The 222,996-nt window shown below is 61.7% G+C and carries 218 protein-coding genes and 3 tRNA genes (1 of these 221 running past the window's edge); 107 read left to right on the forward strand and 114 right to left on the reverse strand.

Annotated elements, in window-relative coordinates:
- Positions 1-22: 22 nt before the first annotated feature.
- Both ACFSM5_RS02635 and ACFSM5_RS02640 read right to left on the reverse strand, forming a co-directional pair.
- A tRNA-Ala gene (locus ACFSM5_RS02635) sits at positions 23-98 on the reverse strand.
- A gap of 184 nt (positions 99-282) precedes the next feature.
- A complete protein-coding gene (locus tag ACFSM5_RS02640) occupies positions 283-633 on the reverse strand; it encodes a TIGR02300 family protein (protein WP_379874684.1) in 351 nt (116 codons plus the stop codon).
- A 177-nt stretch (positions 634-810) separates the two neighbouring features.
- On the opposite strand from ACFSM5_RS02640, the gene aroA reads away from it, so the two are divergent.
- From aroA to ACFSM5_RS02665, 5 genes are all read left to right on the forward strand, one after another.
- Positions 811-2,181 carry a 3-phosphoshikimate 1-carboxyvinyltransferase gene (gene aroA / locus ACFSM5_RS02645; protein ID WP_379874685.1) on the forward strand — a complete coding sequence of 457 codons (1,371 nt, stop codon included), beginning with the start codon at positions 811-813 and terminating at the stop codon, positions 2,179-2,181.
- Complete coding sequence (gene cmk / locus ACFSM5_RS02650) at positions 2,181-2,798, forward strand: (d)CMP kinase (protein ID WP_379874686.1); 618 nt, start codon at positions 2,181-2,183, stop codon at positions 2,796-2,798. The genes aroA and cmk overlap by 1 nt, the downstream gene beginning before the upstream one ends.
- 132 nt (positions 2,799-2,930) lie before the next feature.
- On the forward strand, positions 2,931-4,619 hold the full coding sequence (gene rpsA / locus ACFSM5_RS02655) for a 30S ribosomal protein S1 (RefSeq protein ID WP_379874687.1): 1,689 nt from the start codon (positions 2,931-2,933) through the stop codon (positions 4,617-4,619).
- A gap of 322 nt (positions 4,620-4,941) precedes the next feature.
- A complete protein-coding gene (locus ACFSM5_RS02660) occupies positions 4,942-5,583 on the forward strand; it encodes a LysE family translocator (RefSeq protein WP_379874688.1) in 642 nt (213 codons plus the stop codon).
- Positions 5,584-5,741: 158 nt separating this feature from the next.
- Complete coding sequence (locus tag ACFSM5_RS02665) at positions 5,742-7,274, forward strand: PAS domain-containing sensor histidine kinase (protein ID WP_379874689.1); 1,533 nt, start codon at positions 5,742-5,744, stop codon at positions 7,272-7,274.
- Between the two features lie 10 nt (positions 7,275-7,284).
- Here ACFSM5_RS02665 and ACFSM5_RS02670 read toward each other — a convergent pair whose 3' ends face one another.
- Complete coding sequence (locus tag ACFSM5_RS02670; protein ID WP_379874690.1) at positions 7,285-7,830, reverse strand: cysteine hydrolase family protein; 546 nt, start codon at positions 7,828-7,830, stop codon at positions 7,285-7,287.
- A gap of 82 nt (positions 7,831-7,912) precedes the next feature.
- Here ACFSM5_RS02670 and ACFSM5_RS02675 point away from each other — a divergent pair, with 82 nt between their 5' ends.
- Positions 7,913-8,374, forward strand: coding sequence for an Lrp/AsnC family transcriptional regulator (locus tag ACFSM5_RS02675; RefSeq protein ID WP_379874691.1), 462 nt, complete (start codon positions 7,913-7,915; stop codon positions 8,372-8,374).
- Here the strand turns inward: ACFSM5_RS02675 and ACFSM5_RS02680 are convergent.
- Complete coding sequence (locus tag ACFSM5_RS02680; RefSeq protein WP_379874692.1) at positions 8,371-9,381, reverse strand: alpha/beta hydrolase; 1,011 nt, start codon at positions 9,379-9,381, stop codon at positions 8,371-8,373. The two genes, ACFSM5_RS02675 and ACFSM5_RS02680, sit on opposite strands and share 4 nt — an antisense overlap.
- A gap of 13 nt (positions 9,382-9,394) precedes the next feature.
- Entirely contained in the window at positions 9,395-10,339 is a 945-nt protein-coding gene (locus tag ACFSM5_RS02685) for an ABC transporter ATP-binding protein (protein ID WP_379874693.1), read from the reverse strand.
- Between the two features lie 326 nt (positions 10,340-10,665).
- Here ACFSM5_RS02685 and ACFSM5_RS02690 point away from each other — a divergent pair, with 326 nt between their 5' ends.
- The 13 genes from ACFSM5_RS02690 to ACFSM5_RS02750 all read left to right on the forward strand — a co-directional run bounded on the left by ACFSM5_RS02690 (position 10,666) and on the right by ACFSM5_RS02750 (position 22,261).
- Entirely contained in the window at positions 10,666-10,851 is a 186-nt protein-coding gene (locus tag ACFSM5_RS02690; protein ID WP_379874694.1) for a zinc-finger domain-containing protein, read from the forward strand.
- 5 nt (positions 10,852-10,856) lie between these two features.
- A complete protein-coding gene (polA, locus tag ACFSM5_RS02695; RefSeq protein ID WP_379874695.1) occupies positions 10,857-13,652 on the forward strand; it encodes a DNA polymerase I in 2,796 nt (931 codons plus the stop codon).
- Between the two features lie 27 nt (positions 13,653-13,679).
- On the forward strand, positions 13,680-14,165 hold the full coding sequence (locus ACFSM5_RS02700) for a peptidylprolyl isomerase (protein ID WP_379874696.1): 486 nt from the start codon (positions 13,680-13,682) through the stop codon (positions 14,163-14,165).
- Positions 14,166-14,171: 6 nt separating this feature from the next.
- On the forward strand, positions 14,172-14,720 hold the full coding sequence (locus ACFSM5_RS02705; RefSeq protein ID WP_379874697.1) for a peptidylprolyl isomerase: 549 nt from the start codon (positions 14,172-14,174) through the stop codon (positions 14,718-14,720).
- A gap of 361 nt (positions 14,721-15,081) precedes the next feature.
- A complete protein-coding gene (locus tag ACFSM5_RS02710) occupies positions 15,082-16,080 on the forward strand; it encodes a KpsF/GutQ family sugar-phosphate isomerase (protein ID WP_379874698.1) in 999 nt (332 codons plus the stop codon).
- A gap of 12 nt (positions 16,081-16,092) precedes the next feature.
- On the forward strand, positions 16,093-16,803 hold the full coding sequence (lptC, locus tag ACFSM5_RS02715) for an LPS export ABC transporter periplasmic protein LptC (RefSeq protein ID WP_379874699.1): 711 nt from the start codon (positions 16,093-16,095) through the stop codon (positions 16,801-16,803).
- A complete protein-coding gene (locus tag ACFSM5_RS02720; RefSeq protein ID WP_379874700.1) occupies positions 16,803-17,648 on the forward strand; it encodes an LptA/OstA family protein in 846 nt (281 codons plus the stop codon). Before lptC ends, ACFSM5_RS02720 begins: the two co-directional genes overlap by 1 nt.
- The gene (lptB, locus tag ACFSM5_RS02725) at positions 17,645-18,427 is read left to right on the forward strand and encodes an LPS export ABC transporter ATP-binding protein (protein WP_379874701.1); all 783 of its coding nucleotides are present in this window, start codon (positions 17,645-17,647) and stop codon (positions 18,425-18,427) included. Before ACFSM5_RS02720 ends, lptB begins: the two co-directional genes overlap by 4 nt.
- 35 nt (positions 18,428-18,462) lie before the next feature.
- A complete protein-coding gene (gene rpoN, locus ACFSM5_RS02730) occupies positions 18,463-19,968 on the forward strand; it encodes an RNA polymerase factor sigma-54 (RefSeq protein ID WP_379874702.1) in 1,506 nt (501 codons plus the stop codon).
- A 165-nt stretch (positions 19,969-20,133) separates the two neighbouring features.
- Positions 20,134-20,736, forward strand: coding sequence for a ribosome hibernation-promoting factor, HPF/YfiA family (hpf, locus tag ACFSM5_RS02735; RefSeq protein WP_379874703.1), 603 nt, complete (start codon positions 20,134-20,136; stop codon positions 20,734-20,736).
- Between the two features lie 11 nt (positions 20,737-20,747).
- Positions 20,748-21,227 carry a PTS IIA-like nitrogen regulatory protein PtsN gene (ptsN, locus tag ACFSM5_RS02740; protein WP_379875257.1) on the forward strand — a complete coding sequence of 160 codons (480 nt, stop codon included), beginning with the start codon at positions 20,748-20,750 and terminating at the stop codon, positions 21,225-21,227.
- Between the two features lie 68 nt (positions 21,228-21,295).
- A complete protein-coding gene (locus tag ACFSM5_RS02745; protein WP_379874704.1) occupies positions 21,296-22,147 on the forward strand; it encodes a 4-(cytidine 5'-diphospho)-2-C-methyl-D-erythritol kinase in 852 nt (283 codons plus the stop codon).
- A gap of 39 nt (positions 22,148-22,186) precedes the next feature.
- Positions 22,187-22,261: transfer RNA gene (locus ACFSM5_RS02750), tRNA-Gln, on the forward strand.
- 31 nt (positions 22,262-22,292) lie between these two features.
- Here the strand turns inward: ACFSM5_RS02750 and ACFSM5_RS02755 are convergent.
- The 3 genes from ACFSM5_RS02755 to ACFSM5_RS02765 all read right to left on the reverse strand — a co-directional run bounded on the left by ACFSM5_RS02755 (position 22,293) and on the right by ACFSM5_RS02765 (position 23,856).
- Positions 22,293-22,586: a hypothetical protein gene (locus ACFSM5_RS02755; RefSeq protein ID WP_379874705.1), complete on the reverse strand. Its 294-nt coding sequence runs from the start codon at positions 22,584-22,586 to the stop codon at positions 22,293-22,295.
- The gene (locus tag ACFSM5_RS02760; RefSeq protein WP_379874706.1) at positions 22,586-22,810 is read right to left on the reverse strand and encodes a hypothetical protein; all 225 of its coding nucleotides are present in this window, start codon (positions 22,808-22,810) and stop codon (positions 22,586-22,588) included. The genes ACFSM5_RS02755 and ACFSM5_RS02760 overlap by 1 nt, the downstream gene beginning before the upstream one ends.
- Positions 22,811-22,935: 125 nt before the next feature.
- Positions 22,936-23,856 (reverse strand): DMT family transporter, encoded by a 921-nt coding sequence (locus ACFSM5_RS02765; protein WP_379874707.1) that lies wholly within the window; start codon positions 23,854-23,856, stop codon positions 22,936-22,938.
- A 112-nt stretch (positions 23,857-23,968) separates the two neighbouring features.
- Between ACFSM5_RS02765 and gcvA (ACFSM5_RS02770) the strand changes: the two genes are divergently transcribed.
- Positions 23,969-24,886 (forward strand): transcriptional regulator GcvA, encoded by a 918-nt coding sequence (gcvA, locus tag ACFSM5_RS02770; protein ID WP_379874708.1) that lies wholly within the window; start codon positions 23,969-23,971, stop codon positions 24,884-24,886.
- 3 nt (positions 24,887-24,889) lie between these two features.
- Here the strand turns inward: gcvA (ACFSM5_RS02770) and ACFSM5_RS02775 are convergent, their stop codons facing one another.
- Positions 24,890-25,177, reverse strand: a complete 288-nt coding sequence (locus tag ACFSM5_RS02775; RefSeq protein ID WP_379874709.1) for a hypothetical protein — start codon at positions 25,175-25,177, stop codon at positions 24,890-24,892.
- A 72-nt stretch (positions 25,178-25,249) separates the two neighbouring features.
- Entirely contained in the window at positions 25,250-25,855 is a 606-nt protein-coding gene (locus tag ACFSM5_RS02780) for an anthrone oxygenase family protein (protein WP_379874710.1), read from the reverse strand.
- Between the two features lie 198 nt (positions 25,856-26,053).
- On the opposite strand from ACFSM5_RS02780, the gene ACFSM5_RS02785 reads away from it, so the two are divergent.
- Positions 26,054-26,473 carry an MliC family protein gene (locus tag ACFSM5_RS02785; RefSeq protein WP_379874711.1) on the forward strand — a complete coding sequence of 140 codons (420 nt, stop codon included), beginning with the start codon at positions 26,054-26,056 and terminating at the stop codon, positions 26,471-26,473.
- A 36-nt stretch (positions 26,474-26,509) separates the two neighbouring features.
- Here ACFSM5_RS02785 and trmB read toward each other — a convergent pair whose 3' ends face one another.
- From trmB to lnt, 4 genes are all read right to left on the reverse strand, one after another.
- Positions 26,510-27,154, reverse strand: coding sequence for a tRNA (guanosine(46)-N7)-methyltransferase TrmB (trmB, locus tag ACFSM5_RS02790; protein WP_379874712.1), 645 nt, complete (start codon positions 27,152-27,154; stop codon positions 26,510-26,512).
- A 91-nt stretch (positions 27,155-27,245) separates the two neighbouring features.
- Positions 27,246-28,418, reverse strand: coding sequence for a methionine adenosyltransferase (gene metK / locus ACFSM5_RS02795; protein WP_379875258.1), 1,173 nt, complete (start codon positions 28,416-28,418; stop codon positions 27,246-27,248).
- Positions 28,419-28,553: 135 nt separating this feature from the next.
- Positions 28,554-29,015: a helix-turn-helix domain-containing protein gene (locus ACFSM5_RS02800; protein WP_379874713.1), complete on the reverse strand. Its 462-nt coding sequence runs from the start codon at positions 29,013-29,015 to the stop codon at positions 28,554-28,556.
- Between the two features lie 90 nt (positions 29,016-29,105).
- Positions 29,106-30,617, reverse strand: coding sequence for an apolipoprotein N-acyltransferase (lnt, locus tag ACFSM5_RS02805; RefSeq protein WP_379874714.1), 1,512 nt, complete (start codon positions 30,615-30,617; stop codon positions 29,106-29,108).
- A 105-nt stretch (positions 30,618-30,722) separates the two neighbouring features.
- On the opposite strand from lnt, the gene ACFSM5_RS02810 reads away from it, so the two are divergent.
- Positions 30,723-31,214 carry a PAS domain-containing protein gene (locus tag ACFSM5_RS02810; protein ID WP_379874715.1) on the forward strand — a complete coding sequence of 164 codons (492 nt, stop codon included), beginning with the start codon at positions 30,723-30,725 and terminating at the stop codon, positions 31,212-31,214.
- Positions 31,215-31,325: 111 nt separating this feature from the next.
- Here the strand turns inward: ACFSM5_RS02810 and ACFSM5_RS02815 are convergent, their stop codons facing one another.
- From ACFSM5_RS02815 to ACFSM5_RS02835, 5 genes are all read right to left on the reverse strand, one after another.
- Positions 31,326-32,456 (reverse strand): type III PLP-dependent enzyme, encoded by a 1,131-nt coding sequence (locus ACFSM5_RS02815; protein WP_379874716.1) that lies wholly within the window; start codon positions 32,454-32,456, stop codon positions 31,326-31,328.
- A 429-nt stretch (positions 32,457-32,885) separates the two neighbouring features.
- On the reverse strand, positions 32,886-33,974 hold the full coding sequence (locus ACFSM5_RS02820) for a S1C family serine protease (RefSeq protein ID WP_379874717.1): 1,089 nt from the start codon (positions 33,972-33,974) through the stop codon (positions 32,886-32,888).
- A gap of 57 nt (positions 33,975-34,031) precedes the next feature.
- Positions 34,032-35,039 carry a DUF6635 family protein gene (locus ACFSM5_RS02825; protein ID WP_379874718.1) on the reverse strand — a complete coding sequence of 336 codons (1,008 nt, stop codon included), beginning with the start codon at positions 35,037-35,039 and terminating at the stop codon, positions 34,032-34,034.
- Between the two features lie 255 nt (positions 35,040-35,294).
- The gene (locus ACFSM5_RS02830) at positions 35,295-37,097 is read right to left on the reverse strand and encodes a methyl-accepting chemotaxis protein (RefSeq protein ID WP_379874719.1); all 1,803 of its coding nucleotides are present in this window, start codon (positions 37,095-37,097) and stop codon (positions 35,295-35,297) included.
- 147 nt (positions 37,098-37,244) lie between these two features.
- On the reverse strand, positions 37,245-38,924 hold the full coding sequence (locus ACFSM5_RS02835) for a methyl-accepting chemotaxis protein (protein ID WP_379874720.1): 1,680 nt from the start codon (positions 38,922-38,924) through the stop codon (positions 37,245-37,247).
- Between the two features lie 244 nt (positions 38,925-39,168).
- On the opposite strand from ACFSM5_RS02835, the gene ACFSM5_RS02840 reads away from it, so the two are divergent.
- The 10 genes from ACFSM5_RS02840 to ACFSM5_RS02885 all read left to right on the forward strand — a co-directional run bounded on the left by ACFSM5_RS02840 (position 39,169) and on the right by ACFSM5_RS02885 (position 51,986).
- Positions 39,169-39,366, forward strand: coding sequence for a heavy-metal-associated domain-containing protein (locus tag ACFSM5_RS02840; protein ID WP_379874721.1), 198 nt, complete (start codon positions 39,169-39,171; stop codon positions 39,364-39,366).
- Positions 39,367-39,368: 2 nt separating this feature from the next.
- Positions 39,369-41,540: a heavy metal translocating P-type ATPase gene (locus ACFSM5_RS02845; RefSeq protein ID WP_379874722.1), complete on the forward strand. Its 2,172-nt coding sequence runs from the start codon at positions 39,369-39,371 to the stop codon at positions 41,538-41,540.
- Positions 41,541-41,552: 12 nt separating this feature from the next.
- On the forward strand, positions 41,553-42,302 hold the full coding sequence (gene map / locus ACFSM5_RS02850) for a type I methionyl aminopeptidase (RefSeq protein WP_379874723.1): 750 nt from the start codon (positions 41,553-41,555) through the stop codon (positions 42,300-42,302).
- 66 nt (positions 42,303-42,368) lie between these two features.
- The gene (gene rpsT / locus ACFSM5_RS02855) at positions 42,369-42,635 is read left to right on the forward strand and encodes a 30S ribosomal protein S20 (RefSeq protein ID WP_379874724.1); all 267 of its coding nucleotides are present in this window, start codon (positions 42,369-42,371) and stop codon (positions 42,633-42,635) included.
- Positions 42,636-43,153: 518 nt separating this feature from the next.
- Positions 43,154-44,638: a chromosomal replication initiator protein DnaA gene (gene dnaA, locus ACFSM5_RS02860; RefSeq protein ID WP_379874725.1), complete on the forward strand. Its 1,485-nt coding sequence runs from the start codon at positions 43,154-43,156 to the stop codon at positions 44,636-44,638.
- A gap of 71 nt (positions 44,639-44,709) precedes the next feature.
- Entirely contained in the window at positions 44,710-45,831 is a 1,122-nt protein-coding gene (gene dnaN, locus ACFSM5_RS02865; RefSeq protein ID WP_379874726.1) for a DNA polymerase III subunit beta, read from the forward strand.
- Positions 45,832-45,843: 12 nt separating this feature from the next.
- Positions 45,844-46,968 carry a DNA replication/repair protein RecF gene (gene recF / locus ACFSM5_RS02870; protein WP_379874727.1) on the forward strand — a complete coding sequence of 375 codons (1,125 nt, stop codon included), beginning with the start codon at positions 45,844-45,846 and terminating at the stop codon, positions 46,966-46,968.
- A 69-nt stretch (positions 46,969-47,037) separates the two neighbouring features.
- The gene (gene gyrB, locus ACFSM5_RS02875; protein WP_379874728.1) at positions 47,038-49,491 is read left to right on the forward strand and encodes a DNA topoisomerase (ATP-hydrolyzing) subunit B; all 2,454 of its coding nucleotides are present in this window, start codon (positions 47,038-47,040) and stop codon (positions 49,489-49,491) included.
- A 94-nt stretch (positions 49,492-49,585) separates the two neighbouring features.
- Positions 49,586-50,260, forward strand: a complete 675-nt coding sequence (locus tag ACFSM5_RS02880) for an OB-fold-containig protein (RefSeq protein ID WP_379874729.1) — start codon at positions 49,586-49,588, stop codon at positions 50,258-50,260.
- A gap of 16 nt (positions 50,261-50,276) precedes the next feature.
- The gene (locus ACFSM5_RS02885) at positions 50,277-51,986 is read left to right on the forward strand and encodes a flotillin family protein (RefSeq protein WP_379874730.1); all 1,710 of its coding nucleotides are present in this window, start codon (positions 50,277-50,279) and stop codon (positions 51,984-51,986) included.
- A 57-nt stretch (positions 51,987-52,043) separates the two neighbouring features.
- Here ACFSM5_RS02885 and ACFSM5_RS02890 read toward each other — a convergent pair whose 3' ends face one another.
- Entirely contained in the window at positions 52,044-53,738 is a 1,695-nt protein-coding gene (locus ACFSM5_RS02890; RefSeq protein ID WP_379874731.1) for a methyl-accepting chemotaxis protein, read from the reverse strand.
- A gap of 15 nt (positions 53,739-53,753) precedes the next feature.
- Entirely contained in the window at positions 53,754-54,212 is a 459-nt protein-coding gene (locus tag ACFSM5_RS02895) for a cache domain-containing protein (protein WP_379874732.1), read from the reverse strand.
- A gap of 341 nt (positions 54,213-54,553) precedes the next feature.
- On the opposite strand from ACFSM5_RS02895, the gene ACFSM5_RS02900 reads away from it, so the two are divergent.
- Positions 54,554-54,751 carry a hypothetical protein gene (locus ACFSM5_RS02900; protein WP_379874733.1) on the forward strand — a complete coding sequence of 66 codons (198 nt, stop codon included), beginning with the start codon at positions 54,554-54,556 and terminating at the stop codon, positions 54,749-54,751.
- A gap of 159 nt (positions 54,752-54,910) precedes the next feature.
- Here ACFSM5_RS02900 and ACFSM5_RS02905 read toward each other — a convergent pair whose 3' ends face one another.
- The 6 genes from ACFSM5_RS02905 to ACFSM5_RS02930 form a co-directional block, all read right to left on the reverse strand.
- On the reverse strand, positions 54,911-55,114 hold the full coding sequence (locus ACFSM5_RS02905) for a DUF1127 domain-containing protein (protein ID WP_379874734.1): 204 nt from the start codon (positions 55,112-55,114) through the stop codon (positions 54,911-54,913).
- A 396-nt stretch (positions 55,115-55,510) separates the two neighbouring features.
- On the reverse strand, positions 55,511-56,617 hold the full coding sequence (gene ald, locus ACFSM5_RS02910) for an alanine dehydrogenase (RefSeq protein WP_379874735.1): 1,107 nt from the start codon (positions 56,615-56,617) through the stop codon (positions 55,511-55,513).
- Positions 56,618-56,682: 65 nt separating this feature from the next.
- Positions 56,683-57,189, reverse strand: coding sequence for an Lrp/AsnC family transcriptional regulator (locus ACFSM5_RS02915; protein WP_379874736.1), 507 nt, complete (start codon positions 57,187-57,189; stop codon positions 56,683-56,685).
- 97 nt (positions 57,190-57,286) lie between these two features.
- The gene (locus ACFSM5_RS02920; protein ID WP_379874737.1) at positions 57,287-58,063 is read right to left on the reverse strand and encodes a substrate-binding periplasmic protein; all 777 of its coding nucleotides are present in this window, start codon (positions 58,061-58,063) and stop codon (positions 57,287-57,289) included.
- A 47-nt stretch (positions 58,064-58,110) separates the two neighbouring features.
- Entirely contained in the window at positions 58,111-58,848 is a 738-nt protein-coding gene (locus ACFSM5_RS02925; RefSeq protein WP_379874738.1) for a substrate-binding periplasmic protein, read from the reverse strand.
- Between the two features lie 113 nt (positions 58,849-58,961).
- The gene (locus ACFSM5_RS02930; RefSeq protein WP_379874739.1) at positions 58,962-59,429 is read right to left on the reverse strand and encodes a HugZ family pyridoxamine 5'-phosphate oxidase; all 468 of its coding nucleotides are present in this window, start codon (positions 59,427-59,429) and stop codon (positions 58,962-58,964) included.
- Between the two features lie 69 nt (positions 59,430-59,498).
- Between ACFSM5_RS02930 and ACFSM5_RS02935 the strand changes: the two genes are divergently transcribed.
- Complete coding sequence (locus ACFSM5_RS02935) at positions 59,499-60,185, forward strand: response regulator transcription factor (RefSeq protein WP_379874740.1); 687 nt, start codon at positions 59,499-59,501, stop codon at positions 60,183-60,185.
- 43 nt (positions 60,186-60,228) lie between these two features.
- Entirely contained in the window at positions 60,229-61,863 is a 1,635-nt protein-coding gene (locus tag ACFSM5_RS02940) for a stimulus-sensing domain-containing protein (protein ID WP_379874741.1), read from the forward strand.
- Between the two features lie 242 nt (positions 61,864-62,105).
- Here ACFSM5_RS02940 and rnhA read toward each other — a convergent pair whose 3' ends face one another.
- Genes rnhA through ispH form a run of 3 tightly spaced genes read right to left on the reverse strand, consistent with a single transcriptional unit; the run spans position 62,106 to position 64,485 of the window.
- A complete protein-coding gene (rnhA, locus tag ACFSM5_RS02945; protein ID WP_379874742.1) occupies positions 62,106-62,573 on the reverse strand; it encodes a ribonuclease HI in 468 nt (155 codons plus the stop codon).
- The gene (locus ACFSM5_RS02950) at positions 62,570-63,529 is read right to left on the reverse strand and encodes a homoserine kinase (protein WP_379874743.1); all 960 of its coding nucleotides are present in this window, start codon (positions 63,527-63,529) and stop codon (positions 62,570-62,572) included. Before ACFSM5_RS02950 ends, rnhA begins: the two co-directional genes overlap by 4 nt.
- Positions 63,529-64,485 carry a 4-hydroxy-3-methylbut-2-enyl diphosphate reductase gene (ispH, locus tag ACFSM5_RS02955; protein ID WP_379874744.1) on the reverse strand — a complete coding sequence of 319 codons (957 nt, stop codon included), beginning with the start codon at positions 64,483-64,485 and terminating at the stop codon, positions 63,529-63,531. Before ispH ends, ACFSM5_RS02950 begins: the two co-directional genes overlap by 1 nt.
- Here ispH and ACFSM5_RS02960 point away from each other — a divergent pair.
- From ACFSM5_RS02960 to arsC, 3 genes are read left to right on the forward strand one after another with little or no spacing between them, the layout of a single operon-like run.
- A complete protein-coding gene (locus ACFSM5_RS02960) occupies positions 64,484-65,224 on the forward strand; it encodes a hypothetical protein (protein ID WP_379874745.1) in 741 nt (246 codons plus the stop codon). The genes ispH and ACFSM5_RS02960 overlap by 2 nt on opposite strands.
- A 7-nt stretch (positions 65,225-65,231) precedes the next feature.
- The gene (locus tag ACFSM5_RS02965; RefSeq protein ID WP_379874746.1) at positions 65,232-65,546 is read left to right on the forward strand and encodes a (2Fe-2S) ferredoxin domain-containing protein; all 315 of its coding nucleotides are present in this window, start codon (positions 65,232-65,234) and stop codon (positions 65,544-65,546) included.
- A 10-nt stretch (positions 65,547-65,556) separates the two neighbouring features.
- Positions 65,557-65,895, forward strand: a complete 339-nt coding sequence (gene arsC / locus ACFSM5_RS02970) for an arsenate reductase (glutaredoxin) (protein ID WP_379874747.1) — start codon at positions 65,557-65,559, stop codon at positions 65,893-65,895.
- 141 nt (positions 65,896-66,036) lie between these two features.
- On the opposite strand, the gene ACFSM5_RS02975 is transcribed toward arsC, so the two are convergent.
- Entirely contained in the window at positions 66,037-66,495 is a 459-nt protein-coding gene (locus ACFSM5_RS02975; RefSeq protein ID WP_379874748.1) for a GNAT family N-acetyltransferase, read from the reverse strand.
- Positions 66,488-68,425, reverse strand: coding sequence for an acetate--CoA ligase (acs, locus tag ACFSM5_RS02980; protein ID WP_379874749.1), 1,938 nt, complete (start codon positions 68,423-68,425; stop codon positions 66,488-66,490). Before acs ends, ACFSM5_RS02975 begins: the two co-directional genes overlap by 8 nt.
- A 277-nt stretch (positions 68,426-68,702) precedes the next feature.
- Here acs and ACFSM5_RS02985 point away from each other — a divergent pair, with 277 nt between their 5' ends.
- On the forward strand, positions 68,703-70,898 hold the full coding sequence (locus ACFSM5_RS02985; protein ID WP_379874750.1) for a mechanosensitive ion channel domain-containing protein: 2,196 nt from the start codon (positions 68,703-68,705) through the stop codon (positions 70,896-70,898).
- A 329-nt stretch (positions 70,899-71,227) separates the two neighbouring features.
- Here the strand turns inward: ACFSM5_RS02985 and ACFSM5_RS02990 are convergent, their stop codons facing one another.
- A complete protein-coding gene (locus ACFSM5_RS02990) occupies positions 71,228-72,565 on the reverse strand; it encodes a methyl-accepting chemotaxis protein (protein ID WP_379874751.1) in 1,338 nt (445 codons plus the stop codon).
- Positions 72,566-72,833: 268 nt separating this feature from the next.
- On the opposite strand from ACFSM5_RS02990, the gene ACFSM5_RS02995 reads away from it, so the two are divergent.
- From ACFSM5_RS02995 to ACFSM5_RS03015, 5 genes are all read left to right on the forward strand, one after another.
- Positions 72,834-73,172 carry a DMT family protein gene (locus ACFSM5_RS02995; RefSeq protein WP_379874752.1) on the forward strand — a complete coding sequence of 113 codons (339 nt, stop codon included), beginning with the start codon at positions 72,834-72,836 and terminating at the stop codon, positions 73,170-73,172.
- 45 nt (positions 73,173-73,217) lie between these two features.
- The gene (locus ACFSM5_RS03000) at positions 73,218-74,246 is read left to right on the forward strand and encodes a patatin-like phospholipase family protein (protein WP_379874753.1); all 1,029 of its coding nucleotides are present in this window, start codon (positions 73,218-73,220) and stop codon (positions 74,244-74,246) included.
- A gap of 11 nt (positions 74,247-74,257) precedes the next feature.
- Entirely contained in the window at positions 74,258-74,959 is a 702-nt protein-coding gene (locus ACFSM5_RS03005; RefSeq protein WP_379874754.1) for an HAD family hydrolase, read from the forward strand.
- Between the two features lie 141 nt (positions 74,960-75,100).
- Entirely contained in the window at positions 75,101-76,264 is a 1,164-nt protein-coding gene (locus tag ACFSM5_RS03010) for a hypothetical protein (protein ID WP_379874755.1), read from the forward strand.
- Positions 76,265-76,276: 12 nt separating this feature from the next.
- A complete protein-coding gene (locus ACFSM5_RS03015) occupies positions 76,277-77,026 on the forward strand; it encodes a HesA/MoeB/ThiF family protein (protein ID WP_379874756.1) in 750 nt (249 codons plus the stop codon).
- On the opposite strand, the gene ACFSM5_RS03020 is transcribed toward ACFSM5_RS03015, so the two are convergent.
- Positions 77,023-77,496, reverse strand: a complete 474-nt coding sequence (locus tag ACFSM5_RS03020) for a DUF2244 domain-containing protein (RefSeq protein ID WP_379874757.1) — start codon at positions 77,494-77,496, stop codon at positions 77,023-77,025. The genes ACFSM5_RS03015 and ACFSM5_RS03020 overlap by 4 nt on opposite strands.
- A gap of 122 nt (positions 77,497-77,618) precedes the next feature.
- Here ACFSM5_RS03020 and nth point away from each other — a divergent pair, with 122 nt between their 5' ends.
- Positions 77,619-78,263: an endonuclease III gene (gene nth, locus ACFSM5_RS03025; RefSeq protein WP_379874758.1), complete on the forward strand. Its 645-nt coding sequence runs from the start codon at positions 77,619-77,621 to the stop codon at positions 78,261-78,263.
- A 62-nt stretch (positions 78,264-78,325) separates the two neighbouring features.
- Positions 78,326-79,363, forward strand: a complete 1,038-nt coding sequence (cobT, locus tag ACFSM5_RS03030; RefSeq protein ID WP_379874759.1) for a nicotinate-nucleotide--dimethylbenzimidazole phosphoribosyltransferase — start codon at positions 78,326-78,328, stop codon at positions 79,361-79,363.
- Positions 79,364-79,405: 42 nt separating this feature from the next.
- Here cobT and ACFSM5_RS03035 read toward each other — a convergent pair whose 3' ends face one another.
- The 3 genes from ACFSM5_RS03035 to ACFSM5_RS03045 all read right to left on the reverse strand — a co-directional run bounded on the left by ACFSM5_RS03035 (position 79,406) and on the right by ACFSM5_RS03045 (position 85,158).
- Positions 79,406-80,434 carry a DUF2332 domain-containing protein gene (locus ACFSM5_RS03035; RefSeq protein ID WP_379874760.1) on the reverse strand — a complete coding sequence of 343 codons (1,029 nt, stop codon included), beginning with the start codon at positions 80,432-80,434 and terminating at the stop codon, positions 79,406-79,408.
- Positions 80,435-80,527: 93 nt separating this feature from the next.
- Positions 80,528-82,363: a hypothetical protein gene (locus ACFSM5_RS03040; protein ID WP_379874761.1), complete on the reverse strand. Its 1,836-nt coding sequence runs from the start codon at positions 82,361-82,363 to the stop codon at positions 80,528-80,530.
- Positions 82,360-85,158 carry a [protein-PII] uridylyltransferase gene (locus ACFSM5_RS03045; RefSeq protein ID WP_379874762.1) on the reverse strand — a complete coding sequence of 933 codons (2,799 nt, stop codon included), beginning with the start codon at positions 85,156-85,158 and terminating at the stop codon, positions 82,360-82,362. The genes ACFSM5_RS03040 and ACFSM5_RS03045 overlap by 4 nt, the downstream gene beginning before the upstream one ends.
- Before the next feature lie 129 nt (positions 85,159-85,287).
- Between ACFSM5_RS03045 and ACFSM5_RS03050 the strand changes: the two genes are divergently transcribed.
- Positions 85,288-85,767 (forward strand): hypothetical protein, encoded by a 480-nt coding sequence (locus ACFSM5_RS03050; RefSeq protein WP_379874763.1) that lies wholly within the window; start codon positions 85,288-85,290, stop codon positions 85,765-85,767.
- Between the two features lie 190 nt (positions 85,768-85,957).
- Here the strand turns inward: ACFSM5_RS03050 and ACFSM5_RS03055 are convergent, their stop codons facing one another.
- Positions 85,958-86,581, reverse strand: coding sequence for an LbetaH domain-containing protein (locus ACFSM5_RS03055; RefSeq protein ID WP_379874764.1), 624 nt, complete (start codon positions 86,579-86,581; stop codon positions 85,958-85,960).
- Positions 86,582-86,699: 118 nt separating this feature from the next.
- Here ACFSM5_RS03055 and ACFSM5_RS03060 point away from each other — a divergent pair, with 118 nt between their 5' ends.
- Entirely contained in the window at positions 86,700-87,527 is an 828-nt protein-coding gene (locus ACFSM5_RS03060) for a tol-pal system YbgF family protein (protein WP_379874765.1), read from the forward strand.
- A gap of 59 nt (positions 87,528-87,586) precedes the next feature.
- Here ACFSM5_RS03060 and ACFSM5_RS03065 read toward each other — a convergent pair whose 3' ends face one another.
- Positions 87,587-87,874, reverse strand: a complete 288-nt coding sequence (locus tag ACFSM5_RS03065; protein WP_379874766.1) for a DUF2218 domain-containing protein — start codon at positions 87,872-87,874, stop codon at positions 87,587-87,589.
- Between the two features lie 2 nt (positions 87,875-87,876).
- Positions 87,877-88,467 carry a PadR family transcriptional regulator gene (locus ACFSM5_RS03070; protein ID WP_379874767.1) on the reverse strand — a complete coding sequence of 197 codons (591 nt, stop codon included), beginning with the start codon at positions 88,465-88,467 and terminating at the stop codon, positions 87,877-87,879.
- A 126-nt stretch (positions 88,468-88,593) separates the two neighbouring features.
- On the opposite strand from ACFSM5_RS03070, the gene ACFSM5_RS03075 reads away from it, so the two are divergent.
- Entirely contained in the window at positions 88,594-89,286 is a 693-nt protein-coding gene (locus tag ACFSM5_RS03075) for a DUF1003 domain-containing protein (RefSeq protein ID WP_379874768.1), read from the forward strand.
- Here the strand turns inward: ACFSM5_RS03075 and ACFSM5_RS03080 are convergent.
- Positions 89,258-89,716: an MmcB family DNA repair protein gene (locus ACFSM5_RS03080; protein ID WP_379874769.1), complete on the reverse strand. Its 459-nt coding sequence runs from the start codon at positions 89,714-89,716 to the stop codon at positions 89,258-89,260. The two genes, ACFSM5_RS03075 and ACFSM5_RS03080, sit on opposite strands and share 29 nt — an antisense overlap.
- Before the next feature lie 98 nt (positions 89,717-89,814).
- Here ACFSM5_RS03080 and ACFSM5_RS03085 point away from each other — a divergent pair, with 98 nt between their 5' ends.
- Positions 89,815-90,087, forward strand: a complete 273-nt coding sequence (locus ACFSM5_RS03085; RefSeq protein ID WP_379874770.1) for a hypothetical protein — start codon at positions 89,815-89,817, stop codon at positions 90,085-90,087.
- A gap of 167 nt (positions 90,088-90,254) precedes the next feature.
- On the opposite strand, the gene ACFSM5_RS03090 is transcribed toward ACFSM5_RS03085, so the two are convergent.
- Together ACFSM5_RS03090 and phaR are read right to left on the reverse strand one after the other, a co-directional pair.
- The gene (locus tag ACFSM5_RS03090; protein ID WP_379874771.1) at positions 90,255-90,644 is read right to left on the reverse strand and encodes a hypothetical protein; all 390 of its coding nucleotides are present in this window, start codon (positions 90,642-90,644) and stop codon (positions 90,255-90,257) included.
- Positions 90,645-90,668: 24 nt separating this feature from the next.
- Positions 90,669-91,268 carry a polyhydroxyalkanoate synthesis repressor PhaR gene (gene phaR, locus ACFSM5_RS03095; protein WP_379874772.1) on the reverse strand — a complete coding sequence of 200 codons (600 nt, stop codon included), beginning with the start codon at positions 91,266-91,268 and terminating at the stop codon, positions 90,669-90,671.
- Positions 91,269-91,423: 155 nt separating this feature from the next.
- Between phaR and ACFSM5_RS03100 the strand changes: the two genes are divergently transcribed.
- From ACFSM5_RS03100 to ACFSM5_RS03110, 3 genes are read left to right on the forward strand one after another with little or no spacing between them, the layout of a single operon-like run.
- On the forward strand, positions 91,424-91,867 hold the full coding sequence (locus tag ACFSM5_RS03100) for a hypothetical protein (protein ID WP_379874773.1): 444 nt from the start codon (positions 91,424-91,426) through the stop codon (positions 91,865-91,867).
- Complete coding sequence (locus tag ACFSM5_RS03105; RefSeq protein ID WP_379874774.1) at positions 91,785-92,906, forward strand: alpha/beta fold hydrolase; 1,122 nt, start codon at positions 91,785-91,787, stop codon at positions 92,904-92,906. The genes ACFSM5_RS03100 and ACFSM5_RS03105 overlap by 83 nt, the downstream gene beginning before the upstream one ends.
- Before the next feature lie 46 nt (positions 92,907-92,952).
- Entirely contained in the window at positions 92,953-94,128 is a 1,176-nt protein-coding gene (locus tag ACFSM5_RS03110; protein WP_379874775.1) for an acetyl-CoA C-acetyltransferase, read from the forward strand.
- 302 nt (positions 94,129-94,430) lie between these two features.
- On the opposite strand, the gene ACFSM5_RS03115 is transcribed toward ACFSM5_RS03110, so the two are convergent.
- Genes ACFSM5_RS03115 through ACFSM5_RS03145 form a run of 7 tightly spaced genes read right to left on the reverse strand, consistent with a single transcriptional unit; the run spans position 94,431 to position 101,601 of the window.
- Positions 94,431-95,450 carry an SIS domain-containing protein gene (locus ACFSM5_RS03115; RefSeq protein ID WP_379874776.1) on the reverse strand — a complete coding sequence of 340 codons (1,020 nt, stop codon included), beginning with the start codon at positions 95,448-95,450 and terminating at the stop codon, positions 94,431-94,433.
- 19 nt (positions 95,451-95,469) lie between these two features.
- On the reverse strand, positions 95,470-96,270 hold the full coding sequence (locus tag ACFSM5_RS03120) for a GntR family transcriptional regulator (protein WP_379874777.1): 801 nt from the start codon (positions 96,268-96,270) through the stop codon (positions 95,470-95,472).
- Entirely contained in the window at positions 96,267-97,139 is an 873-nt protein-coding gene (locus ACFSM5_RS03125; protein ID WP_379874778.1) for a glucosamine kinase nucleotide-binding domain-containing protein, read from the reverse strand. The genes ACFSM5_RS03120 and ACFSM5_RS03125 overlap by 4 nt, the downstream gene beginning before the upstream one ends.
- Entirely contained in the window at positions 97,136-98,584 is a 1,449-nt protein-coding gene (locus ACFSM5_RS03130) for an N-acyl-D-amino-acid deacylase family protein (RefSeq protein ID WP_379874779.1), read from the reverse strand. The genes ACFSM5_RS03125 and ACFSM5_RS03130 overlap by 4 nt, the downstream gene beginning before the upstream one ends.
- Positions 98,585-98,587: 3 nt before the next feature.
- Positions 98,588-99,658: an ABC transporter ATP-binding protein gene (locus tag ACFSM5_RS03135; RefSeq protein WP_379874780.1), complete on the reverse strand. Its 1,071-nt coding sequence runs from the start codon at positions 99,656-99,658 to the stop codon at positions 98,588-98,590.
- Between the two features lie 18 nt (positions 99,659-99,676).
- The gene (locus tag ACFSM5_RS03140; RefSeq protein ID WP_379874781.1) at positions 99,677-100,435 is read right to left on the reverse strand and encodes an SDR family oxidoreductase; all 759 of its coding nucleotides are present in this window, start codon (positions 100,433-100,435) and stop codon (positions 99,677-99,679) included.
- A complete protein-coding gene (locus ACFSM5_RS03145) occupies positions 100,432-101,601 on the reverse strand; it encodes a hypothetical protein (protein WP_379874782.1) in 1,170 nt (389 codons plus the stop codon). Before ACFSM5_RS03145 ends, ACFSM5_RS03140 begins: the two co-directional genes overlap by 4 nt.
- A 272-nt stretch (positions 101,602-101,873) precedes the next feature.
- Here ACFSM5_RS03145 and ACFSM5_RS03150 point away from each other — a divergent pair, with 272 nt between their 5' ends.
- From ACFSM5_RS03150 to kduD, 5 genes are all read left to right on the forward strand, one after another.
- Complete coding sequence (locus tag ACFSM5_RS03150; protein WP_379874783.1) at positions 101,874-103,115, forward strand: ABC transporter substrate-binding protein; 1,242 nt, start codon at positions 101,874-101,876, stop codon at positions 103,113-103,115.
- An 80-nt stretch (positions 103,116-103,195) separates the two neighbouring features.
- On the forward strand, positions 103,196-104,077 hold the full coding sequence (locus ACFSM5_RS03155) for a carbohydrate ABC transporter permease (RefSeq protein ID WP_379874784.1): 882 nt from the start codon (positions 103,196-103,198) through the stop codon (positions 104,075-104,077).
- The gene (locus ACFSM5_RS03160) at positions 104,074-104,919 is read left to right on the forward strand and encodes a carbohydrate ABC transporter permease (RefSeq protein WP_379874785.1); all 846 of its coding nucleotides are present in this window, start codon (positions 104,074-104,076) and stop codon (positions 104,917-104,919) included. The genes ACFSM5_RS03155 and ACFSM5_RS03160 overlap by 4 nt, the downstream gene beginning before the upstream one ends.
- Positions 104,920-105,309, forward strand: coding sequence for a RidA family protein (locus ACFSM5_RS03165; RefSeq protein WP_379874786.1), 390 nt, complete (start codon positions 104,920-104,922; stop codon positions 105,307-105,309).
- Between the two features lie 260 nt (positions 105,310-105,569).
- Positions 105,570-106,325, forward strand: a complete 756-nt coding sequence (gene kduD, locus ACFSM5_RS03170; protein WP_379874787.1) for a 2-dehydro-3-deoxy-D-gluconate 5-dehydrogenase KduD — start codon at positions 105,570-105,572, stop codon at positions 106,323-106,325.
- A gap of 219 nt (positions 106,326-106,544) precedes the next feature.
- Here kduD and ACFSM5_RS03175 read toward each other — a convergent pair whose 3' ends face one another.
- From ACFSM5_RS03175 to bglB, 7 genes are all read right to left on the reverse strand, one after another.
- Positions 106,545-107,627 (reverse strand): ABC transporter ATP-binding protein, encoded by a 1,083-nt coding sequence (locus ACFSM5_RS03175; protein WP_379874788.1) that lies wholly within the window; start codon positions 107,625-107,627, stop codon positions 106,545-106,547.
- Positions 107,628-108,680, reverse strand: coding sequence for a carbohydrate ABC transporter permease (locus ACFSM5_RS03180; RefSeq protein WP_379874789.1), 1,053 nt, complete (start codon positions 108,678-108,680; stop codon positions 107,628-107,630). It abuts the gene before it with no gap.
- Positions 108,677-109,711: a carbohydrate ABC transporter permease gene (locus ACFSM5_RS03185; protein ID WP_379874790.1), complete on the reverse strand. Its 1,035-nt coding sequence runs from the start codon at positions 109,709-109,711 to the stop codon at positions 108,677-108,679. The genes ACFSM5_RS03180 and ACFSM5_RS03185 overlap by 4 nt, the downstream gene beginning before the upstream one ends.
- A gap of 75 nt (positions 109,712-109,786) precedes the next feature.
- Positions 109,787-111,058: an ABC transporter substrate-binding protein gene (locus ACFSM5_RS03190; protein WP_379874791.1), complete on the reverse strand. Its 1,272-nt coding sequence runs from the start codon at positions 111,056-111,058 to the stop codon at positions 109,787-109,789.
- Positions 111,059-111,134: 76 nt separating this feature from the next.
- A complete protein-coding gene (locus ACFSM5_RS03195) occupies positions 111,135-113,642 on the reverse strand; it encodes a hypothetical protein (RefSeq protein WP_379874792.1) in 2,508 nt (835 codons plus the stop codon).
- A 13-nt stretch (positions 113,643-113,655) separates the two neighbouring features.
- Positions 113,656-114,492, reverse strand: a complete 837-nt coding sequence (kduI, locus tag ACFSM5_RS03200) for a 5-dehydro-4-deoxy-D-glucuronate isomerase (protein ID WP_379874793.1) — start codon at positions 114,490-114,492, stop codon at positions 113,656-113,658.
- Between the two features lie 4 nt (positions 114,493-114,496).
- Entirely contained in the window at positions 114,497-115,579 is a 1,083-nt protein-coding gene (gene bglB, locus ACFSM5_RS03205; protein WP_379874794.1) for a beta-galactosidase BglB, read from the reverse strand.
- Positions 115,580-115,690: 111 nt separating this feature from the next.
- On the opposite strand from bglB, the gene ACFSM5_RS03210 reads away from it, so the two are divergent.
- Positions 115,691-116,719 (forward strand): LacI family DNA-binding transcriptional regulator, encoded by a 1,029-nt coding sequence (locus ACFSM5_RS03210; protein WP_379874795.1) that lies wholly within the window; start codon positions 115,691-115,693, stop codon positions 116,717-116,719.
- Between the two features lie 237 nt (positions 116,720-116,956).
- Positions 116,957-118,498, forward strand: coding sequence for a choice-of-anchor I family protein (locus tag ACFSM5_RS03215; RefSeq protein ID WP_379874796.1), 1,542 nt, complete (start codon positions 116,957-116,959; stop codon positions 118,496-118,498).
- 118 nt (positions 118,499-118,616) lie between these two features.
- Here the strand turns inward: ACFSM5_RS03215 and ACFSM5_RS03220 are convergent, their stop codons facing one another.
- The 6 genes from ACFSM5_RS03220 to ACFSM5_RS03245 are packed head-to-tail and all read right to left on the reverse strand — an operon-like array spanning position 118,617 to position 122,664.
- A complete protein-coding gene (locus ACFSM5_RS03220) occupies positions 118,617-119,408 on the reverse strand; it encodes a nucleotidyltransferase domain-containing protein (protein WP_379874797.1) in 792 nt (263 codons plus the stop codon).
- The gene (locus ACFSM5_RS03225; RefSeq protein ID WP_379874798.1) at positions 119,395-120,306 is read right to left on the reverse strand and encodes a pseudouridine-5'-phosphate glycosidase; all 912 of its coding nucleotides are present in this window, start codon (positions 120,304-120,306) and stop codon (positions 119,395-119,397) included. The genes ACFSM5_RS03220 and ACFSM5_RS03225 overlap by 14 nt, the downstream gene beginning before the upstream one ends.
- A 1-nt stretch (position 120,307) precedes the next feature.
- Positions 120,308-121,174 (reverse strand): carbohydrate kinase family protein, encoded by an 867-nt coding sequence (locus ACFSM5_RS03230; RefSeq protein WP_379874799.1) that lies wholly within the window; start codon positions 121,172-121,174, stop codon positions 120,308-120,310.
- Positions 121,175-121,177: 3 nt separating this feature from the next.
- Entirely contained in the window at positions 121,178-122,047 is an 870-nt protein-coding gene (gene folD / locus ACFSM5_RS03235; protein WP_379874800.1) for a bifunctional methylenetetrahydrofolate dehydrogenase/methenyltetrahydrofolate cyclohydrolase FolD, read from the reverse strand.
- Positions 122,044-122,358 (reverse strand): DUF167 family protein, encoded by a 315-nt coding sequence (locus ACFSM5_RS03240; RefSeq protein ID WP_379874801.1) that lies wholly within the window; start codon positions 122,356-122,358, stop codon positions 122,044-122,046. The genes folD and ACFSM5_RS03240 overlap by 4 nt, the downstream gene beginning before the upstream one ends.
- Positions 122,359-122,367: 9 nt before the next feature.
- Positions 122,368-122,664: a YggT family protein gene (locus tag ACFSM5_RS03245; RefSeq protein ID WP_379874802.1), complete on the reverse strand. Its 297-nt coding sequence runs from the start codon at positions 122,662-122,664 to the stop codon at positions 122,368-122,370.
- Between the two features lie 150 nt (positions 122,665-122,814).
- Here ACFSM5_RS03245 and ACFSM5_RS03250 point away from each other — a divergent pair.
- The 5 genes from ACFSM5_RS03250 (at position 122,815) to ACFSM5_RS03270 (ending at position 125,670) form a co-directional block, all read left to right on the forward strand.
- A tRNA-Ala gene (locus tag ACFSM5_RS03250) sits at positions 122,815-122,890 on the forward strand.
- 328 nt (positions 122,891-123,218) lie between these two features.
- On the forward strand, positions 123,219-123,872 hold the full coding sequence (locus ACFSM5_RS03255) for a sigma-70 family RNA polymerase sigma factor (protein ID WP_379874803.1): 654 nt from the start codon (positions 123,219-123,221) through the stop codon (positions 123,870-123,872).
- On the forward strand, positions 123,872-124,519 hold the full coding sequence (locus ACFSM5_RS03260) for a ChrR family anti-sigma-E factor (RefSeq protein WP_379874804.1): 648 nt from the start codon (positions 123,872-123,874) through the stop codon (positions 124,517-124,519). Before ACFSM5_RS03255 ends, ACFSM5_RS03260 begins: the two co-directional genes overlap by 1 nt.
- Before the next feature lie 6 nt (positions 124,520-124,525).
- Positions 124,526-125,260 (forward strand): SDR family NAD(P)-dependent oxidoreductase, encoded by a 735-nt coding sequence (locus ACFSM5_RS03265; RefSeq protein WP_379874805.1) that lies wholly within the window; start codon positions 124,526-124,528, stop codon positions 125,258-125,260.
- On the forward strand, positions 125,254-125,670 hold the full coding sequence (locus tag ACFSM5_RS03270; RefSeq protein WP_379874806.1) for a nuclear transport factor 2 family protein: 417 nt from the start codon (positions 125,254-125,256) through the stop codon (positions 125,668-125,670). Before ACFSM5_RS03265 ends, ACFSM5_RS03270 begins: the two co-directional genes overlap by 7 nt.
- Here ACFSM5_RS03270 and ACFSM5_RS03275 read toward each other — a convergent pair.
- The 13 genes from ACFSM5_RS03275 to ACFSM5_RS03335 all read right to left on the reverse strand — a co-directional run bounded on the left by ACFSM5_RS03275 (position 125,630) and on the right by ACFSM5_RS03335 (position 141,000).
- Positions 125,630-126,127 carry a DUF3833 domain-containing protein gene (locus ACFSM5_RS03275; protein ID WP_379874807.1) on the reverse strand — a complete coding sequence of 166 codons (498 nt, stop codon included), beginning with the start codon at positions 126,125-126,127 and terminating at the stop codon, positions 125,630-125,632. The genes ACFSM5_RS03270 and ACFSM5_RS03275 overlap by 41 nt on opposite strands.
- On the reverse strand, positions 126,124-127,350 hold the full coding sequence (locus ACFSM5_RS03280) for a class I SAM-dependent methyltransferase (RefSeq protein ID WP_379874808.1): 1,227 nt from the start codon (positions 127,348-127,350) through the stop codon (positions 126,124-126,126). Before ACFSM5_RS03280 ends, ACFSM5_RS03275 begins: the two co-directional genes overlap by 4 nt.
- A complete protein-coding gene (locus ACFSM5_RS03285; RefSeq protein WP_379874809.1) occupies positions 127,347-128,117 on the reverse strand; it encodes a DUF1365 domain-containing protein in 771 nt (256 codons plus the stop codon). The genes ACFSM5_RS03280 and ACFSM5_RS03285 overlap by 4 nt, the downstream gene beginning before the upstream one ends.
- A 1-nt stretch (position 128,118) precedes the next feature.
- Positions 128,119-129,426 (reverse strand): NAD(P)/FAD-dependent oxidoreductase, encoded by a 1,308-nt coding sequence (locus tag ACFSM5_RS03290; RefSeq protein ID WP_379874810.1) that lies wholly within the window; start codon positions 129,424-129,426, stop codon positions 128,119-128,121.
- A 300-nt stretch (positions 129,427-129,726) separates the two neighbouring features.
- Entirely contained in the window at positions 129,727-132,159 is a 2,433-nt protein-coding gene (locus ACFSM5_RS03295; RefSeq protein ID WP_379874811.1) for a response regulator, read from the reverse strand.
- The gene (locus ACFSM5_RS03300) at positions 132,156-133,919 is read right to left on the reverse strand and encodes an ATP-binding response regulator (RefSeq protein WP_379874812.1); all 1,764 of its coding nucleotides are present in this window, start codon (positions 133,917-133,919) and stop codon (positions 132,156-132,158) included. The genes ACFSM5_RS03295 and ACFSM5_RS03300 overlap by 4 nt, the downstream gene beginning before the upstream one ends.
- On the reverse strand, positions 133,916-134,920 hold the full coding sequence (locus ACFSM5_RS03305; RefSeq protein WP_379874813.1) for an ATP-binding protein: 1,005 nt from the start codon (positions 134,918-134,920) through the stop codon (positions 133,916-133,918). Before ACFSM5_RS03305 ends, ACFSM5_RS03300 begins: the two co-directional genes overlap by 4 nt.
- Positions 134,921-134,930: 10 nt before the next feature.
- Entirely contained in the window at positions 134,931-135,332 is a 402-nt protein-coding gene (locus ACFSM5_RS03310; protein WP_379874814.1) for an anti-sigma regulatory factor, read from the reverse strand.
- Positions 135,316-135,705, reverse strand: a complete 390-nt coding sequence (locus tag ACFSM5_RS03315) for an STAS domain-containing protein (protein WP_379874815.1) — start codon at positions 135,703-135,705, stop codon at positions 135,316-135,318. Before ACFSM5_RS03315 ends, ACFSM5_RS03310 begins: the two co-directional genes overlap by 17 nt.
- A gap of 15 nt (positions 135,706-135,720) precedes the next feature.
- The gene (locus ACFSM5_RS03320) at positions 135,721-136,590 is read right to left on the reverse strand and encodes an STAS domain-containing protein (RefSeq protein ID WP_379874816.1); all 870 of its coding nucleotides are present in this window, start codon (positions 136,588-136,590) and stop codon (positions 135,721-135,723) included.
- Positions 136,591-136,761: 171 nt separating this feature from the next.
- Positions 136,762-138,651: a bifunctional sugar phosphate isomerase/epimerase/4-hydroxyphenylpyruvate dioxygenase family protein gene (locus ACFSM5_RS03325; RefSeq protein WP_379874817.1), complete on the reverse strand. Its 1,890-nt coding sequence runs from the start codon at positions 138,649-138,651 to the stop codon at positions 136,762-136,764.
- The gene (locus ACFSM5_RS03330; protein WP_379874818.1) at positions 138,648-139,493 is read right to left on the reverse strand and encodes a shikimate dehydrogenase family protein; all 846 of its coding nucleotides are present in this window, start codon (positions 139,491-139,493) and stop codon (positions 138,648-138,650) included. The genes ACFSM5_RS03325 and ACFSM5_RS03330 overlap by 4 nt, the downstream gene beginning before the upstream one ends.
- 106 nt (positions 139,494-139,599) lie before the next feature.
- A complete protein-coding gene (locus ACFSM5_RS03335; protein ID WP_379874819.1) occupies positions 139,600-141,000 on the reverse strand; it encodes a GntR family transcriptional regulator in 1,401 nt (466 codons plus the stop codon).
- 141 nt (positions 141,001-141,141) lie between these two features.
- On the opposite strand from ACFSM5_RS03335, the gene ACFSM5_RS03340 reads away from it, so the two are divergent.
- The 5 genes from ACFSM5_RS03340 (at position 141,142) to msrB (ending at position 144,929) form a co-directional block, all read left to right on the forward strand.
- Positions 141,142-142,128, forward strand: a complete 987-nt coding sequence (locus tag ACFSM5_RS03340; RefSeq protein WP_379874820.1) for a sialic acid TRAP transporter substrate-binding protein SiaP — start codon at positions 141,142-141,144, stop codon at positions 142,126-142,128.
- 60 nt (positions 142,129-142,188) lie between these two features.
- Positions 142,189-142,707, forward strand: coding sequence for a TRAP transporter small permease (locus tag ACFSM5_RS03345; RefSeq protein ID WP_379874821.1), 519 nt, complete (start codon positions 142,189-142,191; stop codon positions 142,705-142,707).
- Positions 142,704-144,005 carry a TRAP transporter large permease gene (locus tag ACFSM5_RS03350; protein WP_379874822.1) on the forward strand — a complete coding sequence of 434 codons (1,302 nt, stop codon included), beginning with the start codon at positions 142,704-142,706 and terminating at the stop codon, positions 144,003-144,005. Before ACFSM5_RS03345 ends, ACFSM5_RS03350 begins: the two co-directional genes overlap by 4 nt.
- Positions 144,006-144,009: 4 nt before the next feature.
- Positions 144,010-144,438: a type II 3-dehydroquinate dehydratase gene (locus ACFSM5_RS03355; protein WP_379874823.1), complete on the forward strand. Its 429-nt coding sequence runs from the start codon at positions 144,010-144,012 to the stop codon at positions 144,436-144,438.
- Between the two features lie 86 nt (positions 144,439-144,524).
- On the forward strand, positions 144,525-144,929 hold the full coding sequence (gene msrB / locus ACFSM5_RS03360; protein WP_379874824.1) for a peptide-methionine (R)-S-oxide reductase MsrB: 405 nt from the start codon (positions 144,525-144,527) through the stop codon (positions 144,927-144,929).
- On the opposite strand, the gene ACFSM5_RS03365 is transcribed toward msrB, so the two are convergent.
- On the reverse strand, positions 144,916-146,136 hold the full coding sequence (locus ACFSM5_RS03365) for an MFS transporter (protein WP_379874825.1): 1,221 nt from the start codon (positions 146,134-146,136) through the stop codon (positions 144,916-144,918). The two genes, msrB and ACFSM5_RS03365, sit on opposite strands and share 14 nt — an antisense overlap.
- Positions 146,137-146,523: 387 nt before the next feature.
- Here ACFSM5_RS03365 and ACFSM5_RS03370 point away from each other — a divergent pair, with 387 nt between their 5' ends.
- Both ACFSM5_RS03370 and ACFSM5_RS03375 read left to right on the forward strand, forming a co-directional pair.
- Complete coding sequence (locus ACFSM5_RS03370; protein ID WP_379874826.1) at positions 146,524-148,755, forward strand: FecR domain-containing protein; 2,232 nt, start codon at positions 146,524-146,526, stop codon at positions 148,753-148,755.
- Positions 148,756-148,834: 79 nt separating this feature from the next.
- Positions 148,835-149,827: a threonine ammonia-lyase gene (locus ACFSM5_RS03375; protein ID WP_379874827.1), complete on the forward strand. Its 993-nt coding sequence runs from the start codon at positions 148,835-148,837 to the stop codon at positions 149,825-149,827.
- A gap of 86 nt (positions 149,828-149,913) precedes the next feature.
- Here ACFSM5_RS03375 and ACFSM5_RS03380 read toward each other — a convergent pair whose 3' ends face one another.
- From ACFSM5_RS03380 to ACFSM5_RS03390, 3 genes are all read right to left on the reverse strand, one after another.
- Positions 149,914-150,327, reverse strand: a complete 414-nt coding sequence (locus ACFSM5_RS03380; RefSeq protein WP_379874828.1) for a Crp/Fnr family transcriptional regulator — start codon at positions 150,325-150,327, stop codon at positions 149,914-149,916.
- A gap of 380 nt (positions 150,328-150,707) precedes the next feature.
- Positions 150,708-151,136: a Crp/Fnr family transcriptional regulator gene (locus ACFSM5_RS03385; protein ID WP_379874829.1), complete on the reverse strand. Its 429-nt coding sequence runs from the start codon at positions 151,134-151,136 to the stop codon at positions 150,708-150,710.
- Between the two features lie 2 nt (positions 151,137-151,138).
- A complete protein-coding gene (locus ACFSM5_RS03390) occupies positions 151,139-152,452 on the reverse strand; it encodes a pentapeptide repeat-containing protein (protein ID WP_379874830.1) in 1,314 nt (437 codons plus the stop codon).
- A 113-nt stretch (positions 152,453-152,565) separates the two neighbouring features.
- Here ACFSM5_RS03390 and ACFSM5_RS03395 point away from each other — a divergent pair, with 113 nt between their 5' ends.
- The 5 genes from ACFSM5_RS03395 (at position 152,566) to ACFSM5_RS03415 (ending at position 155,566) form a co-directional block, all read left to right on the forward strand.
- Positions 152,566-152,970, forward strand: a complete 405-nt coding sequence (locus tag ACFSM5_RS03395) for a hypothetical protein (RefSeq protein WP_379874831.1) — start codon at positions 152,566-152,568, stop codon at positions 152,968-152,970.
- 8 nt (positions 152,971-152,978) lie between these two features.
- Positions 152,979-153,455 carry a GNAT family N-acetyltransferase gene (locus tag ACFSM5_RS03400; protein WP_379874832.1) on the forward strand — a complete coding sequence of 159 codons (477 nt, stop codon included), beginning with the start codon at positions 152,979-152,981 and terminating at the stop codon, positions 153,453-153,455.
- Positions 153,407-154,105 carry a ribonuclease HII gene (locus tag ACFSM5_RS03405; RefSeq protein ID WP_379874833.1) on the forward strand — a complete coding sequence of 233 codons (699 nt, stop codon included), beginning with the start codon at positions 153,407-153,409 and terminating at the stop codon, positions 154,103-154,105. The genes ACFSM5_RS03400 and ACFSM5_RS03405 overlap by 49 nt, the downstream gene beginning before the upstream one ends.
- Before the next feature lie 121 nt (positions 154,106-154,226).
- On the forward strand, positions 154,227-155,324 hold the full coding sequence (locus tag ACFSM5_RS03410; RefSeq protein WP_379874834.1) for a site-specific DNA-methyltransferase: 1,098 nt from the start codon (positions 154,227-154,229) through the stop codon (positions 155,322-155,324).
- Positions 155,321-155,566, forward strand: a complete 246-nt coding sequence (locus ACFSM5_RS03415) for a hypothetical protein (RefSeq protein WP_379874835.1) — start codon at positions 155,321-155,323, stop codon at positions 155,564-155,566. Before ACFSM5_RS03410 ends, ACFSM5_RS03415 begins: the two co-directional genes overlap by 4 nt.
- Before the next feature lie 256 nt (positions 155,567-155,822).
- Here the strand turns inward: ACFSM5_RS03415 and meaB are convergent, their stop codons facing one another.
- The 3 genes from meaB to ACFSM5_RS03430 form a co-directional block, all read right to left on the reverse strand.
- Positions 155,823-156,794 (reverse strand): methylmalonyl Co-A mutase-associated GTPase MeaB, encoded by a 972-nt coding sequence (gene meaB / locus ACFSM5_RS03420; RefSeq protein ID WP_379874836.1) that lies wholly within the window; start codon positions 156,792-156,794, stop codon positions 155,823-155,825.
- A 68-nt stretch (positions 156,795-156,862) separates the two neighbouring features.
- Positions 156,863-157,315, reverse strand: a complete 453-nt coding sequence (locus tag ACFSM5_RS03425; RefSeq protein WP_379874837.1) for a Dps family protein — start codon at positions 157,313-157,315, stop codon at positions 156,863-156,865.
- A gap of 36 nt (positions 157,316-157,351) precedes the next feature.
- A complete protein-coding gene (locus ACFSM5_RS03430) occupies positions 157,352-159,250 on the reverse strand; it encodes an ABCB family ABC transporter ATP-binding protein/permease (protein ID WP_379874838.1) in 1,899 nt (632 codons plus the stop codon).
- Between the two features lie 314 nt (positions 159,251-159,564).
- On the opposite strand from ACFSM5_RS03430, the gene ACFSM5_RS03435 reads away from it, so the two are divergent.
- From ACFSM5_RS03435 to ACFSM5_RS03450, 4 genes are all read left to right on the forward strand, one after another.
- The gene (locus ACFSM5_RS03435) at positions 159,565-159,924 is read left to right on the forward strand and encodes a helix-turn-helix domain-containing protein (RefSeq protein WP_379874839.1); all 360 of its coding nucleotides are present in this window, start codon (positions 159,565-159,567) and stop codon (positions 159,922-159,924) included.
- 29 nt (positions 159,925-159,953) lie between these two features.
- A complete protein-coding gene (locus ACFSM5_RS03440) occupies positions 159,954-160,658 on the forward strand; it encodes a ComF family protein (RefSeq protein WP_379874840.1) in 705 nt (234 codons plus the stop codon).
- Between the two features lie 171 nt (positions 160,659-160,829).
- Positions 160,830-161,087, forward strand: a complete 258-nt coding sequence (gene grxC, locus ACFSM5_RS03445; protein ID WP_379874841.1) for a glutaredoxin 3 — start codon at positions 160,830-160,832, stop codon at positions 161,085-161,087.
- 3 nt (positions 161,088-161,090) lie between these two features.
- Positions 161,091-161,906 (forward strand): carbon-nitrogen hydrolase family protein, encoded by an 816-nt coding sequence (locus ACFSM5_RS03450; RefSeq protein ID WP_379874842.1) that lies wholly within the window; start codon positions 161,091-161,093, stop codon positions 161,904-161,906.
- A gap of 148 nt (positions 161,907-162,054) precedes the next feature.
- Here ACFSM5_RS03450 and ACFSM5_RS03455 read toward each other — a convergent pair whose 3' ends face one another.
- The 3 genes from ACFSM5_RS03455 to secA form a co-directional block, all read right to left on the reverse strand.
- The gene (locus tag ACFSM5_RS03455) at positions 162,055-162,639 is read right to left on the reverse strand and encodes a TetR/AcrR family transcriptional regulator (protein ID WP_379874843.1); all 585 of its coding nucleotides are present in this window, start codon (positions 162,637-162,639) and stop codon (positions 162,055-162,057) included.
- Positions 162,639-163,628, reverse strand: coding sequence for an aldo/keto reductase (locus ACFSM5_RS03460; RefSeq protein ID WP_379874844.1), 990 nt, complete (start codon positions 163,626-163,628; stop codon positions 162,639-162,641). Before ACFSM5_RS03460 ends, ACFSM5_RS03455 begins: the two co-directional genes overlap by 1 nt.
- A 319-nt stretch (positions 163,629-163,947) precedes the next feature.
- The gene (secA, locus tag ACFSM5_RS03465; RefSeq protein ID WP_379874845.1) at positions 163,948-166,644 is read right to left on the reverse strand and encodes a preprotein translocase subunit SecA; all 2,697 of its coding nucleotides are present in this window, start codon (positions 166,642-166,644) and stop codon (positions 163,948-163,950) included.
- Positions 166,645-166,878: 234 nt separating this feature from the next.
- Here secA and ACFSM5_RS03470 point away from each other — a divergent pair, with 234 nt between their 5' ends.
- Positions 166,879-168,252 carry an L-serine ammonia-lyase gene (locus tag ACFSM5_RS03470; protein WP_379874846.1) on the forward strand — a complete coding sequence of 458 codons (1,374 nt, stop codon included), beginning with the start codon at positions 166,879-166,881 and terminating at the stop codon, positions 168,250-168,252.
- 44 nt (positions 168,253-168,296) lie between these two features.
- Positions 168,297-169,757: an AMP nucleosidase gene (locus ACFSM5_RS03475; protein WP_379874847.1), complete on the forward strand. Its 1,461-nt coding sequence runs from the start codon at positions 168,297-168,299 to the stop codon at positions 169,755-169,757.
- 138 nt (positions 169,758-169,895) lie between these two features.
- Here the strand turns inward: ACFSM5_RS03475 and ACFSM5_RS03480 are convergent, their stop codons facing one another.
- Entirely contained in the window at positions 169,896-170,750 is an 855-nt protein-coding gene (locus ACFSM5_RS03480) for a LysR substrate-binding domain-containing protein (protein WP_379874848.1), read from the reverse strand.
- A gap of 94 nt (positions 170,751-170,844) precedes the next feature.
- Between ACFSM5_RS03480 and ACFSM5_RS03485 the strand changes: the two genes are divergently transcribed.
- The 4 genes from ACFSM5_RS03485 to ACFSM5_RS03500 all read left to right on the forward strand — a co-directional run bounded on the left by ACFSM5_RS03485 (position 170,845) and on the right by ACFSM5_RS03500 (position 173,293).
- Positions 170,845-171,732 carry a DMT family transporter gene (locus ACFSM5_RS03485; RefSeq protein ID WP_379874849.1) on the forward strand — a complete coding sequence of 296 codons (888 nt, stop codon included), beginning with the start codon at positions 170,845-170,847 and terminating at the stop codon, positions 171,730-171,732.
- A complete protein-coding gene (locus tag ACFSM5_RS03490; RefSeq protein WP_379874850.1) occupies positions 171,732-172,046 on the forward strand; it encodes a transporter substrate-binding domain-containing protein in 315 nt (104 codons plus the stop codon). Before ACFSM5_RS03485 ends, ACFSM5_RS03490 begins: the two co-directional genes overlap by 1 nt.
- 5 nt (positions 172,047-172,051) lie before the next feature.
- Positions 172,052-172,288: a hypothetical protein gene (locus ACFSM5_RS03495; RefSeq protein ID WP_379874851.1), complete on the forward strand. Its 237-nt coding sequence runs from the start codon at positions 172,052-172,054 to the stop codon at positions 172,286-172,288.
- A gap of 96 nt (positions 172,289-172,384) precedes the next feature.
- Positions 172,385-173,293, forward strand: coding sequence for a DMT family transporter (locus tag ACFSM5_RS03500; RefSeq protein ID WP_379874852.1), 909 nt, complete (start codon positions 172,385-172,387; stop codon positions 173,291-173,293).
- Here the strand turns inward: ACFSM5_RS03500 and ACFSM5_RS03505 are convergent.
- From ACFSM5_RS03505 to ACFSM5_RS03515, 3 genes are all read right to left on the reverse strand, one after another.
- Positions 173,259-174,284 (reverse strand): alpha/beta hydrolase, encoded by a 1,026-nt coding sequence (locus ACFSM5_RS03505; RefSeq protein ID WP_379874853.1) that lies wholly within the window; start codon positions 174,282-174,284, stop codon positions 173,259-173,261. The two genes, ACFSM5_RS03500 and ACFSM5_RS03505, sit on opposite strands and share 35 nt — an antisense overlap.
- A gap of 77 nt (positions 174,285-174,361) precedes the next feature.
- A complete protein-coding gene (locus tag ACFSM5_RS03510) occupies positions 174,362-175,084 on the reverse strand; it encodes a Bax inhibitor-1/YccA family protein (protein WP_379874854.1) in 723 nt (240 codons plus the stop codon).
- Between the two features lie 296 nt (positions 175,085-175,380).
- Entirely contained in the window at positions 175,381-175,833 is a 453-nt protein-coding gene (locus ACFSM5_RS03515; RefSeq protein ID WP_379874855.1) for a hypothetical protein, read from the reverse strand.
- Between the two features lie 133 nt (positions 175,834-175,966).
- Here ACFSM5_RS03515 and ACFSM5_RS03520 point away from each other — a divergent pair, with 133 nt between their 5' ends.
- Complete coding sequence (locus ACFSM5_RS03520) at positions 175,967-176,239, forward strand: VanZ family protein (protein ID WP_379874856.1); 273 nt, start codon at positions 175,967-175,969, stop codon at positions 176,237-176,239.
- 145 nt (positions 176,240-176,384) lie between these two features.
- Here ACFSM5_RS03520 and ubiH read toward each other — a convergent pair whose 3' ends face one another.
- Entirely contained in the window at positions 176,385-177,599 is a 1,215-nt protein-coding gene (gene ubiH / locus ACFSM5_RS03525; protein ID WP_379874857.1) for a 2-octaprenyl-6-methoxyphenyl hydroxylase, read from the reverse strand.
- Positions 177,600-177,877: 278 nt separating this feature from the next.
- On the opposite strand from ubiH, the gene ACFSM5_RS03530 reads away from it, so the two are divergent.
- The 8 genes from ACFSM5_RS03530 to ACFSM5_RS03565 all read left to right on the forward strand — a co-directional run bounded on the left by ACFSM5_RS03530 (position 177,878) and on the right by ACFSM5_RS03565 (position 185,763).
- Entirely contained in the window at positions 177,878-178,216 is a 339-nt protein-coding gene (locus tag ACFSM5_RS03530; protein ID WP_379874858.1) for a P-II family nitrogen regulator, read from the forward strand.
- 41 nt (positions 178,217-178,257) lie between these two features.
- Positions 178,258-179,568 carry an ammonium transporter gene (locus ACFSM5_RS03535; protein WP_465261224.1) on the forward strand — a complete coding sequence of 437 codons (1,311 nt, stop codon included), beginning with the start codon at positions 178,258-178,260 and terminating at the stop codon, positions 179,566-179,568.
- A 143-nt stretch (positions 179,569-179,711) separates the two neighbouring features.
- A complete protein-coding gene (locus ACFSM5_RS03540) occupies positions 179,712-180,935 on the forward strand; it encodes an aminotransferase class I/II-fold pyridoxal phosphate-dependent enzyme (protein ID WP_379874859.1) in 1,224 nt (407 codons plus the stop codon).
- Positions 180,932-181,234: a hypothetical protein gene (locus tag ACFSM5_RS03545; RefSeq protein ID WP_379874860.1), complete on the forward strand. Its 303-nt coding sequence runs from the start codon at positions 180,932-180,934 to the stop codon at positions 181,232-181,234. Before ACFSM5_RS03540 ends, ACFSM5_RS03545 begins: the two co-directional genes overlap by 4 nt.
- Before the next feature lie 514 nt (positions 181,235-181,748).
- Complete coding sequence (locus ACFSM5_RS03550) at positions 181,749-182,108, forward strand: hypothetical protein (protein WP_379874861.1); 360 nt, start codon at positions 181,749-181,751, stop codon at positions 182,106-182,108.
- 9 nt (positions 182,109-182,117) lie between these two features.
- Entirely contained in the window at positions 182,118-182,426 is a 309-nt protein-coding gene (locus tag ACFSM5_RS03555; protein ID WP_379874862.1) for a hypothetical protein, read from the forward strand.
- Positions 182,427-182,439: 13 nt separating this feature from the next.
- Complete coding sequence (locus ACFSM5_RS03560; RefSeq protein WP_379874863.1) at positions 182,440-184,845, forward strand: FtsK/SpoIIIE family DNA translocase; 2,406 nt, start codon at positions 182,440-182,442, stop codon at positions 184,843-184,845.
- Between the two features lie 285 nt (positions 184,846-185,130).
- Positions 185,131-185,763 carry a LolA family protein gene (locus ACFSM5_RS03565; RefSeq protein ID WP_379874864.1) on the forward strand — a complete coding sequence of 211 codons (633 nt, stop codon included), beginning with the start codon at positions 185,131-185,133 and terminating at the stop codon, positions 185,761-185,763.
- Between the two features lie 9 nt (positions 185,764-185,772).
- On the opposite strand, the gene ACFSM5_RS03570 is transcribed toward ACFSM5_RS03565, so the two are convergent.
- A complete protein-coding gene (locus ACFSM5_RS03570) occupies positions 185,773-187,461 on the reverse strand; it encodes an ATP-binding cassette domain-containing protein (protein WP_379874865.1) in 1,689 nt (562 codons plus the stop codon).
- A gap of 103 nt (positions 187,462-187,564) precedes the next feature.
- Here ACFSM5_RS03570 and ACFSM5_RS03575 point away from each other — a divergent pair, with 103 nt between their 5' ends.
- A complete protein-coding gene (locus tag ACFSM5_RS03575; protein ID WP_379874866.1) occupies positions 187,565-188,761 on the forward strand; it encodes a phosphopentomutase in 1,197 nt (398 codons plus the stop codon).
- Positions 188,762-188,765: 4 nt separating this feature from the next.
- Entirely contained in the window at positions 188,766-189,587 is an 822-nt protein-coding gene (locus ACFSM5_RS03580; protein WP_379874867.1) for an MOSC domain-containing protein, read from the forward strand.
- Here ACFSM5_RS03580 and ACFSM5_RS03585 read toward each other — a convergent pair.
- From ACFSM5_RS03585 to gcvA (ACFSM5_RS03600), 4 genes are all read right to left on the reverse strand, one after another.
- Complete coding sequence (locus ACFSM5_RS03585; RefSeq protein WP_379874868.1) at positions 189,584-190,468, reverse strand: RNA polymerase factor sigma-32; 885 nt, start codon at positions 190,466-190,468, stop codon at positions 189,584-189,586. The two genes, ACFSM5_RS03580 and ACFSM5_RS03585, sit on opposite strands and share 4 nt — an antisense overlap.
- 90 nt (positions 190,469-190,558) lie before the next feature.
- The gene (locus tag ACFSM5_RS03590; protein WP_379874869.1) at positions 190,559-191,359 is read right to left on the reverse strand and encodes a hypothetical protein; all 801 of its coding nucleotides are present in this window, start codon (positions 191,357-191,359) and stop codon (positions 190,559-190,561) included.
- A 142-nt stretch (positions 191,360-191,501) separates the two neighbouring features.
- Positions 191,502-192,002 (reverse strand): CarD family transcriptional regulator, encoded by a 501-nt coding sequence (locus ACFSM5_RS03595; RefSeq protein WP_379874870.1) that lies wholly within the window; start codon positions 192,000-192,002, stop codon positions 191,502-191,504.
- A gap of 322 nt (positions 192,003-192,324) precedes the next feature.
- Positions 192,325-193,200 carry a transcriptional regulator GcvA gene (gene gcvA / locus ACFSM5_RS03600; RefSeq protein WP_379874871.1) on the reverse strand — a complete coding sequence of 292 codons (876 nt, stop codon included), beginning with the start codon at positions 193,198-193,200 and terminating at the stop codon, positions 192,325-192,327.
- Positions 193,201-193,312: 112 nt separating this feature from the next.
- Here gcvA (ACFSM5_RS03600) and ACFSM5_RS03605 point away from each other — a divergent pair, with 112 nt between their 5' ends.
- The 3 genes from ACFSM5_RS03605 to ACFSM5_RS03615 all read left to right on the forward strand — a co-directional run bounded on the left by ACFSM5_RS03605 (position 193,313) and on the right by ACFSM5_RS03615 (position 194,811).
- A complete protein-coding gene (locus ACFSM5_RS03605) occupies positions 193,313-193,516 on the forward strand; it encodes a DUF1127 domain-containing protein (RefSeq protein ID WP_379874872.1) in 204 nt (67 codons plus the stop codon).
- 155 nt (positions 193,517-193,671) lie between these two features.
- Positions 193,672-193,902, forward strand: a complete 231-nt coding sequence (locus ACFSM5_RS03610; RefSeq protein ID WP_379874873.1) for a DUF1127 domain-containing protein — start codon at positions 193,672-193,674, stop codon at positions 193,900-193,902.
- A gap of 159 nt (positions 193,903-194,061) precedes the next feature.
- Positions 194,062-194,811, forward strand: a complete 750-nt coding sequence (locus ACFSM5_RS03615; RefSeq protein WP_379874874.1) for a tyrosine-protein phosphatase — start codon at positions 194,062-194,064, stop codon at positions 194,809-194,811.
- A gap of 186 nt (positions 194,812-194,997) precedes the next feature.
- Here the strand turns inward: ACFSM5_RS03615 and hydA are convergent, their stop codons facing one another.
- The 13 genes from hydA to ACFSM5_RS03680 form a co-directional block, all read right to left on the reverse strand.
- On the reverse strand, positions 194,998-196,443 hold the full coding sequence (gene hydA, locus ACFSM5_RS03620) for a dihydropyrimidinase (protein WP_379874875.1): 1,446 nt from the start codon (positions 196,441-196,443) through the stop codon (positions 194,998-195,000).
- 59 nt (positions 196,444-196,502) lie between these two features.
- Complete coding sequence (locus ACFSM5_RS03625) at positions 196,503-197,504, reverse strand: ABC transporter substrate-binding protein (protein WP_379874876.1); 1,002 nt, start codon at positions 197,502-197,504, stop codon at positions 196,503-196,505.
- A 68-nt stretch (positions 197,505-197,572) separates the two neighbouring features.
- Positions 197,573-198,694, reverse strand: coding sequence for an ABC transporter permease (locus tag ACFSM5_RS03630; RefSeq protein WP_379874877.1), 1,122 nt, complete (start codon positions 198,692-198,694; stop codon positions 197,573-197,575).
- Positions 198,691-199,602, reverse strand: coding sequence for an ABC transporter permease (locus ACFSM5_RS03635; protein WP_379874878.1), 912 nt, complete (start codon positions 199,600-199,602; stop codon positions 198,691-198,693). Before ACFSM5_RS03635 ends, ACFSM5_RS03630 begins: the two co-directional genes overlap by 4 nt.
- Positions 199,595-200,404: an ABC transporter ATP-binding protein gene (locus ACFSM5_RS03640; RefSeq protein ID WP_379875261.1), complete on the reverse strand. Its 810-nt coding sequence runs from the start codon at positions 200,402-200,404 to the stop codon at positions 199,595-199,597. The genes ACFSM5_RS03635 and ACFSM5_RS03640 overlap by 8 nt, the downstream gene beginning before the upstream one ends.
- 81 nt (positions 200,405-200,485) lie before the next feature.
- Positions 200,486-201,766, reverse strand: a complete 1,281-nt coding sequence (preA, locus tag ACFSM5_RS03645) for an NAD-dependent dihydropyrimidine dehydrogenase subunit PreA (RefSeq protein ID WP_379874879.1) — start codon at positions 201,764-201,766, stop codon at positions 200,486-200,488.
- Between the two features lie 17 nt (positions 201,767-201,783).
- Positions 201,784-203,127 (reverse strand): NAD(P)-dependent oxidoreductase, encoded by a 1,344-nt coding sequence (locus tag ACFSM5_RS03650; protein ID WP_379874880.1) that lies wholly within the window; start codon positions 203,125-203,127, stop codon positions 201,784-201,786.
- A gap of 136 nt (positions 203,128-203,263) precedes the next feature.
- Complete coding sequence (locus ACFSM5_RS03655; protein ID WP_379875262.1) at positions 203,264-204,451, reverse strand: Zn-dependent hydrolase; 1,188 nt, start codon at positions 204,449-204,451, stop codon at positions 203,264-203,266.
- A 370-nt stretch (positions 204,452-204,821) separates the two neighbouring features.
- Entirely contained in the window at positions 204,822-205,496 is a 675-nt protein-coding gene (locus ACFSM5_RS03660) for a TetR/AcrR family transcriptional regulator (protein WP_379874881.1), read from the reverse strand.
- A gap of 184 nt (positions 205,497-205,680) precedes the next feature.
- On the reverse strand, positions 205,681-207,363 hold the full coding sequence (locus tag ACFSM5_RS03665) for a methyl-accepting chemotaxis protein (RefSeq protein WP_379874882.1): 1,683 nt from the start codon (positions 207,361-207,363) through the stop codon (positions 205,681-205,683).
- Between the two features lie 58 nt (positions 207,364-207,421).
- Positions 207,422-208,141 carry an NUDIX domain-containing protein gene (locus tag ACFSM5_RS03670; RefSeq protein ID WP_379874883.1) on the reverse strand — a complete coding sequence of 240 codons (720 nt, stop codon included), beginning with the start codon at positions 208,139-208,141 and terminating at the stop codon, positions 207,422-207,424.
- On the reverse strand, positions 208,134-209,132 hold the full coding sequence (locus ACFSM5_RS03675) for a hypothetical protein (protein ID WP_379874884.1): 999 nt from the start codon (positions 209,130-209,132) through the stop codon (positions 208,134-208,136). Before ACFSM5_RS03675 ends, ACFSM5_RS03670 begins: the two co-directional genes overlap by 8 nt.
- A gap of 118 nt (positions 209,133-209,250) precedes the next feature.
- Positions 209,251-210,225: an extracellular solute-binding protein gene (locus ACFSM5_RS03680; protein WP_379874885.1), complete on the reverse strand. Its 975-nt coding sequence runs from the start codon at positions 210,223-210,225 to the stop codon at positions 209,251-209,253.
- Between the two features lie 133 nt (positions 210,226-210,358).
- Here ACFSM5_RS03680 and ACFSM5_RS03685 point away from each other — a divergent pair, with 133 nt between their 5' ends.
- Together ACFSM5_RS03685 and ACFSM5_RS03690 are read left to right on the forward strand one after the other, a co-directional pair.
- Positions 210,359-211,429, forward strand: coding sequence for an ABC transporter ATP-binding protein (locus ACFSM5_RS03685; RefSeq protein WP_379875263.1), 1,071 nt, complete (start codon positions 210,359-210,361; stop codon positions 211,427-211,429).
- Entirely contained in the window at positions 211,429-213,081 is a 1,653-nt protein-coding gene (locus tag ACFSM5_RS03690; protein ID WP_379874886.1) for an ABC transporter permease, read from the forward strand. The genes ACFSM5_RS03685 and ACFSM5_RS03690 overlap by 1 nt, the downstream gene beginning before the upstream one ends.
- 55 nt (positions 213,082-213,136) lie before the next feature.
- Here the strand turns inward: ACFSM5_RS03690 and ACFSM5_RS03695 are convergent, their stop codons facing one another.
- The 3 genes from ACFSM5_RS03695 to ACFSM5_RS03705 all read right to left on the reverse strand — a co-directional run bounded on the left by ACFSM5_RS03695 (position 213,137) and on the right by ACFSM5_RS03705 (position 216,221).
- Complete coding sequence (locus ACFSM5_RS03695) at positions 213,137-213,940, reverse strand: ATP-binding cassette domain-containing protein (protein ID WP_379874887.1); 804 nt, start codon at positions 213,938-213,940, stop codon at positions 213,137-213,139.
- Positions 213,937-215,067 carry an ABC transporter permease gene (locus ACFSM5_RS03700; RefSeq protein WP_379874888.1) on the reverse strand — a complete coding sequence of 377 codons (1,131 nt, stop codon included), beginning with the start codon at positions 215,065-215,067 and terminating at the stop codon, positions 213,937-213,939. Before ACFSM5_RS03700 ends, ACFSM5_RS03695 begins: the two co-directional genes overlap by 4 nt.
- A gap of 206 nt (positions 215,068-215,273) precedes the next feature.
- The gene (locus tag ACFSM5_RS03705) at positions 215,274-216,221 is read right to left on the reverse strand and encodes a sugar ABC transporter substrate-binding protein (protein WP_379874889.1); all 948 of its coding nucleotides are present in this window, start codon (positions 216,219-216,221) and stop codon (positions 215,274-215,276) included.
- 233 nt (positions 216,222-216,454) lie between these two features.
- Here ACFSM5_RS03705 and ACFSM5_RS03710 point away from each other — a divergent pair, with 233 nt between their 5' ends.
- Together ACFSM5_RS03710 and ACFSM5_RS03715 are read left to right on the forward strand one after the other, a co-directional pair.
- On the forward strand, positions 216,455-217,306 hold the full coding sequence (locus ACFSM5_RS03710; protein ID WP_379874890.1) for a MurR/RpiR family transcriptional regulator: 852 nt from the start codon (positions 216,455-216,457) through the stop codon (positions 217,304-217,306).
- 93 nt (positions 217,307-217,399) lie between these two features.
- Positions 217,400-217,663, forward strand: a complete 264-nt coding sequence (locus ACFSM5_RS03715) for a hypothetical protein (RefSeq protein ID WP_379874891.1) — start codon at positions 217,400-217,402, stop codon at positions 217,661-217,663.
- 179 nt (positions 217,664-217,842) lie between these two features.
- Here the strand turns inward: ACFSM5_RS03715 and iolG (ACFSM5_RS03720) are convergent, their stop codons facing one another.
- The gene (gene iolG, locus ACFSM5_RS03720) at positions 217,843-218,835 is read right to left on the reverse strand and encodes an inositol 2-dehydrogenase (protein WP_379874892.1); all 993 of its coding nucleotides are present in this window, start codon (positions 218,833-218,835) and stop codon (positions 217,843-217,845) included.
- A gap of 201 nt (positions 218,836-219,036) precedes the next feature.
- A complete protein-coding gene (iolG, locus tag ACFSM5_RS03725) occupies positions 219,037-220,023 on the reverse strand; it encodes an inositol 2-dehydrogenase (protein WP_379874893.1) in 987 nt (328 codons plus the stop codon).
- Between the two features lie 155 nt (positions 220,024-220,178).
- Here iolG (ACFSM5_RS03725) and ACFSM5_RS03730 point away from each other — a divergent pair, with 155 nt between their 5' ends.
- Positions 220,179-222,092, forward strand: a complete 1,914-nt coding sequence (locus ACFSM5_RS03730; protein WP_379874894.1) for a bifunctional 5-dehydro-2-deoxygluconokinase/5-dehydro-2-deoxyphosphogluconate aldolase — start codon at positions 220,179-220,181, stop codon at positions 222,090-222,092.
- A gap of 21 nt (positions 222,093-222,113) precedes the next feature.
- On the forward strand, positions 222,114-222,996 hold the beginning of the coding sequence (iolD, locus tag ACFSM5_RS03735) for a 3D-(3,5/4)-trihydroxycyclohexane-1,2-dione acylhydrolase (decyclizing) (protein ID WP_379874895.1). 962 nt of this gene lie beyond the right edge of the window; the window shows 883 of its 1,845 coding nt (coding positions 1-883); its start codon is at positions 222,114-222,116; its stop codon lies off the right edge, out of view.

The raw sequence follows: 222,996 nt of genomic DNA on the forward strand, positions 1-222,996 counted from the left end.
ATACCGCCGGGCCTTTTGAATTTGGTGGAGCTTAGCGGGATCGAACCGCTGACCTCTACAATGCCATCGTAGCGCTCTCCCAGCTGAGCTAAAGCCCCGTAGTGTTCCGCAGCCGGCTGGGTTTGCTTGCTGCGTGGCGGCGTGTTTAAGACGTTGAGGCGACCTTTGCAAGCATAAAAATCACGATGCCGCGAGAAGTTCCGCCCCACCAAGGAAAACGGCCGGCCCGCATAGGCGGAACCGGCCGTTCTGACCCAAGCCTTTCCCCGTGAGGGGAGGGCGTTAGCGGTCTTCGCCTTCGTTATCGAGGTTCTCGATAACTTCAGCCATATCCTCGTCGTCCTCGCCCAGCTCGGACGTGTCTTCCATCAGCTCGTCGTCTTCGGCTGCCACCTCGTCGGTGTCCTCGACTTCGACTTCCAGCTCGACTTCAGCTTCGCTCAGGACGGCGGCAGCCTTGGTGGCGGCCTTTTCCTCGGCGACCGGGGCGCGCGAACGGCGCGACTTCAGGATCGCTTCGGGATCATATTCCGTCGCGCACTTCGGGCAGACGATCGGATCGCGCTTCAAATCGTAGAAGGCAGCGCCGCAACTATGGCAGACCCTCTTGGCGCCCCATTCAGGCTTGGCCATGATACACCTGTCTTAACGGTTAGTTTTCAAAAAAAGATTAGCCGCGCCTCTTGCCAGCAAGGGGCATCGCTTGTCAAAGCAAAAACGGCCTGCCCCTGTTGTGAGGGGGCTAAAGGCATGCTAAGCGAACCGGCTTGCCTTTACCAACCTCCTATTTGGAATAGGTCCCTTCCGCCAATGACCGCTGCCGCCCACACCCCCACCGCGCGCCCGATGACCGCCAGCCGTTCGCCGGCTCTTTCCGGAACCTTGAAGGTGCCGGGCGACAAGTCGATCTCGCATCGCGCCCTGATGTTCGGCGGTCTTGCCATTGGCGAAACCCGCATCACCGGCCTGCTGGAGGGCGAGGATGTGTTGTCGACCGCCGGCGCCATGCGGGCCATGGGGGCGGAGATCACCCGCCATGCCGATGGCACCTGGACGGCAGTCGGTGTTGGCGTCGGCGGCCTGAAGGAGCCTGATGCGCCCCTCGACCTCGGGAATGCAGGGACGGCGACGCGCCTGCTGATGGGGCTGGTTGCCGCCCACCCTTTCACCGCCTTCATGACCGGCGACGGATCTTTGCGGAAGCGTCCGATGGCGCGCGTGACGGTGCCGTTGGAAAAGATGGGGGCGCAGTTCGTCACCCGCTCGGGCGGTCGCCTGCCGCTGGCGGTGCAGGGCAGCGATACGCTGACCCCGATCGAATACGTGCTGCCGGTGGCCTCGGCACAGGTGAAGTCGGCGATCCTGCTGGCAGGGCTCAATACGCCGGGCGAGACGAGCGTGATCGAACCCGAGCCGACCCGCGATCACACCGAACGCATGCTGCGCCATTTCGGCGCCGAAGTGCGGGTGGAGGAAACGGCCCAGGGCCGCAAGGCGACCATCGTTGGTCAGCCGGTGCTGAAAGCTGCCGATGTGGTGGTACCGGGCGATCCCTCCTCGGCGGCCTTCCCGCTGGTGGCGGCCAGCCTTGTGCCGGGCAGCGATATCACCATTCAAGGCGTCGGCCTCAACCCGCTGCGTGCCGGTATCATCGATACGCTGATCGAGATGGGGGCCAATATCTCCTTCGAGAACCGCCGCACCGAAGGAGGGGAGCCGGTTGCAGATCTGCGCGTCCGTGCCGCGCCGCTCAAGGGCGTCGTGGTCCCGGCCGAGCGCGCGCCGAGCATGATCGACGAATATCTGGTGCTGGCTGTCGCTGCTGCCTGTGCCGAGGGCGTGACGGAGATGCGCGGCTTGGCCGAACTGCGGGTCAAGGAAAGCGACCGCCTCGCCGCTATTGCTGACGGGCTTGCCGCCTGCGGGGCGAAGGTCGAGGTGGAGGGCGACACCTGCCGCGTGTTTGGCACCGGCAAGCCACCCAAGGGCGGTGTCACCATCGCCGCTAAACTCGATCACCGCATCGCCATGGCCTACCTCGTGCTGGGGTTGGTTAGTGACGAGCCTGTGCGCATCGACGATGCCGCGACCATCGATACCAGCTTCCCCGGCTTCGATAAGCTGATGAACGGCCTGGGCGCCAAGATCGTCCGGGAAACCGCGAACGGCGGACCTGTGTAATGCGCGTGATCGCGGTCGATGGTCCGGCGGCTTCGGGCAAGGGGACGCTCGCCCGGCGGCTGGCCCAGCACTTTGGCCTCGCCCATCTGGACACAGGGCTGCTCTATCGGGCTGTCGGCTGGCAGGTGCGGGACGATATCGGCAATAGCGCGGCGGCGGTCCAGGCCGCCCGTGCCTTCGATATCGACTGGCTGCGAATCCCGGAATTGCGCGGGGAAGCGGCCGGACAGGCGGCCTCCAAGATCTCTGCGATCCCGCAGGTGCGTGAGGCGCTGCTGGAGTTCCAGCGCTCCTTCTGCCGCCAGCCGTTGGGCGCGGTGCTGGACGGGCGCGATATCGGCACGGTGATCTGCCCCGAGGCCCCGGCCAAGCTATTCGTCACCGCCTCGGTCGAGGTGCGGGCGGGCCGTCGTCACCGGGAGTTGCAGGCGCGCGAGATTCCGTCTATATACGCGGAGGTTCTGCAGGACCTGATAGAACGCGATGCCCGCGACAGCCAAAGAACGGCCGCGCCCATGAAGGCGGCGGACGATGCTTTGCTTCTGGATACCTCCGGCTTGGATGCCGATCAGGCATTCGACGCGGCATTGAGCTACATCAGTCCCAGAATCAGTTAGATCGAGTGGCGAGCGGGGAACCGACTCGCCTTTTTGTGCAACCCAACCCCTGACGGTTGGTGGGTATCCGACCCGCTTTCCGTCCGTCCGGAATCCCCCGGACACAGGACCCCCACTCGGACCGGAGTTTATATGTCCAACGAAAGTTTTGCCGCCCTTCTCGAAGAATCGCTCGGCACGGGCGATAGCCTCGAAGGCACCGTCGTCAAAGGCACCGTCATCGCCATCGAGAACGATTTCGTTCTCATCGATGTGGGCCTGAAGTCGGAAGGGCGTGTCGCTCTGAAGGAATTCTCGGTTCCCGGCCAGCCGGTCGAACTGAAGTCCGGCGACACCGTCGAGGTTTACCTCGAGCGCATGGAAGACAAGAACGGCGAAGCTCAGCTCAGCCGTGAAAAGGCTCGCCGCGAGGAAGCCTGGAACGTCCTGGAACGCGCGTTCAACGAACAGCAGCGCGTCACCGGCGTGATCTTCGGTCGCGTCAAGGGCGGCTTCACGGTCGACCTGTCGGGCGCCGTTGCCTTCCTGCCGGGCAGCCAGGTGGACATCCGCCCGGTCCGCGACATCACCCCGCTCATGGGCTCCCCGCAGCCCTTCCAGATCCTCAAGATGGATCGCCGCCGTGGCAACATCGTTGTCTCGCGCCGCGCCGTTCTGGAAGAAAGCCGCGCCGAAGCCCGTTCGGAACTCGTTGCCTCCCTCAAGGAAGGCCAGGTTCTGCAGGGTGTGGTCAAGAACATCACCGATTACGGTGCGTTCGTTGATCTGGGCGGCGTCGACGGTCTGCTGCACGTCACCGATATCGCGTGGCGCCGCATCAACCATCCGTCCGAAGCCCTCCACATCGGTCAGACGGTTACCGTTCAGGTCATCCGCTTCAACTCGGAAACCCAGCGCATCAGCCTCGGCATGAAGCAGCTGGAAGCCGATCCCTGGGAAGGCGTTGGCGCCAAGTACCCGGTCGGTGCCAAGTTCAATGGCCGCGTGACCAACATCACCGACTACGGCGCGTTCGTCGAGCTGGAGCCGGGTATCGAAGGTCTGGTCCACGTCTCGGAAATGAGCTGGACCAAGAAGAACGTCCATCCGGGCAAGATCGTTTCGACCTCGCAGGAAGTCGAAGTGATGATCCTGGACGTCGATCCGCAGAAGCGCCGCATCAGCCTTGGTCTGAAGCAGTGCCTGGCGAATCCGTGGGAAAGCTTCGTCGAGAAGTTCCCGGCCAACACCGAGATCGAAGGCGAAGTCAAGAACATCACCGAATTCGGTCTGTTCGTTGGTCTTCCCGGCGACATCGACGGCATGGTTCACCTCTCGGACCTCGATTGGGAACGTTCGGGCGAAGAAGCCATCCAGGACTTCAAGAAGGGCGACACCGTTAAGGTCCGCGTTCTTGACGTCGACGTGGAAAAGGAACGCATCAGCCTCGGCATTAAGCAGCTGACCGCTGACCCGTTCGAAGCCGGTTCGGCTACCGTCCGTAAGGGCGAAGTCGTCAACTGCACCATCACCGCCGTGCAGGAAGCTGGTCTGGAAGTCTCCTTCGGCGACAACATGACCGGTTTCATCCGCAAGGTTGAAATTGCTCGCGACCGTAACGATCAGAAGACTGATAGCTACAAAGTCGGCGACAAGCTCGAAGCCAAGGTTACCCAGGTCGATCGCAACACGCGTCGCATCAGCCTGTCGATCAAGGCAAAAGAGTTCGAAGAAGAAAAGCAGGCTATGGCCGACTACGGTACCTCGGACTCGGGTGCCAGCCTCGGCGACATCCTGGGCGCCGCGATCCGCAAGGCCCGCGCCAAGGAAGGCAGCAACTAAATCCAGTTGCTCCTACTGCTGGACTAAGAAGACCTCCGCCGGAAACGGCGGGGGTTTTTGTTTTTGGTGTTTACTCATCTGTCGTCATCCCGTGGCTCGACCACGGGATCTCCTCCGTGAGCCTGTCCAATTCCAGCCGAGACAGCGTGGAAGCGCGCCCGGAGGAGACCCCGGGATCAAGTCCCGGGGTGACGAAGATTGGTTGAGTTGCCGGTTATAGTCGTTGTCTCCCGACATTCTTGTCCCCTAGACAATCCCCTGATTGATCCGGTCCCCGCACCTCGGCGAAATGCCCGGGCAATTGAGGCGCAGGAGTAGAGTGATGATCGTCAGTGTCGGGGCTTTGGGTGGATTTGCGCTGGTGGCGCTGGGCATGGTCTGCACGCCGGGGCCGAACATGATCTATCTGCTGTCCCGCTCGATCACCCAAGGGCGGCTGGCGGGGGTGATCTCCCTGGGGGGCGTGGTCGTCGGGTTCCTCTGCTACATGCTGTGCGCGGCCTTCGGTCTCACAGCCCTGCTGCTGGCGGTTCCGATGGCCTATGAGGTCATCCAGTGGGCGGGCGCGGCTTACCTGCTTTATATGGCCTGGAATTCGGTGAAGCCGGGCGCGCGGTCGGTGCTGGAACCCCGGCACGATCTGGCTATCGATGGCCCGCGTAAACTGTTCGCCATGGGTCTATTCACCAATCTGCTCAATCCGAAGGTGGCGGTGATCTATCTGTCGCTGCTGCCGCAGTTCATCGAACCGGCCAACGGGAATATCCTGGCGCAGAGCATCATTCTAGGGCTGACGCAGATCTTGATTAGCTTCACGGTCAATCTGTTGATTGTTTTGGCCGCGGGGAGCGTATCGGTCTGGTTTACGGGCCGTCCTCGCTGGCAAAAAGTGCAGCGGTGGGTGATGGCAAGTGTATTGGCAAGCCTTGCCATCCGTCTTGCGATGGAAAGGCGCGCAGTGTAATACCGCGCCCTAAGCTCGACTATTGATAATTGTTATTAGACGTGTTTGTTCATCTTTTGCAGTTATTACATTAAACGATAGTCACGCCCCGAAGAATACGAGTAAGGTGACTCGCAAATGACCATTAGGGGTTCGCTTTATTGGTAGGGTATCGCGTTATGCCTGCTGACGCAGAGTCCGATCAGGAGATGCTAAACCGTCGCTTCAGGCTGGTGGCGGAAGCGACGCGCGATGGTCTTTGGGACTGGGAGCCGCAGAGCGGGCGCCTCTGGTGTTCGGCGAGTTTGAATGAGCAACTGGGGTATGGTTCCGATGAGATCGTGCCTTCCATGGAGGCCTGGGGCAATCTCGCCGATCCCGAGGATTTTGCCGCTTTCCGCGCCAAGGTCGAGCGGGAGATGGCCGATGGCGGAACCCGCTTTGAAAGTCATGTGCGCTTCTGGAACAAGGATGGCCGCCTCGTCTCCATGCTCGTCCGCGCCATTATTGAGCGTGACGCGCAGGGGCGCGTTCTGCGTATCGTCGGCTCCAATACCGATATTTCCGCCCTGCGGGAAACCGAAGAGAAGCTGCAGCGTTCGGCTGAACTGATCCAGCTTGCTATCGTCGATGCGAATGATGGCCTCTGGGACCTCGATATGGAAACCCAGCGCTGCGATCTGTCGCCCCGGCTTCTGCAGATGCTGGGCTATAAGGAGGGCGACTGGCCCAATACGCTGAACAGCATCTATCGGCTGATGCACCCCGACGACCTGCAGACCTCGGCGGATAATCTGAAGCCGGTGCTGGACGGCAAGTCGGACGAATTCACCAATTATCCGCGGTTCCTGCACAAGGATGGCACCATCCGTCACGTGCAGTGCAAGGGCAAGGTGGTGCGCGACGGGGCAGGCAAGGTGACCCGTATCGTCGGCTGGCACACCGACCTGACGGACCGTATCGAATATGAGCGTCAGCTCGAACGGCTGGCCGAGGAAAATCGTGTGGCCCGTATGGCGGCCGAGGCGGCGAACCGGGCCAAGTCGGCGTTCCTGGCCAATATGAGCCACGAATTGCGCACCCCGCTCAATGCCATCATCGGTTTTTCGGAGATGTTGGAAGGCGGCTTCGGGCGCACGGAAAAAACCAGCGAATATGCCGGTCTGATCCATAAGGCGGGGGGCCACCTGCTGGATCTGATCAGCGACGTGCTGGATTATTCCAAGATCGAGGCGGGCGCCCTGGTGATCGAGCCGCGTCTGATCGACCTGCGTCATGAAGTGCGCGAGGCGGTGCGGCTGCAGTCGCTGACCGCGATGGGCGGCGGTCTGGTGCTGGTGGTCGATAGCGATACCACCCCGGTGCCGCTGAATGCGGACCAGCGGGCGGTGCGGCAGATGCTGACCAATCTGCTGGCCAATGCCATCAAATTCACCGATGCAGGCGGTACCGTGCGGGCCGAGGTGACGGTGGAGGAACGCGGCGTCGTGCTGGCTGTGTCCGATACCGGTGTGGGCATCGCACCCGAACTGCTGCCGCTGATCGGGCGGCCATTCACCCAGCTTAGCGACCATTATTCCAAGCGCTATCAGGGGTCGGGCCTGGGACTGTCGATCGTGAAGTCCCTGGCCGCGCTCCATGGTGCCGATGTCGAGTTCGACAGCGCCCCGAATAAAGGCACCACGGTTCGGATCGTCTTTGCGGGCGGTTAGGCCAGGGCAGTCAGGTCCGGGCGATAACTTCCGCCGTGGTCATCACGGTGGCAAACTCATGGCGCAGGGTGGCCAGATGGGCCCGGTGGATTTCTTCCGCCGGGATCGTCTCGCCAGTTTCATCCTTCAGGTCGAAGCAGAAGCAGGCGTCCCCCACCAGCGTGACCTTATAGCCAAGGTTCGCCGCCATGCGCGTGGTGGTGGAGACGCACATATCGGTCGAGATACCGAAAAGTACGATCTTCTCAATACCCAGGCGCCGTAGCCGCAGGTCAAGATCGGTGCCGATAAAGGCCGAATTGACTGATTTTCCTATGACCGGCTCATATCTTTGTGGCGCGAAACCAGGGCGAAAACCATTGCCTGGGTGGTCTGGTCGGAGGGTGGAGTCGGGTTCCACCGAATCATGCCGGACATGAAGAATGGGCCAGCCTTTGCCGCGCCAGAAGGCAAGTAACTTCTGGCCATTTGCCTCCATGTCGGGATTGTTCCGGCGTGGCCAGCCGGGATAATCGAACCCCTGTTGCACATCGATGGGGATGAGAGCGATAGCCATGGCGCGATCCTCGGACCTATGGGAAAGATGGTCCGAGGCTAAGGTGCCGGTAAAGCCGGTCGCAACTCTGCAAAAGGAAGGGATGACCGGCAGAATGACGGGAACGGGCAAGGAACCCGACGCGGTGGACCGGCAGCTTCTGGGTCTGCTGCGGGAAAATGCCCGCCTGCCGCTGGTCGCTCTGGCAGCCGAGATCGGCCTTTCGCGCAGTGCGACACAGGAGCGCCTGAAGCGGTTGGAGCGTGATGGCGTGATCGAACGCTATACGGTGCGACTGGGCGCCGGAACAGGCTCGGTTAATCAGGCATGGTTGTCAGTGCGTTTTGCCGACAAAGAAACGACCTGTGAAAAGCTGCTGCCTCACCTACGCCGCTTTCCCGAGGTGCGCATGGCTCATTCGGTGGCCGGACCGGTCGATCTGATGCTGCTGCTCGAAGCGGCAAGCCCGGCGGCCATTGCCGATGTGCGCGAGGCCGTGAACCGCCTACCGGGAATTGCGAACGTCGAAACCACAATGGTCCTGCGCTCCCATCTCGACCGCTAGGGTTTGGCCCGAGCACACCCCGGCCAGGTATCGGGTCGGTCAGTTGCCTCGGCGCCGGACGGCAGGGCAGCGGAGCGATCCCGCATCCAGGTGGCGATATCTGCCCAGACCTTTTCGGCACCGAGGTCGCGCAGCAGCATATGATATCCATCCCGATAAACCGCGACGCGCCAGGGCGCGCTGGTGTGGCGTTCCTTGAATTGCCTCAAGGCACGGCAGGTTGGGGTGGGTGGGATGATCTCGTCCTTGGTGCCATAGAGGAATAGGGTCGGCTTGGTGCCGTTCCCCGCCTCGTCCAGGGCCTCATCCATCAGATCGACGAGACCATAAATGGTGCCGATTCGCGTGCGCTTGATCACCAGGGGGTCACGGCCCAGAGCGCGCAGCATGGCGATATTATCGGACGGGGTGATGTTCAGCCCCTCGCCTGTGGCTTCGAACCAGGGGAAAAGACGCCCACCGATCCAGAGACTGTTGCGTGGAAAGAAGCCCATCGTGCTGCGACCCCAGACAGCGGGGGCGGACAGGATCAGGCCGGAAACGCCGGGTAACTTGCCGTCGATATCGGCCAGCATGGTGACGGCGCCGCCCATGCTTTCACCCAGGACGTAGATGGGCTTGCCGGGGTGGCGGCTGGCGATCAACCTGACCAGCACCGACAGATCGTCGGTCATGCCCTGTCGGCCATACCAGCGCCCTTTGCGGGGGCTGTCGCCAAAACCACGCTGGTCATAGGCATAGGTCGCAATGCCCTGCTTGGCGAAATAGCGGGCGGCGTCCCGGATGAAGTTTCCATAGTCGTTCATGCCATGAACGGCGACCAGGATCATCTGGGGGTCGGTGCCTTCAGGCAGCGTGGGACGGACGATAAGGCGAGCGCCGTCGGCACTCATCATCGCATCGTCCAGCAACTCCGGCTCCTGAATGGCCGGGCCAATTGCCAGCGGAACCGGCGCGGAACAGGCCGTCAGAAGCGTTGCCAGCAGCCCGAAGGCCGCCAACCGCATCGGACGACGCCCCCTAGGCAGCACGGGCAGCGCGGGTCAATTGCAGGAAAATATCTTCCAAGTCAGCCTCGACGGTCGAAAGATCGGCAACCGTCAAACCCTCGCTGGCGATGGCGGCGAGAATACGGCCGACGATGCTGTCGCTGCGGCGATAGCGGAACAGCAGCTTGCCGGGGCCAAGATATTCGCCCCCCAGTTCGGCCAGCTTCGGCGGCACGCTTTCGATGGCCGTCGTCAGTTCGACGCGCAGTTCCTTACCGTCGAGGCGCGACAGCAGTGCATCTTTGCTGTCATGGGCGACGAGGCGGCCATCGGTGATGATGGCGATCCGGTCGCACAGCTCTTCAGCTTCTTCCAGATAATGGGTCGTCAGCAGGACCGTGGTGCCAAGAGCATTCAACTCGCGCACATAGTCCCAGAGCTGCTTGCGAAGATCGATATCGACACCGGCGGTCGGCTCGTCCAGCACCAGGATCGGCGGGCGATGGATCATGGCCTTGGCAACCATCAGGCGCCGCCGCATGCCGCCCGACAGGGTGCGGGCATAGCTGTCGGCCTTATCGGCAAGGCCTAGGGCCTTCAGAAGCTCCAGCGGCTTGCGGTCGGCCTTGGGCATGCCGTAGAGGCCCGCCTGCAGATCCAGCAGCGCGTGCGGGGTGAAGAAAGGATCGATGTTCAGTTCCTGCGGCACCACGCCGATGGAGGCGCGGGCCCGGCGCGGATCTTCGTCGATGTCGGTGCCCCAAACGCTGACACTGCCCGTCGACTTCAGCACCAGCCCGGCCATGATGTTGATCAGGGTCGACTTACCGGCGCCATTGGGGCCGAGCAGCGCGAAGAGGCTGCCCGCCGGAATATCCAGGTCGATGCCATGCAGCGCCGTCTTGGCCGGAGCCTTGCCGCGCGGGGCGTAGGTCTTGGTGACATTGCGGATCGAGATGGCGGGCTGATTGGTCATGATTTCTTTTTAGGCAGTCGTAAAATCGGGTCGCTTGTCTTTGCACGGGATGGTGCGGGGCGCAAGAGGATGGGCAGCAAACACACCCCCCTCATCCCCGTAAACTCTCGTCATCCCGGACTTGATCCGGGATCCGCCCGCAGGTTGTTGCAGGTGTCGGTGCCGGAGATTGGCCATATTGGCGGCCGGATCCCGGCTCAAGGCCGGGATGACAAACCTTTAGTCGGTCTGGCCTGAAGGGATGGGGCCACGTCACCACCATTGATCCCGGCGCGCCAATCGCTATCATCGCCCCCAACAAGCCAAACCTGTTCAGGACAGCCAGCATGACCGAGCCGACCGAGATCATTACCGTCGAAACCACGACCATTCCCTGCGACGGCGGCCCGAACCCGGCGCTGGGCCATCCACGCGTGTTCCTGAATATCGAAACCGATCACCGGGTCGATTGCCCCTATTGCGGCCGCCGTTATGTCCTGAAGGAAGGCGCCAAGGCGCACTCGGGTCACTGATCGCTGTGGCTGACGGCACGCTCTATCTGGTCGACGGATCCGGTTATATCTTCCGCGCGTTTCACGCGCTGCCGCCGATGGCAAGCCTCGACGGTACCCCGGTCAATGCCGTTTTCGGCTTCACGAATATGATCACCAAGCTGCTTGCGGATGCAGGCAGCGACCGTCTGGCCGTCATCTTCGATGCCGCGCGGGTCAATTTCCGCAACGACATCTATCCCGACTACAAGGCGCACCGTCCGCCTGCGCCCGAAGAGCTGGTGCCGCAGTTCGCCCTGATCCGCGAGGCGACACGGGCCCTGAACGTGCCTTGCATCGAGATGGAAGGCTATGAGGCGGACGATCTGATCGCCGCCTATGCCGCTGCCGAGATCGCCGAGGGTGGCAAGGTCGTCATCATCTCCTCCGACAAGGATCTGATGCAGCTGGTGCGCCCCGGCGTCACCATGCTCGATCCCATGAAGAACCGGCATATCGCCGAACCCGAAGTGTTCGAGAAATTCGGCGTCACCCCGGACAAGGTGGTGGACGTCCAGGCGCTATGCGGCGATAGCGTCGACAATGTGCCGGGCGTGCCGGGCATCGGTCCGAAGACGGCGGCAGAACTGATCAACCTCTATGGATCGGTCGAGAACCTGCTGGAGCATTTGGGCGAGATCAAGCAGCCCAAGCGCCGCGAAACGCTGGAGAACAATCGGGAACTGGCCCTGATCAGCAAGCAGCTGGTCAGCCTCAAGGCTGATATGCCCTTGCCTGCGCCGCTGACGGATTTCGAGAAGCGTATGCCGGATACGGCGGTGCTGCGCCCGTTCCTGGAGCGGATGAACTTCCGTTCGCTGGTCGGCAAGGTCGACCGGGGCGAGCTTGGCAAGACGGTCGGCGGGCGCCCAGGGTCTGCCATCTCGGCCGCTGGCGCGCCCGACCTTTTCCCGGCAGCCGTGGAAGCGCCGAAGGTAGCTGCCCCGGCTATTGCACAGACCTACGAGTTGGTCACCGATCTGGCCACCCTCGACAAATGGATCGCGGCGGCGATGCAGGCCGGTGTGGTCGCGGTCGATACCGAAACCACGGGTCTCGATGCCTCGGCTGCCGATCTGATCGGCGTGTCGATGTCGGTAGCGCCGGGGTTGGCCTGCTATATCCCGCTGGGCCATCGCTCCCAGGGCGGGTTGCTGGCCGAAGCGCCGCCCAAACAGATCGCGATGCAGGAGGCTGTCGACCGGCTGCGCCCGCTGCTCGCCGACGAGGGCGTGCTGAAGGTCGGCCATAATCTGAAATACGATATGGTGATCTTGGCGCGCCATGATCTGACCGTCGCGCCCTATGACGATACGCTGCTGATGTCCTATGTGCTGGACGGCGCGCGTAACGGCCATGGCATGGACGAGCTGTCGGATCTGCATCTCGGCCATAAGACGATCACCTACGAGGAAGTCTGCGGCAAGGGCAAGACCCAGATCTCCTTTGCCGAGGTTCCGCTGGATCGTGCGCTGGCCTATGCGGCTGAGGATGCGGATGTAACACTGCGTCTCCATTCTCTCTTCAAGCGCCGCTTGATCGAGGAAAAGCAGGTTCAGCTCTACGAGCGCACCGAGCGTCCCATCGTGTCCGTCGTGGCCCTGATGGAAGATACCGGCATCCGGGTTGAACCCGATGTGCTGCGCCGCCTGTCGCACGACTTCGGCACCCGCGCGGTCGAGATGGAGAAGAAGGTCCACGAGCTTGCGGGCCGCGCCTTCAATCTCGGCTCCCCCAAGCAACTGGGTGAGCTGCTGTTCGGCGAACTGGGGATCAAACACGGCGGCAAGACCGGCAAGACGGATAATTATTCGACCGCCTCGGACGTGCTGGAGCCGCTGGCGGCGGAATATCCCATCGTGCGGGCCGTGCTCGACTGGCGCCAGATCACCAAGCTGAAAAGCACCTATACCGACGCGCTGCTGACCCAGATCAACAGCCGCACGGGCCGGGTGCATACCAGCTTTGGATTAGCCGGGACGTCGACGGGGCGTTTCTCGTCCTCCGATCCGAACCTGCAGAATATACCGACCCGGACCGAGGAAGGGCGCAAGATCCGCTCGGCTTTCGTCGCGCCGGAAGGTTCCAAGATCGTATCGGTCGATTACAGCCAGATCGAACTGCGCCTGCTGGCCGAGATCGCGGATATCGCGGCCTTGAAGCAGGCGTTTGCCGATGGGATCGACATTCATGCCCTGACGGCCAGCCAGGTCTTCGGCGTGCCACTGGATCAGATGGACAAGGACACGCGCCGTAAGGCCAAGGCTATCAACTTCGGCATCATCTACGGCATGAGCGCCTTCGGCCTGGCCGCGAATATCAACGTCTCGCAGTCCGAAGCCTCAAGCTTCATCAAGGCCTATTTCGAGCGTTATCCGGGCATCAAGGCCTTCATGGATGCCCGCAAGGAAGAGGCGCGGACCTTCGGTTATGTCGAAACCCTGTTCGGGCGTCGTTGCTTCGTGCCGGGGATTGCCGACAAGAACCCGGCCCGCCGTAATTTTGCCGAACGTCAGGCGATCAATGCGCCGATCCAGGGTACGGCAGCCGATATCATGAAGCGGGCGCTGGGCCGTATGCCGCAGGCGCTTGCCGAAGCCAAACTGAATGCCAAATTGATGGTCACCGTGCACGACGAACTGCTGTTCGAAGTGCCGGAGGCTGAAATCGAAACCACCATTGCCGTTGCTCGCCGCGTCATGGAAGGCGCGCATGACGGCAAGGTCTCGGTCCCGCTGGTGGCCGAAGCCGGTATCGGTAACTCCTGGGCCGAAGCCCACTAACGTCTAGAAAAAGAAAGAGGAATAGCCATGGCCGAGATCAAGGATCGCGAAAACGCGCTGCTGCTGGAACTGAAAGACGGCACCGTCACGATCGAGCTGTTCCCCGAAGATGCGCCGGGCCATGTTGCCCGCATCAAGGAACTGGCGCGCCAGGGCTTTTACGACGGCATCGTCTTCCATCGCGTGATCGAAGGCTTCATGGCCCAGACCGGCGATCCGACCGGTACCGGCACCAGCGGTTCGGGCCAGAAGCTGAAAGCCGAATTCAACAAGCGCTCGCACAAGCGCGGCACCTGTTCGATGGCGCGTGCCGCCAATCCGGACAGCGCCGACAGCCAGTGGTTCATCTGCTTCGACGACACCCCGCACCTCAATGGTCAGTACACGGCCTGGGGTCAGGTGATCGACGGTATGGATGCCGTGGACAAGATCAAAAAGGGTCGCCCCGGTTCGGGCCAGGTCAGCGAGCCCGATAGCATCGTCTCGCTCAAAGTCGCGGCGGACGTGGAGTAGCTGTTGATGGATCGTCGTTCCTTCATCGCAACCGGAGCTGCTGCCATCGTAGCTGCTCCGGCTCTGGCCCAAACGCCCGCTGCCGATCCCGAAAACACCCTGGTTCTGACCCTGCGCACGGGGCAGGTCGTCATCCGTATGCGCCCGGACCTCGCGCCGCGCCATGTGGCCCGTATTAAGGAACTGGTGCGCCAGAAGTTCTATGACGGCATCGTCTTCCATCGCGTAATCGATGGCTTCATGGCCCAGACCGGCGATCCGACCGGCACCGGCATGGGCGGTTCGGGGACCAAGCTTGCTGCCGAATTCACGGCGGCTCCGCATCGTCGCGGCGCTGTGTCGATGGCCCGTTCGCAAAGCCCGAACAGCGGTGATTCGCAGTGGTTCATCTGCCTGGCCGACAGCAACTTCCTCGACCGCCAATATACGGTCTGGGGCGAGGTCGTCAGCGGCATGGAACATGTCGACCAGATCAAGAAGGGTAACAAGAGCGACGGCGGCAAGGTCGATGGTCCGGATAAGATCGTCAGCCTGCGCGTTCAGGCCGACCGATAGGAAGGCTCGTCCAGCGGCGTTCTGCGTCGTTGCCTGGGATGCTCGGATCCTCACGTACAGTCGTACGCTCCGGTCCTGCGCCCCGCGCGCGTTGCGCGCTTATCTTAAACGATAGGCGGCAACGTCGCCGGGGGGCGCTTAGCAGCCCATCCGCTGGCCTTCACCCTAAACCCAGCATACGCAGTTCCGCCGTCTGCTGGATCTGAGTTAGGGCGCTGGACCTTACAAAAATGTAAGCGGATAGCGGGTGTGCGCCCTTGGCGCACCCCTATTCATTGACGGCACGGAGTGCCGCGACGCATACTCTCGACAAAATCGGCATGGATTTTGCCATGCGCCCCTGTTCGAGACTGTGATCCCTATGACGACCCTCGATCTCCGCCGTCCTCCCAACGACACGGCGCGTGAAGCCCGTGATCGTACTGCCGCCAACCGGGTGCTCAATCTGGCGGCGGATGGGTTGAAGGCGATTGCCGACAATCTGGACGATGCTTTCATTGCCACTCTCGATCTGTTCGAGGCGGTTGAAGGCCGTGTCGTCATCACCGGCATGGGCAAGAGCGGGCTGATCGGGCGCAAGATCGCGGCGACCCTGGCTTCCACCGGCACGCCTTCCTTCTTTGTGCATCCGGCCGAAGCCAGCCATGGCGATCTGGGGATGATCACCGAGAAAGATGCCGTGCTGGCCTTGTCCAATTCCGGTGAAACCGCCGAACTGGCCGACATCCTGGCCTATACCCGGCGCTTCCGCATCCCGCTGGTCGGCATCACCCGGGATGCCGCTTCCAGCCTGGGTGAGGCGTCGGACATCGTACTGGTGCTACCGCGCGTGGCCGAAGCCTGCCCCAATGGTCTGGCTCCGACGACCTCGACCACGATGATGCTGGCCTATGCCGATGCCATCGCGGTCGCCTTGCTGGAACGCCGCAACTTCACGGCCAAGGACTTCAAGGTCTTCCATCCGGGCGGCGCGCTGGGCAAGCGGGTGCAGAAGGTCGAGGATCTGATGCATACCGGCGAGCGTCTGCCGCTCTGCCCGGCCGATGTGACGGTGCAGGAAGCCCTCTTCGTCATGACCAAGTCGCGGATGGGCTGCGTCGGGATCGTCGATGCCGCCGGGAAACTCTCCGGCATTATCACCGATGGCGACGTGCGTCGTAATTTCGGGGTCGATATCCTGGGCAAGCCCGCCAATATACTGATGACGCCGAGCCCGGTCTCGATCCGCCCGAACGCCTTGGCGGCCGAGGCGGTGGGTCTCATGAACGAAAAAGCCATCACCGTCCTGTTCGCGGTCGAGGATGGCAAGCCCGTGGGTATCCTGCATATCCATGATCTGCTGCACGCGGGCGTGCACTGATAAAGGATGGTCATGGCCGCTGCCGACCCTAATCGCAACGCCGGCAATACCGCCTCCAAGGAGCGCGGGCGGGGGCTTTTGACCCGCGCGCTGCCGCAGCGTGTCGATCAGCGACGGGTGGTCGCCCATTCGCGTTGGGTCCAGTCCTTACGCATCCTGCTGCCTCTGACCGCCCTGTGCCTGACCGTTGCGGTTCTGCTGTGGCCCACGGTTGGTCCGAACAAGAGTCAGGTGCGCCTGAATGCAGGTCAGTTGGCGGGCGCACCGGCGGCAAAGCCCCAGGATGATGTGCTGCGGATGACGCAGCCGCGTTTCGTGTCGACCGATCAGGATAACCGGCCGTTCACGGTCACTGCCGACGAAGCGCGGCAGGCACGGGCCGACGATAGCGAGGTCACGCTGATGGCGCCGAAGGCGGACATGAGCGACAAGGCCGGGGCCTGGATGCAGATTGGCGCCGATACGGGGTACTTCAACCGCAAGTCGGAAAGCCTGCGGTTGGAGGGCAATGTGACGCTGTTCCATGATACCGGGATGGAGATGCAGACGGAGCGGGTCGGCGCTGATCTGAAGGAACGTATCATCACCTCCGACTCGCCGGTCGAAGGTCAGGGGCCGCAGGGATCGCTGTCGGCGCAGAATGGGTTTCGGATCTTGAACAGTGGGCAGCGGATCGAATTGCTCGGCCCGTCCAAGGTTGTGTTGCGTGGGGGTGCGTCTTGATGCGTTACGCGGTGATCGCCGCTCTGGTTCTGGCCTGTCAGCCTGTTGTTGCTCAGCAGCGTCTGGGCAATGGTCCGCTGGCCATTGAAGCTGCCAGCGGCATCGAATGGCGCCGGGACGAACGGGTCTACATCGCATCGGGCAAGGCGAAGGCCACCCAGGGCAATGTCTCGGTTGCCGCCGACAAGCTGATTGCGCGCTACCGTGACGGATCTGGCGGGAACGGCGGGCCGGATATCTACCGCGTCGAAGCCGAAGGCAATGTCCAGATCACTTCGGGTACGGAAACCGCTGTTGCCACCAAGGCCGTCTATGACATCGACCGTGGCCTGATGGCCCTGACCGGAAGCGGGCTGCGGCTGACGACCCCGACCCAGACGGTCACTGCGCGCGATAGCCTGGAATATTGGCAGGACCGCAAGGTCGCGGTGGCGCGCGGGCAAGCCGTGGCCACGGAAGGTCAGCAGCGGGTGCAGGCCGATACGCTCACGGCGCATATCGTTGAAGGAACGGGCGGCCAGGAGTCCAAGATCGCCAAGGTCGAAGGCTTCGGCAACGTGCGTGTTTCGACCCCCGATGCATCGGCCACCGGCGCCAAGGGCGTCTATAACCTCGAAACCAGCATTGCGACACTCGTGGGTGGGGTTAAGGTCACCCAGGGCCGGAACCAGTTGAACGGCGAGTATGCTGAAGTGAATATGAAAAGCGGTATCAGCCGCATCCTGTCGGGTGGTGCTGGCGCCCAGGCCGGTGCGCCGGTCCGGGCGCTGCTGGTTCCACAGTCCGATCAGGCCCCCGCCAATACCGCCCGCCCCAATCCGACCGCACCAGGAAAGCGACCATGAGCCAGGACCCCAACCTGACCGCAGACACTGGCCCGCGTCTGGCCGTCGATAATCCCCATGTGGGCCTGCAAGCCCTCAATCTGGGCAAGCGTTACAAGCAGCGGCCGGTGGTGCGGGATATCTCCCTATCCGTGCGTCGGGGCGAAGCGGTGGGGCTGCTCGGGCCGAACGGCGCAGGCAAGACGACCTGCTTCTATATGATCACCGGGCTTATCTCTGCGGACAGCGGCCGCATCATGCTCGACGGTCAGGACATCACGCGCCTGCCGATGTACCGCCGCGCGCGCCTCGGCATCGGCTATCTCCCGCAGGAAGCCTCGATCTTCCGGGGCATGACGGTCGAAGAGAATCTGCGGGCCGTGCTGGAAGTGGTCGAGTCGGATCGCGATCACCGCGAAGCCATGCTGGATGCGCTGCTGGCTGAATTCTCCATCGATCATCTGCGCCGCACCCCGGCGATTGCCCTGTCCGGTGGTGAGCGGCGCCGGACCGAGATTGCGCGCGCCCTGGCGGCCCAGCCGCAGTTCATTCTGCTCGACGAACCGCTGGCGGGTATCGATCCCATCGCGGTCGGCGATATCCGCGACCTCGTGAAGCATCTCAAGAAGCGCGGCATCGGTGTCCTGATTACCGATCATAATGTCCGCGAGACGCTGGATATTGTGGATCGCGCCGTCATCCTGCATGACGGTGTCGTGCTGATGGATGGTGCGCCGGAGGAGATCGTCGCCCATCAGGATGTGCGCCGCGTCTATCTCGGCGACCGGTTCAGCCTCTAGGCATGGGGGCGGGGTTCTAGTTTATGGCGCGTGGTATGGCGCTCGCTCCCCGGCTCGATCTCCGCCAGGCCCAAAGCCTGGTGATGACGCCGCAATTGCAGCAGGCGATCAAGCTGCTGCAATTGTCGAACCTCGAACTCACCGCCTATGTGGAAAGCGAGCTTGAGCGCAATCCGTTGCTGGAGCGGGACGAAGGCAGCGAGGCTGCGGCGCCGGTCGAAGCGGAAGGGCGCGATACCGCCGAATTTGCTGCCTCCGACGATCTGCCCGCCAGTGGCGAGGCTCCGCTCGACTATGACGGCTATCGCGCCGAGACCACGGCACCAACCGCAGATGACGGCACCGACCTGGGCCTCGTCGAAGCCGGCATGTCGTCCTGGGAGGGCGGCGGTTCCGGCGGCGGGCGCGGCGATTTTGAAGATGACGACCGCAGCCTGGACGAACGCTTTGGCGAGGTGCAGTCCCTGCGCGACCATCTGGTTGCCCAGGCGCAGATCGATATCTCGGATCCCGGCGACCGCCTGATCGCCTGGACCTTGATCGATCTGTTGGATGAATCCGGCTACCTCATCGCCAACCTCGACGATGTGGCGGCGCAGCTGGGAACCAATGTGGCACGGGTGGAGCGGGTGCTTGCCATGCTCCAGCGCCTGGACCCTCCCGGTGTCGCCGCGCGGTCCCTGAAGGAATGTCTCGGGCTTCAACTGGCGGACCGCAACCGGCTGGATCCCGCGATGCAGGCGCTGCTCGATAATCTGCCGATGCTGGCGGCGCGGGATATCCCCGGTCTGCTGAAAGTCTGCGGGATCGACAGCGAAGATCTCAGCGACATGATCCGCGAGATCCGGGCTTTGGATCCAAAGCCGGGATTGGCCTTTGCCGGCGGTACGGCGGAGCCAGTGACGCCGGATATTCTGATGCGCCCCTTGCCCGACGGCAGCTATTTCATCGAGCTGAACCCCGACACGCTGCCACGGGTGCTGATCAACAGCCGCTATTATGCCCGGGTGCGCAAGAGCGCCCTGGACCGGGATGCCAAGGATTATCTGTCCGAACAGCTGCAGTCCGCCAACTGGCTGGTCAAAGCCCTGCACCAGCGCGCAACCACGGTGATCAAGGTGGCGAGCGAGATCGTGCGGCAGCAGGAGCTGTTTTTCGACAAGGGCGTGCAGCACCTGCGCCCGCTGATCCTGCGCGATATCGCCGAGGCGATCGGCATGCATGAAAGCACCGTCAGCCGGGTCACGACGAACAAGTTCATGACCACGCCGCGCGGTCTGTTCGAACTCAAATATTTCTTTACCTCTGCCATCCAGTCGTCCGAAGGCGGCGCCGCCCATTCGGCTGAGGCGGTGCGCTATATGATCAAGCGCCTGATCGATGCTGAATCCCCGACCGAGATTCTGTCGGACGATAAGATCGTGGAGATTCTTCTGAAAGATGGCATCGACATCGCACGGCGGACGGTTGCTAAGTACCGGGAATCCATGAAGATTTCTTCTTCAGTTCAACGGCGCCGGGAAAAGTCTTTCAAGATTTAGGAAAACCTGCGACCCTACTCTTTACGTCTCGACAGACGAGGGAGGGGACGCAAAACCGCCCAAAAGCCAACCCACGATGAACTGGTGAGTGTCGCCGCTTGTCGGGGTTAACAAACCCTCTGTTGACCAGCGGTGCTAGATCCACCTTCACCCGAAGGGGCAAGCATGCAAGTTACCGTTAAAGGCAAACAGGTTGATGTGGGCGAAGCTCTTCGCACCCATGTGACCGAGAATCTCACCAACGCCGTCTCGAAATATTTCGGACGCCCCATCGAAGCGACTCTGACGTTGTCACGCGATGCCCATCTGTTCCGGGCCGACATCATTGTCCATGTTTCGCGTCAATTGATCGTTCAAAGCCAGGCGACGGCCAACGATCCTTATCCGGCCTGCGATGCCGCGATTGAACATGCCGCCAAGCGAATCCGCCGCTACAAGCGTCGCATCAAGGATGATCATCACCGTCAGGAAGCAGATTTCGTTTCTGCGCCCTATACTATTCTGGCTCCGCGTGAGGAACCGGCAGAGGCTGAAGCGGAACCGCATGGCGCCGCTGTGATTGCTGAAATGCAGACCGAAATTTCTACTTTGGCAGTGTCTGATGCCGTGATGCGACTTGACCTCGGGGACTTGCCCGTGCTCATGTTCCGCCATGCAACCCATGGCGGACTTAATGTCGTATATCGCCGTGCAGACGGAAATATCGGCTGGATCGATCCGCACGGGAATGAGACCGCAGCGTTGAAGCCGGCGGCGGCCGCCCAGTAAGAGCAGGAATGATGGAGATTACAGATCTGATCGCCCTAGATGCGGTGGTCCCAGCTTTACGTGTTTCTTCCAAGAAACAAGCCTTGCAGGAGCTGGCGAAACGCGCATCGGAGCTGATTGGCCCGGATGTGGTAAGCGACCGAGAAATCTTCGAGGTTCTGCTGGAAAGAGAGCGCCTGGGCACCACGGGTGTCGGTTCGGGCATCGCTATCCCCCACGGCAAGCTGGACAAGCTGTCCGGCCTACATGGGCTCTTTGCCAAACTCGATCGTGGCGTCGACTTCGAAGCTATCGACGAGCAGCCGGTCGATCTGATCTTCCTGCTTCTCGCGCCGGAAACGGCGGGTGCGGATCACCTGAAGGCCCTGGCCCGCGTCTCGCGGCTGCTGCGGGATAAGGCGACCTGCGAGAAGCTGCGTGGGGCTGCCTCGGACGAGGCGCTCTATGCCATCCTGACGTCGGCCGGTGCCTCCAGCAGCCACGCTGCCTAAGGCTCCTGCCGCGACCATTAAACCCCGCGTGATGACGGTCACGCGGGGTTTTTCTTGAGCCTCCTCCGATGTCCCTCCTCACCGCCACTGCCCGCGCCAAGATCAACCTGACCCTCCGCGTCGTCGGGCGGCGTGCTGATGGCTATCACCTGCTCGATAGTCTGGTGGCTTTCACCGACCTCGGGGATGGGCTGACGGTGGAGACGGCGGACAGCCTGTCGCTGGTCTTGACCGGGCCTTTCGCATCGGAACTGACAGCCGAATCAGACAATCTGGTTCTGCGCGCGGCCCGGGCCTTGGCACCGGATCGCGGCGCCCGGATCACGCTGGATAAGCGCCTGCCGATCGCCAGCGGCATCGGGGGCGGGTCGGCCGATGCGGCTGCAGCACTGCTGCTGCTGGACGAGCTGTGGGGCCTGTCCACGCCGCCGGATCGCCTGCATCAGATCGCCCTGTCACTGGGCGCCGATGTGCCGGTCTGCCTTGCCGGGCGTCCTGCGCGCATGGGCGGTATAGGCGATGAATTGCTGCCCGCGCCTGAACTGCCGGCGGCGGCGCTGGTGCTGGTCAATCCCCGCATCGCCTGCCCGACGCCCAAGGTATTTGGCGCGCGCACCGGTAGCTTCTCGCTGCCAATGCTGGGGGTGCCGGATCGGATATCCGATGTATCGCAGCTGGCCAGTCTGATCGAGCGTGGCGGTAATGACCTCTCCCGCGCTGCCATGAGCCTGGTGCCGGAGATCGCTTCGGCCTTGAGCGCGATGCGTCATCAGGCGGGCTGCTATACGGCATCGCTGTCGGGGTCGGGAGCGACGAGTTTTGCGCTGTTTGCCGATCTTGGGGGGGCGAATAATGCGGCAGCGGCGATTAAGGGCGAGCGGCCCAACTGGTGGGTTGCGGCGACACGCCTTAGCACTTGAACGAAGCGGCGAGGAACGCTAGTTTGCGGCCCACGCGATTGGGGCGTAGCCAAGCGGTAAGGCAGCGGATTTTGATTCCGCCATTCGGAGGTTCGATCCCTCCCGCCCCAGCCAGCGCTTTTTGAGCGCCTGAAAATCCCTTAAATCAATATGATAATGACAGGTTTCGGAGCGCCGATACGGTTTTAGTGGCGCGGGCCGACGCGGTGGCATTTTTGCCAAGCCCCATATGAACGCTCTCGACTTGGATCAGATAGTCGGCCGCAGCTTTTTGATCGGCGCCCTGCCGGAGCATCGTCAAGACCTGGAGCAGATACTCGTCGTATTCATCGGCTGCCCAACCGCCTTCTGCATTACGTAGGCCTATCGGATCCCAATGTGTCCATACAATGTCCCGTACCTCGGTCAAGCTTCTCTCGGTGGATGTCATGCTGGCCATCAGAGCTTCAGGGTGCTGACGAAGGTCAGGACGGCGCCGACGCCGATCAACGCCAGACCGGCCCACATCTTCTTCGTGCGTATTGTATTGAGCCGAGCTTGCAGCTCTGGCGTCACATAGTCAGGGGTTGGGCGGAAGAAGAGGCGAACGCGATCAAATGCGAGATAGACTCCTACCGCGATAACGACCTTGGCTGCGACGCCAACCCAAGCATGGAAATCCATAGCACCCGTCTCCCTCAGCTCGGGAGAATATGATGGGTGAAAATGTCCATCCAGGTTGCTACGGGCTGGAGGGTTGGCCGCTGAGATTATGGCTGTGTAGAGCGGAAGGGCGATCTTGAAGGCGATCAGGCCCCTGAGTTGCGCCGCGCTGCCATGGTCAGGGCTAGGCCGACCAGTACCAGCATCACGCCGAGGATGAAGAACAGCCCGAGGCTGTCGCCGAACATCAGGGACGAGGCGATCACGCCGACGACGGGTTGGAGATATTGGACGCTTGCCGCCGTTCGTGCCGGGACCGTCCGCAGCAGCTTCAGCCAGAGAAACAGACCCGCTGCGGTAACAATGACGCCGAGATAAGCGGCAGAAGCGACGGCTTCGACGGTGATCTCAAACTGACTATGGCTAATCTCCCAGGCCGTCCAGGGCATGAGGGCAAGGAAGCCGAACAGCGTGCTCCAGGCTGCCACGGTGGCGGTGCCATAGAGTTCGGTCAGTTCGACGCTCCAGACATAATAGAAGGCCACAGCCAGGGCGGAGATCAGCAGTAGCACGGCACCGCTGAGGCTTGTCTGCAGCGCCGAAGCACCGCTCCCATTACCCGAGGCGACGATGGCGATCCCGGCAAAGGCGGTGACGAGGCCCAAAAGCTGCCGGGGCGAGATCGACTGCTTAAGCCGGAGTGCGGCGAATAACACCACAAACATCGGAATGGCCGCGGAAATGATGGTGCCGATCGACGCCGATGTGCCGACGACGCCTAGGGTCTGGGTTACCTGACCAACACCGATCCCAAGAATCCCAAGTCCTGCAACGCGGGGCAGCGCGCGCAGCGGCATCCGTTGCCGTCCGATGATCAGGAACAGCAGGATCGGCAAGGCTATGGCGAAGCGCAGGGCGGTCAGCGTCAGGGGCGGCATGGTGACAAGCCCCAGCTTCGTCACCGGAATCGAAAGCCCCCACATGACCGCCAGCAGCAGCATGGCTGCGAGGCTTTTCATGGTTAGGGCGGTGTCGGCGGGCCCGGCGGCTGTGGTCTGGCTGGACATGGGGAATCCAAGGCTGGGGTCTTTGGTCCCCCAATCCTTCCACCATTCCGGTTTGCTCACAAACCAGGAATTCGCACATGATGCGTGAGCAGGATTCACGTATGGTGACCGTATGTTTGATCGTCTGCCGCCGTTACAAACCTTAAGGGCCTTTGAGTCGGCGGGGAGGTTGCTCAGCATGACCCTTGCTGCTGAAGAGCTTCATCTCACGCATGGTGCGGTCAGCCGACAGGTGAAGAGCCTGGAGGAAGATCTGGGGGTCGCTCTGTTCAGACGCCTGACACGGCGGATCGAATTGACCGAAGAAGGGGCGGAGTTTCTGGTGGTGGTCACCCGCCAACTGGCGGAACTGACCAAGGAGGCGGAACGGCTGCGCGCCCGAAAACATGGCAGCCGATTGACCGTCAGTACCGGCGTTTCCTTTGCCGTGAAATGGCTGACTCCGCGCCTGCATCGGCTGATGGCGCGATTCCCCGAATTCGACATCCATCTTGATGTGACGGACCTCGATGTCGATCTGACCGGTGGCCGCGTGGATGTGGCGATCCGCTATGGCATGGGACGTTATCCCAATGCCGTTTGCGAACGCATCATGGAGGAAGCCATGACGCCGGTCTGCAGCCCGGAATATCGGTCACGCCTGCAGGGTCTGGGAACGGTGGCGGACCTCGCCAGGGGGACTTTGCTGCATGAAGTGCCCATGACGGAAAACTGGCAGGAGTGGTTTGCCGCGGCCGGTTATGATGGGTGGCGGGGCGGCAGGCTGCTTTCCTTCAGCCACGGCAGCATGGCGATCGAAGCGGCGATTCGGGGTGAAGGCGTGGCCTTGGGGCGAAGCGCGCTGACGATGGATGATATCAGCGCAGGCCGACTCGTCGCTCTCTTCCCAGAGATCAGGCTGAAAGCCGAGCGGGGCTATGATCTGGTCTATGCGGCCGGGGCGCAGGCCAGTCCCAAGATTTCCGCGATACGCGATTGGCTCGCCGATGAAATCAGCGCGTTCCTGGCGGGCGCCAAGAGCGGCGGTTGAGCCTTAGTGCAGAACCCGGGTCAGGGCGATCAGGGAATCGACGGCCTGCCAGCGGCGGCCAAGGGCTTCGCTGGAGGGCGGCAGTTCCATCTGATCGGCTTCCACCCACTGCAGGAAGGCGAAAAGCTGCTCGGCATCGGCGCCACGTTTGGTCAGCATGCGATGCGCGGTGCTGACGTATTCGTCATATTCATCCTGCGCTTCGGGATTGTCGCGCACGCCGACGGGGTCCCATTCATCCATCAGGATTTTGCGGATCAGGTCAGGATTTAGGACGTCGACTTCGCTCATCTTGCAGGCTCTCAAAGCTGGATGACTCGATCCTGCCGGCAAAATCCGGCCCCTCCAACTGTCAGAAATCCATCAGCGTGCAAGCATTGCCCCGATGAAGGCGCCCATTGCCGCCAGGGACGCCAGGGTGCGCACATGGTTCCAGATCGTCCAGCGGCGCAGGTATTGCTGCCAGAAGGCTGCTGCCTCGGGTGAAGTCGGGTTCTGAGGGGCAAGGGCGTTATTAAGCGGCACGTTGCCCGCAGCAGTCACCATGAAACAGCCAATCCCATAGAGTACCCCGCCCGCGACCAACCAAGGGCTGGCGTTCTGCCAGGTCCAGAAAGCGGCTCCGACCAGGAAAAGACTGAGGAGCGCGGTTCCCACAAAAATCCCAAGAAACAAGGGGTTCAGGACAACGATATTGATCGACTGCATCGCAGCGATGCCCTGATAGGCCGGAAGGCGCGATAGCGCTTTCATTATGAAAGTCGAGAAGCCAAAAAAGACGCCCGCGATCAGCCCCGATCCGAGGGCCGCTAAAAAAACCGCTGGGTGCATCAATTGATCGATCATGTCTTCATTCTGCTGACTATTGGACGGCGATAGGCAGTTTGGTTGTAGATCAAGTGGTCCTGAGGCTTCACGGCTGGTGTGTTGTATCGGGTTTTTGGTTGTGATTCTGACTTTGATCGGCAATCACAAGTGTATTTACTTCCTTGGCGCAGCGTCTTGCCCGTTTTTTCTTTTGTCTGATGATGATCGAGGCTTATGAAACCCATCCAATATAAACTGGCGCGAGGCGGGATCTAGCTCGAAACCCTCTCAGGTATGTATCTGTATTAATAAACGCTTTGGGTCGACTGCATTGGAAAGCGATGGTTCTTGGCGAGGCGAATGCGTAAGGTTAAAACCATCGACGATGCGCTCGCCCTGGAGAGAACTCTCATGCGACCCCTTACCTCTGCCGCGTTACTGGCGACTGCCGTTCTGACCCTATCCGGCTGCGATACCATGAAGCGCTGGACCAACCCCGACCCCAGCACGGTTTCGGAAACGGCCCTGCCCAAGAAGCCGGCCCCGGTGGGCGCGATCTATAAATGCGATAACGGCGACGATCTGCCGGTACTGTTCTCGGATGACCGCAAGGACGCGATGGTGACGCTCAACAGCGGCGATGCCATCAGCATGTACAACCAGCCGGTTGCCTCGGGCTTTGCCTATAGCGACAGCAAGGGCTATGCGATCCGCGGAAAAGGCCGCGAGCTTCTCTGGTATGTCGGGAACCGCGCGCCGGTTCGCTGCGTCCTGCCTTAACAGGCAGGCGCGCTAGCGCCCATCCGACGAAGTTAGTTAAACTCGCTCGAAACGCAGGAAGGCTGGCTTGAGGCCCTTGGCCCGGGCCTTGGCTTCATAGCGTGTTTCAGGGGCGTCGGCTGGGCGATCACGCCAGTCCGAAGGACCTTCGGCGGTCCAGCGAAAGGCCGGGTGCGGGCAGGTCTCATCGAGCATCCAGGCGATATAATCCATATCGTCCGAGGCCATGCGAAACTCGCCCCCCGGTTTCAGGATGCGGGCAAGGATGTCGAGATTTTCCTGGCTGACAAAACGGCGCTTGTTATGGCGCTTCTTGGGCCAGGGATCCGGGAACAGCAGAAAGGCTTTGGAGATGCTGGCGTCTGGCAGTCGGTCCATGACCTTGCGGGCGTCGTCGTTCCAGATGCGCAGATTATCGACCAGCCCCTCGCGATCCAGATCCTGAAGCAGGGAGACGACACCGTTGAAGAACGGTTCGCAGCCAATCAGGCCCACATCGGGGTTGGCGCGGGCTTGCGCTGCCAGATGTTCGCCGCCGCCAAAGCCGATTTCGAACCAGATTTCGCGGGGCTTTTGCGCACCGAAAAACGCCATCGGATCGACGGTGCCGTCGCCTTCGGGCAGTTCCAGCTTGCGGGAGGGATAGAGCTCAGCTAGCAGGGCCTGCTGGCTGAGTCTCAATTTGCGGCCGTGGCGGCGTCCGAATACCCGACGCGGGCTACCAAAAGATTGATCGCCCGTAGGCATAGTCGAAAACCGTCTTAACCAGGTGTTACGCCTTGAACGCCGACTTAAGCGCCGGGACCAGATCGGTCTTTTCCCACGAGAAGCCGCCGTCGGCTTCCGGGGTGCGACCGAAGTGGCCATAGGCCGAGGTGCGGGCATAGATCGGGCGGTTCAGCTGAAGATGCTCGCGGATACCGCGCGGGCTGAGGTTCATCAGCTCCTGCAGGACCTTGGACAGCTTCTGCTCGTCAACCTTCGACGTGCCTTCCGTCTTCACATAGACCGACAGCGGGTGGCTGACGCCGATGGCGTAGGACAGCTGGATGACGCAACGGTCGGCAAGACCGGCGGCAACCACATTCTTTGCCAGATAACGGGCGGCATAGGCGGCCGAACGGTCGACCTTGGTCGGATCCTTGCCGGAGAAGGCGCCGCCGCCATGGGGGGCTGCACCGCCGTAGGTATCGACGATGATCTTACGGCCGGTCAGACCAGCATCGCCGTCCGGACCGCCGATGACGAATCGGCCGGTCGGATTGACGTAGAGCTGATCTTCCGGGCACATCCAGCCTTCCGGCAGAACCTTTTCGACCCAGGGGCGCACCATGGCGCGCACTTCTTCCTGGGAAACGCCTTCGGCATGCTGGGTCGAGACCACGACCGAGGTCGCGCCGACCGGCTTGCCGTTGACGTAACGCAGGGTCACTTGGCTCTTGGCATCGGGGCCGAGGTGCTTGAGGACGCCCGAATGACGGTCGTCGGTCAGGCCCTTCAGGATCTGATGCGAGAAATAGATCGGCGCAGGCATCAGGACCGGGGTCTCGTTGCAGGCAAAGCCGAACATGATGCCCTGGTCGCCAGCGCCTTCGTCCTTGTTACCGGCGGCATCGACGCCGACGGCGATATCGGCCGACTGCTGATGAACCAGCACTTCAACCTTGGCGCTGTTCCAGTGGAAACCCTTCTGCTCGTAACCGATCTCGCGGATCGCGTTGCGGGCAGCCTGTTCCATGATCTCTGCGGTAACGCTGCTCGGGCCGCGGACTTCGCCGGCCAGGGTAACGTGATTGGTCGTCGCCAGGGTTTCGACCGCAACACGCGCATAGGGGTCGGCAGCCAGGAAGATATCGACGATGCTGTCGGAAATCCGGTCGCAGACCTTGTCAGGATGACCTTCCGAAACCGATTCAGACGTAAACAGATACTCGTTATTGACCAAAGTAGCCCCCAAAGCGACCGGCCTGAACACTAACGGCGCCCGCACGATAATCGGACACCAACGGAGAGTGTTGTGTCCTATGTCGCGCGGGCGCCGTCAAGAAAAACTACTATTTCCCGTGTTATACGCGGGGAATTACTCGTCGATAGCGACAATGCCCAGCGACTTGGTCAGCTCAAGAATACGCTTGCGGACCTTCTCGTCGCGGATCTTGTCGAAAGCGCGGGCCAGTTCCAGAATTTCGCGCTTGGACAGGTCCTTGCTGTCGAAATCGGCGGGGGCTTCATTGAGGCCCAGGGCCTTGCCACCCGATACTTCCGGCTTCATGTCGTCGAAGAAGAAGGAAACCGGCACGTCCAGAACCTTGGACAGCTCGTACAGACGGCTGGCGCCGATGCGGTTGGCGCCGCGCTCGTACTTCTGAACCTGCTGGAAGGTCAGGCCAATCGCTTCGCCAAGCTTTTCCTGGCTCATGCCAAGGAGGGTGCGGCGCAGACGGACGCGGCTGCCGACATGAATATCAACCGGATTGGGCTTGCCATCGGGGGAACCGCGACCACCACGACGACGCACTTTCGCAACTGCAACTGTATTCATGAACCCTGCCCCCTGTATGACGAAATCAATCTATGTATGCTACTTAGGACATACATATGTATGCGTCAACCGGACGATGTACCAGGAGGGTTATTTTTCCTCTCGCTGGTGCCTCCGGTATAGCCGACAAGCGACTATCGCCATAGCCGCAAAAAGAGCCAGGGCCAGCGGCAGATCCCGATACCGTCCATAGAAAGTCGGCGATTCAAGGGCTTTAGGGAGGTCAAGATCGAGTATTCCGCGCTCGCTGAGGCCAATCTTTGCGAGAGTTCGCCCGAGTGGGTCGACCATTCCCGAGATGCCGGTATTGGCGACGCGCACCATCGGCATGCCTTCTTCGATCGCCCGCAGAGCGGTGATATGGAAGTGCTGGAAGGGGCCGGTGGAATAGCCGTACCAGCCATCATTGGTAAGGTTAAGCAACCAGGACGGGCGGTCGGCCTCGTCGATCACCGCGCCGGGGAAGATCACCTCGTAGCAGATCAGGGGGGCGAAGGCAGGCAATCCCGGCACGCGCAAGGTACGGGGGCCGGTTCCGGCGGTGAAGTCCAGTCCATCCGCCGCGACGGCGGGCAGAGGCAACCATCTGCGACCGGGGACATATTCCCCGAACGGCACCAGATGGAACTTGTCGAAGGCGCCCAGCAGGCTGCCGTCCTGATCCAGTACAACCATGCCATTGGTGACGGTCGGAGGCCGGTCGCGCGTGAGGTAGCGGATAGTCCCGGTAATGAGGCTGCCGCCGGGTGGGACTGCGGCAGTCGCGGCACGGCGGGCGTCCTCCACGATCTCCACGGGGTAACCCGTCGCCGTCTCACCCCAGATGACTGCGGCCAGCGGTTTACTGGAGGGGCGGCGGGACAGGGCGACATGATCGCGGAAATTGGCCGCCTGCAGCGCAGGATCCCACTTCTGATGCTGAGGGATGTTCGGCTGGATGATGCGGATCATGGTGTCGGTCGAGGCAACCACCGTCTGCTCCAGACGCCAGCTGCCCCAGGCGAGCGGCAGGGCCAGCAGCAGGACCCAGGCTGCCATGGCGCGTCGATCCAGGGCGGCGGGAAGCACACCCAGCAGGATCGCGAGGAAACTTAAGAGATAGGCGCCACCGACCGAGGCGAGCTGCTGCAAGGCCAGGATATGCGGGAAAGCGTATCCGGCAAGGTTCCAGGGGAAGCCTGTCAGCAGATGCCCGCGCGCCAGTTCCGCGAGCATGAGGGCGACGGCGAACCCGAGCGCGCTGCGCCCTTCGATGCGGGACCAGAGGGTCAGGATGATCGCGGGGAATAGCGCTAGTCCGGCGGGAATCGCCACAACAGCAAGCGGCAACAGCCACAGGAAATCGGCGGGTGGGATCAGCAGGGCATTGGCGATCCAATAAAGCCCGCTTGTGAATTGTCCCAGGAAGAACCACCAGGCGGTGGCAAAGACGGTCCGAAGCCCGTGCTTGGCGCCAGCCTGCGGGGCTACCATCCAGTAAAGCGCGCCATAGAGCAGCAGCAGCGGGGTAATTCCGAACGGCGGGAACATCCCCGCGCTGAACAGTCCCAGAAGCGCTGCCAGCCCATGCCGTCGCCAACCTGTCAGGACTGATAATTTCAAGCGGGTCTCGAATAACGCCGCGACGATTTTACTGTGTCGACTTGTCATAAGTCCGAACTATGGTAAGGAAGTTAAGGTTGCAAGGCGAAAGGGCGGACACGACTGATGGAAGATCCGCGTGGCATGGATCCGGCAGAACTGACAGCCGATCAGAACGGCCGTCTCTATTCCTTGTATCAGCATTGGCTTGGCGCCCGGAACCCCGAAGGGCTGGTACCCAAGTCGGCGTTCGACGCTTTTGCCATCATGCCTTGGCTTGGGCTTGTCAGCATCTATCAGCGCTTAGCCGAAGATTATGTCATTCGTCTGGACGGGACAGAGATCGTCCGCATGACCGGCGAGGATTGGACCGGCAAGACCGTGGCTGCCTTGGATGCGCGCTATGGTCTGAAGCTGGGTGAAAGTCTTGCCATCGCTGTCGAAGAGCAGCGGGCGGTCTATCATCCTGTCCGCCATCTCGCCGCTCGCCCCCATTTCACGGCCGCCCGTCTGCTGCTGCCGGTCTCGGCGGATGGTGCAACGATCACCCATGTGGTCATGTCGCTCATCCCCAATGAAAAAGAGCCGGCGTCTGTGGTGACACCGGCTCTCTATTAGTTGGTCCCTCGCCGGGCGGGCACATCCATGCCCCAATTGCGCTCCTGGGGCCGCGGCCTCTGTGGCCGCTGGGGGAGACTGGCCTCAAGCAGCGAAGCGGTAGGCCAACACTTAGATGCAGATCGTGCGCAGCGGCGGGAAGCCGTTGAAGTTGACCGAGCTGTAGCTGGTCGTATAGGCGCCCGTCGAATGGATCTCGATCTTGTCGCCGACGGCGAGGTTGATCGGCATTTGATAGTCGGTCTTTTCGTACAGAATATCGGCGCTATCGCAGGTCGGGCCAGCGAGGATGACCGGGCCGGTGGCACCGCCATCGTGCGGGGTGACCAGCTTGTACTTGATCGCCTCGTCCATGGTTTCGGCCAGACCGCCGAACTTGCCCACGTCCAGATAGATCCAGCGCTTGTCTTCCTCGTAGTCCTTTTCCGAGATCAGGACGACTTCGGCCTGCAGCACGCCCGCGTCACCGACCATCGAGCGACCCGGCTCGATGATGATTTCCGGGATGTTGTTGCCGAAGTGCTTCTGCATCGCGGACATGACGGCTTCGGCATAATCCTCGACCGGGCGGACGGCAGCGCGGTAGCGGGCCGGGAAGCCGCCACCGATGTTGACCATGCGCAGGTCGATATTGGCCTTCTGCAGGGCCGAGAACATCGCAGCGGCACGGCCGACGGCAACGTCCCACTGGTCGAGGTCGGTCTGCTGCGAGCCGACATGGAACGAGATGCCATAGGCATCGAGGCCCAGTTCGCGTGCCTTGACCAGCAGGTCGGTCGCCATTTCAGGCGCGCAGCCGAACTTGCGTGACAGCGGCCATTCGGCACCGCTGCATTCCATCAGGATGCGGCAGTAAACCTTGGCGCCCGGAGCGGCTTTGGCCAGCTTCTGCAACTCGGCTTCACTGTCGAAGGCAAAGAGGCGCACGCCCTTGGCATAGGCATAGGCGATGTCGCGTTCTTTTTTGATCGTATTGCCGAAGGAGATCTTCTCAGGCTGCGCGCCAAGGCCCAGGCACAGGTCGATCTCGCCGCGCGAGGCGGTGTCGAAGCTGGAGCCTTGCTCGTTCAGCACATTGACGATTTCCGGGGCCGGATTGGCTTTGACGGCATAGAAGATCTGCGCCAGCGGCAGCAGACGCTTCATCGTCTTATAATTATCGGTGATGACATCCAGATCGATAACGACGCACGGAGTCTCGGGCTGCTGTTCGGCGAGGTAGCGAGCGATTTTAGCGGACATATGTGACGACTCCCTGCACCAGAAGCCGACGACCCTTCATGGTCGCCATACTGCTGGCGGCGAAAACGATTGAGATGTGCAGGAGGGACCCCATCCGGGGTCGGTGCGAACAAGCGTGGGTCCAGGGCGTATACTGGACCCGCGTCGTCTAGGGCAACGTGACCTCGGCCCAAGCCGGGACGGCGGTACTATTCCCGTAATACTTGAAACCTGAAATCATCGCAGCCTCATACCCTCTCGGTACTAGCGGTTAGCCAGAAGAACCAAAAGGACGCGGTACGTCGTTACATAACCACGAGGGCCATAGGCACGTGCGCCTTTGCGTCAACGAGATGCGATATGAGGCAATTTTAATCCCAGCGCAAGTTAAAAAATCGCAGGGGAAATATGACAGCGACGCCTTAAAAAAACCCGTTCTAAAACAATGATTTAGTCAGAGGCTATGTCGGCGATCCGAACCTCGACCGTCCGCACTCTTCCGTCACGCTGAACCGACATGGTCACGCGCTGCCCGACCCCGGCCGCCTCGAGGGCCAAGGCGAGGTCCGCAATAGTCGTAATCGGGCGGTTCTGTACATGCGTAATAATATCCCCCAGACGCCCCGTTGCCCGGTCGAGCGGCTTCAACCCAACCTCGGTTGCGGGGCTGCCGGGCAGGGTTCCGGCAACCACCAGCCCAGCCACGCCGTAGCGGGCGGCGAGCTCTTCGGGGGCAGCGGCGATGCCGATGCCGGGGCGTGGCACGCGACCGTCGCGGATCAGCAGCGGCACAATCCGGTTCACCACATCCACCGGTACGGCGAAGCCCACACCAGCCGATCCGCCGCTCGACGACAGAATGGCGGTGGTGACCCCGATCAGGCGGCCGGAGCTATCGAGCAGCGGTCCGCCGGAATTGCCGGGATTGATCGCAGCATCGGTCTGAATGACACCAGCAATCTCGCGGCCCGAAGCGGTGGGCAGGCGGCGGTCGAGAGCAGAGACGATGCCGCGCGTCAGGGTGCGCGACAGGCCGAAAGGATTGCCGATGGCAAAGACGGTCTGGCCGACCCGCAGATCCGTCGACTGGCCGACAGGAACGGGGAACAGGCGCTGGCGCAGATCCACCAGTTTGACGACGGCGAGATCATGGTCGGGGGAGACGCCGACGATCTTGGCCTCGATGGCTTCGCCGCTGTCCAGGCGGACGCGCACGCGGCTGGCGCCTTCGACCACATGGAAGTTGGTGACGATATGACCGGCGGCATCCCAGACGAACCCCGAACCGGCGCCGCCGGGGCGGTTCCCGGCGAGGCGCGAGGGTGCATCCTCTGTAAAGAGATAGGCGACGGAGGGGGCGGCGCGTTCGAACAGCGCTACGGTCGCCTGTTCCGATCCGCTCAAATCCTCACGCGGGGCGATGGCGCGGGGGCTCGACGCCACCGACCCGAAATCGCGCCAGACCTGATGGCCGACATAGAGGCTGGCCAAAATCAACAGCCAGAGAAGCACCAGACGGGAGAAGCGATCTTTGGTCATAGGTTCCGAAGTCATCCGGCCGGGGCCAGTGCCCGACCGGATGACCTTGAAACAAGATCAGCCGCCCAGACGGGTGAGGGCGCGCATCAGGTCGAGCATATCGGCCAAGCGCGCAAGATAATGGTCGGTCAAGGGCAGGCTGGCACGGTCACCGCCTGCAATCTCCTGTTCCAGCGACGTCAGCATGGATGTCAGACGCCGCCGATGCAAGCCGGTGCCTGCCATGATCGGATCAATCACCATGCCGGAGAAGGCAGCAAGCGCGCTGGCAACCGCTGCCAGACCGCCAGTCATGCCCAGGGTCAGGGCCGGTCCGGCCGCGGCCGGAAAGATCCCGTACCAGGCACCGCCAATCCCGGCCCCCAGCGGAAAGCCCGCAATCGCCATCTTCTGGGCCAGCGCCCCGGCCAGGGCTGGCCCTAGGCTGACGACGCCCGGCGTGAACTGACGGACCGTTGCAGCGCCCGCCGCCAGGGTAAAGATGGATGTCGCGATATCGGCGGTGGCACCGCGCGCACCCACATAGGCGCCGATCAGTTCGGTCGCCCGTGTGCGGAAGGCCGGATCGCTGGCGGCGGCATCCAGGGCGGCGAACTGGCTTCTGAGGAAAGTTTCGATCCGAGGGTCGCTGAGGATCGTATCGGCGAGGGCATCGTGGGTCGACTGACGCTCCCCCTGTTTATAGGGCAGCTCCAGCAGATCGGTGACCAGCAGCCATTCGACCTCGCGCCCGACATCGGTTGCCAGCGTCAGGTCGATCTTGTCGAGGCGCTCGGCAAGGCCTTCCCGCTTCATGCGGCGCAGGGCCAGCGCCCCAGCGCGGATCGCGAGGTTCGGCCCGGCGAGCGCCAGATTGACCGGCGCCTTGGCTATGTCCCAGCCCAGGGCGTGCCTGTGGAGGCGCCGTGCGCCCCGCCAGGAAAAATGCCGGTCGATGAACTCCGGCACACGCTGGCGGCGATCCTCGAAGTAGCGCTTAACCCCATCGTCGACAACACGCGCCAGGGTCTGGCGATCCAGGGCAACCGGCAGATTGGACTCAAGCGGCGGCAGTTCTGTAGTCATGGCTAATGATGTGGGGGCGTCTGCCGGTGGCGTCAATATTGGGGTGATTTGGTAGTGAGATGTAGTTTGGTCGCTTCAAGGGCCAGCCCGACGACGCCCGCAAAGCCTTTGTCGACGCCGGATGTTGGCCAAGAGGGTCGAGACTGCATTCGCCTGGGAAGCGGCCCCATCGGTTGTCGACGAGGCCCTGGCCGCCCCAGCCAGCCTTAAAGAAGAAGTTGGCCTCGCACCGCTCCCTTGGGGGCGGGTTTCTTTCTATGCAGCCCTGATCTTGCCCAGGAAGGTTGCGACTTCCTGGCGAAGCGCGGCGCCTTGGCGTGTCAGGTCGGTCACGGCCCCCAGCACCTCGGTCGAGGCTGCACCGGCATTGTCTGCCGACCGGCGGACGACCTCGATGCTCTGGGTAACGCCTAGGGTGCCGTCCGACGCCTGTTGAACATTTCGGGCGATCTCCGCCGTGGCATTCCCCTGCTGTTCGACGGCAGAGGCGACTGAGGTGGTGATCTCGTTCATCCGGCTGATGGTGTCGCCGATGACTTTGATGGAGCGGACGACAGTGGTGGTTTCACCCTGGACGGCCTGAACCTGGGAGGCGATCTCCTCGGTTGCCTTGGCTGTCTGGGTTGCGAGGTTTTTCACTTCGGAGGCTACGACGGCGAAACCCTTACCGGCATCGCCAGCGCGAGCCGCTTCGATGGTGGCATTGAGGGCCAGGAGATTGGTCTGGGTCGCGATCTCGTTGATGAGGCGCACCACATCCCCGATCCGCGTCGCCGCTTCGGCCAACTGGCGGACCTGATCGGCAGTACGATCGGCCTCCGCCGTGGCCTGGCTGGCGATACCGCTCGACTCCTGCACCTGACGGCTAATCTCATGGATCGAAGAGGACAGCTCCTCGGTGGCGCTGGCAACCGATTGGGTGGAGCTGAGAGTGGAAGCGCTCGAGTCGTCCAGCCTTTCGCTCTGGCGGCGGGTGGTGGTGGCGGCCTCTTCCATGGTGCGGGCTGTCTGTTCGAGCTTGCCGGTCGAGAGACCCAGCGCCTGGAAGGTTTCCTCGATCCGGACCGAGAAGCCGTCGATGGCCAACTCGATGGCCTCGACCTTTTCGCTGCGCTCTGTATTTTCCTGTTGCAGTCGATCCCGCAGAATCCTGGCATTGGCCAATCCGTCGCGGAACCGCAGAATGCTCGTCCCCATGGTGCCGATTTCATCCCGGTCATGGGCGATGTCGCTGGGAAGATCGAAGTCTTCATGGGCGAGTTGATCGATGGCCGCGTGCATCTTGAAGAGCGGCCGGAAGACCCGACGGGCCAGATCAAAGAGCAAACCGACAAGACTTAAGGTCAGCAGTGCGACCGATCCGACCAGGATCACTTTCGACCGCTGCTCCTGGTCCAGAACATCCGCTAGCCTGCGGTCCAGGCGCGATTCCATCTCGACGTAGAAGGCATCGATCGGGCGCATGATCTCGGCCTTGTAGCGATGATACTCCGGCGAATTCATCAGGCGGATGGCCAGCATCTGGTCGGGCTCCTTTTTTAAGGTGAAGCCGCCCTTGCCATCATCGAACTGGCCCTTGACCGCATTCATGGCAATCACCTCGGTCTTCACCAATCCGTCGGAGTTCTTCTTGGCCTCCTCCAGCTTGGCGAACTCCTTATCCGTAAAGCCCGCTTCCCGCATCAGGGTCAGAAGCGCCTTGGCCTCGTCATCGGGGCGGGGTTTTTCCGGATGGGCGGCCAGGAAATCCCAATAGATGCGATGATACTGCTGAGGGCGGGGTTTCTTGCCGTCGCGGATATCCAGAATGTCGAAATATTGCTTCTCATACTTGCCATCCAGGGTCGCGACATAGGTGCGGGCCAGACGGGTCAGATCGTCGGAACTTTGCCGGAGTTCATCGGCCAGCTTGTAGCTTTCATATCGGTTGTTATGGGCTTGGGAGATGTCATCGACAGCGCTCAGATGCTGGAATGTCGCCCACCCCAGCGCGATCAGATTGATCGCGATGATGCCGGAGACAATTTTAAGTTTGTTCTTTAGATTTATTGTAATCATAGCATCCTCCGCCGAAAGGATTATCTCCCCGGCAAAAAAGCTACAGTATATTTGTTGGTATTCTACCTGTGAGACAATATAGGTTATTGCTGTTATTATTTGTTACTGCGGGCGGTCGAGTAAAGAGGAGCCGCCCGCAACAACAGATCAGGCAACGCGGATCTTGGTCAGGAAATCGGTGATGTCCTGGCGCAGGCGCGAGCCCTGGCTGGCGAGGGCGGTGGCTGCGTTCAGCACCTCTCCCGATGCAAGACCGGTGTCGTTCGCCGCATGACGCACCTCGCCGATACTGTCGGAAACCTGCTGGGTCCCGACGGCGGCATGCTGGACGTTGCGGGCGATCTCGCCAGTTGCCGCACCCTGTTCCTCAACCGCCGCCGCGACAGCAGTGGTGATGGCGTTCATCTTGCCGATGGTGCCGCCGATGGCCTCAATCGCGGTGACGACCTCTGCCGTTTCACCCTGGACAGCCTGAACCTGGGAGGCGATTTCCTCGGTTGCCTTGGCGGTCTGGGTGGCGAGGTTCTTGACTTCGGACGCGACGACGGCAAAGCCCTTACCGGCATCGCCTGCGCGGGCTGCTTCAATGGTGGCATTCAGGGCCAGTAGATTGGTCTGGGTTGCGATCTCGTTGATGAGGCGCACCACATCCCCGATCCGCGTCGCCGCTTCGGCCAGCTGGCGGACCTGTTTGACGGTCCGTCCCGCTTCTTCGGTTGCCCGCTCGGCGATCCCGGCAGACTCCTGCACCTGACGGCTGATCTCATGGATCGAGGAGGAGAGTTCCTCGGTCGCTGCCGCTACCGTCTGCACCGAGGCGGAAGCCTCGCCGGACGCATGTTCTACCGTGGTGGCCTGATCCTTGGTCAGGTCGGCGGTCCGGTTCATCGAATGGGCGGTGCCTTGCAGTTCGGTGGCCGACCCGTTCAGGGTTTCAAGCGCCTTGGCCACGGTGGCATCGAACGCCGCAATATGGCCTTCGATAGTCCGCTGGCGCTTCTCCTTGCGATTCTGTTCGGCCTGCTGTTCGGTTTCGAGGCGAGCTGCTTCGAGCAAGCCGTCGCGGAATACCAGCACCGCACGCCCCATGTCGCCGACTTCATCCTTCTGACCGACGTTCGGTACCTCGAAATCGGTCTTGCCGCTGGCAATGATCGTCATGGCATCGGTCAGGTGGCGGACCGGGCCGACGATATAGACCTTGCCGACCCAGATGCCGAGGCCGACGCCCAACAGGATGCCGACACCGCAGATGGTCAGCATGAACTGCAGACGCGTGCTGAAGAAAGCTTCAAGCGCGACTTCGTTCTCCTGGACCTTCTCATTATTATAGGCGACAGCTTTTTGCAGCTCGACATTGAAGGCCTGGCGGTTGGCGCGGTTGGCGTCGTTGTTGCCGACGGTATTGGCCTTCTCGAAATCCGCTGCACGTCCCAGTGCGGCCAGTTCGGTGCGCAGGGTGATGAAGCCGCGCGCGGCTTCCTCCATCTTGGCAAAGCCTGGTTTTTCTTCGGTCGGAACCAGGGGAGCCCAGGCGGCGAATTGAACCTGCAGCGCTTTCAGCTGGTCTTCGATGCCCTTGGCATAACGGGCGCCTTCGTCGGGTGTCTTCGACATGTAGACGCCGCGGCTATCCATCACGACGGCGTTGACGAGGCCGTTGATGCGCTCGGCGATCAGGGCCTGGGAGGAGCGCTTGGCGGATTCATCCACCATGCGCCCGTATTCGCGCATGGAAGACACGCCGGTCCAAGCAAGAAATGCCATGATGACAGACATGGAGGCAATGACGATCAGGAATTTCGTCATCAATCGCAGATTGACCATATCTTTTCCTCCCCTGGTCGGCGGGTCAGCTCCCATGACCTTTTGGGCGCTGATTATTGTTTCTTTAAGGGTTATTAACTCAGTTCGTACAGAACGCTTATTATAGGGGTAAATTACTTTAAATTATCTTGATATGGACCGGGGAAAGCACACAGGGCGTGCGGAAAATATCGATAAAACGCCCCTTGACCTTCCCACGATGGAAGGCTCCAGCTTAAGGGGGAACGAAATCATGGAGGCTGTTATGCTGGAGTTTACCGTTCCCAAGATGACCTGCGGCGCCTGCGAGAAGCGGGTGCGGAAAGCACTTGAGGCAGTCGAGGGTGTTGAAGGCGTGAGTGTCGATCTGTCCCGGCACAAGGTCGGTATCTCCGGCCCTGTAGCGTCGGCCGGGGCCGCTGCTGCCCTGGCCCAGGCGGGCTATCCGCCGCTGGAGGCCTGATCATGGCCTCTACCTCCGCTCTGGACCTGCTGATCGACGGCATGAGCTGCGCCTCCTGCGTCAGCCATGTGGAAGAAGCTTTAAGCGGCGTCCCTGGTGTCGCCAAGGCCGAGGTCAATCTGGCGACAAACCGTGCCCGCGTCGCGCTGGCGGCGGCTATCCCGACAGAGGCGTTGATCCAAGCGGTGGAAGCGGCGGGGTATGAGGCTCGGTTAGTAACGGCGAGTGAAGATCCGGCGGCCTCCGGCGGCCGCGAACTCCTGCCCGCCGTCCTCGCCTCGCTTGCGGCCCTGCCGCTGGTCGGGGGGATGGCGGGGGATCTGCTGGGGCGTGATTGGATGCTGCCGGGCTGGTGGCAATTTGCGCTGGCGGTGCCGGTGCAGTTCTGGCTGGGCGCACGATTCTACCGCGCGGGCTGGAAGGCGCTGCGCCATGGGCGTGGCACCATGGATCTGCTGGTCGCGCTTGGCACCAGTGCGGCCTTCGGCTTGTCTGTCTGGTTACTGCTGACGGCCCATCCGGGCCATATGCCCCATCTCTATTTCGAGGCCTCGGTGGTGGTCATCGCCCTGGTGCTGGTCGGCAAGGCGCTGGAGGCTCGCGCCAAGGGTCAGACCGCTGCCGCCTTGCGGGCCTTACTGGCCCTGCGCCCAGAGGCAGCGCGGATCCTGCGCGACGGGGCGGAGGTGGAGATTCCCATCGAGGCGGTACAGGTCGGCATGCAGGTGCTGCTGCGCCCCGGCGACCGCATCCCGGTCGATGGGATCATCCAGGAGGGGGCCGGTGCCTTCGATGAGAGTCTGCTGACGGGCGAAAGCCTGCCGGTCGACAAGGCCGTGGGCGATGGGGTGACGGCGGGGGCCATCAATCTCTCCGGCCGCCTGACGGTCACGGCCCAGGCCGTGGGGGCTGAGACGACGCTTGCCCGCATCGTGCGGCTGGTGGAGGGGGCTCAGGCCTCCAAGGCGCCGGTTCAGAAGCTGGTGGATAAGGTGTCGGCCATCTTCGTGCCGGTGGTCGTGGTGCTGGCCGCATTGACGCTGATCGGCTGGCTGCTGACAGGATCGGGGATCGAGCAGGCTTTGATTGCCGCTGTCTCGGTGCTGGTGATTGCCTGCCCCTGTGCGCTGGGTTTGGCGACCCCGACCGCGATCATGGTGGGGACGGGGGCTGCGGCGCGAGCGGGCATTCTGATCCGGGATGCCGAAACCCTGGAGCGCGCCCATGCCGTGACCCTGGTGGCCTTTGACAAGACCGGCACTTTGACTGAGGGCAAGCCGCGACTATTGCAGATCGTGGCGGCGTCCGGTGGCGAAGAGGCGGAGGTGCTGCAGCTGGCGGGCAGTCTCCAGCTCGGCAGCGAACATCCCTTGGCTCATGCGACCGTGTCCGAAGTGCTGGCTAAGGGCAGCGCCCCGACCCCGCCGAGTGATTTCCGAGCCATTGCCGGGCAGGGCGTGCAGGGGAGGGTCGGCGGGCGGCATCTGCTGCTGGGCAATCGACGTTTCCTGCAAAGCGCTGGGGTGACCGATAGTGGTCTGATCCTCACGGCCGACCGGCTGGAGAGCGAGGGCCATACGGTCTCCTTCCTGGGGGATGCAGATAGTTTAGTGGTGCTCGGGCTGCTGGCCTATGCCGATACACCCAAGCCCAGCGCCCTGCGCGCCGTCGAAAGCCTGCGCGCCTTGGGGATCGCCTCGGTGATGGTGACGGGTGACCGGATGGGGGCGGCGCGGGCGGTGGCGGGCAAGTTGGGTATCGATACGGTGCGGGCTGAAGTTCTGCCGGACGAGAAGGCGGCGGTCATCGCCGACCTCAAGAGCGGCGGCGCGGTGGTCGCCATGGTCGGGGACGGGATCAATGATGCGCCGGCCCTGGCCTCGGCCGATGTTGGGTTGGCGATGGGGACGGGGACCGATGTCGCCATCGAGGCGGCGGGCATCACCCTCATGCGCGGCGATCCGGCCCTAGTGGCGGGGGCGGTCGATATCGCCCGGCGCACCTATGGCAAGATCCGCCAGGGGCTGTTCTGGGCGTTCGCCTATAATATCCTGGGCATTCCGCTGGCGGCGCTGGGCTATCTGTCGCCCATGCTGGCCGGGGCGGCCATGGCGCTGTCGTCGGTGAGCGTGATCGCGAATGCTCTTTTGCTGCGCCGCTGGCGGCTCCCGTGATAAAACGCCCCCATGACGATCGATAACGACACCCAATTCGAGAAGCTGAAGGCCATCGGCAGCATTGTTGCGAAGGTCCTTCAGCGGATGATGGATGCCGCCAAAGCGGGCATGACCACGGCTGAGCTGGACGCCCTGGGCGCCAAATGGCTGGCCGAGGCTGGCGCTCGCTCGGCGCCGATGCTGACCTATAATTTCCCCGGCGCCACCTGCATCTCGGTCGCCCCGGCCTGCGCCCACGGCATTCCTGGCGAGCAGGTATTGCAGGACGGCGATCTGGTGAACATCGATGTGTCGGCGGAAAAGGACGGCGTGTTCGCCGATACCGGTGGCAGCTTTGTCATCGGTTCGGCCGAAACGCCGCAGCAGGCGGCCCTGCTGGCGGCGACCCGCAAGGCCCTTTCGGCCAGCCTGACCGTAGTGAAGCCCGGTGCCCGCTTCAACGAGATCGGCCGCAAGATCGAAACCGTCGCAGCCAAGGCTGGCCTTACGATTATCGAGAATCTCTGCAGCCATGGCGTCGGCGATGGGTTGCATGAGGAGCCCAAGGAAATCCTGCCCTATTATGATGCGCGGGATCGCCGCATCATGGGTCGCGGGCAGGTTTTCACCATCGAACCCTTCCTCTCCACCGGCGGTTCTATCGCCGAGGAACAGAAGGACGGTTGGACCCTGACTACCCCTGGTGTTTTGACGGCTCAGTTCGAACATACCCTGGTGGTTGGCAAAAATGGTCCGATCATCGTGACGAAGGCCGCTTGACTCTCGGCGCCCCGGCGCGTACAAGCCCACTCCTGTTTTTCACTGATAACGACGAGTTGCCTAGCAATGGCTCACCATCTTTCTGCGAAGAAGCGCATCCGCCAGACCGAGCGCCGCACGGCTGTGAACAAGGCGCGCGTCAGCCGGATCCGTACCTTCCTGAAGAAGGTCGAAACGGCGATCGCCGCTGGCAAGAAGACCGAAGCGGCTGAAGCTTTCACGGCTGCGATGCCGGAAATGCAGCGCGGCGTGAGCAAGGGCGTTCTGCACAAGAACACCGTGTCGCGCAAGCTGTCGCGCCTGTCGGCTGCGATCAAGAAGCTGGCTGCCTAAAGCCCTTCTTGGACGAAGCGTCAAGCTTTAGGCAGGCTGCCGAAGTTTTGTTCGCCTCGCGAACGTTGCGATAAATAAAAGATAAATATTCGTTTTCGACTCGCATCTCGAAAGGGGTGCGAGTCGATGCGTTTTTGTGCAGTCGTTCGTTTGTTGCGGGATAGGGCCGAGTCGGAACTAGAGTCGAATCTTGGTTAGTTCAACAGCCATTTGATTCTCCACATTGAATCGATGTCATACGGTGCCATTAACCTATTGTTCCCTATTCGGGCGACTTGCCATCGGCTTTCTTCTGGCGCTATCGTTTCCTGGTTAGACGGCTAAGCCGCCTAGCAAAATTTCCGAATATTAGGTCGTGTTGCGGTATCCAAGTGCTCCGTTCCGATGGGGCGCCCGTATTTTCAAGTTCTTAAGGGGTAAAGGCGTCATGATTGGGTCACTCTGGAGATTATGTCCCTGTTGAAGGGTGACCGAATACTGATAACCCAAGCCTTTTTCTTCCTTTTGACTGATCGCCAATGCTCGCCCAATCCACCTTTCCCTCTGCAGCTGTTGAACAGACCCTTAGCGACGAATTCGGCGCTGCCTGGGGCCGTGTCCAGTCGCGTCTGGTGGGCGAGGTTGGCGAGGCCGCTTATAAAAGCTGGCTCGCGCCGCTCAGCATCGAAGGCCTGTTCGACGGTGTCGTCCGCCTGGGGCTGCCGACCCGCTTCATGCGCGACTGGGTGAATACCCATTATCTCGAGCGTCTGCGCCGCCTGTGGGCTGCGGAGGATGCAGGGGTTCTGAACGTCGATCTGGTGGTGGTGCGCCGTGGAGCGGTCGCCATGCCCGTCTCTGCTACGTCAGCGGCGCCGACGCTTGCCCCTGGTCCGATGGCCCCGATCCCCGCTTCGCCCGTCGCCAAGGCCCCCCGGGCCGTCCGTCCGGCAGCTCCAGCGATTGTTCAGGCCGAAGAGGTCACCACGCTCGACAGCTTGTCCGCGCCGCTCGATCCGCGCCTGACCTTCGACAACTTCGTCGTCGGTAAGCCGAACGAGCTGGCTTTTGCCGCCGCCCGCCGCGTGGCCGAAAGCGACGCGGTGGCCTTCAATCCGCTGTATCTCTATGGCGGCGTCGGCCTCGGTAAGACCCATCTGATGCATGCCATCGCCTGGCATATCCGTCAGCGCGACCCATCGCGCCGCGTGATCTATATGTCGGCTGAAAAATTCATGTATCAGTTCATTAAGGCGCTTCGGTACAAGGATACCGTTGCCTTCAAGGAACAGTTCCGTTCGGTCGATGTGCTGATGATCGACGATGTGCAGTTCTTCTGCGGATCCAAGGAACTGACCCAGGAAGAATTCTTCCATACCTTCAATGCGCTGGTGGACAATAACCGTCAGGTCATCGTGTCGGCCGATAAGTCGCCCGCCGATCTCTCGGATATCCCGGAACGTCTGAAGTCGCGTCTGGGCTGGGGCCTCGTTGCCGATATCCACCCCACCACCTACGAGCTGCGCCTGGGCATTCTGCAGGCCAAGGCCGATGCCGTCAGTGTGCCGGTGCCGCCGAAGGTGCTGGAGTTCCTGGCCCATAAGATCACCTCGAACGTGCGTGAGCTTGAGGGCGCGCTGAATCGTCTGGTAGCGCACGCAACCCTGGTGCACCGCGCGATCAGCCTGGAGATGGCGCAGGAGGTTCTGCACGACCTGCTGCGCGCCCATGATCGCCGCGTGACCATCGAAGAGATCCAGAAACGGGTGGCCGAGCATTACACCATCCGCCTCGTGGACATGAGCTCTGCCCGTCGCTCGCGCCAGATCGCCCGCCCCCGTCAGGTGGCGATGTATCTTGCCAAGCAGCTGACCTCGCGCTCGCTGCCCGAGATCGGCCGCAAGTTCGGTGGTCGCGACCACACCACCGTCATGCATGCGGTAAAGAAGATCGAAGAACTCCAGGCGACAGATTCTGCGCTTGCCGAGGATATCGAGCTTCTTCGCCGGATGCTCGAGAGCTAATTTTCCTTCTATTTCCGGCGTGTGTGTTATAGTCCCGCGCCGATTGACGCAGGGAAGTAGAACAAGTCGCCATGAAACTGACCATCGAACGCGCCGCCCTCCTGAAGAGCCTCGCGCATGTCCAGAGTGTCGTTGAGCGTCGGAATACCATTCCCATCCTGTCCAACGTCCGGATCGTCGCGCGCGATGGCGCGGTCGGTTTCACGGCCACCGACATGGATCTCGACATTGTCGAACATCTGCCCTGCGCGGTAGCAACCCCCGGCGAGACCACCGCCCCGGCCCACACGCTTTATGATATCGTCCGCAAGCTGCCCGACGGCGCCCAGATCGAACTGGATGCGACCGGCGGCAACGAGCGTCTGACGGTGCGTGCAGGCCGCTCCACCTTCACGCTGCCGGCCCTGCCGGTTGCGGATTTCCCCTCGCTCTCCTCCGACGATCTGCCGTTCAGCTTCTCGCTGACCGCGACCGAACTGAAGAGCCTGATCGACCGCACAAAGTTCGCGATTTCGACCGAGGAAACCCGCTATTACCTGAATGGTATTTTCGTCCATGCCACCGACCAGAAGGGCGGCGGCAAGGTTCTGCGTGCCGTCGCGACCGACGGTCATCGTCTGGCCCGGGTCGAGCTGACCCTGCCGGAAGGCGCTGACGGCATGCCCGGCATCATTCTGCCGCGCAAGACGGTGGGCGAGCTGCGCAAGCTGCTGGATGAATCCGAGGGCGAAGTGGAAGTCGCGCTGTCGGAAACCCGCATCCGCTTCACGTTCGGCGCGGTGTCGCTCAGCTCCAAGCTGATCGACGGCACGTTCCCGGATTATGAGCGCGTGATCCCGGTCGGCAACGACAAGATCCTGGAGATCGACTGCAAGGCCTTTGCCCAGGCGGTCGACCGTGTCGCCATTATCTCGACCGAGAAGAGCCGGGCGATCAAGATCGCGCTCGACGGTGGTGCTCTGACCCTGTCCGCCAGCTCGCCCGATGCCGGTTCGGCGATCGAAGAGCTGGAAGTCAGCTACGACGGCACCCCGTTCGAGATCGGCTTTAACTCGCGTTATCTCCTCGACATCACCGGCCAAATCCAGGGCGACACCGCCCAGTTCCAGATGGCCGACAGCGCTTCGCCGACCATCGTGCGCGACCGCGCCGATCAGCACGCGATCTATGTGCTGATGCCGATGCGTGTCTGATTTTAGAAAGCCTTGCTTCCTGCAATCAGCCGTCTGGCGCTGACTGACTTTCGCGGTTATGGCCGTCTGGATCTGACACCCGATCCAGACGGCTTTATCGTTTTGACCGGCCATAATGGCGCGGGCAAAACCAACCTGCTTGAGGCGCTTTCGTTCCTGTCGCCGGGGCGGGGTTTCCGCCGCGCGGCGTTAAGCGAGATCGAACGGCTCGGCGGTCCCGGCACCGGCTGGGGAGTTGCCGCGACTCTGGACACGGATCAGGGGCCCATTGAAATCGGCACCGGCAAGCCGCCCGGCGGTAGCGAACGCCGGATCTTGAAGCTGAATGGAAGCCCGGCGAAAAGTCAGACCGAACTCTCCGATCTGCTGGTGGTCAGCTGGCTGACCCCGGCCATGGACCGCCTATTCCAGGAGGGCAGCAGCGGACGTCGCCGATTCCTGGATCGCATGGTTCAAGGGTTCGACAGCAACCATGCGCCCCGCCTGTCGGCCTATGAACATGCCATGCGCGAACGCCTGCGGCTGCTGAAGGAACGCCGGGCCGATCCCTCCTGGCTGACGGCTTTGGAAGAGGCGATGGCGCGTGAGGGCGTCGCGGTGGCGGTGGCGCGGACGCAGCTTCTTTCCAGGCTGCAAACTGCCGTCGAAGGCGGCATCGGTCCGTTTCCTGCCGCCGATATCGCTTTGGATGGCGAGATCGAAACAGCATTGGCAAGCCAGGATGCGGCCACGGTTGAGGTCGAGTTTCGCGCGGCCTTGTCCCAACGTCGCCGTATCGACGCTGACGCCGGGGCGACCACTCACGGCCCCCATCGCGGCGATCTGCTGGTGCGTCACCGGGCCAAGAATATGCCCGCCCCCCATTGTTCGACCGGCGAACAGAAGGCTCTGCTGCTGGCGTTGCTGCTCGCCAATGCCCGGCTGGTGAAGGCGGCGCGCGGTCTGCCGCCGCTGCTGCTGCTGGACGAAGTGGCGGCGCATCTGGATGAGGAGCGGCGCGCCGCTCTGTTCGACGAGCTGACGGCCCTGGGCGGGCAGGCCTGGCTGACCGGTACGGACCGCGCGCTCTTCAATGCATTGGAGGCGCGGGGCCGATATTACACGGTAGAGGATGGCGCGGTGCGTTTATCCTGCTAGTATATCGCGCGCGCGCTCACACGCATGGGCAGTCGCGCCTGTTGAAGGTTCCCAAGGAGCGTATCCCCTATGACCACCCCTGATCTGTCGCAGCAGCCGGAAGATCCCGTCGAGGGAAACGGCGCCGAGTATAATGCCGACTCCATCCGGGTTCTGCGTGGTCTCGACGCGGTGCGCAAACGCCCCGGCATGTATATCGGCGACATCGGCAACGGCGCCGGTCTGCATCACATGGTCTATGAAGTCGTCGATAACGCGATCGACGAAGCGCTGGCCGGTCACTGCGATCTGGTCGAAGTGCTGCTGAATTCCGATGGTTCCTGCACCGTGCGTGACAATGGTCGCGGCATTCCGGTCGATATCCATCACGAAGAAGGCGTCTCGGCGGCCGAGGTCATCATGACCCAGCTGCACGCGGGCGGTAAGTTCGACCAGAATTCCTACAAGGTTTCCGGCGGTCTGCATGGCGTCGGCGTCTCGGTCGTGAACGCCCTCTCAAAGGTGCTGAAGCTGCGCATCTGGCGCGGCGAGCATGAACATGAGATGGAATTCAACCACGGTGAGGCGGTCGCGCCGCTGAAGATCACCGGCCCGTCGAACGGCAAAAAAGGCACCGAAGTGACCTTCCTGCCCTCGGTTGGCGAGGAGGGGACCTTCAAGAACGTCACCGAATTCGACTTCGCGACCCTGGAACATCGCCTGCGCGAACTCGCCTTCCTGAATTCGGGCGTGAAGCTGCGCATGACCGACAACCGCCACCCGGAACCGGTGGTGTCGGACCTCTATTACGAAGGCGGCGTGTCGGCCTTTGTCGAATATCTCGACAAGTCCAAGAGCTCGCTGCACGGCGAAGTCATTGCCATGAAGGGCGAACGCGACGGCATCACCGTCGAAGTCGCTATGGAATGGACCGACGCCTATCACGAGACGATGCTCTGCTTCACCAACAACATCCCCCAGCGCGAAGGCGGCACCCATCTGGCCGGTTTCCGCGCGGCGCTGACCCGCATCATGGGCAATTATCTCAATGAAAGCGGGATCGCGAAGAAGGAAAAGGTCCAGATCACGGGTGACGATGCCCGCGAAGGTCTGACCTGCGTGCTGTCGGTGAAGGTGCCGGACCCGGCCTTCTCCAGCCAGACCAAGGACAAGCTCGTCTCCTCCGAAGTGCGCCCGGTGGTGGAAAACATCATCGCCGAGCGGCTGCAGCAGTGGCTCGAAGAGCATCCGGCGGAAGCCAAGAAGGTCGTGAGCAAGGTGATCGAGGCGGCAACCGCTCGTGAAGCCGCCCGCCGCGCCCGCGAACTGACCCGTCGCAAGGGCGCGCTCGATATGGCGTCGCTGCCGGGTAAGCTGGCCGATTGCCAGGAGCGCGATGCCTCGCGCGCCGAACTCTTCCTGGTCGAGGGTGACTCGGCAGGTGGCTCGGCAAAGCAGGGCCGCGACCGCAAGTATCAGGCGATCCTGCCGCTGCGCGGTAAGATCCTGAACGTGGAGCGCGCCCGTTTCGACAAGATGCTGCTGTCGGCCGAAATCGGCACGCTCATCGCGGCACTTGGCACCGGTATTGGCAGCGAAGACTTCAATATCGACAAGCTGCGCTACCACAAGATCATCATCATGACCGACGCGGACGTCGACGGCAGCCATATCCGCACGCTGCTGCTGACCTTCTTCTATCGGCAGATGCCCGAACTGATCGAGCGCGGCTATCTTTATATCGCGCAGCCGCCGCTCTATCGTGCCAAGCGCGGTCAGTCGGCGGTGTACCTCAAGGACGAACGGGCGCTCGACGATTACCTGATCAACGACGGCATCAAGGATGCCCTACTGATTTCGGGCAATGGCGAGACCTTGAGCGGCGGCGATCTGCTGGCCTATACCGACAAGGCGCGCGCGGCGAAGTCCATCCTCGGCACGCTCTCGCGCCGTGTCGGCAGCCTTGCTGCTGTTGAACAGGCCGCGATGCTGGGCCTGCTGACGCCCGATGCGCTGGAAAAGTCCGACTCTGCTGATAAACTGGCCAAGCGCATGGACTCGCTGGCCCGCCCGGCGGAACGTGGCTGGAAAGGTACTCTGACCGGCGATGCCATGCGTATTTCGCGCGTCGTGCGCGGGGTCGAGGAAGTGCATACCATCGACAGCGGTGTGCTACGGTCCGCCGAGGCCCGCAAGCTGAACGAGTTGGGCCCGGCGCTCAACATGCCGTTCGAAAGCGGTGCTGTTTTGAAGATCAAGGAGAAGGAAAACCCGCTGACGGGCCCCTTCGCCCTGCTCGAAGCGATCACCGACAATGGCCGTCGCGGCGTCTATGTCCAGCGCTATAAAGGCCTGGGCGAGATGAACCCGGATCAGCTGTGGGAAACGACCCTGGACGTGAACGCCCGCACGCTGCTGCAGGTGAAGGTCACCCATACCGAGTCGGCCGAAGAGGTCTTCTCGACCCTGATGGGCGATCTGGTGGAGCCGCGCCGCGACTTCATCCAGGCCAATGCCCTGAAGGTGTCGAACCTCGATATCTAAGGGCGCGACATATCTGGTTGTGCAGAACCGGCCGAGGAATTTCCTCGGCCGGTTTTCTTTTGTCGTGAGATGCCCTTAGAGGTTGCGTGGCAGGGTGCCGATCCATACCCTTTTACGTATGCTTACGATCCTGACCGCGCCTGCTTTGGCACCCTTCACCGTCGCTTTTTTCCTGATGATTGGCCTGCTGGTCATCGAGGTTGTCAGCATGCTCGCCGGCAAGTCGGCTTCGGCTATCCTGGATGGGCTGTTCGAGGGAGAGATGGACGGCAGCCTGTTCGACTGGATCAATCCGGCGGGGGTGCCGCTGCTTATCTATCTGGTACTGCTGGCCGGGACTTTCTCCATGGCTGGTTATGGTGTCCAGGCCGTAGCTCAGCAGTTTTCCGGGATGTTTTCGCCGCTGGTGGCCAGCCTGATCACACTGCCGGTCGCCTTTCCGCTGTCCCGTTGGGCAAGCCGGATCGTCGGGCGGATCGTCCCGCAGTTCGAAAGCTATGCCCTAGAACAGGACAGTCTGATGGGCCAGACGGCAGAGATCACGGTCGGCCCGGTCCGTGCAGACCATGTTGCCCGTGTTAAACTACGGGATCGCCAGGGAAATTGGCATTTCCCGAAAGTTGAGCCGATGAACCCGGCCGATGTTATTCCCGAGGGGGCGACGGTCGTGATCGTCGAAACCTCTGGCTCTATTCTCAAAGTCGTCCGCGCCGATTTCTCGCCGCCAGTTCTGGCTGGGGCATCGGAGGACGGCCGCGTCTCTTCCTGACCCTGGAGGCAAGCCCTTGGAACTGCTGATTACCTACGCCGTGATGGCCGCCATCGTTCTGACCGCGATCCTGGTCATGGGATTGGTGCTCGCCCGTCTCTATTGCCGTGCCGACAAGGACCGTTCCTATGTCCGTACCGGCCTGGGGGGACAAAAGGTGGTGGTGGATGGCGGGTCGCTGGTACTTCCGGTGTTTCACAGCCTGAAGTGGGTCAATCTCCAGACCCTGCGCCTGGATGTGCGTCGCGATGCTGCCGACGCGATGATCACCCGCGACCGTATGCGGGTCGATATCGGGGTCGAGTTCTATGTGCGCGTGAAGCCGGACGGCTCCTCCATTGCGCTCGCTGCCCAGACCCTGGGTGACCGCACCAATAATGCCGATCAGCTGCGCGTTCTGGTGGAAGCCAAATTCGTCGATGCCCTGCGCAGCGTGGCGGCGACCATGGCGCTGGCCGAACTGCAGGAGCAGCGCGCGCTGTTTGTACAGTCGGTGCAGACGGCGGTGGCGCGCGATCTGGAGCTGAACGGTCTGGAACTGGAAAGCGTCTCGCTGACCCGCCTCGATCAGACGGACACCAAATATTTCAACCCGAACAATGCCTTCGACGCCGAGGGCTTGGCGACGCTGACCCGCATTACCGAAGCCAAGCGGCAGGAGCGCAATCAGGTGGTGCGGAATACCGAGGTTGCCATCGCCCAGCAGGATCTCGAAGCCAAGCAGCGCACCCTGGAAATCGAACGCCAGAAGCAGGAAGCCGAACTTTCCCAGCAGCGGGATATCGTCAATAAGACAGCGGAAACCCGTGCGGCTGCCGCCCTGAAGGAAGCTGAAGCCCGGCGCTCGGAAGAAGAGGCGCGCATCTCCTCCCAGCAGGCGATTGCAGAGGCTGAAGCTCTGGCCCGCAAGGTCAAGGAAATGGCCGCGCTCGATACCGACCTTGCTATTCAGCAGCGCCGGATCGAGAACGAGCGGGCGGCGGCGACCCAGGATATCGCCCGCAAACGCGATATCGAAATTGCGGATCAGGAGCGCGCGACCTCGGTTGCCAATACCAGCCGTGCCGAATCCGAAGCCCGAGCCGAGGCGGAAAAAGCACGCGCCCTCGCGATTGCCGCATCCGAAGGCGTGACGACGGCCAAGGAAGTTGCGATTGCTGAACGTGACCGCGAGATCGCGATCATCGCCGCCCGCAAGGCCGCCGAGCAGGACGCGACCCGCGTCCGTGTCGCGGCAGAAGCGGAACGGATGGCAGCCTCCGACCGGGCCGATGCGATCCGCCAGGAAGCGCAGGCAGAAGCCGATGCCGCCAAGCTGAAGGCGGCAGCGTCCGAGGTGACTTTTGCCGTCGAGGCGGAAGGCCAGCGCAAGCTGAACGAAGCCCGCAATCTGCTGTCACCGCAGATGATCGATATGGATCTGACTAAGGAACGCCTGCGGATCGTGCCGTTGGCTCTGGCAGAGGCGGTCAAGCCGCTGGAGAAGATCGGCGATATCCGCATCATCGATATGGGCGGCGGCCTGCCGGGTGGCAGCAAGGGCGATGGTGCAGCCACCGCGCCTGCCGATGGTCTGTTGAACTCGCTGCTGGCCTATCGTGCCAACGCCCCCATCGTCGACAAGCTGCTGTCCGAGGCAGGCTTCACGGGCGGTGCCAACCCGGTGGAGGCCTTGCTGCAGGCGACCGGGGAAGCTCCGAAGCCGACGCAGATCGTCGTGAAATAAAGACAAAAAAGGCCGCTCAGAAATGAGCGGCCTTCGAGTTTGGGAGGGAGGGAACCCTCAAAGCTTCAGCATGGTGCCGGTGAAGCTTTTGATGTTGGCCTGAAGCTCGTCGAACTGGGTGGAGATGGTTTCCACCTGGATCCTGGAGGATTGCACGGCCTGTTCGATGTTGCCGGTGCTCTCCCCCACGGCCTGGACGCGCTGGGACACGTTCTTGAGGTTGGTCGCGACCCGCACGATATTGTCGGCGATTTCACGGGTGGTGGCCTGCTGCTCGACGATAGTCCCGGCGATGCCGGTCACCACCTGATTGACCGTATGAACCACGGTGCCGACATCGTCGATGGTTGCGACGGCATTACGGGTCGAGTTCTGGATATCGGCGACAAGGCGGGCGATATCATCGGTTGCCTTCGCGGTCTGACCGGCCAGCCCCTTCACTTCGCCCGCCACGACAGCAAAGCCCTTGCCCGCATCGCCGGCGCGGGCTGCTTCGATGGTGGCATTCAGGGCCAGCAGATTGGTCTGGGCGGCGATGCCGTTGATGATCTCCACCATCTGGTCGATCTGGGTAGCGGAAGCCGACAGGGTTCGCAGCACGTCCACCGCTTCCGAGACCTTGGCGACCGCGCTGTCGGTGGTGCGGGCGGCATGTTCGGTGGAGCGGGAGATCTCCTCGAGCGAAGAGGACATTTCCTCGCTGGCCCCGGCGATGACGCTGGTGCTGCTGGACACATCGGCACTGTCGCTGGCGACAATGCTGGTGTCGTTCGCGGCAACCGAGACATGGCGCACCACCGCATTGGCCTGATCCAGCAGCAGGTGTGTGGAGACCGATACGGTATCCAGAATGCCGACGATGGAGCTGTCGAAAGCCGCGATTTCGGTCTGAAGCCGCAGGGCGCGTTCTTCCTTGGCGCGGGCCTGATCAGCCTCCTGGGCCTGGCGGCGACCGTTCTCGATCAGCGCCTCGCGGAAGACCAACAGGGCCTGGGACATGGCGCCCAGATCGTCTTTCACCACGACCGGTGGAATATCGATGTCATGCTGACCCTGGGCCATGGCGCGCATGGCGCCGGTCATGCGGGACAGCGGCCGCGAGACCGAAGAGCCGACGAAAACCGTCACGATCAGGGCGGCGACCAGCGAGATGCCGGCCACCGTCGCCACCGTCCACTGGGCCTTGATGCGGTCGGCCATGGCATCGGCCTGACGCATCTTGATCCGGGCGGCGATGTCCGCATGCAGAGCGTCGATCTCCGCCTTCATGTTCTGATAGGCGGTATTGACCGATAGCGACATCGATCCGGCCTGGGCGGCATTCCGCGGCACCATGATGGCCACGTTCCCGGCATTCCGGGCATAGACGGTCATGAGTGTGCGGATCTTCTCGATCCGCTCGCCATGATCGCTACCCGCCAGTCCAGCCAGCTGCTCCAGCGTTTCTTGCAAGGGGGCAAGTGTGGAGCGGGCGTGGGTCAGGACGCTGTTCAAGCGGTCGTCGGGTTGATTGATCGACTTCCAGACAATCGCCTGAAACAGGCTCGATTGGCCCTGGGCCGCCAGATTGCTCAGGCGATCGGCGAGCGAGGCGATGGGCATCAGCACGTCGAAGGCCTCGGCCTGGCGGCTGCGGTTGGCATCCTCGCGCAGGACGAAGATGCCAACGATGATCGCCAGCATCACCAACATGAAAGCCGGGGCCAGAAAGATCCGCTGCCGGATCGGCAGTTGAAGGCGGATGAGCGACATGGCGCGGTGGCTTTCTTACGAGGCAAGCTCGGTGCAGGTGATGACGTGCTTGTTCTTGAGAAGCGGTGAGGCAAAGCCCGACAGCTTGATGACGCTGCCGCTGGCGGGATCCGCCCATTCGATTACGCTCGGCACCTTGCCGCCGGTCCCGGCCTGGGCCAGCTTCAGATATTCCTTGAACATATAGACGCCATTGGCCGACTGAAGGTCGCTCAGGTCCATGCCCTGGTAATTGTGATCCGGCGAAATCCCGACGGCGACGCCCGTGGTGTCGTAAAGAACGATGAATTGATTATATTTTTCCCAGCGGCCACCGGGTTCATTCAGCAGATCGGCAACGATTTTCTCGCCGTTTGGCTTGTTGTATTCGGTGGTGAGCTCTGAAATCAGAACTGTACATTTCTCGGCCATGGCAACGCTGGGAAGAAATGCCATAACCCCGAAAGCAATGGCTAACGTCTTGATTTTGTTCATCGATGTAATCCTCGCAAAACACAAGTCATAACAAGAGGTTATGGTGAATATTTCTGTGAGGATGTTTGTTTTGTGATTTACGAAAGGTTAATATTAACCATTCTAGTCTGAATAAAATTATTATTATTTTTGTTATATAAATATAATGAAAATTACTCATCGGACATTACTGAGGATATTCTTGGTATTCGGCCAATCGAACCGCTTTGGTTGAAATTGATCAAATTTTCGGAACCGTCCGCGCATGCCGCTTGTTTTGTTCGTACAGGTTCGGTGACGGACCTCGTGACCCGGTGTGGAATGATCCGCGTCGGGACCAGAAAAGCATTCAGGAGGATGGTATGGCTCAGGATCCCAACCGTAACGCCCCCAACCAAAACCCCAATGACCGCAATCGCGCCGATCAGGATCGCCAGCAGCAACAGCAGCAGCGCAATCCGAACCAGCGTCAGGATCAGCAGCAGGCCCAGAACGACCCGAACCGTCGTCAGCAGGGCAGTGATGGTCAGCAGCAGAACCAGCGCGATCAGCGCCGCTAGCATTCGGGCTGACCAACTGAACTAAGGAAGGGGTCGCAGCGAAAGCTGCGGCCCTTTTAATTTGAAAAAGAAGAGGCCGGCCCCAGAGGGACCGGCCTTTTGCGTACTTGAGCGGTACGAGGTACTTGAAGCTTAGGCTGCGCCTGGAATGCGGCTGAATTAAGCGGCGGCCTTGGCGAAAGCGAGAGCGGCGCGCACCGGCATGGCCTGACCGATTTCGGCCGAAGCGCGGGCAACCAGCGGAATGTCTTCGCGAACGATGCCGATGTCGGCCAGAGCGCGGTCGTCGAGGCGGTTAAGCTGGCGCTCCAGCTCCATACGCCGGAAATGGGTGGCGAGCGGTGCAAAGAAGGTACGGAGCATGGCTGTCTTCCTCAGGTCCCTAACGGGTTCGGCCGTTTTGGGCCCCAGTGTCTGGCGCGACCATCGCGCCTTGGATGAGTCAGAATATATGCCTCATTCTGTAGTCTGACTACATTTGTTTTTTGCAATGCGATATGCGATGGACGCATGCCCAAGAAGTCACCATCTGGCAATTCGAACGGCAGTTTCACGCGAAACTTAGGAAATTGCTGGGCTTCGTTGCTGCCGAAACCAACTGCGACTTCTTCGCAAGAGATGGAAGTACGTCGTTGCTGAAAAAGCGATCAGGGTGCGTTGCGGTGTAGATGTAGCTCGATTTCGTATCGACGCTACGTCACTAAAAAAGGCCCCGCCAGTGGGGCGGGGCCTTCGAGAGAGATACTATCTCTTGGGGTATCAGGCCTGATAGGCCGTGTAGGGCAGGTTCAACGCCTCGGCGACAGCCTGATAGGCAACCGTTCCACGATGGATATTCAGCCCGTTCAGCAGATGGCGGTCGTCAGCCAGAGCTTTCTTGTAGCCCTTGTTGGCCAAGGCGAGACCAAACGGCAGGGTGGCGTTATTGAGGGCCAGGGTCGAGGTGCGGGCAACGGCGCCCGGCATATTGGCGACGCAATAATGGACGACGCCGTCGACGACGTAGGTGGGGTCCTGATGGGTGGTCGCGTGCGAGGTTTCGAAGCAGCCGCCCTGATCGATGGAGATATCGACGAGCACGGCGCCCTTCTTCATGCGGGAAACCATGTCGCGGGTGACGAGCTTCGGGGCAGCGGCGCCCGGAACCAGCACGGCACCGATGACGAGATCGGCGTCCAGCACGGCCTGTTCGATGGCGTCGGTGGTGGCATAGAGGGTCTGAAGCTTGGCGCCAAACTGCAGGTCAAGGTCATAGAGGCGCGGCTGGCTGCGGTCGATGACCGTCACCTTGGCTTCCAGGCCCATGGCCATGCGGGCGGCATTGGTGCCCGACACGCCGCCACCCAGGATGACGACATTGGCGGCCTTCACGCCGGGAACGCCGCCCAGCAGAACGCCGAGGCCGCCCTGTTCCTTTTCAAGGCAGTGGGCGCCGACCTGGATCGACATGCGACCGGCGACTTCCGACATCGGGGCCAGCAGGGGCAGACCGCCCCGGTCGTTAGTCACGGTTTCATAGGCGATGCCGATGGCGTCGGAGGCCAGCAGGCCCTTGGTCTGGGCGGGATCGGGGGCGAGATGCAGGTAGGTGAACAGCACCTGACCGGGGCGCAGCATCGCGATTTCGGGCGCCTGGGGCTCCTTCACCTTCACGATCATGTCGGCCTTGGCGAAGACGTCACCGGCGGTGGGCAGGATCTTGCAGCCCAGGGCTTCATAATCGGCGTCCGAAAAGCCGATGCCGGAACCTGCCATCGTCTCGATATAGACGGTATGGCCGTTCTTGACGAATTCACGCGCGCTCGACGGGGTCAGGCCCACGCGATACTCGTGATTTTTGATTTCCTTCGGAACGCCGACGATCATGATTGTTTCCCTCGAAGCCGTGCGCCGGGCTGAATTGCCCGGTCGATTATTCGGCCCATCAAGGGTCAGTCGACGGTGTCGTCCTGCTCCGCCAGATGGGTCAGCGGAAACCCCCCGAAGGGCTTCGCGGGCTTGATGACGACATAGGAGAAAAACTTGTCAATACCGATACTGGCGTTAAGAAGCGATTCGCTTAATGCCTGATAATCTTTGATATCCGAACACACGAATTTGAGTAAGTAATCGTATCCCCCGCCGACAGACCAGGCTTCGACGACCTCCGGCAGATCGGCGATTGAACGCTCGAACCGGTCGTAATCTTCACCGGTATGATTGTTGAGCGTGACCTCGGCAAAGACCATGACATTGCGCGCCAGCAGGTCGAGATCCAGATCGGCGATATAGCGTTTGATGTACCCGGCAGCCTCAAGCCGCTTCACCCGCTCCAGGCAGGGGCTGGGGGACAGGCCGACGGCCTCGGCCAGCTTCAGGTTCGTGATGCGCCCCTGCGTCTGCATGGTCGCGAGAATCTTGAGGTCGATACGGTCGAGCTTGCGCGGCGGCTTGGGCATGGGGATCGCAGCAGAAAATTTGGCTATCCCTAATGGGTATCTGAAAGTGGCCCCGATCGCAGCAAAAGATTCTTTAAACTGTCCTTTTAACCATCAATCAATCGGCTTGAGGCAGCATCAGGAGATCGGCAATCTCGGGGGCCAGATGGCGATAAAGGATTGCCTTCATGGTGCCGTCGTCACGGATCCCCTTGATGGCAGCAGCGATCTTGTCGCGCAGCTCGGTCGAAACGCTGGAGCGCGATACGGCGAGGCTGCCGATGGCGGCAGGCTCCTGCGGGACCCAATCGATCTGTCGGGCGGTCTGTTCGATATCGGCCCATTGGCCCATGACAGTCGGCAGCGACAGGAAGGCGTCGACTCGACCGCCACGTAGCAGGCCGATCAATTGATCGGCCGTTGGAACTTCCACGAGCCGGTCACCAGCCGCCTGCAACTCACCAACGATCTGATCAAGGCGGGGGCCGTAGGAATAGCCGCGCACCACCCCCAGGCGCAGCGAGCGGTTCACGATGAATTCGCTGGGACCCAGGCGCGATATGCCGGTTCGCGCCACGGTGATCGGCTTGCCTTGTATATAAGGGTAGAAGACAGAATGCACTTCGCGTTCCGCTGTGGGGCGGGCGCCGGTCGTCATGTCCAGCTGACCGTCGGCCAGCGCGCGCCACTGACGGATCCGAGGTTCGATACTGATCGCGATGCTGCACTCGATGCGTTTCGACAATTCCTGCATAAGGTCCTTGTCGATCCCGCGTTCTGTCGCGCTACTGTAAAGCACCCCTTCTTCGAGCAGACCGGCGCGCAGGGGCTGTTCGCAGGCGAGCCCGTCTATGGCGGCAAACGAGAAGAGCAGGATAGGCCAACGAATATTCATAACTGCCCTTGGGGGTCGGATCGGCGCGTTAAGCGGGGCACCTTAGCTCACGGCGCTGGCAAAAGGGATGGGACAACTTCAGCCGGCAGAAATTGTTCCAGAATTGTCTTGAGCCCGCCGTCGCTGCGCAGCTCTTCCAGGGCGACAGCCCAGGCCGTGCTGTCGCTGTCGGTGAAGCGTCTGCGGGACAGCGCCATATAGGTTTCGATGGCCGTTTCATGCTGGGCCCAGTCGCGCACTACGAAATGATGCTCGTCGATCAGCTTCTTGGGATTGGTGATCTGGAGCGGGTTCACCAGAATGCCGTCCACCCGCCCTGCAATCAGCAGACCCGGCAACTGGTTAGACATGGTCATCTCGGATATCCGGTCGCGCCCCGACGTGCGGATACGGGTCACCAAACCATCGAGGGTCGGGCCATAGGAAAAAGCTTTTATGACCCCTAGCTTGAGGGTGGGGGTGGCGACAAAAACAGGCCCATCGAGCTCTTGAACATTTGGGCGCAGGAAAGTCAGGGGTTTGTTGCGCAGATAGGGCAGGAAACTGGCCCGTGTCCGGCGATCTGCGGTCATCAGGATCGAGGGCGCCAGATCGATGGTGCCTTCGACCAGATCCGTCCATGCCTGGTTGCGCGGGACGACCCGGAAGCTGACCTCGCACCCCAGGCGCTGGGCAAGGGCACTCACTAGGGCGATATCGATGCCTTCGCCTTTTTCACTGTCGTAGAGGCCGCCGTTGTTGTGAAGGGCGACACGAATGGGCGTCGCACAAGGCGGGGCTGCCACCGCCTGCGATACAGTCCCCAAGATCAATAAGGGCCCGCATAACGCATACCGCATGGTTATCAAATCTCATGCGGTATGCGGATGGTCAATAATACTTTGCGGGGGCGGGTGAATTAAGCAGCCAGACTGTCGATAATTGCCGCCCGGACCGCGTCTCCTTCGACCCAATGTACCCGACCGAAGCCGGCGACTAGATGGGCCCGCTCGATCGTCATCCGATACAGTTCGAAGTCGTTGAAGTCGTAATACATCGCGGCCGACGGATGGCGGGCGATGTAATGATCCTTGAAGCTGGCCTTCTCGACCTTCTCCACCTGACCGACCAGGGTCGACCGCGGCCCGGCCAGCCGATCCTCGTAACCGCCGGTGCCGTCGACCAGCAGCGAGACGGCCTTGTGCGCATGAATATTCTGGGTATGGACGGCGAGGCCGGAGATCAGCAGCAGCGGCGCGCCGCTCTCATCCAGCACATAGGGCATCAGCGAGGCATAGGGGGTCGGAACCTCGCCGGGTAACAGGCTGCCCAGGACGGCAATGCTGTTGGATGTGGTCAGTTCGGCAATGGTTTGTGCGTTGCTCATCGTCTCGTCATGGAAAAGTCTCAAATGAGCGGGCAGTATAAGCCAAGTCCAACCTTGGCAATGAAAAAGATGATGCAAACCATCGCACTGATCGACGACGACCAGAACATCCTGACCTCGGTTTCCATGTCGCTGGAAGCCGAAGGCTATGACGTCCGCACCTATAATGACGGTGAAGCGGGACTGGCCGGTCTGCTTGGCCGCCCGCCCGATCTTGCCGTGCTCGACATCAAGATGCCGCGCCTCAATGGTCTTGAGGTTCTGGAGCGTCTGCGCAAGACCAGCCAGATCCCGGTGATCTTCCTGACCTCCAAGGATGATGACGAGGACGAGCTCTCGGGCCTGTCCATGGGCGCCGACGATTATATCCGCAAGCCGTTCAGCCAGTCGCTTTTGCTGGCCCGTATCAAGGCGGTGCTGCGCCGCCGTGACAGTGCTGCGGGTGGCGAGCAGGCGATGATGGTGCGCAACAATCTCGCGCTCGATCAGACCCGCCATCTCTGCACCTGGAAGGGCCAGCCGATCGATCTGACGGTGACGGAATTCCTGATCCTGAAGGCGCTGGCGACCCGTCCTGGCCATGTGAAGAGCCGCGACCAGCTGCTGGATGCCGCCTATGGCGAAGGCGGCTTCGTCGACGACCGCACCATCGACAGCCACATCAAGCGGCTGCGCAAGAAGTTCAAGGTCGTCGATGCCGACTTCTCCGAGATCGAGACGCTCTACGGTGTCGGATACCGCTATTCCGCCGGCTGATCCGGTGGCGATACCGCTCGAAACCGAAAGACGGATCAGCGAGGTGGCTCCGCCCACCTCGCGCCGCCGTCGCTGGTCGACGCTCACCTTCCGCATTCTGGCGGTGAACGCGCTGGCGCCGCTGCTGCTGGCGGCGGGGTTGCTGTATCTCGGGCGGTATCAGCAAGAACTGGTGAAGGCGGAAATCGACGCTCTCTCGATCCAGGCGGGCCTGATGGCCGAAGCTTTGGGCGAGGCAGCGACGGCGCTGACTGCGTCCGAAGAAGTCCGGCTGGTCGAAAGCGTCGCCCGGCCGATGGTGCGGCGCTTCGCGATTCAGACCCGCGCCCGCGCCCAGCTGTTCGACAGCGAAGGCGAGTTGCTGGTCGACAGCCAATTGATCCTCAATCCCCAAGGCTATGTGACGGTGCTGCCGTTGCCAGGCGAAGGGCCGGGCATCCAGGGTGCGCTGGTGCGGGCCTATGACTGGGTCTTCAACGCCTTTGCGGGGCGTGACAATTTCCCGCCTTATCCGACCTTGCCGCTGCGCCGGGCCTCGGATTATCGCGAGGGGCGTCGGGCGCTGGCGGGTGAACCGGCCGCCGCCGCCTATCGCTCGGCTGATGGCCATATCGTCTTTACTCTGGCGATGCCGGTGCAGCGTTACCGGCAGGTGGCGGGCATCGTCATGTTATCGCGCGCCAGCAACGAGATCGACGAGGCGATGCGCAAGGTGCGTGTCGATATCCTGACGCTCTTCTCCATCGTGCTGGGCCTGACCATGCTGGTGTCGGTCTATCTGGCGGGGACCATCGCCCGGCCGGTGCGGCGTCTTGCGCTGGCGGCGGAGCGGGTGCGCCAGGGCCGGGGCCGGGTGGCCATCCCCGATTTCTCCGGCCGTCGCGACGAGATCGGCGATCTTTCCTCGGCGCTTGGTGCCATGACCACTGCCCTCTGGCAGCGGCTGGAGGCCATCGAGCGGTTTGCCGCCGACGTCAGCCACGAGATCAAGAACCCGCTGTCCTCCCTGCGCTCGGCCGTTGAAACCGTCGGCAAGCTGCAGGATCCGGAGAAGCGTGCCAAGCTGATGGCGATCATCCAGGACGATGTGCGGCGTCTGGACCGCCTGATCACCGATATTGCCGCCGCCTCGCGCGTCGATGCCGAACTGGCACGCGCCGAACTTCTGCCGCTCGATATGGGCCGCCTGCTGGGCGCCCTCGGTTCGGTCTATGAGGCGACGGAGGAGGATGACGGGCCGAAGGTGAAGCTGGATATCTCCACCGGCGAGCCCCTGACGGTGCTGGGGGTCGAGGACCGGCTGGTGCAGGTTTTCCGCAATCTCATCGGCAATGCGATTTCCTTCTCGCCTGAAGGCGGGACGATCACGCTGGCCGCCCGGCGCGAGGGTGATTTCGTTATCGCTACCTGCGAGGATGAAGGGCCGGGTATCCCGGAAGGGAAGTCCGAATCGATCTTCCAGCGCTTCTATTCCGAACGGCCGGGCGGCGAGGCTTTTGGTACCCATTCCGGCCTCGGCCTGTCGATCTCGCGGCAGATCATGGATGGCCATGGCGGATCAATCCGGGCCGAGAACCGCATAGATGCCGATGGCAAGGTTATCGGCGCCCGCTTCATCGTCACCCTGCCGGTGGCGGGGTCGGAAGGTCGGAAGAAGCGAGGGAAGAGCGCTTCTTAAAAGAAAGAAATCGTCATGCCCCGGTTTATCCGGGGCATCTCCTCCGGGGCGGTTTCTACACTGCCTCAGTTCGAATTGGACGGGCTCCCGGAGGAGATCCCCCGATCAAGTCGGGGGATGACGACAAAACACAAAGGATTGGAGATCCCCCGATCAAGTCGGGGGATGACGACAAACACAAAGGTTTGGAGATCCCCCCGGTCAAGTCGGGGATGACGGTCCTCTTTAAGGCCGTGCCCTGTCTAAGAGCGTGCCCGCACCTGCGCCACACCATCGCGGGCGAGCTGGTCGGCGCGTTCGTTCTCCGGGTGGCCATTGTGGCCCTTGACCCAGTTCCAGGTCACCTTGTGGGGCTTGGCGGCCTGGATATAGCGCTCCCACAGATCGATATTCTTCACCGGCTTTTTATCGGCGGTTTTCCAGCCGTTACGCTGCCAGCCGAAGATATATTTCGTCGCCCCGTCGAGGGCGTATTTGCTGTCGGTATAGAGCATGACCGGCATAGGGCGTTTCAGCGTCTCCAGCCCGACGATGATCGCCATCATCTCCATGCGGTTATTGGTCGTCTCCGCCTCGCCGCCGAAGAGCTCCTTCTCGGTCCCTTTGTAGCGCAGGATGCAGCCCCAGCCGCCGGGACCGGGATTGCCGGAACAGGCGCCGTCGGTGAACATCTCCACGACCGGCGCGGAGGCTTCCTGATCTTCGCTCATAGGCCGTAATCGGTCGGATCGGTGACCTGCTGGTGGAAGCGCAGCTTGGTCCAATATTCCATGGGATCCTTGGGCTTCACCAGGGCGCCCGGCACCCGGTTCAGCCAGTCGTAAAGGCGGGTCAGCAGGAAGCGCAGGCAAGCGCCGCGCGCCAGCAGCGGCAGGGCCGCCTTTTCCGCCGGGGTCAGCGGGCGAACCGCCAGATATCGCTTCAGCAGACCGACGGCCTTGGTGCGGTTGAAGCTACCATCGGCCTCGAAACACCAGGCATTCAGGCAGATGACGAGGTCATAGGCGAAGGCTTCGGTGCAGGCGAAATAGAAGTCGATGAAGCCGGTCAGCTTGTCGCCCGTGAAGAAGACATTGTCCGGGAAGAGATCGGCATGGATGACGCCGGTCGGCAGATCCTTGGGCCAGTTGGCTTCGAGGTAGCGGAATTCCTCCTCCAGGAAATCGGCAAGGCCCGGCTTCACCTCGTCCGCGCGCTCGCGCGTCGCTTCGATCAGTTGCCACCAGCCATCGAGCGACAGGGCATTGGCGCGGGTATGGGGGAAGTCCGATCCGGCGATATGCAGCTTGGCCATCGCCTCGCCCAGCTCGGCGCAATGATTGGCGGTGATGCGGCGCGGCCAGAGGCCGGGCAGGAAGGAGATCATGGCGGCGGGCCGCCCGCGCAGCTCGCGCAGCATCTCGCCCTGTTTGGTCAGCAGGGGCAGGGGGCAGGAAACGCCGCGCGCCGCCAGATGCTCCATCAGGCCCAGGAAGAACGGCAGATCCTCCCGGCGCACCCGCTTTTCATAGAGTGTCAGGATGAAGTTGCCTTCGGTGGTGCGCACCAGGAAGTTGGAATTCTCCACCCCTTCCGCGATCCCCATAAAGGAGGTGACTTCGCCGATGCCATAGTCCGCGACGAAGGCGCCCAGTTCCTCGTCCGCGATATCGGTATAGACGGCCATCAGTTCACCAGTGCCTTGGGCAGTTTGAAGACCACATTCTCTTCCTTGACCGTCATCAGCTTGACCTCGACGTCGCGGTGCTGACGGGCGGCGGCGATGACCTCTTCGACCAGTTCCTCGGGGGCCGAGGCCCCGGCGGTGATGCCCAGAGTCTGGACGTCCGACAGCTGATACCAGTCGACATCGACTGCGCGCTGGATCAGGACCGACCGTTTGCAGCCGGATTTGGCCGCAACCTCGACAAGACGCTTCGAATTGGAGGAGTTGGGCGCGCCGATCACCAGGACTGCATCACAGTCGGCGGCAATCGCCTTCACCGCCACCTGACGGTTGGTGGTGGCGTAACAGATGTCGCCCTTGGGTGGACCGATGATGTCCGGGAAACGGCGCTCCAGGATTTCGACAACCGATGCGGTATCGTCGACCGACAGAGTGGTCTGGGTGATATAGGCAAGGCCGCCGGGGGCGTGGCCAGGATCGATTGCTTCGGCCTGGACCTCATCCTCGACCAGCAGGACCGAGCCCTCGGGCAGTTGGCCCATGGTGCCGATGACTTCCGGATGGCCTTTATGGCCGATCAGCAGGATCTTGCGGTCGGCCGCGAAATAGCGTTCGGCTGCCGTATGGACCTTGGAAACAAGCGGGCAGGTGGCGTCGAGGTAGATCATCTCGCGCCGCCCAGCCTCGGCCGGAACCGATTTGGGCACGCCATGGGCGGAAAAGATCACCGGCCGGTCGTCGGGGCACTGGTCCAGCTCTTCAACGAAGACAGCGCCCTTGGCTTCCAGGCTTTCGACGACGAAGCGGTTGTGGACGATTTCGTGCCGGACATAGACCGGGGCGCCAAATTTTTCCAGCGCCCGCTCAACGATCTGAATGGCCCGGTCAACACCGGCGCAGAAGCCGCGGGGACCAGCCAGCAGGATTGTCAGGGGGGGGAGGGAAGCGGCGCTCATGAATGTTCTGTCTTTAGAGTTGGCATATCGGCACACGATCCGCCAAGATCGCGGCGCGCAGGCTAGAGCAAGTCACGGGCAATTGGAATCAATTGAGCGTGTCTATTTGCTCCAGTTTCATCTTGTTATCAGGAAAATGCGACCGCATTTTCCTCCCGGTTGGGATGAGGCGCCTCGGCAGGAAAGAGGATCGAGAATGAACGGTTTTGGGCGCTGTGTCGCGCTGACTTTTGGGATTCTGGCGTTGGCGGGCTGTTCGTCGGGCGCCCCACCCTCCGAGCAGGGCGGTCTTGCCTGTCCAGATGTGTCCATTCTGGCCGAGGCATCGCGCCTGACCCAATGGAAACCGGGAACGGGTCGCGATCTGACCGATGTCATTTCCAATTCCGAGATGATGCAAGTTACCGGCACGTGCGATTTCCCGTCGAGAAGCAACAAGGTTCTGGTGCAATTCGCCATCGCCATCCGTGCCGAATCCGGCCCTGCGAATCCCAGCCATACCGCTGATATTCCCTATTTCATCGCGCTGGTGGACAAGAATCGCAAAGTGGTTGTCCGCGAACGTTTTTCAAGCCAGGTGACCTTCCCGGCCAATCAGGCGCGCATTGGTTTCTATGACGAATTCGAGCATCAGTTTGCGCTGCCCAACGGTGCGCGGGCGCAGGACTATGCCTATTTTGTCGGCTTCGAGATGAGCGAAGAGGAGCTGCAGCGCAACCGGGCTCGCCTGGGGAACTGATCGCGCCATGACTGCAAGCGTCACCCTTATGGTGTGCGTCAATCGGCGATTTGGGCCGACGACGCCATCTTGTGCGGGGCGCGGCAGCGAGCGGTTGGCGGACCAACTGACTGCAATGATCGCGGAACGCGCACTGGATGTCAGGATCGAACGGTCGGCCTGCCAAGGCCGCTGTGCGTTCGGACCAGCCATGCGCCGGTTACCGCAGTTGGAGATATTCCTACAGGTGACGGACGCCGATTTGGCGAATATCGTCGATTCCTGCGCAGCCTTACCTTCCCAGAAGGTTGCGGAAAATGACGATCTGCCGCCCCCCATTTAATGGAGCGTTGATGACGCCGGTTTTCTACCACAACCCCCGCTGCGGAAAGTCGCGTGCAGCCTTGGCGCTGCTACAAGAACGGGGAGTGACTGTCGAGGTCGTCGAATACCTGAAGACGCCGCTGGACCGCTCGACGCTGGACCGGTTGTTGACCGCGCTCGGCAATGATCCGGCCGTGGTCCGCCGCAAGGAAGCCATGGAAGCTGGCCTCAATCCCGCCGGTCTCAACCGGGCAGAACGGATCGCGGCCCTGCTGGCCCATCCGCTTCTGCTGGAGCGCCCGATCCTGGTGGTCGGCGACAAGGCCGTCATCGGCCGTCCGCCCGAAAAGGTGCTGGAGCTGCTGTAGGCTCCACCCCTCTGAATCGTCACCCCGGGACTTGATCCCGGGGTCTCCTCCGGGAGCGTTTCCACGCTGGCCGGAAGCGAGTTGGACGATCTCCCGGAGGAGATCCCGGTGTCGAGCACCGGGATGACGACAACTAAAAATCTATAACTTCAGCTTGAACCCGGCATGGCTCTGTTTAAAGCCCAGGCGCTCGTAAAAGCGGTGGGCGTCCAGGCGGGATTTGTCCGAGGTCAGCTGCACGACCCCGGCCTGACGGGCCTTCGCGCGTTCGACCGCATGGGCCATCATCGCCTCGCCAAATTTCTTGCCGCGTTGGTCCGCACGAACCCGCACAGCCTCGATAAGGCAGCGGGTCATGCCCTGGTGGGACAGGCCGGGGATGAAGGTCAGCTGCATGCAGCCTACAACCTCGCCCGTCAATTCCGCGACAATCAGCTCGTTCATCGGATTGGAATCGATGGCGGCAAAGGCGGGCAGATAGGCCTCGCCCAGGGGCGGCCCCAGCTTTTCACGCTGGGCGCCCAGGGGATCATCGGCCAGCATGGCGACGATAACGGGGACATCCCCCGCCATCGCCTTGCGGAATGTCAGATCAGCCACGGTTCATCCGATTATCGACCAGATCGCCGACCACGGCCGGATCGGCCAGGGTCGAGGTGTCGCCAAGGGCGTTATGCTCGTTGGCGGCGATCTTGCGCAGGATGCGGCGCATGATCTTGCCCGAACGGGTCTTGGGCAGGCCCGGCGCCCACTGGATCAGATCCGGCGAGGCGATGGGGCCGATTTCCTTGCGGACCCAGGCGACCAGCTCCTTGCGCAGTTCCTCGGTCGGAGTCTCGCCCGCGTTCAAGGTGACATAGGCATAAATGCCCTGGCCCTTGATGTCGTGCGGATAGCCGACGACGGCGGCTTCGGCCACCTTCGGATGGGCGACGAGCGCGCTTTCGATCTCGGCGGTGCCCATGCGATGGCCGGAGACATTGAGCACGTCGTCGACGCGGCCGGTGATCCAGTAATAGCCATCCTCGTCCCGGCGGCAGCCGTCGCCCGAGAAGTAATAGCCGGGGAAGGTCGCGAAATAAGTCTCGATGAAGCGCTGATGGTCGCCGTAGACCGTGCGCATCTGCCCCGGCCAGCTGTCGGCAAGGCACAGGCTGCCTTCGGTGGCGCCGCTCAGGACCTTGCCGTCATTGTCCAGCAGCACCGGCTGCACGCCGAAGAAGGGCTTGGTAGCCGAACCGGGCTTGGCGGCGATGGCGCCGGGCAGCGGGGTGATCAGGATGCCGCCGGTTTCCGTCTGCCACCAGGTATCGACGATCGGGCACTTCGAATTCCCGACGACGCGATGATACCAGAGCCAGGCTTCCGGATTGATCGGCTCGCCGACCGACCCCAGGATGCGCAGCGAGGCGCGGCTGGTCTTCTTCACCGGCTCCTCGCCTTCGCGCATCAGGGCGCGGATGGCGGTGGGGGCGGTGTAGAAGATCGAAACCTTATGCTTGTCGATGACCTGCCAGAAACGGCTGTTATCGGGATAGTTAGGCACGCCCTCGAACATCAGGGTCGTCGCGCCATTGGCCAGCGGCCCATAGAGCAGATAGGAGTGGCCTGTCACCCAGCCCACGTCCGCCGTGCACCAATAGACGTCGCCTTCTTGATAGTCGAAGACGTACTGATGGGTCAGCGAGGTATAGGCGAGATAGCCGCCGGTGGTGTGCAGCACACCCTTCGGCTTACCGGTCGAACCGGAGGTATAAAGGATGAACAGCGGGTCTTCTGCGTTCATCTCCTCGGGCGGGCAATCGGTCGAGAGCTTCGGCGCTTCCTCGTGGTACCAGACGTCGCGGCCCGCCTCCATGGCGATGGGGCTGCCGGTGCGCTTCACCACGATGACGCTTTTGACCGACGGGCTGGCTTTGAGCGCTTCGTCGGCATTCTTCTTCAGCGGGACCTTCTTGCCGCCGCGCAGACCTTCGTCGGCGGTGATAAGGCAGGTCGAACCGCAATCCTGCAGGCGGTTGGCAAGGCTGTCGGGCGAGAAGCCGCCGAACACCACCGAATGGATGGCGCCGATGCGCGCGCAGGCCAGCATGGCGTAGGCGGCTTCGGGGATCATCGGCAGATAGATCGTGACCCGGTCGCCCTTCTTGACGCCCTGGGCCTTCAGCAGGTTGGCCATGCGGCCGACTTCGCCGTGCAGTTCCTTGTAGGTGATGTTGCGCGACTCGTTCGGATCGTCGCCTTCCCAGATGATGGCGGTCTGGTTGCCGCGCTTCTCCAGATGGCGGTCGATGCAGTTGGCGGCGACATTCAGGGTGCCGTCATAGAACCAGCGGATATGCACGTCACCCTTGAAGGAAACGTCCTTCACCTTGGTGAACGGCTTGATCCAATCGAGGCGTTGGCCATGTTCACGCCAAAATCCCTCGGGATCTTTAAGCGAACGGTCGTATTGCGCGTTATAAGTCGCTTCATTGACCCAAGCTTTTGCGGCGATGGCTTCCGGCACGGGGAAAAGTTGGTCGGACATCGGGCGTCTTCCTCCTGGCGTGTTGTTCGCGCCATCGCTTCATTGTTTCGAGCGTGGCGGTTGATCGCTTGGGGCGGTTGGGTCAAGCGGTGACAGTCTTAGCTATTCGTGCACGCCCGGCAAGCGAGACCCTTCAGCGGCAAAGGCGGCTAAAGGTCGCGCTTTTAGGCAATATTCCTGCCTCAAATCGGTTGAAAGGCCGGTAGGCGTCTATAACGAGTCCCGCTAGTGTAGGGCGAATTTTGGGCAAGGCCCCATTTTAAAGAGGGTTCGGACTTTGAGAATCTCGACACGCTTTCTGGCTTTCCTGGCCGCCGCCTTCCTGATGGTGGCGCCGGTTCATGCCCAGACTCCCCCGCCCGCCGGACCCAGCAAGGCCGAAGCCGATGCGGTGGTGAAGCTGCTGGAGAATGATGCGGAGCGCACCAAGCTCATCCAGCAGCTGAAAGCCATTTCGGCTGTCCAGGCGCCAGCGGAGCCGGAAGCGCCGTCGGGCTGGGTGTCGAATCTGCTGGCCAACGCCAGCGACGGCATCGCCAAGGCAGGGTCGGAATTTGCCGATGCGGCCCGTGGTCTCAAAGATATCCCAGCCGCCTGGGACAGCCTCGTCTCCTTCAGCAGCGATCCGCAGCGCCTGACGAAATGGGGGCGGCTCGCGGGCCAGATCGGTGTCGTGCTTGGCGCGGCCCTGCTGGCTGAATGGATCGTCTTCCGTCTGCTGACCCGTCCCCGGCGCATGCTGAACGAGCGCCCGGTGACCAGCATCGTCGGGCGCACGGTCATCTTCATCCTGCGCACGATCATCGATGCGGTGCCGATCATCGTCTTTGGCGGTGTGGCGGTGGTGGTCCTGGGCCTGCTGGAGCCGGACCGGACCGCGCGTTTGATCGTGACGACCCTTATCAACGCCAATATGCTGGTGCGCATCGTGCTGGCCGCCGGACGGGCGGTGCTGGCGCCGGACAACAACCGCTATCGTCTGGTGCGTTTGCAGGACGAGACAGCCAATTACCATTACCTCTGGCTGCGCCGCTTCGTCGGGGTCGCGATCTATGGCCTGATGGGTCTCGATGCCCTGCGCTATCTCGGCTTCGGTGCCTCGCTGGTCGGGGTTCTCTCCCGCATGATCGGTCTGATTCTAGCGACGATGGCCATCGTCTTTGTGCTGCAGAACAAGGATGCCGTGCGCTCCTATCTGCGCTCCGACGGGCCTGAGTCGCGTTTCAAGAAATGGGCGGGCGGCCTGTCGACGGTCCGCCGACGCCTTGCCGATGTCTGGCACATCCTGGCGATCCTCTATATCGGTGCGGTCTTCGCCGTCTGGGCCATGAGCATTCCCGGCGGCTTCACCTTCCTGCTGCGCGGCACGGCCCTGACCTTCCTGCTATGGCTGGCGGTGCGGTTCGGTGTGCGCGGACTGAAGCGGTCCCTGCAGGCAGGCTTCCATGTGCGAGGCGATACGGCCAAACGGTTCCCCAACCTTGAAGCGCGCGCGAACCGTTACCTGCCGGTGATGGATATCGCGCTGCGGGTCGCCGTCTATTTCATTGCCGCAATGGCGCTGCTGCAGATCTGGGGCCTCGACAGTCTGGTCTGGCTGACTGAGGGCGCGGGACGCCGGGTCGTGTCCTCCGCCTTCCTGATCGGTCTGGTGCTCGCGCTGTCGGTCATCGTCTGGGAAGGGGCTTCTTCTCTGATCGAGCGTTACCTGACCGAGACCGATGACAAGGGTATCATTCGCCAGCGCAGCGCCCGCGTGCGGACACTCTTGCCGTTGCTGCGCAACGCGCTGCTGGTTATCCTCACGGTCATGGCGACGCTGATCGTGCTCGCCGAACTGGGCCTCAACATCGCGCCGCTGCTGGCCGGTGCGGGTGTCCTGGGTCTGGCCATCGGCTTTGGCGCCCAGACGCTGGTGAAGGATGTCATCACCGGCCTCTTCATGCTCTTCGAAGATACCGTGAGCATCGGCGATGTGGTCGATGTGGGCGGCGGTAATTCCGGCTCGGTCGAGGGGATCACTATCCGCACCCTGCGCATCCGCGACGGCAGTGGGGCGGTGTTGACCATCCCCTTCTCCAACATCACCTCGGTCAAGAATATGACCCGCAACTTTGCGGTGGCGGCCATCGACATCAATGTCGACTACAACACCGATGTCGACCATGTGCGCGATCTGCTGCTGAAGATCGACGAGGAGATCCGCAACGATCCGGCTTTCGCGGGCTTTATTCTCCGGCCGCTCGACTTCCACGGCGTGGACAGCTTTGGCGACAATGGCGTGATGATCAAATCCAGCTCCCGCACGGCAGCGGGCAAGCAATGGGCGGTGAAGCGCGAATTCTTCCGCCGAATCAAACTGGCGTTCGACGAGCAGAAGGTATCGATCCCCTTCCCGCAACGCGTCGTGCGCCACATCATGGATCCGAACGGGCCGAAGGACGCCAAGCCCCCCATCGTCGCCACCGACTGACGGCGCTCGGCAGGAGGGGTCATCTGCGTCGTTGCTCGAGGTGCTCGGATCCTCACGTACCTGAAGTACGCTCCGGTCCTGCGCTCTCAAGCGCCTAGCATCTGACCCCTCCCGCCTTCGCTTCTAAAGCGGATGGCTTACGCGGTGTGACCACACGAGATCCCAGGGTCAAGCCCTGGGATGACGGTTTTTGTTTATATCGGCTTTAGAAGCGAAGGCCGGGGGGATGAGACGCTAGGCGCTTACCAGCGCAGGCGCGGAACGTACGACTGTACGTGAGCACCGAGCATTTCCGGCAACGACGCAGATCGTGCCCCCGGTCGAGCGCCCTAAGCTGCTTTGACGCTTTCGAGGAAACTGTCGACCGCCTGCCGCAAGGTTTCAGTCTGGCTACCAAGCCCATGGGCAGAACTGGCGAGGGCATCGGTGACCGAGCGGGTTTCGGCGACGTCGGTGCTCATCTCTTCCATCGAGCGGCTGACCTGATGGTTGCCGCGGGCGACCTCATTCACGTTGCGGGCAATCTCGCGCGTGGTGGCTTCCTGGGCGGCGAAGGCCTCGCTGAGCGAGCCGGTGATGCCGCTGATCGTTCCAATGGTGGTTCCGATAGCGCGGATGGCTTCGACGGCGCCGGTGGTCGAGCGCTGGATCTCTGCGATCTTCTGCCCGATCTCGTCGGTGGCGCGGGCAGTCTGGGTCGCGAGGTTCTTCACTTCGGATGCGACAACGGCAAAGCCCTTGCCTGCATCGCCCGCCCGTGCGGCTTCGATGGTGGCATTCAGGGCCAGCAGATTGGTCTGGGCCGCGATCTGGCTGATCAGCCCCACGACCTCGCCCACCTGATGGGCTTCTTCGGCCAGGGCCTGCACGACCTTGTCTGTGCGTTCGGCATCCTGCACTGCCTGGGTGGCGATTTGGGCCGAGCGCATGACTTCGCCATTGATGGTGCCGACCGATGCCGCCAGCTCTTCGGCGGCTGCCGCGACCGTCTGCACATTGATGCTCGCCTGTTCAGCGGTGGCGGCAATGGCGCTGGTGGAGGTGCTGGAGCGGTCGGTGGCACGGGCGATCTGACCCGCCGCCGTTTCGATATGATCGGCCGAGGTGGTCACGCCTGCGACCACCGTGCGGATCTGGGCATCGAAACTCCGCGCCAGCTTTTCCATCGTCTGATGTTTGGCGCGCTGTTCGGCCTGGGCATAGGTTTCCAGCAGGATCTCCAGGTCCAGGAAGGCCGCCTTGTTGTAGGCGGCAAAGATAGCGGCCCGGTCGTCCGCGCGGAACCGGCGCCGCGGCAGCTTATCGTTCAGCTCTCGCAGCAGGGCGTTTACGACCGTGCCGTGGCAGATGGAAACTGCATAGGCTGGGACGCCATGATCGTAGAAGGCACCGGCCAGCGCCTGCGCCGAAGCCATGAATCCTTCGCCCAGTTTCCCGGTCGCGACCCTCATCCAGTGCTTCAAGCGCAGCTCGTGAACGGCAGGATCCATCAATGCGTTACGGATCTCCGGCCAGGGAGTGAAATTCGCATGCAGTTTCTCAAGTAAATTCGGTAAAATTTCTTGAATGAAATTCGAGTACTTTGTAATGATTTCGATGTCTTGTTTATCAATATAGAAAACTTGAAATTTAACGTTCATGTCTTCTTTCGCGACATTCTGCGACATTTCTCGACTATCTCCAATTCTTCGTTCGAACAGAAACGCTGTTTTCCTTAAAATCTAGATCGGATGGCGAGCGGTACGCATAACGTAGTTTGTTAATCTGAAAGTCAATCTGCGTTGGGGTGAATTTATAATTTTATTCATATGCGTTATGATTTTGAATAATACCACTCGCTACTTGGGCGTGCGATGACCGACTCATCGGGAGATGTGATTGAAGTCCGCTGCTGGCTGGCATAGGCATGCAGCACCTCCAAAAAGGATCCGCGACATGCCTACAGCCTTGACGACCATCGGCCTGCTTGTGGCCTCCAACGTCTTCATGACCTTTGCCTGGTACGGCCATTTGAAGTTCAAGGAAACCTCGCTCTGGAAGGTGATCCTGATCAGTTGGGCCATCGCCTTTTTCGAATATTGCCTGCAGGTGCCTGCCAACCGCTGGGGTCATGGCACCTTTACGGCGGCTCAGCTCAAGATCATCCAGGAGGTCATCACGCTGGTGGTCTTCGCGGGCTTCTCGATCTGGTTCCTGGGGGAAAGCCTGAAATGGAACCACCTAGCCGCAGCTATGTGTCTGGTGGGTGCTGTCTATTTCGTGTTTCGCGGATAGCGGCTAGGCTGTTTTTCGATGGGGAAGAACAGTAAGCGAGCAGACATGGCCGATTCCGAAGCGCCGCGACGGGTGATCAACCTGGCTTTGCAGGGAGGCGGCGCCCATGGTGCCTTTACCTGGGGGGTGCTCGACCGGCTGTTGGAAGAACCGAACCTGGAATTCGAGGGGATCTGCGGGACCTCCGCCGGGGCCTTGAATGCCGTGGTGCTGGCGAGCGGCCTTGCACGGGGCGGGCGCGACGGTGCGCGGCAGGCGCTGGATCGCTTCTGGCATGCGATTGGCGAAGTCGGCCATATGACGCCGCTTCAGCGTTCCTTCTTCGAGCGGTTTTTTGGCCAATGGGGCATGGAGTATTCGCCAAGCTACCTGTGGTTTGACCTGATCTCGCGCATCTTCTCGCCCTATCAGTTCAATCCGATGAACTGGAACCCCCTGCGGGACGTCCTGGCCGAGGAAGTGGATTTCGCCGGGCTCAATAGCTCTGCCGGGCCCAAGCTTTTCATCTGCGCGACCAACGTGCGCACCGGCAAGGTCAAGGTGTTCGAGCGGCAGGAACTGACCGTCGATATGCTGCTGGCGTCGGCCTGTCTGCCGTTCCTGTTCCAGACGGTCTATGTGGATGGCGAGCCCTATTGGGACGGCGGCTACATGGGCAATCCGGCGATCTTCCCGTTGATCTACGGGTGCGAGACGCCGGATGTGATGATCGTGCAGATCAACCCGATCCATACCGAAAATGTCCCGACGTCGGCACCGGAAATCATGGATCGGGTGAATGAGATCAGCTTCAACTCCTCGCTGATGCGCGAGATGCGGGCGATCCACTTCGTCACGAAACTGATCGAAGCGGGCAAGCTGGATGGCGGGCTCTATAAGAAGATGAATATGCACATGATCGAAGCTTCGGCGGAGATGGGCGGTCTCGGGGCTTCGTCAAAGCTCATCGTTGAGCCGCAATTCCTCTGTTACCTTCGCGATATCGGACGTCAGGCGGCGGATCGCTGGCTGATTGAAAACGGGGACCGGATCAATAGGGAATCGACCCTCGATCTGGTCTCGGCCTTTTTTTAGGAATGCGCTTGATGCAAGGGATCGACCTGCTCGCCTTCGATGCCGACGACACGCTGTGGCATAACGAGAATTTCTTCGCCGCCACCCAGGAGCGGTTGATCAGTCTGCTGGCACCCTACGCTCCTGATGGGATTGATCTCAAACACCGCCTGGACGATGTGGAGCGGCGCAACCTGGCCCACTTCGGTTATGGGGTGAAGGGCTTCACTCTGTCGATGGTGGAAACTGCGCTCGATGTAACCGAAGGCCGCGTACCGACCGCGCTTATATCCGCCATCCTGGAACTGGGTAAAGAGATGATGGCCCATCCAGTGGACCTGTTGCCGGATGTGGCGGAAACGCTTGCGATTTTGTCGGAGCGTTATCGGATGATCCTGGTGACCAAGGGCGATCTTTTCCATCAGGAAAGCAAGGTCGCGCGCTCCGGCCTCGCCGATCTGTTCCAGGCGATCGAGATCGTTTCGGAAAAGGACGCGCCGACCTATGCCCGTGTCCTGCGGCGCCAGAAGGTCGAGCCGGAATCCTGTCTGATGATCGGCAATTCGGTTAAGTCCGATATTCTGCCGGTGCTGGCCTTGGGCGGCTGGGCGGCGCATGTGCCCTATGAAATCGACTGGACGCTGGAGGCGGCAGTGCTGCCGGATAATCATCCCCGTCTGCTGCGCCTCGACCGGGTATCGGACCTGCTGTCGATTCTGCCGCATACCCGCTGAGAGTCCCCGGCAGAATCTGCCGTAATAAAAGCGTGACGCTTCTAATGGATTGATTCTATTGATTCTGGGAATTGGCCCGCCGTTTGCTTTTATAAGTGGCGTAGTTCTCCAATCTACCGCTCGAAGCGGGAGGTTTTTCAGATGTCGATGGTTCTGCAGATCAATCCGAATGACGACAGCCCGCTGAGCAGCGCGCGCTGGGTTCCGGCGTCTGAAGCCAAAAAGAACGGGTTGGAGACCGTTGCGTCCAGTGCGAGCGGCGATGGGAAGACCTTTTTCTCGGAAGAAGGTCTGACCTTCGACGACGTGCTGGATATGGTGAACCCGCTTCATCATCTGCCGATCATCGGCCCCATCTATCGCGAATTGACCGGGGATACCCTATCGCCAGGTGCGCGTTTGATCGGTGGCACGCTGTTTGGCGGGCCGGTCGGACTTGTCGCTTCTGCCATGGAACTCGGCGTCCAGGAAGAATTTGGCCGTGATCCGGGTGGCATGCTGATCGCCGCCATCAAGGGCGAGGATATTGCCCCGAATTATGCACCCGATGCCGTTCTGGTCGGCGAAGCGGTGCCGACGGGCGATGCGACCCAGATAGCGGCACCCGCCGCGCCAGCTGCCGCCATTGAATCTGTTCCGCTTGGCGCTCCGATCCCGCTTACGGCTGCTGCACCGGCCGCGGCGCCCGCTCCCATGATTGCCCAGCCTGTCACGATTACGCCTGCCAGCGGCAGTGTCGGCTTCAACGGCCGTGCGCCCAGTGCCGCCCAGCCGACGGCTACGGCTACCTCCTCCGGCTTCGGCCCCAGCGCTCAGCTGCCGCCGAACTCGACTGGTTTGCTGACGTCCTCGGGCCTGCCGTCCGCAGGTTCGGTGACCCCGGCTCTGACCATGGTCCAGACCCAGAACCCGATGCAGCAGGATCCGATGGCCAAGATGACCGGCAATGCCGGTATCGCCGCTTATCAGAACTCCCGCGAAGCGCCCGCCGCTGCTGGTCAGCAGGCCGTGCAGCCTGCAGTTCAGACTGCCGCCGATGGTCAGCGCTGGTTCGATCTGCCTGCCAACCGCGCTCCCGTCCGCCTCGCGACCACGGTGCCGCCGGTCATCCAGAACCCGAATGTCGGCACCGCCAACACCGCTCCCGCTCAACTGGGTGGCGAGCCTCTGGGCGCCCAGGTGCTGAACCCAATTGCTCCGAGTGCAACGCCGGGCACGGTCAACGACAGCATGCGTTCGGCTCTCGACAAGTACGACGCGCTGGTCCGCAGCCGTAAGGGTGCGGCGGTCAATCAGGCTTCGTAAGGCCCAGACTCAATGGCCTTGAGTGATGAGGCCATTGCGCGCTATGCCCGCCATCTGGTGCTGCCGGAGATCGGCGGACCGGGTCAGCAGCGCCTGTTATCCTCCAAAGTTCTTCTGATCGGCGCTGGCGGTATCGGATCGCCTGCCGCGCTCTATCTGGCAGCAGCCGGAGTGGGGCGTCTGGGGATCGTCGATGATGATCACATCGACCTCTCGAACCTGCAGCGGCAAATTCTGCACACCACCGACCGTATCGGCAGCTTAAAGACCGACAGCGCGGCTGAAGGGCTACGAGCGGTCAATCCGTCGGTCATGCTGGATCTGTTCCCCGAGCGCTTGGATGCGGCGCGGGCGAGCGCGATCATTCCAGGCTACGATCTGGTGCTGGATGGCACCGACAATGGATCGACGCGGCGTCTGGTTGCCCAGGCAGCCCAGGCGGCGGGTAAGCCGCTTGTCTCGGCAGCGGCCATCCAGTTCTCGGGTCAACTGACGGTCTTCAAACCCTATCTCGGGCGTCCGCACCCTTGTTTTTCCTGCCTGCATGCAAGTCTGCCGGGGGAAGAGAACTGCACCACGCTCGGTGTTCTGGGCGCCGCCGTAGGGGTGGTCGGCAGTTTGGCCGCAGTAGAGGCGGTGAAAGAGTTGCTGGGTATTGGCGACAGCCTGTCGGGCACTTTGCTGCTCTATGATGCGCTCGATGCCGCCATGACCCGCATCCGGCTGCCGCGTCGCAAGAACTGCCCGGACTGCGGCGGTTAAGCCCTTAGCCTTTCCAGCGCCGACTGCAGGTCGCGGGCAAGGCGGGCGCGTTCGTCCGACGACAGGAAATCACCTAGCGCGGTGGCTTTGCCGTGGGTCCAGAGCCGCAGGCGCGATGCTGCATCCTGCCGCTCCTCCAGTTCCACCCGGATCCAATAGGGCGGCAGGTCGGCCGTGGTGCGGGCGCCATAGATATCGACCCGCTCGATGGAGAGGTTTCCGGCGGTCAGGCGAACCTGTTCATGGCAGCGGGCGGCCCGGTAGTTGATCTTGAAGGCCCAATAGATCAGCAGCACATCGACGCCCAGGAACCCGATGACCGGCCAGGCACCGATGGCATAGAAGGCGAGCCCAGCCCCAAAGCTGACCATCGCAATGGCAAGCATCAAAAGGCGGAACCGCGCCACCTCCAGCGACCGGTGGGGACGCAGCAGGGCGTTGAAAAGCACGGGCTCGGATATCGCTTCCATCGCGTCTCTCTTGCCAAGCGGGCAATCACGTCATGATATGGCCGCTCCCGTGACGCGGTAAAGACCGGACACCTATGCCAGCCCCAAAGCCAGCCCCCCTCAAAGAACCTGTTGCCAAGCCCATGAAGCCCGACGCCGTGCGCGCCTTCATCGCGCGTCTGGCCGAGATCAATCCCGAACCTAAGACGGAGCTGGAGTTCGTCAACGCCTATACGCTGCTGGTCGCGGTGGCGCTGAGTGCCCAGGCGACCGATGTCGGGGTCAATCGGGCAACCCGCCCGCTGTTCGCCCTGGTCGATACGCCGCAGAAGATGCTGGCCCTGGGCGAGGAAAAGCTGCGCGACTACATCAAGACCATCGGCCTCTTCAATACCAAGGCCAAGAACGTGATGGCCCTGTCGCAGATCCTGGTCGACCGTCATGGCGGCGAGGTGCCGGAGGATCGCGAGGCGCTGGAGGCCTTGCCCGGCGTCGGTCGCAAGACGGCGAACGTCGTGCTGAATGTCGCCTTCGGCCAGTCGACGATGGCGGTGGACACGCATATCTTCCGACTGGGTAACCGCACGGGTATAGCGCCCGGCAAGACCACGCTGGCGGTGGAACTGGGATTGCTGAAACGGCTGCCGCCTGAATATTTGCGGGACAGTCACCATTGGCTGATCCTGCATGGACGCTATATCTGCAAGGCGCGTAAGCCCGACTGCAATCGCTGTCCGGTTTACGAGCCTTGCAATTTCCCCGACAAGGCGCGCTATCGAACCGCTTGATCGACCTTCCCGAAGGGCGCTACATCCGCGTCCAAGAGTTTCCAGCCCAACACGAGGCCAAGATGACCGACTTCCCCAACCCCGAAGATCTGACGGGCTTTGACGAGATTCGCCGCCTGATGCGCGAATTGCCCGGTCCGGATCTGGAAGCGGCCAGCGCCGTCGCCACCCGTGAAGCTCAATTGACCAAGCCCGCTGGCGCCCTGGGGCGCCTGGAAGAGATTACCCAGTGGCTCGCCACTTGGCAGGGGCGTAAGCAGCCCCGCATCAATCGCCCGCGCATCGCGGTCTTTGCCGCCAACCACGGCGTCGCAGCCCAGGGCGTTTCGGCCTATCCGTCCAGCGTTACCCGGCAGATGGTGGATAATTTCCTTCAGGGCGGCGCGGCGGTTAACCAGCTGGTCGGCACCATCGATGGCGACCTGCGGGTCTATGAGCTCGACCTCGACAATCCGACCGCCGACTTCACGGTGGAAGCGGCGATGAGCGAAGCCGCCTGCGCCCAGGCCATGGCCTACGGCATGATGGCGGTCGAAGCTGGCATCGACGTGCTGGGCCTGGGCGAGATGGGTATCGGCAATACGACCAGCGCTGCCGCCCTGTGCCTCGGGCTGTTCGGCGGCACGGCCGAAGAATGGGTCGGACCTGGGACGGGCGTCAGTGGCGAAGCTCTGGCCCGCAAGATTGCGGTGGTCGATAAGGCCTATGCGCTGCACAAGGATGCTTGCGGCAAGGATGCCCTGAAGTGGCTGGCCGCCGTGGGCGGGCTGGAACTGGCTGCGATTGCCGGTGCCGTGCTGGCGGCGCGTCTTGCCAAGACGCCGGTGCTGCTGGACGGCTTCGTCTCCACCGCAGCGGCGGCGGTGGTTTATGCCATCGATCCGCGGGCGCTCGACCATTGCCTCGTCGCCCATGTCTCGGCCGAACCGGGGCACCGGCGTCTGATCGCCAAGATCGGCCAGGAGCCGCTGCTGGATCTCGGCATGCGTCTGGGCGAAGGATCCGGCGCGGCGGTTGCCGTTTCCCTGCTGCGCGCGGCAGCGACCTGCCATTCCGGCATGGCGACCTTCGGTCAGGCGGGCGTTTCGGGGCCGGTGTAAACGGCTTCAAGTAGCGCAAAGCGCGATAGGCCGACGTCAAAGCTAAGGCGTGTACCGAACCTTGCGGCCATGGGGGTCGGCGACGGCGAGGCGGCGCATGGTCCCCTCGGGCCAGAGGTTCATCAGCACCTCATAGCCGCCCGCGCCGTCCTGCTCGAACCGGACATAGGCCAGTGGCTGGTCTTTCGACGCTTCGGCGGCGGCCTTGGCAATTGAGGTTTGCACAGCGGTCCGGGCGGCGCCGGGCAGGTATTGCCACATCACCGAATGGAAGATGATGGCCAGATGCCCCGGTTTTCGGGCGGGCAACCGTTCGGCAAGCCAACTCCCGGCATCCTGCGCGACGATCTCCGGGGCTTCGTCCGCCACGATCTCGGCGGCGGTGAAAAGCCGGGCGAGCCGTTCGGGCTGATCGGCCCAGATATATGCGGCCAGCCGCTCAAGCGCGCCGGGATCGGTGATGTCGATGGGCAGGACATCGCAGCCTTGCCGGTGCGTGACCTCCACCGGTGCCTCCGGCGGTGGCGGGCCGCTCCAGTCTGTCGTGAGCGTCAGTGGGCTGTCGCCTTCACCCCGCACCCAATCAGGCCCCTGATACCGATAGCGATCCCAGCAGAGATTGAGGCCCGCGCTCGCACCGATCTCGTAAAGGTCGATGGGCAGGGGATAGGCGGCGGCGGCAGTCAGAAAAGCGGGCAGCATCGCCATCGACCGGCGGACTTCGTTGGTCTGGGGCGGTCCCGACAGAAACTCGGCCCAGATCGCATCATGGCTGGTCATGGCCGCCTGGAGCGCGGCTTTCAAGCGGCCTTCGTCCCCGAGCGGCGGATAGAGATTGGCAAGAGCAGGGTCGAGGCCGGTGCGGGCCAGGTGATGCAGGCCTCCCGCGACCCGCAAGGCCAGGGCGCCGGCTACAGGGTCGCCGCTCCACCCCGAAAGCCGTTGCACGGTTGGGCCGCCGTCCGAGAGATCGGCGATCAGATGATCCAGAACCACGCCGGTAAAAGGCGAATCGAGGTTTCGGCACCAGTCGGCCTGTAGGCGAAAGGCATCGATAATCTGGGTCCGCATCCTGCCTCCACAAGCATTACTTGGCTCGAAGTGCCACGAATCATGCCTGTTTTTCGAAGACTTGGCCGCAATTTATTTAACCACGACCAGGGATTAGCGGGTGACGATACAGTCGAGGCCGGTCTTTTTGATGCCGCTACAGTGCTTCTCCGCCTCGCTCTTCTCGTAACTGCCGCCCAGATATATGCGCCAGGGGCCGCTGGGGCCGACGGGTTCGACAGCAATGGTGCGGTCGCCGACGATGTCGGGCGCCCGGTCGCGATAGGCCGCCAGGGTTCCAGGAAGGGAGCTCTCCTTCGACAGCACAGCAAAACGCACCCGCCAGCCGTTGCCGGAGCTGGATGGAGTCGCTACAGCGGGTGGCGCCGCCACCGCAGGGAGAAGGGCAGGGCTCGGTGCCGGGCGGGTAGGTGTCGGCAGTGCTGCGGCTAGGGGTGTCGGTGCTGATGCCGTTGGCACCGGCGCAGCCAAGGCCGATGTGACTGGCGGCGGAGAAGGAAGGCGCTCCGGCGCGATGGGGGCGCTTCCTGGACGGATCAGGGTTACCGGCGACGTCGGCAGGGGGGCACTGGGTGGCAGGGCGGCTAGATCCACTGTCACGGCTTCGCGCGCGAAGGGCGGCGGAGCCAGCAGGGGCAGGGACGGTTGTGCCGCGCCATCGGTGACGATACGCGGTTGCCAGCCGGGTTGCTGGCGTGCGCGCTGATGATCCGCTTCAAGGGCCTGGGCCGGTGTCGGCGGTGGCGGCAGTTGCACCAGGGCCGCGACCGGCGGTGGCGGAGCCGAAAGGGTGGGGGCTGCGGGGGTAGGTGCCGGGACAGCTGGCACCGGGATAACTGACGGCATAGCAGCCGGAGCAGTCGGCGCGGGAGCAGTCGCTTCGGAAACGGCGGTCGCGGGCGGTGCTGCCAGCGGAACCGGCGTCACGGCGGTCGGTGCGGATGCCAGCGGAATGGGAGTTACCGGAACAGGCGTTGCAGCAGCTTGCGAGGGCGGCGGAGGTGTCTGAGGTGCGGGTGCGACTCCGCCATCCCGTGAGGGAACCACGGGACGGCTGATGCTGGCGGATAGCATTTCCCCGATGGAAGGGCTGCTGGCGGTCACGGGCGGAGCTGCTGGCGCGGGAGCTGGCGGTTCAGGCGCAATGACCGGGGCGGGCACTACGGCAGCAGGGGGCTTTGGCGGCATAACCCCAGGCTCCGGCGGTGGGGGGGGGAGTTGCGCCGTCACGGGAGGCGGTGGTGGAGGAGCCAGCGGTGCGCTCGTGACCATTCGAGGCGCCGCCAGAGCGGGAGCGACCGGCGGCGGTGCCATCTCCAGGGGGGGCGAGGGCGGTGCAGGTGGTTCGACCAAGGCCGCAACCACAGGCGCGCTGGGGGCCGCGACCGGCGGCGGTGCCGGGGCGGCGGTTACAGGAGCGGGAGCGGCCGGAATAGCCGCGGCGGGCGGTGTTGCTTCCGCTGGTGGCGTATCGGGGATAGTGCCCAATTGAGCGAGGGCCGCCCCGGCATTCACATGCCCGGCGTTCTGCGCCAGGGCCAGCCATTGGCGGGCCCCTTCCTTGTTCGGGCGGGCGCTGTCGCCCCAGCCAAGCGCAAGGCCAAGCTGATATTGCGCTTCGATATGCCCCTGTTCGGCAGCCTTGCCGAGCCACAGCCGCGCCTCGGCCGGATTGCGCATGGCCTGGGGGCCGTTGGCGGATGCCAGCAACCCTAACTGATATTGTGCTTCCTTGTCGCCCCGCGCCGCCTGGGGTCGCCAGAGCCGGGAGGCGCGCTCGTAATCCTGCTTCGACAGCGCGTCGAGCGCGGCGAAATTCGGATCATTTGCGGCAGGGGGCGCAGCCGGAGAGCGGCTTGGGGGCTTGGGGGCCTGCGCCAGGGCAACCACGGGCAGAACCAGTGCAAAAGCGATCGCCAGGAACTTCATTCGGCGGCGCCTTTCAGGGCGCGGGCAGCGGGTTTAGCGGCGGTGGGTACCGGAGTTGGTTGCAGGGCCGCCAGCAGGGCCGTGCGGATATCGTCGATCTTATCGGGACGGTCGATCTTCAAACCGAAAATATCCTTCACATAGAAGACGTCCACCACCTTCTCGCCATAGGTCATGATCTTGGCGCCGCCGATCTGCAGGTTCTGGCGGGTGATGGTGCGGCCCAGATCGTGCAGCAGGCCGGGTCGATCACGGCCGTTGATCTCGATGACGGTATGGGTGGCGCTGGCCTTATTGTCGATCAGCACACGCGGTCGCACGGTAAAGATGGCGGCGCGGGCAGGGCCGCTTTTCAGATTGGCGAGATCGCCCAGGCTACGCAGGCTGCCCGACAGCGCCTGTTCGATGAGGACGGCCAGCCGCGCCAGCCTGTCTGGCCGCTCGAAAGCGCCGCCCTCGGTATCCTGGATCGAGAAACTGTCGAGCACCATGCTGTTGGTCAGGGTGAAGATATGGGCGTCGACGATGTTCGCTCCCGCCAGTGCCAGGGCGCCTGCGATGGCTGCGAACAGGCCCGGATGGTCGCCGGTATAGATGGTGACATCCGTGATGCCACGATGGGTATCGACGCGGGTATCGATGGAGAGCGGCGCGCGATCCTGCATGGCGCGCTTCACCAGCCGGGCATGGCGCAGGATCGCGCCGGGATCAGTGGTCAGGAAATAGGCGCGGGTGCCGAGAGCCAGGAACTGATCGACCTCTGCCGAGGTGAAGTCCGTCAGGTCGGCCCGCAGCTGTTCCTGCACGGCCGAGAGGCGTCGTTCCGTCCCACTGGTTTTTTCGGCCACATCGCCGCCCGCCATCTTGTCGGCTGCCAGATGATACAGCTCGCGCAGCAGCCCGGCTTTCCAAGCGTTCCAGACCTTCGGCCCCACCGCGCGGATATCGACGACGGTCAGGACCAGCAGCAGCTTCAGCCGTTCGGGCGACTGCACCAGCTCGACAAAATCGCTGATCGTCTTGGGGTCCTGCAGATCGCGGCGGAAAGCTGTGTTGGACATGGCCAGATGCCAGCGCACCAGCCAGGCGACCGTCTCGGTCTCTTCCTCGCTCAACCCAAAGCGTGGCCCCAGCTTATAGGCGACCTGTTCCCCCAGGACCGAATGATCGCCGCCGCGCCCTTTGGCGATGTCATGCAGCAGCACGGCGACATAGAGCGCCCGGCGCGATAGCAGCTTGGGCATCAGGGACGACGCCAGCGGCAGCTCGTCCGTCAGCAGTTGCTGTTCGATCCGGGCGAGGATCCCGATGGCGAAGATCGTATGCTCATCGACCGTATACACATGATACATGTCGAACTGCATCTGGGCGACGACGCGGCCGAAATCCGGCACGAACCGGCCCAGCACGCCTGCCTCGTTCAAGCGGCGCAGGGTGTTCTCCGGATCGTTCTTCGACGTGAGGATTTCCAGGAACAGGCGATTCGCTTCGGGATTAGCGCGCAGATCCGCGTCGATCTTCTTGAGGTTTTGGTGGATCAGCCGCAGGGCGGTCGGATGGATATCGAAGCCGGTGCGGTCGCTTTCCCAGAACAGGCGCAGGATATTGACCGGATCGGTCAGAAAAGCCTCGGGGCTGCCGACCGACAGCCGGTCCCCTTCGACCACAAAACCATGGGCTTCGCGCGACCGGGGCGAAAAGAAGCGCGACAGGCCGCCGAACCGCGGTTTGCGTCTTTGTTCAGCTTCCAGGGCGGCGCAGAAGATGCGGGTCAGATCGCCGATATCCTTGGCGACCAGGAAATAATGCTTCATGAAGCGCTCGACCCCCTTGGAGGTCGTGCGATCCGAATAGCCTAGGCGTCGGGCGATCTCCGGCTGGACGTCGAAGGTCAGGCGTTCCTCGGCGCGGTCGGCGATGTAATGCAGGGTGAAGCGGACTTCCCACAGGAAGGCTTCGGCCTTGATGAAGCGGTTGGCTTCGGCGCGGGACAGCACGCCCTTGGCTGTCAGGGCTTCGACGCTATCGACGCGATAGGCGTATTTGGCGATCCAGAACAGGGTATGGAGATCGCGCAGGCCGCCCTTACCCTCCTTGATATTCGGCTCGACCACATAGCGGCTGTCACCCATGCGAGCATGGCGGGCGTCGCGCTCGGCCAGTTTGGCTTCGACAAAATCGCGGCTGGTCCCGGCCACCACCTCGGCATCGAAGCGGGTCTTCAGTTCGGTGAAGAGGGACTCGTCACCCCAGAGATAGCGGGATTCCAGCAGGGCGGTGCGGATGGTCACATCGCTGCGCGCCATCCGCAGGCATTCGTCCACCGACCGTGTGGCATGGCCGACCTTCAGCCCCAGATCCCAGAGGATATAGAGCATATGCTCGACGATCTGCTCGCCCATCGGCGTCTGCTTGTAGGGCAGCAGGAACAGCAGATCGACGTCGGACTGCGGCGCCAGTTCCCCACGACCATAGCCGCCGACGGCCACAATGCTCAGGCGCTCGGACTGGGTGGGGTTGGCGACCCGGTAAACCCGCGTCGTCGTGTCGTCATAAAGCAGGCGGATAAGTTGATCGACGAGGTAGGTCAGATCGCGGCTGGCGACCCGGCCGCCGCTACCTGCCTCGAACCGTTGTTTGACCTCGGCCCGCCCGGCGGCCAAAGCCGCTTTCAGGACGGCCAGAATCTCCGGGCGGCGCTTCTCCGGCGGCAACTCGGGCGATAGCGCGGCCAACTGAGCGTCGATGTCGCGGCGGCTGATGATCTGACGGCGATTGAGAGGCAAGTGGGACATGGGTGCAACCTTACCTCACGGCAGCGCCGCGCTCCAACGAAGAGAAGGGGGCGGCAAATAAGATGGGGCCTCTTCGCCAAAACAGAACAAGCATGCTACTCTCGCGCCCGGTAATCGGAGTTTAACCATATGTCTTATCTTGCCCAGAAATTGCGCGAAGCGATCCAGGCCTCCAAGGGTGACCGTAATGCGGCGGCCCGACGCCTGATGGCGATGGCGTCAGAGGACCTCAATCTGCTGCGCGCGATCACGACCCCCTATCTGCAGGGGATCGCCTTTGCCTTGGTGGAAAAGGCGATGGGCAAACAACCGAGCACCATGCAGGTGGCCCCGAATGGCGCCGTCCAGCGGCCCGGCCCCACGGCTGCCCCGGTGCGCCGTCCGGGTGGTCCGGCCGGTGCCTTGCCCAAGGAAACCCTCGACGCCATCGTCGATAAGCTGGACCGCAATATGCCCGCCCCGCCCAAGCCGCCGGCCAAGAGCCCCTCGACTCCGGCCGAGGCGCTCGCCAATCTCGGCATCGATCCCAAAGGTCCGCCCCCGACCAAGGCTGGTCAGCAGCATAAGGCGGCGATGGTGGAAATGGCCAAGGCCTTCAAAAAGTTTTGACGGCGTTCGTCCGGCGGCGATCTGCGTCGTTGTTTCCGATGCTCAGATCCTCACGTACCCGAGGTACGCTCCGGTCTTGTGCTCGGAAACGCCTAGCAGCTCATCCACCGGCCTTCACTTCTAAAGCCCGAAAATAAAAACTCGTCATCCCGCACTTGATGCGGGATCTCGTGTGGCCGAACCGCGTCGCTTACTTCACCTTGGGGTGAAAGAACGACTGCATCTTCAGGTCCGCCATGGCAAAGACGCCATGGCCCTGGATCACTTCCCCGACCTTGAGCGTCAGATTACGCGCGGTGCCGACGCCCTTGAGGACGCTGCCGCGTTCATCCGCCTCCCCATGGGTATGGTCGCCTCCGCTGCTCAAAACACAATCCTGCACGGCAATCGGCCCCAGGATCTGGCAGCCGTCACCCACCGATACCTCGGCATAAAGCGTGGCGCCGCGCTGAAACCGCCCTTTGGATCCAACGGTGATCTTGCCGCCCTTCCGGTTGGCGATAGCCGTGAAACATCCGTCTCCGAACTGGTTGCCGTCGCCGATGGTGATAGGACCGGAGGCAGCCTCCACATAGCTGCCGGGATGGAAGCGATTGCCGTCGCCCACCGTCAGGGACTGCCCTTCAGCACACAGAAGCTGGGTATTCGGGAACAGGATATTGCCGCTGCCGATCTGGGCGCGCGCCGAGATCAACGTCGAAAACGGGTCGTGGACGATATTGCCCCGCGCCGACAGCGCCAGGGTCTGGGCAATCGTCAGCAGGCCCTGGGCAAGTCGTCCGGCATCTATCGCGGCAATCAAGTCGGCAGTCATTCGGCGTCCCCGAAGTTATTGGCCGGGGGAGGATAGTCGATCGCGTCCCGGCTGCAATCCTATTGCCAGAATAGAATTTGCAAATCACTATCAAGCGCATCTTTTGCGGGTGGCAGTGATGATGGATGCAATTGTGGTAATGGTGGCTCAGGTTCAGGCGGGCGAGGTGGCTTTCGATATCAACAAAGCGCTCTCCCTGACGCGCACTGCCCGCTCTATGGGTCTTCAGGGCAAGTTCAAGGATGGTCACGATCTGCTGGATCAGGCCGAACGCCTGACGCCGCCCGATGGTCTGCGGGGTAAGGTCGCCATCGCGCTCGAACGCGGGCGCCTCGTCAATACCGGCGGCGATCCAGCGGGCTCAGTTCCCCACTTCCTTAAAGCCTGGACTCTGGCGGAAACCGGCGGGGAACCGTTGCTGGATCTGGCGGTCGACGCCTTGCATATGCTCGCCATCGTCGAGCCGGTGGATAAGGCCGAAGACTGGACAAAGCAGGCGCTTGCCCTGGCGGCGACCTCCAAAAACCCGATGGTCTCGGGCTGGAAAGGTCCGCTGCTGAATAACATCGGCTGGAGCAATTTCGACGTTGGTCGATACGAGCGTGCCCTGACGATCTTTGCCGAAGACGCTGCCTATCGCGACGAAATCAACCGTCCGCGCGAAGCCCGGATCGCCCGGTATGGCATTGCCCGTACCCTGCGTGCGCTCGGTCGGATCGACGAGGCGCTGACGCTCGATCTGCAACTGGTGAAGGATGCCGCCGACATGGGCGACGAGCCTTCGTTTGTGTTCGAGGAACTGGCCGAACTCTATGACGCCAAGGGCGACAAAACCCAGTCCGCCGCCTATGCCGCCAAGGCGCTGAACCGGCTGCGCAGCGACAGTTTCTTCGTCAAGGACGAACCGGTTCGGCTGAAGCGCCTGGAGGTATTGGCGGGATCCTAGACATCCCCTGACTCATGAGTCAGATAGATCGTTCGTTTGCGATTGATCTATCTGATGGATCAATCGGGGGCTTTCCAGTCGAAAGCCAGTTCTTCGCGGAAGGCGAAGCGTTCCAGGTGGCGGGCCATGACGCCGGCCAGCATCGTGGCGTCTTCGGCATTGCCCGCATCGACGGACATCAGCAGGCCTGCTGTATCGGCGGACAGGCGGCAGACGCCTGCATCGAAGGAGATCTGCCCCTCGTTCCCTTCGTAGGTCGCCGGGATCTTATGGGCGAAATGCTTGCAGAGCTGGATGAGGTAGCGGGTGCCGTGCTCAGTCGCGAGGCGGGTTTCCAGAATAGCCATGGTCATGCCTTTTCGATGGTGAGGGCGGCCTGATCCAGGGCGGCGGCTATGGCGTCGGCTTGAGCAGAGGTGAGGGTTCCGCGGGCAAACTTCAATCGCAAAGCGGTCTTCACATTTTCCATGGCGCGCTGGACGGCGGCGGGAGGTTCACGGCCTTCGGTCGCGCCCAGATGTTCCATGCGCTCCAGGATCGCAACGACGGTCGCGCGTCCGGCCTGCAGGGCGGCCTCGCCTTCCGGGGTGACGGCGAAGGTCTTCTTGGCGCCCTCGCTGGCGGTCTGGACAATCAGGCCCTGTTCTTCGAGCAGCGTCAGGGTCGGGTAGACGACGCCGGGGCTGGGGCTATAGAGGCCGCCCACCGTCTCTTCGATGGTCTTGATGATCTCGTAGCCCGAGCGCGGCTGGGCGGCCAGCAGATGCAGGACCAGCAGGCGCAGATCGCCATGTTCGAACAGGCGACCCCGTCCGCGACCCCGACCACCGCGTTCGTGATGGCGGCGGTGATGTTCTTCAAGCCAGTGGGTGAGACGTGAGAAGCGACGTTCGCGGCAGCTCTCCCGGCTCTCTGCGTTTGTATGATGGCCAAATCTCATGGATGTTCTCCGATAGGGTTTAGATAGTACGAAATAATAGATATATCGAAACTCTATCGCTTTCAAGAGGTCTTCGAAAGTTCTCGGCAGGTGCTAGGGTTTGCGCTGCGAAGCTAGGAGATCGGGATGTCGAAGCCTGGAAAATCGAACGGCCTGTGCGCAATCAGCGGTAAGGAATGGTCCAGCGACCATCTGGTCCCAATATCCCTTATCCGTCCGCGTCTTACGCGCCGGATGCGCCGCGATCATCCCGAACTGGCGGATACGGCCCTCATCAGTCAGGAAACGATCAATCACTACCGCCATCTCTATGTCGAGGAGCTGCTGGCGGCCGACGGCGGCGAGCTGACCGCGCTGGAAAGGGACGTTGCCCGCCGGATCGCCGACCAGGGCGCCGTCACCTGCAGCCTTGATATCGAGGTTCAGCGAACATTCGGCGAGACGGTTTCGGATGGGTTGGCGAGCTTCGGGGGATCCTGGAAATTCTTGATCAGTTTTGGTCTGGTCCTTGCTGCCTGGCTCATCGGCAATCTGGCGGCAGGCGTCCCCTTTGACCCCTATCCCTTCATCCTGCTCAATCTGGTGCTTTCCTGTCTCGCCGCCGTACAGGCGCCTATCATCATGATGAGCCAGCGGCGCCAGGAGGATAAGGACCGCCTGCGGGCGCAGAATGATTATCAGGTCAATCTCAAGGCCGAGTTAGAGATCCAATATCTCCATGAAAAGTTGGACCACCTTATGAGCCACCAATGGCAGCGCCTGGCGGAGATCCAGCAGATCCAGCTGGATCTCATGGAGGAGGCGCGTCGACCCCGGTGAGGCGGGCGGCGGCGGTCAGGGCATAACGTAGCATCACCGCTTTGCGCCGCGCTCCGGCCAGTTCCGAATGCACCGGATCGCGCAGGCAGTCGGCGCCATGGGGATCGGCGATGAACAGGCCGACTTCCGGTGGCAGAACCTCTTGGGGGAAAGCCTCGTCAACGGCAAAGGCGAAGCGATCGCAATACTCAAGGTAGGTCTGCCATTTTGCGTCCGCGCGATAGTCGGCCAGGCAGCTTTTGATCTCGATCACCCAGATCAACCCCTTACGGTCGACCGCCATGAAATCGACGCGTCGACCGGTCGCCAGCGTCACTTCCGGCACGCCGCCGACGCCGTAACATTCCAGGAAATAGCGCTGCATCCCGCGCAGAATTCGGCGAGCAGGCTCGGTCGGCAATTGCGGGATGGGGGAGAGAGATTGGCTCATGTTTCACATTAAGTTTGCCGGGGCAGCAGATTGAGCTTTATGCGATACTCTGTATTACACTAAGGTATCGCCGATGGTTGCGTGAAGGGGTTTAAGCAATGTCTCACTTGCGTCTTGTGTCCTCGACTGCGGATATCGATCCGGCCGCCGATGGTATCGCTTTTGCGGTGCTGGCCGAAGCGACGGCTCAGGTCGTGGGCGAAGTGAGCCGCGTGACCAAGGTCATCCGTACGGCGGTCAATGAAAGCGAGAATGGCCTGCCGGTCGGTCCTGTGCGCCGTGCCTGCTGCAAGGCCTTCGACAGCCTGCCCGGCTGGCAGCGCGCGCGCATCGCCGAAGCTGCCCTCACACGGGCCAGCGACGCGGCTTAGGTTTTTTGGCCCTCGCCTGAGCGGATGCCCCGCATCCTCGCCACGTGATCTGGGCCGCACCCTTAATGACTGATGGTAGCGACTTTCTTGAGTCATCATCCTCGGAGTTGATCCGAGGATGATGACAAACCGAATAAACATGAGCCCGCGTTCGAGCCTCGTGCGCGCTAGCGGGCTTGTTTGCCCGCCATCTTGAGGCTGCGCTCATAGACCTTCTGATAGGCAGCGGTGGCATAGTGCCAAGGGTCGTAATGGATACCCTTGCCCAAATGCTCCTGCACATAGATCTGGATATAGAAGGCTAGGGACGGGCCGATCCAGCCCAGGCGCATCACTTCGGGTAATTGTTCATCACTGCCGATGAGGAAGCGGGCGAACTGCTGGGGTTGCTGCGGGCGATCTTCTTCATGTTCGCGCGCCGCGCCCAGTTCGGCGGCATTTTCTGCTTCTTCCCATTCCTCCGTGCGCTGATCGGCAGGGCGCCGGGCGCGGGTTGGACGATTGGGGGAAAGCGAGCCCGGAGCGGGAAGGGCAAGCGGTGTCGTGATCGTGTTCATGAAGGACCGCTTACCCTGCCGTTATCAGGATTTGCCGAGACGTTCGATCTGTTGCTGCAACGCGTCGAGCTGGCGCTTCAGGTCCGCAACACCGGCTTCTTCGCCAGCGGCAGGCGGGCTTTCGGTGGTGCCCGGCATGCCTGATGCACCAGGGAAAGGCGAGAACATCTTCATCGCCCGCTCGATCATCGCGATATTCTGCTTCGACATCTGATCGAAGGAGCCGAAAGGAAACAGCCCGCCGAACGCATCCTGCAGATAGGAGCGCATCTTGTCCTGATTGCCGGTGAAGGTCTTCATCGCGGACTCAAGGTACGACGGCAGCAGCCACTGCATATTGTCGCCATAGAAGCCGATCAACTGACGCAGAAAGCTGATGGGCAGCAGATTCTGACCCTTCGATTCCTCTTCCACGATGATCTGCGTCAGAACCTGCCGGGTGATATCGTCACCGGATTTGGCGTCGAACACGACGAAGTCGATGTCCTCCTTGACCATCTGCGACAGGTTGTCGAGCGTCACATAGGAGGAGGTCGCCGTATTATAGAGGCGGCGGTTGGCATACTTCTTAATGGTGATCGGCGCTTTGCCGCCATTAGTTGTGCTGGTTCCGGCTTCCGACATGTCCCCCCGCTTGTTGGGATTTTCCCATTCGTTGCAACGCATCATGGGCGGCTTTGGTTGCCGTTGCAAGGTCCAGCGCACCCTTGGTTGTCGAAATGACGATGCCATAGAATTGCTGCTTGGCGTAGAAGCGGTGGCTGGCTATCGTCCCAGCCATGGCTGACGGCAAGGACCCAAAGGATGCGCCGCCCCCTGACCTTGCCGTGTTGGCCGAGCAATTCCTCGATCTCTGGCAAGGGCAGCTGACGGCATGGGCGAGCGATCCCGATCTCGCAGAACGCACCGCCCGCATGTGGGGCGCGTGGGCTATGCCTTTGCGTGCCGGAACCATGCCAGGGACTGGGGCTGGCGCCATGCCGGATGCTGCGCATGCTGCAACGCCCACAGCCGCCGAGTTTGCGCAGCATGAACCGCAGCAAAAACAGGATCGGGCCGAGGCCGCTGCCGCTCCATTTGGCGAGCTGCTGGGCGAGCTACGCCAGCTCTCTACCCGCCTTGGCGCTCTGGAACAGCGGCTTGCCGATCTTGAACGGGCAGAGCGGGAACGGGCAGGACGCCGCCCTGAAAGCAGCCCTCGAAGCAGGCGGCGTCGACCCTAGCGGTTTTGCTGCTGCCGTGGAGGTGGCGGGCCGTCGCCGCATGGCGTCATTTCTGGCCGGGGTGAAGGCCTATCAGCAACATCCCTATCGTCGCGATCTGCCCGAGCCGCCCGTGTTGTGGCAAGAGGGCGATATCCGTCTGCTCGACTATGCCCCGGATGCGCCGCCCGGAACGCCGGTGCTGCTGGCGGTGCCGTCACTGATCAACCGTGCCTATATTCTCGACCTGATGCCTGGCCGTAGTCTGATGCGTTGGCTGGCGGAGGTGGGGATACGCCCCTTGCTGCTCGACTGGGGGGCACCGGGTGAGGCCTGCCGCGATTTTACCCTGACCGACTATGTCTGCGGCCCGCTGCTCGACGCGCTGGCCGTTGCCAATCGCTTAGGCCCGGTCAATCTGCTCGGCTACTGCATGGGCGGCCAACTCGCGCTCGCCGCCGCCCAGCAGCCGGGAGCGGAGGTGGAGCGGCTGACCTTGCTGGCCACGCCCTGGGACTTCCATGCCGATGGTGACAGCGCCCGCCGCCTCGTCGCCGCGCTGCCGGGGTTGAAAGCCACCATCGACTGGTGGGGCGGTCTGCCGGTTGACGCCATCCAGATGCTGTTTGCCGGGATCGATCTCTGGCAGATCAACCGCAAGTTCGAGGCTTTCGGACGCATCGATCCGGCCAATCCCAAGGCAGAGGCTTTTGTGGCGCTGGAGGATTGGCTGAACGATGGGGTGCCGCTGGCGCCGAGTGTGGCCCGCGAATGCCTGGAAGGCTGGTATGGCGACAACAGCCCGCAGCAGGGGCGTTGGCGTATTGCCGGGCGGCCGGTGCTGCCATCGCGCTGCGATATTCCCACTCTGGCCATCATTCCGGCCCAGGATCGTATCGTGCCGCCACAGAGCGCGCGGGCGCTGGCCGATGCGCTGCCGCTGGCCACCACACTCGATGTGCCGCTGGGCCATATTGGGATGATCGTCTCCGGCGCTGCCCCCAAAAGGGTATGGCCGTTGGTGAGAGAGTGGGTGACGGGCGGCGCGTCTCCCGTGTAGGCTTCGCAACCGCGATAAGAAAAACCAGTTGTAAGGGGATTCGTCCATGACCGACGTCGTTATCGTCAGTGCCGCGCGCACACCCATTGGTTCCTTTAACGGCGCCCTGTCGAGCGTTCCGGCCCATGTTCTCGGCACTGTTGCCATCCAGGCCGCGCTGGAGCGCGCCGGGGTTGCCGCTTCGGATGTCGATGAGGTTATCCTGGGTCAGGTTCTTGCCGCAGGTGCCGGTCAGAACCCGGCCCGTCAGGCCGCCATCGCTGCGGGCATTCCGCAGGAAAAGACCGCGTTCGGCATCAATCAGCTCTGCGGTTCGGGGCTGCGCACCGCTGCATTGGGTTTCCAGGCTATCAAGAGCGGCGATGCCAATATCGTCGTCACCGGCGGTCAGGAAAGCATGAGTCAGGCTCCCCACGCCATGAACCTGCGCGGCGGCACCAAGATGGGCGACGCGCAGATGCTGGATACCATGATGAAGGACGGTCTGGTCGACGCCTTCCACGGCTATCCCATGGGCAACACGGCCGAGAATGTCGCCCAGAAGTGGCAGTTGTCGCGCGACGAGCAGGACCAGTTCGCGCTCGCCTCGCAGAACAAGGCCGAAGCCGCCCAGAAGGCTGGCAAGTTCAAGGACGAGATCGTTCCGGTCACCATCAAGACCCGCAAGGGCGACGTGGTGGTTGCCGATGACGAATATCCCAAGCATGGCACGACCATTGACAGCCTGACCAAGCTGCGCCCGGCTTTCTCCAAGGAAGGCACGGTCACGGCCGGTAACGCCTCGGGCATCAACGATGGTGCCGCTGCCGTTGTGCTGATGAGCGCCGAAGAAGCCAAAAAGCGTGGCCTGAAGCCCCTGGGCAAGATCGTGTCCTGGGCGACCGCTGGCGTCGATCCCGCCATCATGGGTTCAGGTCCGATCCCGGCTTCGCGTGAAGCTCTGAAGAAGGCCGGTTGGACCGTTGCCGACCTTGACCTCATCGAAGCCAACGAGGCTTTTGCCGCCCAGGCCCTGGCCGTCAATAAGGACATGGGTTGGGATGTCTCGAAGGTGAACGTCAATGGTGGCGCCATTGCCCTGGGTCATCCCATCGGGGCCTCGGGCGCCCGTGTGCTGACCACGCTGCTCTATGAAATGCAGCGCCGGGATGCCAAGCGCGGCCTTGCGACCCTCTGCATCGGCGGTGGCATGGGTGTCGCCATGTGCATCCAGCGCGACTGACGCTGGCGCCTTAGCTTAGAAGAAGCCCCGCGGCGGTAATGCTGCGGGGCTTTTCTTTTGGCAACTCTCTTGGAGCTCCTCACCTGCTCTTGGCGTGGGCTCTCAGGTAGATGGCCGCATCGTCCGTCTTTTTGTCTTCTATCAACATCTTGTCAAAGACGGACAACCAACAAAACTCGCCATCATCGCAACGATGCGAAAGTTCCTATTCACACTCAACGCTATCCCTTTAGACGGCTCGGGATAGAAAACAGCTTACACTCGATTTCTTGCCTCGACGATGGTGGCCTTTGGGACAAACCTCAAACCGTCAGCGTCACCTTATTGAGATGCGGCGGGCTGTCGGGGTCGCGGCCGCGCTGGCGGGCGATGGCTTCGACCAGAGGATAGAAGCTCTGCAGCGCCAGGATCGGATCGAGGTCGGTATCGCCGGACACGGTCAGCGGCAGGGCGCCAGACCAGCGTTCCGGATTGCCAACCACCACGACCGAAGCACCGCGCCCCTTCATCTCGGTCGCGAGCGCCAGCAGGCTTTCCTCGGCAGGCCCCGGCAAGGCCAGGATCAGCAGCGGATAGCCCTCGCCGACCAGTGCCATCGGCCCGTGTTTGATTTCGGCGCCGCTGAAGGCTTCGGCCTGAATGCCGGTGACTTCCTTGAACTTCAGCGCCATTTCCAGCGCAATCGGGAAGCCCGGACCGCGACCGACCACCATCAGCTTGTCGGCAGGGGCCAGAATCGGCAGCGCCTCGCGCCAATCAGTCCCGGCAGCCTTGCGCAGCAGCATCGGCAGGGTTTCCAGCTCGTCGGCAAGGGCAGAGTCATCTGCGACGGCGGCGATCAGGCGGGCCTGGGCGACCAGGCTGCAGAGCACACTCTTGGTCGCGGCAACCGATAGCTCGGTATCGGCATGCAGCGGTACGACGAATTCGGCGACATCGGCGAGCGGCGAATTGACCTTATTGACGAAGGCCGCCGTCACCGCGCCCTTGGCGCGCAAGGTACGCAGGGGTTCCACGACATCCGGGCTGCGGCCCGATTGCGAGACGGCGAAGGCAGCAGCCCGGCTAGCCTTCAGCGGCGCTTCATAGACCGACAGCAGCGAGGGCGGCAGCGACGCTGCGATGGTGCCAAGGCGCCGCATGATCAGATAGAGCCCGTAGGCGGCAGCATGGTCCGATGACCCGCGCGCAACAGACAGCACGACGCTGGGCGATACATCCTTCAGGCGCGCGGCCAAGGTTTCATAGAGCTTGGCATCGTTCGCCAGCAGCTCGGCCACCCGGTCGGGCGCCTCCAAAGCCTCGCGCAACATATGTGACATGGTAGACCCTTGACCCTTTCTAACTGGCAAAATCGACCGCAGGCGCGCCGCGCACTTCGGTCCCACGGCTGAGCTCCGACACAAGGTCGTAACGGTCGCCGCGATAGTAGGAACGTGTGAACTCGACCGCCGATCCACCAGGGAGGAAGGCGATGCGGGAGATATAGAGCAGCGCCAGCCCCGGCTTGACCCCCATCAGGGTCGCCTGCCGTTCGGTGGCATTGACGGCGCGGATATGCTGAAGCGCGCGCACCGGGGCTGTCCCCTGACCGCGCATATAGCTGTAGAGCGAGTCCTCCAGCACCGTCGGATCGGGCAGATAGCGGCTGGGCAAGGCGGAGACTTCAATCGCCATCACCTCGTCATCCGCCAGACGCAGGCGCGACAGGCGGGCAATCGCGGTGCCGGGCGCGAGCCCCAGGGACAATGCCTCCTCCGGCGTGGCGATGGAAAGCTCCCGCGACAGCCATTTCGAGCCCGGCGTCATGCCGCGCGCCCGGATCTCCTCGGAAAAGCTGGCCAGCGTGGTGGCCGGATGCTCCATGGGACGGGCGACAAAGGTGCCGGATCCCTGGCGGGTGGTCAGGATGCCCCGGTCGATCAGCAGCTCCACCGCCTTGCGGGTGGTGACGCGGGAGACGGCGACGCTTTGCGCCAGCACCCGTTCGGGCGGCAGCGCCTCCCCCGGCAACCAGCGCCCGGCGCGGATGGCGTCGGTGATATTCTCGGCCAATTGGATATAGAGCGGGGTGCTGCTCGCCTCGTCGGGTTTCAGTTCGGCGATCAACGCATCGATTTCGGTCGGCAGCTTCCGGCTCATCGGGGAATGGTATCCTCTCGTCGGGCGAGGATGAGGGCACCGGCCGCCGAATCGCCCTTGGGCGCCCGCAACCGGCGGCTGAGGCGATAGGGCAGACGGGGAGCGATGATCCCGGCCAGCCCGCCCAGCAGGGCCAGCGGCTGCGCATCGGCGGGATCGACAGCACCGACCAGCCGCGTGATCTCGTAGGCCGCCTCGTCGAACATCTTTAAGGCTTCCGCATCGCCCTCGGCAGCGGCAGCGGCGGCAATCGGGGTAAGGGCGGCGAAGGTCGCCTGATTGGCGACACCAACCCAATCGAACAGGCTTTTGCGATCCGGCCCGATCTTCTCGAGGATCTTCTGGGCCAGCGGTGTCATATCGTGGCGACCATCGATGGCCTGTTCGGCTAGCCGCGCCAGCTTGACCCCGATCCAGGCCCCGCCGCCCTCGTCACCGCTGGGGAACCCCCAACCGCCCGCCTCGTGATAGTGGCGGCGGTCATCGAAGGCGCAGGCGAAAGTGCCGGTACCGATCCCGACCACCACGCCCGGCTCCCCGCCATGGGCGCCGACCAGGCTGGTATAGGCATCGGTTTCGACCCGGCAACGCCAGAGCTTGGGCGCCGCATGTTCAAAAGCGGTCCGCCAGGCAGGCACATGCGCCCCGGCCAGCCCGAAGCCCAGCACGGCGAACTCCGGCTCGAAACCGCTATTGCCCAATGCTGCTTCGATGGCGGTCTGGATCGAATGCCACGCGACCGTGGGGCCTTGAGACAGCTGCGCCGGACCGCCGGTGCCTTCGCCGATCAGGGTCCCATCCTCGGCTTCGACGCGCGCGCGGCAACCAGAGCCACCGCCATCGACGCCGATGTAGAAACGCTCGCTCATGCAGCCCTCCGGTCCAGGACCACACCACCGCGTTGGCCGGTTTCCTTGCCATCGCGGAAGGTCTCCACACCATTCACGAAGACGGCGCGGATACCATGGGCCTGCTGCAGGGGACTATCGAAGGTCGCGCGATCAATGACCGTGTCGGGATCGAACAGCACCAGATCGGCAGCCAGCCCGACCTTCAGACGACCGCGATCCTTGATGCCGAAACTGTCGGCGGCGAGCCCGGTCATGCGGCGCACAGCCTCGGCCTGGGTAAAGAGGCCGATCTCGCGGGCATAGAGTCCCAGCACACGGGGGAAGGTCCCCCAGAGGCGGGGATGCGGATGGGCATCGTGGGGCAGCCCGTCGGACCCGATCATGGTGTGCGGGTCGCTGAGCACCCGGCGCACATCGGCCTCGTCCATCTGGAAGAAGACGGCACCGGCTGGATGCAGCTTCTTCGCGGCCTCCACCTGGGCGATGCCCCATTCTTTGGCGATATCAGAGAGATCGCGGCCCGCCATCTCCGGGAAGCTTTTGGACCAGGCGATCAGGATGCGGATCCGCTCGTCCACCATATCCGGCTCAAGCACGGTCGAGCCCGCGATATAGGGATAGGCGTCCTGGGCCAGGGGCTGATGTTTACGGCGCTCGGTCAGATAGGGCAGCGTCTTCAGCGTCTTGCCCCAATTGTCCGGCCCGGCGCATTTATGGTGGGAGATGACCAGCGGCAGCCCCGCCTCCTTGGCGGTATCGGCAGCCTCTGCCAAAGCATCGATCACTTTTTCATATTCGTCGCGGATATGGGTCGTATAGACCCCGCCGTGTTTGGCGGCGACCTTCGCCATCTGGGTCAGTTCGGCGATATCGGCATTGGCGCCCGCCTTGTAGAAGACGCCCGACGACAGCCCGAGGGCGCCCGCCTGCATGCCTTCTTCCAGTAGCGCTTCCATCGCTGTGCGCTCGTCTGCCGTGGTGGGGCGGAACGGCGTATCCATGGTGGCGACACGCAGGGTCGTATGGCCGATCAGCACGCCGACATTGATCGCGGGTTTGGAGGCCGTGACCGCCGCGCGATAGTCGGCGAACGTGCGGTGGCGATAGTCCGCCTTGCTGCCCAGCAGGGTCAGCGGCGCGGGCGGTTCGGCATCGGGGACCAGCGGCGCGAGGCTGATGCCGCAATTGCCGGTGATGACCGTGGTGACGCCCTGGCTGACCTTCGGGGTCATCTCCGGATAGTCGCGCACCAGCCGGTCGTCATGGGTATGCACGTCGATGAAACCGGGGGACAGGGCCATCCCCTCGGCATCCACCACTTGCGTCGCGGTGCCGTCAACATCCCCCACCCCGACGATCTTACCGCCCGTCACGGCCAGATTGCCGCGATAGGGCTCCCCGCCATCGCCATCGAGCAGCAGGGCGTTCTTGATCAACAGGTCGTAGGAGGCTGTTTCAGGCATCGGTCAATCCAGGCGTTTGCCGCTATCGGCGTCAAAGAGATGCAGATGGCCCGGCTCGATCATCAGATGGATCGCCGCGCCGGGGGCCAAGGGTACACGTTCGTGGGAGACAGCGGTCAGCTTGTTGTTGCCGATGGTCGCATAGAAATGCGTTTCGGCACCCGTCGGCTCCACCAGATCGACCGTGGCGGCGATGCCTTGCCCGGCAGAGGTAATCTTCACATGCTCAGGGCGGATGCCGACGACGACTTTCTGCCCCGCCTTGGCGCTGGTCGCCGGAGCCTGGAAACGTCCGCCGCCGTCCAGTTCCACATAGGGACCGGTCGCATCGCCCGCCAAGGTGCCCTTCAAGGTCGACATGGAGGGCGAACCGAGGAAACCAGCCACAAACAGGTTCGCGGGCTTGTCATAGAGGTCGAGCGGACGGCCCATCTGTTCGATCCGTCCGCCATTCATCACGACGATCCGGTCGGCGAGCGTCATGGCTTCGATCTGATCATGGGTCACATAGATGACCGTATTCTTCAGGCGCTGATGCAGGGCCTTGATCTCGGCACGCATCTGGACGCGCAGCTTGGCATCGAGGTTCGAGAGCGGCTCGTCGAACAGGAACAGCGAGGGCTCACGCACAATGGCACGGCCCATGGCGACACGCTGACGCTGACCACCCGACAGGGCGCGCGGCAGGCGCTTCAGATAATCCCCGAGGTTGAGGATGCCCGCCGCCTTATTGATACGGGTGTCGGTATCGCCCTTATCTTCGCCGCGCAGCTTGGGGCCGAACGCCATATTGTCGTAGGCGGTCAGATGCGGATAAAGCGCGTAGGACTGGAAGACCATCGAGATATTGCGCTGTTGCGGCGGCAGATCATTGGCGACCACGCCGCCGATCTTGAGCGTGCCGTCGCTGATCGATTCGAGCCCCGCCACCATGCGCATCAGCGTGGTCTTGCCGCAGCCGGACGGGCCGACCAGCACACAGAACTCGCCATCCTCGATATCCAGATCGACGCCATGCACCACGGGAACGGAGGCATAGCTCTTGCGGATGGCCTGTAATTCGACGCGTGCCATGACGGCCCCTCCCTTTTCTTATTCGTTTTCGAGTGTCAGTTCGGCAGTCATGACGGCATTGCCCGCCATCAGACCACCATCGACCGGGATCATCGCGCCCGTGATCATGCGCGCGGCATCGGACGCCAGGAACAGGGCAACCCCCGCGATATCGTCGGGGTCGGAGACGCGGCGCAGCGGATACCATTTCTTCAGACGTTCGAAGACTTCCGGGTTCTTCTGCATGCGGCCTTCCCAGGCAGGCGTGCGCACGGTGCCGGGGCAGATCATATTGGCGCGCAGACCCTGCGGCCCGAACTCCACCGCCAGCGACTTGGTATAGGACAGCAGGGCCGCCTTGGCCGCGCTATAGATCGGATGGCCCAGGGTCGTCAGACCATTCACCGATCCGATCACGACGATAGCGCCGTTGCCCGACGCCAGCAGCCCGGCGCGCACCGCCTCGACACTATTCACGGTGCCATAGAGGTTGATCTCCGTCTCCCGCGCCCAATCGGCCGGGCTGGCGACGGCGAGGCTCAGGACTTCGGCAATCGCGGCATTGGCGATCAGCACATCAACCGGCCCGGTCTTGGCCACCACGTCAGCCACAGCCTTGGAGGTTGCGGCGGCATCGGTCAGATCGGCAACGGCCGGAACGATCCCCGGCACTTTGGCGAGGGCCGCCGCATCGCGATCAAAACCGATGACCGTGTCGCCAGCGGCGATGAACTGACGGCAGAGCGCCTGCCCGATCCCACCTGCTGCACCAGTGATAAGGACGACGCGCCCGCTCATGCTGTTTCCCCTGTCAAAAGCGCGCCCAAGGCATCCAGGTCCGCGCGCCGTAAATGGCCGTGATTATAGAAGCCGATATCGTCAAGGCCGAGAGCCTGCAGACCTTTCAACGCCGCCGCCGTCTCGCCGATGGAAAGGTCGGGATGGCCGGGCCGCAGGATGACCCGCAGACGCTCTGTCCCGCCGATCCGCGCAATAGTATCGACCGCATCGGCGATGACCCGGCCCGCAGTCGGCTCGTAAGCGCAGATCGACAGGCTGTCCGCCCCTTTGGAAAGCGCCGCAAGATCGCTGCCCTCCGCCCAAGCACCCGCCGTTGGCCGGGCCACACTGGGGATAACCGATAGGCTTTTATCGGCAGGCATGACGGCCCGAATTCGTTTCACCAGGGTGCTGACCGTGAAGCAGCGCCAACGGATGAAGCTGGCCAGTTCCGGCCGCGTCGCCAGTTCAGCCATCCACCAGGCCCCCGCCATGCCGGGATCAGGATCGGCCGGGCCATTGAGGAAATTATCGACAGACGTCGCGACCCAGCGCTTCAGAGCCTTGGCATCGATGCCGGTGTCGCTGGCCTTGGTGACGCAGGTATCGCAGAAGCAGAGCGACAGCATCCCGTCGAGCCAAGGCTGGTTCCGTACCTGCTGAAATTCGTGATGATCGCCATGGACCTGCGGCAACCAGCCCGGTGTCTCCAGGGTCAAGCCCGTCACCGGCTGGCGGGCAGCATCGGCCGACAGCGCCACGGCATATTCGGCAACGGCATCATTCGCAGGACAGAGGCTGAAACGCAGACCATCCCCAAAGGCATTGCGGGCGATCAGGTCAGGGTTTTCGATGCCAAGGCGGCTGTTGTGCAGCAGCACCGTCCAGCCTTCGACCGGCAGGCCCGTCGCGGCGAGATCGGAGACCGCCCGGCGAGTCGGAAGATCGCTGACCGGCACCGGCTTCAGGCGGCCGTATGACGCGAGGTCCGGTTCGAAATAGACCGTGCCATCCTCGGGATAAAACACCTTGCCGCTTGTGCCCTTGGGGCGCAGGAATTTCCCGGCATGGTAGCTGACCGCCACCGCCGCGTCGGTCATACCCAGTCGTCGCGCCTCATCGGCAAAAGCTTGCGCGCCGCTTTCCGCAATATCCCAGGCATAGGCGAACAAAGTCCGGCGCATCGTTACTTCCCGTCGTTCAATAGCACCAATAAGAAACCAATTCAGCGTGTTACCGCCATCACCTTGTTAAAGCCCTGAAACTTGGCCCCATAAATGTCACCAACAAAAGGCCTCCATGTGTTTTCCGCAGGCCAGTGAAACCAATTTGACATGGCTGATAAAATTGGTATTAGATTGCACCGCGCCGGTCAAGGGGAACCGGACGCGCTCAAAATGTGCGGCTACAGAACCGCCAAATAGGCCCCACGGCTTTCATTTGAAGGGAATTTGAGATGCAAGGGATGTTCAAGCGTCTGCGGATCGGCACAACCTCCGCGCTTGTCCTCGGCGCCTCCGTGCTCGGGCTTACCTCCGCCGCCGAAGCTGGCAACGTTCGCGTGAAGGTGACGTTCTACAGCGCTGCGACCGAGCCTTATTTCAAGAAGATGGCCGAGGAGTTCAATAAAAAGAACCCCGGCACCACCATCACCATCGAAATGGTGAACTGGGACGATATGCGTCAGAAGCTGACGACCGATCTGACCGGTGGCACCCCGCCCGACATTTCGATCATCGGCACCCGCTGGCTGGTCGATTTCGTGGCCGATAATCAGGTCGAAGACCTGGATGCCCATATGGATGCGGCCTTCAAGGACCGCTTCATCGGCACCTTCCTGTCGCCCGGCCAGATCCAGGGCAAGACCTATGGCCTGCCCATCGCCGCCTCGGCCCGCGCGCTCTATTACAACAAGGACCAGCTGACCAAGGCCGGTTTCCCCGATGGTCCCAAGACCTGGGATGACGTGGTCGCCGCTTCCAAGAAGATGAAGGAAGCAGGTCAGGCCGGTTTTGGTCTGCAGGGCAAGGAAGTCGAAACCGACGTCTATTACTACTATGGCCTCTGGTCCAATGGTGGCGACGTGATCGGCAAGGACGGCAAGGCCGCCTTCAATTCGCCCGCAGGCCTTAAGGCGCTGAACACCTACAAGACGCTGGTCGACGGCGGCCTGACCCAGGCCGGTCCGACCTCGCATTCGCGTGAAGACGTCCAGAACCTCTTCAAGCAGGGCCGCGTCGGCATGGTCATCACCGCCCCCTTCCTAATCAACCAGATCAAGAAGGAAGCGCCGGACCTGAAGTACGGCATCACCTCCATCCCCTCGGGCGGGACCACCACCACCTATGGCGTCACCGACTCGGTCGTGATGTTCAAGGACAGCAAGGTGAAGAAGGAAGCCTGGGCGTTCCTCGACTATCTCTTCACCAAGGACCCGCGCATTGAATTCACCAAGGGCGAAGGCTTCCTGCCGACGACCAAGGCTGAAGCGGCGGATCCGTACTTCACCGGCAATAAGGAACTCCAGACCTTCGTCGACATGCTGCCGAGCGCCAAGTTCGCGCCGCTGGTCGCCGGATGGGAAGACACTGCGACCGCCGTTACCCGCGCGGTTCAGTCGGTCTACCTGGGTCAGGCCAAGCCGGAAGACGCCCTGAAGGCAGCCGAAGCAGAAGCCAACAAGGGCTTGGGTAAATAGCCTAAGACTTGTCTCTAGCGACCGGGAGTGAGCACGCTTACTCCCGGTCTTTTATTCTCGGCTGGACGGTAATCGCCCGCATGCTGCGTCGCTATCCCTCGCTTGTTCCCTGGTTGCTGATCGCCCCCGGCTTTATCCTGGCCGCGCTGATCATCACCTATCCTTTCATCGATATCGTGAAGGTGTCGCTGCATGACGTGAGCCGTTTCGGCCAGCTGCGCGACTTCAACGCGACCGGCAATTTCAGCCGCGTTTTTGCGGATCCGCTGTTCTGGCAGGCCCTGGTCCGCACGATGTGGTGGACGGTGCTGGTCGTCGGCGGCACGCTGGCCTGCTCGCTGCCCATCGCCCTGATCCTGAACGAGAATTTCATCGGGCGCGGCGTCGCCCGCACCATCGTGATGCTGCCCTGGTCGGTGTCCCTGACCATGACCGCCGTTGTCTGGCGCTGGGCGCTGAACGGCGAATTCGGCATGTTCAATGCGACGCTGCAGTCGCTGGGCATCATCGACACACCCATCGTCTGGCTCGCCTCGGCCCAGACTGCCTTTCCGATGCAGGTGATCATCGGGATCCTGGTCTCGGTCCCCTTCACCACCACGATTTTCCTGGGCGGCCTCTCATCGGTTCCCGGCGATATCTATGAGGCGGCCAAGCTCGACGGCGCGACCTCCTTCCAGCAGTTCCGCACCCTGACCCTGCCGCTGATGAAGCCGTTCCTGACCATGGCGACAGTGCTGAACGTCATCTATGTCTTCAATTCCTTCCCCATCATCTGGGTGCTGACCCAGGGGGGACCGGCAGACGGGACTCACATCCTCGTCACCTACCTCTATCACCTCGCTTTCCGCCTCGGAAAACTGGGCGAGGCGGCGGCCGTCTCGCTGGTCATGCTGGCGATCCTGCTGGCCTTCACCATCATCTATGTTCGCCTCGTCGGGCGCGAGGAGGACGCAGCATGAGCGGCAAATATCCCCCCGGCATGATCAAGAAAAGCCTGCTCTGCTGGCTGCTGCTCTCGCCCATCGTCATCGCCGTTCTCTTCCCCTTCGCGGTCATGATCTCGACCGCGCTGAAGCCCGCGACCGAGGTGATGATCTATCCGCCCGCGTGGCTGCCCTCGACCCCGCGCTGGCAGAATTTTGTCGATATGTGGAAGGCGACCGATTTCGGCAGCGCCCTCTGGAACAGCATTTTCGTGTCGGTCAGCGCCACCATCGTCGCCCTGGTGGTCGCCATTCCGGCGGCTTACGCGATGGCGCGCTTCCGCTTTGCAGGCAAAAGCGTCTTCCGCCAGTTCCTGCTGATCACGCAGATGCTGTCGCCCATCGTGCTGGTGCTGGGTCTCTTCCGCCTTGCCGCCGGTTTCGGGATGATCGACACCCATGGCGCGCTGATCCTGGCCTATGCCGCCTTCAACATCGCCTTCGCCGTCTGGATGCTGCAAAGCTATTTCGCGACCATCCCGCGCGATCTGGAGGAAGCGGCCTGGCTGGAGGGCGCCGGTCGCTGGCGCGCGGCCATCGTCGTTTTCCTGCCGCTCGCCACGCCCGCGATGGCAGTGACCGCGATCTTCACCTTCATCAATGCCTGGAACGAGTTCGTGGTGGCGCTGACCCTGCTGCGCTCGAAAGAAGGCTTTACCCTGCCGATCCAGGTGTTCGGCCTCGTCGGCGGGCGCTATACCGTGGAATGGGACCAGGTGATGGCCGCGACGCTGGTTGCCACCCTTCCCGTTTCGATCCTCTTTGCCTGGCTGCAGCGCTTCCTGGTGCGCGGCCTGGCCCTTGGTGCGGTGAAATAGATGAGTAAGATCCATTACGGCTCGCAGCCTTCAGGCGCGGGCGGCAACAAGCTTCCCTTCTCTCCCGCTGTGCGGGCGGGCGATTTCGTCTATGCCTCCGGTCAGGTGGCGATGGATGAGCGCGGCGAGATCGTCTATGGCGGTATCGAAGCCCAGACCCATCAGACGATGAAGAACCTCGAGAAGGTGCTGGCCCTGGCGGGCTGCACCCTGGCCGATGTGGTGAAGGTTACCGTCTGGCTGGCCGATACGCGGGATTTCTGGAGCTTCAACCGCACCTATATCTCCTATTTCCCCGGCGACCCGCCCGCGCGCTCCTGCGTGCGGTCGGACATGATGGTCGACTGCAAGGTCGAGATCGAGGCGATCGCCTATAAGCCGGTGGCTTAAAACAAGAACTGTCATCCCGCACTTGATGCGGGGGTCTCCATCCAGTTGTGTTGGTCGTCACCCCGGGACTTGATCCCGGGGTCTCCTCCGGGGGCATTTCCACGCTGTCGGAGTTAGAATTGGACAAGCTCCCGGAGGAGATCCCGTGGTCAAGCCACGGGATGACGGTGATTTTAGGCAGCTTGCCCTGAAAGATTCTTTCTGGGTTCAGCTGCCCCCGCCTCTAAGGCACTCTCCTGAAAACCCTCAGGAGGAACCCCATGCAGCTCTTCTCGCTTTCCGGCAAGGTCGCGCTTGTGACCGGGGCCAATACCGGCATCGGCCAGGGCATCGCCATCGCACTGGCAGAAGCCGGGGCGAGCGTGGTTGGCGTTGGGCGCTCCTCCATGGAAGAGACCGCCGCCGAGATCGCCAAGCTGGGTGGCAACTTCGCTGAAGTGAAGGCCGACCTGGGATCGATCAAGGTCATTCCCGGCGTGATCGAAAGCGCGCTCAAGGCCTTCGGGCGCCTGGATATCCTGGTCAATAACGCGGGCATCATCCGCCGCGCCGATGCCCTGGAGTTCACCGAGGAAGACTGGGACGCCGTCATCGACGTAAACCTGAAGAGCGCTTTCTTCCTGGCCCAGGCGGCGGGGCGGCAGTTCGTGGCGCAGGGGTCGGGCGGCAAGGTGATCAATATCGCCTCCCTCCTCTCCTTCCAGGGCGGGATACGCGTCGCCTCCTATACGGCTTCCAAGAGCGGTATCGACGGGCTGACCAAGCTGCTGGCGAACGAATGGGCGGCCAAGGGCATCAACGTCAACGGCATCGCGCCGGGCTATTTCGTCACCAACAACACCGAGCAGCTGCGTGGGGACGAGAAGCGCTTTGCCGATATCTCCGCCCGCATTCCGGCAGGTCGCTGGGGTAAGCCGGGCGATCTGGCGGGCGCGGCGGTGTTCCTGGCGTCAGCGGCGTCGGACTATGTGCATGGCATCACCCTGCCGGTCGATGGCGGCTGGCTGGGGCGTTAGACTCTTTACGTTGGCCTACCGCTTCGCTGCTTGAGGGGTAGGCTCTTTGCGTTGGCCTACTGCTTCGCTGCTTGAGGCCGTTTCCCCCCAAAAAAACACCGTCATCCCGTGGCTTGACCACGGGATCCCCTCCGGGGGCATTTCAACAGATATCGAAACAGAATTGGACGGGCTCCCGGAGGAGATCCCCCGTATAAAGCGGGGGATGACGAGCTGCTATCAAACCCTCGCCACCGCCTGCTCGTCGGCATCGAACACATGCAGGTGCTTCAGGGGCAGGCTCAAGGCGATCTCCTCGGACGTGATCTCCACCTGCTCCGGCAGGGTCAGGATCAGTTCGCCGAGGCTTTCCGAGCGGGCATAGATCACCGTCTCGTTCCCGAGATGCTCGATATGGCGGACGGTGGCCTTTGGCCCCGACCCATCCTCAGAAAGCTGCACATGCTGCGGGCGGATGCCGACCGTCACCGCTGCGCCCGCCTGGGCATACCCCGGATCGACCGGCGCTTCGATCACCGCGCCATCGGCAAGACGGATCGAGACATGGCCATTCGACTGCCCGATCACCGTGCCGTCCAGGAAGTTCATCTTGGGCGAGCCGATGAAACCGGCGACGAACTTGTTGGCCGGACGGTTATAGAGATCGAGCGGACGGCCGATCTGCTCCACCTTGCCGGCGCGCAACACAACGATCTTGTCGGCCAGCGTCATGGCTTCGACCTGATCATGGGTCACATAGATCATCGTGGCCTTCAGGCGCTTATGCAGGGCCGCAAGCTCCGTCCGCATCACGACGCGCAGTTCGGCATCGAGGTTCGAGAGCGGTTCATCGAGCAGGAAGACGCCGGGGCGACGCACGATGGCACGGCCGATGGCGACACGCTGACGCTGACCGCCCGAAAGCTGGCGGGGCTTGCGCTCCAACAGGTGGTCGATCTGCAGCATCTTGCCGACCTCCTCCACCCGCAGCGCAATCTCCGCCTTGGGCATGTTGGAGTTTTCGAGGCCAAAGGCGAGGTTCTGCCGCACGCTCATATGCGGATAGAGGGCATAGGACTGGAAGACCATGGCGAGGCCCCGGTCGGCGGCCGAGGTATCGTTCACCCGCACGCCATCCAGCAGCAGGTCGCCGCCGCTGACCGTCTCCAGCCCTGCGATCATACGCAGCAAAGTGGACTTGCCACAGCCGGACGGGCCGACGAAGACCACGAACTCGCCATCTTCGATTTTCAGGTCGATCCCATGGATCACCTGGACGGGACCATAGGCCTTGGCGACCTGTTTCAGCTCTACATCGCTCATTTATTTCATCCCGGTACCGGCGATGCCGGTGGTCACGAACCGCTGGAGGAAGACGAAGACCAGGATGACGGGGATCATGGTCACCATCGTCATCGCCAGCACGTAATGCCATTGCACGTTAAGCTCGCCCGAGAAGGCCGATAGGCCCACGGGCAGGGTGTAAAGCTCCTGCCGCGACAGCACGATCAGCGGCCAGAGGAAGTCGTTCCAGCGCCACATGACCGAGAAGATCGCCAGCACGGCCAGCGCGGGTGCCGCCAGCGGCAGCACGATGCGCCAGAAGATCTGCCATTCGGATGCCTTGTCCATGCGGGCGGCATCGATCAGCTCGTCCGGGATGGTCAGCATATATTGGCGCAGCAGGAAGACCCCGGTCGGCGTCGCCACCGTCGGCAGGATCACGCCCCAGAGACTGTCGAAGAGATTGAGCCCGCGCACCACCATATAGACCGGCACCATGATGACCGACAGCGGCACCATCAGGGTCGCCAGGATCACCATCATCACCGCCGTCCGCCCCTTGAACTGATATTTCGACAGGGCATAGGCGGCCATGGAGTTGATCAGCAGGGTGATCAGGGTGGCGCAGACGGTGACGAAGATCGAATTGCGCAGGAATCCGAAGAAATTGAAGCGTTCCAGCGGGTCGGTGTAGTTCGACCAGGCAAACGTCACCTGCTTCACCGGCTGACGCTTGTCGATGGGGACGCGCACCTGCACCTGCGGATTATCCGGATCGACCATGGTCGCGACGAGGCCGATACGGCGGACCTGCGCCATCACCTTCTGGCTGCCGTCCTCCAGCGTGACGGTATAAAGCTCCAGCGGCTTGTCATGCCCGGCGACGATGCGCGTCTCGGTCTGGGTCGGCATCAGGGAGGGCGGGAATTCGGACAGGGCTGCGCGGGTCTTGAAGGAGGACAGCCCCAGCCAGACCACCGGCCCCATCATCACGATCAGCCCAAAGGCGAGCCAGATCCAGGCCAGCACGTCGGTGAAGTGCCACCGGTCGCCGCCCTTGCGACGCAGAAGGAAGGCCGCAACGCCGCTCATCGGTCCTGTTCCTTCTTTTCCTTACGGGCCGACAGGCCAAGCTGCACCATCGTCAGCACCACCAGCACACCGCCCATCACCAGCGATGCCGCCGACGCCAGACCCATATTGCGGATCTGCGAGGCGAAACCGGTCTCGTAGATATATTGCACCAGGAACTGGGTCGAGGTGCCGGGTCCACCGCCGGTCAGGATATAGACCTCGTCGAAGACCTGAACCGCCTTGATCAGCGCCAGCACGATCACGACCAGCATATTGGGCCAGAGCAGCGGCAGGGTGATGCGGCGGAAAGCGCGGAATTTCGAGGTGCCGTCCATTTCGGCGGCTTCATAGAGATCGGCGGGAATCGCCTGCAGACCTGCCAGCAGGATCAGGGCATAGAAGCCCAGATGCGCCCAGACCGACACGAAGATTGCCCAGACCATGGCCCATTGCCGGTCGGCGAGCCAGATCACCCGCTCGAACCCAAGCTCCATCAGCCCGGCATTCAGCAGCCCGTCGCGTTGCAGGACCCACTTCCAGATCAGGCCAACGACTACGGGCGACAGCAGCACTGGGAAAAAAAACACCGACCGCCAGAAGGCGCGGCCGCGCATCTTGCGGTTCAGCACCAAAGCCGTTGCCAGCGAGGCCAGTACGAGCATCGTGACCTGCACGACGACAAAGACCACGGTGTTATGCACGCCCTGCCAGAAACCATCCTGCTGACAGGACTGCGGCTTCATATAATCGCCACAGGTGAAGAGCGCGTCATATTGCGCCATGCCGACGAAGGGGCGGTTTTCCAGGAACAGCTCGTTCCCGCCGGTGGTCGAATAGACGATATTGAGGGCCATCGGCAGCAGCACGAAGGTCCCGAAAATCAGCATGTTCGGGGCGAGGAAAGCCACCGCCATCCCGCCGAATCCAAAGCGGCGCTGCAGGAAGGCGAACGGCAGGCCGATCACATCCATCACCGCCTTAAAGGGGTGCCAGAGGAAGCCTAAGCCGCGCGCAAGCGCGCCGGGGGGCGGGGACGAAACGGAAGCCATGGAAGCCACTTCTGTAAGCGAGGAGTCCCCTCTCCATGCGGGCACGCATGAAGAGGGGCAGGGACGGACGTTAGGCTATTTTGCCTCGGCCATCTTCTGTTTGATGTCCTCGTTGATACGCGTATAGGCATCGGCCAGCGGAATCTCGCCCGCGACCACCTGGCCCAAACGGGCGATGGCGACGGAATAGATCACCGACGACCATTTGTTGGCCGGCATCACCTTGGCGGTATCGGCGAACTTGGAGGTTTCCTTGACGAAGGCGTTCAAGGCTCCCTTGACCTGGGCGTCGTTGGTCTTGAACTCGAGCGCCTGCTTGGCAAGGCTGTCGTTGGCCGGGATGAAGAGGGTGCGCTCGGCAAACTCCTTCATCACAGGCGCGGACGCCAGATACTCCATGACCTTCGCCACGGCTTCGGGGCTCTTGGTGTATTTGACCGCCACGAGACCGGCGCCGCCGGGCATGCCGGTGCAGCCGCCCGGACCGCAGGGGTTCGGCACCGCCATCCAGTCGAAGTTATTGCCGATGGTCTTGGCGAACTGCGGGATCTGCCACGAGCCCGACATATACATGACGAGCTGACCGTTGGAGAATTCCTCGTTCGCGCCCTTGTAGGTCGTGCCCGACACGCCGCCCCAGATTTCCTTGGGCATGGTGCCGTCTTCGTGCCACTTAGCGATCCGTTCGGCCATGGCCTTGAAGCCATCGTCGATCACCGCCGGATTGCCCGAGGCATCGAGGAACTTAGCGCCCATGGAGATGGCGGGACCGGCGAAACGATGGCCCGAACGGTCGAAGGCCAGGGCCATCGGCACGCTCTGCTTATCGGCCACTTCCTTGACGGCCTTGGCCCAATCATCCCAGGTCGCCTTGTCACCCGGCATCTTGACGCCGGCCTGATCGAACAGGGTCTTATTGACGAAGGGGCCGGTGATCGTGACCTGGGTCATGAAGCCGGTCAGGGCATTGGTCTTATCTTCACGCATCCAATCGAGGTAATTCGCGAAGTTATCGTCCCAATATTTGGCATTCTTGAGCATCGGACGCAGGTCGAGCCAATGTTTGGCCAGCGTCTTCAGTTCGGTGACACGCGCGATATCCGGGCCTTTGCCGGATTCAAGCTGCACCGGCAGCGTGTTGCGGATCACGTTATAGGCGACGTGATCGACCACGATGTCGATATCCGGGTTGGCGGCTTCAAAGCGCTTGACGAGATCGTCCAGCACTTCGCCTTCCACACCGTCCGAATACCACATGACACGCACTTGTGTTGCCGCCAGGGCGGGCGTTGCAGCCAACAGGCCGAACAGCGCCGCCGAAGTGGCGAGAGCTGAAAGCTTCCGCATCGATATTCTCCCAAAAACGTCGTTGAACAGGTTCTTCTGACCCTTAACGCGTAGAAATCTTGAGACCCAGGCGCCCTTAGGCGCGCTGGGACGGCAAAGTCACCGCTCCTCCGTCAGCAGCCCGAAGGACACCGGACAAGGTCCAGTCCTTGAAATCGACGCGACGGCCCTCCGCCTGTACCGCCCCGTCCCCGCCAGCCGTAACCGATCCATAGTCGGGATCCGTTACCGTCAGGCTATCGGTTTTAACCACAACCTGACGCAGCATTTCCATCCTGCTCGCAAAACCTGCAAGAGAGCCTTCGGTTGCGATATCGGACACACGCACCAGCCAGCGGGCCGTGCGCCCGGCCAGCCGAACCTCGCAGCCTGCCATCGGACCATCGCTGACCTTGGTCAGCGGGCCGGAGGCCTGGAAGACGGCGAGACCGCCACCGGCACGCACCAGCAGCCGGTCGCCGTCCAGCACCACTTCATCCATCTCGGCCTCGGGCAGCCAGATATGGGTGAAATCCGGCTGTTCCTCGTTCGCCTGGAAGCGGGCGATGGCCAGCCCCTTGTACTGCTGGACCAGCGGCAGCGCGCCGCAACCACCCCAATAGGAGGGACGGCCATACCCCGAGAGGATCGTCTCGCCCGGATGGTTCAGCCAGAACTGCGACTCGGGCTTATCGCCCAGGCGGCCATGGAGCACCGTCTCCTGATAGCCCCACTGGTACGGGCGATAGCCAACCAGCGTGCCCAGGGCATAATGCTGGTTCTTATAGTGATAGAGCGCCGCGAAGGCGTTTTCGCCCTGCGTGAAGGTCCATTCCAGCGGCTCGTCCTTGGCATAGCGGGCATAGTCGCCCAGCACCGGATCGACTTCCAACCCATGGTCGCGCAGGCAGAGCGCCAACTGCGGCAGAGCATGATAGCGACGGCCGTACCAGCCCCGGCCCCACATCAGGCGGGCGATACCGGACAGTTCCAGGGTGCGGCCTGCGCGCAAGGAATGTTCGTAGGAGCGGCCCTGACTGCCGGTCAGCATGCCCTGATGGCAGGAGAGAGCGACCATTTCCAGCAGGCGACGGACAGCCTTGCCCGCGCGCGCCTTCAGATCGGCATCGGGCGCCAGTGCATAGAGCGCGCAGAGGCCCTTGAGGTCGATCGGGAAGTAGGGTGCGGAGTTCCATTCCGCCATCTCGCAGGCTTCGAAATGGTCCATCCATTCGACGAGGCGCTGATAACCGACCTTCGCCTGCTCCGCCCCCTTGCGGCCAGACCGCTTGAAGGTCGCGTCGGGGAACAGGTTCCCCGCCAGATAGCAGCAGGTATGGAACAGCAGCGCGTGGTTTTCCGAGAAATACCACTGCACATCATTACCCGGCTCATCCAGCCAATAGCGGTAGTTCAGGATGGCGGCATCGACATCGGCGCGAACCTTCTCGCCGATATCATTGCCATAGCGGATACGCGACCAGAGCAGCGGCACCAGCAGGAAGTCGGCGCAGTCATAACAATCGGCGATCATCGGGACATAGTCCGCGATCATCTTATCCGTGGCCGCACCCTTCTTGCCGGTGGCAAGGCGGGCCAGCGCGCAGACGGTATCGGCCTCGGCATTTTCCGCCAGATAGTCCAGCGCTTCATGCACGCGGGTCTTGAGGTCGGATGAGGCTTCCCCCTGACGCTCCAGATGGCAGATCTCCACCACCAGCGGGCGGGCCAGGAACATGGCGCCGTCGATCAGCTTGACTTCGAAATGCCGGAAGTCGGCGGGCAGATCCTCGGCATCGCCCAGCGACAGGCGCTTGACGCCCTTCGGCAGATCCCGGCTGATATGGACGTTCTCATAGGACATGAAGTCGCCATGCACATCGACCTCGGCCTTGAGGTCGGCGGCGGTACCTTCAGGCAGCTCAATCGCGACTTCGCCTGCGCCATAGAACGGCTTTTCGAAACGCATCCCGTTCAGCAGACGCTCCAGGCTTTCGGCGCGATCCCCGGCGACCGGAACCGGCAGGGCGACGGCGACCTTGGGGCCGGAAAGATAATCGAGCTGGAAGAAATAGCGCGCGTCGCGTTCGCACAGATCGTCGAACCAGACTTCGATCTCGTTATCGCCCGCCTGCAGGTCGAGGGTGGCTTCGCGCTTGTCTTCATAATTGCGCTGGTACTTGGTCATCCAGAGCGCGGGCTTGCCGTTGACGCTGAGGATCGCACCGCCGCAGGTGCCGAGCAGCACCTTGGCAGGGCCTGCCGTTGCGGCACGCAGGGTGGTGCGGGCGATGGTCTCGACCCGGGTCGGGCGGAACCAGAAGCCCGACAGATCGACACGGTCCGACCCGAAGGGGAACCACCAGCGATGACCCGCGAAGCCGACCGTGGGCTTGGGTTCCTTGTCGCGGAAGGCGAGGGCAAATTCGGTCCGGCATGGATATTCATGCGGGATGAAATTCTTGTCCTTGGTCAGGAAGAAGGTCGCATCCATGCGGCCTTGCATCGCCTTATCGGCAACGTCGTAGCGGCTTTCCTTGGTCTTGGAGAGCTGCCAGTAGCGAATGGCTTCGCCGGACTTCAGGGGACGGATCAGATGGTCCATGTGACTCATATCCTCAGCGCAAGGCCGACAGCGGCAGCGGGCTGACGTCGTTATATTCCTGGTTCTCGCCGGTCATGCCCCAGATGAAGGTATAGGGACCGGTGCCGACACCCATATGGATCGACCAGGAAGGGGAGATGACAACCTCGCCATCCGCGACCACGATATGCCGGGTCTCTTCCGGGCGACCCATCATGTGGAAGACGCGGTTATCGGCATCCAGGTCGAAATAGAGGTAAGCCTCCATCCGGCGTTCATGCAAATGGCAGGGCATGGTATTCCAGACCGACCCCGGCGCGGGCTTGGTGATGCCCATCAGCAGCAGGGCCGAGGGCGCCACTTCCGGGTGGATATACATATTGAGCGTGCGCTTATTGGCGCGCTCCTCTGCGCCCATGGTGATCGGCTTGGCTTCCGCTTTGGTGATCACGCGGGTCGGAAAGTTTTCGCGCGCGGGCGTCGAATTCATATAGAAGCGCGCAGGCTTGCCAGCGTCGGCGCTGGTCATTTCGATCAGTTTCGATCCGCGACCGATATAGAGCGCGTCGCAATTGTCGAGCTTATGGGCAATCCCATCGACCGTCACGGTGCCGGGGCCGCCGATATTGATGACCCCCATCTCGCGGTGGGACAGCAGATGTTCGGTGCCGATATCCTCGCCACCGCCGAAGCTGACCTTGCCCGTGGTGGGCTTGGCGCCGCCGATGATGATGCGGTCGACGTGGGAATAGACGAAACGGCTGTCGTTTTCCGGGAAGAGGTTCTGCACCAGGAAATTGTCGCGCAATTCCTGGGTGTCGTACTTCTTCACGTCATGCGGCGCGTGGCCGTAGCGAACTTCCATAGCCATTTTTTTAGTCCTTCACATGCCGCACGGCTTCCGCCAGCAGCAGGATCGCAAGCGCCTGACCATAGGCGGTCGGCTGGATCGGGATATCCTTATAGAACTGCAGGTCGCGGCCCATGCGCGTGCCGTAGGAGACGTTCAGCACGGTCCCCTGGGTATCGATATTCTGCAGCACGAGATCCAGGGCTTTGAGGCCCGCAACGCGGCCTTCCTCGCCGATCAGACCCAGGCGTGCCGCCTTCAGCAGGCCGTAGGCGAAACCGGCGGTGGCCGAGATTTCGATATAGGAGGTCGGATCGTCCAGCAGCGTGTGCCAGCCGCCATTGGCGTTCTGATATTTCAGCAGCGAGGCGATCTGGGACTTGAGAGTCTCCAGCAGGAACTCGCGCACACCCGGCTGGATGTCGGCGATATCGAGCAGATCCAGGATGCCGGCGGTGATCCAGGCATTGCCGCGCGCCCAGCGGGCGCGGGCGAAGTTGTGGTTCCCCTCGAAAGTCCAGCCATGGAACCAGAGGCCGGTCTCGGTATCGGTGAGGTAGCGGGCATGGACCAGGAACTGGCGGATCGCCTCTTCCTTCAGGTCGCTGCGGCCCGCGCGCTCGCCATAGGAGGCCAGGAACAGCGCCACCATGAACAGCGTATCGTCCCACAACTCGGCCGGGTTCACCCCGTCTGAGACGATGTGCTGGAAGCCCTGCTCCGGCGTGCGGGGCAGTTCCGTCATGATCTTATGCGCGAAACTATCGAGCGTCGGAACCCAGCGCGGATCCTTGGTCGCGCCCCAGAGCAGCGACAGGGTCAGCAGCGGGGCCGAGGTATTGACGTTCAGCTTCGGCAGACCCGCCTTGATGCGCCGGTCGTACCAATCCTCGATCACCTTGCGGTGCGCATCGTTGCCCGAGAACTCCCAATAGCGGAACAGGCCATAGAGCCCGACGCCCTGCGGCCATTCCCAGCTATCGAAGCTGATGTAATCGCCCGGCGTGCCATCGAGATTGGGCTCGTCGAACTGACCTTCATGTTTCAATTGGGTCATGCCCTCGACCAGCTTGTCGAGCTGGGCGATGACCACGGCGCGAGACGCCATAACCGTTCCTCCGAAACGCCGGTTGATCCGGCTGAAATCTTATCCGTGAAGAAGCATTGCACGATCTGCATAAAATCATCATCATGAAAGAAAATTGCAGAAATTGAGCAGATGGCCGACCACGACAAACGCCGCGACCTTCCTCCCCGTACCCGTCTTCAGGATATCGCCGCCCGCTGCGGCGCTTCGCCCAGCACCGTCTCCCGCGCCTTGGCAGGGAAACCCGGCGTGCGCGAGGATCTGCGGAAACTGATCCTGGAAGAGGCCCGCCGCGCCCGGTATCCCACGGGAGTCGGACTGGCGGGGGCAAAGGTACTGGTCGCGGTCTCCAACGTCGCCATGGCCGACTATGCCCGCAACCAGTTCACCTGGTATGTGCTGGAGGGGCTGAAGGAGCGCGCGGCGAGCGTGGAGGCGGAGATTATTCCGATGTCCCTGCATGACGGCGACACCAGCGCCCTGCGCGAGGCCATCGAAAAACAAGAGCCCCAGGGCGTGCTGCTGCTGACGCTCGATTCGCCAGCGATCATCGATGCGGTGCTGGAAATCGGCGTGCCTGCCGTGCTGGTCAATGGCTATGACCCCAGCATGAGCCTGTCGAGCGTCAGCCCAGCCAACCGGGCGGCGGCGCGGCTGGCCACCCAGCATCTGATCGACCATGGCCACCGTGACATCCTGTTCGCCCTGCGCCCCGGCCGCGTAACGATCCAGCGGCGTCTGGAAGGTTGGCGCGACGCCATGAACGAGGCGGGCTTGCCCTGTGGCGATGATCGGGTGCTGAAAGTCACCGACTGGGTGCCGGAACAGGCGGAGGCAGCCTTGGGTCATCACCTCGCCCATCGCGGCTTCGATTTCACGGCGGTCCTGTGCGCGGGCGACAGTCTGGCAGGCGGCATTCTAAAAGGATTGCAGGCACGCGACATCCCGGTGCCGGACAAGGTGTCGGTGATGGGGATGGACGATCTGCCGGTCGTGGAATTCTGGCAGCCGCCGCTCACCGCTATGCATCTGCCGGGGCGCGAGATGGGCGGCATCGCGCTCGATGTGCTTCAGGACGTCATGGTCCGCACCGACATGATGCCGAGGCGCGTGGAACTGGCGTGCAAGCTGGTTAGCAGGCAGTCGGTGGGCCGAGTTTAGTGCTGTCTACAATTTGCAGACAATATCGTCGCCTCTCGACGTCGTCCGAGGATCCATCTTTCAGTAAACCGCGTAGAAGTTAGAGGTTAGCGTTCGCGATGGATGCTCGGGTCAAGCCCGAGGATCACGAGCCTTTTTGTAAGTAGGGATCGTCACATAAACTTCGCAAAACTGACGTCTTGTCTCGTTTGATCGTCCTTAGGGTAGGCCGCTTATCTTTCCCAGGAGACGACAAAAATGACACGAAATCTGCTCATCGGTCTGGGGGCGGTGCTTTTATCCGTGACAGCTGTCCCGGGCATGGCCGATGTGACGTTATCGCCGCTGACGCGTTATGAGACGGGCGTTTTCGAGAAGGGCGCGGCCGAAATCTCGACCTTCGACAAGGACAGCAAGCGCCTGTTCGTCGTAAACGGCGCGACCGCGTCGGTTGATATTTTCGATATGTCTAATCCATCCAAGCTGGTGCCGGTCGGTAAGATCGACATCGCAGCCTATGGCGCGGGCGTCAACAGCGTGGCCTTCAAGAATGGCGTGCTGGCCGCCGCCATCGAAGCAAAGCCCAAGCAGCAGCCGGGTACCATCGCCTTCTTCAAGGCTGACGGTAGCTTCATCTCCAAAGTAACCGCAGGCGCCCTGCCGGACATGATCGGCTTCACCCCCAATGGCCGTTACGTCCTGACCGCCAATGAGGGCGAGCCGAACGACGCCTATGAAGATCCCGAGGGCTCGATCACCATCGTTGATCTGAAGAACGGTGCCGACAAGCTGACCGACGCCGACGTGAAACACGTCAATTTCCAGAAGATCGAGAAGGCGCCCGAAGGCGCGCGCATCGGCAAGCCGGGCCAGACGTTCGCTCAGGATGCGGAGCCGGAATATATCGCCTTCTCCCCTGACAGCCGCACCGCTTACGTGGGGCTGCAGGAAAACAACGCGCTGGCGATGATCGATATCGCTTCGGCTTCGCTGACCAAGGTCGTCGGCCTGGGCTTCCAGGACCATAAGGTCCATCCGCTCGACGCCAGCGACAAGGACGGCGGTATCAACATCAAGAATTGGCAGGTCAAGGGCGTCTATATGCCCGACACGCTGGCGGCCTTTGCCATCGACGGCAAGACCTACATCCTCTCGGCCAATGAAGGCGACGGCCGTGACTATAAGGCCTGGGGGGATGAGGAGCGGATCGCCAAGCTGAAGCTCGACCCCGCCGCTTTCCCGAATGCCGCCGAACTGCAGGACGGAAAGAACCTCGGCCGTCTGAAGGCGATCAAGACCCTGGGCGATGCCAATGGCGACGGTCTGCACGAGGAGATTTACGTCTATGGCGCCCGGTCGTTCTCGATCTGGGATGCCGACGGCAAGCAGGTTGCCGATAGCGGCGCCGACTTCGAAAAGATCACGGCCGAACGTTTCCCGGCCTATTTCAATTCCAGCAGGGACAGCGCCAAGCTCGATGACCGCAGCGACGACAAGGGTCCCGAACCCGAAGGCATCGCCGTGGGGCAGATCGATGGCAAGACCTATGCCTTCATCGGTCTGGAGCGCATGGGCGGCGTCATGATCTATGACGTCTCGACCCCCGCCAAGCCACGCTTCATCGACTATGTCACCAGCCGCGACTTCACGGGCGATCACAAGGGCGGCAAGGCAGGCGATCTTGCCCCCGAAGGCCTGCTGTTCATCGGCGCCAGCGACAGCCCCAACGGCAAACCGCTGCTGGTCGTCACCAGCGAAGTCAGCGGCTCTACGGCGGTATTCGAGGTTGTGAAGAAGTAGGTATTGAGTGTGTGTAGGAAATCCCGCCCTTCGGGGCGGGGTTTTGTATCGGGCTTTTCAAGCAGATCTCGTCAGCCTCGAATCAAGTCCGAGGATGACGAGATTTTGTTTGATCAGCCTAAGCCCCGACCGTCTTGACCATCAGACGGTCCAGGATGCCGACATCGAACGCCTCTTTGATCGGTGGCGTTATCGCGGCCAATCGCTCGATTTCGGCTTCGATAAAACCCTGTAGCGCCGGAATGGCAGGGGCGGCTTCGGCTTCCCCGACATGGCGTTTACGGTCTATCAGATCGTCAATGGCGCGGCGGAGTTCCTTGTCCTTTACCAGCGCATCAACCAGATCCTGGAAGGCCATCGGCACAATACCGCGTCCCTGTTCGATCCAGGCTGCCGCCAACAGGGGGCGTAGGGCGTAGAGATATTTCTTCAAGCGGATACGAGGGGCGGACAGATGCTCCCGATGCGTCCGCCGTCCCATATTGAAATAATGGTGGAAGGAATTTTGCGGCCGATGGGTCGCCTCGGCTGCTGCCTGTATATCGGCAAGAAAGACCGGATCTGCCCGATACACCACCGGCGAGGAGAGCCATTCTATCAGGGTGGCATTACCTTTCTTCAAGAGCCCGAGGGCCTTGCGCAGATCCCAGCCGTTGATATCCAGAACTTCGGTAAGCGGTTCCTCGATCACATCCCGCTGTGGGTCGATCCTCAGATACCACTCCAGCCGGTGCACATAGAGAAACCGCACATCATAGTCGCTATCCGGCGAAGCAAAACCCCAGCCACGACTGCCCGATTCGCAGGCGAAAAGGATGCGCACAGCGTGTGTATGTTCGATCTGCGTCAGGCGCGCCTGGATATCTTCGCGAATCGCCGGATCGATCGGATGGGCGTCAGCGTTTTGCATAGGCCTTCGCTAGCTGGGCTCCCAGGCGTGCGTTGTTCTCGACCAGACGGATGTTGGTCGCGAGCGAGGTGCCGCCGGTCAGTTCCGACACGCGGGCCAGCAGGAAGGGCGTTTCGGCCTTGCCGGTGATGCCCTGTTGGCGGGCCTCGGCCAGGGCCTGATCGATGGCGGTGGTGATCTTTTCCTGCGGCATGGCGAATTCGGCAGGAACCGGATTGGCGATGACGATGCCGCCCGACAGGCCCAGATCCCATTTCGCGGCCATGATCGCCGCGATCTCTTCGACCTTGTCCGCACGGTGGTCGACCTTCAGGCCGGAAGTCGGGGTATAGAAGGCCGGGAAGTCCGCCGTCTGCCAGCCGATGACCGGCACGCCTTGGGTTTCGAGATATTCCAACGTCTTGGGCAGATCCAGGATCGACTTGGCCCCAGCGCAGACCACGGCCACTTCGGTGCGCGACAGTTCGGTCAGATCGGCCGAGATGTCGAAGCTGGTTTCGGCTCCGCGATGCACGCCGCCGATACCGCCGGTCACAAAAATCCGGATCCCGGCCAGACGTGCGCCAATCATGGTCGCCGACACGGTGGTTGCCCCCGGCTTGCCGGTCGCGAGCGCCACAGGTAGATCGCGGCGCGAGAGCTTGGCGATCTCGGCACCATGGCCCATGCGTTCCAGCGCCTCGTCATCCAGGCCGATGCGGATCTTGCCGTCCAGGACAGCGATTGTGGCGGGAATCGCACCGCCATCGCGCAGGATCTGCTCCACCGCGCGGGCGGTTTCCACATTCTGCGGATAGGGCATGCCGTGGCTGATGATCGTCGATTCCAAGGCGACGACCGGCCGACCTTCGGCGATGGCATCGGCAACCTCGGTGTGGATCTGGATCAGCGACGACATATTAAGCTCCAATCTTGGTCAAGGTCCGCCCGGCGGCATCCATGCCCGCCTGCACGGCGTCCATCATGCCGACCCCTTTGGCCAGGGCGGACAGGGTTCCGGCGATCAACGAATCGCCCGCCCCGGTTTCATCGGTAATATCTTCAAGCCGCAGGCGCGGCGTCAGGGCTTCGCGGATACCGGGACCCGCGATTGCGAGGCCATCGGCGCCCTCTGTCACCACCACGGTCAGGTTTCTGCGTCCGGCCACCAGGGTTTCCGCCAGCTCCAGGCCGGTACCGACACCATGGGCAAGTGCGCTCGCCTCGTCCCGATTGCAGAACAGCAGATCGGCCTCGGGCAGGACCGACAGCAATCGCTTGGCCTTGGGCACCGATACGGCGTCCAGCACCAGCAACGTCCCCTCCGGCTTGCGGGTGCCGATATGCCCCAGGGTGACGGGAGCAAGGTTGGCTTCGGCGAACCAGACCGGCCATTCCTTCATGCGATCCAGGCTGGCATCGATGTCGTCGGGGGTCAGCGCCTCATGCACCGCCATATCGGCCCAGGCCACGACCAGCCGGCCTTCGGGACCAATCAGGGCATTATAGGTGGCGGTCGGCAGCTTGCTATGGATGCGCAGCAGGTCGGCATCGATCCCGACGGCCAGCAGATACTGGCGCAGCTCGCGCCCCTCGATGTCGTTGCCGACATAGCCGCAGAAGCCGACCTTCGCCCCAGACTTTGCCAGCCCGGTTGCGACATTACGCGCGACGCCACCGGGCGCCTGCGAGCCGGTCACCGGATTGGACGTCCCCAGCACGACGGGTTTATCGGTCCGCGCAATGCGGTCCCAGTTGATCCCGCCGATGCAGAGGATGCCGCTCATGGATCAGATCCCCCGGCGCCGCTTGGCGGCCGTGACGGTGTTATGCAGCAGGCAGGCGATGGTCATCGGACCCACGCCACCCGGGACAGGAGTAATGGCGCCCGCAACGGCGCTGGCCGTCGCGAAGTCGACATCGCCCACCAGCTTCGTCTTGCCCGGTTCTTTTCCCGGAACGCGGTTGATGCCGACATCGATCACGGTCGCGCCCGGTTTGATCCAGTCGCCTTTCACCATCTCCGGCCGACCCACGGCTGCGACCACGATGTCGGCAGAGCGCACGACAGCGGGCAGATCCTTGGTGCGGGAATGGGCGATGGTGACAGTGCAGCTTTCGGCCAGCAGCAGCTGCGCCATCGGCTTGCCCACGATGTTGGAACGGCCGACGACTACGGCATTGAGCCCGGCAAGGCTGCCGAGCTTGTCTTTCAGCAGCATCAGGCAGCCCAGCGGCGTGCAGGAGACCAGCGCTTCGAGGCCGGTGGCGAGCTTGCCGACGTTCATCGGGTGGAAGCCGTCTACATCCTTGGCGGGATCGATGGTTTCCAGCACCGTCTGGGTATCGATATGGGCGGGCAGGGGAAGCTGGACCAGGATGCCGTCAATGCTGGGGTCGGCATTGAGATCTTTGACGATCTTCAGCAGCGCATCCTGGGTCGTATCGGCGGGCAGCTTATGCTCGACCGACTTCATGCCGACCTCAAGCGTCTGGGCAGCCTTGTTGCGCACATAGACCTGACTTGCCGGATCTTCACCCACCAGCACCACAGCAAGACCAGGTTGCTGGCCCTTGGCGGTCAGGGAGGCGACCTCGACGGCAAGCTGGGCACGCAGATTGGCGGCAAAGGCCTTGCCGTCGATGATGGTTGCGGTCATGGGTGGTCCTCCAAATCCGGCAGCAGACGGGCGATATCTGCTTCGTCACACATAATCCGCAGATGTTTCAAACGTGCGGTTTGGCCGGAGACTAACGATATTGCCGATTTGGGCAAGCGCCAGCGTTTAGAAAGCAAGCCGATCAGACTTGCATTCGCTGCACCCTCGACCGGGGCGGTAGCCACCCGGACTGCCAGATAGCGATGGCCATCCCCGCCATCGACCGGGCCGTCTATGCCGTCGCGCCCCCCTTTTGGCGTCAGTCGGACGGCCAGGGCAAAGCCGCCCTCGATCCGGCGCCAGCAACTCACAGCCAGAGCTTAAGGCAGGAAGGGATAGACGTATCTGGCCAGTACCATGCGCAGGAACTGAATGCCGATGATCAGCACCAGGAAGGACAGATCGACGCCGTTGAAGGCGGGAACAATGCGGCGGATCGGGCGCAGGGCTGGTTCGATAAGTCGGCTCAGAAAATCGCCGACGGTATAGACGAAACGATTGGAGTTGTTGATGACGCCAAAGGCATTAAGCCAGCTCATGACGGCATAAATGATCAACAGCCACCAATAGAGGCCCAGGACCGTATCGATCAGCCAGCCAAGAACACTGCCGTACATGCACCCATCTCCAGTTGTCAGCGACGGGTTTTGTCCCGCCTACCTCCAAGGAAGCTAGCGATGCGCAGGCTGGGCTGCAAGGGGACGGGCACAGCTATTCCGGTGTTCTTGACAGATCTCCGACCCTTCTTCATAGTCCGCGCCCGGAACGGGGCTGTAGCTCAGTTGGGAGAGCGCTGCAATCGCACTGCAGAGGTCGTGAGTTCGAATCTCATCAGCTCCACCAAAGATTTCAAAGGCTTAGCGAGAGATCGCTGGGCCTTTATTTTTGCCTGTAAGCAGACAGCGGAGAATGTGTTGGAAGCCAGTTAGGCCCTGCCGGGTGATAATGCGCTTAAAGGCAGGAAGCTCGGTAATGTTCGGCTTACTGATGAGAAGGTTGCTTAAAAGGCAAATGACGATCTCGCTGAGATCTCCTCGTAACGGTTCTCTCAGCATCGTCGGTTACGCTCTGCAAAAGAGCCGAAAAACCTGTGATCCGACGCCCCCCCATCTCCGTAAAAACGCCGATGGTCATTAAGAGACCGTTTGTGGCAGCTGCTAAGAGATGGTCGATGCTAGATTTCCAAACCGAAGTTGCACAGGATGGCGCGATTGCGATATCGCCGTCGCCAGTGCGGCAAAAGAGGAAATGGATCTTGGAGCAGCGCTCGTCGGCTCAGGAAAGAACTGATCTGACGCTTTTGATGATTCGTGTTTCGCGGGATCGCAACCGCGATGCTTTTATCGCGCTTTATGGTTATTACGCGCCCCGGCTGAAATCCTTCATGCGCAAACTGGGCTGTGGCGAAGCGCAGGCCGAGGATTTGGCTCAGGAAGCTATGCTGCGTGTCTGGCAGCGCGCTGCGGGTTTCGATCCAATGAAATCAAATGTCGGGACGTGGATCTTCACCATCGCCCGCAATCTCAGGGTCGACTTGCTTCGTCAGGAAAGACACCCCGAATTCGATCCTGATGACCCCATCTTAGCACCGAATGGCGATGTCGCTGCAGATGATGCCGTTGCTCTTCGGCAAACTTCTGAACGGGTTAGACAAGCCATCGACCGGCTCCCACCTCAGCAGAGTATCGTGGTCAATCTTTCCTTCTTCGAGGATCAACCGCAGTCTGAGATCGCCGCCCGTCTGGGCATCCCGCTTGGTACCGTCAAATCAAGACTGCGGCTTGCAATGAAATCTATCAGAGCTGTTTTTCAGGATAAAATGTGATGAGCGCGTCCATGCACCCATCCGATGACATTTTGCTCGCCTATGGCGCGGGCTCGCTTGACGAGGCGACCTCGCTGCTGGTGGCGAGCCATCTCACTTTTTGTGGCGAGTGTCGAAAAACTTTGCATGCCATTGAGGCCGTCGGTGGGGCCGTGCTGGAAGATCTTCCTCCCGAGACCATGAAGGAAGATGCGTTGGAGCGAATGCTCGACCGTCTTTCGGAAGAAACAGAGGCGAGACCTGCTCGGTTTCACTCCGAAGCTGCGGGCAGCTTGCCCCGGGTGCTTCAATCTTACATCGGAGGTGATCTCTCTTCGGTGCGTTGGAAGCGGCTTGCCCCGGGATTGGAACATTCCCTCGTGATGAACAGTGGTCGCGCCCGCGCAAGGCTGTATCGAATCGCCCCTGGCATCGCGGTGCCTGACCATGGTCATGGTGGCACCGAGTTGACCTTGGTTTTGCAAGGGGGCTTCAGCGATGGGGAAACCCATTTCGGTCGAGGCGACGTGGCCATAGCCGATAGTGCGACGATCCATCATCCGGTGGCAGATCCCGATGGCGTTTGCATCTGTCTGGCGGTAACGGATGCGCCCTTGCGGTTGACAGGCTTCGTTGGGCGAATGATTTCGCCCTTTATCAAGCTCTAGCCAATTATGAATGGGCCGAACGTCTGGATCACTGGGGCTGGTTCGGGGATAGGGCTGGCTGTTGCTGAACGGATCGCAACTTCGACGAGTCGCGTTATCGTAAGTGGTCGTCGGTTGGAACCGCTGGCCGAATTGGCGGCGCGCCATGCCAATGTTCGGGCTTTGTCATTGGATGTGACGGATCGCGATGCCGTAAGGCAGGCCGTTGCAGAGATCGGCTTAATCGATATCGCGATCCTATGTGCTGGCACTCACCGCCCGACCCCTGCGTCCAACTTCGATGCGCAGAGCGTCAGAAACCTGATCGACACCAACCTTATGGGCATCGTTAATTGCGTGGAGGCTCTGCTTCCACCGATGCTGGAGCGCGGTACCGGCCAACTCGTGCTGGTGGGGTCCGTTGCTGGTTACCGGGGACTACCGACCGCGGCGGGTTATTGTGCGAGCAAGGCAGCAGTCATTGCGCTTGCCGAAGCGCTGCGTCTGGATCTCGCCGATACGGGTGTGGATGTGCGATTGGTCAGCCCAGGTTTTGTGGATACGCCGCTGACCCAGGAAAACAGCTTCCCAATGCCCGATCTGATAACGGCCGAAAAAGCAGCCCAGCATATCCTGAAAGGGCTAGCCAAAAGCGGTTTCGAGATCGCTTTTCCGGCGCGATTTGCTTTCGCAATGCGCTGCCTGCGCCTCCTGCCCGACCGACTTTATTTCCCCCTGATGCGGAAGGTCACCGGATGCTGAATGCCTGGGCCGATTTTTGGCAAAACCTTACCCCGGATAGGATTTCCCGCGTCCGCGCACTCTGCACCTCTGACGTCCGCTTTGTTGATCCTTTTAACGATTTGGTCGGCGTAGAGCGGATGGAGGCCATGCTCCAGCATATGTTTGCGGCTCTCGATACCCCCCGTTTTGTCGTGATCGATCGGGCCATGGGGGAGAAGGCAGGCTATCTGCGCTGGGAGTTCACCTGCAGGTGGTCAGGGAATGCAACTTCCATTAATGGGATGAGCGAGGTTTCCTTCGCCGCCAATGGGCAAGTGGTATCCCATCGTGATCACTGGGATTCTGGCGAGCAGGTCTATGGCCGGGTTCCGCTGCTCGGCAGCGTCATCAAGTTGGTGAAAAAGCGTTTGTCGCTTCCGTCTTCGTAAAGAACAAAGTCACCTGGCCCAATTCGATTCCCCATTTGCGTACACGGGCACGATTGATGACGACGCCGTCGCGCTGCAGAAACATCCAGTCGTCAAAGGCGACCCGCAACGTTCCGTTGCCGATCTTTAGGTCCATGACATAGGACCAGTTGAACGCATTGCCGGTCGCCACACCTTCGGCAACCCCGACAACGTCATCAGCTTCGCCTGCGTAAGTGCCGTCCAGATTCTTCCGAATCCGCCAGATACGAGTGTCGGTCTGGCTGTCGTCGTAGAGAAAGCTTTCATCGAGGGTCAGGCAATAACCGTCCCAGGTGCCTGTGATATCAACACTGAACTGTCGCCGCACGCGGCCGAATCGGTCTTCGAAAATACCCCAGGCTTTTGTTCCGCCCTTGAAGAATTCCTCGGGCAAAAAAGTCGGTTGATGGTTGGCGAAGTCGGTGACCTTCATCATGCCACCTCCCCTTCCGAAAGTACCGGTTCCAGCACAAAATGACTGACATCAATGGCTCCAGATCGGAAACCGGCCCGGCAGTAGGCGATGTAAAAATTCCACAGCCGCTGAAAGCGTTGATCAAACCCTAGCGGTCTTAGTGAAGGCCACGCCTCACCGAAGGCCTTTCCCCAGATCTGCAGCGTTCGGTCATAGTCTTTTCCGAAGCTGCGTCGAGTGTCGGACTTTAGCCCCGCTTGCCTAGCTTGACTTCGGATCGCTTCCAGACTGGGCAACATGCCGCCTGGAAACACGCGTCGCTGAATGAAATCGCAACCGGCGCGATAGGATTCGAATCGGTCATCGGCAATTGTAATGGCTTGCAGACCGATCTTGCCGCCCGGCAAGAGGCGATCGCGCAGCGTTGCGAAGAAGCGCGGCCACCAGCGTTCACCGACCGCTTCGATCATCTCGATGGATACGATCCGGTCGAACTGGCCCTCGACATCCCGATAATCCTGCAGCCTGATCTCTACGTTATCTGACAGACCTTGAGCAGCCATACGCTTGGTTGCCCAATCATGCTGCTCGCGTGAGAGCGTGAGGCCGACGACGTGGGCGCCATAATCTCGGGCCGCAATCTCTGCAAAACCGCCCCAGCCGCAACCGATTTCCAGGACTCTCATACCGGGCGCCAAACCAATATCGTCCGCCAATGCACGATACTTGCGGATCTGGGCACCCTCGAGACTATCCGCTTCCGATTCAAAAAGGGCCGCCGAATAGGTCATTCCCGGATCCAGCCAACGGGAATAGAAGGCGTTGCCCAAATCATAGTGAGCTTCAATGTTTCGGCGGCTGCCGCGGCGGGTGTTATCGTTCAAACGATGCCATACGCGCCCCAGTAGTCGGGCGATCATATGGCCCCCTAGGCCGGTCGCATTTCGATCCCCTAATTCTAGCAAGGCTGTCAGGTCCGGACTGTCCCAGTCGCCATCGAGATAGGCGTCACCGAAGCCGACGGCTCCCTCAAGCGCCAGCCGGCGTAAAGCCCGAGCCCTGTGGATGACCAATGTCGCCTGGGGGCCATGGTGTTTGCCGCTCAAAAACCGGCTCTCGCCCGAGGGCATGATGATGGTTAGGTTCCCTATTTCGAGATGAGGACCGATGAAATGGGGAATGAGCCGGTCGAGCAGCGCACCAGGCCCAAGAAGAAGCGGCCAGATGGACGTCAGCGTAGTCATTGAGATTCCCCTTGCGGACAGTAGGAAACAGCATCAGCAGGCGGCGGAGGCTTACGAAAAAACGGAGCGCCTTTCAGCCAAAGACGCAGAGCTTCGAGGTGGATGCCGCCCCAAATCTTGAGTGGCAGAAGAGGATATGCTGCGGCACAGCCAGCGAGGGCGGCATCGCTTAGCTCGATCCGCCTCCCGACATAACTGGCGATCATTGTGGGCTGGCCACTGCTGGCGGTCAGCCGGATCGTCTGGGCAAAGCTCTCGCCCGGCGGCCGGAGGGTAAAACGATAGACTCCCTCTGGTGCAATAAGAGGGGAAACGTGGAAGTGTTTGTCGGCCTTATGCATCACCGTCCTGCTCGCGGTATGCATGGCGGGGACGAGATAAGAATGACGTTCCCCGAAGGTGTTATGGACCTGGTAAAGGATTGCGCTGAGACGCTCGTCAGCGTCATGGCAGAACCATGTCGTGAGAGGCGTAAAACCGCGGCCGAGCAACCGAGGAAACAAATGAATCCGAACAGGACCATCCGCCGCTATTCCGTGGTTTGAGAGCAATCCCTCTATCCAACTGCGCGGGTCCGCACCATCTCCCAAGTCTCGGTCCTGTATAGAAAACAGATTAAACTTGTTATGAGAAAAGAGACGCAGGCCCAATTGGCAAATTTCATCGAGGTCGATTAGCATCGACATCACGTTGTAGTTGAAACGGTGCCCGATCGGATCCAGCCGATGGTGCATCACCTGACCACGATAGAGGCAGGAAACCGCCACGTTAGACCGCCTCTGGCGCTATCGCGCTTGTGCTGGTCCTGCCCCTCAATTGGGTTGCAACAGCGAGACCGGAGGTCACGGCATCCTCGTGGAATCCATAACCCGTATAGGAGCCACAGAACCAGGTTCGCCTCACACCCTGCAGATGTTGCAGTTGCCTTTGAGCGGCCATCGCTGAGGTATCAAAGATGGGATGGTCATAAGTGAAGGTCCGATGGACCAGTGCCGGATTTGGCTGGATAATCGGATTAAGGGTCACGAAGAGGGGCAGTTTGTCCGAAAGGCTCTGGAGGCGGTTCATCCAATAGGTGACGCATAGTTGCTGTTCGTCCTGACCACCACCTGTCCCGAGGTAGTTCCAGGCCGACCAGATTTTTTCTCGCCGTGGCATCAAGTGCGGATCAGAATGCAGCACCGCCAGATTCGGCTGATATTTGAACGCAGAAAGGAAATTTTTTTCCTCGGGTGTTGCGTCCGCTAGCAACGTCAGGGCCTCGTTCGCGTGACAAGCCAGCACAACATCATCAAATTCATGGGTATCGCCCTTGCCGGTCTCCAGGATCACCCGATCATCGCGCCGACGCAGGGACCGCACTCCGGCATTCAGATGAACCCTGCCGTTTATTCCCCCCGCTATACGTTTGACATATTCCCGGCTGCCACCAATGACGGTACGCCATTGTGGGCGCCCCTTAAGTTGGAGCAGCCCATGATTGACGCAGAAACGGATAAAACTTTTGGCGGGGAATGAAAGCATCGTCTTGGCTGGTGCCGACCAGATGGCGGCGGCCATCGGCAACAAATGATCCTGCACGAAAGCGCGTCCGTAGGCTTTTTCCTTCAGATAGTCGCCAAGGCTGATATTGTCCGTGGACACTAGAAGCGAAGGGGCCTCTCGATAGAAGCGCAGGATATCTGCGACCATCGACCAGAAGCGTGGGCGGAATAAATTTACGGGCTGACCGAATAAGCCCGTCAGTTTTCCCCCCGCATATTCGAACTTGCCGTTGCCTATCGAAACGCCGAAGGACATTTCTGTCGGTTGTGTCGCGACGCCGAGTTCTGCAAATAGCTTCACAAGATTGGGATAGTTGAGGTCGTTGTAGACGATAAAACCGGTATCAACGGCGATTGATGTGCCGTCGGCGGCTGCCACCTCAACCGTATTCGCGTGGCCCCCGAGATAGTCCGCCTTCTCGAAGAGCGTCACCTCATGCTGATCGCGCATCGACCAGGCAGCAGCCAGACCTGCTGCACCGGAACCGATGACAGCAACGCGGCGGGAAAGAGGGCGAGTGTAATCTTTCATGATCCGTCTCGTCTATTGCACCGCGTTTCTACGTGCCGCGCTCAAGATCGGATCACCACCGGGAAGCCATCATTTTGGCCATGGAGATGCCATGCGCCCGGATCCGGTTCGGTGCTTTGGTCGAACGGACGTGATCTGAAGCACGGCGCCGTCGCTATTCGCAAAATGGGCGGTTTATTAAATAGCCGCTGGATTTCTGGACGGCTGGACACCTGAAATGAGACAAAGCGAACTTAAGTGACGAGTGCAAGCGTTCGGGGGCGTGAGATTACCGAGCAGGTCTATTCAAGAGACCAATGCTCAAGCGGCAACCCCGACCTTTCTCAAGGATCTTGCCACCTGTTGGCTGTCGTAGGGTTTTTCCAGGACGACCAGATGGGGGTCGGCGCCCCATGTCTCGATCAGATGATGGGGATTATAGCCGCTGGCCAGGATAATCGGCATTTCGGGATAGCGCGCGCGGATTTCCCGGGCCAAGAGATCACCTTTCTCGTCCGGCAGCCCGATGTCGGTGACGATAAGCGAAAAAGGTGCGGATGCCGCTGCGATGAGGGCGCGTGCTTCGGCGGCGCTACCGGCTTCGGAGACGCTGTAGCCCAGTTGGGATAGCATCTCGCTGGTCAGCATACGGATCATCACCTCATCCTCGATCAAGAGAACCCGGCGAGGCTCTGTTTGCGAAGGAACAGGTGTATTAGCGGGACGGGACAGCAGGTCGCGGATATGTTTAGCCAAAGTCTCGCTGGTAAAGGGCTTGTTCAGTAGATCGACGCCTTGATCGAGTTTGCCGTCATGCACGAAGGTTTCCGCTGCATAGCCCGAGGTGAACAGCACCCGAAGGTTGGGGTATCGTAACCGCGCCAAATCCGAGAGAGCGCGACCGTTCATGCCGCCCGGCAGGCCGACGTCGGTGAACAACAGGCAGACCTCGGGGTGAGTTTCCAGTACGCCAAGGGCCTCGGCGCCGTTCTCCGCCTCCAGCACCCCATAGCCGAGGTCTTTCAGCAGATCGGTTGAGTAGGCCCGGACGTCCGGTTCGTCCTCTACCACGAGAACCACTTCTTCCCGACTGCCGCGGGCAATGTCGACCGGAGGTTTAACTACAGGCGCGGTCTCGGGCATTTCACCCTGGAAAGGTGGCAGGAAAATCTCGACGGAAGCTCCTTCGCCGGGTTTGGTCTGCAGGCGGATATAGCCGCCGGACTGCCGGACAAATCCATAGACCTGACTGAGCCCGAGACCAGTTCCTTGGCCGACATCCTTGGTCGTGAAGAAGGGATCGAACGCGCGTTCCGCAATCTGCTGGCTCATGCCGATACCGGTATCGCTGACGCAGATCCGAACGTAATCGCCTGCGGGCAGGGCCGGATCGCCGGGCTTCGGAATCGAGCAATTCTCAGTCTTGATGGTCAGAGTGCCGCTGTCCGGCATGGCATCGCGACCGTTTACCGCGAGGTTGAGCAGAGCTGCTTCAAGCTGGTTGGCATCGATGTTGATGGGCTGAACGTCGGCTGCAAGGCTGATGTTGAGTTTAATATGTTCCCCAAGCGTGCGCCCAAGCAGGGAGGATATTTCTTCGACGATATCGTTGGTGCGAGTGGGCTGGGGATGGAGGGGCTGCTTGCGCGCGAAGGCCAGCAGGCTGTGGGTCAGGGCGGCGGCCCGGTCGGCCCCGCGCGACGCGTTTTCAATGGCAGAGAACATCGCCGTCGTGTCGCTGCGGCCGCTTTCCACCTGGCGGCGCAGGCTCGCGAGATTACCAAGTATAATGGTCAGCAGATTGTTGAAGTCATGGGCCACACCGCCAGTTAGCTGACCGATGGTTTCCATCTTCTGCGACTGGCGCAGCTTCTGCTCGGTGCGTTCGCGCTCCTCAATCTCGGCTTTGAGGAGGGCGTTTGCCTGTTCCAACTCGCGGGTGCGCTCGTCGACCCGGCGTTCCAGCGAACCATGGCTATACTGGAGCGCCTCCTCGGCCTGGCGCTGTTCGGTGCGGTCCCGCAGGATTTTGATGAAACCGCCGCTCTTGCCCCCCTGAAGGCGCATGGTGGCGCCATTCGCCCACAGGAGGCTGCCGTCGCGGCGCTTCATCCAGCGGCTGGCTTCCACCTGGTTTTCGCGTTGAGCGGTGTCCAGCTCGACAGTCGATACGCCCGCTGCGACATCGGCATCGGTATAGAGCCTATCCAGCGTCAGGCCGATGGCCTCTTCTTCGCGCCAGCCGAAGATTTCAGCCGCACCGCCGCTCCAACCGATAATGACGCCAGCTTCATCCAGGGTCATGATCGCATATTCGGTCGCGCTGGCCATGATGGCCTGCAACTGACCTTCCGAGAGACGCAGAGCGGTTTCGGCCTCGCGGATGCGTAGGAGTGCCTTGACTGACGCCAGCAGTTCGGCCGGTTCCACCGGTTGGGTCAGATAGGAATCGGCGCCGCCTTCCAGGCCGCGCACCCGGTCGCTGCCGGTCACGAAGGAGGCGGAAATCTGCAAGATCAGGACGTCGGGATAATCCTGTTTGATCCTGCGGCAGACTTCGAAGCCGTTGATGTCCGGCAGATTGACGTCGAGCAGAACCAATGTGGGCTGGGACTGCCGGATGCTCTCCAGCGCCTCGAAACCCGTTACCGCCTCGGTGACGTGATACCCGGCCCTGCGCAGCGAATGTGTCTTGGCGTAGCGGATTGCCTCGGTGTCATCGACATTCAGGATCGTCGGCATATCAGATGTCATCGGCTTCCTGTCCGGGCTGCGCCAATAGCGGCAAGAAGGGTTTCGGCCGTCAGGTTTTCCTTGGGGAGGATCGCCTCGATCCCTTCCAGCCGCGCGCGAACGGCAGAAGTAACCGCAAGAGATGTCGAAACGATGACGGGGATACCGGAGGTGCCAGGGGTTTTTTTGAAGGCCTCGTAGAAGTCGAACCCATTCATGTTCGGCATCTGCAGATCCAGCAATATGACGTCGGGACTCACTGCCTGCACCTTTTTCAAACCCTCCACGCCATCGACTGCCTCAATGATTTCGAAGCGATCACCGCTACCCATAAGCATTTGACGCAGCACATAGCGGAAAGTTTCATCGTCATCGACGATCAACAGGCTGCAGGTGGCTTGCTGAGGGGTCGAAGAGTTGGATCTGCCATCTTCCGCTAGGCGCTGTGTTTCCAGGCGAGCGGGGATGACCAGGCGGAAAATCGATCCGGCGCCGAGGGTGCTTTCCACCGAAACATCGCCGAACAGCAGCTTGGCCAGCTTGCGGGCCAATGGTAGACCGAGGCCGGTTCCCTTGACGCCCTGCTGCAAGGCATTGGGGACCTGGGTGAATTCTTCGAACACACGGTGGATATCGTCGGGGGCGATTCCGATGCCAGTATCCTGTACGGCAAATTCGATCCGATTGTCGGACAGCAGGGTCGCGGAAACCCGCACCTCGCCTTTCTCGGTGTATTTGAGGGCATTGGAGATGAAATTGCGCAGGATCTGCGCCAGCTTGCCTTCGTCGGTATAGAGCGTCGGCAGTCCGGGGGTACTGATGAAAACAAGCTCCACCTGTTCGCGCGTCTGCAAGGGCTTCAAAGCACCGCGCAGGCCCCCGAACAGTTCGGTGACGGTGAAGCCGACCGGCCGCACGTCCAACTTGCCTGCTTCCACCTTCGCCAGATCCAGCAGGTCATTCACAAGGTCGGTCAGACTTTCGGCTGATTTGCGGATATAGCCGACCTGCCGTGTCTGCTCGGGCTCCAGTGTGCCGTCGGTTTGATCCAGCAGCATGCGGGACAGGGCCAGGATGGAATTGAGTGGCGTGCGGAACTCGTGACTCATGTGGGAGAGGAAGCGGGATTTGATCTCGCTGGCCTGACGCAGCTGTTCGGCCCGCTCATCCAGTTCGGCATAAAGGGCGACCACGCCTCGGTTGGTGTCTTCCAACTCGTCGTTGAGATGCGCCATCTCATCCTGTTTCGAGCGCAATTCCTGGAGGCTCAGCAGCAGTTCGCGGTTCTGGTCGCGCAGGAGGGCCAGCGGATCGTCGCGACGTTCGCGGGTCAGCGCCTTCACCACCTCTTCCAGCTTCTCGCGGGTGAAGGCGGGGGAGGCGGGCAGCGTCTTGCCCAGTTCGACAATTGTCTCTCCAGGCTTGCTGGCGATCACGAATCGGTCCGCTAATCGTCTGGCGCCGGGGATGCCGAGACCCATGCCGGTCGGCGAGCGATAACGCCCGCCCAGAATCGCCTCGAGATCGGCGATACCGGGTCCATGGTCGGTAATCTTTATCATGAAGATGAAGCTGGATTTATCCGGCGTCAGATAAAATTCCGCCTTTCCGCCGCTGCCATAGCCAAAGGCGTTGCGGGCAATCTCTGAGACGGCGGTGGCGATCCGGGTCTGTCCCAGAACATCACACCCGATAAGCTCGGCAATCCGGTGGGTATAGTGCCGAACCGCCACGACATCGCTCTCGGTCGTGATTGGCGTTGTCAGGATTGGCCAGTTCACGGTGCACCACTCCCGACGACAATTGTCATATCGTCGCGATCCCGCTTGTTGTCGCGGAAAAGAGTGGCGGCGATCATGGTCGGTGGTGCGGTCAGCAAGCCTGGATATCGGTCGACGACCCAACTATTGCTAAGACCGTCGGAATGCAGCACGACGGTCGGCGTGCCGATAAAGGGATATTCAAAGGCCTGTATCCGCCGCGCGTTCAGCCCGACCGTCCCATTGTGGCAGACCATGCGCTTTGCCTGACCGCCCGATAGCAACACACCGGCCACATTACCGATCCCCGCGAAAACAACCACCCTGCGCTCGTAGTCGAACCGGGCGATGGAGACGGCGGCTCCGCGCGTATGGCGGATACCATCATGGATGATTTCGAGAATCTCGGTCGGAGAGGCCCCCAGGTTGGCCGAGAACAGCCGGGCTGCTTCGGTCGAGGCGATTGCAGCTTCGGGGCCGTGTCCCAGCCCGTCCGCCACCATGATAATGTCGGTGCGGTCCTGACGATTGGCATCGGCAAAAGCAGCCCAGCTATCGCCGCAGCTTTCCTCGCCGGGTTTGGGCGCATCGATCCCGGCCCAGGGGGCGCGGGGATTGCCGGTGCCCGAGTGGCGGGCCCGTAGCCGTGTCGAGACAGCGGTGCCGATTTGAACAATCGAGAGGACTGAAAAATCATCGGACAAACGTTTGATGGCGCCAAGCCCATGGCCGGAACTGCCAGCCGTCGAAAACCCATCCTCCATGGCGTTGCCGATGTTGCGGATGCCTGGCCCCTGGTCGATGGCGATCAGTTCAACCCCATCGCCCGAGGCATCGCTGAACAGGCCGACCAGAATTTCCCCGCGTTGAGCATGGCGGGAGATGTTGGTGGCAAGTTCCGTCGCGACCAGCGCCACCCGGCCGCTGTCCTCCTCGTCGAATCCTGCCCGTGTTGCTATCGCAACAGCACCGCGGCGTACTTCGGAGACCTGGCTCGCGTCGCTGATGGTGAACAGGATCACGGCGCTCTCCTCATTTCCAGCGGGCGATCATGACACGCGTCCCTTTGCCGGGTTCAGATTCAATCGAGAATTCGTTGGAGAGTCTTTTGGCGCCGCCCAGCCCCAGGCCTAGCCCACGACCGGAAGTGAAGCCGTCTTTCAGGGCCTGTTCGATATTGGCGATGCCGGGCCCCTCATCCTCGAAGGTGAGGCGAACGCAGGTGCGGCCGTTGAGCTGTTGGGTCTCCAGCAACATCCGGCCACCGCCCCCATATTCGAGCGTGTTGCGGGCAAGCTCACTGGCGGCGGTGATGATTTTCGTTTGATCGACGAGGTTGAAACCGGATGCAACCGCTGCGCTGCGCACGGCCTGCCGGATACGAACGACGTCTTCGGAGGTTCTTATCTCGCTGGCGTCATGCGTCGTCGTCATCAACTGCGACTTCTTTTCGTAGATCCGGGCGCTGGATCAAGGCCATGCCGCGATCGACATTCAACGCAGTACGTACGCCGTTCAAAGACAGTCCCAGTTCGACAAGGGTGATGGCGACCGCCGGGCGCATGCCAACGACGACCGTTTCGGCATCGAGCATGCGGGAGACCGCGGCGATATTGTCGAGCATGCGGCCGATGAAACTATCGACGATCTCCAGGGAGGAGATGTCGATCAGCACGCCGCTTGCGCCCGTATCGACGATCTTTTTTGTCAGATCCTCTTCCAGGGCCATCGCCAACTGATCGTGCATATCGACCTGGATGGTGACCAGCAGGGCGCTGCCCAGTTTGAGAATGGGTATCCGGTCCATAACAGGGCTCCAGCCTTAAGCGCGATCCGCCGCCGCCTGGGTCTTGCGAACCGCGACGAACTTGTTGGTGCGCTGAAGGGCAACGGCGAATGCATCGGCCAGCGTCGCCTTGGAGACAACATTCAGCTCCACCCCCAGATGCACCATCGTCTGGGCGATCTGTGGACGAATGCCGGAGATGATGCAATCGGCTCCCATCAGGCGGGCGGCGGCAATGGCTTTGAGCAGATGCTGGGCGGTCAGCGTATCGACGGTCGGAACGCCCGTGATATCGAGGATCGCGATCTCTGCGCTTTCATCAACAATGGATTGCAGCAGGTTTTCCATCACGACCTGGGTGCGCTGGCTGTCGAGCGTGCCGATCAACGGCAGGGCCAGGATGCCGTCCCACAGTTTGACCACAGGGGTCGAGAGTTCGGCGATTTCCTGCTGCTGGCGGACAATCACTTCCTCACGCGTATGCTGATAGGTCTGCATCGTATGCAGGCCAAGGCTGTCGATAATCAGACTGATCTGCCAGATATCGTGGGTGTCGACGTCGCCGTTCGTCACCTTGTTCAGCACTTCGAACAAAGCCTGTTTCAGCGAGAAGACGAAGGTTGCGGTCTCGGTCGGCGAAAAGCCCTGGATCGCACGGGACCGGGAAATCTCGCTCAGCTTATCGCGGGCGGTGCGGTCGCTGTTATTCTTGGTGGCGGGATCGCTGCTGAAGATGCCTTTGAAGGCAGTCAGCAGATCACGACATTCGGTTCGAAGTTCAACTTCCTTAAGGCGCCCGGACTGCAGCATGCCGTCGGCCGTCAGAAGCTTCAGCCATTCGGTCAGGATATCCTGTTCGTGGTCGCTGACCATCGCAGTCAGATTCAATCGATTTTCGCTAGACATGAAAATGCATCCCGGCGCGCAAAAAAGGGTCGTGTAGCTAAACCTCAAATTTCTCTTTTGACTACAAAGACTTCGTCAAAAAATCGCTTTCAAAAAAAATAAAATATTTTCCGGCTATTCGATGGAACCGATGGCATGGGTTAGGCGTTTTTTTTGATTTACTGCAATTTTCTAAAGGAGATTGAGCCCTTCCTTCAGATGCATCTGGCGCTTTTGGGCGGCGATCCGGAAGGGGGCGTTTGGCGCTCCGTAGCCACGATAGCCTGACCGACGCTCGCAGATCTCGAAGAAGAAACCTTCCCCGAAAGTCTGGCTGTAGAGGTGGAAAAATTCCCCTGCATCATCGCGGTCGTAAAGAATGCCCAGACCCTGCATGCGCGCGATAAGCGCGTCGCCCAGCTGATAACGGGCGTCCAGGTCGGCGTAATAGTTTGCGGACACGGTGAGCGGCTTAAAACCGGCAGTCTTCAAAGCAGTGGCCGTCGCGAAGATATCGTCTGTCGAAAAGGCGACGTGCTGGATGCTCGATCCGAAGGATTCCGAAATGAAATGCCCAGCCAATGTGTTCCGGTTCTCCGCCCCATTGAGTGTCAGGCGCAGGGCGCCATCGGGGCTTTCGATCACCTGGCTGCGGATCAGCCCGGCCGGATCGACGATATCGACCATCGGGGTCTTCTGCGCCTTGACCAGCGAGCGGTAGAAGAGGATCCAGGTCAGCATCTCCTCATAGTTCATCGTCTGGGCAATATGGTCGATCCGTCCAAGCCCAGCGCCCGTGACAGCGGTGGCTTCCAGGGCAAAATCCTTCTCCCAGATCGCGCCAAGGTCGGCAGAGGCATCGAGCAGATAGATGATCCCACCGCCCACGCCCCGAATGGCGGGCAGCTTGGCCTCGCCGGGGTTCGACGGCTGCTCGAACGGCATGGCGCCCAACAGGCGCGCCCGTTCTACCGTTGCTGCGGCATCCGTCACCTTGAGGGCGATGGCATAGGCCGAGGTGCCGTGCAGCGCGAAGGAGGAATGGGCGAAGCCGTCGCGCGCTGTATTGATCAGCAGATTGATGCCGCCCTGACGATAGAGGGTGACATCCTTTGTGCGATGTCGTCCGGCTCGCTGGAAACCAAGCGCCTCAACCAGCGCCACAAGGTCCTTTGCCTCTTTCTCGCTGGTCGCGAATTCGACGAACTCGACCCCCTCGACCTCGGTGCGCGGCGGCAGAGGGGGCATGGGGACGGGCAGGGCCGGTTCCTCTTCCTTCACCTGCTCGCCCAGGAACAGCAGGGAGCGATAGCCGTCGACGGCTATCGACTTCGGCGATCCACCCCGGAACTGGTCGTTGAAGATCTCCAGCGACCAGGGGCCGTCATAGCCGGTGGCGACCACGGCGCGCATAAAGTCGGTGACCGGCAGATCGCCCTGGCCCGGCATCATGCGCAGATGGCGGCTCCATTGCAGCAGATCCATCTCGATCAGCGGCGCGTCGGCCAGCTGGACCAAAAAGATGCGGTCGCCTGGAATGGCGCGGATCGACTGCGGCGAGATCTTGCGCGACAGGGTGTGGAAACTGTCTAGGATCAGGCCGATGTTCGGATGATCGGCCCGGCGCACGATTTCCCAGGCGTCACGGTGATCGTTGACGAAGCGGCCCCAGGCCAGCGCTTCGTACCCGACCCGCAGGCCACGCTTTGCCGCCCGCTCGCCCAATTCGTTGAAGTCCGCCGCCGCCCGGTCGATCCCACCCAAAGCCAGCGGCGAGATGCTGGAGCAGATCAGCATCAGGTCGGTGCCAAGCTGCTGCATCAGGTCGAACTTGCGCTCGGCCCGGTCGAAGGTGCGCGCCCGATGGCTATCCGGCATGCCTTCGAAATCGCGGAACGGCTGGAAGACGGTGATTTCCAGTCCGTGGTCCCGCGCCATGCGGCCGATATCCTGCGGGCTGCCGTCGAAGGTCAGGAAATCCTGCTCGAAGATCTCGACCCCGGCATAGCCGGCGGCAGCGATAGCGGCGATCTTCTCCTGCAGGTCGCCGCTGATCGAAACGGTCGCAATCGAGGTTTTCATAGGGCCGCCTCCTGCTGTGTCTTCAAGGCACGCCGCAACGCGCCGCTGTCGATGTCCTGACCGGTGAAGATGCGGAAGGCGTCAATCCCCTGGTGCAGGAATAGCTCGTAGCCGGTCATCACATGCAGGCCTGCGCGACGCGCGGCCTGGACAAACAGCGTTTCGACAGGGGTATAGACGGCATCGAAAGCCCAGACGCCCTGGCGCAGCTTCCCGTCCGGGAAAGCCGACCCCGGCACGCCTTCCATGCCCAGCGGGGTGCAATTGACCAGCCCGTCGGCGCCGTCCATCGCCTCTTCCACCGATCCGGCGAGGATCAGCATCATCGAGGGGAAGTGGCTACGTACCCGATCCGCCAGGGCCTGAGCCCGTGCGGCGTCACTGTCATAGATCGCGAGGCTTCGGGCGCCCAGCCGCCCCAGGGCCGAGGCCGTGGCCTTGCCGACGCCGCCCGCCCCGGCCATCGCCACATGGCCCGGCTTGGCGATGCCGAAATTCTCGCGGAAAGCCGCGACGAAACCGGAGTTATCGGTATTGAAGCCGCGCGGTGTGGGGGCTTCGAAAATCACTGTGTTGCAGGCGCCCACGGCCTCGACATCGGGATTGTCCAGGGTGACGCGGCCGACGGCCTGCTCCTTGAAGGGATAGGTCACATTGACCCCGCGAAAGCCCTCGTCGCGGCAGCTGTCGAACACTTGATCGAAACTCTGACCACGCTCGGCGGGGATCAGAAGCTCATAGGTGATGGTCAGCCCGCACATCGATCCGGCGGTCCGATGCAGCATTGGTGATTTGGATGCGGCGATATTTCCGCCGATTAGCCCCAGCCGTACAACCGACATGAGCGCTTTCCCCTCCCTTGGATGAAGGGAGATTTGCACTCAAAGCCTTCGGTGTTCAACCGCTATATCAATTTTCATCAGATATTTTTGATTATACCAGACGATATCACCGGATCTTTTTTTGAGCCAAAGCGTGGGTGACACCGCCTGCCACATGGGCTTTCAGAACCTTGGTGGCGGTGGTCGCATCCCGATCCAGGGCGCAGTCGAGCAGGGCCTTATGCTCCTTGTCGGCAATCCCGCCGCGATAGGAGAGGGCGATCACCTGATAGCGCAGATATTTGTCGAAGATCGCGGCATGGGTCTCGATCAGGATGCGCGATCCGCAGGCCGAGATCAGGGCCTGATGGAACTGCCAATCGTAGCGTTTCCAAGGCTCGACGGCGGTGGGATCGCCCGCGGCCATCTTCGCCTCCATGCGGGCGAGCTTGTGGTGGGCAGCCACCACCCGGCCTTCCCACTCAATGTCGCCGATGGCGAAGGACAGCTCCAGCGCATAACACTCCAGAAGTTGCCGCAGGGCCGCGATTTCCTTGAGGTTGGCGGCGGAAACCGGGAAAACCTCGAAGCCTTTTTGCCCCTCCGCGCTGACCAGCTGCTCGGAAGCGAGGCGGTTCAGGATTTCGCGCAAAGTGCTGACGCCGATGCCGTAATCGGCTTTCATGCGCTCCAGCTTCAGCTTCTGCCCCGGTGCTAGACGGCCGAACAGAATGTCGCTGCGGATGCGGCGATAGGCGCTATCGCCAACAGTCTCCGGATCGAGTGGCGGCAGGGCCAGCGGGCGATCCTCGCCCAGCAGGCCCTGGCCGACCGTATGGTCGACGCAATGCTGGATATGGGCGGCGATGATGGCGATAGCTTTATTGGCATCGCGGGCGAGGGCGCATTCCAGCAGGGCCTGATGTTCGCTCGCCGCATCTGCCCCCCGGAAGACCACGGCCACCATCTGATAACGCAGGTAATGGTCATAGATCGTGCCGTAGGTTTCCAGCAGGGCCTGGGAGCCGCAGGCCGAAATCAGGGCCTGATGGAACTCGCGATCATAACGTTTCCAAAGCTCGGTATCGTCCCGGTCGCCGGCCAGCATCCGGCGTTCCATCTGGGCTAGCTTATGGTGGGCAGACACCACGGCGCCTTCCCATTCCAGGTCGGCGGCGGCGAAGGATGCCTCCAGCGCAAAACTTTCCAGCAGGCGGCGCAGGGAGGCAACCTCGCGGAATCCGGCAGGAGAAACTGGCGCTACTTCGAAACCTTTCTGGCCTTCGGCGATCACAAAGCCTTCGGACGACAGGCGGGACAGGATTTCGCGCAAGGTGCTGACGCTGGCGCCATAGGTTCCGGTCATCTGGTCCAGCTTCAGACGCTGTCCGGGCTTCAGGCGGCCGAAAATGATATCGCCACGGATCTGCTGAAACCCCTTCTGGGCGATCGTCAGCGGAAGTTCGGTTGACGAACTTTCGATATCGACCGCCTTGGTTTTCTGCCGTTTCTGCGCCGCTTCAGCCAAAATTCTGTTCCGTTCATGCATCCGATAAAGTCAAAAATATCGGATAAAAGAGAAATTGCCTATTGCCCGATAGGGGCGCCGGGGCAATAGTTTGCCAAAAATCGCCCCCTCAACGCAGGGATCCACTGGGAGGATACAACCATGACTTTTGTTCCGTTTCGTCGCTCGTTACTCGCCTTGACTGCCGTTCTCGCGCTTGGTTCTTCGACCGCCGTTCTGGCCCAGTCGAAACCGCAGCTGCGTTTCTCCGCCGTTTTCTCCGAGCAGGATATCCGTGCGGAGATGACGAAGAAGTTCGCCGAAGAGATCAAGGACAAGTTCGCGTTCCAGCCCTATTACGGCGGCAATCTCTTCAAGCAGGGCACCGAGCTGGTGGCCATGCAGCGCAATAACCTGGAGATGGGCAATATCGCCCCGCAGGATATCGCCAACCAGATCCCCGAATGGTCCATCGTGACCTCGGCCTACCTCTTCCGCGACGTCGATCACCTGAAGAAGGTGATGAACAGCGAGGTCGGCGATCAGCTCAAGAAGCTTGCTTCCGATAAGCTGGGCATCCGTGTCCTCGGGACGACCTATTTCGGTGCCCGCCATGTGGGCCTGAAGTCGAATAAGGATATCAAGACCCCGGCCGATCTGTCGGGTGTCAAGCTCCGCATGCCCGCGGGTGAAGCATGGCAGTTCCTGGGCAAATCCATCGGCGCCAACCCGATCCCCATGGCCTATGCCGAGGTTTATACCGGCCTGCAGACCGGAGCCATCGACGGGCAGGATAATCCGCTGCCGAATGTCGAGAACATGAAGTTCTATGAAGTGATGTCGCAGGTGGTCCTGACCTCGCATCTCGTCGGCTTCGATGTGCTGGTCATCTCCAACAAGGTATGGGACGCCATGTCGCCCGCCGATCAGAAGGCTTTCCAGGCGTCCGCCGATAAGGTCATTGATTGGAGCAACGAGCAGCATGTGAAGCGCGAAAAGGAACTGGCCGACTTCTTCAAGGGCAAGGGCCTCAAGGTCTACGAGCCCGATCAGGCCGCCTTCCGCAAATATGCGCAGCAGCAGTATCTGACCTCGAACCTCGCCAAGAGCTGGCCCGCCGGAATGGTCGACAAGATCAACGGCATGTAATCTGCTGGGGGTGTCGCCACGCGCGACACCCCCTCGCGATTTTCTGGATCGGAACTTCCTATGGCGTTTGAAACTGCCTCGCTGTGCAGCTGGTTGCACAAGCGGGCGGAGGACGTGTCTGTCGCCCTTATGGCGACCATGTTCTTCGCTTTTCTCGCCCAGATTATCCTGCGGTATCTGACCGATTTTCCAATTGGCTGGACCTCTGAACTCACCATCGTCTGCTGGCTGTGGCTCGTCCTTTGGGGGGCGGTCTTCGTTGTCCGGGATGAAGAGGAGATCCGCTTCGATCTGATCTATGGATCGCTCGGGCGACGTACTCGCCGGGTGGTGGTGATGCTGACCTCTCTGTCGTTGATCGTGCTTTACACGATCTCGCTGCCCGCCGTTGTCGACTATGTGACCTTCATGAAGGTGCAGAGGTCCGACTATCTCGGCATCCGCTTCGACTTCCTCTTCTCGATCTACGTCCTCTTCGCCGTCGCGACCATCATCCGCCAGATCTTTATTGGCTGGAATGCCATCCGGCGCAGCGGGATCGATGCGTTCGATCCGACCAAGGCAGGATCCGGCATATGAATCTCACCAGTCCCTTTTCCCTCTGCCTCTTCACTATCACCGGCCTGAGCCTGCTGGGTCTGCCCATCGGCCATTCGATGATCGGCGGTTCGATCCTTTATCTGTTGCTCGCCGGACTCGATATGGGGACGGCGGCCGAACAGCTGCTGAATGGGCTCTACACCAGCTATATCCTGCTGGCGGTACCGCTGTTCATTCTGGCGGCGGAGCTGATGAACCTCGGCAGTATGACTGAACGTCTGCTGGCGTTCTGTAACGCCATCGTCGGCCGTTTCCGGGGCGGTCTTGCCCATGTGAATGTGCTGCAGAGTATCATCTTCGCGGGCATGTCCGGCTCGGCCATCGCCGATGCTGCCGGTACCGGCAAGATGATGCAGAAGATGATGACCGACGGCGGTCGCTATCCGGGGCCGTTTGCGGCGGCCCTGACCGCAGTGACCGCCGTCATCGGTCCGATCATTCCGCCCTCTATCCCGATGGTGATCTACGCCCTCGTGTCCGATGCCTCCATCGGCTACCTGTTCCTGGGCGGCGTCGTTCCCGGTCTGTTGATGGGGCTGGCGCAGATGGGGATCATCAGCTGGCGGGCCAAGGCGCGGAACTGGCCTGTCGAAGAAGCGGTTCCTTTACGCGATCTGCCGGGCATCACCTGGCGGGCCTTCCCGGCCCTAATGATGCCGGTGGTGCTGCTGGGCGGCATCTATGGCGGCATCACCACCCCGACCGAAGCGGCAGCGGTGGCGGCGGCCTATGCCTTGCTTATCTCCGTCCTGCTCTATCGCAGCGTTGGTTTCCGCGATTTCTATAAGTCGATGCTGGTCAGCGCCAAATCGACCGCCTCCATCGGGATGCTGATCGCGGGTGCCCTGGTCTTCAATTACGTCATCACAGTCGAGAATATCCCCGACACGCTGCGGGTGTTCCTGGCGGGCTGGGACCTGTCGCCCATTGGCTTCCTGATCCTGGTCAATCTGATCCTGCTGGTGCTGGGCTGTGTGCTGGAGGGCACCACCATCCTGCTGATCGTGGTGCCGGTCTTCATCCCGACCGCCCAGGCGCTGGGGATCGACATGGTGCATTTCGGTGTCGTCGTGGTGGTGAACATCATGATCGGCCTGATCACGCCGCCCTACGGCCTGCTGCTCTTCATCATGACCAACATCACGGGCGAGCCGCTGAAGGAGATCGTGAAGGAGTGCATGCCGTTCCTGCTGGCGATGCTGGTGGCCCTGATCGCCATGACCTTTGTGCCGGAAATCGTCCTCTGGCTGCCACGTCTTGCCGGGTATGAGGGGTAATGTAATGGCAAAGCCGATCTATATCCTGAACGGTCCAAACCTCAATCGCCTTGGCACGCGCGAGCCGCATATCTATGGCTCCACCACTCTGCCGGAAGTGGAGGCCCAGTGCCGCGACGCTGGCGCCGGCCCGCTGGAATTCCGCCAGACCAACAGCGAAACGCAGCTCATCGACTGGGTGCATGAGGCCATCGATGAAGGGGCGGGGATCATCATCAATCCCGCCGCCTATACCTTCACCTCCATCGCGCTGCTGGATGCCCTGAAGATGTTCCCCGGCCCGATCATCGAGCTGCATATCTCCAACATCCATAAGCGGGAGGAGATCTATCACCACTCGCTCGTTTCCAAGGTGGCGACGGCGGTGATCGCGGGGCTGGGACCAAAGGGCTATACGGTCGCCCTGGGGGCCATGCGCGGCATGCTTTCCTAAAACGAACAGGGCGATGCTTCGGCGTCGCCCTTTGACCGTGCGGGTGCCGTCCCCATATCCTGTCCTGGCAAACAAAGGAGAGGGTGATGACCGAGACCAAGGCCTATCCGGTGATGCGCAGCGATGCGGAATGGCGGGAGATGCTCACGCCCGAGCAATATCGCATCATGCGGCAGCATGGGACGGAGCGGCCCGGATCCTGCGCCTTGCTGACGGAAAAGCGCGCAGGCACCTTCACCTGCGCCGGCTGCGGTAAGCCGCTGTTCGAGACGAAGTTCAAGTTTGAAAGCGGCACCGGCTGGCCCAGCTTCAACGACCCGGTGGAAGGTTCCGTCGAAACCACCATCGACCGCAGCCATGGCATGGTTCGGATGGAGGTCCATTGCGCGACCTGCGGCAGCCACCTCGGCCATGTGTTCGAGGACGGCCCGCCGCCCAGTGGGCTGCGCTATTGCATCAACGGCGTTGCCATGGATTTTAGACCCGAATAGCGGTTTTCCGTCGCCGATCATCCTGCACCGCCAGGGCAAAGACGCCCATGCCTGCCACGGCCAGCAGCGCCCCGACCCAACCGGTTGAGGCAAAGCCGTAGCCGGCGGTGATGGCAAGGCCGCCTAGCCACGCGCCCAGGGCATTGGCGATATTGAAGCCGGAATGGTTGAGGGCGGCGGCCAGCGTCTGGCTGTCCGCTGCCACATCCATCAGGCGGATCTGCAGGGCAGGGCCGATGGCGATCCCGCAGCCGCAGAGGAAGACGCAGGCCGATAGGGCGTAGGGGTTGCTGGCGGTCAGCCACAGCAGCGTCTGGAAAAACGCGCTCCAGATCAGGGTGCCGCCGATGGTCTTCATCAGGGATTTATCGGCCAACCACGCGCCCGCCAGATTACCCAAAACGCAGCCTAGACCAAAGAGCGTCATGATCATCGGAACGAGGTAAGTCGGCATCATCGCCACTTCGGTGGCGGTGGAGGCGATATAGCTGAAGACCGAGAAGAAACCGCCGAAACCGACCGCGCCCACCCCCAGCGTCAGCCAGATCGATTTCCGTTTGAAGGCGGCGAGTTCGCGCAGGGGACTTGCGCCTGGCCGCACCTTGTCCTGGGGCAGGAAGAACCATATCAGCGCCACGGTCAGAATGCCGATACCGCCGACGATGCCAAAGGCCAGGCGCCAGCTCAACTCCTGACCAAACCAGGTGGCGACCGGCGTGCCGACGAGGGTCGCGATGGTCAGGCCGGTCATCACCCGGGCAACCGCCTGGGTCCGGCGGTTGGGGGCGACCATTGAGGCGGCGACCAGGGCGGCGACCCCGAAATAGGCGCCATGGGGCAGGCCGGTGAGGAATCGCAGGAAGACGAAGGACAGATATCCCGGCGCAAAAGCGCTCACCAGATTGCCGACGGCGAATATCGCCATCAGCAACAGCAGTAGATGGCGGCGCGTCAGTTTGGCCGCCAGCACAGCGATGATCGGCGCCCCGACGACCACCCCCAATGCATAGGCGCTGATTGCATGGCCCGCCTGGGGCGTGGTGACACCGAGGCCGGTCGCGACATTGGGCAGCAGGCCCATGATTGCGAACTCCCCGGTCCCGATCCCAAAGCCGCCCATCGCCAGGGCCACCTCCACCAGCGCCCGCGCCGTGGGCGATAGGGGGGCATGAGGGGAAGATTGGGTGGCTGTGGTACTGGTGGACATCGGGACCGCTTCCGAATCGGAGTTTTGGGTAGCATAGCTGACCCTTCAAATGGCGCAGTCAAAAAAAGACGCCAGGAGTAGCTGCAAGGGAAACCCATTACATCGATAGAATACGGTTGGTTCGGCGGGGTGTTAATAAAAACTCATCACAAAGGTTAATGTCGCTGATAAGATTTTAATTAATTATGTAGGGGTGCCCCCAAGCGAAGTAGCTTGAGGCGCAGTTTTCCGCGCTCTTCATCGATTTTGATTCCGGGTTTCAGTCGTTCGGGTTTCTTCTTAATGGGCGCGCAAATTTTCATAAGGCGTCGATTGTCTCTCGACAATGTTGATGAGGTGAAGAATATTCTCGCGGAATCGATTTTCTAACAGGCAGGATGGCGACAGATGGACGGCGGAAACTTAATTGCACAGCTGCAACCGCTCCTTTTGAGCCAATCCTCGGAAGCCCAGGCCATCGGCCGGATCGACACCGTGACCGGTCAAGGCACGATCACCCGAGTCGACGGTTCCGTCTCGCCAGCCCTTAAGGGAACCCCGGTTTACCAGGGGGATATGGTCGAGACGACCAAAGGTGGCAAAGTGGGTATCGTCTTTGTCGACAACACCACCTTTGCGCTGGGCGAAAGCGGCCAGATGCGCCTGGACGAGCTGGTCTATAACCCGCAGTCGAAGGCGGGCGCCCTAGGGCTGTCGATGCTCAAAGGCGCCTTTGTGCTGGTGACGGGCGAGATTGCGCCCTCCAGCACCGATGCCATGACCATCCGCACCCCGGTCGGCACCATCGGCATCCGTGGCACCAAGGTCGCCGGCGGAATCGATGCCGAAAACGGCCTCGTCCTCTCTCTGCTCCCCGATCCCGTCGGTCGCCCCGCCGCTATCGTGGTCTCGAATGCCGCCGGTACCCAGTTCATCACTGAAGCCAATACCGGTCTGCAGATCTCCAGCTACAACAGCGCGCCGACGACTCCGCAGCCGATTGCGACCCTGCCGGGGGCTCTCAATGACGTGCTGGCTCAGGTGCTGGCCTTTGTCGACGGCATCGTTGGCGATCAGATCGTTCAGGCCATCCAGCAGGTAGCCGACGCGCAGTCTGCCGAACGAGCGGCAGCGGTTCGTGATGCGACGGCCCAAGCTGCTGAAAGTACAGCGGCTGCGCGCCCATCTGAAGGGGCGGATGGAACGGTCAAGGTCGTGGTGACGACACTTGATGGGGTGTCGCTCGATTTTCTGGATGAAACCCCGGATAATGCGGCGACCCCTAGTTTTGAGACATATACACCGGGTGCCACGTCAGGATCCTCCGGACGTGGCAGCGGCGTCGTCGGTCGCGGCAACACCAATACCGGAAATGGCCAGGGTGGCAACGGTGGCGACAATGGCGGGGACAATGGCGACGGCGACGGCGGCGACGGTGAAGAGCCGGGTCCTGGTCCAGGGCCGGGTCCTGGTCCAGGGCCTGATCCCGTCACTCCGACCTTGAACGGTAGCCTGATAATCGGCACGCATCGTGATGAAGTGCTGATCGGCACGGTCGGTGCGGATAAGCTCTATGGCATGGGAGGCAGCGATCTTATTCTAGGTTTGACCGGTGCTGACTATATCGACGGTGGTGACGGTAACGATATTATGGCGGTGGGCCGCCTCGGCTACGATAGTTGCGATGGTACCCCGTCAATGACGTCAACGGTCATCGGCGGCGCCGGTAGTGACACGTTGATCGGGTTCTTGACCGAGGCGACGAGTGGCGGTCATGTCGCTTTCGATGTGGTCCTCGACAGCGTCGAGTTTGTGATGGTTGACGTCACAGCCATGACGGCTATTCCCGATCAGACGTTCCAGCAGATTTATATCGGTGCCGGCGTTCTGGATGCCGCACCGCAGATCGAGCTTTATTCGATTGCGACCAACCCCGCGGTCACATTCCACGTCAGCACCGGCGAGGACTATTATACTCCCTATACGGGTACAAAGGGGCTGAAGCTTAACGCCGCGGCTATCGGCAACGACATGGTCATCACCGGTACCGCAAATGCGGACGTGATCACCGGCGGCTATGGCAATGACGAGATATCCGGCGGCGCTAGTACAGATAAGCTGTGGGGCGGGGCTGGTAACGACACGCTGGATGGTGGCGTCTTCAATGACACCCTTATTGGCGGCAGCGGTAACGATTGGCTGGCGGGCGGCGCGGGGAGCGATGTGCTTTCAGGCGGTTCCGGCAATGATTTGCTGATCGGCGGTTCCGGTCACGATAAGTTCATCGGCGCAGCGCTGGGCACCGATTCTTTCTACTACCACAGCAAGCTGGACGGTAATGACACGATCGAAAATTTCGTGTCGGGCCAGAACAGTTTTTGGTTCAACCAATATAGTGATTTCGACCCGAGCGCGGTCTCGAACTTCATCACCATGGCGGGCGGTGCCGACTACGATGGGACTGGCGGATCAAGCGCGCCGCGTTTCGTCTTCTGGGATAACGGCAGCGGCGGCGGAAAGCTCTATTATGACAACAATGGGAGCATTCCAGGCGCTGGTTACATGGTGGCGATCATCGAAAATGGTCAGGTGACGGCGGGTGATCTTCATATGTCCACCCCGCCGAGCATGCCTGCCTGACCCGAGGCATTGCTGGACTAGGGGCGGGGAATATTGCCCTATGAGCGGGCAATTCCCTTTCCCATGAGTGGTTCAGCCGATGGTTTCCCAGCCCGCCTTCCCCATCAGTATCGACGATATCGAAGCCGCCGCGCGCCGGATCACGGGCGAGGCGGTGCGCACCCCGCTGCTGCGGTTTCCTGCGCTCGATGAATTGACCGGTGGCCGCATTCTCATCAAACCGGAGATGCTGCAGCGGACCGGATCCTTCAAATTCCGTGGCGCCTATAACGCCCTCTCGTCCCTCTCCGATAACGAGAAGAAGGCCGGGGTCGTCGCCTGGTCGTCGGGAAATCATGCTCAGGGGGTAGCCCTCGCTGGACGGTTGCTGGGGATCCCGACCGTCATCGTTATGCCCGCCGATGCGCCGCAGCCGAAGATTGCTGCTACGCGTTCCTATGGCGCCGAAGTCGTGACCTATGATCGCTGGTCCGAGGATCGCGAGGCTATTGGCCGCAAGATTGCCGCGGATCGGGGAGGGGCGGCAATCATCCCGCCTTTTGATGACGTGCGGATCATCGCGGGCCAGGGCACCGTGGGGCTGGAGATCGCGGCCGACGCCAAGGCGATGGGGCTGGCGCTGGATGAGGTGGTGGTGAATGTTTCCGGTGGGGGGCTGATTGCCGGTGTCGCCACGGGTGTGCAGGCCAGCATGCCTTCAACAAAGGTCTTTGCAGCCGAGCCCGAGGGTTTTGACGATCACGCCCGCTCGCTCCGGGCCGGGGAGCGACTGAAGAATCCATCGGGGGCGTCTTCGATCTGCGACGCCTTGCTGTCGCCGGTTCCAGGAGAGATCACCTTCACTATTAACAGCCGTCGGCTGGCGGGCGGCTATGTCGTCAGCGACGAGGAAGTATTGCAGGCGATGGCCTATGCGTTCCGCACGATGAAGCTGGTCGTGGAGCCAGGGGGCGCTGTGTCGCTGGCGGCCCTGCTGTCAGGAAAGATATCTGCGAAAGGCCGGACGATTGCCCTGGTCTTGAGCGGCGGCAATGTGGATCCCGAACAAACCGCGCGCGCCTTAGCTCTTTAGAACCTAAACGAACTCTAAAGCGAACCGCGCAAACAAAAACCCCCGCCGGACGGGGCGGGGGTTTTGGGCTGACGACAGGGCGGGCGTCAGTTGTAGTAGTGCAGCAGCGCCGGATCTTCGACGGGGCGCTCGGTCGGCGGCAGGCTCATGCCTTGCTGTGCCTGCAGTTCCGTCAGGAAACGGATGTGGCCGGAGAAGACCTTGAGGATGCCACGGACAACGGGGTCCAACTTGGCAAGGCGCTTATCGAGATAATCGCGCGGCAAAGCCTTAACAACGGTTGTCTGAACGGCGCGGACGCTCGCCATGCGTTCGGCGCCGTCAATGATCGACATTTCGCCGAAAATACCGCCAGCGCCAATACGGCCGACAACTACCGGGAAGCCGTCCCCACCGATCTTGAAAACTTCAACAAGGCCAGATTCTACAATGTAGAACTGATAACCTTTCTCACCCTCTTTAATGATGACGTCATCAGGGTGATAGATACGGCGATCCATAATTGTATGTCTTGGGGACATGTTAACCACCTTTTGCCTGTAACGTCAGTCTGTGTGTTGCAGGGGATTTGTCTCACCCCTCGAACCCTACGACAATTATATAAAATGCCGAGCAGCCATGAGTCAAATGCATTTAAAAACCGTTAACGAGATTAACGATTTCGGAAGGACGTTAACTTTTCTCCTTTCCATGGGTAGGCAAAAAGTAGGGTGGGGTGAGGAGAAGTTTTCAAGCGACAGCGATGGTGAAGGAAATTCGTCCTTCTCTTGACGGAAGGAAAGAAAGCGAAAAAAAAGCGGCTGAAATCATCAGCCGCTCTTTCGGTTCTCTTGGCGTCGCATCTGCAGATCAGGGCGACGCCGCAGGGAGTGAGATTAGTTCAGCTTGGCTCGCTATCGTTGCTGACCTTGACTGCCGGCTGCGGAATATTGAAACCCTGCTTAAGCTGCAGATCGCTCAGAAATCGGATGTGGCCGACGAACACTTTAAGAATGGCGCGGACGACCGGATCGGCCTTGGTCAGGCGCTGGTCGAGATAATCGCGCGGGAAAACCTTGACGGTCGTCCCCTGTACGGCCTTGACGCTGGCCATGCGCGGGCTGTCGTCGATGATCGCCATCTCACCGAAGATACCGCCCGGCCCGACGCGGCCCAGGACCATGGGTTTGCCGTCCGTGTCGATCTTGAAGACTTCGACCATGCCGCTTTCGACGATATAGAAATGATACCCCTTCTCGCCCTCCTTGAGGATCGTCTCCTCGGGGCCGTACATGCGGCGGTCGATAATTACGCGATCCGTAGGGGCCATGCTTAAAACCTCATTCCAAAGGCGCCGCGAAAGTCGGCGTTGTCGATGATCGCGCCCCTGAGGTCGGCATCCTGCAGGATGGCGCGTCTGAAACTTGCACCCGACAGGTCAGCACCGCGAAGATCGCAGCCCGACAGATCGGCTTCGTCGAAGATGCCATAGGCCAATTTGGCGTTGGCCAATTTTGCACCTTTTAGTTTAGCGTTCGCAAGATTTGCACCAATAACGGCTTCTTTTTTCCCTGCGATCTTAAGATGCCCCAGGTTCGCTTCGCTTAGGTCGGCTGCATTCAGTTTGGCGCGTTGAAGATTGGCGCCGCGCAGGTCGGCCTTAATCAAAATGGCGCCTGTCAGGTCCGATCCGCCAAGATCGGCTGCCGTGAATTGGGTGCCTTTGAGGTTCATGCGAGACATAACGCAGGCCCGCAGCATTGCAGCGGATACGTCCTTTCCCGCGATGTCGCATTCAGTGATGTCCAGGGTCGACAGGTCCAGTTGCGCGCCCCGACGGCCAACATTGTCCAGCCAGACGAGATGCTCTTCGATCATCTTGCTGATCTTCTTGGGCAGATCGGTCGGTTTGGCAGTGAACACGATACCGGTCTTGTCGCAGGTCGCAAGCTGGCTTTCTTCGAAGACGGCGGTCGCGAGGTTGGCGCCCGCCAATCGTGCCCCGGCCAGATTGGCGCCTGTCAAGTCGGTGCCGATCAACCGGGCGCCGGACAAATTCACGCGTGAAAGATCGGCGCCCTTAAGATTGGCGCCCGACAGATCGGTAAAGGCGATATCGGCATCCGTCAGGTTGGCGCCAGACAGGTTGCTGTCGGTCATCAGCGTGTCGCGGATCAGCGATTTACCGGCAGCGGGTAGCTCCATGGGGCGGGCGCCCATGCCTTCGCGTTTTGCTTCGGCATTATGGGCGACCAGATTGCCATCTTCGTCCGGCACCAGCATCGTTCCGCCCTGGAGCTTAGCATTCTGCAGCTTGGCACCCTGGAGGTCGGATGAGCGGAGGATCGCACCGCGCAGATCGGCCCCCGTCAGATCGGCTTTCGACAGGTTTGCTCCGCGTAGATCACCGGAATAGAAGTTGGCTTCTTTCAGTGATGCTTTTGTGAAGTCTCCATTGATGAACAGGCTGCCAGGAGCGTCCATCGTGTCAAAATTCTTTTCAGCAAAGCTGAGATTGCTGAAGTCGCAGCGGTTGAAGCTGACCACTTCGACCCCGCGATCCTTGTTGCGAATTTTTTCGAGCTGCTCGCAGTAGCGGTCGATGACCTCTTGGGAGATGCTACGTTTTTCAATAATGCGTGCCATGCCCTACTCCGCTGCCCTTCTGGCATCTTCCGGTGTAACATCACCGTGATAAGAACGCTAACTTGATCATTCCGCCTGCGTGATGTCCGAGAGGTTAACAAAAGATGAAGGCCATGGAAATCTACGAAGTGTATGTCCGGCCCGATCAGGAGTGGAAAATGTTGGCCTCGTTTGAGACAGAGGCGGATGCCATTGGGTATGTGAAGAACCTTGTTGCACGGCGGAAAGTCTCTTGGCGTGTAGTGAAAGAGCGCTTTGACCCCGTGTCGGAAACCTTTGTTGGCCGTCGAGTGCTTCAGGAAAAGATTTTTGAAGATCAGGGCATTGCTGGCAAAGGGCCAGCCGCCAAGGCGCGGGAAATGGAACGCCTGGTCGAAGAGCGTCAGAAGCGCGTGACGGGCGGTACGCTCGGGGTGATCACCCCTAACGAAGCGGAAGACGACTCTACAGTTTTTGAACGTTTCGTGATGATGCGCCGCAAAGAATCTAAGGATAAGGGCGAGCCGGGCGACAAGTGAGCGTCGGAATGGATCCGGCTCTTGTTCTGCGGCCTCTAGACGCAGGTGACCTCGATCTTATCTGCACGCACCGCCGCTTGATGTTCGGCGAATCCGGGCGTCCTGCCGAGGTATTGGCGGCGATGGCGGATCCTTTCAGGGCCTGGCTGACGCCCCGTCTTGCCGACGGCAGTTACTTCGGATGGGCGATCGAGAGCGGCGGTGACGTGGTCGCGGGCCTGGGCATGATGGTGATCGACTGGCCCCCTCACCCCAGTCATCCGACCGATGGGCGGCGCGGCTATATCCTAAATGTGTTCGTGGACCCATTACATCGTGGTCGTGGGTTGGCCAAACGCCTGATGGCGGAGGCAGAGGCCGAAGCGGAACGGCGCGGGCTTTCTTACCTTATTTTGCACGCGACGAAAGCCGGTCGCCCGCTCTATGAAGGTCTGGGATGGGACGCGACAAGCGAAATGGCAAAACTTCTGCCGATAAGCCGCTAAAGCTGGCGCCGCCCGACTTCACCATGGAGTCGGCGCTGGGTGGGCGTGTGGCCGGTGTTGACGAGGTGGGCCGAGGACCCCTGGCTGGTCCTGTCATGGCTGCTGCGGCCATTCTGGATCCGGTTCTCATGCCGCCGGCGCTGCTCGGGCGTCTTGCCGATTCCAAAGCCCTCAATGAGGCCCAGCGTACCGAGATTGCCCTGGGCCTACGGGCTGAGGCGGGACGGTCGATCTGGTTTGCCGTGGCGGCAGCCAGCGTTGCGGAAATCGAGCGGATCAACATCCTGCAAGCCACTTATCTCGCGATGCGCCGGGCGGTGGCGCGCCTGCCGGTGGCGCCCGATCATCTGCTGATCGACGGTAATCGCCTGCCGCCGGGGATGCCCTGCCCGGGGACGGCGGTGGTGAAGGGGGATGCGCGCTGCCTGTCCATCGCCGCTGCCTCGATCCTGGCCAAGGTGCTGCGGGACGAGGGGATGAAGCGGCTTGCCCTGCGCTATCCGGCCTATGGTTGGGCGCGCAACGCCGGATATCCGGTCCCCGATCATCTGTCCGCTTTGCGGCTTTTTGGTGTAACGCGGCACCATCGGAAGAGCTTCGCGCCGATCCGTGATCTTTTGGCCGCAACCCCTGTGGAACCCAAGACTTAGCGATGGGAAGTTCATCCAACACTATAGCTGGGGACAACTCCGAAGGCTTCACTTTCACATAATCGACTAAGTAGCTGATTTGTTGAAAAAATATTCTTGACGGTCATACGGTGTCATGCACATGCTCGGCGGTATGACGAGCCATGACACACTTCCTCTCAACCGGATCCTGGTTGGAGATTGCATCGAAAAGCTGCGGGACATTCCCGATAACAGCGTCGACGTTGTCTTTGCCGATCCTCCCTACAATCTCCAGTTGGGCGGCGATCTGACCCGCCCGGACAATAGCCGCGTCGACGGCGTGGATGCAGAGTGGGACAAACTGGGGGATTTCCAGGCCCATGACGCCTTCGCCAAGCAGTGGCTGGCCGAATGCCGCCGGGTTCTGAAGGAAGACGGCACCATCTGGGTGATGGGCTCGTATCATAATATCTTCCGCCTCGGCACGATCCTTCAGGACCAGGGTTACTGGATGCTGAACGACGTGATCTGGCACAAATCCAACCCGATGCCGAACTTCCGCGGACGCCGTTTCACCAACGCGCATGAAACGCTGATTTGGGCAGCAAAATCAAAGACTAGCAAGTACACCTTCAACTACGCGGCCATGAAGATGGCCAATGATGATGTACAGATGCGGTCCGACTGGACCCTGCCGCTCTGCACCGGTGCCGAACGCCTGAAGACCGGCGGTCGCAAGCTGCATCCGACGCAGAAGCCCGAGGCGCTGCTCTGGCGGGTCATTATGTCCTCGACCCGGACCGGCGATGTGATCCTCGATCCCTTCTTCGGCACCGGCACCACCGGCGCCGTCGCCAAACGCCTGCACCGGAACTTCATCGGTATCGAGCGCGATCCGGCCTACGCCATGGCCGCTGCCGCCCGTATCGACTCGGTGCTGCCGGCGTCGAAGGAAGCGGTGACGATTACCCCGGCGCGGCGCGATGAACCGCGGGTTCCGTTCGGCAATCTCGTCGAACGCGGGCTGATCCGCCCCGGCGAGACTTTGTTCGATCTCCGCCGCCGTTATACCGCCCGTGTCCATGCCGACGGCAGCCTTGCCTCGGACGCAGCGCGCGGCTCCATCCATCAGGTTGCAGCACAATTGCAACATCTGCCCAGCTGCAACGGCTGGACTTTCTGGCACATCGAGCGTCAAGGCCGTCCGGTCCCGCTCGATGCCCTCCGAACCACGATCAGAGAAGGTATCGACGCATGACCGGTCAATTGTACGAAAGCACGGCCCGCAAGCCGATGTCTGTGAAGGCTGTGGATAGTCAGGTGATGCTGACCGTCCGTGTGGAAGCCGATCTGGAACGCCGTCTGGCGGATCTGGCCCGCGCCACCGGCCGTACCAAGAGCCACTATGCCCGCGAAGCGATCCAGCGTCTGCTGGCCGAAAAGGAAGCCTCGCTGCGCGATGCCGTGGGTCTGCCGCGCTTCCAGCCGGTAATCCGCTAGGGATTCTTTGCGCTCGCCTATCGGGCTTTGGCCTACTTGAGGCGGGTTTGCATTGGTCTACTTGAGGCGTGAAGACTGAAGGACTTTATGTTGGTGGTAATGCAGCTAACGGCGCTTTGTGCTCCCGGAAGCGCACGTTCACTAGGTTCGTCGGGAGCCCCTTCCTCCCCCGACTGCCCCGGTTCGAAAGAGCCGGGGCTTTTCTTTTGGGGCATATTCCAAAGAGACCTCGTCATCCCAGGGCTCATTGGGGATTTTACCCCCTGAACGCCGCGATCAGCCGCCTGGCGGCTCCTGTGGGAGACAGGCGGCCGGAGCGAACGTCGCCCAGCAGGCCCGGTAGCTCGGCCCCGACCTTCGGTGCGGCTTTAAGATCGCTGACCAGCGCATCGGTGACCTCGGCCCAGAGGCGACCCACGGCCTGTTCTTCCCGCCGCGTCTGCCACAGGCCCTCGCGCTTCATGGTTTCGGCATAGGCGCCGATCTTCTGCCAGACTTCGGGCAGGCCCATGCCCGTGGCGGCGCTGGCGGCCAGGACCGGCGGGCTCCAATGTTTGCTGGCCGGGCGCAGCAGATGCAGGGCGGCACGATAATCGGCCACGGCGCGGGTAGCGGCATTGGCCAGATCTCCGTCGGCCTTATTGACGACGATCAGATCCGCCAGCTCGACGATACCCTTTTTGATGCCCTGCAAATCATCGCCCGCGCCCGGTTGCAGCAGTAGCAGGAACACGTCCGACATGTCGGCGACGGCGGTTTCCGACTGGCCGACCCCAACCGTTTCGATGATCACCACGTCGTATCCTGCGGCCTCGACCGCCAGGATGCTTTCGGCCGTGCGCCGGGCGACGCCGCCAAGGGTCCCGCCGGAAGGGGAGGGGCGGATAAAGGCGCCCTCGTTGCGGGCCAGATGCTCCATGCGGGTCTTGTCACCCAGGATCGAGCCGCCGGTCCGGCGCGAGGAGGGATCGACGGCCAGCACCGCGACCTTGTGGCCCTGCTCGATCAGATATAGCCCGATGCTCTCGATGAAGCTGCTTTTGCCGACGCCAGGAACGCCCGAGATGCCGACGCGGATCGCGCCGCCGGTATGGGGCGACAGCTGGTCGAGCATAGCCTCGGCCTGGGTGCGATGGTCCGGGCGGCTCGATTCGATCAGCGTAATCAGACGCGCCAGCGCCCGGCGGCGCCCGGCGAGTACCTCATCGAGAAGCGGTAGGTCTGGCATGCTCGGTCCTAAGAAAAAGGGCCACCCTGGCGGGGCGGCCCTTATGTCCCACGCGATTGGCGCAGAGCTTAGCTGACGAGGGCGCCCAGCATCCAGATCGTCTTGTCATGGAACGCGACGCGCTCGGTCGCCAGATCGGCCGAGACGCTATCGTCCACGGCCTCGGCAGCTTCGATCACAGTGCGCGCCGAGGCGGCGGCGGTCTTGTGATCCTTCAGCAGGTTCTCGACCATCTCGGTCCACTTGGGCTGGCCGCCGGTGCTCTTGACCGACGACAGCTTGGAGAATTCATCGAACGAAGCCGGGGTGATCTGACCCAGGGCGCGGATCCGCTCGGCCACTTCGTCGATGGCGGGGGCAAGCTCGTTGTACTGCTCCTCGAACATCTTATGGAGGGCTGCGAAATGCTCGCCCTTCACGTTCCAGTGGTAGGCCTGGGTCTTGAGGGTCAGGATGTAGCTGTCCGCCAGCAGGACCGAGAGCTTATCGGCAACGTCTTTGGTGGTGTTCTTGGCGGCCATGGGGTGTCTCCTTGGGATTTTTCTTTTAGAATAATTCTAATATAGTGCGGAAGCAGGCTCCTGTCCAGCCTCTGGCGCTTCAGGTGTGTCCTGTTCGCGCGCTTCAAGCTGTTGGGCCCACATCCGGGAATAAACGCCATTCAGGGCCAAAAGATCCGCATGACGGCCCCGTTCTGCGACCTGCCCGTCTTCCAGCACGATAATCTCATCCGAATTCACAATCGTGGATAATCGGTGCGCAATGATCAGCGTGGTGACGCCCGTCGATACTTGATCGAGACTCTCCTGAATGGCTTTTTCGGTCTTGGTATCGAGGGCGGAGGTTGCCTCGTCGAAAATCAACACCCGGGCGCGTTTCAGGATGACGCGGGCGATGGCGACGCGCTGCTTCTCGCCGCCCGACAGCTTCAAGCCGCGCTCGCCAACCTTGGTCTGATAACCGTCGGGTTGCTGGATGATGAAATCATGGATGCGCGCCAGCTTGGCGGCATTCTCGACCTCTGCCGGGGTGGCATCGGGGCGACCGTAGAGGATGTTGTAGAAGATGGTGTCGTTAAACAGGACCGTGTCCTGGGGAACGATGCCGATATTCTGGCGCAGGCTGGTCTGCCTGACGTGCCGGATATCCTGACCGTCGATGCGGATGGCCCCGGCGGTGATGTCGTAGAAGCGATAGAGCAGGCGGGACAGGGTGGATTTGCCAGCGCCGCTCGATCCCACTACGGCGACGGTATTGCCTGCCGGAATGCTGAAGCTGACACCCTTCAGCACCTCGCGCCGGACGTCATAGGCGAAATGCACATCCTCGAAGACGACTTCGCCGCCGCCCGGCTGCATGTCCGTGGCATCGGGTTCGTCCGCCACCTCGCGGTCGACCCGCAGTAGCGAGAACATCTGCTCCATATCGGTCAGGGACTGGCGGATCTGGCGATAGACGAAGCCCAGGAAATTGAGCGGCAGATAGAGCTGGATCAGATAGCCGTTCACCAGCACGAAGTCGCCAACCGTCATCGTGCCGTTCACGACCCCCTGACCCGCCATGATCATGACGGCGATCAGACCGGCGGAGATGATGATGCCCTGGCCGACGTTCAGGGCCGAGAGGGTGGTCTGGCTTTTGACCGCCGCCCCTTCATAAGCCTGAAGCGCGACATCGAAGCGGCGGGCTTCGTGCTCCTCATTGCCGAAATATTTGACCGTCTCGTAGTTCAGCAAACTGTCCACGGCTTTGGTGGAGGCTTCCTGGTCCTTCTCGTTCATCTCGCGCCGATATTTCGTGCGCCATTCGGTGACCGCGATGGTGAAGACAATATAGCCGATGATCGTCACGAAGGTGACGATGGCGAATTCGGCGGCGTACAGGCTCCAGAGAATGCCGCAGACCAGCAGAATCTCCAGCAGCGTCGGCAAGATGTTGAACAGCATGAACTGCAGCAGGAATTCGATGCCCTTGGTGCCGCGCTCGATGGCGCGCGACATGCCGCCGGTCTGCCGGTCCAGATGGAAGCGCAGCGACAGCGCATGCAGATGCCGAAACGTCTCCAGCCCCACGCGACGGATTGCCCGCTGGGAGACTTTGGCGAACAGGGCATCGCGCAATTCTCCGAAGGCCTGGCTGACCACGCGCAGCAGCCCATAGCCCACGATCAGAGCCACGGGCAGCACGATGGCCGCGACGGCGCCGGTCTTGGGTGTCAGATCGTCGATGATCCATTTCAGACCCATCGGCACCTGAACGCTGAGGATCTTGGCCGCCAGCAGGCACAGCAGCGCTATCACCACGCGGGTCTTCAGCTCCGCTTCGCCCTTGGGCCAGAGATAGGGGGCGAGGGTGCGGATCGGGCTGGGCGGCTTGGGATTGGAACTGGACACGCTAAGGCTTCCTCGGCTTACGCTGGCGCGGGGGATGGCAATCGTTCGGACGTAACAGACCATAGGGGATGCTCGTCGTCCTGCCCATTATTTAGGATGCGGCCTTGTGGATAACGAGGGGGCGGGCTCAACCTCTTCTGGCGGCGTATCCTCATAAGAACTCGTCATCCCGGACTTGATCCGGGATCTCGCGTAGACGGACCGCGTCGAGAGGCCGGGCTGAGGTCGGCCACACGAGATCCCGGCTCTACGGCCGGGATGACGGTTCTTGTTTGAAATGAGAGGCGGATAAAAATCAATTCTACAGGATGAATTAAACAAAAATTTCATCCTGTAGGAAGGTGGACGCCCACTCGAGCCATGCAGACCATCCAGCCATGGAAGCGTCATTTAACGATCTGCTGGCGGATAGCCTGAAGGTTCTCGGGCATCGCATCAGGAGCGAACGTAAACGCCAGCAATTGAGCCAGGAAGCTCTAGCTGACGGATGCGGTCTCCGGCTGGGGGCCATTTCAGATATCGAGCGCGGCCTGTCGGTGCCGAGTTTCAGAAGTCTCGTTCTCATCGCAGGTGCCCTTGGCATCTCTCTGCGCAGCCTGCTGCCCGAGCCGACAGAGCTGTTTCCTGACAAGGCGACGGATGATCTTTCCGAACTCATTGCCATCGCCAAGGACCTCCCGCTCGATCGCCTGAAGATGGCAGTCGCGCTGATCCGTGTCCTGAAGAACGGCGATTGAGATTGTCTGCGGCCCGTCTGATAAAGCGGATGGGCCGCGCCGTCCTCGACCTGCTGTTGCCGCCGCGCTGCCTCAACTGCCGCGATCCGGTCAGCGACCCCGGCGCGCTCTGCCCCGCCTGCTGGAACAACGTCCGGTTCATTTCAGCCCCGCTTTGCGATGATTGCGGCTGGCCCAAGGCGCTTGCCGACGAAGATTGCACAGCCTGCGCGCGGCGGCGGTTGAAGCTGCATCGCGTGCGTTCCGCGTTCTTCTACGACGACGACAGTCGGGGGCTTATCCTGCGTTTCAAACACGGCGGCCGGTTTGATGGGGCGCCCGCCTATGCCGGATGGCTGGCGCGGGCGGCAGCCGACTTGATGCCGGAGGTGGATGTCATCGTGCCGGTGCCGCTGCATCGCTTCCGCCTGATGCGACGCGGCTATAATCAGGCGGCTCTGCTGGCGCGGCACCTGGGCCGCCTGACCAATAAGCCAGTGGATGTCTCGCTGCTGCGCCGAATCCGGTCAACCCCGGCGCTGGGCGGGCACACCGCCGGTCAGCGAATGCGGTTGCTGAAGGGCGTTTTTGCTCTGCGTGCCCGTGCGGATATCGTGGGCAAGCGTATCTTGCTGGTCGACGATGTGCTCACGTCCGGCGCGACTCTGGAAGAGCTGGCACGGGTACTGCGGCGGGGCGGGGCAAAGACGGTCGACGCGGTGACACTGGCCAGGGTTCCGCTGTCCGAGGATTGACCCGAGGCCACCGGCTCCCCATCCTAGGACTTGTGTATGTTGGCCTAACGCGCTTTGCGCTGCTTGAGGCCGATGTCTTGCCCTATCGTGCTTCGCGCTATTTGAGGCTTGTTTGTGTTTGGCCTATCGCGCGTTGCGCTATTTGAGGCCGTTGTTTTCAGGAGTTCGCCCGTGGCCCAGATTGAAATGTATATCGATCCCTTCTGCCCCTATTGCGCCCGCGCCAAGCGGCTGCTGACCAGCAAGGGTGTCACCTGGACCGAGATCGATGTGGTGGCCGAGCCCAAGCTGCGCGCTGCGATGCGCGAGCGTACCGGCGGCAAGAATTCGGTGCCGCAGATCTTCATCGACGGCAAGCTGATCGGCGGCAGCGACGATATCCATGCCTTGGATGCCAAGGGCGGTCTCGATCCCCTGCTGGCGGCCTGACGTATGGTGAAGGTGGCGTTGCTGCAGCAGACGGCGGAACGGGAATTCGGTCCGAACCTCGACTGGCTGTCCGACCATATCCGGGATGCCGCCAGCAAAGGCGCCCGCTTCATCCTGGCGCCGGAAAACTGCGCCATGCTGGAACCCAAGCGCGAGCTGCATATTGAAAAGGCGCGGGCGGAGGAAGACCATCCTCTACCGCCGCTTTTCTCCAAGCTGGCCCAGGAAACCAAGACCTGGCTGCTGGCCGGATCCATCGCCGCCAAATTGCCTGACGGCCGCATGGCCAACCGCTCCCTGCTGTTTTCCCCTGACGGCAAAATCGCGGCACGCTATGAGAAGATCCATCTTTTCGATGTCGATCTGCCTAATGGCGAGCGCTATCGCGAAAGCGCGACCTTTGCCCCCGGCGAACGCGCGGTGGTCGCGGAGACGGAGTTCGGCAAGATCGGTCTCAGCATCTGCTACGACATGCGTTTCCCGCAGCTCTATCGTAGCCTCGCCAAGGCGGGGGCGTCGATCCTCACCATGCCGTCGGCCTTCACTGTGCCGACCGGCGAGGCGCATTGGCACGTGCTGCTGCGCGCCCGCGCTATTGAGACGGGGTGCTTCGTCCTGGCCCCGGCCCAGACCGGGAGCCATGCCGAGGGGCGCCGGACCTATGGCCATAGTCTCGTGGTTTCCCCCTGGGGCGAGGTGCTGGCCGATGGCGGGCAGGATGCCGAGATCATCTATGCCGACCTCGATCTTGATGAGGTGATTGCTGCGCGCGGCCGGGTTCCGTCCCTGCAGCATGATCGGGTGTTCGATCCGGCTTAGGGGCTGAAAAATAACTCTGTCATCCCGGCCCCCGAGCCGGGATCCGGCCAAATGAAGTGGCAGTTCTCAGGCGGTAGTGATCCGCAACCAACTTCGGCCGGATCCCGGATCAAGTCCGGGATGACAGCCATCATGGAAAAACCGCCCCCTACCGCGGCATCAGCCCCTTGACCAGCAGACGCCAGAGCGCCTCGAACGACCGGTCGATTCCGGGATCGCTCCAGGCGGTGGCGTGCATCGGGTGATGGTAGAAGCTGGTGGCGCGGAAGATCGCCTGCGCCGTCGCACCTGCATCCATCGGGGCGATCTCGCGGGCGTCGATGCCATCCTGCAGTATGCGGGCGATCTGGCCCTGAAGATGGGCGATATGCTCGGCAATCACGTCGCCGGATTCCGACGCGAGGGCGCTGTAGGTGGCGAACATCTCCGGATCCGCGCCGACCTTCTGGCGCTTGGACGTCATCAGCGCATGGAACCAGCGGTGCAGCCGGTCCAGCGCCGGACCCTTGGCGGTGGCGAATTCTTCGAGCGGGTCCGAGACCCGCAGCAGCCAGCGTTCGGCAACCGCGTTGCGCAACTCGGCCTTGCTCGCGAAATGGCGATAGACGCTGCCATGGCTGACACCCAGCGCCCGCGCCACATCGACGACGGTAGTCTTGGTCGGTCCGAACCGGCGGAGGACATCCTCCGCCGTATCCAGGATCTTGGTCGGTGTCAGAACCGTGTCGTTCATCAGCCTCGTTCGCTGTCCAGCGTGCTCATATGATAGTCGGGATAGCGGCCGCCGACTGCCGCATGGGCAGGCATCGCCGCTTCGATCCGGGCAAGATCGTCTGCCGAGAGCTGGAGGTCAACAGCGGCGAGGGATTCCGTCAGGCGATTGCGGGTGCGTGCGCCGATCAGCGGCACGATGTCCTGCCCCTGGGCCATGACCCAGCCGATAGCGATCTGTGCCACGGTGACACCCTTTGCCTCGGCGACAACCCGCAAGGCGTCGACGAGTTTCAGATTCTGCGTCAGGTTTTCGCCTTCGAAGCGCGGCAGATGCCCGCGATAGTCATTGGTGCCGCTCTCCTTCGTCCAGTGGCCGCTGATCAGGCCGCGCGACAGCACGCCATAGGCGGTGACGCCGATATTGAGGCTGCGCAGTGTCTCCAGCAGCGGCCCTTCGAGCCCGCGCGAGATCAGCGAATATTCGATCTGCAGATCGGCAATCGGATGCACGGCGGCGGCCCGGCGGATGGTTTCCGAGCCCACTTCCGACAGGCCAATATGGCGCACGTAGCCTGCCTTCACCAGATCGCCAATGGCGCCGATGGTATCTTCAATAGGCACATTCGGATCCAGGCGGGCGGGGCGGTAGATGTCGATATGATCGACGCCCAGGCGCTTCAGGCTATAAGCGGCGAAAGTCTTGACGGCGGCGGGGCGCGAGTCGAAGCCCAGCCAGCCTTCGTCCGGCCCGCGCAGGGCGCCGAACTTGACGCTGACCAGGGCCTTATCGCGCTTGGCGCTGCCGGTCAGGGCGTCGCGGATCAGCAGTTCATTCTCGCCCATCGCATAGAAGTCGCCGGTATCGAGCAGGGTGACACCGGCCTCAAGCGCGGCATGGATGGTGGCGATGCTCTCCTGGCGGTCGGCAGCGCCATAGAAGCTGGTCATGCCCATGCAGCCCAGGCCAACGGCGGAAACGGGAACGGATCCAAGGGTACGGGTGTTCATCGGAAATCTCTCCATCGGGGTGCGATGAGAGGGATATAAAACATTGAATGACAGATTTCAATATCTGTCATTCAATGTTTGTGATTTGACCGCCGTGGTGAGTGGGACGGTGCGGATTCAAAAACACTGTCATCCCGGCCTTGAGCCGGAATCCGGCCGAATTCAGAAGGCGATCTGAGGCGTCGTCGCGCTGCAACTGCCAACGGTCGGATCCCGGGTCAGGCCCGGGATGACAGTTCATTTGAGGTGACGGCGGGACCAAAAACAAAACGGGCGCCTCTTTCGAGACGCCCGTCTGGCAGTCCTATGCCGTCAAGTGTTAGGCAACGCCGTGGCAGTGCTTGTACTTCTTGCCCGACCCGCAGGGGCAGGAGGCATTGCGCGACAGGCCGGTCCAGGTGGCGGGGTTCACCGGATCGATGATCGCGCCCTGGAAATTCACGAGGCCATTGGCATCGCGCTGGTCGAGCAGCGCCGGATCCGGCTGGAAGTCGAGGGCAGCACTCTCGCCCCCGCCCATCAGCGCGCTTTCGGGTGTCTGCATCTGCAGCATCATGTGCGACAGGGTCGAGGTGGTCTGTTCGCGCAGGCGATAGAGCATATCCTCGAACAGCGAGAAGGCTTCGCGCTTATATTCGTTCAAGGGGTCGCGCTGGGCATAGGAGCGCAGGCCGATACCCTGGCGCAGATGGTCCAGCGACAGAAGGTGATCCTTCCACAGCTGATCCAGGATCTGCAGCAGGATCGATTTTTCGGCAAGGCGCATGATCTGTGCGCCATATTCCGTTTCCTTGGCGCCCAGCTGATCGTCCGAGGCCTTCAGCACACGCTCCAGGATCTCTTCGTCGGCGATGCCTTCTTCCTTGGCCCAATCCTTCACCGGCAGGTCGAGATTAGCGACGCGCAGCAGTTCGGTGTGCAGCGTGTCGACATCCCACTTTTCGGCATAGGCGTTGGGCGGAATGGCGGTTGCAACGAGGTTCTGGATCACGTCGTGACGCATGTCAGCGACGGTTGCCGAAGCATCGTCGGTCTGCATGATCTCACGGCGCTGTTCATAGATGACCTTGCGCTGGTCATTCATGACGTTGTCGAATTTCAGCAGGTTCTTGCGGATTTCGAAGTTGCGGGCTTCGACCTTCTGCTGCGCCTTTTCCAGGGCCTTGCTCACCCACGGATGGATGATCGGCTCGCCTTCCTTCAGGCCCAGCTTCTGCAGCATGCCATCGAGACGGTCGGTCGCGAAGATGCGCATCAGATCGTCTTCGAGCGACAGGAAGAACTTCGAGGCACCCGGGTCGCCCTGACGGCCGGAGCGGCCGCGCAGCTGATTGTCGATACGGCGGCTTTCATGGCGCTCGGTGCCGATGACGTAGAGGCCGCCGGCGGCCAGCACCTTCTGCTTCGATTCTTCGATGTCCGCTTCGATGGCGGCGATGCGCTTGGCGCGCTCGTCCGGATCGGTCACATCAGCCAGTTCGGCCTTCACGCGCATTTCGACGTTACCGCCGAGTTTGATGTCGGTACCGCGGCCGGCCATGTTGGTCGCGATGGTGACAGCGCCCAGATGGCCCGCCTGACCGATGATCAGCGCTTCCTGCTCGTGATGGCGGGCGTTCAGCACGTTGTGCGGAACACCAGCCTTCTTCAGCTCGTCGGACAGAAGTTCGGATTTTTCGATCGACACGGTGCCGACCAGTACCGGCTGACCGCGCTCGCGGCATTCCTTCACCAGTTCGACGATGGCGGCGTATTTTTCGCGCGCGGTGCGATAGATCTCGTCGTCGTGATCTTTGCGCTGGATCCCGACGTTGGTCGGAATTTCCAGTACTTCGAGATTATAGATCTCGGCAAATTCCGCGGCTTCGGTCATGGCCGTACCGGTCATGCCGCCCAGCTTGGGGTACATGCGGAAGTAGTTCTGGAAGGTGATAGAGGCCAGAGTCTGGTTCTCTGCCTGAATCTCCACATGCTCCTTGGCTTCCAGCGCCTGGTGCAGACCTTCGGAATAGCGTCGGCCTTCCATCATGCGGCCGGTGAACTCGTCGATGATGACGAGCTTGTTGTCCTTGACGATGTAGTCGACGTCGCGGGTGAAGAGCTTGTGCGCCTTCAGGGCCTGATTGACGTGATGCACCAGATTGACGTTGGCAACATCGTACAGCGCGCCGGACTTCAGCATGCCGACGTCGCGCAGAATCTCGTCGATATGATCCTGGCCGGTTTCGGTCAGGGCGACGGTGCGCTGCTTCTCGTCCTTCTCGTAATCCTCGTCCTTCAGGCGCGGGATCAGGACGTCGATGGCCTTATAGAGTTCCGAGCTGTCTTCGGCGGGGCCGGAAATGATCAGCGGGGTGCGGGCTTCGTCGACCAGGATCGAGTCGACTTCGTCGACGATGGCGAAATTGAAGGGGCGCTGGGCGATGTCTTCCAGGCGGAACTTCATATTGTCGCGCAGATAATCGAAGCCCAGTTCGTTATTCGTCGCGTAGGTGATGTCGCAGGCATAGGCGGCCTTGCGCTCTTCGTCATTCAGCCCATGAACGATGACGCCGGTAGTCAGACCCAGGCGGCCAAAGAGGCGCCCCATCCATTCACTGTCGCGGCGGGCCAGATAGTCGTTCACGGTCACGACATGCACGCCCTTGCCGGACAGCGCATTGAGATAGGTCGGCAGGGTCGCGACCAGGGTCTTGCCTTCACCCGTCTTCATTTCGGCGATGCGGCCCTGATGCAGGCACAGGCCACCGATCAACTGAACGTCGAAGGGGCGCATGCCCAGTTCGCGCTTGGAGGCTTCGCGCACGGTCGCAAAGGCTTCGGGCAGCAGATCGTCCAGGCTTTCACCGGCTTCGATGCGGGCCCGGAACTTGGCCGTCTGACCCGTCAGCTCCGCATCGGTCAGCTTGGAGATCTGGTCTTCAAGGGCGTTGATCCGGTCAACGGTCTTCTGCATTCCCTTGACGACACGGTCGTTAGCCGAACCGAACAATTTGCGGGCCAATGCGCCAAGCATACCAATTCCTTCGAATTCCAACCCAAACGGGACCTGCCGCTTTGAGCGGCAAATAACATCCACCGCCCCATGGCGGCAGACGAGACATAAGGGGGCGGGGGGTGCCTGTCAATTCGCGTCGCAGCATGGGCCTTTCCTTTTAGGGCGTTCTATGGTTAGGTCTGGTGCCTAATCGGGCCGGTGATCGGCCAAAGGCCAGCCTCCCGACCCATTGGGAAGGCACGCCTCGCGATCATGACCGTCAGTCTCTTCGACCTCTTCAAAATCGGCCTCGGCCCTTCGAGCTCGCACACTGTCGGCCCCATGAAGGCCGCGCAGCGTTTCGCCGTCGAAGCCCACGCCAAATATGGCAACCGTATCTCCCGCGTGGTGGCCGAGCTCTATGGCAGCCTGGCGCTGACTGGCAAAGGACACGCCACGGATAAGGCGGTCATCCTGGGGCTTGCGGGCGAATTGCCCGATCTGATCGATCCTGAACGCGCCGATCCGCTGCTGGCCGAAATCCGCACCGCCAAGGTGCTGGTGCTGGCCGGGCAGATCCCGCTGCCGTTTGTCGAAGGGCGCGACCTCGTTTTCCGCTATGACGCGCTGCTGCCCCATCACACCAACGGCATGCGTTTCCTGGCCTTCGATGCCGATGGTCAGGCGCTGACGACCCGCATCACCTATTCCATCGGCGGCGGCTTCATTATCGACGAGGAAGACCTGGACAAGGTGCAGGCCGGAGCCAGCCGCAGCTTCCCGTACCCCTTCTCCAACGGGAAGGAGATGCTGGCGCAGGGGCGCAAGAGTGGCCTCAAGATCGCCGAGATGGTGCTGGCGAACGAATGTGTCGCCCGCTCGCCCGCAGAAATCGACGAAGGCATCGACCGCATCTGGCAGGTGATGCAGGACTGCGTCGCGCGCGGCCTGACCCGCGACGGACAGCTTCCGGGCGGGCTGAATGTCCAGCGTCGTGCCAAGAAGCTGGCTGAAAGTATCGAGGCCGACCGGGGCCGCAATACCGCGCCGCCGACCGAAATGTTCGACCGTGTCAGCCTCTATGCCATTGCGGTGAATGAGGAGAATGCGGCCGGTGGCCGTGTGGTCACGGCCCCGACCAATGGGGCTGCGGGCATCGTTCCGGCGGTCCTGCATTACTATAGCCGCCATTGCCCCGGCGCCGACCGCGCGGGCATCGCGACCTTCATGCTGACGGCGACAGCCATCGGTGGGCTGTTCAAGACCAATGCGTCGATCTCCGGCGCCGAAGTCGGCTGTCAGGGCGAGGTAGGGGTTGCCTGCTCCATGGCGGCAGCTGGGCTTTGCGCAGCCCTGGGCGGCACGAACGAGCAGATCGAGAATGCAGCCGAAATCGGCATGGAACATCACCTGGGCATGACCTGCGATCCCATCGGCGGTTTGGTCCAGATCCCCTGCATAGAACGTAATGCTTTCGGGGCTATCAAGGCGATCAACGCGGCGTCGCTGGCCTTGAAGGGCGATGGAACCCACAAGGTCAGTCTGGATCAGGTGATCGAAACCATGCGCCAGACCGGCCTCGACATGATGTCGAAATACAAGGAGACCGCCCAGGGCGGCCTCGCCGTCAATGTGGTGGAATGTTAGCTAATTCTTTGAATTTTCATAAAAAAACAAAAAAGGAAAAATAGATGGCAGATTTGGATCTCCATAGTCGTTACGCAACCGACCTCGAAGTCTTTACCGACGCCGATGCCGCCTATAAGCGGATCCTGGCGATCTATGAGCAGTCGGCGACCACGATCCGCGAGGCCTTTGCGCGCCTGGCGAAGGGGGACGAGGCAAAGCCCGTCACCGCGAATTATCCCTACCTCGGCGTCAGCATCGCGCAGTCGAACCTGATGGTCGACGCGCGTCTGGCCTTCGGTGCGCTGTTCGAGGCGGGGGAATATGGCACGACTCTGACCCGCCCGGCGCTGTTTGCCGATTATTACCGCGAGCAGATCGGCCTGATCCTCAAGAACCATAAGGTGCCGGTCTGCGTCGGGGTGTCGAAGCGCCCGATCCCGCTGCCTTTCGTGATCGAGAATTCGACGGCCGATGTGACCGAAGCCCAGGTCCGGCAGATGCAGTTCTTTTTCTCGCTGCCCGATCTGGCGTTTGTCGATGATGAGATCGCCAACGGCACCTATCGCCCGCGCGAGGATGCGCCCAAGCCGGTTGCGCTCTTCACCGCAGAACGGGTGGATTATTCCCTGGCCCGCCTGTCGCACTATACCGCGACGGGGACCGAGCATTTCCAGCGCTTCATCCTGCTGACCAACTATCAGCGCTATGTCGATGAATTCTGCTCCTACGCCCGCAAGGTGGTGGGGGACGAGAACAGCGGCTATGACAGTTTTGTCGAGCCGGGCGACGTCATCACCACCCAGCAGGGCGTGAGCGGCGTTGAGCTGAAGGGCCTGCCCCAGATGCCCGCCTATCACCTGACGCGCGGCGACAAGCAGGGCATCACCCTGATCAACATCGGCGTCGGCCCGTCGAACGCCAAGACGATTACGGATCATCTGGCCGTGCTGCGTCCCCATTGCTGGATCATGCTGGGGCATTGCGCAGGTCTTCGCCGCACCCAGTATCTGGGCGATTACGTGCTGGCCCACGGCTATCTGCGTGATGACCATGTGCTCGACGCCGACCTGCCGGTCTGGGTGCCGGTGCCGCCGATCGCCGAAGTGCAGGTCGCGATGCAGGATGCCATCCAGCGGGTCACCGGCCTGGATCGCGCCGACCTCAAGAGCCGCGTGCGCACAGGGACGGTGGCGACCACGGACAACCGGAACTGGGAACTGCGCTACGACGAGTTCTATGAGCGCCTGAACCAGTCACGCGCCATCGCCGTCGATATGGAAAGCGCAACGATTGCCGCCAACGGCTTCCGCTTCCGCGTTCCCTACGGCACGCTACTCTGCGTCTCGGATAAGCCGCTGCATGGCGAAATCAAGCTGCGCGGCATGGCGAATGCGATGTACCGCGAGCGTATCGCCCAGCATCTGGAAATCGGGATCGAGACGATGCATCTGCTGCGCGACCAGGGCGTCGGGCAACTGCACTCCCGCAAGCTCCGCAGCTTCGAGGAGCCGAGTTTTAGGTAGTTCTTCAGGAGCAAGCCATATCGTTAAAAATCTCGTCATCCCAGGGCTCGACCCTGGGATCTCGTGTGGCCATACCGTGTAGAGACAGCGGCGGAAGGAGATCCCCGAATCAAGTCCGGGGATGACGAACCATTTTGTTTACCGCCCTAGAAAATCCGTCAGCATGCGCGCCAGGGCCTCGGTAGCAGAGCCCGGTTCGCTGGCGCCGACGGCGAGGCCGATCTCGAGGTGGCCGAGGGATGGGAGGCCTTCTACCACTCCTGGTTTACGCAGATCGGGCGGCGCGGCGCAGGCGGGCATGGCGGCAATCGCAAGTCCGGCGCGTACGGCGGTCAGCAGGCCGATCATGCTGTCGCTGGCATAGGCCTCGCGATACTCGACACCCGTTCCATCGAGGGCTTTCAGTGCCCGATCCCGGCTGATACAGCCCGCCTTATAAAGCGCGACCGGCAACGGGCGGCGAAGCTCGGGCTGGAAGTTGGGGGAGGCGACCCAGATGATCGGTTCGCGCCGCAGACCCCGGATGCTGCTGCCCATCTCGCAGGTCACCACGGCAAGATCGAGATCGCCCGCTGCGACCTTGGGAACCAGGCGCTGGCTTGGCTCGCAGGTGATCTGCAAATCGACGGCCGGATGCTCTTCCCCAAAACGCGCCAGCAGGGGCGGCAGCAGGGTCAAGGCGTAATCGTCCGGCGTGCCGAGCCGCAGGGAGCCGGTCAATTCGGGCGCCGTCAGTTCGCGCCAGGCATCCTCCTGCGCGCGCAGCAGGCGGCGGGCATGGCCCAGCAAGGTCTCACCCGTCGGGGTCAGGCCGGTTGCGCGGCCGACACGCTTCAGGATCGGGCGGCCGATCACATCTTCCAGGCGCTGCATCTGCATGGAGACGGCCGACTGGGTGCGGCCCACCCGGACGGCGGCGCGCGCAATCCCGCCTTCCTCCGCCACCAGGACGAAGCTGCGTAGGAGATCGAGGTCGAGGGGCGGTGCAATCATAAAATCAGTTTATCTGATGTGTTGATGCAAAACTATCAATTTGATTGCTGATAGGGCTGGCGCGATCCTGGAGCCTCTTCCAAGGAGAGCGGATATGACATCGGAACGGCGCGGCATCTTCACCTTCATCACGGCGATGAGCCTGTCGGGCACCATCGGCGTCTTCGTGACCGAGGCGGGGACGGACCCCTTCACCACGGTCTTCTGGCGCTGCGTTTTCGCCGCCGGATTGCTGTTTCTCTATGCGCTGGCGACGGGCTTGCTGAAGCGGCCCTATCCCGCGCCCAAGCTGATCCTGCTGGCGCTGCTGGGCGGTTGTTTCCTGGTTGCCAACTGGCTGGCGCTGTTCGCGGCCTTTCGCCATATCCCGGTCGGGCTGGCGACGCTACTCTATAACGTCAGCCCATTTTTTGCGCTGATCTTCGCAACGCTGTTCCTGGGGGAGCGGCCGGGCTGGCAGCCGGTTGGTTGGGTCGCGATTGCTTTTGGCGGTTTTCTGCTGGCCAGCGAGATCGGCAGCCTGGAAGGCGCCTCGTTGCTGGGGGTGCTGTTGACGCTCCTGGCGGCCTCGCTCTATGCCGGAGCGACGCTGATCGGGCGGCGACTGAAGGCATTGCCTGCGCCGCTGACCTCCCTGATCCAGGTGAGCCTGGGGGCTGTGGCGCTAGCACCGTTTGCGGGTGGCATCTCGGCAGTTCCAGGTCATGCCTGGGGTTGGCTGATGGCCCTGGCGGCGTTGCCGACGGCGGCTGCCTATATCCTGATGTATGATGCTTTTCCGCGCTTGAAGCTGCCGCAGATTGCCGTCATCGGCTTCACCTATCCGCTGGTGACGATCCTGCTGGACGCCCTGGTCTATGGCCATGTGCTGGGGGTGCAGCAATGGGTGGGGTTTGCATTGATCGCCTTTGCCAGCCTGGCCGTCACCTTGAAATGGCGGCTGCTGCCCCGCCTGACGTCTGCCAAGCAAGAGATGATCTAGTGAAATCCGTATTTCTCGCGGCACTGCTGGCCTCCTCCGCCTTGCCCGCCGCTGCCCTGACCTTCACCACCGAAGATTTCCCGCCCTTCAGCCTGCACCGGGAGGGGCAGGTCGCCGGGATCAACAGCGATATTCTGCGGCTGGCGGCCGAAAAGGCGGGATTGAGTGTCGATTTCCGATTGCTGCCCTGGCCTCGCTGGCCGACATCGGTGGCCGCAAGGTCGGCAGCTATAATGGGGCCGCCTATGGCAACTTCCTGGAAGCGCAGGGGATCAAGATCGACCGTACCGTCGACGATCGCAGCAACTTCCTGAAGTTGATGGCCGGGCGGATCGATCTCTGGGTCGCGGGCAGCAAAGTCGGCCCCTGGATCGCCGCGCAGGAAGGGCAGCCGGGAACCCTGAATAACGTGCTGGAGCTTGAAGGGATCGGCGGGGATTTCTGGCTGGCTTGCAATCCAGGCACGGCCACGGATGAGTTGGCCAAACTGGACAGCGCAGTTCGTGAGATCGTTACCGACCCGGTCCGGGAAAAGATCGAGCGCAGGTACCGCTAAGTCATCAAGTAGACTGATGTTTGTGAGCAATTTTATTCATTAGTTTGATGTATTGACTGACCCCATGATCGACGCTTCTTTCGTAAGGAGCGGATCATGGGGTCGGAGACACGGGCGGTTGAGATGCGGGCGGGGCTCGCCTTCGGGTTGGCGATGTGCGTGTCCGGCACCCTGGGCGTCATGGTGGTCGAGGCGGGGACCGACCCGGTTACCACCGTCTTCTGGCGCTGCGCCCTCGCGCTGCCGGTCATCCTGCTCTATGCCGCCTGGCGCGGGCTGCTGAAACCGCCGTTTCCGCCCTTGAAGCTCTGGCTGCTGGCGGGTTTGAGCGGGGCGTTGTTCGTGGGCGACTGGATCGCGTTGTTCGCGGCCTATTGCCTGATCCCGGTGGGGCTGGCGACCATCACCCTCAACCTCTATCCCTTCATCACCCTGGGGCTGGCGGCCGTGGTGCTGCGGGAGCGGCCGGGGTGGAACGCCCTCGGCTGGATCGTCATCGCATTTGGCGGCTTCCTGCTGGCGACCGGCCTGCTGGGGCTGGGCGGTACCTGGGATCCGCTGGGGATTATCCTGAGCCTGGTCGCGGCTGTCTTCTATGCCGCCGCGACCCTGGTCGGGCGCTTCCTGAAGGCCATGCCCGCGCTGCTGACCACCTTGGTGCAGATGAGCGTCGGGGTGCTGTCGCTGGGGCTGTTCATCGCCCCGGTTGGCGGTATGCCGGAAACCTCGTGGTTCTGGCTTGCTGCCATGGCGTTGGGGCCGACAGCCGGCTCCTATGTCCTGATGAACCTTGCCTTCGGTCGCGCCCGCATGGCGGTGATCGCGGTCTTGAGCTTTGTCTATCCCGTCGTGACGGCGGTGCTCGATGCCCTGGTTTATGGCCGGGTGCTGACGCCCCTGCAGATCCTGGGTTTTCTGCTGATCGCGGGGGCCAGCCTCGCCGTGACGTTCCGCTGGCCCCTCAATCCCTTCAGCTCAAGGCGGCAGCCAGAAGCGGCAGGCTGATATCCATGCGGTAATCGATGCCCGAATGGGTGTCGGGGAATTCTTCGTACCTGTGATCGATGTTGAGGTCGGTCAGGCGGCGGTTCAGCAGGCGCGCGCCATAGACCAGGTTATATTGGTCGATGTCGCCGCAATCGATGAAGAGGCACTTCATCGCCTTCAGGTTCTCCTGCGCATCCTTGTCCTCGACAATGGTGAGCGGATCGAAGGAGAGCCAGTTGGCCCAGCGGTCGGGCAGCAACTGGCAGGTGTCGGTGGTGACCGGCAGGCGGACACCCAGAGGCGAGGTCGGATCGGGGTCGAAGCTGGCGGCCTGGGCCAGGAACATGATGGCATGCCAGCTCTTGTCGTCGGACTTCACCGCGCCTTCGAAGGCGTCGATGAACTTCGCGATGTCGAACTGGTGTTTGGCAAGCGTACGCAACACGCCGCCCCAGTCGCCCAGGCTATAGAGCAGATCGAACCCCATGTCGCCCGAATGGCAGGCGGCGGCGCTCCAGATGGTGCCGCCATGTTTCAGGGCGTGATAGATGGAGCCATAGCCGCCCGAGCTTTTACCGAAGATGCCGCGCTTGCCAACGCCGCCGCAGCCAAACTTTCCTTCAACGGCAGCCAGCATTTCCTGCGTCAGGAAATCCTCCCAGCGGCCCATGACCGGCGAGTTGACGTATTGGTTGCCGCCCAGGCGCGTGAAGCAGTCGGGGAAGGCGATGACAGCGGGTTTCATGGCGCCTGACGCGATCAGGCGGTCGACCCGCTCCGGCACCGTCTCGCCATGGTTCTTCCAGTTGGTGTGGGCCGGGCCGCCTGCGGTGAAGCCGACCACATCGACCAGCAGCGGCAGACCCTTTCCGTCGTGACCGGCGGGGATATAGACATCGACGCGCCGACGCTCCGGGTCGCCCAGCAGATTGTCCGCAGCGGCCTTGCTGTCGATCCAGATCTGTTCGATCCGTCCGGTGGGTTTCCCGATTTCACTGCGACGACGCATGGGTTCAGCTCCGCAAAAAGAAAAGGCCGGGGATTTCTCCCCGGCCTCGCCCCGTCGGTCAAGCGACCTTTGGAAGGCTATTCCTTATTCCCCATGAGGCGCAGCAGCGACATGAAGATATTGATGAAGTTCAGATACAGCGACAGGGCACCCATGAGGGCCATTTTGCCGAGCGATTCGCCGCCCAGGCTTTCGTTGTAGCTTTCCTTCAGGTTCTGCGTGTCCCAGGCGGTCAGGCCGGTGAAGATCACGACCGACAGCACCGAGACAATCCACTGCAGCTGGGTCGAGCCGAGGAAGATGTTCACGACGCTGGCGATGACGAGGCCGAAAGCACCCATCATCAGGAAGCCGCCCATCGTCGCAAGGTCACGCTTCGTCGTGTAGCCATAGAGGGCTGCCGACAGGAACATGCCTGCGGTGATGAAGAACACCCGGCCGATGGAGGCGCCGGTATAGACCGCAAAGATGAAGGAGATCGACAGACCCATCAGGCCTGCAAAACCCCAGAAGACTGCCTGCGCCGTCGCGAACGACATGCGGTTGATGCCTGCGCTGAACAACAGGACCACGCCCAGCGGCGCCAGCATCACGACCCACTTCAGCGGGGTCGCGAACAGCGTCTGGAGGAGCGCCGGCGAATTGCCGACAAAAAATGCGACGATGCCGGTGATGACCAGCGCAGCCGCCATGTAGCCGAAAACCCGCTGCATGTACGTGCGGAGGCCCGCATCATACTCTGCCCGGTCGATGGTCTTGGCGCCTGTCTGCCAACCAGGCGTCTGCCAACCCTGAGCCATGGAAAACTCCCTTAGTGAAACGGCCACTTCGCGTGACCTTGCGTTCGCGATTATAAATAGGAATGCGGTCTTCGTGAATCAATATCGGCAGATGATGGTAAAACCAGGGCCTATTCTATTCCGATTGAGGGGGCGATCTCTGTAGTAGTGATGCGAGAGACTGAGGCCCGGCAAAGCTAGTCCTTGCGGTGAGGATCGTCGATGCGCCGAAAATGAAGGCTTTCGAGTGTAGCAGCGTGAAATGAAAACGGCGGGCGCCGTTATGACGCCCGCCGATGCTGTGGAGTCAGTGCTGATTAGTGGTGGCGCAGTTCGTCCATCTTCTGGCGCTGTTCGGGCGACAGGCTGCGGAAGACTTCGCGGCGGGTCTCGCCGAAGGTCTTGCGCTCCTCGGGGGTCATGGTGCGGAAGTCTTTCCCCGCACGGGCCTTTTCCAGCTTCGCCCGCTGGTCCGCTGTCAGGATGGCGTCCGCTTTCTGGCGCATCTGTTCGAACTTCTGCTTGCGTTCGGTCTTCACGGCTTCCAGCTTCTGCTTCTGTTCGGCGCTCAGGCTGGACATCACCGCCTCGCGCTTGGCCTTATAGGTGTCACGTGCCGCTTTCAGTTCGGCCTTCTGGGCATCGGTCAGGATATTCTCCAGTTCCGAATGGGGGCCGCGGCCGTGATGCATGCCGGGGGCGGCAAACGCCGGAGCGGCGAAAGCAGCCAGGGCAACGGGAACCAGCAGAAGGGATTTGAACGAGGTCATGGAGTTTCTCCGACAAGGGAAGAAAGAGAGGATCGAAGCGCGCTTGTCTTCTGATAGGAAGCGTCCCCTCGTCTCATCCCCTTACAAATTGTTCACCTTGTTCTCCTGTGTCGCGATTGGGGTCTTTTCCCTTTTGCCGCAGACTGCACCGCCCACGGAGTATGGGGCGGACAAATTCCTGCACCTGCTGGGATATGGCGGGCTGATGGTGCTCGCCGCCTTCGCCTGGCCAAGGGTACGCTGGCGGTGGTGTGCGCTCGCGCTGATCCTGGGGGGGGTCGGGATCGAGTTGGCCCAGGGGCTGACGCCGACCCGTTATCCGAGCATGGGCGACGTGCTGGCAAATGGTGCCGGTGTGTTGATCGGCTGGGGGCTGGCGGAGTTGGTCGTGCGGCGAAGCAGATAAGCTTGTCATCCCGGCCCTGAGCCGGGATCCGGCCGCCCAAGGTGGCAAGTCCCATACGTGGCGAGCGGCAACCACCTTCGGCCGGATCCCGCATCAAGTGCGGGATGACGGATGCATCAAGTGCGGGATGACGGATTTAGAGACCTTAAAGCCGAACCCCGCGTACGAGGCGCGGCTGGTCGCCCAGTACGCCCATGGCGTGGCGGATGAAGACCTTTTTCAACGGCAACAGACGATTAACCGCCGCCAGACCCAGGTCGCGGGCCAGGCGAATCGGGGCGGCATCGTTGCTGAAAAGGCGATTGAGCGCGTCCGTCGCGGCGACCATCGCCAGCACGTCCGGACGGCGCCAATGTTCATAGCGGCGCAGCAGATCGGGGCTGCCGAGATCCTGGCCCAGGCGCGCGGCATCCACCAGCAGTTCGGCAAGGGCGGCGACATCGCGCCAGCCCAGATTGACGCCCTGACCCGCGATCGGATGGATGCCATGGGCGGCGTCACCGATCAGGACCATGCGGCCAGAGAAGAAGCGGGTGGCAAGATGCACGGTCAGCGGCCAGGACCAGCGCGGCCCTTCGACGGTGAAATTGCCGAGCCAGGGGCCGAAGCGCCGGGTCATCTCCGCCGAAAAATCCTCGTCGTTCAGCGCTAACATCCCTTGCACAAGATCGCGCTTCTCGGTCCAGACGATGGACGAACAATGCGGATCCTGCAGGGGCAGAACGGCAAAAGGACCGGCGGGCAGGAAACGTTCGTGGGCGACACCATTGTGCGGCTGCTCGTGGCGAACGGCACAGACGATGGCGGTCTGATGGTAGTCGGAGGAAACGGATTTGATGCCCGCTGCCTCGCGCACCTGACTCTTGCGGCCATCGGCACCGATGAGCAGTGGTGCCGTCAGACGCTGACCGTCCGCCAGTTCGATCCAAGCCTGATCATTATCCTGGCCAAGGGCGGCAACGCTCATCGGAGCAAAGCGAGTAACCGCTGGGGTATCGGCCAGCGAACGCTCGAAAGCCTGGCGCAGGAAGCGGTTCTCTACGATCCAACCCATCGGCTGGTCGCCGACTTCCCGGTGGTCGTAGTGAAGGAAGAGACGGGAAGGGCCGTCGGAGACGCGGATATCCCGGATCGGGCCCGCTTCATCCACATGACGCCAGACGTCCAGCGTTTCGAGAATGACCTTGGAGCCGTAGGCGACTGCTGTGCCGCGTCCGTCAAAACGGGGGTCCAACTGAGGCTTGGGGGCCTGATGATCAATGGTCGCGACCGATAGTCCGGCACGTCCGAGGGCGATGGCAAGAGTGGCGCCGACAAGGCCGCCGCCAACAATAAGAGCATCGAACCGCGAGGCAGTCATCAGATCTCAATCGCTAGTTTTTCAAGAAGTGTTTGGAGCGGCTCAGAGCGTGCCGCGCTGCAGCAAATCTGTCCAGGGAAAATGCATGATTTAAGTGCATCAAATTTAATCACTGCCCAATATTTAGACATAACGGCAGGATCGTGGCGGAAATTTTGCGCCTGCGCTGGCGGTTGGCGAAAGCGGCACGCTTCTTGAAAAGACCCCCACCGAAGTGCTGTTCCGCACGGGAGCTCCGCCCGGGGCTAACACGGGAATGAAGGGGAGTTGTTGGGCTCATGAAACTGGTTATAGCCATTATCAAGCCGTTCAAGCTTGAGGATGTCCGCGAGGCCTTGACCGGGCTGGGCGTGCAGGGCCTCACCGCGTCCGAAGTCAAAGGCTTCGGTCGCCAGAAGGGCCAGACGGAAATCTATCGCGGTGCGGAATACGCCGTGAGCTTTCTGCCGAAGGTCAAAATTGAAGTCGCGGTTTCGGACGACCTCGAAGATGCCGTTGTGGAAGCGATCCAAAAGGCCGCGCACACAGGTCGCATTGGCGACGGCAAGATCTTCGTGATCGATCTTGCCCGTGCTGTTCGCATCCGCACCGGAGAGCAGGGCGGCGAAGCGCTCTAGGGCGCTGTTCGCATCCCTTTCCATCTAGGAAGGAAACACCGATGAACGTAATGAAGAAGATCGGCGCGGGCCTGGCGGGGGTGTTTTCCCTGCTGTTGCTGGCCGCGCCTGCGCTGGCCCAGGACGCCGCGAAGCCGGCTCTCGATTCGGGCGATACCGCCTGGCTGCTGATTTCGACCGCTCTCGTCCTCATGATGACCATTCCGGGCGTCGCTCTGTTCTACGGCGGCATGGTCCGCAAGATGAACGTGCTGTCGACCGTCATGCAGTCGTTTGCGATCACTTGCATCGTGACGATCCTCTGGGTTCTGATCGGCTACTCCCTGGTCTTCACCGAAGGCACCAGCTTCATCGGCGGTCTGTCCAAGACCCTGCTGTCCGGCGTGACCATGGAGACCACCAACAGCCTGGCGGCTACGGTTCCGGAAACCGTCTTCGTCATGTTCCAGATGACCTTCGCGATCATCACCGTGGCGCTGATCGTCGGTGCGGTTGCTGATCGCTTCAAGTTCTCGGCCCTGGTCATCTTCTCGATCTTCTGGCTGGTTCTGGTCTATGTGCCGGTTGCCAAGTGGGTCTGGGGCGGCGGCTTCCTCGGTGCTTGGGGCGTGCTCGATTTCGCTGGCGGCACCGTGGTGCATATCAATGCCGGTGTTGCCGGTCTGGTCGCGGCGCTGGTCGTCGGCAAGCGCAAGGGCTATGGCACGGAAATGTTCCTGCCGCATAACCTTGTGCTGTCGGTCATCGGTGCGTCGCTGCTATGGGTTGGTTGGTTCGGCTTCAACGCTGGTTCGGCTGTCACGGCCGGTGCCGGTGCGGGCATGGCGATGCTGGCAACCCAGGTTGCTGCCGCTGCTGCTGCCCTGGCCTGGATGTTCGCCGAATGGGCCCTGCGCGGTAAGCCCTCGATCCTCGGTATCATCTCGGGTGCAATCGGCGGCCTCGTCGCCATTACCCCGGCTGCCGGTTTCGTCGGCCCGGGTTCGGCCATCATCATCGGTCTCATCTCCGGCGTGGTCTGCTTCTGGGGCGCCACCTCGCTCAAGAACGCCCTTGGCTATGACGACAGCTTGGATGCCTTCGGCGTCCATGGCATCGGCGGCATCGTCGGTGCGATCCTGACCGGTGTGTTCGCCGATCCCGCGATCAACTCGCTCGGCACCGGTCTGCTGTTCGGCAATGCCGGTCAGGTCATGACCCAGCTCTATGGCGTGGCGATCACCATCGTCTACACCGCCGTCGCGACCTTCATCATCCTGAAGGTGATCGACCTGATCGTCGGCCTGCGCGTCGATCCGGAAGCCGAACGCGAAGGTCTGGATCTGCGCCTGCACGGCGAATCGATCCACTAATCTAAAGCTTGTCTGACCCGGTAACACGGGGTGGCGAGAAGGAGGGAAGCTCACGCTTTCCTCCTTTTTTGTTGCTTTTAAATGGCTTGCATCACATTCTTGCCGTGTTTTATCTCGTTTTGCCGTCATACGCTTGGGTTGCCATGTCTTCTGCCCGCCTATCGCATCTGCCGACTTATCCCTTCCGCCGCCTGACTGCGCTGCTGGAGGGGCTCGATACTCCGGCCGGGCTCGAGGTTATCAATCTCTCCATCGGCGAGCCGCAGTTGCGCTTCCCGGAACTGGGGCGCCAGGCCCTGGTGGCGGACATGGACCGCTTCAATAAATATCCGCCTGGGGCGGGCGAACCTGCCTGGAAGAAGGCGGCGGGCGATTGGCTGACCCGCCGCTATGGCTTGCCAGTGGGGATGATCGATCCGGCGACCATGATCGTTCCGGCGCCGGGGACACGCGAATCGCTGTTCCTGCTGGGTCTGGCGGCGGTGCCGGAAAGCAAGGCGGGCAAAAAGCCCGTCGTGCTGATGCCCAATCCGTTTTATCAGCCCTATGCTGCGGCGGCCGTCTTTGGCGGGGCGGAGGCGATCTTTGTCGATGCGCCTCGGGAGAATGGTTTCCTGCCGGATCTGGATGCCATCGCACCCGAGCTTTTCCAGCGTTGCGCGATTTTCTACCTCTGCTCGCCGTCCAATCCCCAAGGCGTTGTGGCCGAGAGAGCCTATCTGCGTCGCCTGCTGACTTTGGCGCGCGAGCATGACTTCGTGCTGGCGATGGATGAATGCTACGCCGAAATCTGGCTGGATCAGGCGCCCGATGGGGCCTTGCAGGCCGCGCTGGATCTGGGCGGCAGCCTCGATAACCTTATCTGCTTCCATTCGCTTTCCAAGCGGTCTTCGGCGCCGGGCCTGCGGTCAGGTTTCGTCGCGGGCGATCCCAAGGTGATCGCCAATCTGCTGCGGGTGATGGACTACGGCGGGGCGGGAATGCCGCTGCCGATTCAGAGCGCCGCCGCCGCCCTCTGGGCCGATGATCGCCATGTGGAGGAGATCCGCGCCGTCTATCGCCAGAATTTCGCCCTGGCGGAGAAGCACCTCAAAGGCCGTTTTGGCTATTTCCGTCCGGGCGGCGGTTTCTTCCTGTGGCTCGAAGTCGGCGACGGTGAGGCCGTGACCAAGGCTTTATGGCAGCAGGCCGGGCTTAAGATTCTGCCGGGTGGGTTCCTGACCCGCGATGCCGCCGACGGCTCCAATCCTGGACGAAATTTCATCCGCGTGGCCCTGGTCCATCCATCTGACATTATCGATACTGCTCTTCAGCGCATGGTTGTGGTGCTGGAGAAAATGTCATGCAAAGCGGGTGGTGCTGGATGATCGTTGCCGGTCTGACCATGGCTGGCATTTTTGCGGCGCGCGCGGGGCAGCCCGTCGTTGTGCCGCCTATGGATTTTTATTTCGGTAATAGACCGCACGCAACGCAGCCATATGTGATGGATTTCGGCAGATATGACTCCGAGGCCCGGTGCCAGGATACCGATATCAGCATTCGTATGCGCTTGAACTGCGATCGCTTGGAAGCTGAACGCAATCGCTTCGATCACCGGCAGGCCTGTGCCAGCCGCTCCAATCGGGACAAAAAATCACGAGCAATTTGCGAGATGGGGCGAAACTGATGTCGAGCCTTTCGCACAACTGCAGCTCACAGGATGGCCAAAATTTCATGCGCGGACTCATGGTCCGTCCATCTGTAGTCATTGATAATCTCGAACAGCCTGTGGTTGCTGTTTCGGAAGGTTTATCATGCGAAGAGGGTGGTTGTGCGTCGTGGTCGTTGCCAGCCTTGGGGCGTGTTCCCCCAACGGCGGCGGCAGGGGAAAATCCTTTTTCGATACCGGCTACGTCAATGGCTGCTTGTCTGGGGAAAACAGCACGCAGCGGATGTCTAACTGCGAGCGGGCCGAGCGTTTGCAGAAGGAGCAGCAGCGCCAGGATGCCTGCCAGGAGCGCGCGACCCGCAAGAGGCGGAGTGGCATGGCCTGCGGTTAGAAATGCTCGTTCTGTGGTCACCGCGTCCTGCAAAGGCTCCGTCCAGGATGGCGAAAATTTCATCTCGCGGCTTATGGTCCGTCCATCCGAATGCATCGACAATGCTTCCAGCCGCGCCTCTGCGGCTCAGGAGGATCTGTCATGCAGCTTTATTGGGTTACGATAGTGGCGGCTGCTTTGTCGCTCAGCGCCTGTGTTCCCGACACCGGCGGCTATGGTCCGTCGACCGGCGGGGGGTACTACAACAACCAGCCGACCTATTACGGCGGCGGTTACGGTGGGGGCTATAACCGACCGGACTATGATGACGACCGGTTGTCGCGCCGTCAGCAACAGGCGTTGAACGAAGGGTGCGAGGACAAATACTCGAACTCCAGAAGCAAGCGAAATGCCTGCAAAAATCAGCAAACAGACGGCTGGCGCGATGCTTTGAAAAACGGGTGCCGCGACAATTACGCGAATGACAAGAAGGCGCTGCGTCGCTGCTTGTCAGGATTATAGAGGAACTGAATGATTCTGAACGGCCATGACAGCATCTCTGATCTCCGCTCGGTTTTGGGCGGTGGCGCCATTGAGCAGGCGCGTGAGATGTTTATGGCGGCAGGTCGTTTGGTTAGCGGCTTTCTCATGGTATCCAGCAGCCAAATCAATCTCGCGAGCACTCTGGGCAGAGCGCCATTCTTCCACGGCGGCATCAAGTCCCAAAATTGCGGCGCTTATCGCGATAAGGAAACCGATGGCTGGCGCGATGCGCTGATCATGAAATGCAAGAAGACCTACCGCGAAGACCCCAAGGGTCTGCGCCGGTGCCTGGGTTAGGAGCGAGAAACGGATGTCCGATTACGTGAACGAGAAATCGACAGCACCGCTTCTGCCCAGTGGAGCGGACACCTTCATCCGTAAACGGATCGAGGAAACGGTTGGCCTCGCCCTGCTGCTGCTGGCCGTTGCGCTTTTCCTTGGCTACCTCTCCTATTTCCCGCTGGACCCGTCCCCTCTGAAGGCAACCGGCGGTCCGGTGCGTAATCTGCTGGGCCGTTTCGGGGCCACGACGTCGGACATCGGTCTGCAGACGCTGGGGCTGGCTTATCTTGGCGTGATCGGGATTCTGATGGCCTGGGGCTGGCGCTGGTTTAGCCATGCCGGCCTGACCAAACTGTGGCTGCGCGTGACCCTGCTGCCGCCGACCGTGATGGCGCTGGCGCTGGCCTGCGGCGGTCTGCCGTCGGATATCGCCGTCAGCCTGCCCGCAGGTCCGGGTGGCGTCATCGGTGAGCTGGTGATGCAGCCGCTGGCTCTGCTGGGGCCGATGCTGGGTGGCGCAAGCCGGGGTACGATTGCTTTGTTCGGTGCCGGGCTTGCCGGTGTGCTGTCGATCTGGACGCTGGGTTTCGGGTCGTCGGAATACGCTGCCCTAAAGGCTGAATTGAAGCGTCGCAAGACAGGCGCGGGGGAAACCTTGCGCGGTCAGGCCGCCGCATCGCGCCGGGGCATCTTGGGATGGTTCCGTAAGCGGGAGAAGGCTGCAAACCCGTATCTTGCCGCGCCGCCACTGCCAGCGCCCAAGCCGGTTGCCGAAAAAGCCGTGGTGGCTCCCAAGCCGGTCGTGTCGAAGCCCGTCCAGGCCGCCTTGCCGCTGGAGGAGGAGCAGTCTCCGAATGCGCCGGTGATCCGCCGGGTGGTCGAACGGCCGGTGGTTACCTCCAGCGAGCCGCTGCCCAGCCCCTTCGATCCGGCCGAAATGACGCCGCTGCCCAGCCTGGAACTGCTGTTGCCCGCGCCGGAAAAGACCGAGCGGATGGACGACCGGCTGCTGCATGAAACCGCCAAGGCGCTGGAAGGCGTGCTGCAGGACTTTGGTGTGCGCGGTCAGATCGTCAGCTTCCGTCCCGGTCCCGTAGTCACGCTTTATGAGCTAGATCCTGCGCCGGGTACCAAATCGAGCCGCGTGATCGGCCTTGCCGATGATATCGCCCGGTCGATGTCGTCCATCGCCGTGCGTATCGCGACCGTACCGGGCCGCAACGTCATCGGCATCGAACTGCCGAACCCCAAGCGCGAGATGGTGGCCCTGCGCGAGCAGTTGGCCCATCCGGATTATGATCAGGCGACGGCCAAGCTGCCGCTGGTGCTGGGCAAGGACATCGGCGGCGCCCCGGTGATCGCCGATCTGGCCAAGATGCCGCATCTGCTGATTGCCGGTACCACGGGCTCGGGCAAGTCGGTCGGGATCAATGCCATGATCCTGTCGCTGCTGTTCAAGCTACCGCCCGAACAGTGCCGGATGATCATGGTCGATCCCAAGATGCTGGAACTCAGCGTCTACGACGATATCCCCCATCTGCTGACCCCGGTCGTCACCGACCCGAAGAAGGCTGTCGTCGCCCTGAAGTGGGCGGTGCGCGAGATGGAGAACCGCTATCGCGCCATGTCCAAGATGGGCGTGCGCAATATCGAGGGCTATAACACCCGCGTTGCCGATCTGGTGCGCGACGGTGAGGCCCGCGTGCGCCGGGTTCAGGTCGGTTTCGAGGAGGGCGGAGCCCCCATTTTCGAAGACCAGCCGCTGAACCTAGACCCGCTGCCCTACATCGTTGTCGTGGTCGACGAGATGGCCGACCTGATGCTGGTCGCGGGCAAGGAGATCGAAGCCTGCATCCAGCGTCTGGCCCAGATGGCCCGAGCCGCCGGTATCCACCTGATCATGGCGACCCAGCGCCCCTCGGTCGACGTCATCACCGGCACGATCAAGGCGAACTTCCCGACCCGCATCTCCTTCATGGTCACCAGCAAGATCGACAGTCGCACCATCCTGGGTGAAGGCGGTGCCGAGCAACTGCTGGGCCAGGGCGACATGCTGTATATGGCGGGCGGTGGCCGCATTACCCGCGTCCATGGTCCGTTTGTGTCCGATGGCGAAGTCGAACAGGTCGTGACTTTCCTGAAGGCTCAGGGCGAACCGGCTTACGTCGAGTCCGTGCTTGAGGATGACGAGCCTGCGGGCGGCTATGGGGCGGGCGATGGCGAGGAGAGCGAAGGCGGATCGGGCGATGCGATGTTCGATCAGGCCGTTGCCATCGTCGCGTCCGAGCGCAAAGCATCGACCAGCTACATCCAGCGGCGCCTGCAGATCGGCTATAACCGTGCGGCCCGTTTGATCGAGCGGATGGAAAGCGAGGGGATGGTTTCTGCCCCCAATCACGTCGGCAAACGCGAAGTCCTTTTACCTAAAGGATAGGGCGTTCGTCTGGCGGTGATCTGCGTCGTTGCTTTCCGTGCTCAGATCCTCGCGTACAGGAAGTACGCTCCGGTCTTGTGCCGAAAAGCGCCTAGCAGCTCATCCACCAGCCTTCACTTCTAAAGCCTCTTATTGGAGAACGTCATCCCCCGGCTCGATCGGCGGATCTCCTCCGGGAGCCTTTCCCGTTGGCGCTTAGACAGAGGTGCGCGTAGCGCAACCTCAAACTCCGCCTTGCTTTCGCCATGTCGAGCGGCGATACCGGGAGCATAAGGAGAAAAATCCATGCGTCTTGCCGCTCTTATCGCCTCGCTTTTCCTGATTGCCAGCCCGCTTGCGGCCCAGAACGCTAAACCGGCGACTCTGACCCAGCAGGATCGCGCCGATATTGCGCGGGTGGAAACCTATCTGACGGGCCTGAAGGCCGTCAGTGCCAAGTTTCTGCAGGTGAATAGCGACGGCGGTATTGCGCGCGGACAGTTCTATCTCTCCCGCCCCGGCAAGATGCGCTTCGAATATGCACCACCGACCCCGATCCTGATGGTCGCGGACGGTACCTTGCTAGTCTACCACAACCGGGAACTCGTGGAGACGACCAACCTGCCGCTGGCATCGACCCCGATTGGCATTCTGGTGCGCGAGCGGGTGAAGATGGATGGCGACGTCACCATCACGGGCGTTCAGCGCGGGGCCAATCTGCTGCGAGTCTCGCTGCGTAAAACCTCGGATCCTGATCAGGGCGAGCTGACCCTGATCTTTTCGGACAACCCGTTCAAGCTCGAACAGTGGGAAGTCCTGGATAGTCAGCGCAAAAACACCAAGATCACTCTGATCGATATGCGCGACGAAGATAAGCTCGATCCGCAGTTGTTTGTCTTCCGCGATCCGAAGTTCTTCGGGCCGAACGTTAAGAACTAGGCTTCAGGTCTAGTGGTTGCCCGCGCGATCCGCGACGATCCGCCCGGCCGCCACTTCAATGATCCGGCGGAAACTTTCTGCCACATCCCGCCGATGGGAAATCGCCAGCAGCGTGCGCCCGGTCAGGCGTCGGTGCAAAGCGGCGGTGACAGCGGTTTCGCCAACGGCATCCAGGCTGTTCAAAGCCTCGTCCAGGATGATGCAGGGCGCCCGGGTGGTCATGGCACGGGCGATGGCGATGCGTTGCCCCTCGCCCTGGCTGAAGGGGTCGCCCCGTTCGCTCATGAGTGTTTCCAGCCCCTGGGGAGCGCTGCGCAGGCGTTCCGTAAGGCGGCTGTCAGCCAGCAATGCAGGCCAGTCGGCATCCGCGCAACTGTGTCCCGGATCCATATTCTCCGCCACCGAGCCCGAGAAGAATGCGGCTGAAGAGCGTTGGAAAAAGAAGAAGCGTTTGCGATCGGCCAGGGTCATGTCGACCAATGGCCGCCCGTTGATTAGGACTTCCCCTTCGGTTGGCTGAACGAGGCCCAGAATCATGCCGAGCAGGGTGGATTTGCCGCTGCCGCTTTCCCCCAGGAACGCTACCTGCTCGCCCGGTTCGATGCGCAGATTGACGTCCTTCAAGATCCAGTCGCCGCTCTCGGTCTTCAGGCCGACGCCTTGCAGTTCGATAGCGCCAAATCCGGGTGCCTCATCCCGCGCAACCTTGTCCCGATGCACGGCCAGCGTGGTCGACAGGCGGCCATAGGCATTGCGGGCATCGGTCAGCAGCGGGGCCGCCTCGCCCAGGCGCGAGAGGCAGGGAAAGATCAGCATGGCGTAATAGAGAAAGACCAGCATGGTGCCGAGGCTGGAACTGTCGCCCTGGCTTTCCAGAAACAAAAGCGCCAGACAGGCAGCGGACGCGAGGCCGACAAACAGCTCCACCCCGGCAAAATAGAGGCTCTGGCGTCGCCACAGGAGGGTTCCCGCCTGGAACTGGCGGCGGATGAGATCGAGGGTGCGGCCAAAGAAGGTGGCGCGCACCTCACCGAAGCGGATGTCCAGGGTCCGGCTCTGCATCGCGCCGAGCCAGGACAGGAACTGCTCCTGGTTGGCCATCTGGGCGAGAAACGCGGATTTTCGCCAATTGGCGTAAAGCCAGATCAGCAGCGAGAGCACCGCAATCTCGGCCAGCAGCACAAAAAACAGCGACGGATGAAGCGTGGCGATGACGGCCAGCATCAGCAGCAGTTGGAAGGCTGCCAGAGTCGCGCCCACCACGACATCCTTGATGAGATTCTGGACCACCACCACGTCACCGCTCGCTGCCGCGATCACCCGGCCCAGGCCAAGGGCCGCGACGGATCGATAGGGGCCACGCAGAAGATTGGCGGCGATATCGCCCCGGATGAGACGGATGAAGCGTTCCGACAGGCCTGTGGACCTGTTTTCCTGGGTGACCCGAAGGGTAAAGATCGCAATCTCCAGGCAGGCGGCGAGGGCGACGAAAATCAGCAGCGCCTGAGTGCTGCCGGACAGGGATACCAACTCGCGCGACCAGTCGGCCCCTTGCGGGTCGACCAGGAACTTCACCGGCATCGGGCGTAGCACGATCAGGGCGGTCTGTAGGGTGGATAGCAGCAGAATCAGCCCCAGACGCCAGCGGTAATAGCGGTCGTAGGAGAGGAGCAGACGGTCGATGGCCAGCAGGATCATGGGGCGACCCTAAGGGGCTACCGGCATTCACTGCAAGCGACGCCGATGAGACAACTGCGCGTTCCCCTTGAATTCGGACGCGCGTCGCACGAAACTCGGTTGTATGAGCAAACGTGCGATCATCCTTGTCATGGACAGTTTCGGTATCGGCGCCACGCCCGATGCCGCCAGTTTCGGCGATACCGGGGCCGATACCATCGGTCATATCGCAGCGGCCCGCGCCGCGCGCGGTAATCCGCTGAAGATGCCCAATCTCGAAGCCCTGGGGCTGGGGGCAGCCGCGCGCCATGCGACCGGCCGCCTACCTGCCGGCTTCACCCGAACCTCTGGCTTTACCGGCGGTTTCGCAGCAGCCCGTGAACGCTCGCTGGGCAAGGATACGCCATCGGGCCATTGGGAATTGGCCGGTGTTCCGGTCGAGTTCGAGTGGGGCTATTTCCCGAAATCGGTGCCGAGTTTTCCGGCCGAGCTGACAAATGCGATCATCGCGGAAGCGGGCTTGCCCGGCATCCTTGGGAATTGCCATGCGTCGGGTACGACCATCATTGCCGATCTGGGCGAGGAGCATGTCCGCACCGGCAAGCCGATCTTCTATACTTCCGCAGACTCCGTCCTGCAGATCGCCGCGCATGAGGAGAGCTTCGGGCTCGACCGGCTCTATGCCCTCTGCAAGATCGCCTATCAGCATGTGCAGCCCTACAACATCGGCCGTGTGATCGCGCGGCCGTTCGTGGGCGCGCCGGGGTCTTATACCCGCACGGGCAACCGCAAGGATCTGGCGGTGCCGCCGCCCTCCAAAACCTTGCTCAATCAGGTTTCGGACAAGGGCGGCAAGGTCATTGCCATCGGCAAGGTGGGCGATATCTATGCCCATCAGGGCGTGACCCAGGTGGTCAAGGCCACGGGCCATGAGGCCCTTTGGGAAAAGACCCTGACTGCCCTGGATGAAACCGGGGATGGCGACCTGATCTTCACCAATTTTGTCGAGTTCGATCAGAGCTTTGGCCATCGCCGCAATATCGAAGGCTATGCCGCCGCGCTGGAGGAATTTGATGCCGCGCTGCCCGCCTTTGTCTCCAGGCTGCGCGAGGGCGATCTGGTGATGATTTCCGCCGACCATGGGTGCGACCCCACCTGGCCGGGCAGCGACCATACCCGCGAACATGTGCCGCTGATTTTCTTCGGGCCCGCCGCTAAGCCCGGTGACTATGGGGTCCGCAGCAGCTTTGCCGATGGCGGGCAGACCATTGCCCAGCACCTCGGTCTGTCTTCTCTTGGTGCCGGAAAGGCTCTGTTCTAGCCAAATGCGTGTTGTTGATCTCTACCGGTATCCGGTCAAAAGCCTGCGTGGCTATCGCGTCGAAGAAGCGTCTATCGAGAAAGTGGGCATGGCGGGTGACCGTCGCTGGCTGGTGATCGATACCAACGGTCGCTTTCTGTCCATCCGCGAGTTGCCGAAGATGACCACCATCGAGGCGATCCCCCATCCGGCTGGTCTGACCTTGCGGCACGCGGACGCGGGTGAGTTGCTGGTGGAATTCCCCAAGGCCGATGCGCCGCGTATTCCGGTGACGGTCTGGAAGGATAGTTTCCCGGCCCCGCTGGCCGCCGATGCGGCTTCGGAGTTTCTGACGGCGCTATTGGGTCAGCCGGTGCGGCTGGCCTATTTCGACGATCCCAGCGCGCGGCCGGTGGACCAGACCTTCGGCGGCCCCAACGATCACGTCAGTTTTGCCGATGGCTATCCGATCCTGATTACCACGGTTGGATCGCTGGCAGCCTTGAATGGGGAACTGGCGGCGCCCTTACCCATGACCCGCTTCCGTCCCAATATCGTGATCGACGGGGTGGAGCCTTGGGGCGAAGATACCTGGCGGGAGGTGCGGATCGGCGACCTGCGTGCGCGTATCGTCAAGCCCTGCGCCCGCTGCACCATCGTGACCCATGATCCGGTGACCGGCGAACGCCCGGCACGCTTGGAGCCGCTGACCACCTTGAAGCGGATCCATGCCACCGACGATGGCCGGATCATCTTTGGCCAGAACGTCATTCCGGATAATGAGGCTACCGTCAGGGTAGGCGATCCGGTCGAGATTCTAGCCAGCGGCAAGTCGAACCTGTTCTAGCTATCCAGGATCACGTCCTGCGCCTGCTCCACGTGGCGCAGCATTGATACCTTGAGCTTGCCGAGCGCCCGGCTTTCGAGCTGGCGGACGCGTTCCTTGGAGACGCCGAGCGTGTGGCCCAGTTCCTCCAGGGTGGCGCCGTCATCCTGCAGACGGCGGGCATGGATGATGCTGCGCTCACGCGGGCTGAGTTCAGCAAGGGCGGCGGCAAGCCAGACGAGGCGCTTATGGCCATCGCGGGTGGTAATGGCGCTGTCCTCGGGGTTGGGGCGCTCATCCGACAGGAAGTTCTGGGCTTCCTCGTCGCTATCCATGCCGACAGCGACATTCAAGGAAGCATCGGCGGCGGTCAGCCGCTGTTCCATGGCAATCACGTCACGGAGGGAGACGCCCAGCTCCGTCGCGACCTTGTGGCGCCCGGCATCGTCCATTCCGGCGCCGGGGCTTTCCTCGATCTGGGCGCGCAGCCGGCGCAGATTGAAGAACAGGGACTTCTGCGCGGCGGTGGTGCCGGTTCGCACGATAGACCAGTTGCGCAGGATATAGTCCTGCATCGCCGACTTGATCCACCAGGTGGCATAGGTGGAGAAGCGGACCTCGTGCCCGGTATCGAAGCGGGAGGCTGCCTGCATCAACCCGACACTGCCTTCCTGCATCAGGTCACCCAAGGGGAGGCCGTAGTGGCGGAAGCGGACCGCGCTGGCGATCACAAGGCGGGTGTAGGCTCCGACCAGCTGATGGAGCGCTTTTTCATCGCCCCTCTCGCGCCAACGTTCGGCCAGCTCATACTCTTCCTCCCGCGACAGGAGGGGGCGATTCATGGCGCCTTTGATAAAGTTCAGATTGGCACGCTGGCTATAGCTGTCGTCGAACTGGCCCATCACACGTCCCTCTGGCTTTCGGTCTTTCTAAAACCAGATACGCAGGGACTTGCCGGGCGGATCACCCGATCTAGCTTAACCTGTTAAACTTCAGAGGGTGATGTGGTCGATCAGGGCGCCATCCGGCCCGAGGCATGCGGCGAGCAAAGCGCCACCACGACCCGAACCGCCATCAAGCGATAACGTGGTCGCCGTCTCCACCAAGCCGGCGGCGCTGGGATCGAAGCCTCTGATAACGCGGCGGAATCCCTCGAACGGTTGGGTCACGCGGTTGAAGCCCGAGGTCGACCACCAGAAGGAATCGCGCTGCTGATCAAGCGGTTTTTCCGGATCAACGCCCGCGTTGACGAACAATAGCTCGCCCGAGCGGCTGACGGCGGCCCGGCGCAGATGGGTCAGGAAGGGCTGATGACCCGGGCGCGCGGCAATCATCGCCCGCAGCTGACCCGTCCAGCGGGCGAGCGCGACCGGCCCTTCACGGGCAGCGATGATCCCGTCGTTAGCAGCGCCGCCATAGGATTGCAGGGTGGCGGCGGCGCCATGATCCAGAACCCAGCTCAGAATCTCTCGCGGGTTGGGGGCGAAATGCAGCTGCAGCAGCTTAGACCACATCTCCTCCTGCGCGCCGCGCAGATAGGCATAATCCTCCAGGAACATATAGGGGCGTGCCAGAAGCCAGCGGCGGAAGGTAAGAACCTCCTCCACCGTTGCCTGAACATTGGCGCTGCCGCCCAGATAATTGCCGAGATAGACGACCTGATCGGGATATTGCAGGCGGCTGGCGATTTCCAGATGAAGGCGACGAAGCTTCTCCACCTCGCCCATTAACGAGGGGATTACCCAGATGCGCCCCTGGCCGATCAGCTGGGCGAATTTTGCATCCTGCGACATATCCCGTTGATCTAGAAGGCTAAGCGGGATGCGGTCAAGAAAAACCCCACCTGTTGTATACAGGCGGGGTTTTTCTACGAGATCATGTCTAAAATGCGGTCTATCGGCAGGCGAGAAACGACATTTTTGAGTCCGCGAAGACTTAGGCGGCCTGGAGAAGTTCTTCCAGACGCTTGGTCGCAGCGGCCTCGTCGATTTTCTCGACAGCAGCCAGTTCACGCACGAGGCGATCGAGGGCTGCCTGATAGATCTGGCGTTCGCTGTAGGATTGTTCGGCCTGACCGGTCGAGCGGTGCAGATCGCGCAGCACTTCGGCGATCGAAGCCGGGTCGCCCGAATTGATCTTGGCTTCATATTCCTGGGCGCGACGGCTCCACATGGTCCGGCGCACACGGGCGCGACCGGTCAACTTGCCAAGGGCCGCATCCATTTCGGTCTTCGACGACAGCGGGCGCAGACCGGATGTCTGAGCCTTCGTGATCGGCAAACGCAGAGTCATGCGATCTTTTTCGAAGGAAATAACGATGACCTTCAAATCGTAACCCGAAATAACCTGAGTCTCGGTGCCCAGAACCTGGCCAACGCCATGCGACGGATAAACGACGTAATCCCCGTTCGTAAAATCCTTCAATGCTTTTGCCATTCCCCATCCACCTTCGGTGCCCGACCGCCGCCAGGCTTCCATAAGCAAAGAAAAGACGGTTGACCGCCGCGTGCGGAGCGGCTAAGTCGGACAACCGAACCTGTCGAGATCTTGGCAGACAACGAATATCTAGACTCCGCCGCCTGAGCGGGGAGCACGGTCTGTTCCAATGCCCGGATACAGCCGTATTATTAGCAAAAAATGTCATAAATGGGTAGCCGATTCGGATTCTTACCGATTCTGCTGGAACTTTGCCGCAGGCTAGGCGTTGCGGGGGATAGCGCCATTTCCAGGGGGTAGCGCGCATGGGAGCTATGCGCCCCTAGCGAGCGGACGCGCCGCGTAACCAGTCACGAAATGCCGCGATTTTAGGCAGATTCGCCCGCTCAGCGGGATATGCGAGAAAATAATCGTTACCTGTCGCCAGCTTCAGGTCAGGGAAGGGGGCGATCAGACGACCGGCGCTTAAATCCTCTTCGATCAAGGGCAGGTTGGCGATGGCGACCCCGCGTCCTGACGCTGCGGCCTGGATCGAAAAATCCTCGGTATCGAAGATCTGATCGCGGAAATGCGCCAGGGCTGGGAGGCCCGCCAATTTCAGCCAATCCCGCCAGTCCCGCATATCGGCGGTCGGGTGCAGCAGGATCGTGCGCGCCAGATCCTTGGGGGATTTGAGGCGAGCGGCGACTTCCGGGCTTGCAACGGGGGTCAGCAACTCCGTCATCACCAGATCCTGGCGCAGGGCGCCTGTATTCTGCGGGCGATAGAGGATCGCCGCATCGAATTCGTGCGGCTGGAAATCATGATCCGGGAAGGCGGTAGACAGGCGCACCCGCACGGTCGGGTTCGCTGCCTCGAACGCATCGAGACGGCGGATCAGCCAGCGGATCGCGAAGGTCGGTGGCACCTTGAGCCGCAGTTCGTTCTGACTGGCTTTCAGACCTTCGGCGGCATGGGCAAGCCGGTCGAAGGCGTCACTGCAGGCCGAGAGCAGTCGGCGGCCCTCTTCCGTCAATTCCAGGCCCCGGTGCAGACGACGGAACAGCGGCAGCCCCAAGTATTCTTCCAGCAGCTTTACCTGGCGACTGACGGCCCCTTGTGTGACGAACAGATCCTCCGCCGCCTTGGTGAAGGACAGGGTGGCGGCGGCGGCTTCAAAGGCGCGAAGGGCGTTCAAAGGGGGCAAGCGAGGGCGCATAGTTGCTTTTGATATGAGTTTTCCTGGGCCAACTCATGAGAACATATGCTTTGTGTGCGACGCAATAAAGGCGCAAATCCTAGCTTACAGAGATTTTTTCGCCGGAGTTGCCATGATGAAAACTTTAAGCCTGAGCCTGGGCCAGTCCCGCGGTCGCGCTGCCGACGCCGCTTTGCTGCCCGTCATGATCAAACGCTTCCGCTATCGCCGTTCCCTGCGTCGCCTGCTTGAAACCTCGCCGCATCTGGTTTCCGACATCGGTCTGTCGCTGATTGAAGCGCGTCGCGAAGCGTCCAAGGCGTTTTGGCAAGAGTAGATCTAAAAGATCGTATTTTACGTAATTATTTTCTTTATTTCAGATGCACTGCTAGTCATGCGTAAAATTGAGAGCACACATTCCATCTTTGTCTTTGTCGGTTGAATAGTTCGCGCTCATTCTGCGGTTAACAAAGCGTTAACTGGAGAATGAAGATGTCCGCTACCAATGCTGCTATCGAAGCAGAGATCCACGCGACCCTGATCATGGTCGCCCGTCCGGGCAGCCTGCGGAAGAAGTCGCTGCTGAGCCGGATCATCACCCGTCTGCGGACCCGCAGCGCCCTGACCCGTCTGCAGGACACCTCGCCGCATCTGCTGGCCGATATCGGTCTGAGCGGATACGACGTGATGGTGGAGTTTCGCCGTCCCTGGTTCCAGATCTAAGCACCGGATTGCGCGCCTGAAGCGATGACTGCCGCGTCAACCCCCTTTCGCCGTCTGGCAGAGCCCCTCTGGGATCGGGTATCCCGGGGTTGGCATCGCCGACCGGCGTCGGATAGGCTCGACGCCTTCGCTCCTGCCGCTCCTGAAGGGAATGCCCCGATGACTGCCGATGCCGTATCCCGCCGCCGCCTGCTTCTCGATGGCTGTGTCAATCTGCGTGACACCGGGGGGTATGAGACGGCGGATGGGGGCAGCATCCAGTTCGGTCGCCTTTTACGCTCCGACAGTCCACACAAGCTGACGGCCGATGGTTGGCGTCACTTGGGTGAGTATGGTGTGCGCGCGGTGATCGATCTGCGTCGCCCGTCGGAAATGGCCCGCAACGGCTATAGCCCGACCGAAGATAGCTCGGTCCTTTATCACCCGCTGCCGATCTTTGACGATATCGAATATGAGACGGTGGATAAGCCCGCCCGTAACTTGAATCAGCTCTATACGCTGTTCCTGGAAAACTGCGGTCCCAGCTTCGTGCGCGCCCTGCGGGTGATGATCCGCGACGGTGGCACCTCCAGCCTCGTGCATTGCGCGGTCGGCAAGGATCGCACGGGCCTGACGATTGCCCTGGCATTGTCGATTGCGGGTGTTGCCAATGACGTGATCGCCGATGATTACGCCTTGAGCGAAACCTACCTGGCGCCGCTTTACCCTGAGTGGTTGGAGCAGGAGAAGACGCGCCCGGATGCGGATATCGAGCGTCTGCAGAATCTGCTGCAATCCAAGCACGACCATATGGTCTTCGCGCAGGATCTGCTGACCCGCAAGTTCGATGGTCCGCAGGGCTATCTGGAACATGCCGGGATGAAGGCATCCGAGATGGACGCCCTCAAGAAGTGGCTGACGGCGGCTTAACTCTTTATGTGGCCTACCGGGCTTTGCCCTACTTGAGGCCGCTTCTCCTCTCGCTCGTCATCCCCCGACTTGTTCGGGGGATCTCCTCCGAGAGCCTGTCAAACAGAACCGAAGTAGTGTGGAAACGTCCCCGGAGGAGATGCCCCGGATAAACCGGGGCATGACGGCTATCTTTTCGTTTCGGGTTTAAACCCGCTCCACCGCCTTGGCGGCCTTGAGGGCGTTGGCCTTCTCCAGCGCATCGAAATAGGGGGCATAGGATGGCCGGTCGACATAACGCCCGGCGCCCTGCACTGCGCGCAGATCCCCCTTGGTATAGACGAGCTTGCCCCGGCTGATGGTATGGACCGGAATCCCGGTGACATTCATGCCCTCGAAGATATTGAAGTCGATCTTCTGGTGATGGGTCTTGGCGCTGATGGTCTTGGTGCCCTCGGGATCCCAGACCACGATATCGGCATCGGCCCCCGCCTGGATGCAGCCCTTGCGCGGATAGAGATTGAAGATCTGCGCGGTATTGGCGCTGGTTACCTTCACGAATTCCATCGGTGTCAGGCGGCCGGTGCGCACACCCTGATCCCACAGGACCATCATGCGATCCTCGACCCCGCCGGTGCCGTTGGGGATCTTGGTGAAATCGTTCTTACCTGCGGCCTTCTGCGGTTCGCAGAAGCAGCAATGATCGGTGGCGGTGGTCTGAAGATTGCCGCCCATCAGGCCGCGCCACAGATGCTCCTGGTGCTCCTTGGAGCGGAAGGGCGGCGACATGACGTGGGCCGCGGCAAAGCGGAAATCCGGGTTCCGATAGACGCTGTCGTCGACCACCAGATGGCCCGCCAGCACCTCGCCATAAACCCGCTGGCCCTCGTTGCGGGCGCGGGTGATGGCGTCCAGCGCCTCCTTGCAGGAGACATGGACGATGTAGAGCGGCACGCCCAGCACCTGGGCGATGCGGATGGCGCGGTTGGCGGCCTCGCCTTCCACTTCGGGAGGGCGGGAGAGCGGATGGCCTTCGGGGCCGTTGATGCCCTGGGCCAGCAGCTTCTTTTGCAGGTGATAGACCAGCTCGCCATTTTCGGCGTGCACGGTGCAGAGAGCGCCCAGCTCCCACGCGCGGGAGAAGCTGTTCACCAGCACCTCGTCCTCGCACATGATCGCGTTTTTATAGGCCATGAAATGCTTGAAGCTATTGACGCCGCGTTCCTTCACCAGCGTGCCCATGTCGCGATGGACGCTGTCGTCCCACCAGGTGACGGCGACGTGGAAGGAATAATCGGCTGCGGCTTTTTCCGCCCAGCCGCGCCAGGTGTCATAGGCTTCGATCAGCGACTGCTTGGGGCTGGGGATCACGAAATCGATGATCATCGTCGTGCCGCCCGCCAGGGCCGCCGCGGTGCCGGTATAAAAATCGTCGGAGGCGACGGTGCCCATGAAGGGCAGTTGCATATGGGTGTGCGGATCGATGCCGCCGGGCATGACATAGGCGCCGCCCGCGTCGATGATCTCGGCCCCGGCAGGCGCGGCCAGATTCTCGCCGACGGCGGCGATCTTGCCACTGTCATCGGTCAAGACGTCGGCGCGCATCATCTGTTCGGCGTTCACCACAGTGCCGCCCCGGATCAACAAGCTCATCGTTCCACCCTCCAGAATTCTTAAAGGGGTGGGGTCTTGGCGACCCCACCCTGTAGGCATTACAGCTTAGAGGCTTTGTCGAAGATTTCGTGCGTGAAGGCGCCTTCCGGCTTCTTGGAGATCACCGGCGCCGATTTGCCGTTCATCAGGATCGACACGGTGCGCTCGTAAGCGGCCGGATCGAGGTAGCCGGTGCCCTTGCTTGATCCGGCGACCAGCTTGGCGATTTCGGCGGCCATGCGCTTCTGATGCTTTTCGGTCTGGGCGCCCGAAGCGTCGTTATCCAGGACGATGGCGGCGGCCTCGTCCGGGTTCTTCGCCATATAGTCCCAGCCCTTGATCGAGGCTTTGACAAATTTGGCGAGTTTGGTTGCCATAGCCGGATCCTTGACCGACTTGCCCATGGCATAGAGCCCGTCTTCCAGCGTGGCGACGCCCTGGTCTTCATATTTGAAGACATTGAGCTGATCGGCCTTCAGGCCGCCATCGATGACCTGCCAATATTCATTGTAGGTCATGGTGGAGATGCAGGCCGCCTGCTTCTGAAGCAGCGGGTCGACGTTGAAACCCTGCTTCAGGACGGTAACGCCATTGGCGCCGCCTGCTGTGGAATAGCCGAGCTTATCCATCCAGCCCAGGAACGGATATTCATTACCGCCGAACCACACGCCCAGGGTCTTGCCCTTGAAGTCGGCCGGGGCATTGACGCCGCTGTCCTTGCGACAGGTCAGCATCATGCCGGACTTCTGGAAGAACTGGGCGATATTGACCAGATCGACGCCCTTTTCGCGCGTCGCAAGGGCGGACGGCATCCAATCGACGACGACATCCGCGCCGCCGCCTGCGATCACTTGGCTGGGGTTGATGTCGGGGCCGCCAGCCTTGATGGTGACGTCGAGACCGACTTCCTTATAAAAGCCCTTGTCCTTGGCGACGTAATAGCCGCCGAACTGGGCCTGGGTCACCCACTTCAGCTGAAGTGTCAGCTTATCCTGCGCCATTGCCGGCAAGGACGCCGCAACAGCAAGGGTGGTGCCCAGTAACAAACCGCGAAGCAACATAGTCCTCATCCTCCGTTAGTGGGGTCCCTGGCGGCGCCCTGATTGTTGGGCTGTTTTATGGAGTGTCGTTACCCGCGTGCCTTGCGATACGAGGGGTGCCAGAAAGTCGTCGCCCGTTCGATCAGGGCTATCCCGCCATAGGCGGCAGAGCCTGCGAGGCTGGCGACTGCGATGGTGGCCCACACGACATCGACATTCATGCGGGCAACCTCGGTCGAGATGCGGAAGCCCATGCCGACGATGGGCGTTCCGAAGAATTCCGCCACGATGGCGCCGATCAGCGCCAGCGTGGAATTGAGTTTCAGCGCGTTGAAGATCATCGGCATTGCGCAGGGCAGACGCAGGTTCAGCAGCGTCTGGCTATAGCTCGCACCATAGGAGCGCATCAGATCCTTCTGCATCGCATCGGCGGTCTTCAGGCCCGCCAGTGTCGAGATCAGCATCGGGAAGAAGGTCATGATAACGATGACGGCCGCCTTGGACGGCCAGTCGAAGCCAAACCACATCACCATGATCGGCGCGATGCCGACGATGGGAATGGCGCTGACGAGATTACCCAGCGGCAGCAGCCCCTTCTGTAGGAACGGCGAGCGGTCGACGGCGAGCGCGGTCAAGAAAGCGGCGCCATTGCCCATGATATAGCCAGCGATGACACTCTTCAGGAAGGTCTGGCCGAAATCGGCGGCGAGGATGCTCGACTGGGCCAGCAGTGCGTCCAGGACGGCCGATGGTGCGGGCAGCAGGACCTTTGGTACACCAAAGCCGCGCACGCAGACTTCCCAGAGATAGAGCACCATCAGGCCAAACAGCGCAGGTACCAGCAGCCGGGTCGCCGTATGTTCCATCTTGGCAAAACCGGCCATCAGCCGGACCAGCCCATGGGTCGCAGCCAGCACCATCATCCAGGCCGCGAGACCTGTCGAAATATCGATGTCCTGGCCGATCAGCACCAGGGGCGCCAGCATGGCCGGTATGGTGCCGGCGGCGGTCAGCGGCAGGCTCCAGCGCGGTGGCAGCATGATCCCCATCGACACCAGAGTCAGCAGGCTGCCGAGAGCGAGGAACCCCGCCAACGGTTGATCGAAGAAATAGATCGATCCCGCATCCTCGATGGAAACCGGCAGCAGGGACAGCAGCAGGAAAGCAGCTTGAAGCGCGAAGCCGCCGGTGAAGCAGAAGGCGTTTTTCATGCCCGGCCCCCGTGCGACTTCACGACGAAACGTTCGATCAGGCCAATTAGCCCGACCAGCAGCATGCCCATGACCGCCGCCATGATCAGGGCCGACCAGATCTGCACGGTCTGACCGTAATAGGACCCGGCCAGCAGGCGCGCGCCAAGCCCGGCCTGGGCCCCCGTGGGCAGTTCGCCGACGATGGCACCCACCAGCGCGATGGAGATCGCCACCTTAAGGCTGGTGAAAAGGAAAGGCAGGGAGGCAGGCCAACGCAGCTTCCAGAACATCTGGCTACGACTGGCCGAATAGGTGCGCATCAGGTCGATCTGCAGGGGATCGGGCGAGCGTAGGCCCTTCACCAGACCTATGGTGACCGGAAAGAAGCAGAGATACATCGAGATCACGGCCTTGGGCAGCAGGCCGGTCAGCCCCATGTTGCCCAGCACGACGACGATCATCGGGGCAATCGCCAGGATCGGCACAGTCTGTGAGGCGATGACCCAGGGCATCAGCGAGCGGTCGAGCGTGCGGATATGAACAATCCCCACGGCCAGAAGCACGCCCAGCAGGACGCCCAGACCAAAGCCGACGAAGGTCGAGGATCCGGTTACCCAGCTGTGGAACAGCAGGTTGCGCGGGCTGGTGATGCTGGCAGACAGGCTTTTCTGGATATCGGCGACCACCTGCTGCGGGGCAGGCAGGATCGGCCGCTCCATGCTCCAGGCGGCGCCGACCAGCTCGGTCAGTGTCCAGTCCTTCTTCTCGTCCCGCTCCCAGGCGTCCTTCACTTGCGGGCCATTCAGGAAGACCGCCCCGACCAGCCACAAGACCAGCAGGCCTGCGATCATGGAGGCAAGCGGCAGCACACGGCTCAAGACCGTGTTCTCCTGAACGGCAGGACGGGGCAGGGCCACCTCAGACATCGTGGGCGTGCCCCTCGGCCAGGGCTTCGCGCACTTTATGGGCGACTTCCAGGAAGGCGGCGGTATCGCGGGTTCCGGCGTCTCGATCACGCGGCAGCGGGCTTTCGATGACATCGACGATGCGACCGGGTCGCGCGCTCATCACGACGATTTTGGTCGAGAGATAAACCGCCTCGGTAATCGAATGGGTGACGAAGATGACGGTCTTGCCGGTCTGTTTCCACAGGCGCAGCAATTCGTCGTTCAGGCGGTCGCGGGTGATTTCATCGAGCGCGCCGAAGGGTTCATCCATCAGCAGCATATTCGGTTCGAACGACAGGGCGCGGGCAATCGAGACGCGCTGCTGCATGCCGCCCGACAACTGCCAGGGGAACTTCTTCTCGAACCCGCTGAGCCCGACCAGCGCGATGGCCTTGGCCGCCCGCTCCTCGCGCTCATATTTCGGCAGCCCCATGATTTCCAGCGGCAGCATCACGTTGCGCCAGACATTCCGCCAGGCATAGAGGGTCGGTGCCTGGAAGACATAACCATAGGCGCGGTCGAGGCGGGCCTGCTCGGCAGTCCCGCCATTGACCTGCAATGTGCCGGAGGTCGGATGCTCCAGATCGGCGATGGCGCGCATCAAGGTCGTCTTGCCGCAGCCCGACGGTCCGATGAAGCTGACGAAATCACCTTTGCGGATGGTGAGATTGACGTGCGAGAGCGCCGTCACCGGATGGTCTGCGGTCGGATAGACCAGCGAGACGTCGTTGACGTCGATCACGACCGGGGCCTGATCCGTCTGATCGGCCGGTCTTTGCATGCTCACCACGCTTCCGCTCCTCGATACCAACGCCTAGCTCCTTCTGAAGGTACGCCATGCTCCGCAAACGGCATGCCGATTTTATTCGGCCGCCGTCGGCATTTTTCGCATCGGGTTGTTGGGGTGGGTCGTCCAGTTGGCATAGGGCAGGTGATCCGATACCGACTCCATGGTGATGCATTCGGGAACCGGGCAGGCGATCATACAGAGATTGCAGCCGACGCAGTTTTCATCGACCACCTCGAAGTGCCGCTTGCCGTCCTTTTCCTTGGTGATCGCCTGATGGGACGTATCCTCGCAGGCGATATGGCAGCGACCGCATTCGATGCATTTATCCTGATTGATGCGGGCTTTCAGGTCGTGATTGATGTTGAGATACTGCCAGTCGGTGACGTTCGGCACGGCAAGGCCGCGCACGTCGTCCAGGGTCTTGTAGCCCTTCTCGTCCATCCAGTTGGCAAGGCCATCGATCATCTCCTCGACCACCTTGAAGCCATAGACCATGGCGGCGGTGCAGACCTGCACAGAACCGGCACCCAGGGCGATGAATTCAGCGGCATCGCGCCAGGTGGTGATGCCACCGATCCCGCTGATCGGCATGCCGCGTGTATCGGCGGTGCGGGCGATCTCGGCCACCATGTTGAGCGCGATGGGCTTTACCGCCGGACCGCAATAGCCGCCATGGGTGCCCTTGCCGTCGACAACCGGCTCCGGTGCCATGACGTCGAGGTTCACCGACATGATGGAGTTGATGGTGTTGATCAGCGAAACGGCATCCGCGCCGCCCGCCTTGGCAGCGCGTGCCGGGCCGAGGATGTTGGAGATATTGGGTGTCAGCTTGACGATGACGGGCATGCGGGTGTGCTGTTTGCACCAGCGCGTGACCATCTCGACATATTCCGGCACCTGACCGACGGCGGCGCCCATGCCGCGTTCCGACATGCCGTGCGGGCAGCCGAAGTTCAGCTCGATCCCATCGGCGCCGGTGTCTTCGACCAGCGGCAGGATCTTTTTCCAGGCGTTCTCCTCGCAGGGGACCATCAGCGAGACGACGAGGGCGCGGTCGGCCCAGTCGCGTTTCACCTGTTTGATCTCGCGCAGGTTCACTTCCAGCGGCCGGTCGGTGATCAGCTCGATGTTGTTGAGGCCCATGACGCGGCGGTCGCCGTCGTGCCAGGCGCCATAGCGGGAGGTGACGTTGACCACGGGCGGATCCTCGCCCAGGGTCTTCCAGACCACGCCGCCCCAGCCCGCCTTGAAGGCGCGGACGACGTTATATTCCTTGTCGGTCGGCGGCGCGGAGGCCAGCCAGAAGGGATTGGGAGACTTGATCCCGGCGAAAGTGGTGCGAAGGTCGGCCATCTGTGCGGCTCCCTTACTCAGCCCATCAGGGCTTTATGGATGGAAAGGGCGGCCTGCTTGCCGTCCTCGACCGAAGCGACCGTCAGATCCTGACCGCCCGCGACGCAATCGCCGCCCGCCCAGACCTTGGGCAGGCTGGTTTTGCGTTCGGCATCGACCTTGATACGGCCGCTTTCCAAAGTGATCTGCGGGGTGGAGCCATTGAGGGCACCCGGCACAAACGTCTGGCCGATGGCTTTGAAGATCTGATCGGCAGCCATCTCGAAGGTTTCGCCGGTGCCGGTCAGCTTGCCGCCGGACATCTGGGTATATTCGAAGGTGATGGAAGTCGCCTGACCGCCTTCGCCGCTGACCTTCACGGGCTTGGCCCAATGTTTGATCTTAACGCCGTTGGTCTGCGCCCAGTCCTGTTCGACCGGGGTCGCGGTCATGGTTTCCTTGCCCCGTCGATAGACGAGGGTGACATCCTCCGCACCCAAGCGCTTGGCCTGGGTCGCGGCATCGATGGCGGTATTGCCGCCACCAATCACCACGACCTTGCGGCCAATGGGCAACATCGACAGGTCGGAGACCTGTCGCAGGGCGGCGATGAAATCGACGGCATTCTCAACGCCGGTCAGATCCTCGCCTTCGGCCATCAGCGCATTGACGCCGCCAAGCCCCATGCCCAGGAAGACGGCATCGAATTCCTGCGCAAGTTCGCTGACATGGCCGTCGCGGCCCAAAACCCAGTCGGTGACGACAGTGATGCCGCCGATGGCGAGGATATAGTCGACCTCGCGCTGGGCGTAATCATCGACGGTCTTATAGGCGGCGATGCCATATTCATTGAGACCGCCGAGCTTGGGCCGCGCCTCATAGACAGTGACGTTGTGACCGAGGGTCGCGAGACGATGGGCGCAGGAAAGGCCGGCCGGACCGCCGCCGACGACGGCGATTGTCTTGCCGGTTTCAGGCGCCCGCTCGAACAGTTGGATGCCCTTGTCGAACAGCCAGTCGGTGGCGTGCCGTTGCAGATCGCCGATGGCAACCGGCTCGTCATCCAGCTTGTTGCGCACGCAGGCCTGCTCGCACAGGATTTCGGTCGGGCAGACGCGGGCGCACATGCCGCCCATGATATTGGCCGACAGGATGTCCTTGGCCGCGCCCTTGGTATTGCCGCTGCCGATCTTGCGGATGAAGCTCGGGATATCGATCGATGTCGGGCAGGCTGTGATGCAAGGCGCATCATAACAATAGAGGCAGCGATCCGATTCGATCAGCGCTTCCGGTCGCGTCAGCACCGGATGCGCATCGCAGAAATTACTCTTGAGATCGGCCGTGGGCAGGCGCCCCGGCGCTACGTCCCGATGTGTGGTCATCGTCCCTCCTCGTGTGAGGGGGGCGGTGGGGCTTTTGCCCTCTTCCGTCCCGCTCGAACCCTGTTCCGTGGTCTTGTCCTGTTCGTTCCGCAAATGCGTCGTCGCGACGAAGTCGCTCGGGATTTGCGCGTAGGTCTTAGGCGTTCGCGGCCTCGATCATGGCGTGCAGCAAGACATTGCCGCCCGCCGCGCAATCATCGGGGGTCGCGTTTTCAACCTCGTTGTGGCTGATGCCGTCCTCGCAGGGGATGAAGATCATCCCGGTCGGGGCAACACGGTTGATGTAGCAGGCGTCGTGACCGGCGCCGGATACGATCTCCATGTTGGAATAGCCCAGACGCCGGGTCGCGCTGCGCACGGCACCGACGCATTTATCGTGGAAGGTCACGACCGGCGAATGCCAGATCTGAGTGACCTCAATGGTCAACCCGCTGTCGCGCGCCAGCTTGTCGGTGAAGGCCCGCAGGTCGCGGTCCATGCCGGTCAGTGCTTCCTCGTTCGGATTGCGGAAATCGACGGTCATGAAGACTGAACCCGGAATGGTGTTGCGCGAATTCGGGCTGACCTGCATCAGCCCGACCGTGGAACGGCCAAAGGGCTGCAACGACATGCCGATGCGGTTGACTTCAGTGACGATCTTGGCGGCACCGACCAGCGCATCCTTGCGGATCGGCATGGGAGTCGGGCCGGCGTGGGCTTCCTGACCGGTGAGTGTGATCTCGTACCAGCGCTGGCCCTGGGCATGGGTCACGACGCCGATGGTGCGGGTCTCATGCTCCAGGATCGGGCCCTGTTCGATATGGGCCTCGAAATAGGCGCCGACCGGATGCTGGCCAACCGGCTCGGACCCGGCATAGCCGATGCGGGTCAGCTCCTGCCCCATGGTTTTGCCGTCGAGGTCGGCGCGGGACAGGCCATAGGCGAGATCGAACACGCCTGCAAACACACCCGATGCCACCATGGCCGGAGCAAAGCGGCTGCCTTCCTCGTTTGTCCAGACGGCGACCTCAACCGGCGCTTCGGTCTCGACGCCATAGTCATTCAGGGTGCGCAGAACCTCCACACCCGCCAGCACGCCATAGACGCCGTCGAACTTGCCGCCCGTGGGCTGAGTGTCGAGATGGCTGCCGGTCATGATCGGGGGCAGATCGTTATTCTTGCCGGGGCGACGGGCAAAGATGTTGCCCATCTGATCGACGGTGATCGTGCAGCCGGCGTCCTTGCACCATTTGATGAAAAGGTCACGGCCGTCGCGATCCAGATCGGTCAGCGCGAGGCGGCAGACGCCCCCCTTTTCCGTGGCGCCGATCTGGGCCATTTCCATCAGGCTGGCCCAAAGGCGGTCGCCATTGATCTTAATATTCTCCACGGTCCCTTTTTCCCTTCCGACACAAAGCTCGCCCGTTTGCGCCGAAGAAGACTTCGTGCAGTAATCGACGAACCCGAGAAAAATCAAAATCCTCCGCCTTTTGCAGGTCTTTAGAGGATCTTTACGCGTGTTAAGCCCCGAACCCCTGGGCATCTTGGATGCCCAACTTCCTGTCTCTTGGCCAGCTGCTTTAAGCAGTTCTGGCAGGCAGTCGTTTCTCGACTGTCTTTAAAGTTGATAGCAAAAAGCAGGCCACGACTTGACTAAATGGTCAAGTCGGTTTTTCACAACGGCCTCAAGTAGTCCAAAGGACGGTAGGTCGCCGCTAAAACGCCCTCTTTACGGGGAAAGGTGCGGCGGGGACCACGCCATTCGCGATCATTTCGACAAGGAAATCGGCGATGCTGCTGAAATCTTTGGCATCGAGCGCCGGTTTACGCAGCAGCAGGCTGACCTGGATGGAAAAATCGGCGTAATGCTGGGTGGCCGACCAGATCAGGAACAGCAGATGCCGCGAATCGACGGGCTTCAGCAGGCCTTTTGCGATCCAGCCATCGATGATGGCGGCCTTGGCATCGACCCAGAGCAAGAGACGCTGTTCCAGATGATCCCGGATCAGCGGCGCGCCATTCAGCATCTCATTCGCCCAGACGCGGCTGGCATGGGGCCTTGTGCGGGAATGGTCGAGCTTCAGGCGGATATAATTGGCGAGCGCCTCGCGAGGGTCGTCCGCCTCCTCGAAGGCGGCGGCATCCAGCCAGACTTCCATGATGTCTTCCAGCACCCGGCGGTAGAGCGCCTCCTTGGTGCTGAAATAATAATGGATGTTCGATTTCGGGATATCCGCCTTGGCCGCGATCATGGCGGTGGTCGCGCCGCGCAGGCCGTAGGTGGCGAAGACTTCCTCCGCAACGATCAGGATATCGCGTTCCGACCGCTTGCGGCCACGCCGTCCGGAGGGGGTGTCGTCGTCGGGCAAGGCGGTACGGGACTGTTCCATGGGGCGATGGTGACGCCAAGCGCGCGCAGGAGGCAATGGTAAAAGCGGTACCCCTTTAGATCTCGTCATCCCAGGGCTGGACCCTGGGATCTCGTGTGGCCACACTGCGTCGAGCACTCAACGGAAGGAGATCCCCGGATCAAGTCCGGGGATGACGAGCTTTTTAAAGAGGTGGGAGTGTTTTTTAAGCCGACCGGACTTCCGACAGGAACGCCGAGATCGACTGTTCCAACGCAGCCGACTGCAGGGCTAGGCCCTGGGTCGACTGCATGACCCGGCCCGCTGCTTCGCCGGTCGCCGAGGCGGCACCGCGCATCGCACCGACGCTGTCGGCCACCATGCTGGTGCCGGATGCTGCTTCCTGGGTGTTGCGGGCGATCTCGGCGGTGGAGGCACCCTGTTCTTCGACGGCAGCGGCAATGGCGGCGGCAATCGAGTTGATTTCGCCGATGGTGGAGGCAATGCCCTGGATCGCGCCGAGCGTCCGCTCGGTCGCGCCCTGAACCGCGCTCACCTGACCGGTGATTTCCTCGGTCGCTTTGGCGGTCTGGCCCGCCAGGTTCTTCACCTCGTTCGCCACAACCGCGAAGCCCTTGCCTGCTTCACCCGCGCGTGCCGCCTCGATGGTGGCATTCAGCGCCAGCAGATTCGTCTGGGCGGCGATGTTGTTGATGAGGCCGATGATCTCGCCGATGCGGGCGGCCAGGGCCGAAAGCTCCTGCACCGTGGCGTTGGTGCTGTCGGCCTCGGTCACGGCGCGCTGGGCAATGCGGGCCGATGCCGACACCTGACGGCCGATCTCATGGACCGAGGAGGAAAGCTCTTCGGCCGCGGCGGCGACGGTCTGGACGTTGGCCGAGGCCTGTTCGGAGATGCGGCCGACCGAATTCGACTGCTGGGTCACATCTTCGGCAATCCGGCCCAGGTCGTCGGCAGTCGACTGCATCGATTGTTCGGCAGAGGCCACGGCTTCGAGGGCGGTGGAGGTTTCGGTGTCGAAGCGGCGGATCAGCGCATCGATCTTCTGGGCACGGGCGGCGCGGGTCTCTTCACCCTGCAAACGTTCCTGCTCCAGCACCTTGGCGTGCACCAGATTGTCCTTGAAGACCTGAACAGCGCCAGCCATTTCGCCGATCTCGTCCTTACGGCCGACGCCGGGGACGTCCACCGAGGCATCGCCATCGGCAAGCTTGGTCATGGCGGAGGTCATGCCGCGCACTGGCGAGGCAATGGCGCGGACCAGCAGGAAACCCAGCGCTGCCGACAGCACCACCATCAGGCCCATGCCGATGAAACCGGCAATGGTCGCCTTGGCAAAAGCGCCATCAAGTTCGTCGGAGCGGGCCTGGAGCTGTGCCTGTTCTTCGCTGCGGATTTCCGCGATGAGGGTGCGGATCGGGTCGATGAATTTGCGGCCGACTTCGCGGGCTTCGATGTCCTGCGCTTCGCCCAGGGTCGCGAGATTGCCTGCCAGCTTGATCGCTTTGGCCGCAACTTCGGTCCGCCAGCCGTTCATGTGGGTCATGATATCGTCGAGGCGCTTTTGCTGCTGGGCATTGCCGTCTGTCAGCTTCTTGGCGGCGTCCCAATGCAGGGCCATGACCTTCTCGCCTTCCTTATAGGGGGCGAGGAAGCTGTCGTTCATCGAGATGAGGTAGCCGCGCAGACCGTCTTCCTGATCGATCATGCTGGCACCCAGCAGATTGACCGCATCAAGGGTGCGATGGCTCTGGTCGGTGCGGGTGCGGATGGCATCGATCGCCGATAGCTGACCGATCATCACGCTGCTGGCGGTGCCGGTCACCAGGATCAGTGCCAGAAAGGTCAGGGCGATCTTCTTCGAGATCGACAGGTTGCGCAGGCTCATTTTATCCCCCGTTCTAGGTCCGCGGGATTGCCCCCCCGCTAACGTCTCTAGATCAGCTTTATAGGCTGTAATCCGTTGCTTCTAGGTAAAGGCGCATCGCTAAATTATGTACGTCGTCTGACGATGAGATCAGCCGCTCGTAAAGCCCAACCCTAGGCGCCACCAGGATTTCCGTATGTTCATCGGACCCGCTGGCGGCAAAAGATTGGTTAATAGTGGCCGCGTCACAGTTGGCATGAATTGAAAAAATAATGTTGGCCACACCCTTGTCCGGGATCCGGACCAGGGCTCTGGCTTCCAGTCGGGTGATGAGGTCGGGGGACAGGCCCAGTTCCTCCTCGAACTCCTTGCGCAACTGCCCGGCGGCATCGGTCGACTCCAGGCCGCCCGCGGGCATGACCTCCCATTCGCCGGGCGACATACCCAGAAGCGGGCTACGCCGTCCGATAACCACGCCATCCCGGCAACTCAGAACCGATGTGACACCCAGCGGGTCTATGCCCAGCGCCTCCCGCACCTGCCGGTCGCGGCGGGCGGCGAGAATGACGCTGTAGGAACTGGGGGTGACCTGGATTGCGTCGGCCGTTGCACTCACCAGCGCCAGCACCTTGCCGTCAAACAGTGAGCCGGACCGGCGGGCCTGTTCGGCCTGCCAGATCTCGGCGATGCGGGCGGCGATAGCAGGCGGGGGCGTGATTGCCGCCTCCGCCCGTTCGATGCGGAAATCCGGCGCAAGCCGCAGGATTACCCCGCCATCCAGGCGGCTCCCGTCAGCCAAGACGGACACCCAGATAGGTGCGATCGTCGGCAAAGCCTTCCGCCGTCGATCCCTTCACGGAAGGATAGGTGCCGGTTTTCGACGGATCTTCGCGCTCGACCCGCGCAAAGGTGCTCTCCCAGGCAGCGACACCGAAGCCTTCGCCGGGGGTGAAATAGCCGTCGGTGAACAGCTCCACCGTCTCCACCTCGGCCAGGGGAAATTCGTGGGTCTGATACAGCGACCGCGGAATCTCAAACCCATCAAGGCAGCCATAGCCCAGGCCTGATTCCGTGTTGTTGAGGTACTTGCCCTGGGCATGGACGATGCCGCCCTGAACCAGATAGGTGATATCGGCTTCCGGCACATGGGGCAGGGCCGCCTTGTTGGCAGCAATGGCGGCGGTCTCGATGCCGACCAGTTGCTCATCGCTCAAAAGCCCGTTCAGAACCTTGGCGGCATTGCGGGTGCCGTTCCAGGTGAGCAGACGCGAGGTTTTCTCGCGCTCTGCCGGATCGGCGACAGCTTCGCAGAGCAGCGGCCAGGCGGTCACGCGCAGGGTGGCGGTGATCTTGTCGAGGTCCTTTTCGTCCTGAAGCAGCTTGGATCCATTGATCCGCACGCCACTGTCACCGACGAGAAGAACGATTAAGCGGTCACCGGAAACGGCGGCCAGGGACAGGGTGCAGGCGAAACGCCGGTTCCAGTCCTTGGCGGCGGCATCCAGCATGTCATGGCGTCGATAGGCGGCGGCCAGGGCTTCCGTCATGATGGCGACCACGGCCTCGGGATCATCCAGCGGCGCGTCGGGGGCGGAGAGGAGATGCTCCAGGGCGCCCTTGACGATGGTGGCGGCATAGCGGCCCGACAGCATGCCGTCGTAGCGGGTGCCAAGGCGGTCGGTGACGCCGTCGATGACGGCATAGGCGCGGCCTGGGAGGACGACGAATCGATCCTCGTTGGCCCCTGGATCGGCAAGCAGCTTGCCCAGGGAAAAAGCTTCGATCTGCATTGTTAGCTCTCGATGGTGTTTGCGACTTGTTGCGCGCCCACCAGGATAGGAGGATCGGTGTTAAGAAAAAACCGCCCGGAAAGGGTATCTTTCCGGGCGGCTCTTCCGCGTCGTTGGATTAGCGAGCTGCCTGCAGCTCTTTCCACTTGGCGATATAGGCGTTCCGGCTGGCGGCCGCTGCCTTAATGTCGTACTTGGCAAGCTTGATACGGGTGATCGGGGTCATACCCGCGCCGCCCACGTCCTTGCGCACCGAACGACGACCAACTTCCTTCACCAGATATTCCTGGATTTCCTTGGTCAGCAGCCAGTCGATGAACTTCTTGCCGTTTTCAGCCTGCGGAGCGCCCTTCACGAGAGCCATGCCATCGGCGACGGTCGAGGTGCCGTCTTCGGGATAGACGATGGCGACATTGCCGCCGCCGCGCACGTAATCGAGCGCGCCGTCTTCCAGCGTCAGGCCGACCAGGGCTTCGCCGTCATTGACGAAACGCGGCACGGCGCCCGAGCTGTCGGACAAAACGGTGTTGCCCAGGATCTTCTTGGCGATGTCCCAGCCTTCGGTCTCGCCATAGATCGTGATTATGGTCGCAAGCTGCTGGTAGGCCGAGCCCGAGGTATCCGCGCGGGCGGACGAGATCTTGCCCTTCCACTTCGGATCGGCAAGGTCCTTCCAGGACTTGGGATAGCCTTCAGGCTTCAGTTCAGCCGAGTTCACCGAGAAGACGGCCACGATGCCGTTGTAGGGAACCCATTCCGGGCTGACTTTGTAAGCCGGGATGATGTCGGCATCGGCTGCCGGGGTGAAGGCCTGCAGCAGGTCCTTGCTGTCTTCAAGCTGCTCGCCGCCGATCGACCAGATGACGTCGGCCTTGGGCGCGCCAGCTTCGGCCTTCACGCGCTTCAGGATGTCGCCCGAACCCGCCTTGACGAGGTCGACCTTGATCCCGGTTTCTTTTTCAAAGCGCGGTGCGAGAGCATCCGCGACGGATGCCTTGACGGCGGTGTAGACTGTGACGCGCTTGTCTTGAGCATGCGCGGTTCCAGCCAGCAGGGCCAGGGTTGCAACGGCCACTGCACCTTTTTTAAGCATGGTTCTCTCCCTGATTTGCGTAGTAACGCTACACAATCATTGCGGTTTTGTTTCAATTTTGTAAAGGTCCGATCGCCGCTTTAGCGGCAATAGACGAGGGGAGAGGGCTTTGACGGATCTGAAAATCCAAGGTGTGGCGAAAATCTACCCACCTGCACCACCAGTTCTGGATAGCATTGATATTTCAATTAAATCCGGTGAATTCTTTACGCTTCTGGGGCCGAGTGGCTGTGGGAAAACCACGCTTCTGCGAATTATTGCAGGCTTCCTACGGCAGGACTCCGGTGCGGTTGTAGTGAATGGGGAGGCTATCGACCATTTGCCTCCACACAAACGCGACGTTGGCATGGTGTTCCAGGATTACGCGATCTTTCCGCACCTGACCGTCGCGCAGAATGTGGCCTTCGGCCTCAAGGCCCGCAAGGTCTCTCCGGCCGAGATCGAGACCCGGGTCGCCGAGAGCCTGCGCACCGTGCGCCTCGATGCCCTTGCCGACCGTCTGCCATCGGAACTGTCCGGTGGTCAGCAGCAGCGCGTGGGCTTGGCCCGCGCCATGGTCATCCGTCCCAAGCTGTTGCTGATGGATGAGCCCTTGTCCAACCTCGACGCCAAGCTGCGTATCGAGTTGCGCGAAGATATCCGCGATATCCAGCAGCGCCTGGGCATCACTACGATCTATGTGACCCACGATCAGGAAGAAGCACTCGCGATCTCCGACCGGATCTGCGTCATGAACAAGGGCAAGATCGAACAGCTCGATCCGCCGTTCGATCTCTACCGTCATCCCAAGACCCGCTTTGCCGCGAACTTCGTCGGCACCATGAACTTCCTGCCCGCGACGCTGTCCGCTGGTGCGCTGACCCTGGGCGGTCAAGAGGCTGGTTTCAAGGTCGCCGGTTCCGATGGCGCGGTGTCCGTGGCGATCCGTCCGGAGAATGTGGTTATCCGCACCCAGTCGAGTGCAGCCGCCTCTGCCGGTGAGCTTCATTTGTCCGGCACGGTCACCAAGTCGACGTTTCTGGGCAAGGAAGCCCATTATACCCTCAAGACCCCCATTGGCGATCTGGTCGCCCAGGTCTTCGACCCCACCCAGGATCTGCTGCAGGCCACGGGGCAGGCGGTCGATGTGCTGCTGCCGTTGAACAAGCTCGTGGTTTTCGGCGCTGACGAGAAGGCGCTGCCGATCACGCTGGGCGGTGCATGATGGCGGCGCGTCGGCAAAAGGACATCTGGACTTATGTGCTGATCGCTGCCTGGGTTCTGCTGCTTGCGTTGCTGGTCTGGCCGCTGTCGACCGTTCTGCTCGCCTCGGTCCGCGATAATGCGACGGGTGACCTGACCGGCGGGAACTATTGGACGATCTTCACGACGCCCCAGTATCTGCGGGCTATCGGCAATACGCTGTGGGTTGGCGCTGCGGGCATGGCCGGGGCGGTGTTCCTGGGGGTGACGCTGGCCTTCCTCGTCACCCGCTTCCACATGCGGGGCAAGGCGTTCATTCAGACTTTATCGGTCATCGCCCTTGTGTCGCCGTCCTTCATCGGCGCCTACGCCTGGATCGTCCTGTTCGGGGCCAATGGGTCGGTGCGGCAGGGGCTGCGCGCCATCGGCATCAGCATCCCGCCGATCTATGGCGCTGCGGGCGTCATCATGGTCTTCGCCCTGAAGCTGTTCCCCCATGTGTTCCTGATCACCTCGACCGCTTTTGCCTCGGTGAACCGGTCGCTGGAAGAGGCAGCGGAGAATCTGGGCGTTTCCCCCTGGAAGCGGTTTTTCCTGATCACCCTGCCGTTGATCCTACCCGCGATTTCCACGGCGGCGCTGCTGACGTTCGTGCTGTCGATTGCCGACTTCGGTACCCCGCGCCTCATCGGCCGGAACCTCGAAGTGCTGGCGACCGAGGCCTTCACGCTCTATTCGTCGGAAGTCGGCGGTAATCCGGGCATGGCGTCCGCCATCTCGGTCGTGCTGATCGTGCTGTCGATGATCGTGGTGCTGATCCAGCGCCGGATGGTCCGCAAGGATATCTTCGCCGGTAACCTGCTGAAGCCGCCGATCCCCATCGTGCCCAAGGGCTGGAAGAAGGTCGTCGTCTATGGCGTGTCCTATGGCATTGCGCTGATCGGCGCGATCCCGGCCATCGTCGTCGTCATCTTCTCCTTCCGCAACACGCGGGGACCAGTGTTCCAGCCGGGCTTCGGCTTCGGGTCCTATGATAAGGTGATCCACGGCATCACGGATCCGATCATCAATACGCTCTGGTTCTCGACGGCTTCGGTCGTCAGCATCGTGATCGCCGGCACCTTGATCGGTTATCTGATCGCGCGTCGCCAATCGACCGTGACCGGTGCGCTGGATGGCATTTTGATGGTGCCCTACGTGGTGCCGGGCGTCGTCATGGGTATCGCCTTCATCGCCAGCTTCAATCAGGGGCCACTGCCGATCACCGGTACGGCACTGATCATCATCCTGGCGGTGTTTGTGCGCCGTCTGCCTTACACCGCGCGCTCTGTCGCGACGGCCTTGCGGCAGACATCGACGCGCCTGGAAGAAGCGGCGGTCAGTCTTGGCTATAGTCCGGGGCAGGCCTTCCTCAAGGTCGTGGTGCCGATCATCCTGCCGGGCATCCTGGCGGGCGGCATGATGAGCTTCGTGACCGCGATGAACGAGCTTTCCTCCTCGCTCGTCCTCTATGTCGGATCGACCATCACCATGCCGGTGAAGATCTATCTGTCGGTCATGGACGGCGAATATGGAACGGCGTCGGCACTGGCCACGATCCTGCTGACAATCACGGCACTCTTCGTCTATGCCGCCTTCCGATTGTCGGGAAAGAAGCAGAGCGTCCTGCTCTAAAAGAAAAAGGCCGGCACCCGAAAGGATGCCGGCCTTAGTTTTGGGGAGGACCCTGTCAGTGGCGGGTGGCGTCAGCGCGGGAGAATTCCTCCAGCTCTGCCGTCAGGGCTGCCAGTTCCTTGCCGCCCGCCATCATCTCCAGCACCTGTTCGCGGCTGACGTCGCTCTTGGCAAAATTGCCAAGGCTGCGCCCCCGGTTCAGCAGGGTGAATTTATCGGCGATGGGATAGGCGTGATGGACGTTATGGGTGATGAAGATCACGCCCAGCCCGCGTGCCCGTGCCTGGGCGATGTAGCGCAGCACCATCGATGCCTGCTTAACGCCTAGGGCCGAGGTGGGTTCGTCCAGGATCAGGACCTTGGCGCCAAAATAAACCGCGCGGGCGATGGCCACGCACTGCCGCTCGCCCCCCGACAGGGTGCCGACGGCTTGGGTCGGGTCGCGGACATCGATGCCGATCTTCTGCATCTCCTCCTTGGCGACCTTATTGGCGAAAGCGACATCGAAGCGTTTGAAAAGCCCGCGCCCCTTGCTGGGTTCGCGCCCCATGAAGAAGTTCCGCGTGATGCTCATCAGCGGCACCATGGCGAGGTCCTGGAACACCGTGGCGATCCCGGCGTCCAACGCATGGCGGGGCGAGGAAAAATCGACCGCTTTACCGTCGACCAGGATCTCCCCGGTCGAGGGGCGATGCACGCCCGACAGCATCTTGATCAGGGTCGATTTACCCGCGCCATTGTCGCCCAGCAGCGCCAGCACCTCGCCCGCCTTGACCGACATATTGATGTCTTTCAGGGCCAGGACATTGCCGAAGGTCTTGGAGGCGCCGCGCAGTTCGATAAGAGGAATATCGCTCATTTGCGGCCTCCCGTTACCCGGTTGCGGACGTAGGTATTGAAGATGACGGCCAGCAGCAGCATCACGCCTAAGAAGACCCGGAACCAGTCGGTATTCACCCCGGTATAGAAGATGCCCATCTGCACGACACCGAAGATGATCGCGCCAAAACAGGGGCCGATGACGGTGCCATAGCCCCCCGTGAGCAGCACCCCGCCGATGACGGCGGCGATGATCGCCTCGAACTCCTTCAGCACCCCGCGATCAGCGGCGGCGGAGCCGAACTCCATCACCTGGCAGGAGGCATAGATGGTGGCGCAAAGGGCGCTGACCATGAAGAGCGCGATCTTCACCCGCTTGACCGGCACGCCCATGTTGCGGGCGGCATTGGCATCGCCGCCGACAGCAAAAATCCAGTTGCCATATTTGGTGCGCAGCAGGACCCAGGAGCCGACGGCGGCCAGGCTCACCCACCAGACGACCACCATCGGAATGCCGGTGACGAGCGGGCTGCCATCCGGGAAACTGCCGAGAATCCCGACACTGGCAAGCCAACTGAAAAGCCCCTGGAAGATCTTTCCGGCGAACAGCCATTCGACAAATGTGCCCGTGGAATGGTTCTTCACGCCGCCGATGATCGTGCGGTTGGTGAATAGCACCGACAGCGCGATGGTCAGGCCGCGCAGAATGAACAGGAACGCCAGCGACACGATGAAGGACGGCAGGCCGGTGCGCACGACCAGCCAGCCATTGAGCGCGCCGATGGCCATGGCTCCGGCGAAGGCGAAGAGCACCGACGCCTCAATGGGCCAGTTCCAGAAATTGGTGGGGATGGCGATCATCATCCCGGCAAAGCCGATCATCGAGCCGATGGACAGATCGAACTCGCCGGAGATCATCAAAAGGGCAGCGCCGATGGCGATGATGCCGAGCTGGGCCGACACCACGGTCCAGTTCATCACGCCTTCGGCGCTGAACATGCCCGACGACCCGGCGGTCAGGGCGAAGAATAGGAAGACAAGGATCGTGCCGGAAACCGCGCCCAGTTCGGGGCGGGCCATCAGCTGATTGAAGAACGGCGTCGCTTGCAGACGTTCGTCCGCCGGCCCATTGGCAGGCGTGGGCGCTTTCGCGGGGGCGGCGCTCATACGGGGGATCTCCTCCCTATGTCGACTAATCAGAAATCGTCACCCCGGGACTTGATCCCGGGGTCCCCTCCGAGAGTGTTGCCACACCGTCCGTGTAAGAATTGGACGGGCTCCCGGAGGAGATCCCCCGCATGAAGCGGGGGATGACGACAAACACAATGATTGGAGATCCCGGGATCAAGTCCCGGGATGACGACCAACAGGAATTAGCGGTATTCGCCCGCCAGCTTTTCGACCAGGGCGATATTATCCTTGGTGACGAACCCCGGACCCGAGGAGATGTCGTTGCTGGGCATGACGCCATAACGCGCAAGATTTGTCAGCAGAACGACCGGCAGATAGCCTTGCAGGTAGGGTTGCTGATCGACGGCGAAGGCAATGGTGCCGCTCTTGATCGCTTCAGAGATCTTGCCCGACAGATCGAAGGTGCCAAAGGTGACCTTGCCCGCCATCTTCATCTGGTCGAGCGCGGCGATGGTGGGTTCCGCCGAATTCGGGCCCAGCGTCAGGATCGCATTGGTATTCGGCTTAGCGCGCAGATAGGCCGTGACCTTGGTCTGCACTTCCGTCGGATCGATGCCGCTGTCGAGCATCTGGTCGGACAGCTTCTGGCCCAGGGCTTCGGCAAAACCACGGCAACGTTCTACCGAAGCCGGATTGGTGATGTAGTGGTTCACGCACAGGAAGTTCGACGCGCCGGCCGCCTTGGCACGCATACCGGCGCCATAACCGGCGTCATATTCGGCCTGACCGACGTGCATCAGGGCGCCAAGCTGCTTGGACTGCTCGCGGGTGCCGGAATTGATGGTGATGACGGGAATGCCCTTCTTGACCGCGCGGCCGATCGGCTCCTTCAGCACATCATAGTCGGCGATGGTGACGATGATGCCCTGCGGGTTGGAAGCCGCTGCCTGATCGACGATACGCGCCATGTCGGTCAAATCGCCGGTCGTAGGATTGCGGTAATCGACGGTTACATCCATCTGCTGGCCCGCGACCTTGATCGCGTTTTTGATGGTATTCCACCAGCTGTCGGAATCGGGGGCATGGCTGATCAGGACGAACTTCTCGCCCTTGGCCTCAGCCAGGGTGGGAGAAAGAGCCAGACCGAATACAGCAACGGCAACGCCCGAAAAAAGCGCCTTTAGCGACATTTCATTTCCTCCCAAGCGACCTGTAGCCGACTTGATCCGGGGCATTTTCGACCTTGATATCAGGGCCTTGTCGGCTGGTCGTTTGAATAAAGATATTACCCCGTTCGACCCATAGAATGCGCGTTCTGCGTGTGGGTGTAAAGGCAGTTTGGAAAATTTTTGCAACAACTGTCGAATTTTGAATGATATATTTCATTCTGAGTAAAACAGTTCAGTCGCCGGAGAAGACGTTGGTGTCCGAAGAAATCACGATCCCTGACAGTTTTTCCGACCTGCAGTCCGTCATTGCTCAGCGACATGGCGAGATGTCTCCTCGCCTTCGGCAGATCGCGGAATTTGCCCTGGCCAACCCTAATGACATGGCTTTGGAGACTGTCGCGGTTGTTGCTGAACGGGCAGGGGTGCAGCCATCGGCCCTGATCCGGTTTGCCAAGCTGCTGGGGTACGACGGCTTCACCGATATGCAGCGGGTGTTCCGCACCCGACTGACCGACAGCATGATGAGTTATGGTCAGCGCCTGCGCGCCCTCAAGACCTCGGACGGTGGTGGGTCGGATGCGGCGGGTATCCTCAATCATTTCGTGCGCGCCGGGGTGATGGCGCTGGAACATCTGGAACAGGAGGTCACGGACGAGGATCTCGACGCGGCACTGGAGATGCTGGCCAAGGCGCAGCATATCTTTGTTGTCGGTTTCCGCCGCTCCTTCCCGGTCGCCACATATCTCGCCTACGCCCTGTCGCACCTTGGCCGCCGGGTGATCCTGGTCGACCATGTGGGCGGCATGGCGCGCCAACAGATGCAGAGCGCGGGCGACAAGGATCTGGTCCTTGCCATCAGCTTCAAGCCCTATGCCCAGGAAACGATGGATCTGGTGCGGCTGGCGAGCGGCAACGGGGTCCCGGTCATGGCGATCACCGACAGTGCGCTCTCGCCAATGATCCCTTATGCCGAAGTGACGCTGAAGGTGGATGACGCCCAGGTAAAGGGTTTCCGCTCCCTCACCGCCACCATGTGCCTCGCGATTTCCCTGATCGTCGCCCTGGGGCAGCGCCTTGAAGGCGTCGAATGGCAGCGGCAAGGCTAAGTTGATCGTGAAGTAATACGTTAAGCTTGCGTTTATATTTGGTTTAAATTCTAATAAAGCCCGGGAGCATACATATAAGTCCGGGGTACAGACATGCGCGCTAGTGCCATGCAGCAGAAGCTTCGTCGGAAGCCAAATATCCATCTGATCGGTCCGATGGGAGCGATTCTGTTTTTCGCGATGATGCTGCCGATCAAGGCCGTCACGATGCTGATCGAGTTCCTGGCCGAACGCGGTATGTCCAACTTCTCGGCCGATGCGGTGCAGAGCGCGCAATACGGCCTCTTCAGCCTGAATATCGTCGTTGGCCTCAGCTATATCGCCATCATGTGGATCCGCTTTTACCGCGAGATCTGAGGGGCGTTTCTAATAGCGCTCGTCATCCCCGGACTTGATCCGGGGATCTCCTGTTGCCGAACCGCGTAGCCCGGCCTTTCGAGGGGTAGACGCGGCTTGCCTACACAAGATCCCATGGTCAAGCCATGGGATGACGAAATCTCTTTGAGGCGTTTTCTGGCGACGCCTCACGCTCCTCCTTAAACCTTCACTGCCCGGCCGGTCGCCATCGACTCATTGGCCGCTTCGGCAAGCCTGAGCGCTAACCGGCCATCCTCGCCGGTAGGGGCGGGCGACGTGCCGGTGTCGAGGCATTTCACGAAGGCCGCCAGTTCCAGCCGGAAAGCATCCGCATAGCGGGTGATGAAGTTATAATGCGGCAGCGAACTGGTGACCCCCGCTGCCGTCGAGGCGGAAACCGTGGTGATTGGCGTATTGCCCGCCTGCAGCAGACCCTTTTCCCCGATCACCTCCAGACGCTGATCATAGCCGAAGGTCGAGCGGCGGGAGGTATTGATCACCACATGTTTGCCGCTGGCGGTGGTCATGGTGATGGTGCCGGTATCGATATCGCCCGCCGCGCCGATTTCGGGATCGACGAGGTTCGAGCCCACGGCATAGACGGTCGACGGTTCCTCGCCCAAGAGCCAGCGGGCAGTGTCGAAATCATGGATCGACATATCGCGGAACAGCCCGCCCGAGGTTGGCACAAAGCCCGGAGGCGGCGGGGCGGCATCGCGGTTATAGATCACGATATGCTCGGTCTTGCCGATCACGCCCGCGTCCAGCTGGCGCTTCAAGGCGGCGAACTGCGGGTCGAACCGGCGGTTGAAGCCGATCATCAGCGGGACGTTGCAGGCCTTCACGGTGGCAAGGCAGGTCTCGACCCGCGCCATGGTCAGATCGACCGGCTTTTCGCAGAAGATCGCCTTGCCCGCGCGCGCGGCGGCTTCGATGAAATCGGCATGGGTGTTGGTGGAGGAGGTGATGATGACCGCGGTCACCTCCTTATCGCCCAACGCACCATCGATGTCGGAGGCGGTGGCGCCCAGGGTGGCGGCGAGAGCGGAGGCAGCCTGCGGAACATGGTCGACCACATGTTTGATGCGGACGTTCGGAATGGCGGCGAGGTTGCCTGCATGCATCTTGCCGATGCGCCCGGCGCCGATCTGCGCGAAGACATGTTTGGTCATGGACGTTTCCTTTGGTTTTTTTGTGTTGGCCTATCGCGCTTTGCGCTACTTGAGGCCGTTTTTCTTTTTCTCGTCATCCCGGCCGCAGAGCCGGGATCTCTCTCCAGCGGTGCCGCTCAGGATGGACCCCGCATCAAGTGCGGGGTGACGGTTGGAGTAGATAAGAAAAAGGCCGCCCTCGCTGGGGCGGCCTCCTTAGTGCTAGACGGCGACGGGTTTGCCGCTTGCCATCGATTCGTTCGCGGCATCGGCGAGCCGCAGGGCCTTGCGGCCATCCTCACCCGAGGGGTTGAGGGCACCCTTCTCGTTGATGGCTTTTAGGAAGGTCGCCAGCTCCAGCTTGAAGGCATCGGCATAGCGTTCCAGGAAGAAGGGCATCGGCTTTTCCGAGACAATGCCATCGTGCAGCGAGGCCGAGACGGTGCTGATCGGCTTGTTGCCTGCCTGCAGCATGCCCTTTTCGCCCAGCACTTCGATGCGCTGGTCATAACCATAGGCGGCGCGGCGGGTGTTGGAGATCACGGCCTGCTTGCCGGATGAGGTCGTCATGATCACGGTGGCGGTATCGATATCGCCTTCCTTGCCGATCTCTGGGTCGACCAGGACCGAACCGACGGCGAAGACGCTGACCGGTTCTTCACCCAGCAGCCAGCGGGCCATGTCGAAATCATGGATGGTCATGTCGCGAAACATGCCGCCCGAGGAGCGCGAGTAGGTGGCGGGCGGCGGCGAGGGATCGCGCGAGGTGACGATCACCTGTTCGACCTTGCCGATGACGCCCGCTTCGATCTGACGCTTCACTTCGGCGAAATTCGGGTCGAAGCGGCGGTTGAAGCCGATCATCAGCGGCACGCCCGCTTTCTTGACCGTCTCCAGGCAGGCATTGACGCGGTCCATGGACAGGTCGACCGGCTTTTCGCAGAAGATCGCCTTGCCCGCGTTCGCCGCGCGCTCGATCAGATTTGAGTGCGTGTCGGTCGGCGAGCAGATCAGGACGGCGGTGACTTCCTTATCGGCCAGCGCGGTCTCGATATCGGTGACGCTGGCGCCATAGAGCTTGGCGAGGTCACCGGCGGCTTCTTGATTGACGTCGATGACGTACTTCAGACGTGCGCCGCCAACGGCAGCCAGATTACCGGCATGGATCTTACCGATGCGACCGGCACCGAATTGAGCGAAAACCTGCATCTTCAAAATTCTCCCTGGGACGGCCTGAACAGCCTTGGCAGAAGAATTAACATTCCGCTGTTGCAGGTCAAATGGAATTGTTGTTTCATCGCCTGAAATAAGAAGTCTGATGAGTGGCCCATGGCGGCCACCCTCGCGGGAGAAATGGAACGCCCATGTCAGCCCAAGCCGCTGCAACCCTGGATGTCATTACCATCGGCCGTTCGTCGGTCGATCTCTACGGCGATCAAGTCGGTGGTCCGCTGGAGGATATGCAGTCCTTCGCGAAATACGTCGGCGGTTGCCCAACCAATATCGCCGTCGGCACCTCGCGCCTGGGACTGAAGTCGGCGCTGATCACCCGCGTGGGTGACGAGCATATGGGCCGCTTCATCCGCAACGAGCTGGTGCGTGAAGGCGTCGACCCGACCGGCATCCGCACCGACCCGGATCGGCTGACGGCGCTGGTCATTCTCGGCATCCGGTCCAAAGACAGTTTCCCGCTGATTTTCTATCGCGAAAACTGCGCCGATGCAGCGATGGACGAGGAGGATATCGATCCGGCCTTCATCGCCTCGGCCAAAGCCATCGTAGTGACGGGCACCCATTTCTCGCGCCCGAACCTGGACCGCGCCAGCCGCAAGGCGATCAAGATCGCCAAGATGGCGGATCGCAAGGTGGTACTGGATATCGACTATCGCCCGGTTCTCTGGGGCGTCACCGGCCATGGCGCGGGCGAAGAGCGCTTCGTCGATAATGCCGCTGTCTCCGCGCATCTGCAGACGATCCTGCCGGACTGCGACGTTATCGTCGGCACCGAAGAGGAATTCCACATTGCGGGCGGCACCACCGATACGCTGGCGGCGCTGAAGAAGGCGCGCGCGCTGTCGCCCAAGGCTTTGCTGGTTTGCAAGCGCGGGCCGATGGGCTGTGTCGTCTTCGACGGCCCGGTGCCGGACGATATCGAAAAGGGTATCCGCGGTCCCGGCTTTCCGGTGGAAGTCTATAACGTGCTGGGCGCGGGCGATGCCTTCATGTCGGGTTTCCTGCGCGGTTATCTGCGTGATCTGCCGCTGACCGAATGCTGCCGCTTCGCCAACGCCTGCGGGGCCTTTGCCGTCTCGCGCCACGGCTGTGCGCCTGCCATTCCGTCTTGGATCGAGCTAGATCAGTTCCTGACACAAGGCTCGACACACACCCGACTGCGCGAAGATCCAGCACTGGATCAGGTGCATTGGAGCACGACGCGCAAGGGCAATTGGCCGCGCATCCTGGCCATGGCCTTCGACCATCGCATTCAGCTGGAAGCCATGGCGGATCGCCATAATGTTTCGCGCTCCAAGATCCCGGAGTTCAAGGCGCTGGCGATGGCGGCCTTCAAGAAGGTATCCGCCGGTCGCAATGATTGCGGCCTGCTGCTGGATGGGCGTTACGGCCAGGATCTGCTGGACGAGATCACGTCGGACGATGTCTGGATCGGCCGTCCGGTGGAACGCCCCGGCTCCATCCCGCTGCGGTTCGATGGCACCGAGGATATCGGCAGTTTCCTGAAAGAATGGCCGCGTCACCATGTGGTGAAATGCCTGTTCTTCTATCATCCGGACGACCCGGCCGATCTGAATGCCGACCAGGAACGGCATATGCAGATCCTGAAAGAAGCCACCCGCCGCACGGGGCACGAATTGCTGCTGGAGATCATCCCGTCGCGCTCGGCAAACCCCGTCGACGACACCACGGTGCCGCGTGCGCTGGAGCGTATCTATAGCCTCGGCATCCATCCCGACTGGTGGAAGCTGCCGTCGCCCGCGAACCAGGGCGAATGGGATGCGCTGGCCGCTATTATTGACAAAAACGATCCCCATTGCCGGGGCATCATGCTGCTGGGGTTGGATGCACCGGAGGCTGAGCTGTTCGCCTCCTTCGACCTTGCCGCCCGCCAGCCCATCTGCAAGGGTTTCGCGGTCGGACGCACCATCTTCGGCGAAGCGGCCGATGCCTGGCTGGGCGGAAAGCTCAGCGATGCCGCCGCGATTGACCAGATGGCGACGATCTATCGCCGCCTGATGGACCGCTACCTCAGCGCCGCCTGATCCGTTTCGGAGCAAGAGACCATGAAGACCATTCGTTTGACGGCAGCCCAGGCGCTGGTCCGTTACCTTATCGCCCAGCGCACGGAAGTCGATGGTGTCGAGGTTCCCCTGTTCCCCGGCATCTGGGCCATCTTCGGCCATGGCAATGTCGCGGGTCTGGGCGAGGCGCTGCAGGAAGTGCAGGACCAACTGCCGACCTTGCGCGCCCATAATGAACAGGGCATGGCGCTGGCCGCCGTCTCCTATGCCAAGGCGCGCAACCGCCGCCAGATCATGGCCTGCACCACCTCCATCGGGCCGGGCGCAACCAACATGGTGACCGCCGCCGCACTCGCCCATGTGAACCGCCTGCCGGTGCTGCTGATCCCCGGCGATATCTTCGCCGGTCGCCGCCCCGATCCGGTCTTGCAGCAGATCGAGGATTTTGGCGATGCAACCGTGTCGGCGAACGACTGCTTCCGCGCGGTGTCGCGCTATTTCGATCGCATCATGCGGCCCGAACAGCTGTTGGCTGCCTTGCCGCGTGCCGTCTCAGTGCTGACCGATCCGGCGGAATGCGGCCCAGTGACCCTGGCTTTCCCGCAGGATGTCCAGGCCGAAGCCTTCGATTATCCCGAGGCTTTCTTCGCCAAAAAGCTCCATCGCATCCGCCGTCAGGGCGCCGATGCCTTGGAACTGGGCGATGCCGTCGCGGCGCTGAAGGCTGCGAAAAAGCCGCTGATCGTCGCGGGTGGCGGGGTGCATTATTCCGGCGCTGTGGACCGTCTGCGCAAATTCGCGGCGGCGCGTGGCATCCCGGTTGCGGAAACCCAGGCAGGCAAGGGCGCGCTCAATTGGGATGAGGATATGGCCATGGGCTCGGTCGGGGTGACCGGGGCCAGCTCGTCCAACATCCTGGCGGGTG

Origin of the sequence: Lacibacterium aquatile (assembly GCF_042683105.1) — a bacterium.
Classification (GTDB): Bacteria; Pseudomonadota; Alphaproteobacteria; order Elsterales; family Elsteraceae; genus Lacibacterium; species Lacibacterium aquatile.

What these genes read in the sequence shown, in the direction of transcription:
- ACFSM5_RS02640 (WP_379874684.1), bottom strand. Translation starts at nt 633, where the DNA reads ATGGCCAAGCCTGAATGGGGCGCCAAGAGGGTCTGCCATAGTTGCGGC.
- aroA (WP_379874685.1), top strand. Translation starts at nt 811, where the DNA reads ATGACCGCTGCCGCCCACACCCCCACCGCGCGCCCGATGACCGCCAGC.
- cmk (WP_379874686.1), top strand. Translation starts at nt 2,181, where the DNA reads ATGCGCGTGATCGCGGTCGATGGTCCGGCGGCTTCGGGCAAGGGGACG.
- rpsA (WP_379874687.1), top strand. Translation starts at nt 2,931, where the DNA reads ATGTCCAACGAAAGTTTTGCCGCCCTTCTCGAAGAATCGCTCGGCACG.
- ACFSM5_RS02660 (WP_379874688.1), top strand. Translation starts at nt 4,942, where the DNA reads ATGATCGTCAGTGTCGGGGCTTTGGGTGGATTTGCGCTGGTGGCGCTG.
- ACFSM5_RS02665 (WP_379874689.1), top strand. Translation starts at nt 5,742, where the DNA reads ATGCCTGCTGACGCAGAGTCCGATCAGGAGATGCTAAACCGTCGCTTC.
- ACFSM5_RS02670 (WP_379874690.1), bottom strand. Translation starts at nt 7,830, where the DNA reads ATGGCTATCGCTCTCATCCCCATCGATGTGCAACAGGGGTTCGATTAT.
- ACFSM5_RS02675 (WP_379874691.1), top strand. Translation starts at nt 7,913, where the DNA reads ATGACCGGCAGAATGACGGGAACGGGCAAGGAACCCGACGCGGTGGAC.
- ACFSM5_RS02680 (WP_379874692.1), bottom strand. Translation starts at nt 9,381, where the DNA reads ATGCGGTTGGCGGCCTTCGGGCTGCTGGCAACGCTTCTGACGGCCTGT.
- ACFSM5_RS02685 (WP_379874693.1), bottom strand. Translation starts at nt 10,339, where the DNA reads ATGACCAATCAGCCCGCCATCTCGATCCGCAATGTCACCAAGACCTAC.
- ACFSM5_RS02690 (WP_379874694.1), top strand. Translation starts at nt 10,666, where the DNA reads ATGACCGAGCCGACCGAGATCATTACCGTCGAAACCACGACCATTCCC.
- ACFSM5_RS02700 (WP_379874696.1), top strand. Translation starts at nt 13,680, where the DNA reads ATGGCCGAGATCAAGGATCGCGAAAACGCGCTGCTGCTGGAACTGAAA.
- ACFSM5_RS02705 (WP_379874697.1), top strand. Translation starts at nt 14,172, where the DNA reads ATGGATCGTCGTTCCTTCATCGCAACCGGAGCTGCTGCCATCGTAGCT.
- ACFSM5_RS02710 (WP_379874698.1), top strand. Translation starts at nt 15,082, where the DNA reads ATGACGACCCTCGATCTCCGCCGTCCTCCCAACGACACGGCGCGTGAA.
- lptC (WP_379874699.1), top strand. Translation starts at nt 16,093, where the DNA reads ATGGCCGCTGCCGACCCTAATCGCAACGCCGGCAATACCGCCTCCAAG.
- ACFSM5_RS02720 (WP_379874700.1), top strand. Translation starts at nt 16,803, where the DNA reads ATGCGTTACGCGGTGATCGCCGCTCTGGTTCTGGCCTGTCAGCCTGTT.
- lptB (WP_379874701.1), top strand. Translation starts at nt 17,645, where the DNA reads ATGAGCCAGGACCCCAACCTGACCGCAGACACTGGCCCGCGTCTGGCC.
- rpoN (WP_379874702.1), top strand. Translation starts at nt 18,463, where the DNA reads ATGGCGCTCGCTCCCCGGCTCGATCTCCGCCAGGCCCAAAGCCTGGTG.
- hpf (WP_379874703.1), top strand. Translation starts at nt 20,134, where the DNA reads ATGCAAGTTACCGTTAAAGGCAAACAGGTTGATGTGGGCGAAGCTCTT.
- ptsN (WP_379875257.1), top strand. Translation starts at nt 20,748, where the DNA reads ATGGAGATTACAGATCTGATCGCCCTAGATGCGGTGGTCCCAGCTTTA.
- ACFSM5_RS02745 (WP_379874704.1), top strand. Translation starts at nt 21,296, where the DNA reads ATGTCCCTCCTCACCGCCACTGCCCGCGCCAAGATCAACCTGACCCTC.
- ACFSM5_RS02755 (WP_379874705.1), bottom strand. Translation starts at nt 22,586, where the DNA reads ATGGCCAGCATGACATCCACCGAGAGAAGCTTGACCGAGGTACGGGAC.
- ACFSM5_RS02760 (WP_379874706.1), bottom strand. Translation starts at nt 22,810, where the DNA reads ATGGATTTCCATGCTTGGGTTGGCGTCGCAGCCAAGGTCGTTATCGCG.
- ACFSM5_RS02765 (WP_379874707.1), bottom strand. Translation starts at nt 23,856, where the DNA reads ATGTCCAGCCAGACCACAGCCGCCGGGCCCGCCGACACCGCCCTAACC.
- gcvA (WP_379874708.1), top strand. Translation starts at nt 23,969, where the DNA reads ATGTTTGATCGTCTGCCGCCGTTACAAACCTTAAGGGCCTTTGAGTCG.
- ACFSM5_RS02775 (WP_379874709.1), bottom strand. Translation starts at nt 25,177, where the DNA reads ATGAGCGAAGTCGACGTCCTAAATCCTGACCTGATCCGCAAAATCCTG.
- ACFSM5_RS02785 (WP_379874711.1), top strand. Translation starts at nt 26,054, where the DNA reads ATGCGTAAGGTTAAAACCATCGACGATGCGCTCGCCCTGGAGAGAACT.
- ACFSM5_RS02800 (WP_379874713.1), bottom strand. Translation starts at nt 29,015, where the DNA reads ATGAATACAGTTGCAGTTGCGAAAGTGCGTCGTCGTGGTGGTCGCGGT.
- ACFSM5_RS02810 (WP_379874715.1), top strand. Translation starts at nt 30,723, where the DNA reads ATGGAAGATCCGCGTGGCATGGATCCGGCAGAACTGACAGCCGATCAG.
- ACFSM5_RS02815 (WP_379874716.1), bottom strand. Translation starts at nt 32,456, where the DNA reads ATGTCCGCTAAAATCGCTCGCTACCTCGCCGAACAGCAGCCCGAGACT.
- ACFSM5_RS02820 (WP_379874717.1), bottom strand. Translation starts at nt 33,974, where the DNA reads ATGACCAAAGATCGCTTCTCCCGTCTGGTGCTTCTCTGGCTGTTGATT.
- ACFSM5_RS02825 (WP_379874718.1), bottom strand. Translation starts at nt 35,039, where the DNA reads ATGACTACAGAACTGCCGCCGCTTGAGTCCAATCTGCCGGTTGCCCTG.
- ACFSM5_RS02830 (WP_379874719.1), bottom strand. Translation starts at nt 37,097, where the DNA reads ATGATTACAATAAATCTAAAGAACAAACTTAAAATTGTCTCCGGCATC.
- ACFSM5_RS02835 (WP_379874720.1), bottom strand. Translation starts at nt 38,924, where the DNA reads ATGGTCAATCTGCGATTGATGACGAAATTCCTGATCGTCATTGCCTCC.
- ACFSM5_RS02840 (WP_379874721.1), top strand. Translation starts at nt 39,169, where the DNA reads ATGCTGGAGTTTACCGTTCCCAAGATGACCTGCGGCGCCTGCGAGAAG.
- ACFSM5_RS02845 (WP_379874722.1), top strand. Translation starts at nt 39,369, where the DNA reads ATGGCCTCTACCTCCGCTCTGGACCTGCTGATCGACGGCATGAGCTGC.
- map (WP_379874723.1), top strand. Translation starts at nt 41,553, where the DNA reads ATGACGATCGATAACGACACCCAATTCGAGAAGCTGAAGGCCATCGGC.
- rpsT (WP_379874724.1), top strand. Translation starts at nt 42,369, where the DNA reads ATGGCTCACCATCTTTCTGCGAAGAAGCGCATCCGCCAGACCGAGCGC.
- dnaA (WP_379874725.1), top strand. Translation starts at nt 43,154, where the DNA reads ATGCTCGCCCAATCCACCTTTCCCTCTGCAGCTGTTGAACAGACCCTT.
- dnaN (WP_379874726.1), top strand. Translation starts at nt 44,710, where the DNA reads ATGAAACTGACCATCGAACGCGCCGCCCTCCTGAAGAGCCTCGCGCAT.
- gyrB (WP_379874728.1), top strand. Translation starts at nt 47,038, where the DNA reads ATGACCACCCCTGATCTGTCGCAGCAGCCGGAAGATCCCGTCGAGGGA.
- ACFSM5_RS02890 (WP_379874731.1), bottom strand. Translation starts at nt 53,738, where the DNA reads ATGTCGCTCATCCGCCTTCAACTGCCGATCCGGCAGCGGATCTTTCTG.
- ACFSM5_RS02895 (WP_379874732.1), bottom strand. Translation starts at nt 54,212, where the DNA reads ATGAACAAAATCAAGACGTTAGCCATTGCTTTCGGGGTTATGGCATTT.
- ACFSM5_RS02900 (WP_379874733.1), top strand. Translation starts at nt 54,554, where the DNA reads ATGGCTCAGGATCCCAACCGTAACGCCCCCAACCAAAACCCCAATGAC.
- ACFSM5_RS02905 (WP_379874734.1), bottom strand. Translation starts at nt 55,114, where the DNA reads ATGCTCCGTACCTTCTTTGCACCGCTCGCCACCCATTTCCGGCGTATG.
- ald (WP_379874735.1), bottom strand. Translation starts at nt 56,617, where the DNA reads ATGATCGTCGGCGTTCCGAAGGAAATCAAAAATCACGAGTATCGCGTG.
- ACFSM5_RS02915 (WP_379874736.1), bottom strand. Translation starts at nt 57,189, where the DNA reads ATGCCCAAGCCGCCGCGCAAGCTCGACCGTATCGACCTCAAGATTCTC.
- ACFSM5_RS02920 (WP_379874737.1), bottom strand. Translation starts at nt 58,063, where the DNA reads ATGAATATTCGTTGGCCTATCCTGCTCTTCTCGTTTGCCGCCATAGAC.
- ACFSM5_RS02930 (WP_379874739.1), bottom strand. Translation starts at nt 59,429, where the DNA reads ATGAGCAACGCACAAACCATTGCCGAACTGACCACATCCAACAGCATT.
- ACFSM5_RS02935 (WP_379874740.1), top strand. Translation starts at nt 59,499, where the DNA reads ATGATGCAAACCATCGCACTGATCGACGACGACCAGAACATCCTGACC.
- rnhA (WP_379874742.1), bottom strand. Translation starts at nt 62,573, where the DNA reads ATGAGCGAAGATCAGGAAGCCTCCGCGCCGGTCGTGGAGATGTTCACC.
- ACFSM5_RS02950 (WP_379874743.1), bottom strand. Translation starts at nt 63,529, where the DNA reads ATGGCCGTCTATACCGATATCGCGGACGAGGAACTGGGCGCCTTCGTC.
- ACFSM5_RS02960 (WP_379874745.1), top strand. Translation starts at nt 64,484, where the DNA reads ATGAATGTTCTGTCTTTAGAGTTGGCATATCGGCACACGATCCGCCAA.
- ispH (WP_379874744.1), bottom strand. Translation starts at nt 64,485, where the DNA reads ATGAGCGCCGCTTCCCTCCCCCCCCTGACAATCCTGCTGGCTGGTCCC.
- ACFSM5_RS02965 (WP_379874746.1), top strand. Translation starts at nt 65,232, where the DNA reads ATGACTGCAAGCGTCACCCTTATGGTGTGCGTCAATCGGCGATTTGGG.
- arsC (WP_379874747.1), top strand. Translation starts at nt 65,557, where the DNA reads ATGACGCCGGTTTTCTACCACAACCCCCGCTGCGGAAAGTCGCGTGCA.
- acs (WP_379874749.1), bottom strand. Translation starts at nt 68,425, where the DNA reads ATGTCCGACCAACTTTTCCCCGTGCCGGAAGCCATCGCCGCAAAAGCT.
- ACFSM5_RS02990 (WP_379874751.1), bottom strand. Translation starts at nt 72,565, where the DNA reads ATGTCGCAGAATGTCGCGAAAGAAGACATGAACGTTAAATTTCAAGTT.
- ACFSM5_RS02995 (WP_379874752.1), top strand. Translation starts at nt 72,834, where the DNA reads ATGCCTACAGCCTTGACGACCATCGGCCTGCTTGTGGCCTCCAACGTC.
- ACFSM5_RS03000 (WP_379874753.1), top strand. Translation starts at nt 73,218, where the DNA reads ATGGCCGATTCCGAAGCGCCGCGACGGGTGATCAACCTGGCTTTGCAG.
- ACFSM5_RS03005 (WP_379874754.1), top strand. Translation starts at nt 74,258, where the DNA reads ATGCAAGGGATCGACCTGCTCGCCTTCGATGCCGACGACACGCTGTGG.
- ACFSM5_RS03010 (WP_379874755.1), top strand. Translation starts at nt 75,101, where the DNA reads ATGTCGATGGTTCTGCAGATCAATCCGAATGACGACAGCCCGCTGAGC.
- ACFSM5_RS03015 (WP_379874756.1), top strand. Translation starts at nt 76,277, where the DNA reads ATGGCCTTGAGTGATGAGGCCATTGCGCGCTATGCCCGCCATCTGGTG.
- ACFSM5_RS03020 (WP_379874757.1), bottom strand. Translation starts at nt 77,496, where the DNA reads ATGGAAGCGATATCCGAGCCCGTGCTTTTCAACGCCCTGCTGCGTCCC.
- nth (WP_379874758.1), top strand. Translation starts at nt 77,619, where the DNA reads ATGAAGCCCGACGCCGTGCGCGCCTTCATCGCGCGTCTGGCCGAGATC.
- cobT (WP_379874759.1), top strand. Translation starts at nt 78,326, where the DNA reads ATGACCGACTTCCCCAACCCCGAAGATCTGACGGGCTTTGACGAGATT.
- ACFSM5_RS03035 (WP_379874760.1), bottom strand. Translation starts at nt 80,434, where the DNA reads ATGCGGACCCAGATTATCGATGCCTTTCGCCTACAGGCCGACTGGTGC.
- ACFSM5_RS03040 (WP_379874761.1), bottom strand. Translation starts at nt 82,363, where the DNA reads ATGAAGTTCCTGGCGATCGCTTTTGCACTGGTTCTGCCCGTGGTTGCC.
- ACFSM5_RS03045 (WP_379874762.1), bottom strand. Translation starts at nt 85,158, where the DNA reads ATGTCCCACTTGCCTCTCAATCGCCGTCAGATCATCAGCCGCCGCGAC.
- ACFSM5_RS03050 (WP_379874763.1), top strand. Translation starts at nt 85,288, where the DNA reads ATGTCTTATCTTGCCCAGAAATTGCGCGAAGCGATCCAGGCCTCCAAG.
- ACFSM5_RS03055 (WP_379874764.1), bottom strand. Translation starts at nt 86,581, where the DNA reads ATGACTGCCGACTTGATTGCCGCGATAGATGCCGGACGACTTGCCCAG.
- ACFSM5_RS03060 (WP_379874765.1), top strand. Translation starts at nt 86,700, where the DNA reads ATGATGGATGCAATTGTGGTAATGGTGGCTCAGGTTCAGGCGGGCGAG.
- ACFSM5_RS03065 (WP_379874766.1), bottom strand. Translation starts at nt 87,874, where the DNA reads ATGGCTATTCTGGAAACCCGCCTCGCGACTGAGCACGGCACCCGCTAC.
- ACFSM5_RS03070 (WP_379874767.1), bottom strand. Translation starts at nt 88,467, where the DNA reads ATGAGATTTGGCCATCATACAAACGCAGAGAGCCGGGAGAGCTGCCGC.
- ACFSM5_RS03075 (WP_379874768.1), top strand. Translation starts at nt 88,594, where the DNA reads ATGTCGAAGCCTGGAAAATCGAACGGCCTGTGCGCAATCAGCGGTAAG.
- ACFSM5_RS03080 (WP_379874769.1), bottom strand. Translation starts at nt 89,716, where the DNA reads ATGAGCCAATCTCTCTCCCCCATCCCGCAATTGCCGACCGAGCCTGCT.
- ACFSM5_RS03085 (WP_379874770.1), top strand. Translation starts at nt 89,815, where the DNA reads ATGTCTCACTTGCGTCTTGTGTCCTCGACTGCGGATATCGATCCGGCC.
- ACFSM5_RS03090 (WP_379874771.1), bottom strand. Translation starts at nt 90,644, where the DNA reads ATGAACACGATCACGACACCGCTTGCCCTTCCCGCTCCGGGCTCGCTT.
- phaR (WP_379874772.1), bottom strand. Translation starts at nt 91,268, where the DNA reads ATGTCGGAAGCCGGAACCAGCACAACTAATGGCGGCAAAGCGCCGATC.
- ACFSM5_RS03100 (WP_379874773.1), top strand. Translation starts at nt 91,424, where the DNA reads ATGGCTGACGGCAAGGACCCAAAGGATGCGCCGCCCCCTGACCTTGCC.
- ACFSM5_RS03110 (WP_379874775.1), top strand. Translation starts at nt 92,953, where the DNA reads ATGACCGACGTCGTTATCGTCAGTGCCGCGCGCACACCCATTGGTTCC.
- ACFSM5_RS03115 (WP_379874776.1), bottom strand. Translation starts at nt 95,450, where the DNA reads ATGTCACATATGTTGCGCGAGGCTTTGGAGGCGCCCGACCGGGTGGCC.
- ACFSM5_RS03120 (WP_379874777.1), bottom strand. Translation starts at nt 96,270, where the DNA reads ATGAGCCGGAAGCTGCCGACCGAAATCGATGCGTTGATCGCCGAACTG.
- ACFSM5_RS03125 (WP_379874778.1), bottom strand. Translation starts at nt 97,139, where the DNA reads ATGAGCGAGCGTTTCTACATCGGCGTCGATGGCGGTGGCTCTGGTTGC.
- ACFSM5_RS03130 (WP_379874779.1), bottom strand. Translation starts at nt 98,584, where the DNA reads ATGCCTGAAACAGCCTCCTACGACCTGTTGATCAAGAACGCCCTGCTG.
- ACFSM5_RS03135 (WP_379874780.1), bottom strand. Translation starts at nt 99,658, where the DNA reads ATGGCACGCGTCGAATTACAGGCCATCCGCAAGAGCTATGCCTCCGTT.
- ACFSM5_RS03140 (WP_379874781.1), bottom strand. Translation starts at nt 100,435, where the DNA reads ATGAGCGGGCGCGTCGTCCTTATCACTGGTGCAGCAGGTGGGATCGGG.
- ACFSM5_RS03145 (WP_379874782.1), bottom strand. Translation starts at nt 101,601, where the DNA reads ATGCGCCGGACTTTGTTCGCCTATGCCTGGGATATTGCGGAAAGCGGC.
- ACFSM5_RS03150 (WP_379874783.1), top strand. Translation starts at nt 101,874, where the DNA reads ATGCAAGGGATGTTCAAGCGTCTGCGGATCGGCACAACCTCCGCGCTT.
- ACFSM5_RS03155 (WP_379874784.1), top strand. Translation starts at nt 103,196, where the DNA reads ATGCTGCGTCGCTATCCCTCGCTTGTTCCCTGGTTGCTGATCGCCCCC.
- ACFSM5_RS03160 (WP_379874785.1), top strand. Translation starts at nt 104,074, where the DNA reads ATGAGCGGCAAATATCCCCCCGGCATGATCAAGAAAAGCCTGCTCTGC.
- ACFSM5_RS03165 (WP_379874786.1), top strand. Translation starts at nt 104,920, where the DNA reads ATGAGTAAGATCCATTACGGCTCGCAGCCTTCAGGCGCGGGCGGCAAC.
- kduD (WP_379874787.1), top strand. Translation starts at nt 105,570, where the DNA reads ATGCAGCTCTTCTCGCTTTCCGGCAAGGTCGCGCTTGTGACCGGGGCC.
- ACFSM5_RS03175 (WP_379874788.1), bottom strand. Translation starts at nt 107,627, where the DNA reads ATGAGCGATGTAGAGCTGAAACAGGTCGCCAAGGCCTATGGTCCCGTC.
- ACFSM5_RS03180 (WP_379874789.1), bottom strand. Translation starts at nt 108,680, where the DNA reads ATGAGCGGCGTTGCGGCCTTCCTTCTGCGTCGCAAGGGCGGCGACCGG.
- ACFSM5_RS03185 (WP_379874790.1), bottom strand. Translation starts at nt 109,711, where the DNA reads ATGGCTTCCGTTTCGTCCCCGCCCCCCGGCGCGCTTGCGCGCGGCTTA.
- ACFSM5_RS03190 (WP_379874791.1), bottom strand. Translation starts at nt 111,058, where the DNA reads ATGCGGAAGCTTTCAGCTCTCGCCACTTCGGCGGCGCTGTTCGGCCTG.
- ACFSM5_RS03195 (WP_379874792.1), bottom strand. Translation starts at nt 113,642, where the DNA reads ATGGACCATCTGATCCGTCCCCTGAAGTCCGGCGAAGCCATTCGCTAC.
- kduI (WP_379874793.1), bottom strand. Translation starts at nt 114,492, where the DNA reads ATGGCTATGGAAGTTCGCTACGGCCACGCGCCGCATGACGTGAAGAAG.
- bglB (WP_379874794.1), bottom strand. Translation starts at nt 115,579, where the DNA reads ATGGCGTCTCGCGCCGTGGTCATCGCCCAGCTCGACAAGCTGGTCGAG.
- ACFSM5_RS03210 (WP_379874795.1), top strand. Translation starts at nt 115,691, where the DNA reads ATGGCCGACCACGACAAACGCCGCGACCTTCCTCCCCGTACCCGTCTT.
- ACFSM5_RS03215 (WP_379874796.1), top strand. Translation starts at nt 116,957, where the DNA reads ATGACACGAAATCTGCTCATCGGTCTGGGGGCGGTGCTTTTATCCGTG.
- ACFSM5_RS03220 (WP_379874797.1), bottom strand. Translation starts at nt 119,408, where the DNA reads ATGCAAAACGCTGACGCCCATCCGATCGATCCGGCGATTCGCGAAGAT.
- ACFSM5_RS03225 (WP_379874798.1), bottom strand. Translation starts at nt 120,306, where the DNA reads ATGTCGTCGCTGATCCAGATCCACACCGAGGTTGCCGATGCCATCGCC.
- ACFSM5_RS03230 (WP_379874799.1), bottom strand. Translation starts at nt 121,174, where the DNA reads ATGAGCGGCATCCTCTGCATCGGCGGGATCAACTGGGACCGCATTGCG.
- folD (WP_379874800.1), bottom strand. Translation starts at nt 122,047, where the DNA reads ATGACCGCAACCATCATCGACGGCAAGGCCTTTGCCGCCAATCTGCGT.
- ACFSM5_RS03245 (WP_379874802.1), bottom strand. Translation starts at nt 122,664, where the DNA reads ATGTACGGCAGTGTTCTTGGCTGGCTGATCGATACGGTCCTGGGCCTC.
- ACFSM5_RS03255 (WP_379874803.1), top strand. Translation starts at nt 123,219, where the DNA reads ATGCTAGATTTCCAAACCGAAGTTGCACAGGATGGCGCGATTGCGATA.
- ACFSM5_RS03260 (WP_379874804.1), top strand. Translation starts at nt 123,872, where the DNA reads ATGAGCGCGTCCATGCACCCATCCGATGACATTTTGCTCGCCTATGGC.
- ACFSM5_RS03265 (WP_379874805.1), top strand. Translation starts at nt 124,526, where the DNA reads ATGAATGGGCCGAACGTCTGGATCACTGGGGCTGGTTCGGGGATAGGG.
- ACFSM5_RS03270 (WP_379874806.1), top strand. Translation starts at nt 125,254, where the DNA reads ATGCTGAATGCCTGGGCCGATTTTTGGCAAAACCTTACCCCGGATAGG.
- ACFSM5_RS03275 (WP_379874807.1), bottom strand. Translation starts at nt 126,127, where the DNA reads ATGATGAAGGTCACCGACTTCGCCAACCATCAACCGACTTTTTTGCCC.
- ACFSM5_RS03280 (WP_379874808.1), bottom strand. Translation starts at nt 127,350, where the DNA reads ATGACTACGCTGACGTCCATCTGGCCGCTTCTTCTTGGGCCTGGTGCG.
- ACFSM5_RS03290 (WP_379874810.1), bottom strand. Translation starts at nt 129,426, where the DNA reads ATGAAAGATTACACTCGCCCTCTTTCCCGCCGCGTTGCTGTCATCGGT.
- ACFSM5_RS03295 (WP_379874811.1), bottom strand. Translation starts at nt 132,159, where the DNA reads ATGACATCTGATATGCCGACGATCCTGAATGTCGATGACACCGAGGCA.
- ACFSM5_RS03310 (WP_379874814.1), bottom strand. Translation starts at nt 135,332, where the DNA reads ATGACGACGACGCATGACGCCAGCGAGATAAGAACCTCCGAAGACGTC.
- ACFSM5_RS03315 (WP_379874815.1), bottom strand. Translation starts at nt 135,705, where the DNA reads ATGGACCGGATACCCATTCTCAAACTGGGCAGCGCCCTGCTGGTCACC.
- ACFSM5_RS03320 (WP_379874816.1), bottom strand. Translation starts at nt 136,590, where the DNA reads ATGTCTAGCGAAAATCGATTGAATCTGACTGCGATGGTCAGCGACCAC.
- ACFSM5_RS03325 (WP_379874817.1), bottom strand. Translation starts at nt 138,651, where the DNA reads ATGAAAACCTCGATTGCGACCGTTTCGATCAGCGGCGACCTGCAGGAG.
- ACFSM5_RS03330 (WP_379874818.1), bottom strand. Translation starts at nt 139,493, where the DNA reads ATGTCGGTTGTACGGCTGGGGCTAATCGGCGGAAATATCGCCGCATCC.
- ACFSM5_RS03340 (WP_379874820.1), top strand. Translation starts at nt 141,142, where the DNA reads ATGACTTTTGTTCCGTTTCGTCGCTCGTTACTCGCCTTGACTGCCGTT.
- ACFSM5_RS03345 (WP_379874821.1), top strand. Translation starts at nt 142,189, where the DNA reads ATGGCGTTTGAAACTGCCTCGCTGTGCAGCTGGTTGCACAAGCGGGCG.
- ACFSM5_RS03350 (WP_379874822.1), top strand. Translation starts at nt 142,704, where the DNA reads ATGAATCTCACCAGTCCCTTTTCCCTCTGCCTCTTCACTATCACCGGC.
- ACFSM5_RS03355 (WP_379874823.1), top strand. Translation starts at nt 144,010, where the DNA reads ATGGCAAAGCCGATCTATATCCTGAACGGTCCAAACCTCAATCGCCTT.
- msrB (WP_379874824.1), top strand. Translation starts at nt 144,525, where the DNA reads ATGACCGAGACCAAGGCCTATCCGGTGATGCGCAGCGATGCGGAATGG.
- ACFSM5_RS03365 (WP_379874825.1), bottom strand. Translation starts at nt 146,136, where the DNA reads ATGTCCACCAGTACCACAGCCACCCAATCTTCCCCTCATGCCCCCCTA.
- ACFSM5_RS03370 (WP_379874826.1), top strand. Translation starts at nt 146,524, where the DNA reads ATGGACGGCGGAAACTTAATTGCACAGCTGCAACCGCTCCTTTTGAGC.
- ACFSM5_RS03375 (WP_379874827.1), top strand. Translation starts at nt 148,835, where the DNA reads ATGGTTTCCCAGCCCGCCTTCCCCATCAGTATCGACGATATCGAAGCC.
- ACFSM5_RS03380 (WP_379874828.1), bottom strand. Translation starts at nt 150,327, where the DNA reads ATGGATCGCCGTATCTATCACCCTGATGACGTCATCATTAAAGAGGGT.
- ACFSM5_RS03385 (WP_379874829.1), bottom strand. Translation starts at nt 151,136, where the DNA reads ATGGCCCCTACGGATCGCGTAATTATCGACCGCCGCATGTACGGCCCC.
- ACFSM5_RS03390 (WP_379874830.1), bottom strand. Translation starts at nt 152,452, where the DNA reads ATGGCACGCATTATTGAAAAACGTAGCATCTCCCAAGAGGTCATCGAC.
- ACFSM5_RS03395 (WP_379874831.1), top strand. Translation starts at nt 152,566, where the DNA reads ATGGAAATCTACGAAGTGTATGTCCGGCCCGATCAGGAGTGGAAAATG.
- ACFSM5_RS03400 (WP_379874832.1), top strand. Translation starts at nt 152,979, where the DNA reads ATGGATCCGGCTCTTGTTCTGCGGCCTCTAGACGCAGGTGACCTCGAT.
- ACFSM5_RS03405 (WP_379874833.1), top strand. Translation starts at nt 153,407, where the DNA reads ATGGGACGCGACAAGCGAAATGGCAAAACTTCTGCCGATAAGCCGCTA.
- ACFSM5_RS03410 (WP_379874834.1), top strand. Translation starts at nt 154,227, where the DNA reads ATGCTCGGCGGTATGACGAGCCATGACACACTTCCTCTCAACCGGATC.
- ACFSM5_RS03415 (WP_379874835.1), top strand. Translation starts at nt 155,321, where the DNA reads ATGACCGGTCAATTGTACGAAAGCACGGCCCGCAAGCCGATGTCTGTG.
- meaB (WP_379874836.1), bottom strand. Translation starts at nt 156,794, where the DNA reads ATGCCAGACCTACCGCTTCTCGATGAGGTACTCGCCGGGCGCCGCCGG.
- ACFSM5_RS03425 (WP_379874837.1), bottom strand. Translation starts at nt 157,315, where the DNA reads ATGGCCGCCAAGAACACCACCAAAGACGTTGCCGATAAGCTCTCGGTC.
- ACFSM5_RS03430 (WP_379874838.1), bottom strand. Translation starts at nt 159,250, where the DNA reads ATGGTCTGTTACGTCCGAACGATTGCCATCCCCCGCGCCAGCGTAAGC.
- ACFSM5_RS03435 (WP_379874839.1), top strand. Translation starts at nt 159,565, where the DNA reads ATGGAAGCGTCATTTAACGATCTGCTGGCGGATAGCCTGAAGGTTCTC.
- ACFSM5_RS03440 (WP_379874840.1), top strand. Translation starts at nt 159,954, where the DNA reads ATGGGCCGCGCCGTCCTCGACCTGCTGTTGCCGCCGCGCTGCCTCAAC.
- ACFSM5_RS03450 (WP_379874842.1), top strand. Translation starts at nt 161,091, where the DNA reads ATGGTGAAGGTGGCGTTGCTGCAGCAGACGGCGGAACGGGAATTCGGT.
- ACFSM5_RS03455 (WP_379874843.1), bottom strand. Translation starts at nt 162,639, where the DNA reads ATGAACGACACGGTTCTGACACCGACCAAGATCCTGGATACGGCGGAG.
- ACFSM5_RS03460 (WP_379874844.1), bottom strand. Translation starts at nt 163,628, where the DNA reads ATGAACACCCGTACCCTTGGATCCGTTCCCGTTTCCGCCGTTGGCCTG.
- secA (WP_379874845.1), bottom strand. Translation starts at nt 166,644, where the DNA reads ATGCTTGGCGCATTGGCCCGCAAATTGTTCGGTTCGGCTAACGACCGT.
- ACFSM5_RS03470 (WP_379874846.1), top strand. Translation starts at nt 166,879, where the DNA reads ATGACCGTCAGTCTCTTCGACCTCTTCAAAATCGGCCTCGGCCCTTCG.
- ACFSM5_RS03475 (WP_379874847.1), top strand. Translation starts at nt 168,297, where the DNA reads ATGGCAGATTTGGATCTCCATAGTCGTTACGCAACCGACCTCGAAGTC.
- ACFSM5_RS03480 (WP_379874848.1), bottom strand. Translation starts at nt 170,750, where the DNA reads ATGATTGCACCGCCCCTCGACCTCGATCTCCTACGCAGCTTCGTCCTG.
- ACFSM5_RS03485 (WP_379874849.1), top strand. Translation starts at nt 170,845, where the DNA reads ATGACATCGGAACGGCGCGGCATCTTCACCTTCATCACGGCGATGAGC.
- ACFSM5_RS03495 (WP_379874851.1), top strand. Translation starts at nt 172,052, where the DNA reads ATGGCCGGGCGGATCGATCTCTGGGTCGCGGGCAGCAAAGTCGGCCCC.
- ACFSM5_RS03500 (WP_379874852.1), top strand. Translation starts at nt 172,385, where the DNA reads ATGGGGTCGGAGACACGGGCGGTTGAGATGCGGGCGGGGCTCGCCTTC.
- ACFSM5_RS03505 (WP_379874853.1), bottom strand. Translation starts at nt 174,284, where the DNA reads ATGCGTCGTCGCAGTGAAATCGGGAAACCCACCGGACGGATCGAACAG.
- ACFSM5_RS03510 (WP_379874854.1), bottom strand. Translation starts at nt 175,084, where the DNA reads ATGGCTCAGGGTTGGCAGACGCCTGGTTGGCAGACAGGCGCCAAGACC.
- ACFSM5_RS03515 (WP_379874855.1), bottom strand. Translation starts at nt 175,833, where the DNA reads ATGACCTCGTTCAAATCCCTTCTGCTGGTTCCCGTTGCCCTGGCTGCT.
- ubiH (WP_379874857.1), bottom strand. Translation starts at nt 177,599, where the DNA reads ATGACTGCCTCGCGGTTCGATGCTCTTATTGTTGGCGGCGGCCTTGTC.
- ACFSM5_RS03530 (WP_379874858.1), top strand. Translation starts at nt 177,878, where the DNA reads ATGAAACTGGTTATAGCCATTATCAAGCCGTTCAAGCTTGAGGATGTC.
- ACFSM5_RS03535 (WP_465261224.1), top strand. Translation starts at nt 178,258, where the DNA reads ATGAACGTAATGAAGAAGATCGGCGCGGGCCTGGCGGGGGTGTTTTCC.
- ACFSM5_RS03540 (WP_379874859.1), top strand. Translation starts at nt 179,712, where the DNA reads ATGTCTTCTGCCCGCCTATCGCATCTGCCGACTTATCCCTTCCGCCGC.
- ACFSM5_RS03545 (WP_379874860.1), top strand. Translation starts at nt 180,932, where the DNA reads ATGATCGTTGCCGGTCTGACCATGGCTGGCATTTTTGCGGCGCGCGCG.
- ACFSM5_RS03550 (WP_379874861.1), top strand. Translation starts at nt 181,749, where the DNA reads ATGCAGCTTTATTGGGTTACGATAGTGGCGGCTGCTTTGTCGCTCAGC.
- ACFSM5_RS03555 (WP_379874862.1), top strand. Translation starts at nt 182,118, where the DNA reads ATGATTCTGAACGGCCATGACAGCATCTCTGATCTCCGCTCGGTTTTG.
- ACFSM5_RS03560 (WP_379874863.1), top strand. Translation starts at nt 182,440, where the DNA reads ATGTCCGATTACGTGAACGAGAAATCGACAGCACCGCTTCTGCCCAGT.
- ACFSM5_RS03565 (WP_379874864.1), top strand. Translation starts at nt 185,131, where the DNA reads ATGCGTCTTGCCGCTCTTATCGCCTCGCTTTTCCTGATTGCCAGCCCG.
- ACFSM5_RS03570 (WP_379874865.1), bottom strand. Translation starts at nt 187,461, where the DNA reads ATGATCCTGCTGGCCATCGACCGTCTGCTCCTCTCCTACGACCGCTAT.
- ACFSM5_RS03575 (WP_379874866.1), top strand. Translation starts at nt 187,565, where the DNA reads ATGAGCAAACGTGCGATCATCCTTGTCATGGACAGTTTCGGTATCGGC.
- ACFSM5_RS03580 (WP_379874867.1), top strand. Translation starts at nt 188,766, where the DNA reads ATGCGTGTTGTTGATCTCTACCGGTATCCGGTCAAAAGCCTGCGTGGC.
- ACFSM5_RS03585 (WP_379874868.1), bottom strand. Translation starts at nt 190,468, where the DNA reads ATGGGCCAGTTCGACGACAGCTATAGCCAGCGTGCCAATCTGAACTTT.
- ACFSM5_RS03590 (WP_379874869.1), bottom strand. Translation starts at nt 191,359, where the DNA reads ATGTCGCAGGATGCAAAATTCGCCCAGCTGATCGGCCAGGGGCGCATC.
- ACFSM5_RS03595 (WP_379874870.1), bottom strand. Translation starts at nt 192,002, where the DNA reads ATGGCAAAAGCATTGAAGGATTTTACGAACGGGGATTACGTCGTTTAT.
- gcvA (WP_379874871.1), bottom strand. Translation starts at nt 193,200, where the DNA reads ATGCGCCCTCGCTTGCCCCCTTTGAACGCCCTTCGCGCCTTTGAAGCC.
- ACFSM5_RS03605 (WP_379874872.1), top strand. Translation starts at nt 193,313, where the DNA reads ATGATGAAAACTTTAAGCCTGAGCCTGGGCCAGTCCCGCGGTCGCGCT.
- ACFSM5_RS03610 (WP_379874873.1), top strand. Translation starts at nt 193,672, where the DNA reads ATGTCCGCTACCAATGCTGCTATCGAAGCAGAGATCCACGCGACCCTG.
- ACFSM5_RS03615 (WP_379874874.1), top strand. Translation starts at nt 194,062, where the DNA reads ATGACTGCCGATGCCGTATCCCGCCGCCGCCTGCTTCTCGATGGCTGT.
- hydA (WP_379874875.1), bottom strand. Translation starts at nt 196,443, where the DNA reads ATGAGCTTGTTGATCCGGGGCGGCACTGTGGTGAACGCCGAACAGATG.
- ACFSM5_RS03625 (WP_379874876.1), bottom strand. Translation starts at nt 197,504, where the DNA reads ATGTTGCTTCGCGGTTTGTTACTGGGCACCACCCTTGCTGTTGCGGCG.
- ACFSM5_RS03630 (WP_379874877.1), bottom strand. Translation starts at nt 198,694, where the DNA reads ATGAAAAACGCCTTCTGCTTCACCGGCGGCTTCGCGCTTCAAGCTGCT.
- ACFSM5_RS03635 (WP_379874878.1), bottom strand. Translation starts at nt 199,602, where the DNA reads ATGTCTGAGGTGGCCCTGCCCCGTCCTGCCGTTCAGGAGAACACGGTC.
- ACFSM5_RS03640 (WP_379875261.1), bottom strand. Translation starts at nt 200,404, where the DNA reads ATGCAAAGACCGGCCGATCAGACGGATCAGGCCCCGGTCGTGATCGAC.
- preA (WP_379874879.1), bottom strand. Translation starts at nt 201,766, where the DNA reads ATGGCCGACCTTCGCACCACTTTCGCCGGGATCAAGTCTCCCAATCCC.
- ACFSM5_RS03650 (WP_379874880.1), bottom strand. Translation starts at nt 203,127, where the DNA reads ATGACCACACATCGGGACGTAGCGCCGGGGCGCCTGCCCACGGCCGAT.
- ACFSM5_RS03655 (WP_379875262.1), bottom strand. Translation starts at nt 204,451, where the DNA reads ATGGAAATGGCCCAGATCGGCGCCACGGAAAAGGGGGGCGTCTGCCGC.
- ACFSM5_RS03660 (WP_379874881.1), bottom strand. Translation starts at nt 205,496, where the DNA reads ATGGAACAGTCCCGTACCGCCTTGCCCGACGACGACACCCCCTCCGGA.
- ACFSM5_RS03665 (WP_379874882.1), bottom strand. Translation starts at nt 207,363, where the DNA reads ATGAGCCTGCGCAACCTGTCGATCTCGAAGAAGATCGCCCTGACCTTT.
- ACFSM5_RS03675 (WP_379874884.1), bottom strand. Translation starts at nt 209,132, where the DNA reads ATGCAGATCGAAGCTTTTTCCCTGGGCAAGCTGCTTGCCGATCCAGGG.
- ACFSM5_RS03680 (WP_379874885.1), bottom strand. Translation starts at nt 210,225, where the DNA reads ATGCTTAAAAAAGGTGCAGTGGCCGTTGCAACCCTGGCCCTGCTGGCT.
- ACFSM5_RS03690 (WP_379874886.1), top strand. Translation starts at nt 211,429, where the DNA reads ATGGCGGCGCGTCGGCAAAAGGACATCTGGACTTATGTGCTGATCGCT.
- ACFSM5_RS03695 (WP_379874887.1), bottom strand. Translation starts at nt 213,940, where the DNA reads ATGAGCGATATTCCTCTTATCGAACTGCGCGGCGCCTCCAAGACCTTC.
- ACFSM5_RS03700 (WP_379874888.1), bottom strand. Translation starts at nt 215,067, where the DNA reads ATGAGCGCCGCCCCCGCGAAAGCGCCCACGCCTGCCAATGGGCCGGCG.
- ACFSM5_RS03705 (WP_379874889.1), bottom strand. Translation starts at nt 216,221, where the DNA reads ATGTCGCTAAAGGCGCTTTTTTCGGGCGTTGCCGTTGCTGTATTCGGT.
- ACFSM5_RS03715 (WP_379874891.1), top strand. Translation starts at nt 217,400, where the DNA reads ATGCGCGCTAGTGCCATGCAGCAGAAGCTTCGTCGGAAGCCAAATATC.
- iolG (WP_379874892.1), bottom strand. Translation starts at nt 218,835, where the DNA reads ATGACCAAACATGTCTTCGCGCAGATCGGCGCCGGGCGCATCGGCAAG.
- iolG (WP_379874893.1), bottom strand. Translation starts at nt 220,023, where the DNA reads ATGCAGGTTTTCGCTCAATTCGGTGCCGGTCGCATCGGTAAGATCCAT.
- ACFSM5_RS03730 (WP_379874894.1), top strand. Translation starts at nt 220,179, where the DNA reads ATGTCAGCCCAAGCCGCTGCAACCCTGGATGTCATTACCATCGGCCGT.